General features: G+C 71.7%; 205 protein-coding genes, 2 tRNA genes and 2 pseudogenes (2 of these 209 cut by a window edge). 129 read left to right on the forward strand and 80 right to left on the reverse strand.

Features of this window, described 5'->3' with window-relative positions:
• Both Dvina_RS03730 and Dvina_RS03735 read left to right on the forward strand, forming a co-directional pair.
• A pseudogene (locus tag Dvina_RS03730) lies at positions 1-615 on the forward strand (NAD-dependent epimerase/dehydratase family protein); its annotated part reaches 325 nt to the left of the window's first position; the annotation flags it as partial.
• A gap of 127 nt (positions 616-742) precedes the next feature.
• Positions 743-1,600: a lysophospholipid acyltransferase family protein gene (locus Dvina_RS03735; protein WP_223100961.1), complete on the forward strand. Its 858-nt coding sequence runs from the start codon at positions 743-745 to the stop codon at positions 1,598-1,600.
• Here Dvina_RS03735 and Dvina_RS03740 read toward each other — a convergent pair.
• From Dvina_RS03740 to Dvina_RS03750, 3 genes and pseudogenes are all read right to left on the reverse strand, one after another.
• The gene (locus tag Dvina_RS03740) at positions 1,597-2,373 is read right to left on the reverse strand and encodes an HAD family hydrolase (protein ID WP_246656486.1); all 777 of its coding nucleotides are present in this window, start codon (positions 2,371-2,373) and stop codon (positions 1,597-1,599) included. The two genes, Dvina_RS03735 and Dvina_RS03740, sit on opposite strands and share 4 nt — an antisense overlap.
• A gap of 537 nt (positions 2,374-2,910) precedes the next feature.
• A pseudogene (locus Dvina_RS03745) lies at positions 2,911-3,777 on the reverse strand (DUF5667 domain-containing protein); the annotation flags it as partial.
• Between the two features lie 169 nt (positions 3,778-3,946).
• Positions 3,947-4,870 carry a sigma-70 family RNA polymerase sigma factor gene (locus Dvina_RS03750; RefSeq protein WP_223100963.1) on the reverse strand — a complete coding sequence of 308 codons (924 nt, stop codon included), beginning with the start codon at positions 4,868-4,870 and terminating at the stop codon, positions 3,947-3,949.
• Between the two features lie 472 nt (positions 4,871-5,342).
• Here Dvina_RS03750 and Dvina_RS03755 point away from each other — a divergent pair, with 472 nt between their 5' ends.
• From Dvina_RS03755 to Dvina_RS03765, 3 genes are read left to right on the forward strand one after another with little or no spacing between them, the layout of a single operon-like run.
• Entirely contained in the window at positions 5,343-6,854 is a 1,512-nt protein-coding gene (locus tag Dvina_RS03755; protein WP_223100964.1) for an AMP-binding protein, read from the forward strand.
• Positions 6,851-7,102 carry a glutaredoxin family protein gene (locus Dvina_RS03760; protein ID WP_223100965.1) on the forward strand — a complete coding sequence of 84 codons (252 nt, stop codon included), beginning with the start codon at positions 6,851-6,853 and terminating at the stop codon, positions 7,100-7,102. The genes Dvina_RS03755 and Dvina_RS03760 overlap by 4 nt, the downstream gene beginning before the upstream one ends.
• On the forward strand, positions 7,087-7,734 hold the full coding sequence (locus tag Dvina_RS03765) for an HAD family hydrolase (protein WP_223105305.1): 648 nt from the start codon (positions 7,087-7,089) through the stop codon (positions 7,732-7,734). Before Dvina_RS03760 ends, Dvina_RS03765 begins: the two co-directional genes overlap by 16 nt.
• Here the strand turns inward: Dvina_RS03765 and Dvina_RS03770 are convergent.
• Together Dvina_RS03770 and Dvina_RS03775 are read right to left on the reverse strand one after the other, a co-directional pair.
• Positions 7,723-8,367: a response regulator gene (locus Dvina_RS03770; RefSeq protein ID WP_223100966.1), complete on the reverse strand. Its 645-nt coding sequence runs from the start codon at positions 8,365-8,367 to the stop codon at positions 7,723-7,725. The two genes, Dvina_RS03765 and Dvina_RS03770, sit on opposite strands and share 12 nt — an antisense overlap.
• Positions 8,368-8,396: 29 nt before the next feature.
• Positions 8,397-9,701, reverse strand: a complete 1,305-nt coding sequence (locus Dvina_RS03775; RefSeq protein WP_223100967.1) for a sensor histidine kinase — start codon at positions 9,699-9,701, stop codon at positions 8,397-8,399.
• 402 nt (positions 9,702-10,103) lie between these two features.
• Here Dvina_RS03775 and Dvina_RS03780 point away from each other — a divergent pair, with 402 nt between their 5' ends.
• The 11 genes from Dvina_RS03780 (at position 10,104) to Dvina_RS03830 (ending at position 23,869) form a co-directional block, all read left to right on the forward strand.
• Entirely contained in the window at positions 10,104-10,826 is a 723-nt protein-coding gene (locus Dvina_RS03780) for a redox-sensing transcriptional repressor Rex (RefSeq protein ID WP_223100968.1), read from the forward strand.
• The gene (locus Dvina_RS03785; RefSeq protein WP_223100969.1) at positions 10,823-12,109 is read left to right on the forward strand and encodes a glutamyl-tRNA reductase; all 1,287 of its coding nucleotides are present in this window, start codon (positions 10,823-10,825) and stop codon (positions 12,107-12,109) included. The genes Dvina_RS03780 and Dvina_RS03785 overlap by 4 nt, the downstream gene beginning before the upstream one ends.
• 35 nt (positions 12,110-12,144) lie before the next feature.
• Positions 12,145-13,035 (forward strand): hydroxymethylbilane synthase, encoded by an 891-nt coding sequence (gene hemC, locus Dvina_RS03790; RefSeq protein ID WP_246656488.1) that lies wholly within the window; start codon positions 12,145-12,147, stop codon positions 13,033-13,035.
• Entirely contained in the window at positions 13,019-14,602 is a 1,584-nt protein-coding gene (locus tag Dvina_RS03795; RefSeq protein WP_223100971.1) for a bifunctional uroporphyrinogen-III C-methyltransferase/uroporphyrinogen-III synthase, read from the forward strand. Before hemC ends, Dvina_RS03795 begins: the two co-directional genes overlap by 17 nt.
• 20 nt (positions 14,603-14,622) lie before the next feature.
• Positions 14,623-15,603, forward strand: a complete 981-nt coding sequence (hemB, locus tag Dvina_RS03800; RefSeq protein WP_223100972.1) for a porphobilinogen synthase — start codon at positions 14,623-14,625, stop codon at positions 15,601-15,603.
• Positions 15,604-15,831: 228 nt separating this feature from the next.
• Positions 15,832-16,797 carry a UDP-glucose 4-epimerase GalE gene (gene galE, locus Dvina_RS03805; RefSeq protein ID WP_223100973.1) on the forward strand — a complete coding sequence of 322 codons (966 nt, stop codon included), beginning with the start codon at positions 15,832-15,834 and terminating at the stop codon, positions 16,795-16,797.
• Between the two features lie 31 nt (positions 16,798-16,828).
• Positions 16,829-18,901: a hypothetical protein gene (locus tag Dvina_RS03810; RefSeq protein WP_223100974.1), complete on the forward strand. Its 2,073-nt coding sequence runs from the start codon at positions 16,829-16,831 to the stop codon at positions 18,899-18,901.
• 9 nt (positions 18,902-18,910) lie between these two features.
• Complete coding sequence (gene pelF, locus Dvina_RS03815) at positions 18,911-20,344, forward strand: GT4 family glycosyltransferase PelF (RefSeq protein WP_223100975.1); 1,434 nt, start codon at positions 18,911-18,913, stop codon at positions 20,342-20,344.
• A gap of 174 nt (positions 20,345-20,518) precedes the next feature.
• Entirely contained in the window at positions 20,519-21,955 is a 1,437-nt protein-coding gene (locus Dvina_RS03820) for a hypothetical protein (protein WP_223100976.1), read from the forward strand.
• Positions 21,952-22,590, forward strand: a complete 639-nt coding sequence (locus Dvina_RS03825) for a spherulation-specific family 4 protein (RefSeq protein WP_223100977.1) — start codon at positions 21,952-21,954, stop codon at positions 22,588-22,590. Before Dvina_RS03820 ends, Dvina_RS03825 begins: the two co-directional genes overlap by 4 nt.
• Before the next feature lie 337 nt (positions 22,591-22,927).
• Entirely contained in the window at positions 22,928-23,869 is a 942-nt protein-coding gene (locus Dvina_RS03830) for an endo alpha-1,4 polygalactosaminidase (protein ID WP_223100978.1), read from the forward strand.
• Between the two features lie 154 nt (positions 23,870-24,023).
• Here the strand turns inward: Dvina_RS03830 and Dvina_RS03835 are convergent, their stop codons facing one another.
• Positions 24,024-24,683, reverse strand: coding sequence for a TetR/AcrR family transcriptional regulator (locus Dvina_RS03835; RefSeq protein ID WP_223100979.1), 660 nt, complete (start codon positions 24,681-24,683; stop codon positions 24,024-24,026).
• A gap of 148 nt (positions 24,684-24,831) precedes the next feature.
• Here Dvina_RS03835 and Dvina_RS03840 point away from each other — a divergent pair, with 148 nt between their 5' ends.
• The 3 genes from Dvina_RS03840 to Dvina_RS03850 all read left to right on the forward strand — a co-directional run bounded on the left by Dvina_RS03840 (position 24,832) and on the right by Dvina_RS03850 (position 30,965).
• Positions 24,832-27,855: a PQQ-dependent sugar dehydrogenase gene (locus tag Dvina_RS03840; protein ID WP_425516519.1), complete on the forward strand. Its 3,024-nt coding sequence runs from the start codon at positions 24,832-24,834 to the stop codon at positions 27,853-27,855.
• Positions 27,852-29,933, forward strand: a complete 2,082-nt coding sequence (locus Dvina_RS03845; RefSeq protein ID WP_246656007.1) for a ThuA domain-containing protein — start codon at positions 27,852-27,854, stop codon at positions 29,931-29,933. The genes Dvina_RS03840 and Dvina_RS03845 overlap by 4 nt, the downstream gene beginning before the upstream one ends.
• Positions 29,934-30,047: 114 nt before the next feature.
• Positions 30,048-30,965: a DUF3152 domain-containing protein gene (locus tag Dvina_RS03850; protein WP_223100981.1), complete on the forward strand. Its 918-nt coding sequence runs from the start codon at positions 30,048-30,050 to the stop codon at positions 30,963-30,965.
• Positions 30,966-31,285: 320 nt separating this feature from the next.
• Here Dvina_RS03850 and Dvina_RS03855 read toward each other — a convergent pair whose 3' ends face one another.
• Both Dvina_RS03855 and Dvina_RS03860 read right to left on the reverse strand, forming a co-directional pair.
• A complete protein-coding gene (locus Dvina_RS03855; protein ID WP_223100982.1) occupies positions 31,286-32,287 on the reverse strand; it encodes a GNAT family N-acetyltransferase in 1,002 nt (333 codons plus the stop codon).
• A gap of 949 nt (positions 32,288-33,236) precedes the next feature.
• Complete coding sequence (locus Dvina_RS03860; protein WP_223100983.1) at positions 33,237-34,424, reverse strand: lytic murein transglycosylase; 1,188 nt, start codon at positions 34,422-34,424, stop codon at positions 33,237-33,239.
• Positions 34,425-34,480: 56 nt separating this feature from the next.
• On the opposite strand from Dvina_RS03860, the gene Dvina_RS03865 reads away from it, so the two are divergent.
• Positions 34,481-34,702, forward strand: a complete 222-nt coding sequence (locus tag Dvina_RS03865; protein WP_223100984.1) for an FmdB family zinc ribbon protein — start codon at positions 34,481-34,483, stop codon at positions 34,700-34,702.
• Between the two features lie 250 nt (positions 34,703-34,952).
• A complete protein-coding gene (locus tag Dvina_RS03870) occupies positions 34,953-37,676 on the forward strand; it encodes a winged helix-turn-helix domain-containing protein (RefSeq protein WP_223100985.1) in 2,724 nt (907 codons plus the stop codon).
• A 6-nt stretch (positions 37,677-37,682) separates the two neighbouring features.
• On the opposite strand, the gene Dvina_RS03875 is transcribed toward Dvina_RS03870, so the two are convergent.
• From Dvina_RS03875 to Dvina_RS03890, 4 genes are read right to left on the reverse strand one after another with little or no spacing between them, the layout of a single operon-like run.
• Positions 37,683-38,177, reverse strand: coding sequence for a hypothetical protein (locus Dvina_RS03875; RefSeq protein WP_223100986.1), 495 nt, complete (start codon positions 38,175-38,177; stop codon positions 37,683-37,685).
• Positions 38,178-38,181: 4 nt separating this feature from the next.
• Positions 38,182-38,751: a DNA-3-methyladenine glycosylase I gene (locus Dvina_RS03880; protein ID WP_223100987.1), complete on the reverse strand. Its 570-nt coding sequence runs from the start codon at positions 38,749-38,751 to the stop codon at positions 38,182-38,184.
• A gap of 46 nt (positions 38,752-38,797) precedes the next feature.
• The gene (locus tag Dvina_RS03885; protein WP_223100988.1) at positions 38,798-39,280 is read right to left on the reverse strand and encodes an SRPBCC family protein; all 483 of its coding nucleotides are present in this window, start codon (positions 39,278-39,280) and stop codon (positions 38,798-38,800) included.
• Positions 39,277-39,753, reverse strand: a complete 477-nt coding sequence (locus Dvina_RS03890; protein ID WP_223100989.1) for a DivIVA domain-containing protein — start codon at positions 39,751-39,753, stop codon at positions 39,277-39,279. The genes Dvina_RS03885 and Dvina_RS03890 overlap by 4 nt, the downstream gene beginning before the upstream one ends.
• A gap of 76 nt (positions 39,754-39,829) precedes the next feature.
• On the opposite strand from Dvina_RS03890, the gene folP reads away from it, so the two are divergent.
• Positions 39,830-40,690 (forward strand): dihydropteroate synthase, encoded by an 861-nt coding sequence (gene folP, locus Dvina_RS03895; protein WP_223100990.1) that lies wholly within the window; start codon positions 39,830-39,832, stop codon positions 40,688-40,690.
• 7 nt (positions 40,691-40,697) lie between these two features.
• Here folP and ndhC read toward each other — a convergent pair whose 3' ends face one another.
• Positions 40,698-41,087, reverse strand: coding sequence for an NADH-quinone oxidoreductase subunit A (ndhC, locus tag Dvina_RS03900; protein WP_223100991.1), 390 nt, complete (start codon positions 41,085-41,087; stop codon positions 40,698-40,700).
• Positions 41,088-41,235: 148 nt separating this feature from the next.
• On the opposite strand from ndhC, the gene Dvina_RS03905 reads away from it, so the two are divergent.
• The 3 genes from Dvina_RS03905 to Dvina_RS03915 all read left to right on the forward strand — a co-directional run bounded on the left by Dvina_RS03905 (position 41,236) and on the right by Dvina_RS03915 (position 45,659).
• Entirely contained in the window at positions 41,236-42,621 is a 1,386-nt protein-coding gene (locus Dvina_RS03905; RefSeq protein ID WP_223100992.1) for a hypothetical protein, read from the forward strand.
• Positions 42,622-42,790: 169 nt separating this feature from the next.
• Positions 42,791-44,638 carry a 2-oxoacid:acceptor oxidoreductase subunit alpha gene (locus Dvina_RS03910; RefSeq protein WP_223100993.1) on the forward strand — a complete coding sequence of 616 codons (1,848 nt, stop codon included), beginning with the start codon at positions 42,791-42,793 and terminating at the stop codon, positions 44,636-44,638.
• Positions 44,631-45,659, forward strand: coding sequence for a 2-oxoacid:ferredoxin oxidoreductase subunit beta (locus tag Dvina_RS03915; RefSeq protein ID WP_223100994.1), 1,029 nt, complete (start codon positions 44,631-44,633; stop codon positions 45,657-45,659). Before Dvina_RS03910 ends, Dvina_RS03915 begins: the two co-directional genes overlap by 8 nt.
• A gap of 30 nt (positions 45,660-45,689) precedes the next feature.
• Here the strand turns inward: Dvina_RS03915 and Dvina_RS03920 are convergent, their stop codons facing one another.
• Together Dvina_RS03920 and Dvina_RS03925 are read right to left on the reverse strand one after the other, a co-directional pair.
• Complete coding sequence (locus Dvina_RS03920) at positions 45,690-47,144, reverse strand: leucyl aminopeptidase family protein (RefSeq protein WP_246656008.1); 1,455 nt, start codon at positions 47,142-47,144, stop codon at positions 45,690-45,692.
• A 103-nt stretch (positions 47,145-47,247) separates the two neighbouring features.
• Positions 47,248-47,415: a DUF3117 domain-containing protein gene (locus Dvina_RS03925; protein ID WP_081971220.1), complete on the reverse strand. Its 168-nt coding sequence runs from the start codon at positions 47,413-47,415 to the stop codon at positions 47,248-47,250.
• 222 nt (positions 47,416-47,637) lie between these two features.
• Here Dvina_RS03925 and Dvina_RS03930 point away from each other — a divergent pair, with 222 nt between their 5' ends.
• The 4 genes from Dvina_RS03930 (at position 47,638) to Dvina_RS03945 (ending at position 52,233) form a co-directional block, all read left to right on the forward strand.
• Positions 47,638-48,447 carry a PaaX family transcriptional regulator gene (locus Dvina_RS03930; protein ID WP_223100995.1) on the forward strand — a complete coding sequence of 270 codons (810 nt, stop codon included), beginning with the start codon at positions 47,638-47,640 and terminating at the stop codon, positions 48,445-48,447.
• Between the two features lie 10 nt (positions 48,448-48,457).
• The gene (locus tag Dvina_RS03935) at positions 48,458-49,246 is read left to right on the forward strand and encodes an enoyl-CoA hydratase-related protein (RefSeq protein WP_223100996.1); all 789 of its coding nucleotides are present in this window, start codon (positions 48,458-48,460) and stop codon (positions 49,244-49,246) included.
• A 261-nt stretch (positions 49,247-49,507) separates the two neighbouring features.
• Complete coding sequence (locus Dvina_RS03940; RefSeq protein ID WP_223100997.1) at positions 49,508-50,764, forward strand: DUF1800 domain-containing protein; 1,257 nt, start codon at positions 49,508-49,510, stop codon at positions 50,762-50,764.
• 242 nt (positions 50,765-51,006) lie between these two features.
• Positions 51,007-52,233, forward strand: a complete 1,227-nt coding sequence (locus Dvina_RS03945; protein ID WP_223100998.1) for a DUF1501 domain-containing protein — start codon at positions 51,007-51,009, stop codon at positions 52,231-52,233.
• Positions 52,234-52,283: 50 nt separating this feature from the next.
• Here the strand turns inward: Dvina_RS03945 and Dvina_RS03950 are convergent, their stop codons facing one another.
• Entirely contained in the window at positions 52,284-53,414 is a 1,131-nt protein-coding gene (locus tag Dvina_RS03950; RefSeq protein WP_223100999.1) for a DNA-3-methyladenine glycosylase family protein, read from the reverse strand.
• Between the two features lie 52 nt (positions 53,415-53,466).
• The gene (locus tag Dvina_RS03955) at positions 53,467-54,093 is read right to left on the reverse strand and encodes an O-methyltransferase (RefSeq protein WP_246656009.1); all 627 of its coding nucleotides are present in this window, start codon (positions 54,091-54,093) and stop codon (positions 53,467-53,469) included.
• Between the two features lie 84 nt (positions 54,094-54,177).
• Between Dvina_RS03955 and Dvina_RS03960 the strand changes: the two genes are divergently transcribed.
• Both Dvina_RS03960 and Dvina_RS03965 read left to right on the forward strand, forming a co-directional pair.
• A complete protein-coding gene (locus tag Dvina_RS03960) occupies positions 54,178-55,536 on the forward strand; it encodes a S1C family serine protease (RefSeq protein WP_223101000.1) in 1,359 nt (452 codons plus the stop codon).
• 73 nt (positions 55,537-55,609) lie between these two features.
• Entirely contained in the window at positions 55,610-56,038 is a 429-nt protein-coding gene (locus tag Dvina_RS03965; protein ID WP_223101001.1) for a twin-arginine translocase TatA/TatE family subunit, read from the forward strand.
• Positions 56,039-56,697: 659 nt separating this feature from the next.
• Here Dvina_RS03965 and Dvina_RS03970 read toward each other — a convergent pair.
• The 3 genes from Dvina_RS03970 to Dvina_RS03980 form a co-directional block, all read right to left on the reverse strand.
• Positions 56,698-57,840, reverse strand: a complete 1,143-nt coding sequence (locus tag Dvina_RS03970; protein WP_223101002.1) for a P-loop NTPase — start codon at positions 57,838-57,840, stop codon at positions 56,698-56,700.
• Between the two features lie 185 nt (positions 57,841-58,025).
• Complete coding sequence (locus Dvina_RS03975; protein WP_223101003.1) at positions 58,026-58,619, reverse strand: DUF1003 domain-containing protein; 594 nt, start codon at positions 58,617-58,619, stop codon at positions 58,026-58,028.
• Complete coding sequence (locus tag Dvina_RS03980; RefSeq protein ID WP_223101004.1) at positions 58,612-59,901, reverse strand: magnesium transporter MgtE N-terminal domain-containing protein; 1,290 nt, start codon at positions 59,899-59,901, stop codon at positions 58,612-58,614. The genes Dvina_RS03975 and Dvina_RS03980 overlap by 8 nt, the downstream gene beginning before the upstream one ends.
• 80 nt (positions 59,902-59,981) lie before the next feature.
• On the opposite strand from Dvina_RS03980, the gene Dvina_RS03985 reads away from it, so the two are divergent.
• The gene (locus Dvina_RS03985; RefSeq protein WP_223101005.1) at positions 59,982-60,842 is read left to right on the forward strand and encodes a PhzF family phenazine biosynthesis protein; all 861 of its coding nucleotides are present in this window, start codon (positions 59,982-59,984) and stop codon (positions 60,840-60,842) included.
• Here Dvina_RS03985 and Dvina_RS03990 read toward each other — a convergent pair.
• A complete protein-coding gene (locus Dvina_RS03990; protein ID WP_223101006.1) occupies positions 60,788-61,702 on the reverse strand; it encodes a DMT family transporter in 915 nt (304 codons plus the stop codon). The genes Dvina_RS03985 and Dvina_RS03990 overlap by 55 nt on opposite strands.
• Positions 61,703-61,784: 82 nt before the next feature.
• On the opposite strand from Dvina_RS03990, the gene Dvina_RS03995 reads away from it, so the two are divergent.
• The 3 genes from Dvina_RS03995 to Dvina_RS04005 are packed head-to-tail and all read left to right on the forward strand — an operon-like array spanning position 61,785 to position 63,584.
• Positions 61,785-62,477 (forward strand): HAD family hydrolase, encoded by a 693-nt coding sequence (locus tag Dvina_RS03995; protein WP_223101007.1) that lies wholly within the window; start codon positions 61,785-61,787, stop codon positions 62,475-62,477.
• Positions 62,474-63,064, forward strand: a complete 591-nt coding sequence (gene amrA, locus Dvina_RS04000; RefSeq protein ID WP_223101008.1) for an AmmeMemoRadiSam system protein A — start codon at positions 62,474-62,476, stop codon at positions 63,062-63,064. Before Dvina_RS03995 ends, amrA begins: the two co-directional genes overlap by 4 nt.
• A gap of 31 nt (positions 63,065-63,095) precedes the next feature.
• Positions 63,096-63,584, forward strand: a complete 489-nt coding sequence (locus Dvina_RS04005) for a hypothetical protein (RefSeq protein ID WP_223101009.1) — start codon at positions 63,096-63,098, stop codon at positions 63,582-63,584.
• 27 nt (positions 63,585-63,611) lie between these two features.
• On the opposite strand, the gene Dvina_RS04010 is transcribed toward Dvina_RS04005, so the two are convergent.
• Positions 63,612-64,436: an SDR family NAD(P)-dependent oxidoreductase gene (locus Dvina_RS04010; RefSeq protein ID WP_223101010.1), complete on the reverse strand. Its 825-nt coding sequence runs from the start codon at positions 64,434-64,436 to the stop codon at positions 63,612-63,614.
• A gap of 72 nt (positions 64,437-64,508) precedes the next feature.
• On the opposite strand from Dvina_RS04010, the gene Dvina_RS04015 reads away from it, so the two are divergent.
• Genes Dvina_RS04015 through Dvina_RS04035 form a run of 5 tightly spaced genes read left to right on the forward strand, consistent with a single transcriptional unit; the run spans position 64,509 to position 68,332 of the window.
• Positions 64,509-65,450 carry an HpcH/HpaI aldolase/citrate lyase family protein gene (locus Dvina_RS04015; RefSeq protein ID WP_223101011.1) on the forward strand — a complete coding sequence of 314 codons (942 nt, stop codon included), beginning with the start codon at positions 64,509-64,511 and terminating at the stop codon, positions 65,448-65,450.
• A 52-nt stretch (positions 65,451-65,502) separates the two neighbouring features.
• Positions 65,503-66,414 (forward strand): SDR family NAD(P)-dependent oxidoreductase, encoded by a 912-nt coding sequence (locus Dvina_RS04020; protein ID WP_223101012.1) that lies wholly within the window; start codon positions 65,503-65,505, stop codon positions 66,412-66,414.
• Between the two features lie 46 nt (positions 66,415-66,460).
• Positions 66,461-67,171 (forward strand): hypothetical protein, encoded by a 711-nt coding sequence (locus tag Dvina_RS04025; protein WP_223101013.1) that lies wholly within the window; start codon positions 66,461-66,463, stop codon positions 67,169-67,171.
• 42 nt (positions 67,172-67,213) lie between these two features.
• Complete coding sequence (locus Dvina_RS04030) at positions 67,214-67,903, forward strand: hypothetical protein (protein ID WP_223101014.1); 690 nt, start codon at positions 67,214-67,216, stop codon at positions 67,901-67,903.
• Between the two features lie 9 nt (positions 67,904-67,912).
• A complete protein-coding gene (locus Dvina_RS04035) occupies positions 67,913-68,332 on the forward strand; it encodes a CoA-binding protein (RefSeq protein ID WP_223101015.1) in 420 nt (139 codons plus the stop codon).
• 25 nt (positions 68,333-68,357) lie between these two features.
• Here Dvina_RS04035 and Dvina_RS04040 read toward each other — a convergent pair whose 3' ends face one another.
• Complete coding sequence (locus Dvina_RS04040) at positions 68,358-69,563, reverse strand: acyl-CoA dehydrogenase family protein (protein WP_223101016.1); 1,206 nt, start codon at positions 69,561-69,563, stop codon at positions 68,358-68,360.
• 97 nt (positions 69,564-69,660) lie between these two features.
• Between Dvina_RS04040 and Dvina_RS04045 the strand changes: the two genes are divergently transcribed.
• The gene (locus Dvina_RS04045) at positions 69,661-69,861 is read left to right on the forward strand and encodes a DUF4190 domain-containing protein (protein ID WP_223101017.1); all 201 of its coding nucleotides are present in this window, start codon (positions 69,661-69,663) and stop codon (positions 69,859-69,861) included.
• 82 nt (positions 69,862-69,943) lie between these two features.
• On the opposite strand, the gene Dvina_RS04050 is transcribed toward Dvina_RS04045, so the two are convergent.
• Positions 69,944-71,191: a glycoside hydrolase family 18 protein gene (locus Dvina_RS04050; RefSeq protein ID WP_223101018.1), complete on the reverse strand. Its 1,248-nt coding sequence runs from the start codon at positions 71,189-71,191 to the stop codon at positions 69,944-69,946.
• Between the two features lie 118 nt (positions 71,192-71,309).
• On the opposite strand from Dvina_RS04050, the gene Dvina_RS04055 reads away from it, so the two are divergent.
• The 3 genes from Dvina_RS04055 to Dvina_RS04065 all read left to right on the forward strand — a co-directional run bounded on the left by Dvina_RS04055 (position 71,310) and on the right by Dvina_RS04065 (position 74,174).
• On the forward strand, positions 71,310-71,927 hold the full coding sequence (locus Dvina_RS04055) for a MarC family protein (RefSeq protein WP_223101019.1): 618 nt from the start codon (positions 71,310-71,312) through the stop codon (positions 71,925-71,927).
• Between the two features lie 141 nt (positions 71,928-72,068).
• Positions 72,069-72,860, forward strand: a complete 792-nt coding sequence (locus Dvina_RS04060; protein ID WP_246656011.1) for a RecB family exonuclease — start codon at positions 72,069-72,071, stop codon at positions 72,858-72,860.
• A gap of 534 nt (positions 72,861-73,394) precedes the next feature.
• Complete coding sequence (locus tag Dvina_RS04065) at positions 73,395-74,174, forward strand: LLM class flavin-dependent oxidoreductase (protein WP_223101021.1); 780 nt, start codon at positions 73,395-73,397, stop codon at positions 74,172-74,174.
• Positions 74,175-74,853: 679 nt separating this feature from the next.
• On the opposite strand, the gene Dvina_RS04070 is transcribed toward Dvina_RS04065, so the two are convergent.
• The 10 genes from Dvina_RS04070 to Dvina_RS04115 form a co-directional block, all read right to left on the reverse strand.
• On the reverse strand, positions 74,854-75,702 hold the full coding sequence (locus Dvina_RS04070) for a PHP domain-containing protein (protein WP_223101022.1): 849 nt from the start codon (positions 75,700-75,702) through the stop codon (positions 74,854-74,856).
• A 20-nt stretch (positions 75,703-75,722) separates the two neighbouring features.
• Positions 75,723-76,970 (reverse strand): hypothetical protein, encoded by a 1,248-nt coding sequence (locus Dvina_RS04075; RefSeq protein WP_223101023.1) that lies wholly within the window; start codon positions 76,968-76,970, stop codon positions 75,723-75,725.
• Between the two features lie 31 nt (positions 76,971-77,001).
• Complete coding sequence (locus Dvina_RS04080; protein ID WP_223101024.1) at positions 77,002-77,685, reverse strand: SigE family RNA polymerase sigma factor; 684 nt, start codon at positions 77,683-77,685, stop codon at positions 77,002-77,004.
• 130 nt (positions 77,686-77,815) lie between these two features.
• Positions 77,816-78,766 (reverse strand): PH domain-containing protein, encoded by a 951-nt coding sequence (locus Dvina_RS04085; protein ID WP_223101025.1) that lies wholly within the window; start codon positions 78,764-78,766, stop codon positions 77,816-77,818.
• A gap of 10 nt (positions 78,767-78,776) precedes the next feature.
• Positions 78,777-78,935: a hypothetical protein gene (locus Dvina_RS04090; RefSeq protein ID WP_203853873.1), complete on the reverse strand. Its 159-nt coding sequence runs from the start codon at positions 78,933-78,935 to the stop codon at positions 78,777-78,779.
• A gap of 135 nt (positions 78,936-79,070) precedes the next feature.
• The gene (locus Dvina_RS04095) at positions 79,071-79,712 is read right to left on the reverse strand and encodes a DUF6758 family protein (RefSeq protein ID WP_343217144.1); all 642 of its coding nucleotides are present in this window, start codon (positions 79,710-79,712) and stop codon (positions 79,071-79,073) included.
• Between the two features lie 58 nt (positions 79,713-79,770).
• Positions 79,771-80,391 carry a TrmH family RNA methyltransferase gene (locus tag Dvina_RS04100; RefSeq protein ID WP_223101026.1) on the reverse strand — a complete coding sequence of 207 codons (621 nt, stop codon included), beginning with the start codon at positions 80,389-80,391 and terminating at the stop codon, positions 79,771-79,773.
• Between the two features lie 88 nt (positions 80,392-80,479).
• Complete coding sequence (locus Dvina_RS04105; protein ID WP_223101027.1) at positions 80,480-80,980, reverse strand: hypothetical protein; 501 nt, start codon at positions 80,978-80,980, stop codon at positions 80,480-80,482.
• A 153-nt stretch (positions 80,981-81,133) separates the two neighbouring features.
• Positions 81,134-81,892 carry a DUF695 domain-containing protein gene (locus tag Dvina_RS04110; protein ID WP_223101028.1) on the reverse strand — a complete coding sequence of 253 codons (759 nt, stop codon included), beginning with the start codon at positions 81,890-81,892 and terminating at the stop codon, positions 81,134-81,136.
• A 37-nt stretch (positions 81,893-81,929) separates the two neighbouring features.
• The gene (locus Dvina_RS04115; RefSeq protein WP_223101029.1) at positions 81,930-82,424 is read right to left on the reverse strand and encodes a MaoC family dehydratase; all 495 of its coding nucleotides are present in this window, start codon (positions 82,422-82,424) and stop codon (positions 81,930-81,932) included.
• A 289-nt stretch (positions 82,425-82,713) separates the two neighbouring features.
• Between Dvina_RS04115 and Dvina_RS04120 the strand changes: the two genes are divergently transcribed.
• On the forward strand, positions 82,714-83,148 hold the full coding sequence (locus Dvina_RS04120; protein WP_223101030.1) for a hypothetical protein: 435 nt from the start codon (positions 82,714-82,716) through the stop codon (positions 83,146-83,148).
• Complete coding sequence (locus Dvina_RS04125; protein ID WP_223101031.1) at positions 83,145-84,014, forward strand: MFS transporter permease; 870 nt, start codon at positions 83,145-83,147, stop codon at positions 84,012-84,014. Before Dvina_RS04120 ends, Dvina_RS04125 begins: the two co-directional genes overlap by 4 nt.
• Before the next feature lie 17 nt (positions 84,015-84,031).
• On the opposite strand, the gene Dvina_RS04130 is transcribed toward Dvina_RS04125, so the two are convergent.
• The gene (locus Dvina_RS04130; protein WP_223106265.1) at positions 84,032-84,214 is read right to left on the reverse strand and encodes a hypothetical protein; all 183 of its coding nucleotides are present in this window, start codon (positions 84,212-84,214) and stop codon (positions 84,032-84,034) included.
• Between the two features lie 85 nt (positions 84,215-84,299).
• Here Dvina_RS04130 and Dvina_RS55085 point away from each other — a divergent pair, with 85 nt between their 5' ends.
• Positions 84,300-84,434 carry a hypothetical protein gene (locus tag Dvina_RS55085; RefSeq protein ID WP_261962666.1) on the forward strand — a complete coding sequence of 45 codons (135 nt, stop codon included), beginning with the start codon at positions 84,300-84,302 and terminating at the stop codon, positions 84,432-84,434.
• Positions 84,435-84,492: 58 nt separating this feature from the next.
• A complete protein-coding gene (locus Dvina_RS04135) occupies positions 84,493-84,795 on the forward strand; it encodes a translation initiation factor 2 (protein ID WP_246656012.1) in 303 nt (100 codons plus the stop codon).
• Positions 84,796-84,798: 3 nt separating this feature from the next.
• Here Dvina_RS04135 and Dvina_RS04140 read toward each other — a convergent pair whose 3' ends face one another.
• On the reverse strand, positions 84,799-85,263 hold the full coding sequence (locus tag Dvina_RS04140; RefSeq protein WP_223101033.1) for a DUF2231 domain-containing protein: 465 nt from the start codon (positions 85,261-85,263) through the stop codon (positions 84,799-84,801).
• A gap of 119 nt (positions 85,264-85,382) precedes the next feature.
• On the opposite strand from Dvina_RS04140, the gene Dvina_RS04145 reads away from it, so the two are divergent.
• The 3 genes from Dvina_RS04145 to Dvina_RS04155 are packed head-to-tail and all read left to right on the forward strand — an operon-like array spanning position 85,383 to position 88,660.
• Complete coding sequence (locus Dvina_RS04145) at positions 85,383-85,811, forward strand: Fur family transcriptional regulator (RefSeq protein ID WP_223101034.1); 429 nt, start codon at positions 85,383-85,385, stop codon at positions 85,809-85,811.
• Positions 85,808-86,629, forward strand: coding sequence for an oxygenase MpaB family protein (locus Dvina_RS04150; RefSeq protein ID WP_223101035.1), 822 nt, complete (start codon positions 85,808-85,810; stop codon positions 86,627-86,629). The genes Dvina_RS04145 and Dvina_RS04150 overlap by 4 nt, the downstream gene beginning before the upstream one ends.
• 27 nt (positions 86,630-86,656) lie before the next feature.
• Positions 86,657-88,660: a hypothetical protein gene (locus Dvina_RS04155; protein WP_223101036.1), complete on the forward strand. Its 2,004-nt coding sequence runs from the start codon at positions 86,657-86,659 to the stop codon at positions 88,658-88,660.
• Here Dvina_RS04155 and Dvina_RS04160 read toward each other — a convergent pair.
• Positions 88,641-91,454 carry a glycoside hydrolase family 9 protein gene (locus Dvina_RS04160; protein WP_223101037.1) on the reverse strand — a complete coding sequence of 938 codons (2,814 nt, stop codon included), beginning with the start codon at positions 91,452-91,454 and terminating at the stop codon, positions 88,641-88,643. The genes Dvina_RS04155 and Dvina_RS04160 overlap by 20 nt on opposite strands.
• Positions 91,455-91,527: 73 nt before the next feature.
• On the reverse strand, positions 91,528-92,433 hold the full coding sequence (locus Dvina_RS04165; RefSeq protein WP_223101038.1) for an oxidoreductase: 906 nt from the start codon (positions 92,431-92,433) through the stop codon (positions 91,528-91,530).
• A gap of 83 nt (positions 92,434-92,516) precedes the next feature.
• On the opposite strand from Dvina_RS04165, the gene Dvina_RS04170 reads away from it, so the two are divergent.
• Positions 92,517-93,086, forward strand: coding sequence for a TetR family transcriptional regulator (locus Dvina_RS04170; protein WP_223101039.1), 570 nt, complete (start codon positions 92,517-92,519; stop codon positions 93,084-93,086).
• A gap of 61 nt (positions 93,087-93,147) precedes the next feature.
• On the opposite strand, the gene Dvina_RS04175 is transcribed toward Dvina_RS04170, so the two are convergent.
• A complete protein-coding gene (locus Dvina_RS04175; protein ID WP_246656013.1) occupies positions 93,148-93,543 on the reverse strand; it encodes a thiol-disulfide oxidoreductase DCC family protein in 396 nt (131 codons plus the stop codon).
• Positions 93,544-93,643: 100 nt separating this feature from the next.
• Here Dvina_RS04175 and trxA point away from each other — a divergent pair, with 100 nt between their 5' ends.
• Together trxA and Dvina_RS04185 are read left to right on the forward strand one after the other, a co-directional pair.
• A complete protein-coding gene (gene trxA, locus Dvina_RS04180; protein WP_223101041.1) occupies positions 93,644-94,081 on the forward strand; it encodes a thioredoxin in 438 nt (145 codons plus the stop codon).
• Between the two features lie 62 nt (positions 94,082-94,143).
• Positions 94,144-96,126: an intein-containing Rv2578c family radical SAM protein gene (locus Dvina_RS04185; protein WP_223101042.1), complete on the forward strand. Its 1,983-nt coding sequence runs from the start codon at positions 94,144-94,146 to the stop codon at positions 96,124-96,126.
• Between the two features lie 629 nt (positions 96,127-96,755).
• On the opposite strand, the gene Dvina_RS04190 is transcribed toward Dvina_RS04185, so the two are convergent.
• Positions 96,756-97,124 carry an FmdB family zinc ribbon protein gene (locus tag Dvina_RS04190; protein ID WP_223101043.1) on the reverse strand — a complete coding sequence of 123 codons (369 nt, stop codon included), beginning with the start codon at positions 97,122-97,124 and terminating at the stop codon, positions 96,756-96,758.
• A gap of 3 nt (positions 97,125-97,127) precedes the next feature.
• Positions 97,128-97,766 (reverse strand): 5-formyltetrahydrofolate cyclo-ligase, encoded by a 639-nt coding sequence (locus Dvina_RS04195; RefSeq protein WP_246656014.1) that lies wholly within the window; start codon positions 97,764-97,766, stop codon positions 97,128-97,130.
• A 46-nt stretch (positions 97,767-97,812) separates the two neighbouring features.
• Between Dvina_RS04195 and Dvina_RS04200 the strand changes: the two genes are divergently transcribed.
• From Dvina_RS04200 to Dvina_RS04225, 6 genes are all read left to right on the forward strand, one after another.
• Positions 97,813-99,897 (forward strand): GGDEF domain-containing protein, encoded by a 2,085-nt coding sequence (locus Dvina_RS04200; RefSeq protein ID WP_246656015.1) that lies wholly within the window; start codon positions 97,813-97,815, stop codon positions 99,895-99,897.
• Positions 99,898-99,906: 9 nt separating this feature from the next.
• A complete protein-coding gene (locus tag Dvina_RS04205; protein WP_223101045.1) occupies positions 99,907-100,839 on the forward strand; it encodes a UTP--glucose-1-phosphate uridylyltransferase in 933 nt (310 codons plus the stop codon).
• Positions 100,836-102,122, forward strand: a complete 1,287-nt coding sequence (locus tag Dvina_RS04210) for a molybdopterin molybdotransferase MoeA (protein WP_223101046.1) — start codon at positions 100,836-100,838, stop codon at positions 102,120-102,122. Before Dvina_RS04205 ends, Dvina_RS04210 begins: the two co-directional genes overlap by 4 nt.
• Complete coding sequence (locus Dvina_RS04215) at positions 102,119-102,733, forward strand: GNAT family N-acetyltransferase (RefSeq protein WP_223101047.1); 615 nt, start codon at positions 102,119-102,121, stop codon at positions 102,731-102,733. Before Dvina_RS04210 ends, Dvina_RS04215 begins: the two co-directional genes overlap by 4 nt.
• A 204-nt stretch (positions 102,734-102,937) precedes the next feature.
• On the forward strand, positions 102,938-103,639 hold the full coding sequence (gene sepX, locus Dvina_RS04220) for a divisome protein SepX/GlpR (RefSeq protein ID WP_223101048.1): 702 nt from the start codon (positions 102,938-102,940) through the stop codon (positions 103,637-103,639).
• 65 nt (positions 103,640-103,704) lie between these two features.
• Positions 103,705-103,781: transfer RNA gene (locus Dvina_RS04225), tRNA-Ala, on the forward strand.
• Positions 103,782-104,018: 237 nt separating this feature from the next.
• Here Dvina_RS04225 and Dvina_RS04230 read toward each other — a convergent pair.
• Positions 104,019-104,813 carry a nucleoside phosphorylase-I family protein gene (locus Dvina_RS04230; RefSeq protein ID WP_223101049.1) on the reverse strand — a complete coding sequence of 265 codons (795 nt, stop codon included), beginning with the start codon at positions 104,811-104,813 and terminating at the stop codon, positions 104,019-104,021.
• A 125-nt stretch (positions 104,814-104,938) separates the two neighbouring features.
• Here Dvina_RS04230 and Dvina_RS04235 point away from each other — a divergent pair, with 125 nt between their 5' ends.
• Positions 104,939-105,664 carry an NUDIX domain-containing protein gene (locus Dvina_RS04235; RefSeq protein ID WP_223101050.1) on the forward strand — a complete coding sequence of 242 codons (726 nt, stop codon included), beginning with the start codon at positions 104,939-104,941 and terminating at the stop codon, positions 105,662-105,664.
• 10 nt (positions 105,665-105,674) lie between these two features.
• On the opposite strand, the gene Dvina_RS04240 is transcribed toward Dvina_RS04235, so the two are convergent.
• Positions 105,675-108,527 (reverse strand): AfsR/SARP family transcriptional regulator, encoded by a 2,853-nt coding sequence (locus tag Dvina_RS04240; RefSeq protein ID WP_223101051.1) that lies wholly within the window; start codon positions 108,525-108,527, stop codon positions 105,675-105,677.
• 266 nt (positions 108,528-108,793) lie between these two features.
• Here Dvina_RS04240 and Dvina_RS04245 point away from each other — a divergent pair, with 266 nt between their 5' ends.
• The 22 genes from Dvina_RS04245 (at position 108,794) to Dvina_RS04350 (ending at position 136,221) form a co-directional block, all read left to right on the forward strand.
• Positions 108,794-109,798 carry a tetratricopeptide repeat protein gene (locus tag Dvina_RS04245; protein ID WP_223101052.1) on the forward strand — a complete coding sequence of 335 codons (1,005 nt, stop codon included), beginning with the start codon at positions 108,794-108,796 and terminating at the stop codon, positions 109,796-109,798.
• 22 nt (positions 109,799-109,820) lie between these two features.
• Positions 109,821-110,555, forward strand: coding sequence for a hypothetical protein (locus Dvina_RS04250; RefSeq protein WP_223101053.1), 735 nt, complete (start codon positions 109,821-109,823; stop codon positions 110,553-110,555).
• Positions 110,556-110,697: 142 nt separating this feature from the next.
• Positions 110,698-113,580, forward strand: coding sequence for an AfsR/SARP family transcriptional regulator (locus tag Dvina_RS04255; protein ID WP_223101054.1), 2,883 nt, complete (start codon positions 110,698-110,700; stop codon positions 113,578-113,580).
• Between the two features lie 185 nt (positions 113,581-113,765).
• Positions 113,766-114,494, forward strand: a complete 729-nt coding sequence (locus tag Dvina_RS04260) for a neutral zinc metallopeptidase (RefSeq protein WP_223101055.1) — start codon at positions 113,766-113,768, stop codon at positions 114,492-114,494.
• 48 nt (positions 114,495-114,542) lie between these two features.
• Positions 114,543-115,253, forward strand: coding sequence for a hypothetical protein (locus Dvina_RS04265; protein ID WP_223101056.1), 711 nt, complete (start codon positions 114,543-114,545; stop codon positions 115,251-115,253).
• Position 115,254: 1 nt separating this feature from the next.
• Positions 115,255-115,671, forward strand: coding sequence for a hypothetical protein (locus Dvina_RS04270; RefSeq protein WP_223101057.1), 417 nt, complete (start codon positions 115,255-115,257; stop codon positions 115,669-115,671).
• Positions 115,672-115,834: 163 nt separating this feature from the next.
• Complete coding sequence (locus tag Dvina_RS04275) at positions 115,835-116,509, forward strand: hypothetical protein (protein WP_223101058.1); 675 nt, start codon at positions 115,835-115,837, stop codon at positions 116,507-116,509.
• Positions 116,510-116,532: 23 nt separating this feature from the next.
• Entirely contained in the window at positions 116,533-117,747 is a 1,215-nt protein-coding gene (locus tag Dvina_RS04280) for an OmpA family protein (RefSeq protein ID WP_223101059.1), read from the forward strand.
• A gap of 138 nt (positions 117,748-117,885) precedes the next feature.
• A complete protein-coding gene (locus tag Dvina_RS04285) occupies positions 117,886-120,486 on the forward strand; it encodes an ATP-binding cassette domain-containing protein (RefSeq protein ID WP_223101060.1) in 2,601 nt (866 codons plus the stop codon).
• Positions 120,487-120,523: 37 nt separating this feature from the next.
• The gene (locus Dvina_RS04290) at positions 120,524-122,491 is read left to right on the forward strand and encodes a 5'-methylthioadenosine/S-adenosylhomocysteine nucleosidase family protein (RefSeq protein WP_223101061.1); all 1,968 of its coding nucleotides are present in this window, start codon (positions 120,524-120,526) and stop codon (positions 122,489-122,491) included.
• A 77-nt stretch (positions 122,492-122,568) separates the two neighbouring features.
• Positions 122,569-123,252: a PASTA domain-containing protein gene (locus Dvina_RS04295; RefSeq protein ID WP_223101062.1), complete on the forward strand. Its 684-nt coding sequence runs from the start codon at positions 122,569-122,571 to the stop codon at positions 123,250-123,252.
• A gap of 328 nt (positions 123,253-123,580) precedes the next feature.
• Complete coding sequence (locus Dvina_RS04300; RefSeq protein WP_223101063.1) at positions 123,581-123,754, forward strand: hypothetical protein; 174 nt, start codon at positions 123,581-123,583, stop codon at positions 123,752-123,754.
• A 531-nt stretch (positions 123,755-124,285) separates the two neighbouring features.
• Positions 124,286-125,011 (forward strand): hypothetical protein, encoded by a 726-nt coding sequence (locus Dvina_RS04305; protein ID WP_223101064.1) that lies wholly within the window; start codon positions 124,286-124,288, stop codon positions 125,009-125,011.
• Between the two features lie 39 nt (positions 125,012-125,050).
• Positions 125,051-126,520, forward strand: coding sequence for a DUF4407 domain-containing protein (locus tag Dvina_RS04310; RefSeq protein ID WP_223101065.1), 1,470 nt, complete (start codon positions 125,051-125,053; stop codon positions 126,518-126,520).
• Positions 126,517-127,296: a vWA domain-containing protein gene (locus tag Dvina_RS04315; RefSeq protein ID WP_223101066.1), complete on the forward strand. Its 780-nt coding sequence runs from the start codon at positions 126,517-126,519 to the stop codon at positions 127,294-127,296. The genes Dvina_RS04310 and Dvina_RS04315 overlap by 4 nt, the downstream gene beginning before the upstream one ends.
• Entirely contained in the window at positions 127,289-128,368 is a 1,080-nt protein-coding gene (locus Dvina_RS04320; protein ID WP_223101067.1) for a protein phosphatase 2C domain-containing protein, read from the forward strand. Before Dvina_RS04315 ends, Dvina_RS04320 begins: the two co-directional genes overlap by 8 nt.
• 5 nt (positions 128,369-128,373) lie before the next feature.
• Positions 128,374-129,627 carry a hypothetical protein gene (locus Dvina_RS04325; RefSeq protein WP_223101068.1) on the forward strand — a complete coding sequence of 418 codons (1,254 nt, stop codon included), beginning with the start codon at positions 128,374-128,376 and terminating at the stop codon, positions 129,625-129,627.
• Entirely contained in the window at positions 129,624-131,882 is a 2,259-nt protein-coding gene (locus tag Dvina_RS04330) for an ATP-binding cassette domain-containing protein (protein ID WP_223101069.1), read from the forward strand. Before Dvina_RS04325 ends, Dvina_RS04330 begins: the two co-directional genes overlap by 4 nt.
• Before the next feature lie 45 nt (positions 131,883-131,927).
• Positions 131,928-133,823: a 5'-methylthioadenosine/S-adenosylhomocysteine nucleosidase family protein gene (locus Dvina_RS04335; RefSeq protein ID WP_223101070.1), complete on the forward strand. Its 1,896-nt coding sequence runs from the start codon at positions 131,928-131,930 to the stop codon at positions 133,821-133,823.
• A 555-nt stretch (positions 133,824-134,378) separates the two neighbouring features.
• On the forward strand, positions 134,379-134,732 hold the full coding sequence (locus Dvina_RS04340) for a GntR family transcriptional regulator (protein WP_246656016.1): 354 nt from the start codon (positions 134,379-134,381) through the stop codon (positions 134,730-134,732).
• On the forward strand, positions 134,729-135,604 hold the full coding sequence (locus Dvina_RS04345) for an ABC transporter ATP-binding protein (protein ID WP_223101072.1): 876 nt from the start codon (positions 134,729-134,731) through the stop codon (positions 135,602-135,604). Before Dvina_RS04340 ends, Dvina_RS04345 begins: the two co-directional genes overlap by 4 nt.
• Entirely contained in the window at positions 135,601-136,221 is a 621-nt protein-coding gene (locus Dvina_RS04350; RefSeq protein WP_223101073.1) for an ABC-2 transporter permease, read from the forward strand. The genes Dvina_RS04345 and Dvina_RS04350 overlap by 4 nt, the downstream gene beginning before the upstream one ends.
• Here Dvina_RS04350 and Dvina_RS04355 read toward each other — a convergent pair.
• Entirely contained in the window at positions 136,211-137,467 is a 1,257-nt protein-coding gene (locus tag Dvina_RS04355; protein WP_223101074.1) for a caspase family protein, read from the reverse strand. The two genes, Dvina_RS04350 and Dvina_RS04355, sit on opposite strands and share 11 nt — an antisense overlap.
• Before the next feature lie 101 nt (positions 137,468-137,568).
• Between Dvina_RS04355 and Dvina_RS04360 the strand changes: the two genes are divergently transcribed.
• Both Dvina_RS04360 and Dvina_RS04365 read left to right on the forward strand, forming a co-directional pair.
• Positions 137,569-138,399 carry a calcium-binding protein gene (locus tag Dvina_RS04360; protein ID WP_223101075.1) on the forward strand — a complete coding sequence of 277 codons (831 nt, stop codon included), beginning with the start codon at positions 137,569-137,571 and terminating at the stop codon, positions 138,397-138,399.
• A gap of 51 nt (positions 138,400-138,450) precedes the next feature.
• A complete protein-coding gene (locus tag Dvina_RS04365; RefSeq protein ID WP_223101076.1) occupies positions 138,451-140,262 on the forward strand; it encodes a glycosyltransferase family protein in 1,812 nt (603 codons plus the stop codon).
• Here the strand turns inward: Dvina_RS04365 and Dvina_RS04370 are convergent.
• On the reverse strand, positions 140,188-141,414 hold the full coding sequence (locus Dvina_RS04370; RefSeq protein ID WP_223101077.1) for an acyltransferase family protein: 1,227 nt from the start codon (positions 141,412-141,414) through the stop codon (positions 140,188-140,190). The two genes, Dvina_RS04365 and Dvina_RS04370, sit on opposite strands and share 75 nt — an antisense overlap.
• A 130-nt stretch (positions 141,415-141,544) precedes the next feature.
• On the opposite strand from Dvina_RS04370, the gene Dvina_RS04375 reads away from it, so the two are divergent.
• From Dvina_RS04375 to Dvina_RS04385, 3 genes are read left to right on the forward strand one after another with little or no spacing between them, the layout of a single operon-like run.
• Complete coding sequence (locus tag Dvina_RS04375) at positions 141,545-142,243, forward strand: glycosyltransferase family 2 protein (protein WP_223101078.1); 699 nt, start codon at positions 141,545-141,547, stop codon at positions 142,241-142,243.
• Between the two features lie 23 nt (positions 142,244-142,266).
• On the forward strand, positions 142,267-143,298 hold the full coding sequence (locus Dvina_RS04380; protein ID WP_223101079.1) for a Clp protease N-terminal domain-containing protein: 1,032 nt from the start codon (positions 142,267-142,269) through the stop codon (positions 143,296-143,298).
• 44 nt (positions 143,299-143,342) lie between these two features.
• Positions 143,343-144,173 (forward strand): metallophosphoesterase family protein, encoded by an 831-nt coding sequence (locus Dvina_RS04385; RefSeq protein ID WP_223101080.1) that lies wholly within the window; start codon positions 143,343-143,345, stop codon positions 144,171-144,173.
• Positions 144,174-144,204: 31 nt separating this feature from the next.
• Here the strand turns inward: Dvina_RS04385 and solA are convergent, their stop codons facing one another.
• Positions 144,205-145,341, reverse strand: a complete 1,137-nt coding sequence (solA, locus tag Dvina_RS04390; RefSeq protein WP_246656017.1) for an N-methyl-L-tryptophan oxidase — start codon at positions 145,339-145,341, stop codon at positions 144,205-144,207.
• Between the two features lie 126 nt (positions 145,342-145,467).
• On the opposite strand from solA, the gene Dvina_RS04395 reads away from it, so the two are divergent.
• Positions 145,468-145,893 carry a hypothetical protein gene (locus Dvina_RS04395; RefSeq protein ID WP_223101081.1) on the forward strand — a complete coding sequence of 142 codons (426 nt, stop codon included), beginning with the start codon at positions 145,468-145,470 and terminating at the stop codon, positions 145,891-145,893.
• Positions 145,894-145,975: 82 nt separating this feature from the next.
• Here the strand turns inward: Dvina_RS04395 and Dvina_RS04400 are convergent, their stop codons facing one another.
• The 3 genes from Dvina_RS04400 to Dvina_RS04410 form a co-directional block, all read right to left on the reverse strand.
• Complete coding sequence (locus tag Dvina_RS04400; RefSeq protein WP_223101082.1) at positions 145,976-147,538, reverse strand: methyl-accepting chemotaxis protein; 1,563 nt, start codon at positions 147,536-147,538, stop codon at positions 145,976-145,978.
• A 95-nt stretch (positions 147,539-147,633) separates the two neighbouring features.
• Positions 147,634-149,022, reverse strand: coding sequence for a carbohydrate-binding protein (locus Dvina_RS54000; protein WP_246656018.1), 1,389 nt, complete (start codon positions 149,020-149,022; stop codon positions 147,634-147,636).
• Between the two features lie 120 nt (positions 149,023-149,142).
• A complete protein-coding gene (locus Dvina_RS04410; RefSeq protein WP_223101083.1) occupies positions 149,143-149,643 on the reverse strand; it encodes an endonuclease V in 501 nt (166 codons plus the stop codon).
• A gap of 56 nt (positions 149,644-149,699) precedes the next feature.
• Here Dvina_RS04410 and Dvina_RS04415 point away from each other — a divergent pair, with 56 nt between their 5' ends.
• Positions 149,700-150,278 (forward strand): hypothetical protein, encoded by a 579-nt coding sequence (locus Dvina_RS04415; protein ID WP_223101084.1) that lies wholly within the window; start codon positions 149,700-149,702, stop codon positions 150,276-150,278.
• A gap of 108 nt (positions 150,279-150,386) precedes the next feature.
• Here Dvina_RS04415 and Dvina_RS04420 read toward each other — a convergent pair whose 3' ends face one another.
• From Dvina_RS04420 to Dvina_RS04445, 6 genes are all read right to left on the reverse strand, one after another.
• Positions 150,387-150,812: a hypothetical protein gene (locus tag Dvina_RS04420; RefSeq protein WP_223101081.1), complete on the reverse strand. Its 426-nt coding sequence runs from the start codon at positions 150,810-150,812 to the stop codon at positions 150,387-150,389.
• Positions 150,813-150,897: 85 nt separating this feature from the next.
• Entirely contained in the window at positions 150,898-152,643 is a 1,746-nt protein-coding gene (locus tag Dvina_RS04425; RefSeq protein WP_223101085.1) for a potassium channel family protein, read from the reverse strand.
• A gap of 24 nt (positions 152,644-152,667) precedes the next feature.
• Positions 152,668-154,206: a hypothetical protein gene (locus tag Dvina_RS04430; RefSeq protein ID WP_223101086.1), complete on the reverse strand. Its 1,539-nt coding sequence runs from the start codon at positions 154,204-154,206 to the stop codon at positions 152,668-152,670.
• A gap of 66 nt (positions 154,207-154,272) precedes the next feature.
• Positions 154,273-155,112, reverse strand: a complete 840-nt coding sequence (locus tag Dvina_RS04435; RefSeq protein WP_223101087.1) for a hypothetical protein — start codon at positions 155,110-155,112, stop codon at positions 154,273-154,275.
• Positions 155,109-155,606 carry a hypothetical protein gene (locus Dvina_RS04440; RefSeq protein WP_223101088.1) on the reverse strand — a complete coding sequence of 166 codons (498 nt, stop codon included), beginning with the start codon at positions 155,604-155,606 and terminating at the stop codon, positions 155,109-155,111. The genes Dvina_RS04435 and Dvina_RS04440 overlap by 4 nt, the downstream gene beginning before the upstream one ends.
• Positions 155,607-155,657: 51 nt before the next feature.
• The gene (locus Dvina_RS04445; RefSeq protein ID WP_223101089.1) at positions 155,658-158,228 is read right to left on the reverse strand and encodes a winged helix-turn-helix domain-containing protein; all 2,571 of its coding nucleotides are present in this window, start codon (positions 158,226-158,228) and stop codon (positions 155,658-155,660) included.
• A gap of 362 nt (positions 158,229-158,590) precedes the next feature.
• Between Dvina_RS04445 and Dvina_RS04450 the strand changes: the two genes are divergently transcribed.
• A complete protein-coding gene (locus tag Dvina_RS04450) occupies positions 158,591-159,238 on the forward strand; it encodes a hypothetical protein (protein ID WP_223101090.1) in 648 nt (215 codons plus the stop codon).
• A gap of 627 nt (positions 159,239-159,865) precedes the next feature.
• Here Dvina_RS04450 and Dvina_RS04455 read toward each other — a convergent pair.
• The gene (locus Dvina_RS04455) at positions 159,866-160,438 is read right to left on the reverse strand and encodes a DUF7144 family membrane protein (protein ID WP_223101091.1); all 573 of its coding nucleotides are present in this window, start codon (positions 160,436-160,438) and stop codon (positions 159,866-159,868) included.
• A 316-nt stretch (positions 160,439-160,754) separates the two neighbouring features.
• On the opposite strand from Dvina_RS04455, the gene Dvina_RS04460 reads away from it, so the two are divergent.
• Positions 160,755-161,630 (forward strand): formylglycine-generating enzyme family protein, encoded by an 876-nt coding sequence (locus Dvina_RS04460; RefSeq protein WP_223105312.1) that lies wholly within the window; start codon positions 160,755-160,757, stop codon positions 161,628-161,630.
• A 229-nt stretch (positions 161,631-161,859) separates the two neighbouring features.
• Positions 161,860-164,361, forward strand: a complete 2,502-nt coding sequence (locus tag Dvina_RS04465) for a winged helix-turn-helix domain-containing protein (protein ID WP_223101092.1) — start codon at positions 161,860-161,862, stop codon at positions 164,359-164,361.
• 333 nt (positions 164,362-164,694) lie between these two features.
• On the opposite strand, the gene Dvina_RS04470 is transcribed toward Dvina_RS04465, so the two are convergent.
• The 6 genes from Dvina_RS04470 to Dvina_RS04495 all read right to left on the reverse strand — a co-directional run bounded on the left by Dvina_RS04470 (position 164,695) and on the right by Dvina_RS04495 (position 173,793).
• Positions 164,695-165,588, reverse strand: coding sequence for a DUF7144 family membrane protein (locus Dvina_RS04470; protein ID WP_223101093.1), 894 nt, complete (start codon positions 165,586-165,588; stop codon positions 164,695-164,697).
• 395 nt (positions 165,589-165,983) lie between these two features.
• Positions 165,984-166,658, reverse strand: coding sequence for a PP2C family protein-serine/threonine phosphatase (locus Dvina_RS04475; RefSeq protein ID WP_223101094.1), 675 nt, complete (start codon positions 166,656-166,658; stop codon positions 165,984-165,986).
• Positions 166,659-166,737: 79 nt separating this feature from the next.
• Positions 166,738-169,437, reverse strand: a complete 2,700-nt coding sequence (locus Dvina_RS55090; protein WP_223101095.1) for a winged helix-turn-helix domain-containing protein — start codon at positions 169,435-169,437, stop codon at positions 166,738-166,740.
• A gap of 943 nt (positions 169,438-170,380) precedes the next feature.
• Positions 170,381-170,869: a MarR family winged helix-turn-helix transcriptional regulator gene (locus Dvina_RS04485; RefSeq protein WP_246656019.1), complete on the reverse strand. Its 489-nt coding sequence runs from the start codon at positions 170,867-170,869 to the stop codon at positions 170,381-170,383.
• Between the two features lie 24 nt (positions 170,870-170,893).
• Entirely contained in the window at positions 170,894-172,033 is a 1,140-nt protein-coding gene (locus Dvina_RS04490; protein WP_246656020.1) for a PP2C family protein-serine/threonine phosphatase, read from the reverse strand.
• Positions 172,034-172,179: 146 nt separating this feature from the next.
• On the reverse strand, positions 172,180-173,793 hold the full coding sequence (locus Dvina_RS04495) for a dolichyl-phosphate-mannose--protein mannosyltransferase (protein WP_380030375.1): 1,614 nt from the start codon (positions 173,791-173,793) through the stop codon (positions 172,180-172,182).
• Here Dvina_RS04495 and Dvina_RS04500 point away from each other — a divergent pair.
• Positions 173,787-174,434: a 16S rRNA (cytidine(1402)-2'-O)-methyltransferase gene (locus tag Dvina_RS04500; protein WP_380030377.1), complete on the forward strand. Its 648-nt coding sequence runs from the start codon at positions 173,787-173,789 to the stop codon at positions 174,432-174,434. The two genes, Dvina_RS04495 and Dvina_RS04500, sit on opposite strands and share 7 nt — an antisense overlap.
• A gap of 10 nt (positions 174,435-174,444) precedes the next feature.
• Here the strand turns inward: Dvina_RS04500 and Dvina_RS04505 are convergent, their stop codons facing one another.
• Positions 174,445-175,359 (reverse strand): hypothetical protein, encoded by a 915-nt coding sequence (locus Dvina_RS04505; RefSeq protein WP_223101098.1) that lies wholly within the window; start codon positions 175,357-175,359, stop codon positions 174,445-174,447.
• 110 nt (positions 175,360-175,469) lie between these two features.
• Between Dvina_RS04505 and metG the strand changes: the two genes are divergently transcribed.
• Positions 175,470-177,233, forward strand: coding sequence for a methionine--tRNA ligase (gene metG / locus Dvina_RS04510; RefSeq protein ID WP_223101099.1), 1,764 nt, complete (start codon positions 175,470-175,472; stop codon positions 177,231-177,233).
• On the opposite strand, the gene Dvina_RS04515 is transcribed toward metG, so the two are convergent.
• The gene (locus Dvina_RS04515; RefSeq protein ID WP_246656021.1) at positions 177,230-178,414 is read right to left on the reverse strand and encodes a hypothetical protein; all 1,185 of its coding nucleotides are present in this window, start codon (positions 178,412-178,414) and stop codon (positions 177,230-177,232) included. The genes metG and Dvina_RS04515 overlap by 4 nt on opposite strands.
• An 81-nt stretch (positions 178,415-178,495) precedes the next feature.
• On the opposite strand from Dvina_RS04515, the gene Dvina_RS04520 reads away from it, so the two are divergent.
• The 7 genes from Dvina_RS04520 to Dvina_RS04550 all read left to right on the forward strand — a co-directional run bounded on the left by Dvina_RS04520 (position 178,496) and on the right by Dvina_RS04550 (position 185,169).
• The gene (locus Dvina_RS04520; RefSeq protein ID WP_246656022.1) at positions 178,496-179,374 is read left to right on the forward strand and encodes a TatD family hydrolase; all 879 of its coding nucleotides are present in this window, start codon (positions 178,496-178,498) and stop codon (positions 179,372-179,374) included.
• Positions 179,371-180,270 carry a 16S rRNA (adenine(1518)-N(6)/adenine(1519)-N(6))-dimethyltransferase RsmA gene (gene rsmA / locus Dvina_RS04525; RefSeq protein ID WP_380030379.1) on the forward strand — a complete coding sequence of 300 codons (900 nt, stop codon included), beginning with the start codon at positions 179,371-179,373 and terminating at the stop codon, positions 180,268-180,270. Before Dvina_RS04520 ends, rsmA begins: the two co-directional genes overlap by 4 nt.
• A 9-nt stretch (positions 180,271-180,279) precedes the next feature.
• Positions 180,280-181,230 (forward strand): 4-(cytidine 5'-diphospho)-2-C-methyl-D-erythritol kinase, encoded by a 951-nt coding sequence (locus tag Dvina_RS04530; protein WP_223101101.1) that lies wholly within the window; start codon positions 180,280-180,282, stop codon positions 181,228-181,230.
• A 22-nt stretch (positions 181,231-181,252) separates the two neighbouring features.
• Positions 181,253-183,046: an ABC-F family ATP-binding cassette domain-containing protein gene (locus Dvina_RS04535; protein WP_223101102.1), complete on the forward strand. Its 1,794-nt coding sequence runs from the start codon at positions 181,253-181,255 to the stop codon at positions 183,044-183,046.
• Positions 183,047-183,066: 20 nt separating this feature from the next.
• Entirely contained in the window at positions 183,067-183,543 is a 477-nt protein-coding gene (locus Dvina_RS04540; RefSeq protein ID WP_223101103.1) for a DUF4383 domain-containing protein, read from the forward strand.
• Positions 183,544-183,802: 259 nt separating this feature from the next.
• Positions 183,803-184,591 carry a PHP domain-containing protein gene (locus Dvina_RS04545; protein ID WP_223101104.1) on the forward strand — a complete coding sequence of 263 codons (789 nt, stop codon included), beginning with the start codon at positions 183,803-183,805 and terminating at the stop codon, positions 184,589-184,591.
• Positions 184,576-185,169, forward strand: coding sequence for a hypothetical protein (locus tag Dvina_RS04550; protein WP_223101105.1), 594 nt, complete (start codon positions 184,576-184,578; stop codon positions 185,167-185,169). The genes Dvina_RS04545 and Dvina_RS04550 overlap by 16 nt, the downstream gene beginning before the upstream one ends.
• Here the strand turns inward: Dvina_RS04550 and Dvina_RS04555 are convergent.
• Positions 185,150-185,752: a TetR/AcrR family transcriptional regulator gene (locus Dvina_RS04555; RefSeq protein ID WP_223105317.1), complete on the reverse strand. Its 603-nt coding sequence runs from the start codon at positions 185,750-185,752 to the stop codon at positions 185,150-185,152. The two genes, Dvina_RS04550 and Dvina_RS04555, sit on opposite strands and share 20 nt — an antisense overlap.
• 77 nt (positions 185,753-185,829) lie before the next feature.
• Positions 185,830-186,807 (reverse strand): acyl-CoA desaturase, encoded by a 978-nt coding sequence (locus Dvina_RS04560; protein WP_223101106.1) that lies wholly within the window; start codon positions 186,805-186,807, stop codon positions 185,830-185,832.
• 222 nt (positions 186,808-187,029) lie between these two features.
• On the opposite strand from Dvina_RS04560, the gene Dvina_RS04565 reads away from it, so the two are divergent.
• The 9 genes from Dvina_RS04565 (at position 187,030) to cysN (ending at position 195,987) form a co-directional block, all read left to right on the forward strand.
• Positions 187,030-187,104, forward strand: a tRNA-Gln gene (locus tag Dvina_RS04565).
• 10 nt (positions 187,105-187,114) lie between these two features.
• Positions 187,115-188,620: a bifunctional UDP-N-acetylglucosamine diphosphorylase/glucosamine-1-phosphate N-acetyltransferase GlmU gene (gene glmU, locus Dvina_RS04570; protein WP_223101107.1), complete on the forward strand. Its 1,506-nt coding sequence runs from the start codon at positions 187,115-187,117 to the stop codon at positions 188,618-188,620.
• Positions 188,621-188,656: 36 nt separating this feature from the next.
• Positions 188,657-189,637: a ribose-phosphate diphosphokinase gene (locus Dvina_RS04575; RefSeq protein WP_223101108.1), complete on the forward strand. Its 981-nt coding sequence runs from the start codon at positions 188,657-188,659 to the stop codon at positions 189,635-189,637.
• A 210-nt stretch (positions 189,638-189,847) separates the two neighbouring features.
• Positions 189,848-190,465 (forward strand): 50S ribosomal protein L25/general stress protein Ctc, encoded by a 618-nt coding sequence (locus tag Dvina_RS04580; RefSeq protein ID WP_223101109.1) that lies wholly within the window; start codon positions 189,848-189,850, stop codon positions 190,463-190,465.
• 88 nt (positions 190,466-190,553) lie between these two features.
• A complete protein-coding gene (gene pth / locus Dvina_RS04585) occupies positions 190,554-191,141 on the forward strand; it encodes an aminoacyl-tRNA hydrolase (protein ID WP_223101110.1) in 588 nt (195 codons plus the stop codon).
• 123 nt (positions 191,142-191,264) lie between these two features.
• Positions 191,265-192,920, forward strand: coding sequence for a sugar transferase (locus Dvina_RS04590; protein ID WP_380030383.1), 1,656 nt, complete (start codon positions 191,265-191,267; stop codon positions 192,918-192,920).
• Between the two features lie 2 nt (positions 192,921-192,922).
• Positions 192,923-193,681: a 3'(2'),5'-bisphosphate nucleotidase CysQ gene (locus Dvina_RS04595; RefSeq protein WP_223101111.1), complete on the forward strand. Its 759-nt coding sequence runs from the start codon at positions 192,923-192,925 to the stop codon at positions 193,679-193,681.
• 105 nt (positions 193,682-193,786) lie between these two features.
• Positions 193,787-194,695 (forward strand): sulfate adenylyltransferase subunit CysD, encoded by a 909-nt coding sequence (gene cysD, locus Dvina_RS04600; RefSeq protein ID WP_223101112.1) that lies wholly within the window; start codon positions 193,787-193,789, stop codon positions 194,693-194,695.
• Positions 194,696-194,697: 2 nt separating this feature from the next.
• Positions 194,698-195,987 carry a sulfate adenylyltransferase subunit CysN gene (cysN, locus tag Dvina_RS04605; RefSeq protein WP_223101113.1) on the forward strand — a complete coding sequence of 430 codons (1,290 nt, stop codon included), beginning with the start codon at positions 194,698-194,700 and terminating at the stop codon, positions 195,985-195,987.
• Here the strand turns inward: cysN and Dvina_RS04610 are convergent.
• On the reverse strand, positions 195,971-196,744 hold the full coding sequence (locus Dvina_RS04610) for a hemolysin family protein (protein ID WP_223101114.1): 774 nt from the start codon (positions 196,742-196,744) through the stop codon (positions 195,971-195,973). The genes cysN and Dvina_RS04610 overlap by 17 nt on opposite strands.
• A gap of 69 nt (positions 196,745-196,813) precedes the next feature.
• Between Dvina_RS04610 and galE (Dvina_RS04615) the strand changes: the two genes are divergently transcribed.
• Complete coding sequence (gene galE, locus Dvina_RS04615) at positions 196,814-197,779, forward strand: UDP-glucose 4-epimerase GalE (protein ID WP_223101115.1); 966 nt, start codon at positions 196,814-196,816, stop codon at positions 197,777-197,779.
• 6 nt (positions 197,780-197,785) lie between these two features.
• Here galE (Dvina_RS04615) and Dvina_RS04620 read toward each other — a convergent pair whose 3' ends face one another.
• The 4 genes from Dvina_RS04620 to Dvina_RS04635 are packed head-to-tail and all read right to left on the reverse strand — an operon-like array spanning position 197,786 to position 201,363.
• Complete coding sequence (locus Dvina_RS04620) at positions 197,786-198,991, reverse strand: sialidase family protein (protein WP_223101116.1); 1,206 nt, start codon at positions 198,989-198,991, stop codon at positions 197,786-197,788.
• A complete protein-coding gene (locus Dvina_RS04625) occupies positions 198,984-199,472 on the reverse strand; it encodes an RNA polymerase sigma factor (RefSeq protein ID WP_246656023.1) in 489 nt (162 codons plus the stop codon). The genes Dvina_RS04620 and Dvina_RS04625 overlap by 8 nt, the downstream gene beginning before the upstream one ends.
• Positions 199,473-199,514: 42 nt before the next feature.
• A complete protein-coding gene (locus tag Dvina_RS04630) occupies positions 199,515-200,786 on the reverse strand; it encodes a hypothetical protein (protein ID WP_223101118.1) in 1,272 nt (423 codons plus the stop codon).
• Complete coding sequence (locus tag Dvina_RS04635; protein WP_246656024.1) at positions 200,776-201,363, reverse strand: RNA polymerase sigma factor; 588 nt, start codon at positions 201,361-201,363, stop codon at positions 200,776-200,778. The genes Dvina_RS04630 and Dvina_RS04635 overlap by 11 nt, the downstream gene beginning before the upstream one ends.
• A gap of 104 nt (positions 201,364-201,467) precedes the next feature.
• On the opposite strand from Dvina_RS04635, the gene trpS reads away from it, so the two are divergent.
• From trpS to Dvina_RS04655, 4 genes are read left to right on the forward strand one after another with little or no spacing between them, the layout of a single operon-like run.
• Entirely contained in the window at positions 201,468-202,502 is a 1,035-nt protein-coding gene (trpS, locus tag Dvina_RS04640) for a tryptophan--tRNA ligase (protein ID WP_223101119.1), read from the forward strand.
• A gap of 1 nt (position 202,503) precedes the next feature.
• A complete protein-coding gene (locus tag Dvina_RS04645; protein ID WP_223101120.1) occupies positions 202,504-203,031 on the forward strand; it encodes a 2'-5' RNA ligase family protein in 528 nt (175 codons plus the stop codon).
• A 4-nt stretch (positions 203,032-203,035) separates the two neighbouring features.
• Positions 203,036-204,070, forward strand: coding sequence for a YihY/virulence factor BrkB family protein (locus Dvina_RS04650; protein ID WP_223101121.1), 1,035 nt, complete (start codon positions 203,036-203,038; stop codon positions 204,068-204,070).
• 8 nt (positions 204,071-204,078) lie between these two features.
• On the forward strand, positions 204,079-204,501 hold the full coding sequence (locus tag Dvina_RS04655; RefSeq protein WP_223101122.1) for a hypothetical protein: 423 nt from the start codon (positions 204,079-204,081) through the stop codon (positions 204,499-204,501).
• Here Dvina_RS04655 and Dvina_RS04660 read toward each other — a convergent pair.
• Complete coding sequence (locus tag Dvina_RS04660; protein ID WP_246656025.1) at positions 204,498-205,928, reverse strand: glycoside hydrolase family 13 protein; 1,431 nt, start codon at positions 205,926-205,928, stop codon at positions 204,498-204,500. The two genes, Dvina_RS04655 and Dvina_RS04660, sit on opposite strands and share 4 nt — an antisense overlap.
• Positions 205,929-205,938: 10 nt before the next feature.
• The gene (locus Dvina_RS04665; RefSeq protein ID WP_223101124.1) at positions 205,939-206,853 is read right to left on the reverse strand and encodes a MerR family transcriptional regulator; all 915 of its coding nucleotides are present in this window, start codon (positions 206,851-206,853) and stop codon (positions 205,939-205,941) included.
• 57 nt (positions 206,854-206,910) lie between these two features.
• Here Dvina_RS04665 and Dvina_RS04670 point away from each other — a divergent pair, with 57 nt between their 5' ends.
• The 8 genes from Dvina_RS04670 to Dvina_RS04705 all read left to right on the forward strand — a co-directional run bounded on the left by Dvina_RS04670 (position 206,911) and on the right by Dvina_RS04705 (position 215,461).
• Positions 206,911-207,258, forward strand: coding sequence for a hypothetical protein (locus Dvina_RS04670; RefSeq protein ID WP_223101125.1), 348 nt, complete (start codon positions 206,911-206,913; stop codon positions 207,256-207,258).
• Between the two features lie 191 nt (positions 207,259-207,449).
• Complete coding sequence (locus Dvina_RS04675; protein ID WP_223101126.1) at positions 207,450-208,511, forward strand: BMP family lipoprotein; 1,062 nt, start codon at positions 207,450-207,452, stop codon at positions 208,509-208,511.
• A gap of 94 nt (positions 208,512-208,605) precedes the next feature.
• A complete protein-coding gene (locus Dvina_RS04680; RefSeq protein WP_223101127.1) occupies positions 208,606-210,141 on the forward strand; it encodes an ABC transporter ATP-binding protein in 1,536 nt (511 codons plus the stop codon).
• Positions 210,138-211,313 carry an ABC transporter permease gene (locus Dvina_RS04685; RefSeq protein WP_223101128.1) on the forward strand — a complete coding sequence of 392 codons (1,176 nt, stop codon included), beginning with the start codon at positions 210,138-210,140 and terminating at the stop codon, positions 211,311-211,313. Before Dvina_RS04680 ends, Dvina_RS04685 begins: the two co-directional genes overlap by 4 nt.
• Complete coding sequence (locus tag Dvina_RS04690; protein WP_223101129.1) at positions 211,310-212,569, forward strand: ABC transporter permease; 1,260 nt, start codon at positions 211,310-211,312, stop codon at positions 212,567-212,569. Before Dvina_RS04685 ends, Dvina_RS04690 begins: the two co-directional genes overlap by 4 nt.
• Before the next feature lie 142 nt (positions 212,570-212,711).
• Entirely contained in the window at positions 212,712-213,383 is a 672-nt protein-coding gene (locus Dvina_RS04695) for a cytidine deaminase (protein WP_223105320.1), read from the forward strand.
• Positions 213,384-213,468: 85 nt separating this feature from the next.
• Entirely contained in the window at positions 213,469-214,746 is a 1,278-nt protein-coding gene (locus tag Dvina_RS04700) for a thymidine phosphorylase (protein ID WP_223101130.1), read from the forward strand.
• 37 nt (positions 214,747-214,783) lie between these two features.
• Positions 214,784-215,461: a DUF4272 domain-containing protein gene (locus tag Dvina_RS04705; protein WP_223101131.1), complete on the forward strand. Its 678-nt coding sequence runs from the start codon at positions 214,784-214,786 to the stop codon at positions 215,459-215,461.
• Between the two features lie 5 nt (positions 215,462-215,466).
• Here the strand turns inward: Dvina_RS04705 and Dvina_RS04710 are convergent, their stop codons facing one another.
• On the reverse strand, positions 215,467-216,255 hold the full coding sequence (locus tag Dvina_RS04710; RefSeq protein WP_246656026.1) for a putative RNA methyltransferase: 789 nt from the start codon (positions 216,253-216,255) through the stop codon (positions 215,467-215,469).
• A 53-nt stretch (positions 216,256-216,308) separates the two neighbouring features.
• Between Dvina_RS04710 and Dvina_RS04715 the strand changes: the two genes are divergently transcribed.
• From Dvina_RS04715 to Dvina_RS04735, 5 genes are all read left to right on the forward strand, one after another.
• Complete coding sequence (locus Dvina_RS04715; RefSeq protein ID WP_223101133.1) at positions 216,309-217,388, forward strand: adenosine deaminase; 1,080 nt, start codon at positions 216,309-216,311, stop codon at positions 217,386-217,388.
• Positions 217,389-217,733: 345 nt separating this feature from the next.
• Positions 217,734-221,273: a sensor histidine kinase gene (locus Dvina_RS04720; RefSeq protein ID WP_246656027.1), complete on the forward strand. Its 3,540-nt coding sequence runs from the start codon at positions 217,734-217,736 to the stop codon at positions 221,271-221,273.
• Positions 221,270-221,674: a roadblock/LC7 domain-containing protein gene (locus Dvina_RS04725; protein ID WP_033358336.1), complete on the forward strand. Its 405-nt coding sequence runs from the start codon at positions 221,270-221,272 to the stop codon at positions 221,672-221,674. The genes Dvina_RS04720 and Dvina_RS04725 overlap by 4 nt, the downstream gene beginning before the upstream one ends.
• Before the next feature lie 95 nt (positions 221,675-221,769).
• Positions 221,770-222,147 (forward strand): DUF742 domain-containing protein, encoded by a 378-nt coding sequence (locus Dvina_RS04730; protein ID WP_223101134.1) that lies wholly within the window; start codon positions 221,770-221,772, stop codon positions 222,145-222,147.
• Entirely contained in the window at positions 222,128-222,730 is a 603-nt protein-coding gene (locus Dvina_RS04735) for a GTP-binding protein (RefSeq protein WP_223101135.1), read from the forward strand. Before Dvina_RS04730 ends, Dvina_RS04735 begins: the two co-directional genes overlap by 20 nt.
• Before the next feature lie 318 nt (positions 222,731-223,048).
• On the opposite strand, the gene Dvina_RS04740 is transcribed toward Dvina_RS04735, so the two are convergent.
• The 6 genes from Dvina_RS04740 to deoC all read right to left on the reverse strand — a co-directional run.
• On the reverse strand, positions 223,049-223,294 hold the full coding sequence (locus Dvina_RS04740; RefSeq protein ID WP_223101136.1) for a hypothetical protein: 246 nt from the start codon (positions 223,292-223,294) through the stop codon (positions 223,049-223,051).
• A 107-nt stretch (positions 223,295-223,401) separates the two neighbouring features.
• The gene (locus Dvina_RS04745; protein ID WP_223101137.1) at positions 223,402-226,809 is read right to left on the reverse strand and encodes a hypothetical protein; all 3,408 of its coding nucleotides are present in this window, start codon (positions 226,807-226,809) and stop codon (positions 223,402-223,404) included.
• Positions 226,810-227,033: 224 nt separating this feature from the next.
• A complete protein-coding gene (locus Dvina_RS04750) occupies positions 227,034-228,326 on the reverse strand; it encodes a DNA primase (protein ID WP_246656028.1) in 1,293 nt (430 codons plus the stop codon).
• Between the two features lie 31 nt (positions 228,327-228,357).
• Entirely contained in the window at positions 228,358-229,227 is an 870-nt protein-coding gene (locus Dvina_RS04755) for an aldehyde dehydrogenase family protein (protein WP_223101138.1), read from the reverse strand.
• Positions 229,217-230,647, reverse strand: coding sequence for an aldehyde dehydrogenase family protein (locus Dvina_RS04760; protein ID WP_223101139.1), 1,431 nt, complete (start codon positions 230,645-230,647; stop codon positions 229,217-229,219). Before Dvina_RS04760 ends, Dvina_RS04755 begins: the two co-directional genes overlap by 11 nt.
• Positions 230,648-230,657: 10 nt before the next feature.
• Positions 230,658-230,686, reverse strand: partial view of a deoxyribose-phosphate aldolase gene (gene deoC, locus Dvina_RS04765; RefSeq protein ID WP_223101140.1) — the 3' portion only. Its footprint extends 907 nt past the window's final position; the window shows 29 of its 936 coding nt (coding positions 908-936); its start codon lies off the right edge, out of view; it ends in the stop codon at positions 230,658-230,660.

A 230,686-nucleotide genomic window follows, 5' to 3' on the forward strand; every position in this document is an offset into this window, starting at 1 on the left:
AGCTGCTCGGGGCCTGCCAGCAGGCGCCGCGGCTGCGCAAGCTGATCGTGCGCTCGTCGACGGCCGCCTACGGGGCCTCGTTCCGCGACCCGGCCATCTTCACCGAGGACACCGAGCCGCGCGAGATACCCCGGGGCGGGTTCGCCAAGGACGTGCTCGACATCGAGGGGTACGTCCGCGGCTTCCGTCGGCGCCGCCCGGACGTGGCGGCCACGGTGCTGCGCTTCGCGCCGTTCATCGGCTCCGCGGTGGAGACGCGCCTGACGCGGTACTTCGAGCGCCCGGTCGTGCCCACGGTCCTCGGCCGCGACCCGCGCCTGCAGTTCCTGCACGTCGACGACGCGTTCGAGGTCCTCCGGCGCTCGGTGACCGAGGACCACCCCGGGACCTACAACGTGGCCGGCGGCGGCACCATGACCCTGTCGCAGGCCGTGCGCCGGGCCGGGCGGGCCACCATGCCGATCATCGAGCCGGGCCTCAACGTGCTGGCCGGGCTCGGCCGCGCCGGCGTCTCCCTGGACCAGCTCGACCTGTTCGTCCACGGCCGGGTCGTCGACACCTCGAAGCTGATCCGCGAGTTCGGCTTCACCCCGCGCACCACCGCGGAGGCGTTCGCCGAATACGTGACGAGCCGCCGCGACAGCGAGCTGGTCCGCGCGGATACGATTCGGTCGGTCGAGCAGGCGCTGCTCGACGGCTTCCGCAGAACCCGAGCGGCGCGGGCCGCGTTGGAGCGTGGCGAATGACTGACCCGCATCTCCCGGACGAGTGGGACGATCGGGTCGCCGGGGCGCTGGCCTTCCTCCGTGAGCGCCTGACCGGCGACTACGAGATCGACGGGTTCGGCTTCGACCGCCACCTCACCGACGGCGTCTTCCTCCCGCTGCTGCGCCCCCTCTACAACCAGTGGTTCCGCACCGAGGTCACCGGCACCGAGCACCTCCCCAAGGAGGGCGCCGCGCTCGTCGTCGCCAACCACTCCGGCACGGTGGCCCTTGACGCCCTGATGCTCTCGGTGGCGGTCCACGACGAGACCGCGGCCGAGCGCCACCTCCGCCTGCTCGGCGCCGACCTGGTCTTCCGCATGCCGTTCTTCTCCGAGGTGGCCCGCAAGTCCGGCGCGACGCTGGCCTGCAACCCCGACGCCGAGCGTCTCCTGGCCGACGGCGAGCTCGTCGGCGTCTTCCCGGAGGGTTTCAAGGGCATCGGCAAACCCTTCGCCGAGCGCTACAAGCTGCAGCGCTTCGGCCGCGGCGGCTTCGTCTCCGCCGCCCTGCGCACCGGCACCCCGATCGTCCCGGTCTCGATCGTCGGCGCCGAGGAGATCTACCCGATGCTGGCCAACCTGAAGCCCCTGGCCCGGGTGCTGGGCGCCCCGTACTTCCCGGTGACGCCCACGTTCCCGTGGCTGGGCCCACTGGGCCTGGTCCCGCTGCCGAGCAAGTGGCTCATCGAGTTCGGCGAGCCCATCCCGACCGAGGACTACATCGACTCGGCCGACGACCCCATGGTCGTGTTCAACATCGCCGACCAGGTCCGCGAGACCATCCAGCAGACGCTGTACAAGCTCCTGGACCGCCGCCCCGACGCCTTCGCCTAAGCGGGCGGCGGTGGGGCGTCGATGCCGGCTCGGGCGGCGGACCGGCGGCGGCGCTTGCGCATGGCGCTGTACGTGGCCAGGCCGCCGATGAGCACGCCGGTCGCCATGGCGGCGGGGATGGCGACCTTCGCGGCCTTGCGGGCGCTGCGGAAGTCGCGGATCTCCCAGCCGCACTTGCGGGCCTCACGGCGCAGGGCCGAGTCGGGGTTCACCGCGACCGCGTAGCCGACAGTGGAGAGCATCGGGGTGTCGTTGATGGAGTCGCTGTACGCCGCGCACCGCTGCAGATCCAGACCCTCGGCCACGGCCAGGGCGGTGATCGCCTGGGCCTTCTCCGGGCCGTGCATGAGGTCGCCGACCAGGCGGCCGGTGTAGACGCCGTCCTCGATCTCGGCCACGGTGCCGATCGCGCCGGTCAGGCCCAGCCGGGCGGCCATGATGCGGCCGAGCTCCACGGGGGCGGCGGTGACGAGCCAGACCCGCTGGCCGGCGTCCAGGTGCAGCTGGGCCAGGGCCAGGGTGCCCGACCAGATGCGGTCGGCCATGAGCTCGTCGAAGATCTCCTCGCAGAGGCGCTCCATCTCCTCGACCTTCCAGCCGGCGATGAACGCCAGCGCGGTGGACTTGGCCTTGGAGACGGTGCCGGCGTTCTCGGCGGCGAGGAGGCGGAAGCGGGCCTGCTGGTAGGCGAAGCGGGCCAGGTCGCGGCTGGTGAAGTAGTTGCGCTTGGCCAGGCCGCGGGCGAAGTAGTAGATCGACGCGCCCTGCATCATCGTGTTGTCGACGTCGAAGAACGCGGCCGCGCCCGGGTCGGCCGGGATCTCCAGTGCGGCCTCGACCTCGGCCGCCGCCCAGCCGGCGGCGGAGACGACGATGCGACCCGCGGGCCTGCGCCTCCGCAGCGCTGAAGGTCGGATGGGCACGTCGATCTCCTTTCACCTGATGTCACGGGTATACAGCTGATAATGACAGGACCAGACAGCAACAGGGCCCGGTGACATTCACCGGGCCCTGTCATGTCGCGAACGTGTCGCCGGGTTGAATCAGTGCAGCAGCCAGTCGAGCAGGCCGCCGTTCTTCTCCGACTTGCCCGGGTCCGGGGTCGGGTCCGACACCGAGTTGGCGTTCTCGTCCGGCTGGGCCGGAGCCGACTCGGCGGGGGAGTTGCCGACCGTTGCACCGGGCTGGCCGACGGACGGGGCGCGCCCCGTCGTCCCGGTCCCGTTCGGCGCGTTGACCGCCGGGGTGCCCGTCGGCTGCTGGCCCGAGGTCCCGGTGCCACCCGACTTGTTGACCGTCCGGCAGGCGCTGCTCACCGGCACCGGGCCGAGCGAGTCGGGCACTGTGACAGCTGTCGGGCCGCACTTGACGAGCGGCCGCAGCGCCTTGGAGCGCCTGTCGATCTCGTCGAGCAGGGTGGCCGACTGGGTCGCCCGGGTCCGGGCCTCGCCGCTCGTACCGCTCTTGAGCCGCTCGGCCGCGCCGCGCTGGTTGGTCACGAAGCCGTCGATCGCGTCCAGGGCCGCGGTGTCCTTGCGGGTCACCGCGGTGGCCGTCAGCAGACGCACGCCTTCGAGCGTCTCGCCGTCCATGTCGTCGAGCACCGAGGAGAGCCCCGTCGGGTCCTTGACCGCTTGCGCCTCGTCGAGGCGGGTGCGGGCGAACTCGAGGTACAGCTGGCCCTTGCTGATGTCCGAGCCGGCCAGCGCGAGCTGGGCCTTCTCGGTCGAACGCTTGACCGAGTACAACGCGTCGCCGGGCATGGCGTCTCCGCTCGCGGCCGACATGCCGGAGAGGGCCAGGGTGCCGGCGGCGAGGCCGACGACGATGGCTCCCCGGGTGCGCGTCCGGCGGCTGACTGCCGGGCGGCTCCCCGCAGGCCGGCGCAGTGAGCGCAGGCCCGCACGGCGGGTCGGTTCGGGCTCGGGCGCCGTGGCGGTCGCTCCGATGCCCTCGCGTTCGATCGTGGCCATGAGCATGGCCCGCAGACCGTCGCGGAACTCCTGTTGTGCCTCCACCCGGACCGGCAGCTCGCCGAGCCGCTGTCCGACCGACACCAGGTCGGTCAGGGAGTCGTCGAGCGTGGTCCTCGTGTGGTGGCGTCGGGCCCCTTTGGCCTCGTCGAGGAGCTGAGCGAGTCGCTCAGCCCGTCGACGATGGAAGACGGAGCCAATCACCTGAGGCACCCCCCTTCGCTGATCGCGTCACTCAGGCGCGGCAGGGTAGCGGGATGGTGGGCCACCGCGTCCGCCGTGCGCCATGCCGACGGTCGCATCTGGACCAACGGTGCAGGGCGGAGGCTGGTTACGGCGCCCCGGGGGGCACTGTAACCGGAGGTGACTGCGATCACGGCTGGAATCCGTCGGGGAGCAGCCGGGCGAGCGCGCGTACCGCACGGTACTGCAACGCTTTGATGGCTCCCTCGTTCTTGTTCATGGTCTGCGCGGTCTCGGCAACGGAGAAGCCGTGCAGGAACCGCAGCACGATGCACTCCTGCTGCTCGGGGTTGAGCTGCTTGACCGCCTTGAGCAGGTCCACGTTGGTGATGTGGTCGATGACGGCCGCCTCGGGGCTGCCCTCGGGCCCCCGGTCGGGCCGGTCCGCGTCGAGCACGTCGCCGGTGGTGACCTCCAGCCGGTACCGGCCCGACTTGAAGTGGTCGGCGACGAGGTTGCGGGCGATGGTGACAAGCCAGGCACCGAGGTCGCGGCCCTGCCACGTGAAGCTGCCGATGCGCTTGAGCGCCCGCAGGAACGTGTCGGCGGTCAGGTCCTCGGCGAGCTGGCGGTTGCCGACCCGGAAGTACACGAACCGGAAGACCGTGTCGAAGTAGCGGTCGTAGAGGAGACCGAATGCCGCACCGTCACCGGCCTGGGCCCGCTCGATGAGCGCCCAGACCTCCGAGGCCGGGTCGCCGCGGTCGGGCCGCGTCGGCTGGGGCGGGACGGGCTCGCGCGGACCGGTCTCGGTGAGCGTGTCGGTGCCGCCGAGCACGTCGTGCGGGATGGGCACGGTCTCCTCGCCTAAGACCCCGGCGCCGGCGCCGCCGTTGGCGGGCTTGCCGTTGATCCCGGCGTTGGGGCGGGCGTTCGGGGCCGGGCCCGAACGCGTCGGCGCCTCGTTGGTGTGGGGGCGACCGCGCGTGCGCGGGACGCTGCCTCCTTCACCACGGATCACCGTGCTGAACATGTCGCGCATGGAGTCGCGCAGCATCGACAGCCCACCGGCGAGTGCGTGCTCGGCTTCGAACACGTGCAGGTAACCGCTCATGCTTCACAAGCCGGTACGGATGGCTTATTAGGCGCGATCACGGGCACTTCGGCCTCCTCGGGGTGAGGGGTGTCAACTCGCAACAAATGGGGTGAGTCGACTTCGGTGATAATAGGTCCGGCGTCACCCGCGTGTGGGCGGCTCTTTGCGGCAGGCCACATTCACCCACGAATAGGTGTGCGACCGGCGCACATGCTGTCCGTCACTTTCCGGCGACACGCCGTGCGACACGCCGCTAAACCGGTGAAACGGGACGTAAATGCGCCCGGTTGGTGCGGGCATCTCACGACTAGGGCACACGTTCGGGTGATCCTTTACTCATGCGGCGTGTCGGGCCTCTCACGGGCCATCGCATCGAGACCCGCTCATCGCCGCACGCACCATGCCACGGCGCTGGGTGATCGGTAACGGGTGATCTCTCCGTCGGCCTGGAGCCACCCGCGGGACAGCGGCTGTGGGAGACTCTGCGACCGTGCAGGACGCTTCCATTTCCCTCGCCGGCAACTTCGCCGACACCGTGCGCCGGGCCGCCGCGGCCGGCGGCGCCCGCCCGGCCCTGCGCTCGCACGATGCCGAGCTGTCCTGGGCCGAACTGGACCGCCAGGTGGACGCGGTGGCGGCCGGCCTGTCCCGCCTGGATCTGACGGACGGCGCGCGGGTGGCGATCGCGCTGCCCAACGTGCCGGAGTTCGCCGCCGTCTTCTTCGGGGTGCTGCGGGCCGGCCTGGTCGCCGTGCCGGTCAACCCCGCGTACACGGCCCGCGAGCTCACGCACGTGCTGTCCGACTCCGGCACGGCCGTGCTCATCGCCACCGGCCCGGTGCTGGAGGCGCTGGGGGACTCGGCGCCGCCGGTGCGGTACCAGCTCGGGAAGAACCTCGACCAATTACTCACCGGCCCGGATGGCGTTGCTCAGTCACCCTCTGTGGGGGGAGGCGAGGATCTCGCCGTGCTCCTTTACACGTCCGGGACGGCCGGCGCGCCGAAGGGCGCGATGCTCCCGCACCGGGCGCTGCTGGCCAACCACGGGCAGCTGGCCCGGATCGAGCCGGCGCCGGTCACCGGCGACGACGTGCTCCTGCTCGCCGTGCCGCTGTTCCACGCCTACGGTCTCAACTCCGGTCTCGGGGCCGTGGCCTACCACGGGGCCTGCGGGGTGCTCGTCGAGCGCTTCGACCCGGCCGACTCTCTCGACGTGATCGAGCGGCACGGCGTGACAGGGGTGGTCGGGGTGCCGCCGATGTTCATCGCCTGGTCGCTGATGGGCGAGCGGCTCGCCGCGGCGTGGGCCGGGGTGCGCCTCGCGGTGTGCGGGGCGGCGCCGCTCGACCCCGCGGCCGAGCGGCGCTTCGCCGGCGCGACCGGGCGCCCGGTGCACCAGGGATACGGCCTCACCGAGGCGGCGCCGGTCCTCACCAGCACCCTCGCCAGCCCCTCGGTCAAGCCCGGCGCCATCGGCCGGCCCATCCCGGGAGTGGAGGTGCGGCTGGTCGACACCGGGGGCGAGGACGTCCTCGACGACGAGGACGACGGCACCAGCGACCCCGGCGAGATCGTCGCCCGCGGCGCCAACCTCTTCCTGGGGTACTGGCCCGACGCGTCCGGCGGCCCCGGCCCGGACGGCTGGTGGGCGACCGGCGACGTGGCCTACGCCGACGAGGACGGTGACCTGTTCATCGTCGACCGCCTCGGTGAGCTGATCCTGGTCAGCGGCTTCAACGTGTACCCCCACGAGGTCGAGTCCGTCCTGGCCGCCCACGAGTCGGTGGTCGAGGCCGCGGTGCTGGGGGTGCCGCACCCGTACACCGGCCAGACCGTCAAGGCGCTCGTCGTGCGCGTCCCCGGCTCCCGGGTCAGCGCCGAGGAGCTGATCGCGCACTGCGAGCGCAACCTGGCCCGCTTCAAGTGCCCGACCGCTGTCGAGTTCGTGGCGGAGCTGCCGCACTCGGCGACCGGCAAGGTCAGGAAGGGATCGCTGCGATGACGACGCGCCTGACGCTGTACACCCGCCCGGGCTGCCATCTGTGCGAGGACGCCAAGGCGGTCCTGGCCCGGGTCGCGGCCGACACCGGCGAGGGGTTCACGGAGGTGAGCATCGAGGGCGACGAGGACCTGGAGGAGGAGTACGGCCTGCGAATCCCGGTGCTGCTGCTGGACGGCCGCGAGCACGGTTACTGGCGGGTAGAAGAGGAGCGACTCCGGCGCGACTTGCGGCTATCCTCTCCCGGGTGAAGCACCTGGTCTGGGACTGGAACGGAACCCTCCTCGACGACCTCAAGCTGGTCGTCGACGCCACGAACGTCTGCCTGGCCACCGTCGGCGGCCCGGTCATCACCGCTGACGAGCACCGGCGCGACTTCCGCCGGCCGATTCTGGACTACTACGCGCACGTCCTGGAGCGCCCGGTCGACGAGGTGGAGTTCAAGCTCCTGGACGACGCGTTCCACGACGCGTACCGGGAGCGGATGGCCGAGGTGCGGCTCGTCCCGGACGCCCTCGAGGCCATGGCCAAGTGGCCCGGCACCCAGTCGCTGCTGTCCATGTTCTTCCACGACGAGCTGCTGATCGAGGTCGAGCGGCACGGCCTCAACGCGCGGCTGACCCGCGTCGACGGCCTGCCCGGCACGGTCGGCGGCCACCGCAAGGCCACCTACCTGCAGCGGCACCTGGAGGCTCTCGACATCGACCCGGCCGGCGTGGTGCTGATCGGCGACTCGGTCGACGACGGCGACGCCGCCCGCTCGACCGGCGCCACCGCGGTGCTCTACGCGGGCGGCTTCACCGACGCCGCACTGCTGAAGGCGACGGGCCTCCCGGTCGCCTACTCCCTCGTGGAGGCCGTGGAGATCGCCTCAGCCCTGTAGGTAGGCCAGCACCGCCAGCACCCGCCGGTGCTGCTCGTCGTCCGGCGGCAGGTCGAGCTTCGTGAAGATGTTCTTGACGTGCTTCTCGACCGCGCCGTCGGTGACGACGAGCTTGCGGGCGATCGCGGTGTTGGAGCGGCCCTCGGCCATCAGGCCCAGGACCTCCCGCTCGCGCGGGGTGAGGCTGCGCAGCGGGTCGTCGCGCCGGCGGCGGACCAGCAGCTGGCCGACGACCTCGGGGTCGAGGACCGTCGCGCCGGAGGCGACCCGCTGCATGGCCTCCAGGAAGTCGGCGACCTCGGAGACGCGGTCCTTCAGCAGGTACCCCACCGCGCCCGCCCGGTCCGCCAGCAGATCGTCGGCGTAGGAGACCTCGACGTACTGCGACAGCACCAGGATCGGCGTCTTCGGGACCCGGGACCGGGCCTCAACCGCCGCCCGCAGCCCCTCGTCGGTGTGCGACGGCGGCATCCGCACGTCAACGATCGCCACGTCGGGCCGGTGCTCGACGACCGCCTCGACCAGGCTCGGGCCGTCACCGACGGCGGCGAGGACCTCGTGGCCGCTCTCGGTGAGCAGGCGCACCAGGCCCTCGCGGAGCAGTACCGAATCATCCGCAACCACAACCCGCACGCGCCGATCCTAGGGCGCCGGGGGGCCGCTCAGGGAATCGGCAGGATCGCCACCAGCTTCGTGCCGGCGTCCGGGGGGCTCGTGACCGTCAGCTCGCCGCCGGCCGCCCGGACCCGGTCCGCCAGGCCGGTCAGCCCGTGGCCCTTGGCCAGGCTCGCGCCGCCCACGCCGTCGTCCTCGACGGTGACGAGCATCCCGTACACGGAGCGCTGCAGCGCCACCTTCACCTCGGACGCGTGCGAGTGCTTGGCCACGTTGGTGAGGGCCTCGGCGACCACGAAGTAGACGGTCGTCTCGACGTTCTCGGCCAGCCGGTCGATCTCCGGCAGCTCCAGGTCGACAGGCACGATCGAGCGGGCGGCCAGGGCGGTCAGCGCGGCCCGCAGGCCCCGGTCGACAAGGATCGGCGGGGCGATACCGCGCGACAGCGCGCGCAGCTCCTCGAGGGTCTCCCGGGTCTGCGCGAGGGCCTCGGCCACCGTCGCCCGGGCGGCGCCGGGGTCGTTGTCGAACTGCAGGTCGGCCCGGCCCAGGTCCATGGCCAGCCGGACCAGCCGCTGCTGGGGGCCGTCGTGGATGTCCCGCTCCAGCCGGCGCAGCGCTGTCGCCTCGGCCGACACCGCGGCGCTGGTCTGGGCCCGGGCCCGGTCGCGGCTGCGCTCGGCCTCGTAGACCCGCTCCCGCAGCTCGCTGACGCCGCTGAGCAGGGCCCGGGCGAACAGCGCCTCGAGCAGGGCCACGCCGCGCACGACCGGGAACAGGGTGAGCGCGAAGATCAGGCCGAGGCCGGTGTGGAACAGGATTCGCACCGTGGTGCCGCGGCCCAGGCCCAGCAGTTCGGGCAGGTCGTGCATGTCCGGCCCGCGCGGGATCGACCAGTCCCACAGGACCGTGGTCAGGCCGCCGAGGGCGCCGGCCCACCAGACCACCACGAACGCGAAGGCGAGGACGCTCGGGATCAGCCGGAACACGCCGTGCACCAGGTCGAGCCACGACTGGCCGTCGGTGAGCGGCACGAACGTGCGCTTCCAGAACCCGGCGCCGGGCTTCGCCTTCTTGTAGTACGGGTGGGGCAGGTCGATGCCCAGGACCGGGCCGACCCGGGCGCGCTCAAGGGTGGCGAAACCGCGGGCCTGGAAGATTGTCGCGAAGAGCACCGGGAAGCCGATGACCAGCACCATCAGGCCGACGCCCAGGGAGAAGCCGGTGACGCACAGCACGATGGTGATGATCGACAGGGGGAGGCCGAGCAGCACGTACTGCGTGTCGATCCCCAGCTGCCGGAAGATGCGGGAGGTGCGGCCCGGGCCGAGTGGGGTGATGGTCGTCGTCATGCCATTGACGCTAGGCATCGCAGCCCTCGCCTCCCATCCCGCGGCCCGGCCACTTGATGGTAGGGGCAGCCCTACGGAAAAAACGTGTAGTCTCGCTACATAAGGGCGTGTCGGGTGCGGCAAATGCCGGAATTATGGAGATACTGGTCACAGCGCCCGCCTGCTGCCGACCGCGTCGCAGAAAGGGGGCACCACGTGCCGCGGGGGCATTTCTCGCGTGCGCGATCCGCACGGGCGGGCGCTGACCTCTACGTGGTGGGCGCCGAGTCTTCAAGATCGCGATTTGTGCACCGCTTCACAAGCGCCTACTCTGTTGCAACGACGAACCCCGCTAGCACAGGCGGTAGTCGCCATTGCGAGCGGCCTCGTACAACGCCGCCGTCGTCGTCGTCTCGGAGACTCATGAGCCAGCAGCGCACCGGCCCCACCGACGGACCGGACTTTCCGGATCTGCCGGAGGCGACCGTCGCCAGGCTTCCGGAGTACCTTCGCGCCCTGCACCACCTCGCGGAGGAGGGGCACGAAACGGTCTCCTCGGAGGGCCTGGCCGCGGCCGCGGGGGTCAACTCCGCCAAGCTCCGCAAGGACCTGTCCCACCTGGGCCGCACCGGCACCCGGGGCGTCGGCTACGACGTCACGGTGCTGATCGACCAGATCGAGCACGTGCTCGGCCTCACCCACCGCCGGGCCGTCGCGCTCGTCGGTGTCGGTAATCTCGGTCACGCCCTGGCCGGCTACGCGGGCTTCGGCAACCGCGGCTTCCGCATCGCCGCCCTCTTCGACGCCGACCTCGGCCGGGTGGGCGAGCAGATCAACGGCCTCGTCGTGCACCACATCGAGGACCTGCCGGCGATCGTCGACTCCGAGTCGATCTCCATCGCCGTCATCGCGACCCCGGCCCACGCCGCCCAGCACGTCTGCGACCGCCTCGTGGCGGCCGGTGTGACGAGCATCCTCAACTTCGCGCCCTGCGTGCTCGGCGTCCCCGAGGGCGTCGACGTGCGCAAGGTCGACCTGGCCATCGAGCTGCAGATCCTGTCGTTCCACGAGCACCGCAAGTCGGCGCTCACCGCGCTGCCGGCGGTGCAGAAGAACGCCCACGGCGGAGCGGAGGTGGCGTCATGAACCTGCTCGTCGTGGGGCTCTCCCACCGCACCGCGAGCGTGCCGCTGCTCGAGCGCCTGGTCCTCGCGCCGGGCGAGGCGCCGGCCGTGCTGGCCGAGCTCGTCGGGATGCCGTACGTCGACGAGGCAGTGGTCCTGTCCAGCTGCAACCGCGTCGAGATCTACGCCTCCGTCACCGCCTTCCACGGCGGCCTGGCCGACATCGGCGGGCTCCTCGCCGCGCGGGCCGGCCTGCCCATGAGCGAGCTGGCCCCGCAGCTGTACGTCCACTACGAGGCCGACGCCGTCCGGCACGCCTTCCGCGTCGCCGCCGGCCTCGACTCGATGGTCGTCGGCGAGTCGCAGATCCTGGGCCAGCTCCGCGACGCCTACAACACCGCGGGCGAGCAGGGCACGGCCGGCCGGCTCATGCACGAGCTGCTGCAGCAGGCCCTGCGGGTCGGCAAGCGGGTCCACGCCGAGACCGAGATCGACCGGGCCGGGCAGAGCGTCGTCAGCGCCGCCCTCGCCTACGGCCAGGGTGCGACCGCGCCGGTCGAGGGCCACCCCGCCCTCGTCATCGGCGCCGGCTCCATGGGCGCGCTGGCCCTGGCCACCCTGCGCCGGGCCGGGGCGTCGCCGCTCTACGTGACCAACCGTGGCCACGCCCGCGCCGAGCGGCTCGCCGAGCTGCACGGGGCGCAGGCCGTACCGTTCGCCGAGCTGCCGTCGCTGCTGGAGCGGGTCGACGTCGTCGTCAGCGCCACCGCGTCGCCGGAGCACGTCCTCGACGCCCCCCTCATCGCGGGCGCCGGGCGTGATCTTCTCGTGCTGGACCTGGCCCTGCCGCGGGACGTGGCCCCGGCCGTGCGCGACCTGCCCGGCGTCACGCTCGTCGACATCGAGCTGCTGTCCGAGTCGCTGTCGGGCACCGCCGACACCGAGGAGCGGGCCGGCGAGGAGATCGTCGCGGCCGAGGTCGAGGCGTACCTGACCTGGCTGCGCGGCGCCGACGTCGCCCCGACCGTGGCCGCGCTGCGGGCCCGGGCCGACGAGGTCGTCGAGGCCGAGCTGCGCCGGCTGGCCCAGCGCTGCCCCGAGCTCGGCGACGCCGCCCGGGCCGAGGTCGCCCACAGCATCCACCGCATCGTCCAGCGGCTGCTGCACCAGCCGACCGTCCGGGTCCGGCAGCTGGCCGCGGCGCCCGGCGGCGAGGCCTACGCGCAGGCCCTGCGCGAGCTGTTCGACCTGCACATCCCGGCCGCCGAGATCGACCCCGCCCACGCCTCCGAGGTGCACCCGTGACGCTCAGGCTCGGCACGCGGGGCAGCACGCTGGCGATGGCGCAGTCGACGACCATCGCCGAGGCCGTTCGCGCCCGCACCGGCCGCGACGTCGACCTCGTCGAGATCGTCACGCCCGGCGACCGCTCCAGCGCGCCGATCCCACAGCTCGGCGTCGGTGTCTTCGTCTCCGCCCTGCGCGACGCGCTGCTGGCCAAGGAGATCGACTTCGCCGTCCACTCCTACAAGGACCTGCCCACCGCGGGCGCCGAGGGCCTGGTCATCGCCGCGATCCCGACCCGCGCCGACCCGCGCGACGCGCTCGTCGCCCGGGGCGGGCTCACGCTCAACGAGCTGCCCGACGACGCGAGGATCGGCACCGGGGCCCTGCGCCGGATCGCCCAGATCAACGCGCTCGGGCGGCGGCTGACCGCGGTACCGCTGCGGGGCAACATCGACACCCGCCTGCGCAAGCTCGCCGAGGGCGAGTTCGACGCGATCGTCCTGGCCAACGCCGGGCTGGTGCGCATCGACCGCGGCGGCGAGGCGACCGAGGTGCTCGACCCGCTGCTGATGCTGCCCGCACCCGCACAGGGCGCGCTGGCCGTCGAGTGCCGCGAAGACGATGCCGAGCTGCGCGAGATCCTCGCCGCGCTCGACGACGAATACACCCGCGCGGCGGTCACCGCCGAGCGGGCGCTGCTGGCCGAGCTCGAGGCGGGCTGCTCCGCACCGATCGCGGCACTGGCCGAGGTCGCCGAAGGCGATGAGGGGCCCGAGATTTATCTGCGCGGTGCCGTGTTCAGCCCGGACGGCGGCTTCGCCCTCCGGCTCTCGCGCACCGGAACGCTCGCCGACGCCGCGGAGGTGGGCCGAGCCCTGGCCCGCGACCTACGCGAAGAAGGCGCCGACAACGCACTGGGAGTGCAGCATGACCCGCACCCGTAAGGGCAGCACCGGCCGGATCGCCTTCGTCGGGGCCGGCCCCGGCGACCCCGGACTGCTGACGCGCCGCGCCCATGAGGCGCTGGTGACCGCCGACCACGTCGTCCACGACCGCAACGTCCCGGAGCCGCTGCTCGCCGCGATCCGCGCCGAGGCCGACCCGGAATGCCAGTTCAGCCCGGCGGAGGGTGCGCCCGGCGACGTGGCCAAGGTGCTGCTCTCCGCGGCCCGCTCCGGGCTGCGCGCCGTCCACCTCGTCGGCGGCGACCCCATGGCCCACGACACCGTGCTCAAGGAGGTGCAGGCCGTCGCCCGCACCGCGGTGCCGTTCGAGGTCGTGCCCGGCATCGGCCAGGCCGCCGGGGTCGCCACCTACGCCGGGGTGCCACTGCCCGGCGTCCGCGTGACCGCCGACGTCGACGACGTGCAGTCCGTCGACTTCGAGTCCATCGCCGCCGCCGTGGCCCGCGGCTCGTCCGCGCTCGCCGTCGACGCCGGTGATCTCGCCGCCGTCCGTGACGGGCTCCTCGCGGCCGGGGTCGACCCGGCCACGCCGGTCTCGATCACCGGCGACGGGACGGGCGAGACGCAGTACAGCTCCGCCTCGAGCGTCGACAGCATGGTCGCCGCCGCGCTCGGCTTCGCCGGCCGCGTGGTGCTGTGCCTCGGTGCCGGGGTCGCCCAGCGCGAGAAGCTCGGCTGGTGGGAAAACCGGCCGCTGTACGGCTGGAAGGTCCTCGTGCCCCGCACGAAGGAGCAGGCAGGCGCGATGAGCGAGCGGCTGCGGGCCTACGGGGCGATCCCGTGCGAGGTCCCGACCATCGCCGTCGAGCCGCCGCGCACCCCGGCCCAGATGGAGCGCGCGATCAAGGGCCTCGTCGACGGCCGCTACGCCTGGACGGTCTTCACCTCGGTCAACGCGGTCCGCGCGGTCTGGGAGAAGTTCGCCGAGCACGGCCTCGACGCCCGGCACTTCGGCGGCGTCAAGGTCGCCTGCATCGGCGAGGCCACCGCCGAGGCCGTCCGCGGCTTCGGCATCGTGCCCGAGCTGGTGCCGACCGGCGAGCAGTCCTCCGAGGGCCTGCTGGCCGAGTTCTCCCCGCACGACGAGGTGCTCGACCCGGTCGGCCGGGTGCTCCTGCCGCGGGCCGACATCGCGACCGAGACCCTCGCCGCCGGGCTCACCGAGCTCGGCTGGGAGGTCGACGACGTGACCGCGTACCGCACGGTGCGCGCCGCCCCGCCGCCGGCCGACATCCGCGACGCGATCAAGTCCGGCGGCTTCGACGCGGTGCTCTTCACGTCGTCGTCGACGGTGCGCAACCTGGTCGGCATCGCCGGCAAGCCGCACGCCCGCACGGTCGTCGCGGTCATCGGCCCGAAGACGGCCGACACCGCCGTCGAGTTCGGGCTGCGCGTCGACGTCCAGCCGGCCCACGCGTCGGTGCCCGACCTGGTCGAGGCCCTCGCGAGCTACGCCGTGGAGCTGCGCGAGAAGCTGGCCGCGATGCCGGCCAAGCAGCGCCGCGGCTCGAAGGTGCAGGGCCCGACCGCCCTGAGGTTCCGCTAGTCAACAAAGGGGTCCCACCGATGGGCTTTCCCGAGATCCGGCCGCGCCGGCTGCGTCGCACTCCCGCGATGCGCCGGCTCGTCGCCGAGACGCACGTGCAGCCGTCAAACCTGATCCTGCCGATGTTCGTGAAGGAGGGGCTGACCGAGCCGCGGCCGATCAGCTCCCTGCCCGGCGTGCTGCAGCACTCCCGCGAGTCCCTGCGCAAGGCGGCCGCCGAGGCGGTCGCCGAGGGCGTCGGCGGCATCATGCTCTTCGGCGTCCCGCAGACCCGTGACGAGCAGGGCTCCGGCGGCATCGACCCGGACGGCATCCTCAACGTCGCCATCCGCGATGTCATCGCCGAGGTCGGCGACGCCACCGTCGTCATGGGCGACCTGTGCCTCGACGAGTTCACCTCGCACGGCCACTGCGGCGTCCTGGCCCCCGACGGCTCCGTCGACAACGACGCGACCCTGCGGCAGTACGAGCTGATGGCCCTCGCGCAGGCCCAGGCCGGCGCCCACGTCCTCGGCCCGTCCGGCATGATGGACGGCCAGGTCGGCGTGGTCCGCTCCGCCCTGGACCGGGCCGGCTACACCGACGTGTCGCTGCTCGCCTACGCCGCGAAGTACGCGAGCGCCTTCTACGGCCCCTTCCGCGAGGCTGTCGAGTCGACGCTCACCGGCGACCGCAAGAGCTACCAGCAGGACCCGGCCAATCTCCGCGAGGCCCTGCGCGAGGTCGCCCTCGACATCGAGGAGGGCGCCGACATGGTCATGGTCAAGCCCGCCCTCCCGTACCTCGACGTCATCACCCGGGTCGCCGAGATGGTCGACGTCCCCGTGGCCGCCTACCAGGTCTCCGGCGAATACGCGATGGTCGAGGCGGCCGTCGCCAACGGCTGGCTGGACCGCGAGCGTGCCGTCCTGGAGACCCTCACCTCGATCCGCCGGGCCGGCGCCCAGCTGATCCTCACCTACTGGGCCGCGGACGCCGCCCGCCTCCTGCGCCGCCTCTGACGCACCGCCGTGAAGGCCGCGACCGGGTGCCGGTCGCGGCCTTCCTGCGTATCTCGAATCGGGCATATCGGGCGTGTTGTGGCGTTTCCCGGGCGGAGTCTCCGGCAAAATAGTTGTCGCAGCTCATAGGCCGGGTTACGGCACCCCCGTGTGAATCTCGGTCCCGGCCGACTGTCAGCAACACGACAGTTCCCCGATTGGGTGGGTTCGCCCGTCGTTGCGCCATCTGTGAGATGGCTCGTCACCGGAGGCGCCGGATACATCGGCGCGCACGTCGTCGCCGCGCTGCAAGAGGCGCGCGTCGAATGCATTGTCATCGATGATCTGTCGACCGGGCAGGCCGCGCGGGTGCCGTTCGGGGTGCCGCTGCTGCGGGCCGACGTGCGCGACGCGGCGGCGGTGCTCGACGTCGTGCGCCGGCACCGGCCCGACGGGGTCATCCACCTCGCCGCCCGCAAGGACGTCGCCGAGTCGACCGCCCACCCCCTGCGGTACTACCGGGACAACCTCGACGGGCTGCGGGCCGTCCTCGCCGCCGTCGCCGCCACCGAGGAGACCCGCTCGGTGCTCTTCTCCTCCAGCGCCGCCGTCTACGGCACCCCCCGCCGCTCACCGGTCCGCGAAGAGGACCCTGCCGAGCCCGAGAACGCCTACGGCCGGACCAAGCTCATCGGCGAGTGGATGCTGCGCGACGCCGCGGCCGGCGGCGGCTTCCGCTGGGGGGCACTGCGCTACTTCAACGTCGCCGGCGCCGCCGCACCCCACCTGCGCGACGAGGGCGGCACGAACCTGGTGCCCCGCCTGCTGCGCGCCGCCGCCCTCGGCATCCCGGCCACCGTCTACGGCACCGACTACCCGACCGCCGACGGCACCGCCGTGCGCGACTACGTCCACGTCGCCGACATCGCCGACGCGCACGTCCGCGCCGCGCTCGCCCTGCACGAGGGCGAACTGCACGACGAGGTCCTCAACGTCGGCCGCGGCGAAGGCGCCTCGGTGCTCCAGATGATCGCCGCCGTCGGCCGCGCCCTCGGCCGGCCCCTGCCCTACGACGAGGCCCCGCGCCGCCCCGGTGACCCGGCCGCGGTCGTCGCCAGCCCGGCCCGCATCCGCGCCCGCCTCGGCTGGCGCGCCGCCCACAACCTGCACTCGATCGTCACCAGCTCGACCGCCGAAGCCGTCACAGCCGCCTGAGACGAAACCCCCGCCGAAGGAGCTCAGCACCTTGAAGTCCTCCCGCACCAGGGCGAAGACCATGTCCGGGTCATCCAAGTCCCGGATCGTCGTCGCCGGCGCGTTGGCCCTCCTGGGCCTCGCCGGTGTCGCCCTCGCCCAGCCCGCCCTCGCCGCCGACGCCCCTAAGCAGCGCATCGACCTGCGGGCGCTCGTGCTCGACGACGCCAGCACCGGCGTCGACACCCTCCGCGCCCAGCTCGACCGCGAGGGCGTCCCCTACGACGTGCTCAACCTCGCCGACGGCGGCCGCCCCGCGATCACCGCCGCCTACCTCGCCGACTCCGTCAGCGGCGTGCGCCGGGCGAAGTACCAGGGCGTCATCGTGCCCAACGAGAACGCCGTGACCGGCGCCGAGGCCACCGCCCTGGCCGACTTCGAGCGCGAGTTCCAGATCCGCCAGATCGACGCCTACACGTTCGCCGGCGCGAACGTCGGGCTCACCAACGCCTGGAGCGGCGTCCTGGACGGGGCCGCGCTGCAGGTCACCGACGCCGGCAAGGCGGCCGGGTTCGGCTACCTCAAGGGCGCCCTGACCGTCGACGACCGCGACGCGAGCGTGTCGGAGTCCTTCGGCTACCTCGGCGCCGCCGCCGTCGCCGCGGGCGCCACCTTCACGCCCATGGTGACCGGCACCAAGCCCGGCGGCGGCACCTCCGGCTCCCTCATGGGCGTCTACGCCCACGACGGCCGCGAAGAACTCGTCGTGACCCTCGCGGCCAACCGGTACCAGACCCATGCCCTGGAGCTCGGCCACGGCCTGATCACGTGGCTCACCAAGGGTGTCCACCTCGGCTACACGCGCAACTACTTCAGTGTCCACGTCGACGACGTCTTCCTCCCCGACGACCGCTGGGACACCGTCCACAACTGCACCGTCGGCGACGACTGCAACCCGCAACGCGACCCGGCCACCCTCCCGTACAACCAGACGATCCGGATGACCAAGGACGACGTCGACGCGCTCATCGCGTGGCAGAACGCGCGCGGCGTCAAACTCGACGTCGTCTTCAACGGCGGCGGCAGCGTCGAGGCCGGCGCCGGCGACCCGCTGACCGCGGCGGTCGTGGCCGCCAAGGGCCAGTTCCGGTTCATCAACCACACCTACGAGCACCCGTACCTCGGCTGCGTCCAGGACTTCACCGTCACCCCCTGGAGGTGCGCGACCGACGCCGCCGGGCAGACCCGGTGGGTGTCGCAGGCCGACATCACCGCCCAGATCAAGCAGAACGTCGACTGGGCGAAGGGCAAGGGCCTCACTCTCGACGCGAGCGAGCTCGTCACCGGCGAGCACTCCGGCCTCAAGACGCTGCCGCAGATGCCGAACGACAACCCGAACCTCGCCCCCGCCCTCAACGCCAACGGCGTCAAGTACGTCGCCTCCGACGCCTCCCGCGAGCAGACCGCCCGGCCCGTCGGCAACGCCACCACCGTGCCGCGGTACCCGATGAACATCTACTACAACGTCGCCACCGTCGCCGAAGAGGTCGACGAGTACAACTGGCTCTACACCAGCACCGCCGACGGCGGCAGCGGCATCTGCGCGAACAACCCGCTCTCCACCTGCATCAGCCCCCTCGGCGCGAGCGGCTACGCGAACTACATCGTGCCGCTCGAGTCGCGCATCGCCTACGACCACGTCGTCTCGGCCAGCCCCGCCCCGCACTACGCCCACCAGTCGAACCTCGCCGAGGACCGCATCCTGTACCCCGTCCTCGACGCTGTCCTCGCCCGCTACCGCGCCACCTACACGACCGCGACACCCGTCGTGAACCCGAAGTTCGCCGAGTCCGCCCTCCAGAACCGGCGCCAGGCGGCGTGGACCGCGGCCGTGCAGAGCCGCCAGATCGAGGCGTACCTCCTCGACGGCAAGGTCACCGTCACCAACAAGGGCAACGCCCTGGACGTACCCATGACCATGCCCAGCAGCACGACGCTCATCAGCGCCTCCGTGCTCGGCATCGAGGTCAGCGGCGGCCCGTTCGGCGAGCCCTACGGCGGCGAGCGCTCCGCCTGGCGCAGCCTCGGCAAAAGCGGCCAGCAGCAGCTGCGCGTCACGAGCTGAGCCCCGGCCGTGCGAGTCGTCCTGGTCAACGAAGGGACCTATCCGTACGCCACCGGCGGCGTCACCACCTGGTGCGATCAGCTGGTGCGCGGACTGTCCGAAGTGGAGTGGGACCTGGTCGCCATCGTCGGCACCGAGCCCGACCGGCCCGCGATCGAGCTGCCCGGCAACGTCCGGTCGCTGCGCGCGGTGCCGGTCTGGGGCCCGGCCCGCCCCGCCCGCGGCCGGGTCGAGCGGGCCGCCGGCCTGCTGTGCCGCGGCATGCTCGGCGACTCGCCGGCCGACCTCGTCCTGTTCGCCGAGGGCCTGCGCGCCCTCGCCGGCCTGGCCCTCGGCCGGACCCGGTTCGGCCGCCGCACCGGCCGGCACCCCCTCGCGGGCGCCGGCCTGGCCGACATCCTCCTCGACGCCTGGGCCCGGGCCGCCGCCGACGGCATCCGGCTGCCCCGCCTCACCCTGCGCGAAGCGGACGAGGCGGCGGTACTGCTGGAGCACGCACTGCGGCCGCTCGCCGCCGACGTCCCGGACGACGCCGACCTGGTCCACGCCAACGCCAACGGCCTCTCGGCAATGGTCGCCCTCGCCACCAAATGGCGCCTCGGCGTGCCATTCATGATGACCGAACACGGGGTGTACCTCCGGGAGCGCTACCTCGCCGCCGGCCCCCGGACCCCCGGCGTCAAAACCGCACTCCTGCGCTTCCACCGGGCCCTCGCCCGCCTCGCCTACTGGGAGGCCGACCTCATCACCCCGGTCAGCGGCTTCAACGCCCGCTGGGCCGTGCGCCACGGCGCCGACCCGGCGAAGCTCGCCGTCATCGGCAACGGCGTCGACCCCGACCGGTTCCCGCCCCTCACCACCGAACCCGACGCCCCCGTCATCTCCTGGGTCGGCCGGGTCGACCCGCTCAAGGACCTCGAGACACTCATCCGGGCCCTCGCCATCGTCCGCCAGTCGATCCCCGACGCCCGCCTCCACCTGGCCGGCCCCGTCCCCGCCGGCAACGAGGCCTACGCCGCCGACTGCCGCGCCGTCGCCGCCGGCCTGCGCCTCACCGACGCCGTCACCTGGGCCGGCCCGTGCCGCACCAGCCGCGACGCGTTCGCCGCCGGGCAGGTCGCCGCGCTGTCCAGCATCTCCGAAGGCATGCCCTACACGGTCCTCGAGGCCATGATGTGCGGCCGGCCCACGGTCAGCACCGACGTCGGCGGCGTCGCCGAGGCCGTGGGCAACGCGGGCCTCGTGGTGCCGCCGCGCGACCCCGCCGCGCTCGCCGCCGCGTGCGTCGCGTTCCTGTCCTCCGCCGAGTTCCGCGCCGCGATCGGGCACTCCGGGCGCGAGCGGGCGCTGTCGGAGTACACCCTGGACCGCTGCCTTTCCGCCTACCGCACGAAGTACTCGTCCCTCATCGGCGCACCCGCCCGGACGCTGGTGTCGGCATGAGCGGTACGGAGCGCAGCGGAGTGGCCGCTCATCAGCAGTGCAGGGTGGAGCTCGTGACGGCGCTGGAGCTTGCGGAGGTGGCGGCATGAGCGGTACGGAGCGCAGCGGAGTGGCCGCGATCGGGCAAGTGCAGGTCTGGCTCAGGGCGGCGCCGGAGCTTGCGGAGGTGGCGGCATGAGCGGAGATTCGCTTGTCATCGTGCCTGTGCAGCGGCGGGCGCGGCCCAGTGAGCTCGACCGGCCGGAGCCGCTGCGATACGTCGGGCGGGTCGCCACCGACCCTGTCGCGGCGCTCGCCGACAAGATGCGCGACGACTGCCTCGACGCCGTCGACATCGACGAGATCGCGGCCATCCTCGAGGCCAACGGCATCAACGACCGCGTCGCCGACCGCGAATACGGCTCCCCGTCGGTGTTCGCGCTCGCCGGCCGGGTCGTCGCCCGCTCGCTCGACTCCGCCGACACCCAGGTGTTCCGGCCGATCCGCGTCGAAGGACCCGGCCTCGGCAGGGTCGTCGCCGACACGCTCATGCGGGCCCTGATCTACCTGACCCCGCTCGCCATCGGCGTCGGCGCCGCGTCCGAAGTGGACGGTGTGCCCGCCCTGGCGACCACCGGCACCCTCATCCTCGGCTGGGGCGGTGGCCAGGCACTGTCGTACCTCGGCTACCGGGCCCTGTCCGAGCGCGGCCGCACCGCCGCCGCCCGGCTCCTCGGCACCGGCTTCGCCGCCCTCGCCGCGCTGTGGGCGCTCGTCCTGCTCGGGGAGGGTGCCCGCGCGTACGTCGTCGCCGCCGTCCAGCTCGCCCTGTTCGCCGTGGCCGGCGTGACACTCGTGACCAACCGCGAACGGGTCGTGATCGCGGCCGTGGCGCCCGTCTGGGTGGCGACGGCCGGGCTGCGGTACGGGCTCGGCATCATCGTCCTGCTGGCGTGCGTCACGGTGCTGCTGGCCGTCGCGTACCGCCCGGTGCTCGGGCGCGGCCCGGCCCTCGTCCGGCGGCGCTGGCGGTCATGGCGGCACGACGTCGGATACGCGGCCCTCTACGGCCTCGTCGGCACCGGCCAGGCCGCGCTGCTGCGCACCGTCGCGCTCGACGGGATCGCCCCGCACCGGGTCCCCGTCGAGGCGATTCCGCTCCTGGTGGGGGTACCACTGATGGAACTGACGCTTGTCTGGCACCAGCGCCGGATCGCGTCCGCGCGGGCCTTCCTGGCCGACCGGTTCGCGTTCGACCGCACCCTGGGCCGGATCAGCGCCGGCACCGTCGCCGTCCTGGCCGTCCCCGTCGCCGCCGGCGCGGCGATCGCCGGCTCCATCTGGTTCGGCCTGATACCCCGGGGCCAGTCCCTGGCCGCCGCCGTGCTCCTGATGGCCGTCTACGCGCTCTGCCTGGTGCTGGCCGCCCACGGCCGGGCCGGTACCGCCGCCATCGTCGTCTGGTGGCCGACACTGCTCATCACCGGCGTCGCCCACTGGGCCCCCGCCCTGGTCCACGTGTCACCCACGTTCGCCGAAACCCTGGCCGTCGCCACCCTGCTCGGGGCCGGCCTGCCCGGCCTCGCCGTCGCGGCGCTCGTCCTTCGCGATCCGGAGAGTTACCGAGAATGATGCTGCTGCCGCTGTACGTCCACCCCCTGACCGACCCCGAAGCGTGGGACAACCTGCCCCGCGGCGCCGCCTGCTGGACGATCGTAAACGTCCACAATGGACCCGGTGCGGCCCGCGACGAGGTCTACACCGCGGCCACGGCCCGCCTGCACGCCTCGGGGGTGAGGATGCTGGGCTACGTCGACCTGGGCTACGGCTCCCGCCCGAACGGCGAGGTGTGGTGCGACATCGTGGGCTGGTCGCAGTACCCGGTGGGCGGCATCTTCTTCGACCAGGTCCCGTCGGACGCCGCCTCGCTGGCGTACGTGACCCAGGTGGTCCGCGCGGTCCGCGGCTCGGTCGTGCTCAACCCCGGCACCACATGCGCGCCCGGCTACGCCGCGCTTGCCGATGTGGTATGCACGTTTGAGGGGCCTTGGGAGTCATATGTCGCGCTTTATGGTGACAAATCCGTCAAGGGACGCGACTGGCCGAACGCCGCGCACCTGGTGTACGGCGTCCCGACAGCCCGCCTGGGCGAGGCGACCGCGCTGCTGCTGAAGCGCGCGGGCCACGGCCTGGTGACCGACCTGACGGCACCGCTGCCGTACGCGGGCCTACCAACCTCACTACGCACCCGAGCAGCCGCCCGATGATCCCCCACGACCACACCCCGCCCAACCGCGCCGCTCTGAACCGCGCCGTTTCGGGCTGCGCCGCTTCGAGCCGCGCCGTTTCGGGCTGCGCCGCTTCGAGGCAAGCTGCTCTGGGCCAAGCTGCTCTCGGTCGCGCCGTTGTGGGTCGCGCCGCTGTGGGTCGCGCCGCCCGCGCGACGACTGATCACGTGCGCGGCGCGGGTGTGTCGATCGATCGCCGGCGCGGCCGGGCGGCGGCGGGCGGCGGGCTCCAGCGGGCGGCGGTCGATCACGCGCACGGCCCGGCGTTGCGGGCGGCGCCGGCGTTGGCGGGCGGCGAACTCGAGCGGGCGGCGCCGTGACCTCCCGCCGGCTCCGTGGCCTGCTGCTGGCCCTGGTCGTCGTGACGGTGCTCTACGCCGCCGCCTGCACCAACGGCGGCAGCGGGCGCGGGCGTGACATCGGCGGTGGCGGACACGGGCCGGCGACCGGTGGTGCTGAGCCGTCGTACGGGGCCGGGCTCGGCTCGGCCTCCCCGGGGGCGTCGACATCGGCGTCCGCCGGGGCTTCGGGGTCGCCCGGTGGGGCGCCTGCCGGGGGCTGGTGGAAGCCCGCCGTGGGGCAGACGTGGCAGTGGCAGCTGACCGGCACGCTCGACAAGTCCGTGGCCGCCGAAGTCTACGACGTCGACGGCGCCAACACGTCCGCCGCTGACGTGGCTGCGCTGAAGTCCGCGGGGCGGCACGTCATCTGCTACGTCAACGTGGGTGCGCACGAGGACTTCCGGCCGGATGCGAAGAACTTCCCGGAGTCGGTGCAGGGCAAGGGGCTCGACGGCTGGCCGGGGGAGAAGTGGCTGGACATCCGGCAGTGGAACGTGCTGGAGCCGCTGCTCACGGCGCGGTTCAAGCAGTGCAAGGACAAGGGGTTCGACGCGGTCGAGCCGGACAATGTGGACGGTTACAGCAACAGCAGCGGCTTCCCGCTGAGCGCCGGCGATCAGTTGACGTTCAACCGGCGGGTGGCTGAGCTGGCCCACCGTACCGGGCTCGGGGTGGGGCTCAAGAACGACGTCGAGCAGGCCGCGACGCTGGCGCCGGCGTTCGACTTCGCGGTCAACGAGGAGTGCGCGCGCTACAACGAGTGTGACGAGCTCAAGGTGTTCACGAGCGCCGGCAAGCCCGTGTTCCATGTGGAGTACGACGGGTCGACCGGCTCGTTCTGCTCGAAGACGAAGGCGCTGCACTTCTCGTCGATGAAGAAGAAGATGAATCTCGACGCCTGGCGCGAGACGTGCTGACAGGCGCCGGGCGAAGCAGGAGTTGTGGTGCAGGCGGGCGAAGCAGGAAATGTGGTGCGGGTGGGCGAAATGCGAGATGCGGTGCGGGCGGTCGGTCGGTTCTAGCTGGTCCCTAGTCTAGCCTCGCCCACCTAACCGGAGACTCACACCGTTTTTACGACGTGAGGCCGTTGCGCTCGGCCAGCGCGTGCATCGCCCGTAGGATGCCCACCCGGTCGGGGGCCGGTTCGGCCGGGGTTTCCGCCGGGGCGCGCAGGCCCGCCAGCGTGTATCCGAGCTGGCGGCGCCATGCGGTCGGGGCGCTCTCCGCGGTGCGCTCGACCAGGCCCGCGTTGGCCATCAGGACGGGTACCACGTCCTCGTGCTGGAAGTCCGGGCGCAGGACGCCGGCCGCGCGGGCGCGGTCGATCAGCGCGGTCAGGCCGCGGAAGGCGCGGCCCCGCAGGGTTTCCAGCTCCGGCACGCCGGACACGGTCGCGGTCAGCAGGTCGGCGATCGCGCGGCTGCCGGCCTGCACCTCGCACAGGAACGTCAGGTGCTCGGCGAACGCGGCCCACGGGTCCTCGGCCGAGACGGCCAGGGCGCGTTCGGTCGCGGCGACCACCTCGCGCAGCGCGTCCTCGAACACCGCGGCGACCAGCAGGCCGCGGCTGGGGAAGCGGCGGTAGAGGGTGGCGTTGCCGACCTTCGCGCGGCGGGCGATCTCGTCAAGCGGGGCTTCCAGGCCGCGTTCGGCGAACACCACTTTCGCGGTCTCGACCAGTTGTCGCCGGTTGCGCTCCGCGTCCCTGCGCAATGCACCCTGAGCCCCCATGGCTACAGCATATTCACCACAGGGGCGGGAGGGCTTCCAGCGGGCTTTTGGCGTTCAGAACAAAAGTTACCGCATCGACGAGTCAAAGTATGGACAGTCGTAGCTAAAGACCCTAGTGTGTCTGCCACGACACCAAAGTGTTTCATCAATGTATCCGGCTCGGCACCGGATGCGCTGGTGGCGTGAGCCCGCACCAACCGCAGCGGTAGGACACCCCTCACCAGACCCCCGCAACCAGATACCCCGAACCAGCAAGACCCGAAGGACTCGGCGCGGCGGCGCGCGCCCGGCCTGGCACATCACCACGTCAGGAAGGGACACCGTGAATCAGCAACCCCGGAACCATAGATGGCGGACCTTGAGCGCCGCCCTGGTCCTGGCCGCCTCCAGCCTCACCGCCGTCACGCTCCTGCAGGCGGACGCCACCCCCGCCGCGGCGGCCATCAACGCGGCCGACTTCCAGCAGGTCACCCTGGCCAAGGGCGAGCCCGAGGTGGGCGAGCCGCTCGCCATCTCTGTGCTGCCCGACCGGTCGGTCCTGCACACCGCCCGCAACGGCACACTGCGGCGCACCGACGCCGGCGGCACGACGAGCGTCATCGCCACCATCCCCGTCTACACGCACGACGAGGAGGGGCTGCAGGGCGTCGCCGCCGACCCGGGCTTCGCGACCAACCGGTACATCTACCTCTTCTACGCCCCGCCGCTGAGCACCCCCAGCGGCGACGCGCCCGCCACCGGCACGGCCGCCACCTGGGCGACCTGGGCCGGCGTCAACCGCCTCTCGCGCTTCACCCTCAACGCCGACTTCACGGTCAACATGGCCAGCCAGGTCAACATCCTGGACGTGGCGACCGACCGCGGCATGTGCTGCCACGTCGGCGGCGACATCGACTTCGACGCCCAGGGCAACCTGTACCTCTCCACCGGCGACGACTCCAACCCGTTCGACTCGGCCGGCTACGCGCCCATCGACGAGCGCACCGACCGCAACCCGGTGTACGACGCCCAGCGCTCCGCCGCCAACACCAACGACCTGCGCGGCAAGATCCTGCGGATCAAGGTGAACGCCAACGGCACGTACTCGATCCCGGCCGGCAACATGTTCGCCCCCGGCACCGCGAACACGCGCCCGGAGATCTACGCGATGGGCTTCCGCAACCCGTACCGCATGACCGTCGACAAGGCCACCGGCGTCGTCTACGTCGGCGACTACGGCCCCGACGCCGGGGCGAGCGACGCGAACCGCGGCCCGTCCGGGCAGGTCGAGTTCGACCGGGTCACCGGCCCCGGCAACTACGGCTGGCCGTACTGCACCGGCACCAACACCACCGCCGAGACCTACAACGAGTGGAACTTCGCGACGAACTCGACGGGCGCGAAGTACAACTGCGGCGGTGGGCCGGTCAACAACTCCTTCCGCAACACCGGCCTCACCACCCTGCCCCCGGCCAAGCCGGCCTGGATCCGCTACGGCGGTGACGCGGGCAGCCCGGCCGAGTTCGGGACCGGGTCCGAGTCGCCGATGGGCGGCCCGGTGTACCACTACGACGCGGCCAACCCGTCGACGACGAAGTTCCCGCAGGCCCTGGACGGCCAGTTCTTCGCCGGGGAGTTCGGGCGCGGCTGGATCAAGCCGATCGTCGTCAACGCCGACGGCTCCCGCGGCGCGATCGACAACTTCCCGTGGAACGGCAAGCAGGTCATGGACATGCAGTTCGGCCCGGACGGGGCCCTGTACGTCCTCGACTACGGCACCGGCTACTTCAACGGCGACCAGAACTCGGCCCTGTACCGCTACGACTACGTCGGCGCCGGCGGCAACCGGGCCCCGACCGCCGTCGCCGGCGCGAACGTCACCTCCGGCGCGGCCCCGCTCACGGTCAGCTTCTCCTCGACCGGCTCGACCGACCCCGAGGGCGGCGCGCTGAGCTACACCTGGACCTTCGGTGACGGCGGGACGGCGACGACGGCCAGCCCGTCGCACACGTTCGCGGCCAACGGCAACTACTCGGTGACGCTCACCGTCAAAGACCCACAGGGCGCCATCGGTACCGCCAATGTGCTGATCAGTGTCGGCAACACCGCCCCGACAGTGGTCGTCAACGGGCCCAGACCCGGGCAGCTGGTGAGCTTCGGCGACGCCGTCCCGTGGAGCGTCACCGTCACCGACCCCGAGGACGGGCCCATCGACTGCAGCAAGGTCACGATGACCTACGTGCTCGGCCACGACCAGCACGCGCACGCGATCACGTCGCAGACGGGGTGCGCGGGCACCATCACCATCCCCGTCGACGGCGAGCACGACACGGCCTCGAACATCTTCCCGGTGTTCGACGCGCAGTACACCGACAAGGGCGGGCTGACCGTCCACGCGCAGAGCATCATGGCGCCGCGGTACCGCCAGGGCGAGTTCTACAAGTCGTTCTCCGGCGTCGACCAGATCACGAAGGCGTCGGCCGAGGGCGGCAAGACCGTCGGGAACATCAACAACGGCGACTGGATCGGGTTCGACCCGTACAAGCTCAACAACGCCACGTCGTTCAGTGCCCGGGTCTCCTCGGGCGGTGCGGGCGGCACGCTGCAGCTGCGCACGGGCTCGCCGACCGGGACGGTCATCGGCTCGGCGACGGTGCCGGTCACCGGCTCCTGGGAGACGTTCACGACCGTGTCCGGCCCGATCACCAATGCCCCGGCCGGGTCGACGTCGTTGTACCTGACGTTCTCCGGCAGTGCCACCGCCGCATTGTTCGATCTTGACAGCTTCACCTTCGTCACCGGCGCCGGCGGCAACGGCGTGGGCCCGGTGAAGGGTCTGGCCGGCAAGTGTCTCGACGCGCGCGGCGCCGCCAGCGCCGACGGCACCCAGATGCAGATCTACACGTGCAACGGCACCGCCGCGCAGGTCGTCGCGCTCACCGGGCAGCAGCTACGCGTCCTCGGCAAGTGCGTCGACATCTCCGGGGCGGCCACCGCGGACGGGACGAAGATCCAGCTGTACACGTGCAACAACACGGGCGCCCAGAACTGGGTGCCGCAGGCCGACGGCTCGCTGAAGAACCCGGCGTCGGGCAAGTGCATCGACGTGGCCGGCGCGAACTCCGCCGACAGCACGGTCGTCCAGCTGTACACCTGTAACGGCACCAGCGCGCAGAAGTGGACCATGCCGTGAAGCGACTGACATTGTTGAGTGCGGCCCTGCTGCTGGCGGGCGCCTTCGTGGCCACCCCGGCCCAGGCCGCCGACTCCGCCTACGACGTCCTGGTCTTCTCCAAGACCGCGGGCTTCCGCCACGACGCGATCCCGGCCGGCATCCAGGCCGTGCGCGACCTGGGCGCGGCGAACAACTTCACCGTGACCGCCACCGAGGACGCCGCCGCCTTCACCACGGCGAACCTGGCCCAGTACGAGGCCGTCGTGTTCATGTCGACCACCGGCGACGTCCTCAACGACGCGCAGCAGAGCGCGTTCGAGTCCTACATCCGCGGCGGCGGCGGCTACGTCGGCGTCCACGCGGCCGCCGACACCGAGTACGGCTGGCCCTTCTACGGCCAGCTGGTCGGGGCCTGGTTCGCCAGCCACCCGGCGATCCAGCAGGTCAACTCGCGCACCGAGGACCGGGCCAACCCGGCCACCGCGCACCTGCCGCAGACGTGGACGCGCACCGACGAGCTGTACAACTACCAGACCAACCCGCGCAGCACCGCCCACGTCCTGGCCACCCTCGACGAGTCGTCGTACTCCGGCGGCACGATGGGCGGCGACCACCCGATCACCTGGTGCAAGACGATCGACGCCGGCCGCTCGTTCTACACCGGGTTCGGGCACACGCAGGAGTCGTACTCGGACTCCCTGTTCAGAACCGAACTGCTCGGCGGCATCCGGTACGCGGCCAAGCGCGCCCAGGCCGACTGCCGCCCGGAAACCGGGTACACGGCCCTGTACAACGGCTCCACGACCGGCTGGTCACAGGCCGGCCCGGGCAGCTTCACCAACGCCGACGCGACACTGTCGTCGACCGGCGGCCTCGGGCTGTTCTGGTACAGCACCAGGCAGTTCGGGACGTCGTACTCGCTCAAGGCCGACTTCCGCATCACCGGCGACAGCAACTCCGGCGTCTACGTCGGGTTCCCGAACCCCGGCAACGACCCGAACATCGCGATCAACCAGGGCTACGAGATCCAGATCGACGCCACCGACACGCCCGACCACACCACCGGCGCGATCTACAACTTCCAGTCCGCCAACATCGCCGCCCGCGACGCCGCCCTCAACCCGCCGGGCGCGTGGAACACCTACGAGATCCTCGTCGAAGGGCAGCGGCTGCGGGTGTACCTCAACAGCGTCCTCATCAACGACTTCACGAACACGGACCCCGCGCGGAACCTCGACGGCTACATCGGCATCCAGAACCACGGATCGGCCGACCAGGTGTCGTTCCGCAACATCCGGATCCGCGAGGGGTCGGCCTCGAGCGACGTCGTGCAGGCCGAGCTGTTCAGTGCGGCCTCCGGAGTCCAGCCCTACACGAAGGCCGGCGCGCACAACGGCCAGACGCTCGGCTACATCGAGCCGGGTGACTGGGCGGCCTACAACGGCCTGAACATCGGCGGCGCCACCAGCTTCAAGGCCCGCGTCGTCTCCGGCGGCCCGGGCGGGCAGATCCAGATCCGCACCGGCTCCACAACCGGCCCGATCCTGGGCACGGTGAACGTCGCGAACACCGGCAGCTGGGACACGTACGCCGACGTCAGCACCGCGCTGACCGGCGTGCCCGCGGGAACGGCGAACGTCTACCTGACCTTCACCGGCACGGGCACCGGCCTGTTCGACCTCGACGACTTCACGTTCGTCAAGGCGCCGGCGGTGACCTCCGGCCCGGTCAAGGGCCTGGCCGCAAAGTGCCTCGACGTGCGGGGCGCGGCGAGTGCCGACGGCACCCAGATCCAGCTGTACACCTGCAACGGCTCGGCCGCGCAGACCTGGACGGTCTCCGGCCAGGCCCTGCGGGCGCTCGGCAAGTGCCTGGACATCTCCGGCGGCGGCACGGCCGACGGCACGAAGATCCAGCTGTGGACCTGCAACGGCTCCGGCGCCCAGAACTGGGCCCCCCAGGCCGACGGCTCGCTGCGCAACCCGCAGTCGAACAAGTGCCTGGACGTGGCCGGCGGCGTGTCGACGGACAGCACGGTCGTGCAGCTGTACACGTGCAACGGCTCGGCCGCGCAGAAGTGGACACTGCCGGCCTGATCGACGGATGTGGGGGCTCTACGTAGACGCAGGGCCCCCACCTTTCCGTTGCCCACAGTGACCGAATTAATCGAGGGGCAGCTTTCGTTGCGAAGTTCCCCTAGGCTCGGCCGGGTGCTGGGGAGCCGGATCAACCGATTGGCCGTTGTAGGCGCGCTACTGTCCGTGTTTGCGGCGGGCTGTGGCACGCACGCGGGATCGTCGCCACCCCCGTCCGCCGACCCGCCCGAGGCCCTGTCGAGCTCCGACCCGTTCCCGATCGGCCAGCTGGAGGGCAACGGCGAGCTCGCCCCCGCCCCGGCACCGTCCAAGCCCAGCGCCAAACCGTCGGCCACGGTCAAGAAGGTGAACCCGGGCGGCGACACCGGCGGCCAGAAGGCGAACACCAACGACGGCGTGCCGAACCTCGGCAGCGGCACGTTCACGGTCGCCGCCGGCGGCACGGACCTGATCGGGTCGGCGGACGCGGGGACGCTCGTGAAGTACCGCGTCGAGATGGAGAACGGCATCCAGTGGGGCACCAACCCGGTCTGGACGACTGACAAGCTGGCCACCGAGGTCGACCGCGCGATAGGCGCCCCACTCGGCTGGACGGCCTCGGCCGCGCACCCGGTCACCTACGCCCCGAACAAGATCAGCGGCGCCTCCTGGAAATTCCAGCGCGTCAGCGGCGCCGACTACAGCGTGACGCTGAAGCTGGCCACCCCCGGCACCGTGGACAAGCTCTGCAAGGCCGTAGGCGTGACGACCCAGGGCATCTACTCCTGCCGCTACGGCAAGACGATCCTGCTCAACCTGCGCCGCTGGCTCAAGGGCATCGACGGCTTCCCGGCCGGCATCGACTTCCACGCGATGACGGTGCTGCACGAGATGGGCCACTTCCTGGGCTTCGACCACATGAAGTGCCCCGGCTCGGGCCAGGTCGCCCCGGTCATGCAAACCCAGACGATCGCCCTGAACGGCTGCACCCCGAACGCATTCCCGTTCACCGAAGCCGGCTCATTCGTCTCCGGCCCCTGGGCATCGAGCTAGGCCATTTCGGGATACGGACACCGAGGGTGACGGGGTTTCACGGCGCGTAGTCCTGAAGATCGAAGATTTGTGGCTGTCAGCTAAGATGAGTTTTGGAAAGACGGCGCGCAACGGCACGACCCATTCCGTTGCGCGGGCTGCCTTTTGATGCCTGTCGGGTATTTCTCGGCCTCGCCTGCGAGCGACTCCCGACCGGTTGCCGACGGCGACTTTTGGCTCTGACCAGCGCTGATTGTGGCTCTCGCCGGGCGCCCGCCACCAGGGATTTGCCGATCTCTTGCCAGGGGGTACCTATGATCGCTTGCCCGTTGGGTTGAGCGTCAGCTCTTCAGGCGTCGCAGCAGCTCCGGCACGTCGGCCTCGTACTCGCGCCACTCGCGGTCCGGCTTGAACCCCAGCTCGGCGTTGACCTGCAGCAGCGGCTCGTTCTCCAGCGCGTTCCAGGTCTGCACGTCCAGCAGCCCGGGCTCGGCCGCGCGCAGCTCGAACAGCATGCGCGCCTTGATCGCCCGGCTGATGCCGTAGCCGCGGTGGGTCGGCACCTCGATCGTGTCGTACTGGTCGGCCCGCGTCGGCCGCTGCGCCGGCACCACGACCTCGGTGAGGCCCGCGATCGTCTCGGACTGCTCGTGCACGGCCAGCACGATGTACGGCTTCAACCCGCGCGCGTGCAGCGTACGCAGGCTCGCCGCCAGCCGCTCCGAGTCGTAGGAGCTCGGGCGCAGGGCGAGATCGTCGATCACGCCGGCCCGGGCCGCCTCCTTGGCCGCCGCGTAGCCGGCGTAGAGCTCGGGCGGCGGGCCGCCGGGGTAGTACTCGATGCGGTACCCGGCACCGATGCCCGCAGCCATCTCGCCCAGCCGCAGCCAGTCGACGCCCTTGAGATCGAGCAGGTTGCGCATCTCGATGAACGCGCACTCGAAGCCCTGGGCCTCGAAGAACTTCACGGCCGGCGTGCCGCCGATGACCTCCACGCCGACGGACTCGAAGCCCTCCTCGGCGGCGCGGCGGGCCACGGCACCCAGCAGGGCCGTGCCGACGTGGCCGCGGCGGGCGCTCGGCACCACCGTCAGCTCCAGCACGCCGATATCCTCGAGCGACAGGAGGCTGGCGTGCCCGATGACCTCGCCGCCGTCGTCCGTGGCCAGCCAGGACGTCCGGCTCTCACCCGGCATGGTCAGCGCCAGGTACTCCCGGAACATGTTGGCGCGCCACGGCGGGTCCTCGGGCACATCGACAGTCACGATGTCGTTGAGTGCCCGCAGCACCGCGTCGAGCTCGGCCGCGGGTGCGGTCCCTGGGTCCCACTCGCGCACCTTCACGCCTTAAGCCTGCCCTTGTTTGTGGCTGAGCGGAAGTACCAGAGCGCAGAGCGTGGCATTGATCTTCCGCCAGGGGTCGATCTTCCGGCCAGGTCCGCCCACGTCACACCAGGTCCGCGCCCGCGCCCGCCCACGCCACCGCGCCCACACTGCCACATCACACAGCGCCCACATCGCGCCTGCACCGCCACGTCGCACCGCACCTACGCCGCCACACGTCGCACTGCATCTACGCCATCTACGCCGCCCACGTCCGCGCCTCGCCAGCACCACCCCACCTCGCCCGTGCGGTCATACCTCGCCACGCCGCGCACTTCACCCGCCTGCCCCGCCCGCAGCCACGCCTCGCCTACGCCGTCACGCCTCGCCTGCGCACCCACACGACACTCACCCACGCGCCCGCGCCCACGCGCCCGCGCCCACGCGCCCGCGCCCACGCGCCCGCGCCCGCGCGCACGTGCTCACGCGCCCACCCACGCCCGCCTACGCGCCCGCGCCGCGCCCGCGCACGTGCTCACGCGCTCGCTTAAGCCCGCGCCCGCGCCCCCGCGCACGTGCTCACGCGCCCACCCACGCCCGCCTACGCGCCCGCGCCGCGCCCGCGCACGTGCTTACGCGCCCGCTTAAGCCCGCGCCTGCGCGCCCACGCCTGCGCGGTCGCGCCTGCATCCACGCGCCGACGCTCGCGCCCCCGCTCACGCGCCCTGTCGCGGACCAGGCCGTCGTAGGCGACCTCGAAGCAGATGATGCGTCACGCCGTCGCAAACGTCCGTGCCCTTGCCCGCCACCCCCCCCCCCGCGACCGCACCGTGCGCGACCGCACCGTGCGCGACCGCACCATGCGGGTCCGTGCGCAACCGCACCGCGCGGGCCCGCCCGGCGACGACCAGGCGGCCGTGGCCATGCGGACGTGGCCGTGCAGGAGCGTTCGGAGTGCGGTCGGTGGCGGTCAGCCCTGCCGGTCGCGCCGCCCGTAGTCGTTTGTCGCGTTGAAGACCGCGGCCCGGTACTCCTCCGGCAGGTTGTAAGCGTGGATCGCCGAGTTCCACCCCTCCACTGTGGACAGGTCCCGCCCGCCCTCGCACAGGAACGTCGCGGCGGTCAGGGCGGCGTCGTCGATGTCGTCGATGTCGGGCACCCCGTTGGCGTCGGCGTCCTGGCCGTACTGCTTCCAGGTCGCCGGCAGGAACTGCATCGGGCCGACCGCGCGGTCCCAGGTCCGGTCGCCGTCGAGCACGCCCTGGTCGGTGTCGGCGACCGCCTGCCGGTTGTTCTGCCCGTCGAGCGGCGGGCCGATGATCTTCGGGGTGGAGCGGCCGTCGTCCTGGAGGACGGAGCCGCCGGTCCGGCCGTGGTCCGACTCGACCTTGCCGATGCCGGCGAGGGTGGTCCAGGTCAGGTGGCACTTCGGGGTGGTGCGGGCGGTCACGGCCTCCGCATACCCGTACGACTGGAGGGCCACAACCGGGATGTCCAGGCGCACCGAGCGGGCCGCCGCCCACGCGCCGTAGACGTCGGCCGGGCGCTGCTGGGTGCCGGGCGGCGGGCTGAACGTGGGGGAGGCCGACGGGTCGTCGGGCTGCGGGGCCTCGCCGCTGGCGGGCGGGTCGGTGATCACCGGGGCGCCGTTGGTGCCCTGCGGGGCCGGGGCCGGGGACTGGGAGGCGTCCGCGCGCGGCTTGGAGGCGGCGGGCACGACGACGGCGCCGGCCACGCCGGCGGCGGTGAGCAGTACCGCCAGCAGCACACCGGGCAGCAGGAACCGCACGCCGGGCCGGGCCATGAACCGGTCCAGCCGCTCGCGCCGGGCCTGGGACAGCTGCCAGCGCGTGTTGCCGCCGGTCAGGACATCCGGCGAGCCGGCGGTGCCGGGGCCGCCAGGGGTGCCGGGGCGCCCGGAGCCGCCCAGGGTGCCGGCGGCGGTCTCCGACCAGCTCGGCCGCAGCCCCTCCGCCGCGTGTTTGGGCTGGTGGGGCGGCTTGGGATCGGCGGGCTCACCGAGCTGCGGCGCCATGAACTCGACCGGGATCCATCGATCTTCGGCCTCCCGGGGGGCGGGGGGCCGGATCGGCGCGGTCGCCGGTGTGTCCACTGTGGTCGGTCGCTCGGCCTCCGGCTTCTCTTCGTCGCTTGCCACGCCTCCGAGTATTCCTGAAATTCCGGCTGCGTGTCACCGTGGCATAGCCTGTGAGAATGCCACGTTACGAGTACCGCTGCCGGGCCTGCGGTGACACCTTCGAGGTGCAACGCCCGATGCGTGAAGCAAATGTGAAGACCGCCTGTCCGGCCGGCCACGACGACACCGTCAAGCTGCTGTCCACGATCGCCGTCGGCGGCGCGTCCGCGGGCGGCCCGAGCAGCGGTTCCGCGCCGGACGGGGGCGGCGGGTGCTGCGGCGGCGCCTGCGGTTGCTGAAACATTGTTAACGGACTGTTTCGCATTGCACCAGGAAAACGGACTTGATGTTGTGACTGGTTGTCCCGCAACCGTTGCCGGAGTGTTGTCGTTACGTTCCGCGAAACCCTCTCAAGCTCTGCCTCCCATCGTTGTTGAGCAGCACAGATCGCTCCGGATGACCAATCCGGGATCGACCGTTTCTACGATGCGCGCGCCACTTGGTTGGGGAAATATGGGGCACGCCTGAATAGGGAGGCGGAGGTTTCACGTGTCGGGGCGGACGCACCTGCCCAGCGGGCTGGTGACTTTCCTCTTCACTGACATCGAGGGCTCGACGCGACTGGCCCAGATGCTCGGTGCGGGATACCGGCCGGTGCTCCACGAGCACCGGGAGGTCATTCGCCGCGCACTGTCCAAAGCGGACGGTGTGGAGCTCTTCACCGAGGGTGACTCGCTGTTCGTGGCCTTCGCCGATGCCGCCGCCGCCCTGTCCGCCTGCGCCGAGGCCCAGCGCGCCCTCGCCGAGCACGACTGGCCCAGCCCCGAGGCCCGCCCCAAGGTCCGGATGGGTCTGCACACCGGGTTCGCCGAGCCCTACGGCGGCGAGTACACGTCACCCGAGGTGCACCGGGCCGCCCGCGTCGCCGCCGCGGCCCACGGCGGCCAGGTCCTGTGCTCGGCCGCGACCGCCGCCCACGTCGGCCTGTCGTCCTCGGCCGCCCCGATCGACCCGACCGACCCCGGCGTCGAGGGCAGCCCACTCGGCCACGGGGCGTGGCTGCTCGACCTCGGTCTGCACCGGCTGCGCGGCTTCGACGGCTTCGAGCGCATCTTCCAGCTCGTCGCGCCCGGCCTCGACCGGCAGTTCCCGCGCCCGCGGACCATCGACGCGCCCGCGCACAACCTGCCCGTGCAGACCACCCGGTTCATCGGCCGGGCCGTCGAGCGCGCCGCCGTACGCGACCTGATCACCCGCCACCGCCTGGTCACAGTGGTCGGGGCGGGCGGGGCCGGCAAGACCCGGGTCGCGGTCGAGGCGGCCGGCGAGATCGTCGAGCGGTTCCGCGACGGTGTCTGGTTCGCCGATCTCAGCGCCGTGGCCAACGCCGACCTCGTCGACGTCGCCGTGGCCGCCGCGCTCGGCCTGCGCCCCGAGCCCGGCCGGGCCGTCGTGCAGACCATCGCCGACCACGTCCGCGGCCGCCGACTGCTCGTCCTGCTCGACACCTCCGACGCCCAGCTGCCCGCGGCCCGCCGGCTCGTGGCCCGCCTGCTCGCGGCCGGCCCGGAGGTCGCCGTGCTGGCCACGTCCCGCGAGCCGCTGGGCCTGGCCGGCGAGGTGGTCTGGCGCATCCCGCCGCTGTCGGTCGAGGCGGCCAGCGGCGGCGGCTTCAGCGATGCGGTGGCCCTGCTCGTCGATCGGGCCTCGGCGGCCCGCGGCGGGCGGCCGGTCGAGCCCGGCGACATCGCCCACCTGACCCGGGTGGCCCGGGCCCTGGAGGGGCTGCCGCTGGCCCTGGAGCTGGCCGCGGCCCGGCTGCGCCTGCTCTCGGCGCCCCAGCTGGCCGACCGCATCGGCGACGTCCTGGGCACCCTCGACGCGGGCTCCCGGCCCGGCGCCGACCCGGACCTCAGCGACCGCCACCGCACCATGCAGACCGCAGTCGGCTGGTCCTACCGCACCCTGGATGAGCGCTCGGCCCGCCTGCTGCGCTGGCTGTCGGTCTTCGCCAGCCCGGTCGACCTGCCGGCGATCGAGTGGCTGCACGACGGCGACCCCCTCGACCCGCTCGCCACGCTCGTCGACAAGTCGCTGCTGCAGGCCGAGGCCGGAGCCACCAGCGCGACCTACCGCATGCTCGACCCGATCCGCGCCTACGCCGCCCGCCTGCTCGGCGAGGCCGGCGAGGAGGAGCCGGCCCGGGAGCGGCACGTGGCCTGGTGTCTGCAGGCGGCCCACGACGCGTATCTGGACGGCGAGGGGCGGCCGGTGACGCTCTCGCTGTACACCCTCGATCCTCTGGCCGATGAGCTGCGGGCCGCGCTGCACTGGACGGTCACCCGGGGCAGCGCACGGCAGGGCCTGGCCCTCGCCGGCGCGCTCGACCAGTGGTGGCGCGAGCGGGGCCTGGTCCGGGAGGGCCGGATGTGGCTGTTCCGCCTGTACGAGCGGATCAGCGCCACCGGCGAGCCGGTTCCCGACGCCGAGCTGGCCGCGGCGTACCACATGCACTCACTGCACGCCGGCGCCGACGGTGAGACGGTCGAGGAGCTGCGGTTCTCGCAGCGGGCCGAGTCCGCCGCCCGCCGGGCCGGGGACCCGGGCCTGCTCGCCCGGGTCCTGTCCGCGCGCGGCGCGCCGCTGCTGGAGATGCAGCGCACCGAGGAGGCCGAGCGCCTGGCCCGCCAGGTCATCACCTGGTCCGACGAGCAGGGCGTGGCCGGCGATGCGCTGTCGGCGGTCTTCGCACTGGCCCAGCTGCTGTGGCGGCGCGGCGACCTGGACGAGGCGGCCGACCTGCTGGCCAGCGCCCGCCCGATGGAGAACAGCCGGCCCCTGGAGCGCGGCCGGCGCACCGTCGACATGCTGCTGGGCATGGTCGCCCTGGCCCGCGGCGATCTCGTGGCCGCGCACGACCACCTGATCGTCGCACTGCGCTCGCGCATGACCCACGGCTTCCACCTGCGCGTCTGCGAGACCCTCAACGCGGTCGCGGTGCGCTGCCTGCTCGCCGACGACCTGGAGACCGCGGCCCGGCTCTTCGGCGCCGCCCAGTCGGCCCGCATCAGGATGCGCTGCTCCAGCGGCGCGTTCGGCGCGTTCTGGACCGAGCAGCAGGCCGCCCTCCGGGCGGCGATGGGCGACGCGGCCTTCGACACCGCCTACGCGGCGGGCGGGGCGCTGAGCCTGGAGGAGTCGGTGGCCCTGGCGCTGACCATAGAGCACCCGGACCTCATGGCCGGCTCGATCCGCTTCTCAACAGTGGAGTAGGAGCCGCTACTCCTCCTCGGGGTCCTGGTTGGCCTCGACCCCCAGGACGTACGCCTGCATGGCCAGCTCGTCCCCGGCCGGCCACACGAACGCCGGCAGCTCGGCCGGCCCCAGCTCGCGCACGTAGTTCCAGAACGCCCGCACCGCCTCCCCGGGCGAGGACGCCTCGATGGGCAGGTCGACGCTGACGAGGTAGGTTCGCGGCCGCGCCGGGGCGGGCGTGACCTGCCGGGCAATGGCCAGATACGACGCCTCGTCGAGGCGCCCGGTGCGCCGGGCCAGCCCACCGGCGGGCAGCGGCGAGTCCAGCAGGTTCACCGTGTACTGCAGCCGCCCGTCCTGATCCACCCGCCCGAGCCCGAACACCACCGGCTCGTCGCCGCCGGTGACCAGCAGCGCCTCGTCTCCGGCGGCCGGCCCCTCGACCGTCAGCCCGCCGCCCCCGTACAGCCGCTCCTGCGCGTACTGCTCCGCGGAGACGACAACCACCCACTTCGCCATGTGCTCAGACCTCCACGAAACAGTCGCGAACATGATCGTTGACCATGCCGGTCGCCTGCATCAGCGCGTAGGCCGTGGTCGGGCCGAAGAACCGGAAGCCGCGCTTCTTGAGCTCCTTGGCCATGGCCTTCGACTCGGCGGTGATGGCCGGCACGGCGGAGAAGTCGGCGGGCCGCTCCGGCTTCGGGTCGGGCGCGAACGACCACAGCAGCGCCGCGATCCCGCCGGGGAGTTCGGCCGCCACCCGGGCGTTGGCGATGGCCGCCTCGATCTTGGCCCGGTTGCGCACGATCCCGGCGTCGGCGAGGAGCCGGTCGACGTCGGCCTCACCGAACGCGGCCACCTTCTCGATCTCGAACCCGGCGAACGCCGCGCGGAACGCGGGCCGCTTGCGCAGGATCGTGATCCAGGACAGCCCGGACTGGAACGCCTCCAGCGACACGCGCTCGAACAGCTCGTTGTCGCCGCGGATCTCCCGGCCCCACTCGCTGTCGTGATAGTCCAGGTAATCGGGGGTCGACCCGCCCCATCCGCACCGCGCCCGGCCGTCGGCTCCCACCACCACACCACTCATGGCAAGGACGCTACCGCCCGGGTGTGACAGGAACTCGGGCAGAGGATTACGTCAGGCGCCCGGACTCGACCAGGCGCGCGAAGCGTTTCAGAGCGCCGGTCAGCCCGGCCTTCGACCCGGGCCACAGCAGCGGCCAGGCGAAGCGACCGGCGTTGCCCGCCGGCAGCTGGAACCACTCGTGCCAGACGACCTGGGTGCGCTGCGCGCCGAGCGGCGTGCACCGCAGCACGCCGGGGCCGCGCAGCACCTTGCCGTGGTGCACGACCCGCAGCTCGAACGGCGGGTCGACCTTCACCACCCGCATCAGGTCGCGCACCGACGCCGGGCCGACCTGGGTGACCGCCTCGACCTCGCTGCCCTCGCCGCCGTCGCCGGAAATCACCCGGACGGTGGTGAACGGGATCCACTCGCCCTGGCGCGACCAGTCGGTGAGCGCGGCGAAGACCCGCGCGGCGGGTGCGGCCACGATCACCGTGGCCGTCACCTCGCCGGGCCCGGGGCGCTCCGCGCCGGCGTACTCCTCGCTCACTTCACCGCCGGCGAGGGCTGCTCGAGCACGTCGGCCGCCTCATCCGGCCGGTCCGGCTCGTCCAGCTCGATGACCGGGGCCTCGGCCGCGGTCTCGGCGCCGGCGGCCGCTCCCGAGGCCGCGGCCAGGCGGGCGTCGCGCAGCGCGTCGGCGTCCTCCTGGCGGCCCTCGCGGAGCGCCTTGATCTCGGCCTCCAGGACCTGGATCAGCTCCTCCTTGTAGCCGATGTCGTAGCCGGCCCGCCGCAGCGCGGCGTCGACCTGGGCCATCCGGTATCCGCGGACGACCGTGTCGAACCGGATCTGGTTGACGTCACCCTCGACCAACGGGCGTGACGACGGCAGCGGGACGGAGCGTCCGTCGGGCTCATGTCCTTCGATCCCCGGGTCATCACCGGTGATCAACAGCGACACGCCGAACCCGATGGCCCCGACGACCACAGCGGCGATCAACACCAGGAGGAACTCAGCCATAGGGGGAATCGTGGCACGCTGAGTACGCCTGGGCGAGCCCGGCACACCCATCAGTAGGAAACACGGAGGTCATGCGATGTTTCGTCTCGGCGCCCGGCACTTCGCCGACGGCGACTATGCGGTCATGGCGATCGTCAACCGGACTCCTGACTCCTTCTTCGACCGCGGTGCAACTTTCGCGGAGGACGCCGCCCTGCGCGCGGTGGAGACCGCGGTGGCCGACGGCGCCGACATCGTCGACATCGGCGGCGTCAAGGCCGGCCCGGGTGAGACGGTCGACGCGGCCGAGGAGCTGCGCCGGACCCTGCCCACGGTCCAGAAGATCCGGGCGATGTTCCCGGAGGTCGTGATCTCGATCGACACCTGGCGGGCGGAGGTGGCCCGCGAGGTCGTGGCGGCCGGCGCCGACCTGATCAACGACACGTGGGCGGGCGCCGACCCGGCCCTGGCCGAGGTGGCCGCCGAGACGGGAGCGGGCCTTGTCTGTTCGCACGCCGGGGGCCTCACGCCCCGGACCCGTCCCCATCGCACGGCGTTTCACGATCCGGTGCAGGATGTTGTACTGACTGTCACCGCACTGGCGGAGCGAGCCCTCTCGCTCGGCGTGCGCCGCGACGGCATCCTGATCGATCCGGCCCACGACTTCGGCAAGAACACCCGCCACTCCCTCGCGATCACGAACCGGCTCGACGAGATGGTGGCGACGGGCTGGCCGGTGCTCGTGGCGCTGTCGAACAAGGACTTCATCGGCGAGACCCTCGACGTGCCGGTGGGGGAGCGGCTGGAGGGGACGCTCGCGGCGACGGCGGTGTCGGCGTGGCTCGGGGCCCGGGTGTTCCGCGCCCATCAGGTGCGGGCGACCCGCCGGGTGCTCGACACGGTGGCGGCGATCCGGGGTGACCGGCAGCCGGCCGTGGCCCGGCGCGGACTCGCGTGACCGGGGGCTACGTCCAGCGCAGGATGTTCTTGCGCCAGGCGTAGAGGATGCCCAGGAACAGGACGGCCACGAAGATCGCCATCTCGGTGACGATGGCCCCGCCGTAGCCCGGCGTGTCGAAGGTGACGGCCCAGGGGAAGAGGAACACGCTCTCGACGGCGAACAGCGCGTACAGGTAGGCGTACACGTAGTAGCGGATCTGCGCCTGCGCCCAGTCCCCGCCGACCGGGTCCAGCCCGCACTCGTACGTCTCGTACTTGGCGCCCGCGGAGGTCGCCCAGTCGGCCGTTCGGCGGGGTCCGAGCAGCCGGTTGGCCGTAAAGGCGGCGACGAACACCCCGGCTCCGACCAGCAGCAGGAGACCGAGCGTCGCATATCCACCCAGATATCCGCTCATCGCACGCACCGTACACGCATCATCACGATCTCCGACATGCCGAAAACGCGAATCTCTCTAGATAATGTCCTTCAAGTTGCTTGCCGTACTGCAAAAAGAAGGACACCCCCTCATGGAAGCACCCTCGCGCCGCCGCACAACAAGGCGGATGCGGGCTGGCTCCTTCGTGCTCCTGGCCGCCGTCTGCACCCTGCTGTTCGCCGGACCGGCGTACGCGGACCCGGAGAACGGCGAGACGAGCACGGCCCCCGTCGAGACCCCGACCGAGGTCGTGCCGCCCCCGGACCCGACGACGGAGGTACCGCCGACCCCGGCCCCGACCACCACCGAGGCCCCGCCGCCGCCCCCGCCGACCACCGCTGCGCCCCCACCGCCGGCGCCCACGCCCGTGCACCGGTTCAAGCTGACCGTGAGCACCGTGTCGCTCGGCGACGCCTACTGGCAGGGCGACGGCTCGGCGGAGCTGGTCATCGCCGTCAAGAACACCGGTGAGAACGTCGGCAAGGACACGGTCACCGGCGTCTGGAACCTGCCGAGCGGGGCCCAGGCCACCGGCGCGTACGGCACCGGCGGCTGCGCCGTGGCCTCGGGCGCGTCGAGCTTCAGCTGCGGCCTGCCCGAGCAGGCCCTCGGCCAGGTGGTGATCAAGGTGAACGTCGACCCGGGCGCCTGGAAGACCATCACCGCCGGGCTGGTCAGCGCCGCGATCGGCAGCTACCAGCGGGCCGCGCCCATCGCGTTCTCGTTCACCACGCCGCCGACCCCCGGCATCGAGCTCAACACCTCGGCCCCGGTGCTGCCCCCGGCGGCCGCGCCGAAGGACGAGTCGTTCCAGCTCTCGGTCCGGCTGCGCAACACCGGCACCGCGAAGGCGGCGGGCGCGGTGGAGATCGTCACGCCGCCCGGTGTCGGCCTTGTCACGTTCCCCGGGGTGTGCCGCTCCCACCGGCGCATCGCCGACGACCGGCACCGCTGTGAGTTCGGCGACATCGCCCCCGGCAAGGAGGTCTCGGCCGTGTTCGGGATGGCGGTCACCGCCGCCGCCCGGGCCGAGCTGCCGCTGACCGGGGCGGTGCACGGATACCTGGCGCCGCCGGGGCTCGACGTCATCGAGACCCGGTACGACTACAAGATCACCGCGCCGCCGCTGACCGGTGCGGAGGCCCCGCTGCCGACCTCGGCGCCGCCGTCGCCGGTCGCCGCCCGGACCTTCGAGACCGACATGAGCCTGCGCCGCCAGGCCGGGGACGAGGGCGGGCAGCTGTCCAGCCTGCCGATCATCGGCGGCGTGGCCGGCCTGTTCGTGGTCCTCATCGCGCTCGGCGTGTTGTCCCTGCGCCGCCGCATGCGCAGCGACGCCGAGGACGACGAGCTGAGCGCCGACGAGGTCGAGGACGTCGTGCTGGTGCCGGCCCAGAGCGGGGGGTCGACCCGCTCGCCGATCCCGCGCTCCCTCACCCTGCCCCGGCTGCCCGACGGCCCGGTCGCCGGGTCCGGGTTCCGCGCCCCCTCCGAGCACTCCGACGAGGGCTGAACTCGGGTTTTGTCCCAGCACAAGACGCACAAGAGGGGCATGCGACGCAATGATGCAAGTCGCATCTATGACGTCGTGAGAGGGATATGCGCCGCAGGCGCGGCGTTCACTGCGACGTACCCTCAGGGGTGTACGACATCCGATCCGCCGCCACAGGAGGTCAGCTCACGTGACCAAGCAGGTCCGCCAGCTGGATCGAGTGGTCATCCGGTTCGCTGGCGATTCCGGCGACGGTATGCAGCTCACCGGTGACCGTTTCACATCCGAGACCGCGCAGCTCGGCAACGATATTTCCACGCTGCCCAACTTCCCGGCCGAGATCCGGGCCCCCGCAGGCACGCTGCCGGGCGTGTCGAGCTTCCAGGTGCACTTCGCCGACTTCGACATCCTCACGCCGGGCGACGCGCCGAACGTCCTCGTCGCGATGAACCCGGCCGCCCTGAAGGCGAACCTCGCCGATCTGCCCAAGGGCGCGTCGATCATCGTCAACACCGACGAGTTCACCAACCGCAACCTGGCGAAGGTCGGCTACGCCGCCAACCCGCTGGAGGACGGCTCCCTGGAGGGCTGGAACGTCGCGCCGGTCGGCCTGACCTCGATGACGGTGAAGGCCCTCGAGTCCTTCGAGATCTCCAAGAAGGACGCCGAGCGGGCCAAGAACATGTTCGCCCTGGGCCTGCTGTCCTGGATGTACTCCCGGCCGCACGAGTCGACCCTGTCGTTCCTGGAGCGCAAGTTCGCCTCGCGCCCGGAGCTCGTCGCCGCGAACATCGCCGCGTTCAAGGCCGGCTGGAACTTCGGCGAGACGACCGAGAACTTCGCGGTCCGCTACGAGGTCAAGCCGGCCCGCATGGTGCCGGGCAACTACCGCAACATCACCGGCAACGCCGCGCTCGCCCTGGGCGTGGTCGCGGCGGGGGTACGGTCGCAGCTGCCCGTGTTCCTGGGCGCCTACCCGATCACCCCGGCCTCGGACATCCTGCACGAGCTGAGCAAGCACAAGAAGTTCGGCGTGACCACCGTGCAGGCCGAGGACGAGATCGCGGCGATCGGCGTGGCCCTGGGCGCCTCCTACGGCGGTGCGCTCGGCGTGACCACCACGTCCGGCCCCGGCGTCGCGCTCAAGGGCGAGACGATCTCGCTCGCCGTCGCCCTCGAGCTGCCGCTGCTCATCATCGACGTGCAGCGGGCCGGCCCGTCGACCGGCCTGCCGACCAAGACCGAGCAGGCCGACCTCAACATGGCCCTGTTCGGCCGGCACGGCGAGGCGCCGGTCGCGGTGCTCGCACCCCGGTCCCCGGCGGACTGCTTCAACACCGCGCTCGAGGCCGCCCGCATCGCGCTGACGTACCGCACCCCGGTGATCCTGCTCTCGGACGGGTACATCGCGAACGGCTCGGAGCCCTGGCGCCTGCCGGAGACCGCGGAGCTGCCCGACCTGCGGGTCGAGTTCGCGACCGAGCCCAACGGTGAGGACGGCAAGACGTTCCTGCCCTACCTGCGCGACCCCAAAACGCTCGCGCGACCGTGGGCGGTTCCCGGTACACCCGGGCTGGAGCATCGAATCGGCGGCCTCGAAAAGGCCGACAAGACCGGTGACATCTCCTATGACCCGGCCAACCACGACTTCATGGTGCGCACCCGCGCGGCCCGCATCGAGGGCATCGACGTCCCCGACGTCGAGGTCGAGGACCCGGACGGCACCGCCCGCGTCCTGGTGCTCGGGTGGGGCTCGACCTACGGGCCGATCGGCGCCGCCGCCCGCGCACTGCGCCAGCGCGGCCTCGCCGTCGCCCAGGCGCACCTGCGCCACCTGTCACCGATGCCGAAGAACCTGGGCACGGTGCTCAAGTCCTACGACAAGGTCGTCATCCCGGAGATGAACCTCGGCCAGCTCGCCGGGGTCATCCGGTCGCGCTACCTGATCGACGCCATCGCCTACAACCAGGTCCGCGGGCTGCCGTTCACCGCGGCCGAGCTGGAGGGCGTGCTCGAGGAAGTGGTCAAGAATGCCTGAGCAGCTGAAACTGACGATGAAGGACTTCAAGTCGGACCAGGAGGTGCGCTGGTGCCCCGGCTGCGGGGACTACGCGATCCTGGCCGCGGTGCAGTCCTTCATGCCCGAGCTCAACATCCCGCGCGAGCGCATCGTGTTCGTCTCCGGCATCGGCTGCTCCTCGCGGTTCCCGTACTACATGAACACGTACGGCATGCACTCGATCCACGGCCGCGCGCCGGCGATCGCGTCGGGCCTGTCCGTGTCCCGCCCCGACCTGTCGGTGTGGGTGGTCACCGGTGACGGCGACGCGCTGTCGATCGGCGGCAACCATCTGATCCACGCGCTGCGCCGCAACGTCAACCTGAAGATCCTGCTGTTCAACAACAAGATCTACGGCCTGACCAAGGGGCAGTACTCGCCGACCTCCGAGGTGGGCAAGATCACGAAGTCGACCCCGGCCGGCTCCGCGGACTCGCCGTTCAACCCGATCTCCCTGGCCCTCGGGGCCGAGGCGAGCTTCGTCGCCCGGACCATCGACTCCGACCGCAAGCACCTGCAGTCGGTGCTGCGGGCCGCGGCCGAGCACCGCGGGTCGGCGTTCGTGGAGATCTACCAGAACTGCAACATCTTCAACGACGGCGCGTTCGACGCCCTCAAGGAGCCGTCCACCCGCGACGACTTCCTGATCCGGCTCGAGCACGGCCGGCCGATCACGTTCGGCAAGGACGGCGAGTGGGCGGTCACGCACCCGCCCGGCGGCTTCGGCCTCGCCGTCGTGCCGACCGCCCAGGTCGCGCCCGAGGACATCGTGGTGCACGACCAGACGGTGACCGAGCCGGCGTACGCGTTCGCCCTGTCCCGGCTGCCCGGCCTCGACCTGCGCAACACCCCGATCGGGGTGTTCCGCTCGGTCGACCGGCCCGCCTACGACGACGTGGTCCGCGACCAGCTCGTCGCGGCCCAGGCCAAGGTCAAGGGCACGCCGGACGAGGAGCTGGGTGCGCTGCTCAACAGCGGCGACACCTGGACGATTCTGTAAGTCCGACCGCCGGAGCCGCCGCCTGAGCGATCAGGCGGCGGTTTCCATTTCCAGCCAGCGGGTGAGCGTCCGCACGCCCCAGCCGGTGGCGCCCTTGGTCAGGTCGCCGTCGTTGGAGTCGGCCCAGGCCGGCGAGGACATGTCGAAGTGCACCCAGCGGTCGCGCAGCGGCCCGGTGAACTCGCGCAGGTAGAGCGCGGCCAGCAGCGAGCCCGCCCCGATGTCGGTCGAGTTGATGATGTCGGTGAGCTCGCCGCGGATCTCCTCGGCGTAGTCCTCGCTCAGCGGCATCCGCCACACCGACTCGCCGCCGGCCGTGGCCGCGGCCGCGAGGTCGCCGGCGAGCGCATCGCTGTGGCTGTACATCGCGGCCGTGCGCTTGCCGAGCGCGACACCCTGGGCGCCGGTCAGCGTGGCCAGGTCGATCAGCACGTCGGGGCGCAGGCGGCGCACCGCATACGCCATCGCGTCGCCGAGCACCAGGCGCCCCTCGGCGTCGGTGTTGAGGATCTCCGACGTGATGCCGCCGTAGTGCGTGACCACGTCGCCGGGGCGCATGCTGTCACCGCCGAGCGCGTTCTCGGCCAGCGGCGCCAGGGCGGTGATCCGGATCGGCAGGCGCATCGCGGCCGCCGCCAGTGTCGCGCCGACGACCGCGGCCGCGCCGCCCATGTCCTTGCGCATGAGCTTCATGCCGGAGACCGGCTTGATGCACACGCCGCCGGTGTCGAACGTGATGCCCTTGCCGACCAGCACCACGTGCCGCTTCGCCCCGCGCGGGCGCCAGGACAGCTCGACCAGGCGCGGCCCGCGCTCCGGCCCGGCCCCGCGCCCCACGGTCAGGATCGCGTTGAAGCCGTTGTCCTGCAGATACGCGGGCTCGCGGACCTCGACCGTCAGCCCCGGCGTGCCGGCCGCCGCCTTGACCACCTGCTTGGCGAACCAGGCCGGGGTCTTGCGGTCGCTCGGCGTGTTGGTCAGGTCACGGGCCAGTGTGGTGGCGGTGACGACGGCCCGGGCCTGGTCCAGGGCGGCGCTGTGCTCCCGGCTCGCCGCCAGCGCGATGGTGACGCGCCGCAGCGGATCGGGCTCGTCATCGGTGAGGGTGAAGCGGTACGCCGCGAGCCACAGCCCCTCGGCCAGGGCGCGGACCGCCGCGGGCGCGGTGTCCTGGGGCACCAGGATTCGCAGCGCCGGCTCCGAGCGGGCCGCCTTGCTCAGCGCCGCACCCGCGGCCCGCCAGCCGGCCTCGTCACCCTCGCCGATGCCCGCGAAGAGCAGCTTCGACGGCTTGCGGCCGGGCCGCGGCAGCTTGTGCACGGTGCCGGCCGAGCCGGAGTGCTCGACGTCGTCCAGGAACGCGTCGGCCTCGGCCTGGTCGACCGGGTTGAGCAGTTCGAGCGCGGAGAAAGGGTCGCCGGACGGCACCACGACGGCCAGCGCACCCGAGGTGGTGCGGCTCGTGGCGAGCTTGATGTCCAGCACGGGGCCTCCAATGATTTCCGCGCGCACAACAGTGGGAGCGACCGCATACCGGCCGCTCCTCCCAACCCAGTCAACCCGATAGCGGAGCCGATTGCAGGAAGACTCAGCCAGTGGCCGTCTTCAGCGCCTCGCTGAGTTCGTTGGCCTCATCCTTGGTCATCTCGACGACGAGCCGCCCACCACCCTCGAGCGGGACGCGCATGACGATGCCGCGGCCCTCCTTGGTGACCTCCAGCGGACCGTCGCCTGTCCGCGGCTTCATGGCCGCCATGTTGTCTCCCTTCGCTCCCTGATGTCCCAGACATCAGGTGGCACAGCCGTCCCCGCATGCCCGGCGCGCCTGCTCACGAAGTCCCGACCGGACCCGCAGACTTCGTGAAGTACGCACCAACCGATGATTTTCCCTGATGATGGGCCCAAGACCCAAACCGGGGCGGGAACCTTGTGACACTTTCTAGCCAGAACGGCCGGTGGACTGTCACAATAAGCGGCCATGCAGGCCCGGTCCGCCCTCTTCGACCTCTATGGCGACCATCTCCGTCCGCGCGGCGGACGGGCCGCGGTCGCCGCTCTCGTGCGCCTGCTCGCTCCCCTCGGCATCGCCGCGCCCGCCGTGCGCACCGCCGTGTCGCGGATGGTCCGGCAGGGCTGGCTGCACCCCCTCCGATTGCCGACCGGCCCCGGCTACGGCATCACCCCCAAGGCGGCCCGCCGCCTCGACGCCGCCGGTGCCCGCATCTACCGCACCCAGCGCCCCGGCGGCCCCGGGAACGCGTGGACGGGCCGTTTCGATCTCATCACGCTGGAGCCGCCCGCGCACCGCGGCGCGCGGGCCCGGTTGACGGCGAACCTCGGATTCCTCGGCTACGGCGCCATCGACGCCTCCACCTGGATCGCCCCGCGCCCCGGCGAAGGAGTCGACGCCCTGCTGAGTGAGGCGGGTGTGGCCTACGACCGCTTTACCGCAGAGCATTGCGGGGGTACTGCTGGAGCGGTGAAACTGGTCGCCCGCGCCTGGGACCTCGAGGCCATCGCCGCGGCGTACCGTGACTTCGTCGAGCGCCTGACGCCGCTCGTCCACACCGCCGGCCCCGGCACCGCCGACGAGCAGGCCTACGCGGTCCGCTTCACGCTCGTCCACGCCTGGCGCGCATTCCTGTTCCGCGACCCGCAACTGCCGCCGGACCTGCTGCCCGAGCGCTGGGCCGGCACCGCCGCGGCCGCCTTCTTCGACCACCACGCCATGCGCCTGCGCCCGGCCGCCGACCGGTTCGTCGACGCCTGTCTGACCCTTGAATACTAGGGAGTACGCAATGGAGCTGCTCGTCGAACGCACCGACTCCGGTGTGGCGATCCTGACCCTCAACCGCCCCGAGGCCCTCAACTCGCTCACCGACGCGCTGAAGGTGGCGCTGCGCGACACGTTGCAAGCGCTCCAGACCGATCCGGCGGTACGCGCGATCGTCCTCACCGGCGCCGGCCGGGCCTTCTGCGGGGGTCAGGACCTGCGCGAGCACGCCGAGTCCCTCGAGGCCGGCTCGGGCTCCTCGCTCTCGACGGTCGGCGAGCACTACAACCCCATCGCGATCGCCCTGGCCGAGATGCCGAAGCCGGTGGTCGCCGCGGTCAACGGCATGGCCGCCGGCGCCGGCGCGTCCCTGGCCCTGCTGGCCGACTTCCGCGTGGGCGGCCCCAAGACGGCGTTCCTCATGGCCTTCGCGAACGTGGGCCTGGCCGGCGACACGGGCATCTCCTGGTCCCTGCCCCGCATCGTCGGCCACGCGAAGGCGGTGGAGCTGCTGCTCCTGGCCGAGCCGGTGCGCGCGGAGGCCGCCGCCGCGCTGGGCATGCTGACCCGCCTGGTCGAAAGCGACGAGGACGTCCTGCCCACCGCCCTGGAGCTGGCCGACCGCCTGGCCGCGGGCCCCACTGTCGCCTACGCCCAGATCAAGCGCGAGCTGGCCGCCGGCGGCTCCGGTTCGCTGGCGGCCGCGCTGGCGGTGGAGGCCGAGGCCCAGGCGACCTGTGGCCGGACCGCCGACCACCAGCAGGCCACCGCCTCCTTCGTCGCCAAGCAGAAGCCCGTCTACTCGGGCCGCTGAGCCGCGCCACGAGGCCACGTCGCCGGCCGGGCCGAAGCGCGGTGGGCCACCCGCCGTGCGGGCCCGTCCGGCGCCGGTGCATCGCGTTGCACCTGTCCCGGCGTCGAGCCCGTGCGCCGGGGTGCGCATCCGATATGTCGGGCGCTGCGCGCCTCGCTTCGCTCGACATATCGGATATTTCGTATATGTCGGCTGTCAAGATTGCCACTCCCTGAGACTTGCTTAACGTGGCTCGTACAAACCGGCCATAGCGTGGTGTCCATGGCCGATCGGGAGAAGGTTGCGCATCTGCTGCGCCGGGCGACGTTCGGGCCCACCGCGGAGGAGGTCGACGCGGCCGAGTCCAAGGGCCTGGCCGCGACCATCGACGCCCTGTTCGAACCGGCCGGGACGGACAGCGGCGCGGCCCGGACCCCACCGCCGAAGCTCGGCCCGGTCATCAACGAGAAGTCGGACCGCGCCGAGCAGATCCGGACCGTCGGCTCCTGGTGGCTCGACCGCATGGTGCAGGCCGACCACCAGGTCCACGAGAAGCTGACCTTCTTCTGGCACGGCCACTGGGCCACGTCCGCCGACAAGGTCAAGTCCGGCCCGCTCATGCTGGCCCAGCAGCAGACCCTGTTCCGCACCGCACTCGGCGACTTCGCCACCCAGGTCCACTCGATGCTGCGCGACCCCGCGCTCATCATCTGGCTCGACGGTCAGAAGAACACGAACAAGGCCCCCAACGAGAACCTGGCCCGCGAGCTGATGGAGCTGTTCACGCTGGGCGTCGGGCACTACACGGAGCAGGACGTCCGCGAGGGCGCCCGGGCCCTGACCGGCTGGGTCGTCGACCAGAAGTCCGGCACCGCGTCGCTCAACCCGAAGCGCCACGACGACCGGCCGAAGACCATCCTCGGCCAGACCGGCACCTACGACGCCGACGCCTTCGCCGACCTCCTCCTGGCCCAGCCGGCCTGCCCGGACTTCGTCGCCAAACGGCTCTGGCTGCGGTACTGCAGCGACGCCGACATCCCCGCCGCCACCCTGTCGCGTGCCCGCACCCAGCCGACGACGGCCGCCGTGCTCCGCGAGCTCCTGACCTCCGAAGGCCACGCCGAGCTCGTCAAACAGCCGGTGGAGTGGCTGGTGGGTGCCCTGCGCCAGCTCCAGATCCGCCCCGGCGAACTGCCGGAGGCCCAGCGCAAGCAGCTCGGCAACGGCCTGACCCAACTGGGCCAGGTCCCCCTCCGCCCGCCGAGCGTGGGCGGCTGGCCCGCGGGCGCGGCCTGGCTGACGACCTCGGCCACCCAGGCCCGGCTCAAGCTCGCCCAGTCCCTGGCCGCCCGCGCCCCGCAGCCGGTCCTGGACCGCCTCACCGCCTCACCGCCGCCCCAGCGCCCGGCCGCCCTGGCCCGCCTGCTGGTCGTGGACAAGTTCACCGACCGCACCCTGGCCGCCCTGACCCCGGCCGCCAACGACGCCCGCCAGCTGCTGACCCTGGGCCTGGCCAGCCCCGAATACGCCATCAACTGACCCGCCCCGGACCCGCCACCAGGCGCGCCCGCCATCAGCTGAGCCCCGACCCACCCGACCTCACCGACCCGGCCCGGCGTCACGCTCTCGACCCGGCCGGCTGCACCACCGACACAGGCTCGACCCGGCCGGCGGCGAGCATGCCGGCAGCAGACTCGACCCGCCGATGCCGAGCACGCCGGAGAGCCGGCCGCCGACCCCGGCGCCGCATATGCCATCTGATCGCTTTCGAAGGAGGCGGCATGGACGCCCTGACCCGTAGGAAGTTCCTGATCGCCAGCGGCGTGGTCGGCGGCGCGGCCCTGGTCGCCGGAGGGGCCTGGACCATCCACGACATTCTCGACACCGCCACCTGGGACGACCGCCCCGGCGACGCCAAGACCCTGGTCCTCGTCACCCTCTACGGCGGCAACGACGGCCTGGCCAACGTCATCCCGTACGCGGACAAGGCCTACGCCCCGGCCCGCCACGAGCTCGCCTACACGCCGGACGAGGTCCTCAAGCTCGACGACACCCTCGGCCTGAACCCGGGCCTGGCCGGCCTCAAGCGCATGTACGACGCCAAGAAGCTCGCCATCGTCCGCGGCGTCGGCTACCCGAAGCCCGACCACAGCCACTTCCGGTCGATGGACATCTGGCAGACCGCGCAGCCCGACCGCCCCGGCAACACCGGCTGGCTGGGCCGGTGGCTTGACGCGATCGGCGGCGACCCCCGCCACGCCGTCTCCTTCGAGCCGGTGCTCCCTCCGCTCCTGGCCGGCGTCACCACCGCCGGCGCCGCCGTGCCCGTGTCCGGCCTGTCCCTGCCGGCCGGCGTCAAGCCCGAGGTCCTGACCGCCTTCGGCAAGCCGTCCGAAGGCGAGCCCGGACTCCAGGCCCGCGCCGCCCGCGCCTTCGCCGACCTGGTCGAGGTCGACGCCCTGATCCACAGCGTCGACGAGGCCGACGGCGACGCCGACACCTCCTCCTCGTCCGGCACCGCCACCGGCGGCCGCTCCGACCTGAAGACCCAGCTGGACCTGGTGGCCCGCTGCGTCGAGGCCAACGTGGCCACCCGCGTCTTCTCCGTCTCCCTGGGCGGCTTCGACCTGCACGCGGAGGAGCGCAACTCCCAGGAGATCCTGCTGAAGCTCCTGGACGACGCCCTCACCACGTTCGCCGACCGCATGGCGAAGACCGACGCGGGCCGCAAGGTCGTCGTGGCCGTCTACTCGGAGTTCGGCCGCCGGGTGGCCGCCAACGGCTCCGACGGCACCGACCACGGGACCGCGTCGAACATGTTCATCCTCGGCAGTCCCGTGCACGGCGGCCTCTACGGCGAGCAGCCCAGCCTCGGCGACCTCGACAACGGCGACCTGAAGTTCACCACCGACTTCCGCGCGGTCTACGCCACCCTCCTGCACAACGTCCTGGACGCCGACCCGGAGCCGATCCTCGGCTACAAGGACCAGCTCACCGGCATCCTGTAACCGACGAGCGCACCGCCCGACCGATCAGCTCGCCGCCGCCGCACCGCCGATCAGCTCGCCGCCGCCGCCGCACCGTCGACGGCGGCCGTCGGCCCGCCGTGGACCTCGGGTCCATCGGCAGCGGCGGCGCGGCCCGGGTCGTTGGGGCTCCACGGCGCCGGGGGCCGCTTGGACCGGGGCCGGGTGCTGCCCGGCACCGGCCGCGGACGCCGGGGCGCCGGAGTCCGGCGCCGCGCCCGCTCCAGCTGCCGCCGGTCCTCCTCGAGCCAGCTCAGCGCGGTCCGGCACAGGTACGCCCACCACCCGATCCACGGCCCGTACCGGTCGCGGAGCTCATCCGGCGACGGCCCGCCCCGCTCCCCGTAGACCGCCTGCACCGTGTGCCCGTGCTGCGCCTGCTCCAACGGCACCGCGTCCGGGCGCCCCAGGGCCCGCAGCAGCAGCGACTGGGCCGTGTACTCCCCGATGCCGCGCACGGCCAGCAGCGCCGCCCGCGCCTGCCCGTAAGGCCCGGTGCGCAGCAGCTCCTCGTCCAGGGCCGCCACCCCGCCGATGATCGAGGCGACCCGATCGGCCCGCGGCCGCCCGCCGACGAACGGCACCAGCTCGAACGGCGTCAGCTCGGCCAGCCGGGGCAGCTGCGGCAGCGCCGCGAACTCGTCCCCGCCCGCGGTGACCGTCACGCCCAGGTGCGCGGCGAGCCGGCGCTTGATAAGTGTCGCGTACCACGGGGTGGAGTTCTGGGCGAGCGCGTAATACACGACGCCCTCGGCCAGCGTCGGGAACCGCACCATGTGCAGGCCCCGGGCCACGGCCAGCAGCGGCTCCATCGCCGGATCGGCCGCGGCCCGCTCCAGGAACTCCGTGAGGTCGTCGTCGAGCCCGAGCCAGGCCGCCACCCGGGCGCGGGCGGCGTCGAGGTCGGGCCCGCGCAGCGGCTCCTCGCTGAACAGGGTCAGCCCGACCCCGGGTACGCCGTCGTCGCGGGCGGCGACCTCGGCGGCGATCGCCGCGCCGGGGTCGCTCGGGTGCGGGAAGACGCGGCGCACCCAGCGGCCGGGGTCGAGGGCGATGTCGCCCTGGCCGGGCCGGAAGTCCTTCACCGCCCGCAGGGTGCGGGCGAGGTCGAAGGGGACGGTGGCCGGAAGGATGGTCCGGGTGATGATGCCGAGTTCGCTCATGCCGGCATCTTCGAACGCCGGTACGACTCTTTTTCGGCGCCGCCCGCGATGGCTACTGTGCGCGAACCGCCAGGAGCAGTCCGTCACCGAGAGGGAGCAGGGCCGGGGTCCACGCCTCGCTCTCGCGAAGGGATTTCACCGCCTCGCGTAGCAGTACAGTCTCCGCGTCTCGAATGGTGGGATCGCTCACTCGGCCGCCGGCCAGCGCGCCGGCCAGCACCATGGTGCCGCCCGGCCGCAGGAGCCGCTCGGCCGCGGCCACCACCGGGCCGTACTCGCTGGGATCGTGATCGACGAAGATCAGGTCGTAGGCGCGGTCGGCCAGTCGGGGGAGCACGTCGAGCGCGCGGCCGGTGATGATCCGCGTGCGCGACGGCGGGTGGCCGGCCGAGGAGAACACCCGGCGGGCGATGCGCTGGTGCTCGGCCTCGAAGTCGATGGTGGTCAGGACGCCGTCGCGGCGCATCCCGCGCAGCAGCCAGCCGCCGCTCACCCCGGTGCCGGTACCCACCTCGACGACCGCCTTGGCGTTGCTCACCGCGGCGATCACCCGCAGGGCCGCCCCGCAGCCCCGGCTCACCGCGTTGATGCCCTGCTCCGCGGCGGCCTCGCGCGCGGCTGACAGCACCGGCTCCTCGGCGACGAATCCGTCGATGAAATCAGCGGTCCGAGCGGACACGGTAATGGGGCACCCCTTAAGAGAAGTCGATAGACCGCAACTCTAGGAGACCTCGCCCTCGCATGCTTCAAGCCGGGTCGTGTAATGCTGGATGCGAAACGGACGGAGGAGCCGATCGTGACAGACGGTTCGGCCTGGCGGCAGCCGGGCTCCGGCGCGCCGGCCAGCAACACCGGCTGGGGGGCGCGCCCAGCTTGGGCAGCACCGAGCTCGACCCAGCCCACGACGCCGCAGCCGGCCGCCAACAGTTGGTGGTCCGACGCCCTGGCGGACCCGTGGCGCGATCCGGACGCCCCGGTCGTGGTGGTCAAGCAGCCCGCGGACGAGGCCCCGGCGCTGGAGAAGCCGCCACCGCCGTCCTCCGGCCCCCGCGTCGGCATCGGGCTGGTGCTCGTCGTCTCCATCGTCACCGCCCTGCTCGCCGGCGCCCTGGGCGGCACCCTCGGCTACGTCTTCGCGGGCGGCGGGGGCAGCACCACGCTCGGCGGGAGTCCCCTCGGCAACGCCGAGGCCAACAACCGCGCCCCCGACTCCGTCGCCGGCCTGGTCAAGAAGGTCCTGCCGAGCGTCGTCACGATCAGCGTGCGGGTGAGCAACGGCACGTCCCTGGGCTCCGGCTTCGTCGTCAGCGCCGACGGCCACGTGATCACCAACAACCACGTCGTCGAGGGCAGCAGCGGCTCGGCCACCGTCCGCTTCAGCGACGCCACGGTCGCCTCGGCCACCGTGGTCGGCAGCGACCCCGAGTCGGACATCGCCGTGCTGAAGATCGACACCAACGGCCTGCCCGATAGCGAGGTCGTCCCGGTCCAGTTCGGCAACTCCGACGCCGTCCAGGTCGGCGACCCGGTCGTGGCCATCGGCGCCCCGCTGGGCCTGACCAGCACCGTCACCTACGGCGTGGTCAGCTACCTCGACCGCCCCATCCGCACCAGCGAGGGCGGCACCGCCCGCTACTACGCCGCGATCCAGACCGACGCCGCCGTCAACCAGGGCAACTCGGGCGGCCCGCTGTTCGACGCGGCCGGCCGGGTGATCGGCATCAACTCCGTGATCGGCACCCTCGCCGAGGACCAGTCAAGCGCCGGCAACGTCGGCCTCGCCTTCGCCATCCCGATCAACCACGCCCGCCGCATCGCCACCGACATCATCAACACCGGCAAGGCCCGCCGCACCGTCATGGGCGTGCAGGTCGACACCACATACCAGAACCCGGCCGGCGGCGCCCGCCTGGCCACCGTCGAGGCCGGCGGCCCCGCGGAGGCGGCCGGGCTCAAGACCGGCGACGTGGTCCTTTCGGTGAACGGCAAGCCGATCGAGGAGTCCTGGGACCTGACCGCGCTGGTGCGCCGCTACGCGCCCGGCGACACGGTTGACATGCAGTATCTCCGCGGCGCCGCGAAGGCCAAGGCCTCCGTCACGCTCGTCGCCGACGCGAAGTGACCCGGCAGCCCCTCCCGGAACCGGGCCGCGGGTGCGTAGTCTGGCCGAGGAGAAAGCAGGGGAGGGCCGGCACATGGGCTTGGACAACATCGGCGGCTGGGAGTTCCTCGTCATCATCCTGGTCGGGCTGTTCATCTTCGGCCCCGACCGGCTGCCGAAGGCGATCAGCGACGGCGTGAAGATGCTGCGCAACATCCGGCAGATGGCCCGCAACGCGACGGGCGACCTGAGCAAGGAGCTCGGCACCGACATCCAGCTCGAGGACCTGCACCCCAAGACGTTCCTGCGCAAGCACCTCCTCAGCGAGGAGGACGAGGCCGCCCTGCGCAAGCCTCTGCAGAGCATCTACGACGACGTCCGCGGCGTGGCCGACCAGGTCAAGCGCGACGCCCAGGACGCCGCCTCGGCCGCCAACGCCTCCGTCCGCGCCGCGGCGACTCCCGGCACCCCGGCTCCGACCGCCCAGCCGGCCGTGCGCGCCTCCTGGGACGACGTGACCTGAGCCGTCCGTTCACCCGCAAGACCAAACTCCGGATTCGTACTCCTCCGCGCCCGCGGTTCGCCGACGCGCGACGAGTACAAGTGCCGATACCCCGGCGGCGCCCCCCACCCCGAGGCGCTGCGGGTCCATGGCCAGTGCCTCGCGCAAGCCACCACATTTGCCCGGTGCACCCGATAAACGTCGCCACTTCCGTGCCCGCGGTTCGCCGCTGCGCGACGAGTACAAGTGCCGATACTCCGGCGGCGCCCCCCACCCCGAGGCGCTGTGGGTCCATGACCAGGGCCTCGCGCAAGCCACCACACTTGCCGGTGCACCCGACAAACGTCGCCACCTCCGTCCCAACCGACTTATCGCCGGCCGGGGTATAAGTCCGACATGTCGCGGCGCGCCAGCGCCCGACATGTCGTTTCCGGTCGGCTGCGAGCTCGGTCGGGAAGATGGCACACCGCAGCGCCGGCGAACCAGGCTGCTCAGCGGCTGTTTGGTCGGCTGCGAGCGCGGTCCGGTCTACGGCACACACCGCAACGACCGGCGGGCCTGACGAACAAGGCTGCTCGGCACACGGTTCTCGATCGGGCCGACAGCGATCGGCGCGCCGGACAACGACCCGTGGGTCGTATCGCGGCGCGCCGATCGGTGGGGTCAGTGCGGAGTGCTCGTCAGCGGCCGGCCGGCTTCAGGCCGAGTGGCTTGCCGACCAGGCTCTCGCGGCGCTGGGCCAGCTTGTCGGCCACGGCGGACAGGGCGGCGGCGGCCGGGGCCGACGGGGTGTCCAGGACCAGGGGGAGGCCCGAGTCGCCGGCCTCGCGGAGGCGGGTGTCCAGGGGGATCTGGCCCAGGAGCGGCACCGTCGCGCCGACCGCGCGGGTCAGGGAGTCGGCCACCGTCTGGCCGCCGCCCGCGCCGAAGACCTCCATGCGCTGGCCGTCGGGGAGCTCCAGCCAGGACATGTTCTCCACGACGCCCACGATGCGCTGGTGGGTCTGCAGGGCGATCGAGCCGGCCCGCTCGGCGACCTCGGCCGCGGCGGCCTGCGGCGTGGTGACGACCAGGATCTCGGCCGAAGGCAGGAGCTGCGCCAGCGAGATGGCCACGTCGCCGGTGCCCGGGGGGAGGTCCAGGAGCAGGACGTCGAGGTCGCCCCAGTAGACGTCGGCCAGGAACTGCTGCAGCGCGCGGTGCAGCATCGGGCCGCGCCACACGACGGCGGCGTTGCCGGGGGTGAACATGCCTATCGAGATGACCTTCACGCCGTGGGCGGAGGGCGGCATGATCATGGACTCGACCTGGGTGGGGCGGCCGTCGACGCCGAGCATGCGGGGGATCGAGTGGCCGTAGATGTCGGCGTCGACCACGCCGACGGAGAGGCCGCGGGCGGCGAGCGCGGCGGCCAGGTTGACAGTCACGCTCGACTTGCCGACGCCGCCCTTGCCGCTGGCCACCGCGTAGACGCGGGTCCGCGAGCCGGGCTGCGAGAACGGGATGACCGGCTCCTGCACGTCGCCGCGCAGGCTCGACTGCAGGTCCTTGCGCTGCTCGGGGGTCATCACGCCGAATTCGATCTCGACGGCCGTGACGCCGTTGACGGCCGAGACCGCGCGGGTGATGTCGGAGCGCAGCTTGTCCTTGAGCGGGCAGCCGGCCACCGTGAGCAGGATGCCGATGGCGGCGACGCCGTCCGGGCGGAGGGTGACGTCACGGACCATGCCCAGTTCGGTGATGGGCCGGCGGATCTCGGGGTCGTCGACGGTCGCGAGCGCAGCGGTGATCGCGTCCTCGACGGTGGTGGCCGGGGCTGACATGCCTGCCACTCTACGTCGCCCCACCCGCCGGCCCCGCGCTGTCAACCCCGCACGAGGACTGCGTCACACGCCCGATTGGCGAATAATGTCCACCCGCGGGGCTTGTCCGCGTACCCAAACCGGTGCGACCATCGTTTACACGCCCCCGCGCCTCGCCCCTTGAGGCGCGGGGGCGTAAACACAGCTCAATGCTTCCGGCGCCGCGGGGGCTCGTCCGAGTCGACGGCGTCGTCGCTCTCGTCCATCCCGAGCGGGTCGGACAGCGAGCCCAGCGCCTTGCGGACCTTCTTGCGCTCCGCCTTCGCCCGCCGGTCGGCCGCCTCGTCGAGCTCCTCCGCCACCCGCGACAGCTCCGAGCGCAGGAAGTCGCGGGTCGCCACCTCACCCAGCGCGATGCGCAGCGCGGCGATCTCCCGGGCCAGATACTCGGTGTCGGCCTTCTGTGCCGCCGCCCGCCGCCGGTCCTCGTCCGCCGCCACCCGGTCCCGGTCGGCCTGCCGGTTCTGCGCGAGCAGGATCAGCGGCGCGGCGTAGGACGCCTGCAGCGACAGGATGAGCGTCAGGAACGTGAACGTGTAGGGGTCGAACTGCCAGCTCTTCGGCGTGAGCGTGTTCCACGCGACCCAGGCCAGGATGACGATTGTCATGTAGACCAGGAACTTCGCCGTGCCCATGAACCGGGCGATGCCCTCCGACCACTGCCCGAACGCCTCCGGGTCGAAGCGGGGCAGCGAGATGCGCGAGTCGCGCGGCTGGTCGAGGCGGCGCCGCTCAGCCACGGGTACCCCCCGCGCTGCCCGGGATCGCGATGTTCAGGGTCTCGGCGTGATCGCGGTCACGCCAGTCGTCGGGCAGTAGGTGGTCGAGCACGTCGTCGACGGTGACCGCACCGACCAGCTTGTCGTTGTCGTCGACCACGGGCATCACCACCAGGTTGTAGGTCGCCATGCGGCGAGTGATCTCGGCGAGGGTCAGATCCGGCGCGAGCGGGTCGATGTCGTTGTCGACGACGCCGCCGAGCAGCGCCGACGGCGGCTCGCGCAGCAGGCGCTGGAAGTGCACGACCCCGAGGTAGCGCCCGGTGGGCGTCGCCATCGGCGGGCGCGTGACGAACACGCCGGCCGCGACCGCCGGGGACAGCTGCGGCTCCCGGATGCGGGCCAGGGCCTCGGCGACAGTGTTGTCCGGCGCCATGACGATCGGCTCGGAGGTCATGACCGCGCCGGCCGTGCCGGGGGCGTACTCCAGCAGGGCCCGGACCGGTGACGCCTCGTCGGGCTCCATCAGGTCCAGCAGCACCTCCTGCTCCGGCTTCGGCATCTCGGCGAGCAGGTCGGCCGCGTCGTCCGGGTCCATCTCCTCCAGCACGTCGGCCGCCCGCTGCGGCTCCAGGGCCGTGATGATCTCCAGCTGGTCGTGCTCCGGGAGCTCCTCGAGCACGTCGGCCAGGCGCTCGTCGTCGAGCGCCGTGGCGACCTCGACGCGCCGGCTCTCCGAGAGGTCCTGCAGCACGTTGGCCAGGTCGGCCGCCCGCATGTTGTCCAGCACGGCCAGGATGCCCGCGGTGCCCTGGGTCTGCGACTCCCCGGCCAGGCCGGTCACCTCCGACCACTCGAGCTGGTTGAGGTGGCCGCGGCGGGTGAGCCGGCCGGTGAACTCGCGCACCGCCACCCGCGACAGCGACCACTCGCCGGTGCGGTCGGCGTCCATGGCCACGTCGACCACGGCCCCGGTGCGCCCGGTCGCGGCCACGCTCACGTGCCGGTCCATGAAGTCCTCCAGCACCAGCAGCTCGCCCGGGCGCTTCTCGAACCGGCGCAGGTTGAGCGTGCCGGTGTTGAGCACCACGGCGTCGGGCTCGATGGCGGTGATCCGGCCGATCGGCAGGAAGATCCGCCGGCGCATGGGCATCTCGGCGACGAGCCCGACGACGCGCGGGGGCTGGGTGCCGGCCCGCATCCGGGCGACGGCGTCACGCACCCGGCCGACCTGGTCGCCGTTCGGATCGAACACGCTCAGGCCCGCGAGGCGCGCGATGTAGACCCGCGGCGCAGTGCTCACGAGGCTCAAGCCTACTGAAGCGGGCCACGCCGCGGCCGTTGGACCGAACTCCGCGGCCCGCGGGGCCCTAGGCTGCGGGTATGAGCAGCGTCCGGTACTCGATCGTCGACGTCTTCACCGACCGCCCCTTCACCGGCAACCCCCTGGCGATCGTCTTCGACGCGCAGGACCTGGCCGGCGAGCAGATGCAGTCGATCGCCCGCGAGTTCAACCTCTCCGAGACGATCTTCGTCCTGCCGCCGAGCCCGGAGACCGGGGCGACGTACCGGGCCCGGATCTTCACGCCCGTCCACGAGCTGCCCTTCGCCGGCCACCCGACCGTCGGGTGCGCGGTCACCCTGGTGCGCAACGGCGTCATCACGGGGCCCGACGTGGTGCAGGAGTGCGGCGCGGGGCTCCTGCCGATCCACGTCGACGAGGTCCACGGCGCTGCCACTGTGACGGGCGCCACGCCGACTGTCGGGCCAGCGCTCGACCCGCTGCCGCTGCTGGAGTCGATCGGGCTTACCGAGGCCGACTACCTGGGGCCGGCGCCGCGGACCGCCGGGTGCGGCCTCGAGTTCACCTACCTCTCGGTCACCGACGAGGCAGTGGCCCGGGTGCGGCTGCAGCGGATCGTCGACAACCTGAGCGTCCTGCACTGGGACGCCGAGCAGCACCGGGCGCACGTGCGGGTGCTGGTCCCCGGCGTCGGCGTCAACGAGGACCCGGCGACCGGTTCGGCCGCGATGGGCCTGGGCGTGTGGCTCGTCACCAGTGGACTGCTCGCGGGCGACGGCGTCTCGCAGTACAACATCAGCCAGGGTCTGGAAATGCACCGCCCGTCGGCGCTGCGGTGCACGGTGACCGCGGAGGGCGGCGCGGCCGTCGGCGCCACGGTGTCGGGTCACGTGGTGCCGATCGCCTCCGGAGAAATGATCGTGCCGCCGTTCGTCGGCTGAGCACGGCGCCGCCCGCCGAGCACCACCACGGCCACTCCGGCCAGGAGGATCGCGATGCCGGGCAGCGTGCGGGCCGCCGGCAGCTGCCCCAGCAGCAGCCAGGCGATGATCAGCGCGCCCGGCACCTCCAGCAGGAGCAGCACCGCGACGGTCGTCGCGCTCACCCGGTGCAGGGAGTAATTGATCAACGTGTGCCCGAGCAGCTGCGGCCCCACCGTCATGCCCGCGATGGCGATCCAGGTTTCCCAGGTGTACCGCCAGAGCCCCGCCCCGCTCGCGAAGCACGCCACGAGCAGCAGAGCCGCGCAGACCGAGTAGCAGACGGAGGCGTACACGGTCGTCGGGAGCCCGACCCGGGCGCGCTCGCCGAGCAGCGTGTACCCGGCCGCGGCGACCCCACCGGCCAGCGCCAGCCCGTCACCCAGCAGCGCCCGGCCCGACAGGTCCGGGTCCGCCCCGGTCGCCAGGGCCACCCCGGCCACCGCGATGCCGATCCCGGCCCAGGTGCTGCCCGGCACCCGCACGCCCCGCGCGGCCGCGACCAGGGCCGTCCACACCGGGGTCGTCGAGACCAGGGCCACCGACATGGCGACGCTCGTCAGCTTGGCGCTGGGCACCCAGGTGCCGAAGTGCACGGCCAGGCACACCCCGGCCAGCACGGTGATCCGCAGATCGGCCCTCGTCGGGGCGGTGCGCCGCAGCAGTGCGGCCGGGGCCAGCGCGGCGGCGCCGAGCATGTTGCGCCAGAACGCGATGGCCAGCGCGGGCGCGACAGCGAACGCGATAAGGGGCGCCGAAGCGGACACCGCCACAATCGCGACGACGAGAGCGGCGATGGTGGTGAGGCCGACCTTGCGCATGCTGCGAATTGTCGTTGATCTGACAATCGCCGCCGGCAGTGACCAGGTAGACCGTCCGGAGGATGCAAGGGGGGACTGAACGGTGATCCAAGCTGTCTGTTTTGACTATTTCAACACCTGTACCAGTGCAGTTGTCCGGGGGGAAGGCCACCGCCGCACCGCCGAGATCCTCGGCGTCGATCCGGACGTGTGGCTGGCCGTGCTCGACAGCAGCTATCCCGAGCGGGCGCGCGGGGGCTACGGCAGCCTGCTGGCCGGCCTGCGCCGGCTGTGCACCGAGGCCGGCGTCGAGCCGACGACCGCCCAGCTGCGCGAGGCCGCGGCAGTGCGCCTGGCCGCTGTCGAGTCCGACGCGCCGCTGCGGGCCGAGGCGGTGGGGGTGCTGCGAGCGCTGAAGGACGCCGGAGTCCGCATCGCGATCGTCAGCGACACCTGGGTCGAGCTCCCGATGATCCTGCCGCGCACCCCGCTCGCCCCGCTCATCGACGCCGCCGTCTACTCCAGCCGGGTCGGCCACACCAAGCCCCACCCGGCCGTGTACGCCGCCGCCTGCGACAAGCTCCGCGTGGCCCCCGCCCACTGCCTGTACATCGGGGACGGCGGCAGCCACGAGCTCACGGGCGCGGCCCGGTTCGGGCTGACCGCCGTGCAGCTGCGCGCCCCCGACCTCGGCAGCCACCTGACCTTCGACGCCGAGCCGGACTGGCGCGGGCCCGCGGTGGCGTCACTGACGGCGGTTCTGGACCTGGTCGGGACGCCTATGCTGGTGGGGTGACCGGGACGGCGGCGCTGTCGCTGGCGGACGGCCGCTTCCTGGCCCGCTTGGCGGCGGATGCGGTATACGCCCGCCTGACCGGCACCCGCCTCACCACCGCGATCCCGCCGGGCAGCCCACTGCACGACGACGGCGCCACGTTCGTCACCCTGGAACGCGCCGGCGCCCTACGCGGCTGCGTGGGCACCCTGGAGCCGCGCCGACCGCTGCACCGCGACGCGGTCCGCAACGCCTGGGAGGCCATGCGCGACCCGCGCCTCCCGCCGGTGACCATCGACGACTGGCCGGCCCTGGACGTGAAGGTCTCGGTCCTGAGCGCGCCGCAGCCGCTTGTCGCCACCACCCGCGCCGAACTGGCCGCCGCGCTGCGGCCGGGCGTCGACGGGCTGATCCTGCGCTGCGACGGCCGCCGGGCGACGTTCCTGCCGGCGGTGTGGGCGAAGATCCCCGACCCGGACCTGTTCCTGGCCGCGCTGCTGCGCAAGGGGGGCTGGGCGACGGGGGAGTGGCCGGCGTCGCTGGAGGCGCTGCGGTACGGGTCGCAGGAGTACCGCGACCCGTCCCCCCGCGACCCAATCACCGCGTGATCGCCCGGCCGCCCCGTGGTTGGATGGGCGCATGGACGCGCTTGTCGAGGAGGCGGCCAAGAAGGCCGCGGTCGCCTGGGTGGCCGTCGACGGCCGCCCCGCCACGCTCGTCTGGTGCGCCTGGCTTGGCGGCGCGCTGCTCGTGGTCACCGGCGAGGGCGAGCAGGCGGTCCCGGCCCTGGCCGAGGCCACGACCGCCGAGGTGAGCCTGCGCGGCGATCACGGCGGCCGGATCGTCACGTTCCCGGCCGAGGTCACGCGCATCGCGCCCGGCGACGAGGCCTGGACCGAGCTGGTGCCCCAATTGGCCGCCAAGCGCCTCAACGCGGCCGGCGGAGCCGAGGAGCTCACCCGGGTCTGGTCCGAGTGCTGCGTGGTCAGCCGCCTCACGCCCGCCGGCGCCTCCGCCGGCCTCCCCGACGACGCCCAGGCCGCCCCGCCCCGCCCGACCGCGGCCACCCGCCTGCCCCGCCGCCCGTTCCGCCTGCACAAGGTCCGCGGGGCGACGAAGCACCGCTAGGCCGTCACGGCGGGCCGGCGGGAGGCGTCACCCCAGCCCCACCGCGTCCAGGCTGGCCTCCCACAGGCGACCGGCCAGAGCCGGATCATCGGTCACCCGGTTGGGCCGGATCAGCCGGCGATCCATGTAGTAGCCGCCCGACGTCAACTGCGACGGGGGCGTGGCCGCCAGCCACACCAGTGTCTCCGCCCCCTTCTCCGGGCTGCGGGCGAACGGCGCCAGCTTCGCCGCCACGTGCACGCCGACCGACGCGCCGAAGCGGCTGCGGACGAAGCCCGGGTGGTACGACGCCGACATGATGTCCGGCCACCGGCGGGCGGCCTCGGCCGCGAAGAGGATGTTGGCCTGCTTGGCCGAGCCGTACATCCGCCACGCCCCCCGCCGCCGGGCCCCGCGCAGATCCGCCGGGTCGAGCACGCCCATCGCGTGCGCCCCGGAGGCGGTGCTGATGATCCGGCCGCCGCGCAGCTGCTCGCGCAGCAGGTTGCTGAGCAGGAACGCGGCCAGGTGGTTCGTCTGCAGCGTCGCCTCGAACCCGTCGGCCGTCACGTGGTGGCCGCGGATCATGCCGCCCGCGTTGTTCGCGAGCACGTCGATGCGCTGGTAGCGCTGGCGCAGATGGTCCACCAGCACGTGCACGTCCTCGAGCTTCGCGAAGTCGCTGCGGTACGCGGGCACCGGGCGGCCGTTGGCGGCGCCCGAGACCGCCGACACCGCGGCCTCCAGGCGGGCTGGGTTGCGGCCCACGAGCACGGTGTTGGCGCCGCGGCGGGCCATGCCGATCGCCGCCGCCAGGCCGATGCCGGAGCTGGCGCCGGTGACGACGACCGTACGGCCGGTGAGATCTCCCACAGGGGGATTCTGTGTGCTCACGCGTCGAGGTTACCGTCAGGTAGCCGCCTGAATAGCCCTTGAGGAGCCTGAATGAGACCGCGCCGCTCATGTCTCGCCGTGCCCGGGTCGAGCGTGAAGATGCTCGGCAAGGCCCAGGGGCTCCCGGCTGACCAGGTGTTCCTGGACCTGGAGGACGCGGTCGCGCCGCTGGCCAAGCCCGAGGCGCGCAAGAACATCGTGGCCGCGCTGAACGACGGGGACTGGGCCGGCAAGACGCGTGTCGTGCGGGTCAACGACCTGACCACCCCGTGGACGTACCGCGACGTCATCGAGGTCGTCGAGGGGGCCGGCGACAACCTCGACTGCATCATGTTGCCGAAGGTGCAGAGCGCGGCGCAGATCGAGTGGCTGGACCTGACGCTCACCCAGATCGAGAAGACGATCGGGCTGGAGGTCGGCCGGATCGGCATCGAGGCCCAGATCGAGAACGCCGCCGGCCTGGTGAACGTCGACGCGATCGCCGCGGCCAGCCGGCGGATCGAGACGATCATCTTCGGGCCGGCCGACTTCATGGCCTCGATCAACATGAGGTCCCTGGTCGTCGGCGGCCTCATCCCCGGGTATCCGGGTGACCCTTACCACTACATCCTCATGCGCATCCTCATGGCCGCGCGCATGCACGACCTCCAGGCGATCGACGGCCCGTTCCTGCAGATCCGCGACGTCGACGCCTTCCGCGAGGTGGCCGGCCGCAGCGCGGCGCTGGGCTTCGACGGCAAGTGGGTGCTGCACCCCGGTCAGATCGAAGCCGCCAACGAGGTGTACTCCCCGGCGCAGGACGACTACGACCACGCCGAGCTGATCCTGGACGCCTACGACCACGCCACGTCCGAGGAGGGCGGCCGCCTCGGCGCGGTCATGCTCGGCGACGAGATGATCGACGAGGCGTCGCGCAAGATGGCGCTCGTCATCGCGGCGAAGGGCCGGGCGGCCGGGATGAATCGCACGTCGGTGTTCACCCCGCCGAACTGAGAAACGCGCGTCGCATTGCCCGCCGGTGTGTCCGGCAGGCAGGATTTGCCCTATGGCACCCGACCTACGTTCCAGCGGCCCCGCCGGCAAGAGCGGCCGGCGCGACGCGAGCCGGCCGTCCTCCGCCCGGCGCACCCTGCGAGCCGTCCCGTCCAGCGGTCCCGAACTCGACGGTGACGCCGTCGAGGAGGAGGCGCCGACCGCCGTCGACCGGCTCGACGGGCGGATCGCCCTGGTCACCGGCGCGGGCAGCCCGGACGGCATCGGCTACGCCACGGCCCGCCGCCTCAAGCAGATGGGTGCCGCGGTCGGCATCGTCTCCACGACCCGGCGCATCCACGACCGGGCCAGCGAGCTCGGCATGATCGGCTTCGTCGCCGACCTGACCGTCGAGGCCGAGGTCGGCGCCCTGGCCGACGCGATCCTCGACAGCCTCGGCCCGGTCGACATCCTGGTCAACAACGCCGGCCTGGCCAGCAAGGCCAGCCCCGAGGTGCTGCGCCCGGTCGCCCAGCTGACCTACGAGGAGTGGCGGGCCGAGATCGACCGCAACCTCACCACCGCGTTCCTGGTCAGCCGGGCCTTCGTCGGCGGCATGGCCGAGCACGGCTGGGGTCGCATCGTCAACCTCGCCGCGACGGCCGGGCCGGTCAACGCGCTGCCCGCCGAGGCCGGGTACGCCGCGGCCAAGGCCGGTGTGGTGGGCCTCACCCGCGCCCTGGCCATGGAGCTCGTCGCCGACGGCATCACGGTCAACGCGGTCGCGCCCGGCATCATCCACACCGGCGCCTCCACCCTGGTCGAACTCAAACAGGGCTTCGGCACCCCGATGGGGCGTCCCGGCACTCCCGAGGAGGTCGCGGCCACCATCGCGTTCCTGTGCTCGCCGGGCGCGTCGTACATCACCGGTCAGATGCTCGTGATCGACGGCGGCAACAGCGTGCGGGAGGCGCAGTACCGGTGACGTGACGGTCAGCGAATCATCAGGTTGCCTGGCTATCTTTGGCCGCATGGGGGCTCGTCCGGCTGACTACGCGGTGCTGCTCGCGCCGCCGGCCGTCGTGGCGGCGGCCGTCGACATCGTGCTGATCGCCGACGAGCCCGAGGCCTTCCTGCCGCTCCTGCTGATCCTCCAGCCGCTCACGGTCCTCGGGATCGTCGTCGGGCTCGTCCAGCTGACGCGGAGCACGCGCGGACCTTCGACTTTCACGCTCCGGGTGTACCGCGGGGAGCCGGCGTTCGCCGCGCTGCCCGCCTTCCGCCCCCAGTGTGTCTTCAACGGGCTCCTCAGCGCCGCCCTCGTCCTCATGGCGCTCAACGGGCTGCGGGTCGCCGGCCGGATCGTCCCGACGATGGCCTGGGCGATCCTGCTCGTCAACGGCTGCACCGTCCTGCTGCTGCTGTTCCGCATGATCCGCAGTGGCCCGCTGCTCCTGACGGCCGACGGCCTCGCGATCGACGGCGGCCGCAGCTTCGTGCCGTGGGCGGCGCTCGGCCCGGGCCCGGACGGCTCCCAGTGGGTGATCGCCCACCCGGAGATGGTCGAGGGCCGCCCGGTCAAGCGCTTCCAGCCCGGCCAGGACGTGCCGCTCGACGTCTCCCTGTGGTTCCTCTACCGCACCATGTACACCTACATGCAGCATCCGGAGCAGCGCCCGGCTATCGGCTCCGCGCAGGAGCTCGAGCGCCTCCGCGGCACGCTGGCCCGCCAGGTCACCTGATTACCCGACGCGTCGCCGCGGTCGCGTTCCTAGCATTGAGGGATGCGCGCGACAGCCCTGATCGTGGTGCCGCCACTGCTGGTCGCCGTGGCCGCCGCACTCATGCCCGGCTATGTCGTGTTCACCCTCGCCGCCCTGGCGATCATCACCCTCGGCCACCTCCTGTTCGGCCGCCGCCGCGGCGACGAACCACCGGCCCGCCCCGCATGGGAGTTCTTCGCCCCGGCCGATCTGCTCGCGGCCCGCGCCGGCACCGCGTTCGCCACGGCCGTGACCTGGGTGGGCACGATCATCCTGAGCACCGAGAGCCGCATCTGGTCCGCCTTCGCCGTAGTGGTGGCCGCCTTGCCGGTCGCCGTGGGCGTCCAGCTGCTCGTCCGGCTGCGCCGCGGCGGCTCGGTGGTGCGGTTGACCCCGTCCGGTGTCGAGGTGCGCGGGCGGATGTACCCCTGGGAGCGCATCACCACCGTGGAGCTCAACGGCGACCGGGCCGTCCCGCGCCTGGACCTGTTCCTGACCGCCCGCCGCGCCCCGGTCCAGGTCCGCCCCGAGGGCATCGACGCCAGCCTGCTCTTCCTGGTCGACCTGCTCGGCTACTACCAGTCCCATCCCCGCTCCCGCGGCGCGATCGGCACGCCCCCGGAGGCCGAACGGATCTACGGCCTGCTCCTGAACGCCCGCCTGGCCGCCGGCCTGCGGGGAGGCCCGCGGCCGATCCTGATCGCGAGCTAGCGTTGGGGCATGCGCACAGCCGAACAGATCCTGCGTGAGGCCCGGACGATCGCCGTCGTCGGCGCCTCCCGGAGCCGCGCGAAGACCGCCCACGCGGTGCCGCTGCAGATCCAGCGCCACGGCTGGCGGATCATCCCCGTGAACCCGTACGCGGACGAGATCTTCGGTGAGCGCGCCTACCCGACCCTGGCCGCGATCCCGTTCCCGGTCGACCTGGTCAACGTCTTCCGCCCCTCCGCCGACGCCACCCAGGTCGTCAAGGACGCCCTGGCCATCGGCGCCCCCGCGATCTGGCTGCAGCAGGACATCCACAGCCCCGAGGGCCGGGCCCTGGCCGAAGCGGCCGGCGTCGACTACCTCGAGAACACCTGCATCGCCGTGGTCCGCGCGGTCCACGCGCTCGATGCCCCCGGCCCCGCCGCCGGCTGAACGGGCCGCCGGCCGGTCCGCTCGCTCAGCGGATGCCGTACTCCCGCAGCAGTCCCCGGCTGATGATCGTCTTCTGGATCTCCGAGGTGCCCTCGCCGATGAGCAGGAAGGGGGCTTCCCGCATCAGGCGCTCGATCTCGTACTCCTTCGAGTAGCCGTACCCGCCGTGGATGCGGAACGCCTCCTGGACCACCTCCGCGCAGTACTCGCTGGCCAGCAGCTTCGCCATGCCGGCCTCGACGTCGTTGCGCTGGCCGGCGTCCTTCAGGCGGGCGGCGCCGACCATGAGGGCGTGGGAGGCTTCGATCTTCGTGGCCATCTCGGCCAGCTTGAACGCGATCGCCTGGTGCTCCACGAGGGCGGCGCCGAAGGTGCGGCGCTGCTGGGCGTAGGCGATGGCGAGTTCGAAGGCGCGGATCGAGATGCCGCACGCGCGCGCGGCGACGTTGACCCGGCCCACCTCGATGCCGTCCATCATCTGGTAGAAGCCGCGGCCGGCCCGGTCGGCGCCGCCGAGGATCGCCGAGGCGGGGACGCGGACGCCGTCGAGGATCATCTCGGTGGTCTCGACGCCCTTGTAGCCCATCTTCTCGATCTTCCCGGGGATGCTGAGGCCGGGCAGGCGCTCGTTGAGGCCGAACCCGGGCTCCTTCTCCAGCAGGAACGTGGTCATGTTCCCGTACACCGACTCGGCTCCGAGCTCGGTCTTCAGCAGCGTGGCGACCACCGACGAGTGGGCCCCGTTGGTCAGCCACATCTTCTGCCCGTCGAGGACCCAGTCGTCCCCGTCGGCCACCGCCCTGCTGCGGATCGCGGCCACGTCGGAGCCGGTCCCGGGCTCGGACATCGAGAACGCTCCGCGCACCTCGCCGGTGGCCATCCGGGGGAGCAGGCGCTGCTTCTGCTCGTCGGACCCGTGCTGCGACACCAGGTACGCGACGATGAAGTGCGTGTTCACGATCCCGGACACGGACATCCACCCGCGGGAGAGCTCCTCGACGACGAGCGCGTAGGTGAGCAGGGACTCGCCGAGCCCGCCGTACTCCTCGGCGATCGTCAGGCCGAACAGCCCCATCTCGCGCATCCCGGCCACGATGTCGTCCGGGTAGACGTCGTCGTGCTCCAGCCGCTGCGCGTGCGGGATGATCTCCCTGTCGACGAACGCCCGCACCGTCTCCAGCATCGCCTGCTGCACATCAGTGAGCCCCGGCGTCCGAGCGAGACGAGCCATGAGACGACCTCCGGTGTGGTCGGGCAGAAGTTACCGACGGGTATCCAAGGCAGTATCGAACTTCCGGGGGTGCCGGGCCATGTGAAATGGTTCTCAGGTGCGAGTCAACGGCCTGGCGGTAGCGGCGCTGATCTGTGCGTTCCTGATCCCCCCGTTCGGCATCCTGATGGGGCACATCGCCTGGGCCCAGTCCCGCCGCGAGCAGCGCCCGGGCGCCGGCCTGGCCCTGGCCGCGATGATCGTCGGCTACACGCTGCTGTTGATCTTCTGCGGTCTCCCGATCATCTACTACGCCTGACGGGCGGGCCGCCGGAAAATGCACAGGTGCCCGGCGGCGTCGCGTCGTGCGAGCCACCGGGCACCCGGTTCGATCGGTCGGGCTAGCGCAGCGTGGTGTACATCGCCTTGGTGAGCGAGCCGTTGGCGTCGTCGCCGTCGAGGGACCAGACCATCGCGCCTCCGTAGCCGGCGAGGCGGACGTACAGGCCCTTCTGGGCCACGACGATCGGGTCGTCGTAGGTCCAGAACGTGGTGCCGTTGAAGAGCCACGCCTGGCCGGAGAGCAGGTCGTGGTAGACCTTGTAGCCCTGCTGGGGCAGCGTCGCGAGGACCTTGTAGTCCTCGTTGCCGTCCGCCCAGGTGCCCTTCGCCGCGCCGGTCGCCGGCTGGAAGAGGCCGCGGTTGGCGTCGGTGACGCCGGTCCAGCCCTGGCCGTAGTAGGGGATGCCGAGCACGAGCTGCTTCTTGGGCGCGCCGCGGTCGGTCCACGCCTTCAGCGCGCTCGACCCGCTGAAGTCCGGGGTCGTCGGGGCGTTGCGCGGCACGAAGAGCGCCGACTGCTGGTTGGTGGTGGGCTCCCACGTTCCGTGGAAGTCGTAGCCCTGGACGGTACCGAAGTCGAGGTATTTGAAGATCTTGTTGGCTTCGAAGCCGGCGTCCATCTTGGCCGGTGCGGCCGGCAGGAACGCGGTGAGGACCTTGTCCTTGCCCAGCTGCTTGCGGAACTCGGCGGCCAGCTTCGTGAAGTTCTGCCTGTCCTCGGGCCGGATCACGTTGCCCGCGTTGCCCTCCGAGCCGGGCCACTCCCAGTCCAGGTCGAAGCCGTCGAACACCCCTGTCGACAGGAACGTGTCGACGCACGACTTCACGAACGTCTGGCGCGACGCATCCGTCAGCGCGACGTCGGAGAAGCGGCTCGACAGCGTCCAGCCGCCGAGCGACAGCAGGACCTTGAGGCCCGGGTGCTTGGCCTTGAGCTTCTTGAGCTGGTTGAAGTTGCCGGCGAGGGGCTGGCCGGCAACGTCGGCGACGCCGTCGACGCTCTCCTCCGCGGAGACCGGGCGCTGGTAGTCGGCCCACGGATCGACCGACTCGCACTTCGTGCCGGTCTTGTCGATGCCGGCGAAGGCGTAGTTGATGTGCGTCAGGCGCGCGGCCTGGCCGCTGGTCTCGAGGTTCTTCACGTAGTACTGGCGGCCGTAGATGCCCCACTGGATGAAGTACCCGACCCGCTTGTACTCGTCCTGGTGCGTGGCGCCGTGTGCGCCCGCCGCCGTCCCGGGCGCGAGGGCGAGCGACGTCGTGGCCAGCACCGCCGCGAACCCCGCCAGGAGCCTGCGTTTGCCCATAACCCTCCACCTATCTGTAAGGAAAGTTTGCTGTTCCCTACGGCAACGTAGGGGCGGCATTCCGCGGCGTCAAGACCCAGGTATCCGCTCGATACGGGCCTGCTACGACAATCCGGTCGTGGATTTGAAGCTTCTCGGCGAAGTGTTCGTGACCCTGCTCGTCATCCTGGACCCACCGGGGGCCGTGCCGATCTTCCTGGCGCTCACGGGCCAGCTGGAGCGCCGGGCCCGGCACCGCGCGGCACTGCAGGCGGTGCTGCTCGCGCTCGGCGTCATCGTGGCGTTCGCGTTGGTCGGCCGCCAGATCCTCGCGTACCTGCACATCGACCTCCCGGCCCTGCAGGGCGCCGGCGGCCTGCTCCTGCTGCTCGTCGCCCTGCAGCTGCTGACCGGCAAGAGCGACGACCCGGCGCAGGAGGTGACAACCAACGTCGCGCTGGTGCCCCTGGGCACGCCGCTGCTGGCCGGGCCGGGCGCCATCGTGGCGACAATGCTGTTCGTGCGGCGGGCGCACACCTTGCCGGGCTACGCGGCGATCGCGGTCGGCATCGTGGCCGTGATGCTGGTGGTGTACCTGGTGCTGCGCTTCTCCGGCGTCCTGGTCCGCGTCCTGCGGCCGAGCGGCATCGAGGTGGTCACCCGGATCGCCGGTCTGCTGGTCGCCGCGATCGCGGTACAGCTGCTGGCCGACGCGATCGGGGCGTTCGTGACGACGTACCTGCACTCGCCGCACTGACGTTGGGGTTGGTGGATATGTCGGGCGCTGGCGCGCCACGACATATCCGCATTTTTCGCCCGACGGGGTATTCACGGTTTTCGTGGGCTTCGAGGGCGGGGAGGCGATTTTTTGTCGTACCGGGGTGGCAGGATGCTGGGCGTGGAGCAGTTGGGACTTTTCGCGGCGCCGCGGCGCCTGTTCACCTGCACGCCCAGCAAACTGGGCAGTTACGAGGACTGCCCGCGCCGCTACCGCTACACCTACGTCGACCGCCCCGCCCCGCCGAAGGGCCCGCCCTGGGCGCACAACTCCCTCGGCGCGTCAGTGCACACCGCGCTCAAGAACTGGTATTCCCTGGAGCCGGACCGCCGCCGGCCCGAGGCCCTGCCCACACTGCTCAAGGCGACCTGGGTCCGCGAGGGCTATCGAGACGAAGAGCAGGAGCTGCAGGTGTACCGCCGTGCGCTCGCCTGGCTCGAGTCGTACATCGACGGCCTCGACCCCACCGACGAACCGGTCGGCGTGGAGCGCACGGTCGCCGCCCGCACCGACACCCTGGCCCTCTCCGGCCGGGTCGACCGGATCGACAATCGCGGCGACGAACTGGTGATCGTCGACTACAAGACCGGCCGCGGCGGCGTCTCCGAGGACGACGCCCGAGGCTCCCGCGCCCTGGCCCTCTACGCGATCGCCACCGCCCGGGTCTTCCGCAAGCCGTGCCGCCGCGTGGAGCTGCACCACCTGCCGACGGGGACGGTCGCGGCGTTCGACCACACCGAGGCGTCCCTGGACCGCCACCTCCGCCGAGCCGAGGAGACAGCGGCCGACATCACGGCCGACACCGAGTTCCCGGCCCGGGTCGGTCCGCAGTGCTCGTGGTGCGACTACCGCAAGACCTGCCCCGAAGGCTCCTCGTCGGCGCCCCGCGACCCGTGGACGGCCGTCGAATGAGACCCGTCCTGCGTGCCGGTCCGCGCAGGGCCTTTGCCGAACCGTCCCTTGCTGAACCGCTGCTTGCCGAACCGTCCCTTGCCGAGCCGTCGCTTGCTGTGCTGCCGCGTGCCGAGCTGCCACGTGGTGAGCCGTCGCGTGCCGAGCTGCGACCTGTTGGGCGGTCGGGTGCCGAGCCGCTACCTGTCGAGCCGTTGCGTGCCGGACCGTTGCGCGCCTTGCCGCCGCTTGCGGAGCCGTTGCGTGCTGGGTGGCCACCTGCCGAGCCGTTGCGTGCCGGGTCACGGCTTGCCGAGCGTTCGCGGATGGCGCTTTGGGCGGTGGTCGAGATGGGGCGCGGGCCCGACGTGCGCCCGCTCGGAGGCTTTGCGCCGCCGTCGCGGGTTCCGCTCGGAGGCTTCGCGCCGCCGTCGCGGATTCCGCCCGGGCGGCGCGGTCCTCGGGCGGTGGCCGGACTCGATGTGTGCCCACCCGAGGCTTCGCGCCGCCGTCGCCGGTCTCGTGACTATCCCAGGCCGCTTGGGCGGTGACCGGATGAAGTTCGGAGTCGACGTCTGCACGCTCGGCGACTTCGCCGAGCCGTCGCGGGTGGTGGAGATGGCGGTCGCGGCCGAGCGGGCCGGGTGGGAAGCGCTGTTCGTCTGGGACCATCTGGCGTTCGCGTGGGGCGTACCGTCCGCGGACCCCTGGGTCACCCTCGCCGCCGTCGCCCAGGCCACCTCGACGCTCCGGCTGGGCACCGCGGTCACGCCCCTACCCCGGCGCCGGCCGGCGGTCGTGGCCAGCGCGGTGGCCACCCTGGACCGGCTTAGCGGCGGCCGAGCCACGCTGGGGGTCGGCCTCGGGGGCGTCGACTCGGAGTACACGGCGTTCGGCGAGGACGCCGACCTGCGCGCCCGCGCCCGCCTGCTGGACGCGGGCCTCGACGTCGTAGGCGGACTGCTCAGCGGCGCGGCAGTGAACGGCGTGGCCCTGCTCCCACCGCCGATCCAGCAGCCAAGACCCCCGATCCTCGTCGGCGGCGCAAGCAGGGCGGCACTGCGACGAGCGGCCCGATGGGACGGCTGGCTGGCCGCCGGCGACGCCGAAGACGGCTCGATGACCGTCTCACCGACCGAGATTGCCGCCTCCGTCGAATACATCCGCCAGCACCGCGACGGACCCTGCGAGGTCGTGCTGGTCGGAGCCTCGCCCCGCAACGACGACCCACTGCTCACCGAATACGCCGATGCCGGCGTCACCCTCTGGCTCGAGCACATCCACGGCCGGCGCGCCTCCCCGGACGCCCTGCTCGCGCGCATTCTGGAGCCGTAGCAGCACCACGCCAACCCACCACCGCCCTCCGCCCGAGACCTCGAAGCCACCGCTATCCCGCCGACCACCGCGCCACCCCACCGACCATGCCCCCGCTCCGAGCCCGTCCGTCGTCCCCGCCCGCGCCCGCGCGTCGAGCTGAGTGGAAGTCGTCTCGGCCGGGAGCCGGCCCGTTGTCCCCGCCTGCGCCTGCGCGTGGAGCTGGGTGGAAGTCGTCTCCGCCGGGAGCCGGCCCGTCGTCCCGCCCCGAGCCCGCCTGTCGTCCCGGCCTGCGCCTGCGCGTGGAGCTGGGTGGAAGTCGTCTCCGCCGGGAGCCGGCCCGTCGTCCCCGGCTGCGCCTGCGCGAGGAGCTGCGCCGAAGTCGTGTCCGCCGGGAGCCGGCGCGCCGTCTCCGCTCGCGCCCGCGCGTCGAGCTGCGTCAATGTCGAGCCCACGCCCGCCCGCCGTTCGACTCAAGCCGCGGGCCGTGCGTCGTGTAGGCGCCCGAGTCGTGTCCAAGTCGCGGCCGGGTGCCGTGCCCGGGCTGCCGCTTTGAGGCGTGTCGCTTGCCGGGTGTGTCGGTGGCCGGCTCGGGCCGTTGTCGCTGGGCCCGCCGCGGTGCCGCCCGCAGCCGGCGTTGTCGTCGTCGAGCGTGGTGGCGTTGTCGCCGTTGCGGGGGGTGGTGTCGTGGTGGCGAGGGTCAGCCGATGGGAGTGGTGCCGTGGGCGGCTTTGGTGATCTGGTCCAGGGTTTCGGGGGTTGTCATGCGGGCGCCCAGGCGGACGGTCTTGTTCGTGCCGTGGTAGTCGCTGCTGCCCGTCGTCACCAGGCCCAGCCGGTGGGCCAGGGCGTGGATCTCGGCCTGCTCCTGCGGGGTGTGGTCGGTGTGGTCGGCTTCCAGGCCGAAGAGGCCCGCGGCGGCCATCTCCACGATCAGCGAGTCGGGCACCACGGGGCCGCGCTTGCTCGCGCGGGGATGGGCGAAGACCGGGACGCCGCCGGCCGCCACGACCAGGCGGAGGGCGGCGAAGACGTCGAGGTCCTCCTTCGGGAGCCGGTACCGCCGCCCGAGCCACTGGGGTTCGAAGGCCTCGCTGACCGTGGTCACCAGGCCGCGCCGGATGAGGGCCTGGGCCAGGTGCGGGCGGCCGACGGTACCCCCGGCGGCGTCTTGAAGCACTTCATCCCAGGTGACGTCGATGCCACCGGCGTTGAGGAGGCCGACAATGCCCTCGGCCCGTGTCTCGCGGGCGGTGCGGACCCGGGCCAGCTCCGAGGCGAGCGCGGGGTCGGTCGGGTCGAACAGGTAGGCCAGCAGGTGCAGGCTGATCGGGAAGGGCCCGCCGGACCAGCGGCAGGAGAGCTCGGCCCCCGGCACCAGGGTGAGGCCGGCGGGGCGGGCCGCCGCGGCGGGGGCCCAGCCGGAGGTCGTGTCGTGGTCGGTCACACCGAGGACGTCGAGCCCGGCCGCGGCCGCCTCCGCCACCAGCTCGGCCGGGGTTGAAGTTCCGTCGCTCGCCGTCGAGTGGGCGTGAAGATCGATCCGCACGCCCCCAGTCTATGAACCCGTTACTGCTCTGTGAGCGGTTCGATCAGCACGACACCGTCGGTTCCCTGGTCCTGATCCTGGTCCTGGTCCAGCGGCTGGGTCAGATCGGCCTTGCCGGTCGGGTCGAGCTTGAGGAACTTCTTGCCGGTGTCGACCACGAAGGTCTTGGCGTTGAGCCAGACGGTCTTGGCGGTGACGGTGAGGTTCCACAGCTTCGCCCTGGTCGTGGCCGCGGCGCTGGCGTTGGCGTTCGTAGTGAGGAACACGGTGGTCAGGTCCAGGATCGCGACCTGCTTGAGGCCGACGACCGGGTAGGCGAGCCAGTGGCCGTCGGGTGAGATGCGGGCGCCGTCCTTGGCCGCGACCGGCAGCCCGCACGCCTTGCTCTTGACCTTGAACGGCTGGTCGAACTGCAGCAGGGCCAGGCACATCGCCGTCTCGCCGGCCACGGCCGACCTGACCTCGGCGTAGACGCCGCTGTTGTCCTGGGTGCCGCCGAAGACCCGCACGACTGTCGTGTCCCAGGTGGGGGAGTAGCCCCGGTCGGTGTGCCAGACGTCGAAGCCCTTGTCGTCGTTGCTGACCACCAGGTTGGTCCCGACGAAGGTGACCGGCTCGGTGCCGTCGGCCACCGGGACGGACTTCACCCCGGTGATCTTCTTGGTCTTCTCGTCGCTGCGGGTGCCGACGTTCATGCTGCCCTTCGACGCCCACGCCACAGTGCTGGTGTCCTTGGCCACGGTGATGTTGGTGGCGTCGTCGACGAGGACCTGCTGCTGCTCGCTGTCGTCCTGCTGCAGGACGAGCTGCTTGTCGCCGTCGGGCTGGGTGTTGACCACCAGGTAGCCGTCCTTGGCCTGGTAGGCCGCGGTGACGGTGCTCTTGGCCGGCAGCTGCAGGCGCACCTTCACGGCCGCTTCGGCGCTCGGGCCGATGCCGGTGAACTCGCGCATGTCGGACGGCGTGACCGGGGCGGTGGGCGTGCTGCCGGTCGCCGGGCGCTGGGACGGGCTCTCCTGGGCGACGGGGCCGGGGGGCGCGGACGGGCCGGAGGGCGCGCCGCCGGTGAAGGTGTGCAGGACCGCGACCGAGCCGGCCGCGACGGCGATGACGCCGGCGAGCCCGCTCACCGCGGCGCGCCGCCGCCGGCGGACCCGTGCGGCGCCCCGGATGGCAGCGTCGGCGAACCCGTCAAGCGACGCCAGCGACCCCGGCGGGGCGCTGCCCGCCTTGGCCGCGAACGTGTCGCGGAGCTCGTCTTCCAGCATGGTTGTCACGTCTCCAAACCCACGCGCACAGTCAGACTTCGACTTCCACCGGCTTCTCGACCGCGGTGTCCGCGGGTAGAAGCGCCTCAGCCTCGGCAAAAGGTTGTTCCGGCTCCTCGATCACCGGAAGATCCGGCACATCGAGTGCCGCAACGGGAGGCGGGGCGGGTGTGGTCGGAGGGCGCGCGGGCTGTGACTTCACGGCCGGGCGGACACCCTCGGCGCTGAGCTTCTCACGCAGTGTAGCGAGGGCGCGGGAGGTCTGGCTCTTGACGGTGCCGACCGACACGCCGAGCAGGCGGGCGGTCTCGGCCTCGGACTGGTCCTCGTAGTACCGCAGCACGAGCACGGCCCGCTGCCGGTTGGGCAGGGCGCGCACGTGCCGCCACATGGCGTCGCGCTCCAGGCTCTCCTCGAGCTGGTCGGCGGCGGCGCCCTCGGGCAGGATCTCGGTCGGGCGCTCGCCGTGCCAGCGCCGGCGCCACCAACTGGTGGCGGTGTTGACCAGGACGCGACGGGCGTAGGGCTCGACGGCCTCGATGTGCCCGAGCCGCTTCCAGGCCAGGAAGGTCTTGGTCAGTGCGATCTGGAGGAGGTCCTCGGCGGTCGCCCAGTCGCCGGCCAACAGGTAGGCCGTGCGTAGGAGCGCCTTGGAGCGAAGCGCGACGAACTCACGAAAATCTTCCTCGCGGAACCCTGCTGCCTCGTCCGGCACCCGCCGCCCCCTCCACCCTCCGCGCCCACGTACGAAGACGCCACGAGGGGGTCCGGAGGTTGCATGGGGACACAGATTTTCAGCGAACTCCCAGCTGCGTCCGGACCCGCCGCAAGCGTCGGCGGTCCGCTCAGGTGCCGTCGTCCTCGCCGGTCACCGCGCGGCCCAGGCGGGCCTCGACGGCCTCCGGCTCATACATTTCCTCGACGATGCGAAGGTAGAGCTCATTCGGGTTGGGCAGATTGCGGATATTGCGCAGAGCCTGGTCCTGACCTGCGGATTCGAGCTCGAAATGGCCGTAGCCGAACATGCGCCCGGTCAATGACTGCACGTATTTCATGTCGGTGACCCGCTGCAGCGGCATCATCGCCACATTGCGCGTGAAAATCCCCGACACGACCATCACCCGCTTATTGGTGAGGATAAATCGGTCGTACCACCAGTCGGCGACCTTCCACGCGCAGTAAAGGATCACCAGCGCCCAGATCACGACCACGGCGATCCGCAGTTGTTCCTGGTTGTGCTTGGTGAGCCAGCCCGCGATGTAGCCCATCGCGATCGTCGCGACGATGGCGATGCCACCTTCCCGGGCGAGCTGGATCCAGTGCCGCTTCCATTCACCGCGGAACTTCTCGGTGGGGAACAGGTAGCGGGAGGCGTGCCCGCTGGCCTCGTCCTCCAGGGGCGCCATCCGGCTGCCGGGCGGCACCGACGGCGCCGCCTCACCGCCTTGGAGCCGGGCGAACTCGTCCTGGGAGAAGGAGGGCGGCGCGGCACCGTACTGCGGGGCGGCCCCGCCGCGCGCGTGCGCGCCGTCGGTCATGGGGTCCGCGTAGGCGTCGGAGACGAAGTCGTCGCCGTCGGTCGTGTACTCGGCCCGCGGCGACTGGTAGTCGCGATCGCGTGCGGCCTCGTAGTCGGACGTCGGCGAGTATTCCACCGGCGGCTCTTCGTCGGTGGAGTAGTCGGGCCGGGCCTCCGGCCGGGAGCCGGGGCGTGCACGCGGAATCGGCTCCGTGTCCCGGTCCTGGAACCGCCGGGCGTTCGGGTCGTCCTCGGGGGGTTCAGCACCGGTCGACATGGCTGGGTCCTTAGGCGACGAGGCTCGAGAAGAAGTCGCCGAATCCTGTGGCGATGTCCATGATGCCGCCGCCGATGGACTTGAACACCTCGGCAGCCGACTGTGGCCGATATGCCACGAAGAAGATGAGGAAGGCAATGCTTCCCCAGGTGAGGACCTTCTTGACCATCGCCGTCAATCCCCTCCCCGCGGCACTGGCATCAGCGCCCCGGCCAAACTCAGCGTATCAGCTGCGCGGCTCAGGGTGCAGATGCGCCGCGCCGGACGGCAGGCCCGTCCGGAGCTTGATCGTAGAGGTTGATGTCTACGCTTGGCCGTGAAGATATGGCGACGGCGCGCCGTAAATCAGGTGCGCGGGAACGTCGTCGGACAGATCGTGCAGGTCGAGCTCCTCTTCCAGGAGATATCCGGCCGCGGCGGGCCACGTGACGACGTAGATCCACATTCCGGCCGCCTCGCCGACATAGGTGCAGCGGTCCTCCGGTGACTTGGCCATCCACAGCGGCAGCGGCCAGCCCGCGGCCCGGACCCGGGCGTGCGCGGTGGTCGTGGCGATGTCGCCGTCGAGGAACGGTCCGGGGTCGGTCCCCGGAATGCCGGCGAACCGGGTGCCGAGCCCGATGCCCGGCTCCTCGGCGATGATCAGGCAGTCGGCCGGCCCGTGCTCGACCACGCCGGGCCCGCTGCAGGCTACCGCGGTGGCCCGGATGCCGGAGCGCTCGTCGCCCACCCACCCGACGCCCGTCATCATCCAGCCGCTCGGCAGCGGCCACGGACACCACATGGGCGTCGGGCGTTTGTCGCCGGCCCGCTGCGCGGCGGCGACCAGCCGCGTCTTGGCCGACTCGACGATCTCCGGCCCGATGTGGTGCGCGATGTGCAACGGCAGCACCGCGCCGTCGGCGTCGCAGCGCCAGTCGGAGTGCATGAGGTCCGGCGCACGCACCGGACCACCACAGCGGGGACAGCTCACTGCGACGCCCATATACCCACGGTAAGGCCGTTCAGGGGTTTGCGACCCCGTACTGGCGGATCCAGGTATGCATGGCGATACCGCTGGCCACGCCGGCGTTGATCGAGCGGGTGGAGCCGTACTGCGCGATCGAGTACACCGCCGAGCACGCCAGCCGCGCCGGTTCCGACAGGCCGGGGCCCTCCTGGCCGAAGAGCAGCACGCACCGCTCGGGCAGCTCGGCCCGCTCCAGGGCCCCCGCGCCCGGCAGGTTGTCGATCCCGATGAGCGTCAGGTCGGCCTCCTTCGTCCAGGCCAGGAACGTCTCGACGTCGGGGTGGTGGTGCACGTGCTGGTAGCGGTCGGTGACCATGGCCCCGCGCCGGTTCCAGCGCCGCCGCCCGACGATGTGCACGGCGGCCGCGAGGAAGGCGTTGGCGTTGCGCACGACGGTGCCGATGTTGAGGTCGTGCTGCCAGTTCTCCACGGCGACGTGGAACGGGTGCCGGCGCGTGTCGAGGTCGGCGACGATCGCCTCGAGCCGCCAGTAGCGGTACCTGTCGACCACGTTGCGCCGGTCACCCGCGGCGAGCAGCTCCGGGTCGTAGTGGTCCCCCGCGGGCCAGGGCCCGTCCCACGGCCCGACGCCGACCGGCAGCTCGTCGCTCTCCATGCGCAGCAGAGTATTGGAGGCCAGCCGGGTGAGAAGGTTTGCCCAGCCCACCCGGCCGGCGCTCACGGCGCGCCGGGGGAGTGCCGCCTCAGCGGTGCAAGGCGCGCGCCAGTTCGCGGGCGATACCGTTGACGAATCGCCGCTCCGCGAGGTGGATCTCCACCCCGCCGAGCCGGATGCGCCCGGCCTGCCAGGCGGTCCGTCCGACGCTCGCGGCGATGTCGATGAGCCACTCGCCGTAGGCGAGCGCGATGTCCGCCCCGAGCCGCTCGGCCAGCAGCCGCACGGCCGACCCGCAGTCGGCGAGCACCGCCTCCGGCCGCACGGCCCGCTCGTCGAGGTCGCTGTCGGTCAGCTGCTCGGCGAAGATGGCCGCGACCACCCCGCGCACGAGCAGCGCCCGGGATCGCTGTCCGGAGGCGATGGCCGCCACCCCGGCGACGGCGTCGACCTGCTCGTCACCGGCGCAGGCGACGACGAGCACACTGCGGGGGAGCCGGACGAGCAGGTCCCACTCCTGCCGATGCAGCGGCAGGTCGACCCCGACGGCCGGGCGGCCGGACGGGCCGGATGCGGGCTTGCTCACCATGGCAACCTCCCTCCGCGAGCGTATGCCGAAAAATCCGCCGATGCGCCCTTTCGCAGAGGCGCCACGGTTGCGGTCCACGGCCCGCCCCCGCATCCGGCCGGGAGCACGACCGGGAGCCGGGACGGGGGCCGGCCGTGGGTCTCGGACCGGGCGTTACGCCTGGACCATGCAGCCCCAGCCGTCGTAGATGCCGTCGTGGCGCTCGACGATGCCGCGGACCTGCCAGGTGAGCTCGTGCAGGGTCGGCGGCTCGACCGGGTCGCGGCGGATCGCCTGCAGGACGAAGTCGCCCTCGTCGCCGCGCTCGACGGTGACGGCGAAGCCGTCCCCGCGCAGCTCCTGGGCTGTCGCCTCGGCGCGGTCGAGGTCGGGGAAGTAGGCCAGGAACTCCACCGCCCGCGGCGCGCTCAGGCGGTCGCCGTGCGCCTCGAGCTCCTGCACGACCTGGTTGTCGTCCATGATGTTGCGCTGCCAGGCGTCGGGGGTCAGCTCGTCGCGGACGCGGGTCCAGCCCGGGTCGGAGGCGATGCCGGTCCGCGGGGTGATGCCGGCGATCGCGGGCAGCGGCGGCGGGATGCTGTCGGCCGGGAGGTACCCCGTGATGTGCCCGGTGTTGTCGGACAGGACGCGGCCGACGAGCGCGCCGCCGGCCGAGCGCAGCACCTGCCGGACCGCCGCGTCCAGCTCGTGGATCGAGGCCAGCTCGCCGGCCGCGGGCATGCCGCTGACGCCGTCGCCCGCGTAGGTGAACTCGACGTCGAAGCGCTGGGGGTAGCGCGCGACCGGCGCGGCCTCCACGGCGCCGAGGTCGATGTTGTACATCGCCATCCGGCCGCCCACCTCGCCCGGGTAGACCGCCCAGCGCTCGGCCCAGGCCGGCTCCCGCCCCAGCATTCTGCGCAGCAACCCCACGCCGGTCCTCCTTGACGCTGTTACAACCCTGCCGGGGTCATGACTTCGGCTCCGGGAAGCTCGGCGCCTCCGGGCCGGCGTGCGACTGCTTCGGCACCATCACGCGGCGCGTGAACACGCAGATCAGCGTGCCGTCCTGCTTGTACCCCTTGGTCTGCACCGTCACCACGCCGCGGTCCGGCTTCGACTCCGACTCGCGCTTGTCCAGCACGAGCGTCTCCCCGTAGATCGTGTCGCCGTGGAAGGTCGGCGCGGTGTGCCGCAGCGACTCGACCTCCAGGTTGGCGATCGCCTTGCCGGACACGTCGGGGACGGACATGCCGAGCAGGATCGAGTACACGTAGTTGCCGACGACCACGTTGCGCTTGAACTGCGTCGACGTCTCGGCGTAGTGGGCGTCGAGGTGCAGCGGGTGGTGGTTCATGGTCAGCAGGCAGAACAGGTGGTCGTCGGATTCGGTGACCGTCTTGCCGGGCCAGTGCCGGTAGACGGCGCCGACGTCGAACTCCTCGTAGTAGCGCCCGAACCGCATCGTCTCCCCCTTGCTCTCACGTGTCCGGGCAGCATGCCGGGCCGGATCGGGCACTCGGTAGAGGGAAGCCGGTGAGTGTGACAAAACGCAGCAAGCGGCGGGGCTCTGCCTGGCGCCCGCCGCCCACGCTTCGTGGTGAGTATCTTGGCGGCTCATTTTGCAAGATTGCAACGCTCCGTATAGAGACGCGCGTCACATGATTGCGGAGCTGAGCGTGTTCACTACGCGTTGTGATGGCTGTCGCACTACGGAGAGTGAGTCGTTCATCGTGCGGTAAGGTCCGGTGCTGATGGAACGGTTGAACACGCGCGGACGCGTGGCGCGAATGGTGGCGGCGCTGATCGTCAGCGCGCTCACCCTGGCCGGAACGTTCTGGGCCGACGACTCGGTGTTCCCGTTCGCGCCGTTCCGGATGTTCGCCACCGCCGACAAGCCCAACGAGCCGGTCCTGGTGCTGCGCACCGACGGGATCGACACGACCGGGCGCAGGTTCGAGCTCGACGAGCAGAACGCGGGCGTGCGGCGGGCCGAGATCGAGGCCCAGATCGAGCGGTTCAAGGCCGACCCGGCGCTGCTGCAGTCGGTCCGGGAGTCCTACGCCGCCCGCAACCCCGGCAAGCCGCCGCTCGTCGAGGTGGACATCGTCGAGGTGCAGCACCATCTGCACAACGCCCAGCCGACGGGGGTCATCACCGAGGTGGTTCTGGCGAGGTACCGGCCGTGACCCAGCGCTTCACGTCCTGGCTGTTCGCTCCCGTGCCCAAGGCGCGCATCGCCGCGTTCCGCACGCTGGTGTACCTGTTCATCCCGCTCGACCTGATCTTCTTCAGCGCCTGGATCAAGTCGCACGGCAACCTGCCCGGCAACCTGTATCAGCCGCTCGTCGTCGGCCGCCTGCTGCACCTGCCCACGCCGACCCACCTGCTCGTCAACGCGATCTTCTACGCGCTCATCCCGCTGTCGCTGCTCGCCGCGACCGGGCGCGCGCACCGCCTCCTCGGCTGGACCGTCTTCGCGCTGTACTTCGAGTGGATGGTCATCGCGATGAGCTACGGCAAGATCGACCACGACCGGTACTCCATCCTGGTCGCCCTGGCCGTCCTGCCCACCGCCGGCCGCGCCCGCCACGGCGATCAGACCCCGACGGAGGCGGGCGGGTTCGCGCTGCGGGCGACCCAGGTCGCGGTCGTCGCCACCTACTTCCTGGCGTCGATCTCCAAGTTCCGCTACGGCGGCCTGGCCTGGCTGACCGGCGCGACGCTCACCCGCTCGTTCATCCGCCGCGGCACGGCGCTGGCCCAGTGGCTGCTGAAGATCCCCGGCTTCACGACCGCGTCGCAGTTCGGGATCGTCGGCTTCGAGCTGTTCAGCCCGATCGTGTTCTTCGTGAAGCCGAAGTGGCGCTACGCTGTTGTGGCCGGGTTCTACCTGTTCCACCTGATGACGGTCAGCCTGATCACGATCTCGTTCATCCCGCACCAGATCGCGATGACGTCGTTCCTGCCGTTGGAGAAGATCCAACCCGTCATCTGGTACCGCAAGTGGCGCGACCGCACCAGACAGTCCCCGGAGCCGGCCACCGCGGCCTGAGGCGCTCGCCCGGCGGCCTAGTCCCAGTGGGGCGGGCGGTCGGCGAGGAGGCGGTCGTCGTTCGTCGACGCGCGCTCACCCCAGCCCGCGTCGGTGTCGTCGGTCGTGGTGTCCGGAAGGACGACGAGCTCGTCGGCGAAGTCCTCGAAGCTCACTTCGCGCTGTTCATCGGTGGGCGCCCACCCGCTGGTACCTGCCACGGCTGCGAGACTACCCCCGCGAGTTTGCCGGAAAGTGGCCGAATGGCGACAGTCGTCTTTGCGCCGCGCGGTCACACTCGGCGGCATGACGCAACCGACAACTGAGCCCGTCGGCGACCCCTCGGCCGACGAGCAGGAGACCCTCCGGCTCGACCAGCAGGACCCCGACGCGACCCGCCCGATGTCCCTTGCCGATCTGCGGGATCTCGAGAACGACTAGATGCGGTACGACGCCCACCGCCGGAAGAATGCTCCGGCGGTGGGTAATGTCGGTGGTCATGAGCGATGACGCGTACTGGCGACGGCCCCCCGAGGGGAGCGCGGCGCCCCCGGTGCCGCCGCCGTCCGTGCCCGCGAGCGTTCCCTACACCGGCGCGCCGCGCAGCACCCCGCCGCCGCGCGGCTGGCGCCCGCCAGTGGTCGAGCCCCCGGCCCCGCCCCGGCAACTGCCGGCCCAGGACGCCGAGCGCATCGACCGTGAAGAGCAGGCGGCCACGATCCTGACCCGGGGCATGGGCCTGTTCGCCGGAGCCGTGATGCTCGTCCTGCTCTTCATCCTCTGCGGCCGCGCCCTCTTCTAGCGGCTAGGAGCCCCAGACCATGTGGGCGCCGCTGTCGCCGGTCTTGTACACGTAGAACGCCGACACCACCGCCAGCACGACGGCCAGCGCGGCGACCGCGTAGTGCGCCACGACCGGAGCCTTGATCGCCGCGGTGCTCTCGCGCGTCGCCGGCACCATGAACGCCATCACCAGGCTCACCACCGCCAGGGCGAGGATGAACCAGAAGAGCTTGTCGGCGTACTCCTCGTGCGCGGCCACGGCCGGCGAGTCGCCGAACTGCTTGCTCAGCTCCTCGCCCGACTCCTTGGAGACGAAGACGGCGATCGGGGCGGCCACCGCGAACGCGATGAGCGGCCAGCGGATGTGCCGGCGGCTTCCCGGCCACACCCCGTAGAGGACCGCGACGAGCGCCAGGAGCGGCACCAGCACCACGGCCCCATGCACGAACAGCGGATGTGCCGGTATGCCTGAGACACGATCGAACACGAAGCCTCCTCGTTCTGTTACGGATCCTCCCCGCCCATGGGGTACCTGCGCAGGGGTTCCTTTGGTTCAAGAGACCAGAAACATTTGAACGGTTCCAGGTTGCGTGGTGTTATGGAGGGGTGTCGGGTGAGGATCTGCTGCGCACCCGGGGTCTGCGTGTGACGCGGCCCCGGCTGGCCGTGCTGGAGGTCCTCGAGAGCTCCCGCGGCCACCTCGACGTCGAGCAGATCGCCGCCCGGGTCCGCCAGCGCCTCGACACGGTCTCCACCCAGGCGGTGTATGACGTGCTCAGCGCCCTGTCCCGGGCCGGGCTGGCCCGGCGGATCGAGCCGGCCGGCAGCCCGGCGCGATACGAGGCGCGGGTCGGCGACAACCACCACCACGTCGTCTGCCGCGGCTGCGGGGAGGTCGCCGACGTGGACTGCGCGGTGGGTGACGCGCCCTGCCTGACCCCGTCCCAGGCCCACGGCTTCGTCCTCGACGAGGCGGAGGTCACATTCTGGGGTCTCTGCCCGGCCTGCCAGCAGCGGCGCCTGGACGACCGGTGAGCGCCGGCGACTGCGGGCTGTTCGGCCCCGACTCGGTCACCTGGCGGGTGCACCGCGAGCCGATGGTCACCGTCGGCGGGCTGCGCAGCCTGTATCTGCAGGCCCTGCACCCGCGGGCGGTCGCCGGGGTGGAGCAGAACAGCCGGTATCGCCAGGACCCCTGGGGGCGGCTCGCGCGGACCTCGACGTTCGTGACGACGGTGATCTACGGCACCACCGAGGAGGCCGAGAAGGCCGGGCTGCGGGTCCGGCGGCTGCACGCCCGGATGACCGCCGTGGACAGGCGCACCGGCGAGCGGTTCCGGATCGACGACCCCGAGCTGCTGCGCTGGGTCCACGTCACCGAGGTGGAGTCGTACCTGACCGCCGTCCAGCGGGGCGGGCTGCGGCTGCGCCCGGAGGAGGCGGACGAGTACTACCGGGAGCAGACCCGGGCCGCGGCGCTCGTCGGGCTCGACCCGGCCACGGTGCCCGACTCGGTGGCCGCTGTCGACGCCTACTACGAGCGGATGCGGCCGCAGCTGGAGCTCACCGTCGACTCGGCGGCGACCGGGATCTTCCTGACGATGCCGCCGCTGCCGTACGGGCTGGGGCTGACCCCGGTCCGCGGGGCCGCGTTCAGCGTGTCGGCGCTGGCGATCGGGCTGCTGCCGCCGTGGGCCCGCCGGCTCTACGGGCTGCCCGGGCTGCCCACCACGGACCTGGTGACCTCGGTGAACGCGCGGGTCTTCGGCCGGCTGCTGCGCAAGGTGCCGATCGAGTGGATCGAGTCGCCGGCCCGCAAGCGCGCGTTCGAGCGGCTGGGTCTGCGCAACTAGAGGGGCGCTCCGCGCGTTCAACCTCGCGTGACCCGCTGGCTGCCGGCGCTCACTGTCGCCGCCGCTGTGACGGTACCGTTGCTTCTGCTCAAAACCGACATTTCGGATATTGCGGCCTACGGTGCCTACGCCGCACTGGCGGTCGTCGGGCCCGGGGTGCTGATCTACCGGGCCCTGCGGCGCAGCCCGCACAGCCTCGTCGAGGACCTGGCCTTCGGCACCGCCGTCGGGCTTGTCGTGGAGACGGCGGCCCGCCCGGTGTTCTGGGCCTGGCCGATCCTGGCGGTCATCCTGCTGCGCCGCCACCTGCGCACCCCCGACTACCCGCAGCGGCCCACGATCGGCTGGTCGTGGGCGGTGGCCGGGGTCGCGCTCGGGTTCGTCGGCTACCTCGGCTGGGCCTTCATGCGGGTCAACCCGCCGGTGCCCGAGCGCGGGCCGGTCGACTACATGATCGATCAGCTCAACCTGCTCGCCGTTGCGGGCGACCTCGAGCACCACGCGACACTCGCCGTCCCCGAGCTCGGCGACGAGGCCCTGCCGTACCACTGGTTCGCCTACGCCCACCTCGCCGCGGCCGGCCGGCTGACCGGGATCGACCTGCCCGTCCTGTGGTTCCGGCTCGACCTGCCGGCCCTGGCCGTGCTCGCGGTCGTGCTGCTCGCCGTGGCCGCGTGGCGGGTCACCGGGCGCGCCTGGGCCGGTCCGGTGGCGGCGGCGCTGATGTACACGGTCGGCGAGACGGTCCTGCCGGGCCGGGCGCCCGCGTTCTTCGGGTCGATCACCGTGTACTACTCGTGGTCGAGCCGGTCCGTGCTGTACGCGAGCGCCCTGTCCATGCCGTTGATCGCGGTGCTCGCCCAGATCCTGCGGCAGCGGTCCACCGCCCGGACCTGGCTGCTGCTCGCGCTGCTGGCCGCCGGGGTGGCCGGGGCGAAGTCGACGGTGCTGCCGGTCGCCCTCGCCGGCCTGGTCTGCGCCGGGCCGCGCCGGGCGTGGCGGGCGATCGCGGTGCTGGCCGGGGTCATGGGCCTGGCCCTGGTCTTCCTGTACGGCAGGGAGGGCGGCGGCCTGACCTGGAAGCCCTTCGGGATCATGGCCGACTTCGCGCGCGGCCGCCCGCTGGTCATCGCCGCCGGGCTGGGCGCGTACGCGATCGCGATGGGGTTCCGGCTGGCCGGGGCGCTGTTCGTCCGCGAGTGGGGGCCGGTGGAGCGGTTCCTGGCCGGGGCGGCGCTGGCGGGGTTCGCGGCCACCGTGCTGATCTGGCACAACTCGTGGGGGCAGCACTTCTTCGCGATCGCCGGGTTTCCGTTCGGGGCGATCCTGTCCGCGGCCGGGCTGCGCCGCGTGCCGCCGGCCGGGGTCGCCGCAGCCGTGGGCCTGGCCGTCGTGGCCTGGAACTTCACGATCCCGCCGCCCCGGCTCGCGATCTACGGCGTGTACGGCTTCGCCGCACTGGTGCTCGTCGTCGCCCTGGCCACTCGCAGGGCGCCGGCGGCCCTGGTCGTCGTGCTGTTCGCCGGCGGCGCCGGGCTGCCCTACGACGCCGTCCACCACGCCAACCTCGGCACCGCGTATCACGTGCGGGTCACCCCCGACCAGGCGGCCGGGGCCCGCTGGCTGCGCGCGCACAGCACCCCGGATGAGTATGTGGCCACGAACGTGCACCGGGTCGGCTCCGGCCGGCAGGCCGACCAGAGCCTGGCGTACTGGATCTCGGCGTACTCCGAACGCCGGGTCCTGCTGGGCAGCTGGGGCTACTCACCCGAGTCCAACGCGATCCAGGCCGCCGGCGGTGGTGTCGGGCCGGCCCGGCGATACTGGGACCCGGCCCGGCTCCAGGCCAACGACCTGGCTCTTTACGAGCCGACCCCGACCCGGCTGCGGTGGCTGTGGGATCGGCGGGTCCGCTGGATCCTCGTCGACCGCGCGCAGGGCCGGGAGTCGCCGCGCCTGGCGGACCAGACCGCGCTTGTCTGGTCCGCCGGCGACATCGTGCTCTACCGCCTTACCGGGCCGTGCAGGTGAGCGTGGCCGGGGCCGTGTTCGTCCCGGAGTAGCTCGCCCCGAAGCCCGGCGCGATGGTCCCGGCCGGGGCGAGGGTGCCGTTCCAGTCGGCGTTCGTCACGCTGACCGCGGCCCCCGACTGGGTCCAGACGCCCGACCAGCCGTTGCTGATCTTCTGGTTGCCGGGGAAGGTGAACGAGACGGTCCAGCCGGCCAGCGCCGTGGTCCCGGTGTTCGTCACCGTCACCTCGCCGTTGAAGCCGTCGCCCCACTGGTTGGTGATCTTGTACGTGGCCGAGCACGACTTGCCCGTGGAGCCCCCGGTCGTCGTCACCGACACCGGGTCGGACGTCGTCGAGACGTTCCCGGCCGCATCCTTGGCCCGCACCGCGAACTGGTACGCGGTGGCCGCGCTCAGCCCGGTCACCGTGGCCGTGGTGCCGGTCGCGGTGGCCACCACCACGGGGCCGGCCGAGCCGCCGAGGCGCAGCACGTCGTAGCCGGTCACGCCGACCGCGTCGGTCGAGGCGGCCCACGTCAGCGTCGTGCTCGTCGCCGTGGTGGCCGACGCCGTCGGGGTGCCCGGCTTGGTCGGCGGCGTCACGTCCCCGGTCTGGGCCGAGGTCGTGACCGTCCCGGCCGCCGAGGCGGTCGAGGCGTTGCCGGCCGCGTCGAGCGCGACGACGGTGAACGAGTACGCGGTCGACGGGGTCAGGCCGGTGATCGCGAGGGAGTTCGTCGTGCTCGTGCCGACGAGCGTGCTGCCGTTGTACACGTTGTAGCCCGCCACACCCACGTTGTCCGTGGAGGCCGTCCAGGTCGCGGTCGCCCCGGTCGCGGTGACGTTCGTGAACGCGGGCTTGCCCGGCGCGCTCGGCGCCGTCGTGTCGGCCGGGCCGCTGGTGGGTGCGGTGCCCCAGACCAGGGTGGACCCGTCGTAGAGCGTCATGTGGCTGTTCGCGGCCTGGGTCGCACCGGCCGGCACCGACCAGTCGTTGGACGGGTCCCAGGTGCCGGACGAGCTGATCCGGAACTGCACCTCACGCCGCCACGCCGACTGCCCCGCCGGTGCGATGTTCTGCCCGGCGCAGCTGATCGTCACGTAGTAGGTGCTGCCGCTGACAAGTGTCGGGCCGGTGGGCGCCGAGCACTGGTTGTAGGCGCTGGACAGGGTGATCTGGCTCGGCGTGGTGGCGCCGTCGAGCGTGAAGTAGTAGCGGAACGAGCCGTTGGTCAGGGCCCGGGCCGGCCACGCCGACTTGTTGTAGACGATGGCCTTGACCTCGGTGAACGTCGTGCCGACGGTGTTGATGGAGGACTCGATGTACATCTCGGGCCCGTCCGGGGTCTCGGCCACCGGGAAGTTCGCCAGCGGGGTGCCGCCGAACTCGCTGTACATGCGGGCCAGGGCGCTGGTGAAGCCCGCGTTGTAGTCGGTGGCGACCTCGTTCATCGTGTAGTCGTTGCGGCTGTCGGCGTAGGCGTCGTTCGCCGAGGTGGGGCCGCCGACCAGGGCGCCGTAGAGCGTGTGGCGGGACTGCGCGGGCTCGTTGATGTTGTCGCTCCACGAGCCGTGCGCGGTGCGGTGGTGCGGGTTCTTCGGCGGGTTGGCCCCGAAGCCGATCATGTAGCTGGAGTTGCGGGGGTTGTCGCCGAGCGCGTAGTTGATCTGACGGACGCCGAAGTCGTGGTAGCGCGCCTTGCGGGTCGCGTCGGTGAGGTAGTCGCTGTAGACGAACGCGACGAACGACGTGTTGGCCGCGTAGCGCAGCGAGCCCCAGCTGTCGAGGACCGCCTCCCCGCCCGGCGAGGTCGGCACCTTCGCCCCGTTGACGCCGACGGTCCAGTAGTCCAGCCAGCGGTTGGCGTCGTCGATGTACTGCTGCTTGCCGGTGAGCTTGGCCAGCAGCACGTAGCAGCCGTAGGACTTGTCGTCCCAGGCGATCGTCCAGCGGTACGACTTCGTGGTGGTCTGGTTCTCGTTGCTGAGGTTGGCGTAGCCGGCCTCGGCCTTGGCGAGGTAGGTGCTGTCGCTGGTGGCCCGGTACAGCCAGATCGCGCCCCACACCAGCTCGTCGTTGTACCCGCTCCACGAGTTGTAGTAGCTCGCGGCGTCGGTGATGCAGTCGGAGTACTTCTTGCGGACCGTGTCGGCGAAGGAGTACAGCTGCTTGGCGTGCGTGACGAGGGTGTCGGCGTACGTCGGGTCGGTCGGACGGATCACGATCGAGGAGGCGGCCATCGCGGCCGCGGTCTCACCGGCCAGGTCCGAGCCGCCGCACGTCGCATCGATCTTGTACGCCGGGCGCGCCATCGGCATCACCTCGGCCGGGCCCCACCAGGCGTGGTCCGGGTTGCCGGCGCCGACCTGTCCATAGAGGACGTTGGCGCTGGGGTGGGCCTTGATGAAGTAGTCGTTGACGAACTTCAGGTTGTTGACCAGGTTGGTGAGCTGCCCGGAGCGGACGTAGGCGTCGCGGTACTCGACAGCGCCCCAGGCCAGCATCGTGGTCGAGAACGCCATCGGGAAGCCGAACTTCACGTGGTCGCCGGCGTCGAACCAGCCGCCGGTGAGGTTGAGCCCGACGTCGGAGCCGTCGTTCATCGCGGAGTTGCCGCGCCAGTTGACCCGGTTCCAGGCCGGCTTCGGGCCGGACTGCTGGGCCTCGTAGAACCAGATCGACTTCTGCAGCGCCTCGGCGTAGTTGTACGCGGCGGCGGCGTGCGCTCCGGGCTGCTGTATGGCCACACCGAGCGCGGCGGCCGCGGCCATGCCCACGGCCGTCAAAACGCTCAGGATCTTGTTGCGTCGCATCGACTTCCCTCCCTGCGGCGGTTGGTCGGATTGAACCCACCGCCGCCCGTGCTACGGAAAGGAAGCCGTCTTTTTATGACTGTTGATGCAGGTCGGTAGTTGAAAGTTGCACGTCGGTGAGCTGCTCGGACAGGGCCCACAGTCGCTTGGCGTCGGCCTCGTCGGTGGCCTTCGGGTCGGGCTGCACGACGCTTGGCCAGCCGCGGTACTCCCGCAGCCGGTCGGGGCCGATGAACTGGCCGCTCTGCGCCTCGGGCGCGGTCGCCGCGTAGAGGATGTTGAGCGCGCCCTGCGCCGCCGGCATCGCGAACATTGCGTTGCCCATCCGCATGAACGCCCGCAGCACGCCGGTCGGCCCGGCCAGCTGGAGGTTCGTCGCGGAGTAGCCGGGGTGCGCGAGCAGGCTGCGCCGCTGGTCCCCGGCCGCCCGCAGCCGCCGGTCGAGCTCGAGCCCGAAGAGGACATTGGCGAACTTCGACTGACTGTAGAAGCTTTGGCGGTTGTACTGCCCGGCGCCGTCGAGATCCTCGTAGTGCACGCGTCCGCCGCGGTGCAGGCCCGAGCTGACCGTGACGACGCGCTCGGTCACCAGGTCGAGGGTGAGCAGCGTCAACGCGAAGTGCCCGAGGTGATTGGCGGCGAACTGCAGCTCGTGGCCCTGCTTCGACAGCTGCCGGGGCGGCATCATGATTCCCGCGTTGTTGACGAGCACGTCGATGGTGCGCCGCTCGCGGTGCAGGTGGGCGGCGAGGGCCCGGACGCTGTCGAGGTCGGCCAGGTCGATGTGCTTGAGCTCGGTGCTGCCCCGGATCTCCGCCTGGGCCACCGCTCCCTTCTGCACGTTGCGGACAGCCATGATCACGTGCGCTCCCTTGCGGGCGAGCACCTTGGTGGTCTCGAACCCGAGCCCGCTGTTGGCTCCGGTCACCAGAAACGTCTTGCCGGTCAGCTCCGGCACCTGCTCTTCGGTCCAGCGCATGACACCAGGATGCAACTCTTGGCACTGAGTGTCAACCTGTGCCTTGGGTGCCAATCTGGCGCCCGGCGCCGTAGGATGATCGCGTGAGCCTCGTTGAGCGCAAGCGCCAGCTCGTCCGCGACGAGCTGTCCGAGGCCGCCCTGCAGCTCGTCGCGTTCCAGGGCTTCGACGAGACGACGATCGACCAGATGGCCGCGGCGGCGGGCGTGTCGCGCCGGACGTTCTTCCGCTACTTCCAGTCCAAGGAAGACGTCATCATCGAGTTCCTGAGCGACCTGGGGCGCAAGCTGCGCGCCGCCCTGCAGTCACGGCCCGAGTCCGAGCCGCCGGCCGAGGCCGTCCGCCAGGCGCTGCGCGTCTTCACCGACAAGTTCTGGGAGCACCCGGAGAAGTCCAGCCGGCTCGCCCGCGTGACGGTGGAGACGCCGGCGCTGCTGGGTCGCTACCTGGAGCGGCAGGTGGCGTGGAAGGCCACGATGACCGAGGAGCTGGCCCGGCGCATGGCCGTGGACCCGGACACCACGCTGGAGCCGGCGGTGCTGGTGGCGGTCGCCTTCGCCGCCTTCGACACCGCCCTGATGTGCTGGGCCCGCGAGCCCGCGCAGGACCTGAACGTCCTGGTCGAGGAGTGCTTCTCGCTGGCCTTCCGGTGACCGTCCAGGGGGTGGGGACGAAGCGGCCCCGGACTCTTCCGCTGCTGTGTCTTTCGGCTGCTCAGGAGGCTCTTGCCGGGTGGTTCGGCGGGAGGGCGCAGGCGGCCGTGCCGCCGGGCATGCGGTGGCGGTTGCGGGCGACCCAGCGGTAGACCGGCCAGGCCAGGGCGGTGACCGGGCGCAGGCCCAGGACCGAGCCCGCGGCGCGCCAGACGAGGCCCGCCCGGCGCAGGAGGTCGGCGATGGCGGCGGGGCCGGCGGTGACGCGGCCGGGGGCCACGTAGTACACGGCGGCGCTCACCTGGTCCTCGGTCAGGCCCAGCGCGCCGAGGTCCGCGAACTGCCACGCCACGACGTCCGCGGCGGGCTTGATGCGGTTCTCGATGAAGCGGGCGCATGATGAACAGAAGGCGCAGTCGCCGTCGAACACGAACACCGGACGCTCGGTCGTTGCCACGTGACCATCATCCCTCGGACCGGTTGGGAATGCCGGTAAGGGGTATGTGGTTATGACGGTGCATACCCGAGGACGCCATGAGGGATCGGAGCTGAAAAGCATGGCAACCGTAGAGCTGACCGCGGAGAACTTCGCCGAGAAGATCGGTGGCGAGGGGATCACCCTCGTGGACTTCTGGGCCTCCTGGTGCGGACCGTGCCGGGCGTTCGCGCCGACCTACGAGAAGGTCTCCGAGCTCAACCCCGACATCACGTTCGGCAAGGTCGACACCGAGGCCGAGCAGATGCTCGCGGCCGAGTTCAACATCCGCTCGATCCCGACGCTGATGATCGTCCGCGACGGCGTGGCGCTGTACTCCGAGCCCGGTGCGCTGCCCCAGCAGGCGCTCGAGTCGCTGATCCAGCAGGCCCGCGACATCGACATGACCGAGGTCAAGGCCAAGGTCGCCGAGGCTCAGGCGGCTAACTCCCCGGCTGGGCCAGGAGCTGACGCGTCGGACGACGCCACCGTCTCGGAGGACTCCGTCACCAAGGCGTAGCTGCCTGTAGTCGTCGGGCGAGTCTCCTTGCATCGAGTTCGAACGCGTGTTCGAATGGGTTCGTGCGATGGGACAACCTCAAGGCGACTGGCGGTCCTGCCACCGGTGACCCCGGGCAGCCGCGAGCACTTCCGCTTGCGCTGCCCGGGGCCGTCGCCCGGACCTTCGACACCCCGGAGTTCCGGGGCATGACGTTTTACGAGGTCCAAGCAAAGTCCCTGATCAACAAGGTGCCCGGCGCGTCCCGGGTGCCGTTCGAGTGGACCTTGAATCCCTACCGCGGGTGCTCGCACGCCTGCGTCTACTGCCTGACCGGCGACACCGCGATCCTGATGGCCGACGGCACCTCCCGGCCCCTCGCGGACCTCCGGGTCGGCGACGAGATCGTCGGCACCGTCCGTGACGGGCGGCTGCGGCGATACACCACGACCCGGGTCCTCGCCCACTGGTCCACCGTCAAGCCCGCGCACCGCGTCACGCTCGCCGACGGCACCGCCCTCGTAGCCTCGGGCGAGCACCGATTCCTGACCGACCGCGGCTGGAAGCACGTCACGGGCGCCCGGCACGGCCGCAGCCGCCGGCCCCACCTCACCACCGCCAACCGCCTGGCCGGCTTCGGCGCGCCCCCGCCCCCGCCGCCGGTGGACGCGCCGGACTACCGCCGCGGATACCTGTGCGGGTTCGTCAACGGTGACGGCCACGCCTCCCCGGTGCCGGGAGCGGTGCAGCAGCGGGCCCACGACTACGCGGCGGCCTGCGGCGGGCTGCACGCGCTGACAAACGACTCGCGCGAATACGCCGGGGCCAGCGTCCGGGCGGCCAGCGCCGTGCTCGACTGGCCGGAGGCGCCCACAGCGGCCTGGCGGCTGGGGTTCGTCGCCGGGCTGTTCGACGCGGCCGGTGCGCTCGACGCCGGCGGCCTGCCGCGGTTCGACGTGGTGGACAAGGTGGTCGTCGACTGGCTGGCCGAGTGCCTGGAGCGGGCCGGGTTCGCCGTGGCCGCCGACTCGTTCGACGGCGTGCGCGTGCTCGGTGGCCCGCGCGAGCGGGTGCGGTTCGGGCTGCGCTTCGCCCCCGCGCGGCCGGTCGGCGCCCCGGCCGGCGAGCTGGTCCGCGGCGACGACTCCCTGCGGGTGACGGCGGTCGCGGCGCTGGGTGTGGACCTGCCGATGTACGACATCACCACCGGCACCGGCGACTTCATCGCCAACGGCGTCGTGAGCCACAACTGCTTCGCCCGCCACACGCACACCTACCTCGACCTCGACGCCGGCCGCGACTTCGACACCCAGATCGTGGTCAAGGTCAACGCGGGCGAGGTCCTGCGCCGCGAGCTGTCCGCCCGGACCTGGTCGGGCGCGCACATCGCCATGGGCAGCAATGTGGACGTCTACCAGCGGGCCGAGGGGCGCTACCGGCTGATGCGCGACATCCTGGCCGCCCTGCGCGACAGCGCCAACCCGTTCTCGATCCTCACCAAGGGCACGCTCGTCACCCGCGACCTCGACCTGTTCCGCGAGGCCGCCTCGGTCACCCGCGTCAGCCTCTCGATGTCCGTCGGCTTCACCGACGAGGCGCTCTGGCGCGCCGTCGAGCCCGGCACCCCCAGCCCGCGCCGCCGCCTCGACGCCATCCGCCGCCTGTCCGACAGCGGCTTCGAGGTCGGCGTCCTCATGGCCCCGATCCTGCCCGGCCTCACCGACACCCAGGACGCCATCGACACCACCGTCGCCGCCCTGTCCGCCGCCGGCGCCGCGAGCATCGTCCCGCTGGCCCTGCACCTGCGCCCCGGCGCCCGCGAGTGGTACCGCACCTGGCTGCTGCGCGAACACCCCCACCTGGCCCCGCGATACCGCGAGCTGTACGGCAACGGCTCCTACGCCCCCGAGTCCTACCAGCGCGAGCTCAGCGCCCGGGTTCGCCTGGCCGCCCGCCGCCACGGCCTCAGAACGGGCGGCACCGGCACCACCCGCCTGGGCGCCGAACCACCCCAGCCGACGCCGCCGACATCCTCGGACCCGGGTGAGCAGCTGACGCTGCTGTAACGGCCGCCCGCCGCCACCCGGAGACCTGTGATGGGGCGCTCCGACGGTGGGCGCGGCGCCGGTGCGTTCGGTTGCGTTCGGCGCGTTGACCAGCACAAACTCGCCGGGCGCAGTCGGCTTGCCCGCCCGTCGACGCGGGCCTGGCGACGGGCTGCGCTGACGCTTGGAAGGTGGGCGCGAGGTCGGTGCGGTCGGTGCTGCTCGGGCGGTGGCCGGCGCGAACTCGCCGGGCGGAGGCTGCTCGCCCGTCCGTCGACGCGGGCCGGTGGACATCGCGGCAGGGCCACTCGGCTCCGCCCGCTGTGGCCTGGAGACGGGCCGTGCCGACGCTCCGAAGGCGGGCAAGGAGCCTTGGCTGGACCGGCAGACGGGTGGGCGCGATGAGATGGGCGGCGCGCGGCTACTGAGGTGCGGGCCAGCATCGCGCGGAGGGGCGCCGAGTCGTCGCCGTCGGTGCCTTCGCCGGCGCATGCTGCCTGCCGGGCCCGTGAGCAGCAGGAATGGCGGCTCGGAGCAGGCCGCGGCGGGCCCGCCGGTGCGTCAAGGACGCTTGGCGCGGCGGGCCGGTGCGGTCGGGTGGAGGCGCCGGCCGTGACTGCTGGGCCGGCGTCGGGGCGGGTGCGGTGCGGCTACTTGCCCGACGAGCTGCTGCCCGACGACGAGCTCGACGAGCCGCCCGAGGAGGAGCTGCCCGAGGAGGACGACGCGCTCGCGGCCGGCTTGGAGTCGGTCTTTGTGGTCGTCGAGGAGCCGGTCTCGCTCTTGGTCGAGGTCGACTCGGACTTCGTCTCGGTCTTCGTGGAGGAGCCGGACTTGCCGTTGGAGCGGGAGTCGGTGCGGTAGAAGCCGGAGCCCTTGAACACCACGCCCACCGCTGAGAACTGCTTGCGCAGCCGGCCCTGGCACTCCGGGCACTCGGTCAGCGGGTCGTCGCTGAACGACTGCACGGCCTCAAGCTGGTGGCCGCACACCGTGCAGGCGTACTGGTAGGTAGGCACCGCTCAGCCTCCATCACTGGCACTCTGATACTTCGAGTGCCAATGATGCGGCATCGGACACCCCTTCGTCCAATGGACGTGCGCGTTGTCATAGCCCGGTAACGCGCCGCAGACGCGCTGGTCGTGCGGCTCGCGGGGAAGCTCGGGAAGGATCTCGCCCGGGTAGAGCAGCACGATCGTCGGCGCCTGCACCCGGGGGAGGACCCGGTCGTAGGAGCCGCCGCCCTGCCCGAGCCGGGTGCCGTCCGCGGCGACGGCCAGGCCCGGCAGGAGTACCAGCTCGGCGGTGGCCACCGCCGCCACGCCCAGCCGGGGGCCGGTCGGCTCCTGGAGGCCGAGCCGGCCGGTGCCGAAATGTCCGTCATATACGGCCCAGTCGAGATCATTGTCGTCCAGCAGGACGGGTAGGAGGAGGCGCTCGGCCGCCGCGGCCAGGGCCGCCACGAGGTGCGGGCCGCCCGGCTCCAGCGCCAGTGGCACATACGCGGCGACGGTCCGGGCGCCCGCCTGGAGGATCAACTCGGCCGCGCGGGCGGCCAGGGATCGATCGGCGTTCGCCCGGACGTCCGGCGGCAGGCCGCGGCGGACGGACCGGATGTGCGCCCGGATCTCGGATTTGGGGGACACACTGGGCAGTACCACTCGATTCCTCCTGATCTGTGTCAGCATCCCATCAAAGCGATGGAGGGTGGAGACCGACGTGACGCTGCGGGCGCGGCTCACCGCCGCCTTCCTCGCGGTCGTCCTCGGCCCGGTGCTGCTCGGGGCCGTGTTCGTCGGGATCGCCGTGGCCACCGTCAGCGACCAGCGGGCGGCCGAGCGGCTCAGTGCCGGGCGGGACAACCTGCACGCCGCGCTCGCCGTCACCTGCCAGCGCCTGCGCCTCGCCGCCGAGACGGCCGCGCTGCTCGGGGAGAGCGCCGACGCCGCACAGACCGCCGTCGGCCGGGGTCTGGCCCGCGCGGTCGAGGTCGTGCGCACCGACGGGAGCGTGCAGGCGTCGGCCGGGAGCGCGCCGGCCCGGCCGTGGGCCGACTGCGGTGCGCCGACCACCTCCTCCGCCTACGCCGCGATCTCCGCCTCCGTCGACGTCCTGGATACCACCGGCCGGCGGGTCGGGCGGGCGTACGCGGTCGAGCCCGTCGACTCCACCCTGCTCGGCTGGCTCGGCGCGGCCAGCGGCGTCCGGGTCACCTCCCTGGCCGAGGGCGCCCAGCCCACCGCCGAGGACCGGGCCATCGTCGCCCTGGCCCGCGAGCTCGTCCCCGACGCGACCGGGACGACCGACGGCGGCCGGCTCGTGCGCCGGATCGACCCCGGGGCCGGGCAGCCGCTCGCCCTGGCCGTCAGCGTGCCCGAGCCCGACGTGCAGGGCCTCTACGCGGTACTCGTGGCCGTCGTCGTCTGCGCCGGGCTCGTCGCGATAAGCGTGGCCTGGTGGCTCGCTCGCTCCACCACCCAGCCGCTCACCGAGCTGGCCCAGGCGGTCGAGCGGGTCGCGGACGGTGACCTCGGGGCCCGGGTCCCCGTGCGCAGCCAGGACGAGGTCGGGCGGCTGGGCCGGACCTTCAATCGGATGACCCGGGAGATGCAGGGGTACGTCCAGGCGCTCACCGCCAGCCGCGACCAGCTGCGCGGCCAGCTCGGAGTCCTGGGCGACACCCTCGCCGGCACGCACGACCTCGACCGCATCCTCCAGGTCATCCTGCAGACCGCGACCGCCGCGACCGGGGCCCAGGCCGGGATCGTGCTCATGGCCGACCAGGCCGGGGTCGAGCTGCGGGGCCAGGTCAGCGAGGGCCTGTCCGGGATCGACGTGGGCGAGCTGCGCCTGGCGATGGGTGAGGGGCTGCTCGGCACCGTCGCCGCGTCGGGCGAGCCGATGCGCGGCCGGGTCGACCGCGACGGGCCGATGCTCACGACCGGCGAGCCACGGTGCGTCACCTACGTGGCGGTGCCGATCGCCGCGCCCACCGCGGGCCCGACCACCGGCCTGGAGCCGGCCACGGAGCGCCCGCCGGCCGCCCGGGGCGTGCTCGCCCTCTACGACCGGCACGGGTTCGACGAGTTCGACGACGCCGACCTGGTGACATTGCGCACGTTCGCCGGGCAGGCGGCGGTGGCGGTCGACAACGTACGGGTACACGAGGAGGCCCAGCGGTTGTCCTTGACGGACCCCCTGACCGGCCTTTCGAACTACCGCTACCTGCGCGAGTCGCTGCGCCGGGAGGTCGAGCGGGCCAGCCGCTTCGGCCGCGACCTGGCCGTGCTCGCCCTCGATCTGGACCACTTCAAGGAGGTCAACGACGGTTACGGCCACGCCGCCGGCGACGCGGTGCTCGCCGAGTTCGCCCGGCGGCTGCGCGCCGAGATCCGCGAGGTCGACTTCGCCTTCCGCCAGGGTGGCGAGGAGTTCGTCGTCCTGCTGCCGGAGACCGACGAGAGCGGCGCGGCCACCCTCGCCGAGCGGCTGGGCGTGGCCGTGCGGCGCACCCCGGTGCTCGTGGTGTCGGCCGGCGGCAACCCGGCGCCGCGCCGCGTACCGGTGACCGTATCGATCGGTATCGCGGTCTTTCCGCACCACGGGGCGACCGGCGCGGCGGTGCTGGAGGCCGCCGACGACGCCCTGTACGCGGCCAAGGCCGCCGGGCGCGACACGTATCGGCTGGCGGTGGCCGGTCCGGCGCCGGCGGGCGGCTCGAAGGCGAGCGCCGAGGTGACCCCCGGCGCGCCAAAGGCCGCACAACCACCGCGACAGAGCCGCGGCGGCTAGCCTGCTTACATGCCTGACACGACTCCTCACCAGTCCGCGACGCGCCAGCGGGCTGTCAAAGCCGTGATCCCGGCGGCGGGTCTGGCCACCCGCTTCCTCCCCGCGACCAAGGCCGTCCCCAAGGAGCTGCTGCCGGTGGTCGACCGGCCGGTCCTGCAGTACATCGTCGAGGAGGCCGCGGCGGCCGGGATCCGGGACATCCTCCTGGTGACCGGGCGCGGCAAGACCTCGATGGTCGACCACTTCGACCGCCGCCCCGACCTGGAGGCCCGCCTCACGGAGAAGGGTGACACCAAGCGCCTGGAGGCCATCAAGCGTCCGGCCGAACTCGCCGAGATCTACACCTGCCGCCAGGCCGAACCCCTCGGGCTGGGCCACGCGGTGTCCTACGGCGAGTCCCACGTCGGGCCCGAGCCGTTCGCCGTGCTGCTGGGTGACGAGTTCTGCGACGAGACCGAGCCCCTCCTGCCGGCCATGCTCGACCTGCAGGCCCAGACCGGCGGCATCGTGCTCGCGTTCATCGAGGTCGACCCCGAGGAGACCAACCGCTACGGCATCGCCGCCGTGGAGCCCTCCGACATCACCGTCGACGCCGGCGAGACGGTCAAGGTCACCGCGCTTGTCGAGAAGCCCAAGCCCGAGGACGCGCCGAGCAACCTGGCCATCGTCGGCCGTTACGTGCTGCCGGCCGAGATCTTCGACGCGATCCGCCGCATCGGCCCCGGTGCCGGCGGAGAGATCCAGCTCACCGACGCCATGGCACTGCTGCTGTCGGAGGGCACCCCGGTCCACGGGATCGTCTACCGGGGCACCCGGTACGACACCGGCATGCCGCTGGGGTACTTGCAGACGGTCGTCCAGCTCGCGGTGAAGCGCGACGACCTCGGTCCGGCGTTCAGCCAGTGGCTGACCCAGTTCGTGGAGAAGGATCTGCGCGGGTGACAGCGGTTCCAGCGACGGGCTCCCACCACGACGCGGCGCGCGACGCCGGCGTCGGGTCGAACGCGCGCGTCCCCCTCGCCGACTATCTCGCCGGCGTGCTCCGTGGGCTGCGCCCGTTGCCCCCGCTGGACCTGGAGATCACCGCCGCGCACGGCAACGTGCTCGCCGAGGACGTGGTCGGGCCGGGCCCGGTGCCCGCGTTCGACCACGCCGCCATCGACGGCTACGCCGCGCGCTTCGACGACGTCAGCGACGCCCAGCCGGGCCGCCCGGTCCGGCTGAGCGTCGTCGGTGACCTGGTCGCCTCCAGCTGGCGACCGGTCCGCCTCACCCCCGGCACCTGCTTCTCGGTCGCGGCCGGCGCGCTGATGCCGGTCTCGGCCGACGTCGTCGTGCCGCCCGGGATGACCGACCAGGGCATGGCCGCGGTCGAGGTGTACCACCCGACCAAGCGCGGCCACGGTGTGCGCCGGGCCGGCGACGAGCTGCCGGCCGGGGCGATCCTGGCCCGGGCCGGCGCCTACGTCACCCCGCCGCTGGTCTCCGTGCTGGCCGCGAGCGGCATCGGCCACGTCGTGGTCCGCCCCAGCCCCCGCGTGGTCGTCATCGCCACCGGCGACGAGCTCGTCGACGTCGGCCGGGCCAGCCAGCCCGGCCAGGTCGTCGACGCCAACTCCCACGCGCTCACCGCGGCCGCGGCCGAGGCGGGCGCGCACGCCTACCGGGTCGGCATCTGCGACGACGACCCCGAGGGCCTGCGCGGCCTGCTCGACGACCAGATGCTGCGGGCCGACCTGATCATCACCACCGGGGGCACCGGCACCGGACCGGGCGACATGGTGCGGCGCATCCTCTCGCGCACCGTCGTGTTCTCCGACCTTTCCGTGTACCCGTGCAGCTCGCTCGGGTACGGCACGGTCGGCGGCCAGAACGGCGTGCCGATCGTCTGCCTCCCCGGCGACCCCGGCGCGGCCCTGATCGGCTTCGAGGTGCTGGCCCGCCCGGTGATCCAGCTGCTGGCCGGGGCCGATCCCGTGTTCCGCCCGAGCGTGCGGGCCCACCTGCTGGAGACCGTCAGCTCGCCCTCCGGGATGCGCGAGTTCCGCCCCGCGTACATCACGGAGCGCCGCGGCGGCGGGTACACTGTCGCTCCGCTCGCCGGTGGTCCGTACACCCTCTCCGGCCTGGCCGAGGCCAACGGCCTGATGGTGCTGGGGGAGAAGGTGATCAGCGCGGCCGCCGGCTCCACCGTTGACGTCATACTTTTGGATAGGCGGCGATGAGTCAGCCTGGATGGCCCGCAGTCCTGCAGGACGGCCCCGTCACCCTGCGGCCGTACCGCCGCTCGGACGCGCGCGCCTGGTCCGAGGTTCGCCGGGCCAACGAGCAGTGGCTGGGCAAGTGGGAGCCGACGCCGTACGGCACCTGGCACGACCTCAACTCCACGGCCGCCTTCCGGGCCGTCCACGCCGACCTGCGCCGGGCCGCCCGCCACGGCAGCGCCATGCCGTTCGCCGTCTGCTACGAGGACCGGCTGGTCGGGCAGCTGACGCTCGGCAACATCGTGCGGCGGGCGTTCTGCTCCGGCTACGCCGGCTACTGGGTCGACTCGCGCCACGCCGGCAAGGGCATCATCCCCACCGCGCTGGCCCTGGTCGTCGACCACGCCTTCAGCGCGGGCGGCCTGCACCGCATCGAGGTCAACATCCGCCCCGACAACGCGGCGAGCCGGCGGGTCGTGGAGAAGCTCGGCTTCCGGCAGGAGGCGTACCACCATCGGTACCTCCACATCGACGGCGACTGGCGCGACCACCTCGGCTACGCGATGACCACCGAGGACCTCGCCGGCGAGGGCGGTCTCCTGGCCCGCTGGCACAAATCACCCGTCGCCTAGGGTATTTGCACCGTTCATCCCGGTTCATGGGCTTTTCGGACATGTCCGTTTTGCACCTTTAGGCGTTTCCTCCTGCGTGTTGACGTGGTACCGCGCCCGGCGCGTCGTATGGTCATGATTCGGAGTTACCGCGTTGTAACTTCCACGGACTTGGATGACTTGCGCGCTTGGGGGGAACCGGCGCGGAAGGTTGGAACAGGAGGCTTGAGGGTGCCGACCTCGGTGCTCCTCGCCGTCCTCGCCGCTGCTGGGCTCCTGGCCCTGGCGCCCGCATTGGTGCGCCGTTACGACGCAACCGAGCGGCTGGTGGCGGAGCGGGCGTTGTCGACCGCGCGGGTGCTGTCCCGCGCCGATCGACGCCGCCGCACGGTGCCCGGCCGCCGCCCGCTCAACCCGCCGCGCCTCCTGGTGCCGCGGGTCTCCTCGGCCTCCGGCCCGCTGCCCCCGCCCCGCCGCGCCCTGACCCCCGTCTCCGCCCCGCCGGCCGCGCGCCGCGCCGCGGTCGCCCATCGTCGCGTCCAGCGGGGGCCGCGGGCGATGTACCGCCGCCGCCGTGTCCTGCTGGCTCTGGTCCTGCTGAACCTCGTCGAGGTCTGCGGCATCACCCTGGTGAGCCCCGGCTTCTGGGTCTCGTTCGCGGTGACCGGCGTCCTGCTCGTCTACTACTTGGCCCACCTGCGCACCCGCGCCCTCCGCGACCGCCGCCGCCGTCGCGAGGAGGCCCGCTACGCGGCGTGGATCGCCCGCCGCCAGGCCCAGGTCCGCCGCGAACAGCTCCGCCGAGCCGCCGCCCGCCGCGAGGCCCTGGCCGCCCAGCTGGCCGAACGGGACCGAGCCCGCCGCGAGGCCGCCCGCCTGAACTCCCTGCGCGGCCGCCCGTACGACACGCGCGCCTCGGGACAGTGAACCCATTCGCGGAGCGCTGAGCGGACCTGTTAGTCTTAGCGCCGGTCCGCTGCAACAGGGGCCGAGGGGTTGTGGCGCAGTCTGGTAGCGCACCTCGTTCGCATCGAGGGGGTCAGGGGTTCGAGTCCCCTCAACTCCACCAATCACGCGTGGCCGTTGACCTGCTTACTCACAGGTCGACGGCCATCAGCTTCTCCACAAACACGTTCTCATGGATCCCCATAGGATCACCGTCGTCCCCCGCCAATCCTGGGGCGGTGCGGGGTGACACATGGGAACTACGCCCCCCGTGCTGGTGATGTTGATCTCAGCGGGGCCGTGCCCGCTGAGAGGGGTACCCGGCGCGCGCATCCATCGGCCCGGTCCGCACGCTCGACAGTCACGGAGTGCGCGCGTCGGTTAACCCACCGCTTCGCACCACGTGGACCAGGAAACCGGCCACATTGGCGGCGGCGTGCGCTCGGCTGCGGCCGGTGCCGTCAGTGCCCCAGTCGCAGACCGAGCGCATGACCAGCCAGCGTGGCAGGGCGCGAGCCGCCGCAGCTACGATCTGCCCGTCGTTCGGCTCGCCGGCCAGGGCATCGGGATGTTCACTGATCAGGCATGCCCGGAACGTCAAGGAGTCGCTGTCCATGCTCCCGGAGACCGCTGGCCCGAAGTGCACCTGCGTCCCCTGCCAGTCGTCAACTGCGGCTCGGCACGCCGACAGTAGCGTCGCCGACGGCATCACCCTCCGGTTCGGAGCACGCCATCCGTCGGTCCATCGAGGCCGCAGCAGCCGGAGTTCCGTCGGTACGAGCACGTCACCAGTCCGCTGTTCCGGGCCGATGGGCCCGAAACAAGGTCCGGTCAACACGACGGTGTCGGGCCGGGCCGCGCGCAGGAGGCCGGAGACCAGTGCAGGGCGGTCGGCGAAACCACTGCCGTCTCCGCTGAGCAGCACATCTACGTCGGCCACTCGTCCCAGTCGCAGGGCCGGATGGCGGCAGTCGCCGTTCCGCGTCACGCCGATGGCGTCGGCGACCGCCCGGTGCTCAGGTTGCGACGTTGCCAGCACCAGTAACCGATTGGTGCCGGTAGCTGGTACAGGCGCCGAGACGGCGGCAAACATCGATGCAGTGGCGGACTGGATCGCAGCGCCGGCGCGGCGGAATACGGCGAAGGTTGGCGGCACGGACACTCCCCGCTGGACGCGCAGCCACGACGGCCGGCGTCGTTCAGTCTCGATGCACCACCTTCCGTCATGCTACCTGCGAACGACCCATTCATGTCAGACTGACGATTAGGTAGGCTACCGGTGTGCCGACCAACAAGACCCGCCGCGACCGCGCACACGAGCAGCTCCAGCTGACCGTCGACCTGGTGATCCTGACCGTGTATGGGGGTGACCTGCAGGTGCTGATTGTGGAGCGGGGCAACGAGCCGTTCCGTGGGTCGCCTGCGCTGCCTGGCGGATTCCTCCGCTCAGGCGAAGGTGTCTACGAGGCGGCGGTCCGTGAGCTGTGGGAGGAGACCCGCCTGGACGGCGAGAAGCTGCCACTGCGCCAACTGGAGGTTTTCGGCGCGCCCGACAGGGATCCACGCGGACGAATCGTCACTGTGCCCTATCTCGCGATCGCGCCCAACCTGCCGCCGCCCGAAGCCGGCTCCGACGCGACGGCGGCGGCGTTGCGGCCGGTGCGCCAGCTGCTGACCGCCGGCGCCTCGCTGGCGTTCGACCATGACGACATCCTGCGGCTGGCGCTCGAGGAGACAGCCAAGGAGCTGGAGCACAGCACCATCGCCACCGAGTTCTGCGGCGAAACCTTTACTATTGGCGAACTGCGTGCCATCTACGAGATGGTCTGGGATCGACCGCTGGACCCGCGCAATTTCAACCGGAAGGTGACTCGCACGGACGGCTTCCTCGAGCCCGTCGGTACGCGGGCCAGCCGCGAGCCCGGCCGGCCGGCGATGCTGTATCGGGCCGGTCCGGCCAAGCGGCTCTACCCGCCTATCCTGCGGTCCGCAGAAGGAGAGGACTGACGCCACATTGTCAGCCCTGCACACCGAGCCGTTCCCGGACCGTGCGAGCCCGATCCTCGAGATAGACGGCATCTCCACTGCGGAAGCAGACCTCGGCCCGGATCAGGGCTCGGCCGGCCTGCCCGATCTCGCCCCCGGCGGCGTAGGCCTCACCCATCGACGTGAGGATCCTGCCCTCGAGGACGGCGTCGGCGCCTTGCTGGGCCAGCTCTCGCGCGGTCTCGAAGTGCTCGAAGGCTTCGGCTCGCATCGAGTCCGCCGTCTGGTCCTGCGTTGATGTGGCCGCGGCGATCGCCGTGTCGCCAAGAGCGTGATAGCTGTAGGCGCGGCCGATTACGTCATTGTCCTCGATGGTTGCGAGCACACGGTGGAACTGCTGCCGGGCTGACTCGACCTGGTTCGCGGCGAGGTAGGCCCGGCCGAGCCAGTACGCGCTCTGGGCGAGGACGCGCAGACTCGGCACGGTGGCGGCAACAGCGTCAGCCCGCCGAAGGATTGCCAGCGCCGCGGCTGGATCGCCTCCATCCAGGTGTGTCTGGCCGACGTAACGCAGCGCCTGCCAGCGGCCGACGAGGTCGCCACAGGCAAGGTAGAGCGCCTCGGCCGTCTCGAACTGCTCGATCGCGGCCAGCCGGTCTCCCGATCGACGCAGGGCGTTCCCGAGGGTCCGCCGGGCGATTGCTTCACCGTGCCGATCGCCGTGCTCTTGGAAGCGACGCACCGCGTTGGCCAGCTGGGGGGCGCGGGACACCCCGGCCCGGCCGCCGGCGGCGTATGCGGGCTGACCCAGTGCGGCGATGAGCATCGCCTCACCGCGTCCGTCACCTGCGGCCCGGCACACACGGAGGGCGTCGAGGTGCGTGGCCTGCCAGTCGTCGAGGTAGCCGGAGATTGTGTAGAACTCGTGTGCGCTCGCGGCGATATCCCACGCCAGACCGGCCCGGCCGAGGTCCGCGGCGTGCCGGACTGCGGCGCGCAGGTTGGCGCGTTCGACTTCGAGCCACCGCATCGGTGCCCGGTCGACGGCGGCCGTGAACTCCTCCGGGATGGACAGGTTCGGCAGGTCGGCGTGGACGGTCTCGAAGTCGCCGCCATGGATGCGCCCATGTGCACGGCGCACCATTGTCAGCAGGCTGCCATACACGCGGTCGAACACACGCTCGCGGGAGCCGGCATCGGGAAACAGATAGGTGGCGTGCCGGTTCGCATATTCGCGGGTCAGGTCGTAGAAGCGGTACCGGCCGTAGTCGTCGACCTGGAGTAGGTCCAGCTGAGTCAGGCCGGACACCGCCTCGTAGGGGTCGGTGCCGTCGCCGAGGGCCGCCGAGACCGTCCACAGCCCGAAGTCTGGCAGGCGCAGCAAGCCCAGCGCGTGAAACAGCCGCCGGGCTGCCGGGCCGAGGTCGTGCAGCCCGGCGCCGATGCTGCGATCGACGCTGCGATCGCCGTAGGTCAGTGACGGCAGCCGTTCGTTGGTGATTCGCCGGACCAGCTCCTCCGGGCCGAGCCCGTCGTGCCGTCCACGCAGCGCCGCAATGATCGCGATCGCGTACGGCTCGCCTGCGCACAGGGCGACCGCGCGTGCCGTTTCTTCTGGATGTGTATCCGGATCGATGCCGGACGCACGCACCCGCTGCTTAAACAGCGTAAGGGCCTCATGTGCCGCCAGTGGTGGCAGCGGCGCCAGATGGTGCGCACCGGTGAGCCCGGTCAGCCGGCGGCGGCCGGTGACGATCACAGCGCAACCGGGTTCACCCGGAATCAGATCGCGGATCTGCTCCTCACCGTGGCAGTCATCGAGCACGATCAACATGCGTCGGCCGCCGAAAAGGGTCCGGTATGCGGCGGCGCGTTCCTCGTGACGGTCGGGTACCGGCACCGAGAACGTGCGGAGCACCTGAGCCATGATCTCAGCTGGTTCTTCGGCCTGCTCGCCGGGGCCAAGCAGCTTCAGGTACAACTGGCCGTCGGGATAATCGTCGCGAATCTTGTGCGCGACGTGCACGGCGAGCGTCGATTTGCCGATGCCGCTACGCCCGGCCAGAACCACGACCGCGGGAGCGGTGCGCCCGTGGGCCTGCAGCAGGCCGGTCATGGTCTCGATGAACGCGGAACGGCCGACGAAGTCCGTCAGGTCCGCGGGGAGCTGCCGTGGAACGACCAGACTCGGGGCGGACGCCGATGCAGCCGCCGTGCTGGCAACGCCCTCTGCCTTGTCGATCGCGGCCACGTCCCCCTTGCTGATCGCGTACGCCAGCGTGCGGATCCGCGGATCGAGGGTGGACGAGTTCGTGTCCTGCTCGAGGGCCGCCCGATGCCGGTCACACGCCATCAGCGCCTCGGCGGTGTGCCCGACCCGATACAGCGCGAGCATCAACAGGAATCGCAACCTCACGTCGGTGGGATTGGCCTCCGCAACCGGCAGCAGGTCGTCGAGGACCTCGTCGTAGCGGCCGAGCGTGAACTCCGCCTCGCACAGCTTCGTCATCGCACGGACCCGCTTGAACCGCAGGTCTGCGCCGAACGCGTTGACGTCGGCGGATGAGTGCTGGGGCCACAGTCGCACTGCCTCGCGAAGCAGCTCCACGGCCCGGCTGGTGCCCTTGACGTCGTCCCGGGCGGCCTCGAGCACGAGATGCTGAAACCAGAGCAAGTCATGATCGCGCGCCTCGACACGCAACTCGTAGCCCACGTTGTTGTAGGTCTTGATGTCGTCCCGGCCGGCGGCGAGCAGCAGCTTGCGGTTGTGCGCGACCTGTTTGTGCAGCTGTACGGGCTGCACGTCGGTCATGCCCCAAACGGCACGTTTGATGTCGTCGATCTGCACGATGCGGTTGGGGCTCGTCATCAGCACGAGCAGCACGCCGCGCTGATGACCAGTCGGCATTGGTACGGCGCCGTCGGCGAGGCACGGCTCGCCAAGGACTCGATACATCATGGTGTCTGTGCTCCGTCCGCCCACCCCCGTGGCGTACAGATCGCTGACTGTCGACCCAGCTACGCACAGTACTTACGAGAAGCACCGTGGCGTAGCGGATATCGGGTCGCTGGAGTTCGCATATCGGGTAGGTCGGCGTCGCCGGAAGGTCTGCGGTAGACGCCGTTGTGTCAATTGTCATCAAACTCACCGTGAGCGACGACAGCCAAACGGCGTGCGATTCCGGAGGTGCAAACGTGCCCCACCCGCTAGACAGGATTCCAAGTGCGAACACCGTCGGCGATCCTTTCGGTCGTCAGACCGGAAGCATCTGGCTGCGCCGGGCAAGAATCGCCGCCCGGCGTGGTGACTATCGAACGGCCGCGCACGCCGCGCTGGAGGCGACGATAACCCGCTCGGATACGAGCACAGTGGCCGGGACCACTGAGACGTGGCGGATACGTGCCTTCGCCCACGCCGCGCTCGGGCGTCCGGAGGAGGCGCTGCTCGATCTGGCCCGAGCGATCCGGATGGAACCGAATGTCGCCGACCACCGTGTCGCGATGGGTGGCGTATTCGAGGATCTCGGCAATTGGCACGCCGCGCTCGATGCGTATCAACAGGCCCGTCGACTCGCACCGGACGAGCCGGCCCCGTGCTTCGGGATGGCGTCCGTGCTGACCCGAGCCGGCGCGGCCGACGCGGCGGTCGAGGTGCTCAGCTCCCTCAACGCCCGCACCGCCGGAGACGCCGCCATCCGAGACCGGCTGGCGCTCGCCCTAGTGGAGGCCGCAGAACGCATCCCGGCAGTTGGGCGTAGCGATTGGTACTTGATCACCAGCGCTCGTGAGATCAAGCAGATGCGCCTGAGGCTACACCGTGCCGCGCGTTTCGCGCACGGCCGAGAGGTGCGTGCACTCGTCGACCAGGTCGGGGTCAGTGTGGAACGCAACGCCCGGCGCGAGTTTCGCTGGGATCAGCTGTACGCCGGCTCGACGCTCGCGGCTCTGCTGCTCGCCGTGGCGTTGTCCGGTGGAACCGCCCGCGTGGTGTCCGAGTTCGTGCCAGGACTTCTGCCTATGGGCCCCGTGGTTGCATTGGCCGCCGCCGCGACGCTTCTGCGGTACGCGTACTCACCCCGGTGGCGGTACAACGCTCAATCGCTGCGGAGGCGATCGTTGACACGATCTCCGGTATTAATGTCTAATAGACATTAATACCTCTGAGCGAAGGAACGCCATGCATGAGTTCATGGTGGGGGTCGCAACCTCGATGGTTACCTCCGTCATCGCCGTGGCGCTGAGCTGGCTGCGCACCGCGGGTGGACGGCGTTGGCTGATGCGCAGGCTGTCGGTCATCTCCGACGCCGGGATTGACGAGGTGCACCGGCAGCAGCGACTCGCCGGCGCGAGGCTGCAGGCCGACCTCGAACGGGCGCGATGGGTCAAGGTCATGGCCGGCCGGGGCAACGAGATCACCCGCGAGACGTTCCAACCCATGTGGCGCGATGTCGGGGCGCGTATCGAGTCGGTGCAGGTGTTGCTGCCGCATCCGGATGCCGTCTGGCTGGACCGCCGTGCGCAGGAGATTGTCCGTCATGACCCCGGCTTCGGTGTAGAGCTGCTGCGATTTCAGGTCACCGCGAACGTCCACTACGTCGCAACTTACGCGACCCGCCTCGAGCGGGTCGAGCTGCGGCTGCACGATCTACCGCACACCGCTCGGCTGGTTGTCACCGACCGCGTCGCGTACCTGACGCCCTATGCTGCGCACCAGCACGCCCGCTCGTCGCCATGCCTGGTCTTCCGCAATCCGAGCCCGATGTACGACTACTGCCTGCGGCTCTTCGCGGTCGCCTGGGACTTCGGGGCACCGCCGGCACCAGAGATTACGCAGCGTGTTCATCTTGATGCGGCCGACCTGTGGCGCGGATTGCTCGATAGCACTCGGCCAGGAATCCGTCACACCAGGTAACGACGAAGATCCTAGCCTTCCGTGAAGCTACCGAACCTGTGACAGCAAGACGACCATCGGTAGCCGGGCGTGGCCAACGGACGTAATTTCCCTGCTGCGGGGGTCAAATCCGGACATGATATTGAGACGGAGACACGCGCAGATGATCCGAGTTCTTGGGAAATTTGAGATCGCCCCACTTGACGGCGCGCAACCGCCGCCACTGACCCCGAAGGCCCAGCAAGTGCTGGCGATGCTCGTCATGCGCGCGAACCGGCTGGTGCTCAACACCGACCTGGCGAAACTGTGGCCCTCGGCGCGCTCCGTCGAGACTCAGATCCACAAGTACACCGGGACGGTTCGTGCGTTGATCAAGGATCTTGACCTGGGCGATGTCGTCAACCATCACGGCCAGGGCTATGAACTGAAGGTCGCTGCGCAACTCGTCGATCTGCTCGTCTTCGAACGGCACGTTCTTACCGCCGACGCCGCCGCCAAGCAGCGCGACCATGACACCGAGCGGACCGAGCTCGCGGCGGCGGTCCGGCTGTGGAGCGGTACGAGGCTGTTCGGTGGCGTGGCCGACCACGTCATCGAGATCCTCGGCGACGCGCCCGAGCGCAGCCGGCGCCGGGCGCTGATCCGCCTCGCCGACCTTGAACTGGCCCGCGGTAACGGCGACGAGGTGCTGGAACAGCTTCGGGCCGAGTTCGACGCGGACCCCACCGATGGTCAGCTGTGCCGGCTGCTCATGATCGTCCTGTTCCGCACCGAGCATCCGCCGCCGGAGCCGCTCAAGGTGTTCGACCGTCACAAGGAGGTCCTGAACGAGCAGCTCGGCCGCACGCCCGACACGCAGTTGATCAAGCTCAGGTATGCGGTCGCATCCGGCGACGGCGCGGCCGTCGATGAGGTCTACGGGGCCCGGGCCAGCAGCGCTGCCGTCATCGGGCCCCCGAAGCAGCTCCCCCCGAAGCCGGCCGATTTCGTCGGCCGGGAACGTGAGACCGACCAGATTCGGTGGCTGCTCACCCCGCCGGCGAGCGATGCTCCGCCGGTCGTCGTGATCCCTGGGCCGCCCGGCATCGGTAAGACGACCTTGGCTCAGAAGGTCGGCCATGCCGTGGCCAGGCAGTTCCCTGATGGACAGATCTATTTGGAGCTCGGCGGCACGTCGGCTAGGCCCTTGCCGGCCGCCGAAGCGATGGCGCTGGTGCTCCACGCTTTGCACACGCCGAAGATCCCAGACGGCTACAAGCAGCGGCTCGACCTGTTCCGCACGACTATGGCCGAGCGGCGCGTCCTGCTGGTTCTCGACGATGCCGGCGACGAGCTCCAGGTGTCCGACCTCATCCCCGGCGGACCGGGCTCCGCAGTGCTCATCACATCGCGGAGCCGGCTGCCGGGCGTCGCGGGTGCGCACCACATCGCCGAACTGCAGCGGCTGTCGGTCGCTGACGCTGTACGGCAGTTTCAGTTGATCTTGCGCCGCTGCGAACCCAGCGCGCCGGCTGAGCTCGACGCCGAGCAGCGCATCGCCGGACTGTGCGACGGGCTGCCGCTCGCGGTGTACCTCGCCGCCATGCTGCGCTGCGGCCTGCCCGGGCGCAGCACCACGGATCTTGCCGATCAGATCGCCGCGCAGCCGATCGGGACGCTCGCCTGGCAAGGCAAGAGCGTCGCGCGATGCATCGGCGCCGGGCTCGAGCGGCACGGTCCGGAGGCTGTGCGGCTGTTCCTCGGTCTGGGCCTGACCGCGATCGAGGAATTCGGCCGCTGGAGCGCCGAGGCGATTCTCGGCACCGAGGTTGACCACGACGCGGCGCTGGACCAGCTCGTCCGGGCGGGCCTGCTTCGGGTCGTCACACCCGGCCGCTTCCGGTTCGACGCGCTCACCCGCGACTACGCCCGCCAGCGGGCCCAGGAGGAGCTGGACGACGCCACGTGCCGCAACATTCTCGAACGGGTCTACGGCGTGCTCGCCGCCTGCGCGAGACACGCGAACCGCGGGATCTACGGAGGCGACTTCGAGGTCATCCATCCGGACCGGCTGTTGCCGCAGGTGTCGTCGCGCACGCGCGGAGCTGTCGAGGTGGCACCGATGGTGTGGTTCGCGGCCGAACGGAGCAACCTGACCGCGGCGATCGCGCACACCGCAGCGATCGGCATGAGTGAGCTGTGCTGGGACCTGAGTCTCACCGCGCACGAATACCACAACGTCACAGGCCACCTCGCCGACTGGGTTCCGACGCACGTAACGGCCCTGGATGCCGCCGTGGCCGCGGGCGACCGGCGAGGCGAGGCGGCGATGCTGATGATCCTGGGCCAGCCGTCGGTGCTCGACACCCGCTCGCCGGCAGTGACGGACGTGACGGCCATGCGGCGCGCGGTCGCCTATTTCCGGCAGGAGCACGACCCGCACGGCCTGGCGATCGCGCTGCGCACGCTCGGCAACCATTTGCGTCGCGGCGGCCGGTTCGATGCGGCGATCGAAGCCTTCACCGAATCGTCGCAGTACTTCGAGCAGGTCGGCGATGCGGTCGGCCAATGGCAGTCCCGGCGTTACATCGGCCAGTGTCACCTTGACCGCGGCGACCTCGAGCAGGCGATGCAGTACCTCACCGATGCCGCCGACCGGGCCCGGGCGTTGGGCGAGGCGCGGCTGCGGGCCCAGAGCGCCTATTGGCTCGGCCGAGCTCAGCTGGCCAGGGGCCTCCGGCAGCGGGCAAACGAGCACTTCCAGTACGTCAAAGCGACAGTCGGTGTCGATCCCATCGGCAGCGCTCGGGCGTTGCACGGCCTCGGCGACATCGCCGCGCTGGACGGCGAACCAGCGGCTGCCCGGCAGTACTTCACCACCGCGCTGACGATGGCGCACAACCACGGCGGAGACGCTGTCCTGGAGGGGCGGATCCATTTGTCGCTGGCCGATTTGGTGTCACAGCCCAGAGAACGGGCCGAGCACCTGCAGCGGGCAGTCGACTGCTTCGACGCCGGCCACGCGGGCTACCTCTGCGACCAGGCAAAGGCGAAGCTCCGGTCGTGAGCCCACGGGTCCGCTACGGATGCGTTCAGATCCGGGTGGGCCGGCGGGGCACCGGTAGGTCACAGGCAGAGCAGTGGTAGCAGAGCCGCCGAGACTGGGTCGCAGACACCTCGTGAACGTGGCGTCCCTCGATCTGCGCGAAAGGTCTCCGCATGCGCTGCACGCTCCTGCGACTGGTCTGCGCCGTGCTCGTGGCGCTGACGCTCACTGCCTGCGATCCGGTCAATGCTGGCACCGAGCCCGGTGGCAATGCATCCTCCGCGGGCAAGCCCTCCGCTGCGAACGGAACGCCCACCGGGCGGCCGCCGTCGCCTTCCGCGGCCGCTGCGAACAGCGCGGTGCCGAAGAGTTATGAGCACGACCTCGACGTCGCGTTCGCGACCGTCGTCGAGTTCTGGAAGGAGCGTTTCGCCGAGGACGGGCGTACCTTCCGGCCGGTGTCGCGAATCGTGCCGTACACCAGCGGCAACGGTCCTAAGTGCGGCCAGGAGAAGCTCGGCGCCCGCAACGCGGCCTACTGCGGCGGCGGCCCGAACGACTTCATCGGCTATGACACCGCCTGGCTGCGGACGCAGTGGCAGCAGATCGGCGACACGTTCGTCTACTTCCTGGTCGGCCATGAATACGCCCACGCCGCACAGCTGCAACTCGACCTGAGTTCCTCGTACACCATCCAACACGAGCTGCAGGCCGACTGTTTCGCCGGCGCCTACCTCGGCACTTCGGTGGACGAGCACCGGCTCACGCTCGACGACGGCGACCTGGAAGAACTGTTCAACGGCATCGCCACGGTCGGTGACGGCGAGGGTGTCGGCTGGCTGGATGCCGGGGCGCACGGCGCCGCGCTGGAACGGCGAGCCGCCTTCTTCGCCGGCTACTTCACCTCCGCCGGCACCTGCACCACCAAATTCTGAGCCGCCTGACCCCGACGCGTATCAGGAGTAAACGTGAGCAGATCGGAGGTGACCCGCCAGTGGACGGCTCGCCCGGCCCCGCCCGTGCCGTACCGGCCCCATCAGCGGCTCGCGGACTGGTTTCACGGATTTCGGGACGGCCACAAGCATCTGCCCGTGGTCGTCGCCGATGGGGAGCCGGTCACGGATCCGGTCGTGACAACCCCGACGATCGCCGCGCTCAGGCATCGGGCAGCCGACCAGATCGAGGCGGAGCGGCTGCTCTTCCTAGGGCAGCGGCAGGCCTTGGCCGCCGCTGAGCAGGAGGCCGCCGCCGACCTCGGTGCGGCTCGCCGGCGACTCGACGAAGCCACGCTGAAGCTCGACCAGTCGAGCGTGCCGCTGGATGACAAGGATCTGCTGGAGCGTCGCACCGCCGAGGGAGACCGAAGCGACGCGCTGGTCCGGCAGCGCCGGCTCGCCGAGCACACCAAGGCTGCCGCCAAGGCGCTGCGGGAGCACGCGAATGCGTCGAAGGAGCACGATCGGCTGGTGCAGCAGCTCGGTGAGCTGCAGGCGACGCTGCCCCTGCTGCACGACGTCGCCGCTTCCCGGGTGCGGCGCATCAACGAGCATGCGCTGCGGCGCATCAACGCCTACTGGCGGCAGCTCGTGCTGTCGCACCCGGACGGCCCTCGGCTCAACACCGAGCTGGCCGTGGCCGGACCGGATCTGCCCGACTGGGCGCGTGATCGACCGCTCCCTCCTGGAGGTGCCTGAGATGGCCCGTTTCGCCATACCCACCTCGATCCAGCTGCTGATCACCCGGCTGTTCAGCCGGGCCATGCTGGTGCCGCTGCCCGAGCCGGTCGCGTTCGCGCCCACGCCGGTCGACCTCGAACCGTTCCGCGCCGAGCTGGAACGGATGGTCGGCGGGCTGGCCCCGGAGGCCGTCGACGAGGCAACCGGCCATGTCCTGGACAACTTGATCAACACGTGGGCCGAGCGATGGATCGCCGACCTGGTCTCGGAGCACGCGGCCTATCGCGTCGCCGTCGAACGACACTTGGCGCTCGCCGATGCGTTGCTGGCGCGGCAGGTCGTGCTCAGCCATCACCGGTACCGCGCGCTGGTGGACCTGAACCGCGCATACGAGGCAGCCAAGGAAGCGCTCGAAACACCAGGAACGAGGCACTGACGTGACTCTGCAGCCCGACCCTCGACCCTCAGGGAGGACCGGTCGGCCCGGCGACGGTTACGACGACCCGACACTCGTCGCCGGTCGTTCCCGCGGGGCACTGGTGCACATCGGTGCCCTGCTACTGGCTGCGGCGGCCGACGTCGGCGCCTTCTACCAGGTCGTGGCGATCGCGATGGGTGACGAGACGGAAGAGCCCTACGTGGTTGCCGTCGTGCTCGGCTTCACCGCCACCGTGCTGTTCCTGGCGCACGTTGCAGGCACGATGCTGCGTGACCGCAAAGCTGGTCTGACATGGGTCCGCGGCTTCGTCGCCTGGATCTGCCTAGTGGTCTGGTTCGGACTCGGATGCACCGCGTTCTACGTGCGGCTCACCGCCGAGAACGACACGGGTCCGGTCATCCGGACCGACGACGCGCCTGCTGCCGCCGATGTGCCCGGCCTGCACGTCACGCCGACCGCGGTGATGCTTGCCGCGCTGTACCTCGGCACCGGGTTGGTAGCGGCGGTCGGCGCTTACCTGTCGCACAACCGGGCGTACGCGGCGTTCCGGCAGGCTCGCCGCAAGCAGGCCCGGGCCGCTGGACAGGCCGCCACGGGTGCGCTGGCATTCGAGCTGGCCACCGGCAACCGGCGCCTGCAGGAGACGCTGCGCGCCGCGGCCGACGGGACCTTCGCCGAAGAGCGCTACCGGCGCTGGGCGATGGCCGAGGAGCTCAAGCAGTACGCCCGGGTCGTGATCGCGCAGCGAGCCGCGGACCCTGCGCTCACCGATGCCCTGTTCGAACCGGATCGCAATCCGTTCCAGCCGCCGCCATCCCGGCCTTCGCTGCCCTGACCGCGACAGAAGGAGTCCTTGCCATGAAACACCCACTGCAGCGCTGGGCGATTGCGGGCTTCGTGCTGATTGCCCTGTTGATGCCCACCGCCGGTTGCGATGCGTCGAAGGCGGCCCAGCCGGCCAAACCCTCCGCGCAAGACGGTGGGGGCGGTGGCGACAGGCCGTGCCCCACCGATCCCGCCCCGGTCGCCATCGCGCTCGGCGCCCGCGCCAACAGCGCCGCCCCGGCGTTGCCGCAGGCCGTGCACGACCAGCTGGAACGCAGCATGCGCGAGGGCAAGGCGATCACCGTGTTGCGGGTGGATGGCGCACCGAGCCGTGTGCTGGCCCAGTCGTTCACGTCGGAGGCAAAGACGAAGGCGAAGATCAAGAAGGACACTGACGCTTTCGTGGCGGGCATGTTCGCCGAGTTCGAGAAGGTCCGTGCGAAGGAGCCACAGGCCGACCCCCTGCAAGCCCTGAGCCTCGCGGGGCAGGCCGCGGGTGAGGGCGGCACCGTGGTGCTGGTGGACTCCGGACTGCAAACAAAAGAGCCCCTGGACTTCCGCAACGGTCTGCTCAGTGCCGATCCGGCGGAGGTCGTCCAGTTCTTGAAAGACAACCGGCAGCTGCCGACCCTGCAGGGTCGTAACGTCCTGCTGGGCGGGCTCGCCGCCACGGTGGCTCCCCAACCGGCACTCGATCAGTCCTCGCACGACCGGGTCATCGAGCTGTGGCGAGCGATCGCCACCGCGGCCGGTGCAGCGTGTGTGTCGGTGTTCGACGGTTCCAGCGCGGCCAAGGCGGCGAGCGGCGACCTGCCGCCGGTAGCCGAGGTGATTCCGCCCGCCAAGCCGATATTTGTCCCCTGCGGGCAGACGACGCTCGCCAACGACGGGTGGGTGGGATTCAAGCCAGACGAGGCGGAGTTCGTCAACCGCGACGCGGCCCGTCAGGAGTTGAGCAAGCTGGCTGATCTGATGCTGAAGGGCCGGCAGCACGCCGAACTGATCGGCACAACCGCTACCGACGGCACCCGGGAGGGCAGGCTGAGACTGTCGGTCCAGCGAGCCGAAGTGGTGAAGAGTGTGCTGGTCGAGCTCGGTGTGCCGGCGGATCGGATCACGACAGGCGGCGTCGGCAACGAGTGGCCGGGCCGGGAACCCGACATTGACGGTCAGGGTCATCTGATGCCCGGGCCGGCCGCGCGGAATCGGACGGTCGTCGTCAAGCTCACCTGCCCGTCGACGCGGTAGGCCGCAGTGCGACCCGTACGGTACGGACTGTTCGCCCGGCTCGCCGACTGGTATCACGGCTGGCGGGACGGCACGGCCGCCATACCGGCGAAGGTGCCGGGCAGGGGGCCGCACCGGGTCACCACGTCGCATCGTGAGGTGCTGATCCGCCGCGCGCAGGAGGCGTTCGATCACGAGTACCTCATGCTGTTGCGCCGCCGCCGGGAAGCGACCGAACTGGCCCAGCGTGCCCGTGAGGCGGAGCTCGGCTGCCGCGATCGCCTGGCCCGGGCCGACCGGGAGGTCGCTGCGCAGTCGGTGCCCCTGACGTCGGAGCAGCTCAACGCCCGGCGTCCCGGCGAGGAACGCCACGGCGAGACGCTCGTGCGACTGCGGCGGCGGCGTGAGCAACGCCGTCTCCGGGCGGTCGCACTCACCGGAGCACAGGCCGCGCAGCGGGAGTTGGTCGCGGCCCGGGAGCGCCTCGCGGCCGCGATCGAGGCTGAGGAACGGCACCTGGACGCGGCCCGAGTCCGGGTGCGCCGAATCCACGAACACACGCACCGGCGGCTCGCCACATATCGGCGCCGGCTGGTGCGGTCCCACCCGCAATCGGAATGGGTCAACTCCGTGCTCGGTGTGCTCGATCCCAGCGTGCCCGGCTGGGCGCTGCCGATCCTGCTCAACGGCGAGACGGTGCCCGGACAAATGCCGGCCCGACCGCTGCCGCCGGACGACCCGATCGAGGAGGAGCAGCCGAGCCCCACCCTCATTCCGCTGCAGGCGTCTTCGATCACCTTCGGCTCCGCAACTCCGCCGTCCGACGTCCGTGTCACCGGCTACGGTGTGGCGGCGCGGCACTTCACGCTGACACGTGAGCCGGAGGGCGTCCGACTGCGCGACCACGGGCACGGGCACGGGCCCTATGTCGACGGCCGCCCGGTCCGTTCGGTGCTGCTGCGGCCGGGCGAGCACTTCGACTTCGTCGACCGCCGTTACCGGATCACCGACGACGGCGCGGCGGTGGCGGTCACCGCGCTCGGCCGGTGCCGACTCGTGGTCCACGACCTGAGTTCACCCGGCCGGCTGGCCCACATGTCGTTCGTGCAGCGCGAGGGGACCCTGGTGGCGATCATCGGGCCGTCCGGCGCGGGTAAGTCATCCTTGTTCAAGGCGTTGCTGGGTGAGATCGACGTGGCCCGATCCGCGGGTTCGCTGTATTTCCGCGGGCTCGATCTGCGCCAATACGCTGAGCAGATCCGCACGATGCTCGGCTACGTGCCGCAGGACGACGCGATGTATCACACGCTGACCGTCCGTGGCCTGCTTCGATATGCCGATCGTCTACGCTCTGCAGTCGCGGCTCACCACGGCGACCGGGACCGCCGGATCGAGCGGATCTGTGCCGGCCTGGATCTGACGGGACACCTCGACCGGCTGGTCAGCACGCTGTCCGGCGGACAGCGCAAGCGGGTGTCGATCGCGATGGAGATGTTGTCGGAGCCCGACCTGCTCATGCTCGACGAGCCGACCTCCGGCCTCGATGCCCACCGCGATCGCGAGGTCATGCGGTCGCTGCGGGACTACGCGGCGGGCGGCCGGACCGTCATCGTCATCACTCATGCCCCGGAACATCTGCACCTCGCGGACCTGGTGCTGGTGCTCGCCCGGGACGGTCTTCCGATCTATTACGGTCCACCACGCAGTGAGCGGCGAGCCCTGGGTGTCGGCTCATACGCCGACCTCATGCAGCTGTTGGCGGGACCTGCTGCTGAGCCGCTGGCGGCCGCATACCAGCAGGGGCAGGCTGTCGGTGAGGCGAGCCGGGAGGCTGCCGACGCGGCGGCGGCACTGCCGGACACGGCCCGTGCGATCCGGCGGCCCTGGCCCGGCCTGGCCGCGGCCCGGCAGCTGCCGGTGCTGATCCATCGGCAGTTCGTCCTAATCCGAAGTCAGGGCCTGACCCGCAACCGGGGCGAGGCGACCCGTCGCGACCGGTTGCGGGCGGTGCTGGTCGCCGCCGCCCCGCTCGTCATCGCGGCGGTCGGTGCTTGGCTCGCCGCGCTCGTCACCGGCGCCGACGGGCTCGGCGTGCCGACCGGGGACAAGGAGCCCGGGCTGACCGCAATCAGCCTGCTGACCACGCTGTCCATGCTCAACGGGCAGGCCCTGACCTATAGCAACCTGGTCACCGAGTACGAAATCATCCGCCGGGAGCACCGGACCGGGCTGAGCGTGCCGGCGTTGCTGACCGCCAAGTTTCTGGTGTTCGCCGCCATTGCGATGCTGCAGGCCGCACTGGTGACGGTGGTCTTTCTGCAATTCCGTCCAGGCCCCGCCCATCAGCTCGCTGCAACCGGCGGTGTTGAGCTCTTCGCCGGGCTGGCCGCGCTGACCATGGCGTCGATGACGCTGGGCCTGCTGATCTCGGCCGTTGCCCGGCGCTCGGAACAGGCGGTGGCATTGACGACCGTCGCTGCAATTGCGCAGATCACGCTCAACGGCATCACCTCGGACATGTCCGGCAATCGGCTGCTCAGCAGCCTCGCGGTGGTGCTGCCGGACCGATGGGGCCTCGCCGCGGTGGCTGCGTCCAGCGACCTGCGATCGATTGCGAGGCTCACCGCGCCTCACGACGAGCTGTGGCGCCACACCTCCGGTCAGTGGCTGTTCGACCTGGCCGTCCTCGGCCTGCTGACGGTCGCCTGTTTCGCCGCGGCCGTCACCGTCCTGCGCCGCCGTCTTCGCCGCCCAAGCTGACGCGTCGCCTGTTCACGTCCGACATCGAGGAGTTGCAGTGGAAGCTCACCGTACGACAGCCGTCCGCGCCGACTCCGGTGCGGGACGGGCATCATGGCGGGACTGCCAGGCCGCAGCCAGGGCGGTCCGCGAGGCGGAGTTCGGTGACGAGGCGCTCAGCGTCGTCCGGCCGCGAGGCGTGCTAGGCATCTTCCGGGCACGGGCCCCGCTGGCGGTGATGCTCTACGCCGCCAGCCGGGACGGGCGGCTGGTGTGGCGAAGCCCCGGCGCGTTTGCCCTCCTACGGCCGCCGACTGACAAGGCGATGCGGCGTCCACCCGGGCTGCGCCCTGCGCTGCTGCGCCTGGTGGATCGGCGATGGGACTTCCTCGCGATGGCGCTACCGCCCGGTATCGCGCTGCTGAGCACGCTGATCCTGGCGCTGTCAGTGGACGTGGTCGGCCGGACTGCTGTGATCATCGTTGGGCTGCCGCTCGCCCTCCTCGCCGCGTTGTACCTGGCGATCCTCATGACGCTGATGCTGGTGATCGCGGTCCGGCGGACGTACCGCGACTTCCGGCACCCGCAGCGTCCGCGCGACGTTGCTCTGGCCGATCTGTTGCCGTCGTACCGGTGGTCGATGATCCTGTGCCATCAGGAGGATCCGCAGCACGCGGAGGAGTTGTTGCGGGCCGTCGACCGGCACTTCGGCCGGCTGCTGGTCGGCGAGGCGCGGCGAGTCGGCGACGAGATCGGGGTCACCATGCTCGGCGCGACCGCAGCCGCGACGCTGGTGTGTATCAGTGCGGGGATCACGACCGGGCCGATGCGTGGACGGGTAGCCCGCTGGTCCGGTGGCGACATCGTCGACGCGGCGACGCTGCGGGTCACCGCGAAGCGGTCCCGCCGCTTGTTTCCGCAGTTCGACCGGGGGGCATTCGCGTTCTGGTATCTGGGCGGCGTCACCGCACTGCTGGCGCTGATGGCGACGCTCGTGCCGGACTGGGAACGCGATACGTGCGGCGCGGCCGACTGCGCGGGCCGGCCCACGTCATACCTGGAAGCACTGCACTGGCTTATGCAGCGGCTCTTCTTCACGGATCCGGAGGGCCTGTCGCCCAAATCGTACGAGGCCTGGACGGTCGGCTGGACGGTCAGCCTGCTCACCCCCGTGGGCGTGCTCGTCCTGATCGCGGCCGCCTTCCGATTCCGCAGAGCGAGGAAGACCGACATGGAGCTGAACGAGGCTGCAGAGGCTGTCCTGCACCAGACGACTACCGTTCTGCTGCTGGTCGCCACACCAATCGAGCGGACCGCTGTGCTCGCAGCCGTCCGGGCGGCTAACGACACCGAACCCGAAGTCCGTTTCGTGCAGAGCCAGACCGTGTTGAATCTGGGCAGGATCTCAGGCGCTGAGATCCTGCTGGTGCAGACCGGCCCAGGCGCTGTCGGGCCGAGTGCGGCCGCGATCACCGCCGCGGCGCTGATCCAGAACGTCTCGCCTGACTACATCATCCTCACCGGCCTGTGCTTCGGCCTGCGCCCCGAACGGCAGGCTCTCGGCAACGTCGTGGTCAGTGCCCAGATGCGCGCAATCGACCATCGCAAGGTTCTCGACGGGATCGACGGCACTCAGCAGACGCTCATCCGGGGCGATCTGGTCTCCGCATCGACCCGTCTAACCCAGAGCTTCGCGGCTCTCGAATACAACTTCACCTGCACCACCGTGCACCACGGCACGATGCTGTCCTCGAGCACGTTGGTCAACTCGGAACAACTGGTCGACGAGCTCCTCCGGATCGATCCGGAGGCCCAGGGTGGCGAGATGGAGGGCGCCGGGGTCTACGCGGCGGCGGCGCCTGAGAAGACCGACTGGATCATTGTGAAGGGGATCTGCGACTGGGGGCACGACAAGACCGACGACGCGCAACGGCTCGCCGCCGACAACGCCGCCGCATTCGTCGTTCACGTCATCAAGCACGGCGCTCTCGACAACGCTCCGGTCGGAGGGGCGCAACGGCGGTAGGCGGGCGGTAGCCGGGAGCGTGAGACTGCCAGCAGAGTGCGCGGTCCTCGTGCCCCCAGACTTCGAAGGAGCGAAGCATGAACCGTGCCGTGTCGCATCGCCGAGTGACGGCCGCGCTCGTCTGCGCAACGCTGCTCGCGATCCCCGGCTGTGCCGACGGGCCGGACAAGCCGGACAAGCCGGGTGCCGCACCGCCGTCCGTGGCCGCATCGACTGCGGCCACGGACGGCTCGTCGACCATTGCGCCGTCGGCGACTGCCAGCAGTATCGACACCAGCGTTCCGGACGTCGTCGCCCGGCGGCTGCCGGAGGCGGAAGAGCTGCTCCGGCGGCACGGCTTCCTCGCCATCCGCACCGTCGACGCCACCGGGCAGGGCCGAACGGTGCTCGAGAAGAACAACTGGGTCGTGCGGACCCAGATACCGGCGGCCGGCGCCCCGGCGTCGCCCGGCCTGACCGTGCAGCTCAAAGTGGCGAAGCCGACCGATGAACAGGCTGAGGGTACGGTTGTCAAAGGGGTTGTACCGAACGTGGTCTGCAAGGATCTGCAGTCCGCGCAGGACGCGTTGCGCGCTGCGGGCTTCTACGTCCTCACTCCCCACGACGGACTCGGCCAGGGCCGTATCGCACTTGTCGATCGCAACTGGGTGGTGGTCGGACAGTCGGTTGAGCCAGGCACGGCGCCAGACCTCAAGACTCACATCGAGCTGACGGTCGTCAAATACGGCGAGCCCGTCGGCAACTCCGGCTGCAAGTCCTGACCCGGCAGCGTTCTTCACCCGTCGTCGGGTCGTAGCCCGTCCCTCAGGCACGGCAACGGCAGAAATTCGATATCAGCACATCAGACGGCCCGACCGCGAACGCGCGGCCGGGCCGTCGATATGTCCGGAGGCGACGCAACCCCATATAAACGTCTACTTGACATAAATGCTGAGCGGATTTAATGTCGTAGTGACACAAAAATCCGATGGAACATCCGGATCGTGTCGAGCGCCAACCCCGGAGGCCGGCCACCTCCGGTCCAGGAAGAGCCCGGGTCTGCACCGGTTCCGGCACGTACCGATCATCCTGTAGGAGAGGAACATCACCATGCGCAAGCTTCTGCTCGGCCTGTTCATCGCGGCCGCCGTCCCTGTGGGGGCGACTGTCGCCGCATCGCTCGCCACTCCGCCCGGCGCGAACGCGACAGTCAATCTGGCGACCAGTCCGCCGGCCTGCCCGATGGGCACCAACTGGGACTCCGTGCTCCAGCGCTGCCGCTGACGATTCTGCCGCCAAAATGGTTGGCGGCCCGCATTGACGACAGGAACCGGGCGGGTCAGCGCTGGCCCGCCCGGTTCAACTGCTTTCCGGCTCGCCCAGCTCGAGCGGGCGGGGTGCATCGAAGCCGGAATCCGGTAGTCGTATGGCATAAAACCGGAAGCCTCCGGCGCAACACTGGCCGTGACAAGCCAGGTCGAACCGGCGAAACGGCCCGGCACAACCCACCCTTCGATTTGCGGGACATCCGTGCGGCGTCGCCGCCGTCATCAATAGGAGGCGGCCGACCGGTGAGCCGCCGCCCGACCCGGCCCAACGTTGTAACCCCCGCGCCTACGGGGGCGCGGCGGACGTCTGGTCGTCGACACGGATCGGTCCGAGTCGGCGCCGTGTGTCCGCCGCAGACGGCGGCCGGATTTGGCTGATCGGCTGCACTTGCTTCGGATAGCGGCGCGGCGCTCGTCTCCGTCGATACGGTGCAGCACATCAGCAGGTCGCGACCTGTCCATCAATGTCCAGACAAAACAGTTCGAGGTGCACGAGACCGTGTCGCTCCCCATTGCGCCCAGCGACAGATCCGAGGGGTCCGAGTATCCGGTGGTTGGGTCGACGACTCTGTTGCCGGCCACCCGGCGATGGCTGCTGCTGCCACCTCGGCGCAGTGTCGGCGACCTGCCGCCGCGCCCGGCCGGCTCCGTGCTTGTCTTCCAGACAGACGGGCGCTTCGTCGTCGCGCCGAGCGGCGCCGGCATGCTGAAGTCCGAAATAGCCGTTCATGCCGAGGCGGCCGTCGTGATCTCGACCCGCCGGGAGATGGTGCCGGCCATCGTGCCGCTGCCGTCGACGTCTCGTGACTGCATCGTGCTCGAGGTCGGCTTCAGCTGTCGTGTGCTGGATCCGATTTCTGTGCTCGAAGCGGGCTGCTTCGACGCCCGGCCACAGCTGGAGAGCTATCTGCTCGACGACGATGTGCTGCGGATGCTGGGCGCGCGCGACGATGTCGCGGCGAACCCCGAGGTCGCCAAGCGCATCCTGGCCCGGATCTTCGCCCGGATGGAACTGGAGCCGCCCGAACTGCCCGGCATCTCGGCCGTAGTCGTGGGCACTCGCGTGAAGATCCAGGCCGAGATACCGCAGCAGCGACGCGCTTCCGAGGACTACTACCTCCACCAAGACGAAACTGACCGGCTCGGCGCCAGCGCGTCGTTCGGGCCGGTCGGCGGCGATTTCGACAGTTCCCTGCCGGGCGACGGCTTCTGACGTCGCCCCGACCTCCGGCTTTGGGAAGGCAACGAACCCATGACTGATGACACCTTGCCGATCGACGAACAGCCGCCCCCTGCTCCCGGCGTAGCTGCGCACGAGATGACTGGACACGAGGAACTCGGCGCAGATGCTGCAGAGGCGCCGCCGCGCTGGGGTCCCGGTCGGCTGCTTCGGCTGTGCACGGGCGTGGACGAGTCCGTGCTGAGTGGCATTGCCAGCGAACGTCCGCGGTACACCGCGATGGGCGGCGTGGTGTTCGGCACCGCGGCCATGGCGATGGGGTCCATGACGTACGCGCTGATGTGCGTCTTCGACGGCTTCCGCCTCTTCACCGTTGGCGTCGTGATCGTCTGGGGTCTGTTCATCCTCAGCCTCGACCGCTGGATGATGGCCGGCGGGCCCATTCGGGGCGGATCCGGCGCCTGGCGCAAGGTCGTGCCGCGACTCATGCTGTCAATAGCACTTGGCGTTATCGTCGCCGAGCCCTTGCTGCTGGGTGTTTTTCACACGGCGATCCAGGAGCGGGTCGATCGCGATCGAGCCACGGAGATCACCGACCGTGAAAGCAAGCTGCGCGACTGCAATCCGACGCCGGGCACACCGGATGCCACCAGCCCGGCAGTAACCGGGCCGGCCTGCGACGGTTACCGGCTGGTCATCGACGGCTCGCCGGAGTCGATCCAGCAGGAGCTCACCGCGACCGAGGCCAGCGAGAAGAGCATGCGGGCGAACTTCGACGCCGATGCGAAGACCCACGCGGACCTGCAGGAGAAGGCCCGGCTGGAGTGCAACGGCACTCCCGGGGCCGGTCTCACCGGCAACTATGGCGAAGGGGTGAACTGCAAGCGGCTGCGCAAGGAGGCTGACGACTTCTACGCGGCTCACCAAATGGCGGAGAACAATCAGCGCCTCAACCAGCTTACCGACAAGATCAAGAAGCTCAACGAGGACCTGGCGAATGCTCGGCAACACTACGCGGACAACCGCAACGTGGCGATCGGTAAAGAGCTGGACAAGATTCGCGCCCGGCACAAGGGAGTGGGCCTGCTGGAGCGCTTCGCAGCCCTCCACGACCTGGTGGGCGAGGATAGTTACGTCCAGGCCGCGCAGTGGGGGCTGCGCATCTTCCTGATCGTCGTCGACATGCTGCCGGTGCTGCTCAAGGCGTTCACCGGTGAGACACCCTACGACCGTGTCGTCGCCGAGCACGTCCGCCGACGCGAGGAGCTGGAGAAAGAGCGCACCAAGACACGCCTGCTCCAGCAGCGCAACGTCGAGACCTACCGGCGTCGCCGCAGCGATCTGCAGGGGCACGCCTGGCGCCGCACGCTCAGCCAGGAACTGCGCGTCCAGCTCGGCCGGGTTGACGCCGACCGGCAGGAGATGCTGGCCGCGCGCGAGCGGCTCCTGCTGCGGGCCGCCCTCGGGCCGGCGATCGCGCCGGAGGACCCCGAGGACACGCAAGAGCTGATTATCGAGCCCACGCCCGGAGGTGACCGGTGAACAGCGTTCCTCGGGCCGGCGCCATGGTGCTGCGGTACTACATGGTCTACATCGTGCTCGACGCCTCCCTGTCGATGCGCATCGACCTGCGCACTGGGGAGGTGGACCCCGAGGATCTGCGCAATACCCCGCTGGGCCAGTTCACCGGGTTGCTGGTGCCTATGCTGTTCCAGCTCGCGGAGAATCCGGTGGTCAACTCGCTGATCTCGGTCGGCGTTGTCGCGTTCAACGATCGCGCCGAGGCGCTGCGTGACATGAGCACCCTGACCAGGCCGAGCGTCATAAGATCTCCGAGTCGCGGCCGGAGCACCGACTACGCCGCGGTGCTGCGGCATCTTGTGGACCACCACGGCCCGGACGCGGCCCGGGTCCGCCAGGAGCGGAAGCGGCCGGAGGCGGTGATCACGACCGCCCGCCCATGGGTCTTCTTCGTCACCGACGGCCGCCCCTACGCCAATGGGCGCGATCAGAACATCGACGAGTGGATGCCCCATCGTGAGGCCTTGACCGGTGGCGACATCAAAGCGCGGATCGTCACGATCGGTCTGCGGGGCGCCCACGAGGATACGCTGTGGCGCCTCGCAACGGGCGGCGACGGACCCACCCGCAACGCCTTCATCGCGCGGCAGGACGCAGATCCGGCCGCCTTGTCCAGCAGCGTGGTCAAGGCGATCCGGCACAGCATCACCCGTTCGCTGAGCTCCGGCGGTTCGGGCACGGTGCTGTTCGAAGTGCCCGAGGGCATGCGTCGCATCGACGGAGGTCGCCGTGACTGATCGGCCCCTCGTCATCGTGGCCCTGCTCATCGGACTCATCGTGCTGTTGGTCGTCGTCGCCATGCGCCGGGGGTTACTGAGCAGCCGAGTCGCGGCGGTTCCGGCGCCGCCCGCCCGCGTCTCGCTGCGCCGGCCACGGGCATCACGTCCGCCGCGCGGCCTGTACCGGGCGGTGCGACGGCTTGCGCGCCTCCGATTCCGGCTGCGGCCGGCGCCGGACCAGGACCGCCTCACCGCTCCCCTGATCATCAGCGACCAGCACCTGGATCTCCCCGAACCGGGGCTGGGTGCCGGGGCGCTGGTGGGCTGCACCGGTCACAGCGCCTGGTTCCGGGGCGGATGCACGCCGCGCGAGCCCGCCGCCGGTCTCGTCGTGCGTGGCGCGGTGCTTCGGGGGCTCAGTCACGCGGTCGACGGCACCGTCGGCCAGGACGCGTCAGGCGCGCTGTGGCATCAGCGTTCGGGCTCGCTCTATCTGGCCGTGGCCGACGGCGTCGGCTCTCTGCCCGATTCGGCTCGGGCCGCATATACGGCCGTGCGGTCTGTGCTGCAGGAGGCGCCTGCGCGCCCGGGACATGTGAATCTGGCCGAACACGCTCCGCAGCTGTTCGCTCGAGTCGGGCAGGCCGTCAGCGGGAGTCTGCCGGGGGGTGAGACGGGCGCCCCGACTGGAGCGACAACGCTGCTGCTGGCCGAGATCCGCCCGGTACTCGGCGGTGCTTTGGCGGTCGTGTGCGGCGTTGGTGACTCCGAGGCCTGGCTCCTCGACGGCGACGGCTGGCGCCCCATCCATCACGAGCGGGACGGCGGCGGCGAGGAGAACAGCACCCGTCAGTTGCCCCGGCATCCCGAGCCGAAGACCTACTCCTTCGAGGTCGCCAGCGGCTCGGTGGTACTGCTGGCAACGGACGGGTTCGCCGGCGCAATCGGCACCCGCCGATCGCCGTTGGCGCGGGAGTTGCAGCACCGCTGGACCAGCGTTCCGACGCCGCTGGAGTTCGTCACCCATGTCGACTTCGTCGACGAGTACTGGATCGACGACCGGACGGCGGTGGCGGTATGGGTCCGGTGACAGCCATGGCCGGTGATACCGACGTGCGCGCCCTGGTCATCACTGCGCGGGACGCCTACAGCGGCGGCAACTCGTCACTGCACAGCTGCTCGCTCCGCGGTCGTCCGATGCTGTTCAAAGAATATTCAAGGGAACACCTGGGCCGGGTGGATCCGGATGCCCTGGGCGGCCTCGTCGCGTGGCGGGGGCGTCTCGAGCCAGGCGACCGCAGCTACCTCGACCAGGTGGCCGCCTGGCCGCTGCATCGGGTAACCGGCGAGCGCGGCCGCCTGCTCGGCGTGCTGGTGCCGGCCGCATCCCCGCGGTTCATGCAGAAGCTCTCGTGGGACCGTCGCGCGCCGCGCACCATTGGCAGGCTGACCCGGCGCACCGAGCTCGGTAACGTCCGGGCCGGAGCGACGCCCGCGGTGAAGCGGATGGCTGTCGGGCGAGTCGCCGAGATCGTCCTGTGGCTCCACCGGTTCGGCGTGATCGTCAACGACCTTCAGACGGAGAACATCCTGAGCACGGCCGACGGGAGCGCCATCTACCTGCTCGACTGCGATGCGATGATCGGCCCCTGGGGAGCGGTGTGCCCGCCGCAGGCCCCGCCGTACATGCGCGAGGTCGTGCCGGACGCCGACAATCCGACCGCCACGACCGACCTGGCCCGTCTCTCCTGGGTGGCGATCGGACTGCTGCTCGACGCCGTGGCCAATGTCATCACGGTCTCGCCGGACGCGTTGCGCGGATTGGACGGCGGCGATCAGTATGGCGAGTTGCTGATTCGGACCGCTGGCGCCAAGGGCGGCGTCGCACCGCCGGTCGCGCAGTGGCACGAACTGACTGCGGCCTGGACCGGAGCGGAACACCGGCCGACTCCCACCGAACCATCGCCGCAGCCGCAGCCGCAGCCGCAGCCGCAGCCGCAGCCGCAGCCTCCGGCTGAGGAGGCACCGCGCCCGGCGCTACATGCCGAGCCGGTGCTGGCCGGCGACGTGCTCGCTCCGCCTCCGATCACCCCGCCGATACGGCACTATCACCGGATGCGTCGCCCGCGCATGCACGAATGGCTCCCGGCTCGCTTCCAAGACACAGCTGCCCGCTCGGCCGGACCGGCCACTGCCCGGTCCGATCCATGGCGCGCCCCACTCCTCGACGCGCCACCGCCGGCGACTCGGGCCAAGGCGCCCGGGCGGCGCCTACTGATCATCGGGGCTGTTGCCGCGCTGACCGCGCTGTTCGCCATCGCAGACCTGCTGCTGGAGGTGCGCCCGTGAGCGAGCTGCGGGTACGGGTCGACGGGAACGAGCTACGGCTCTCCGACACCACACCGCATCCGATCCGGGCGGAGAACGGACGGCTGCGCGTCGGCGAGACCGCGGACAGCGAAGGCTTCGGATACCTCGTGTTCGAAATCACCGCCTGGTTCCTATACACGACCACCGGCCGCCGCCCGGCCGGGCTGCAACTCAACGGCCGGCCGGTTACTCGTCTCGCCGAGCCGCTCGATGACGACGACGAGTTGACGATCGCCGACCACCCCGCCCAGCACACGCCGGCCCGACCCTCCGGGCAATCGAAAGGTCCCGGCCGCATCGGGCCGGGCCGGAAGCCGGAAGCGGCCACGCCGAAGCGAAACTCCCGGCCGCGCACACTGACGATCGGGCGGGCGGGCACGGGGGCTGACATCGAGATCGCCGATCCGTCCGTGCGGACCGAGCACGCCTATCTCGAAGTGGACAAGGCCGGTCGCTGGTGGATCCGAGAGGGCGCGGGCCGGTTGTTCGTCGACGGCAAGCGGGTGATGACGGCGGTCGCCGATGTCGGCACCGTCTTCGTCGTCGGCCAGACGGCGCTCACCGTCGGCCCGAACCTGCTCAGTGGCGGCGTGGTCGGCCCCGAGCGGACAGCGCCCGCCGCCAGCGCCTCCAGCCCGGCGCCCGCGCTGCAGATCAGTGCCGGCCGCGGCCTGGCCATCGATCTTGACGGCGTTACGGTGGTCCGCAAGGGCAACACGCTGCTCGATGACGTGAGCCTGCACGTCGGTGCCGGCGAGGTGGTCGCGGTTGTCGGGCCTTCCGGTGCCGGCAAGTCGTCACTCGTGAAGGTGCTGCTCGGTGAGCACCAGCCGGACCGTGGCGTGGTCCGCATCGGTGGCGCCGAGGCGGCAGGACGCCATCAGGTCCGGTACGTGCCCCAAGCCGACGACCTCTACGACACGCTGACCGTCGCCGAGACGCTGACCTTCGCGGCCGGCTTCCGCGCAACGCCCGACGCCCGACCCGAAGAGATCGGCAAACGGGTCGACCTGGTGCTGGGGTGGCTCAGCCTCGCCGAGCGGCGCAATGACCAGATCGCGACGCTGTCCGGCGGCCAGCGCCGGCGGGTATCGATCGGGTTGGAGCTCGTCGGGGAGCCGCAGTTGCTGCTGCTCGACGAACCTACCAGCGGGCTGGACCTGGGCAAGGACCGCGACATCATGATGCGCCTGCAGAACATCAGCCGCTCCCTACACTGCACCGTCGTGGTGGTCACGCACTCGGTCACGCATCTGGAATACGTGGACAAGCTCGTCGTGATGGGTCGCGGGGGGCTGCTGCGCTACGCGGGACCACCGGCCGCGCCGCAGGACGAGGGCTACGCGTCATGGGCCGACTGGATGGTCGACCTGGATGCCGCGCCGATCCGCCGGCCCGTGACCGGAGCGCGGCCGGCGGCGCGCCGATCGATGCATCCGGCCGCTCCACCCGCGCTCAGCGGCCGGGGATTTGCGCAGGCACTGCTCCGTGAGACGCGCCTCGTTATCCGTCGCGGCCGCAAGTCACTCAGTGGGCTTGTCGCTTTGCCGTTCTTCGGCGCGCTCCTGGCGGCGTTCGCTTCCGGTGACGGCCTACGGCCGGGTCCCGACATGGCGCAGGTGCTGTCGATCCTGACCACGGTCGCGGCGCTGACCGGGGCTGCGCTGACGTATCTGCAGCTCGTGCATGAGCGGGCGGTTCTGCAACGCGACTGGCGGGTCGGGATCTCGGCGGGCCGGCTCGTCAGCGCAAAGGCGTTCGTCTACGGTGCCGTCAGCCTGATCTGCGCCGCGCTTGTCACCGCCACCTTCCTGACATTGCGTCCCGGACCACCGTCCGCCTTCGGCATCAGCCCGGTGCTGGCGTTGTTCGGGGCGATGGCATTGACCATGATGTCGTCGATGGGTCTGGGCCTGCTGATCTCGTCTTTCGCCCGCACACTCGAGCAGGCGGTCACGCTGAACACCATGCTGGCCGTGGTCCAGGTCGCACTGAACGGAGCGCTGTTCGCGGTGCCGATCTGGTGCACCTGGTTCCTGCCGTCCCGTCTCGGGCTCGGCCTGATCGCCGCCTATGCGGACCTCAACGCTGTGCGGCCCAGCCCTCTGTACCACGATCCGCTATGGGCCCATGGTGCCGTGGTGATGCCACTGGCTGTCCTGGGCATGTCGCTCATCGCCGGGTGGTCGGTCGTCGGCGCCGCGGCCAAGACCGAAAGGGGCTGGCGTGGCTGACCGGTCCGCACGTCCTCAGGCCGGCCGCCTACGGTGGTGCAGCTGATGGCCGTCACGTTCGCCCAGTGCCGCCGGGCCGCTGCCTCGGTTCGCTCGGCCGGGCTCGGCGCGCAGGCAGACCGCCTGCTGCGCCCGGCGGGCGTTCTCGCCGTCTTCCGGTCGCGCGCGCCGCTGTCCGTTGTGCTCTACGCCGCTGGCCGCGAGGGTCGCCTGGCGTGGCGGGACGAGGAGTCCTTCGCGGTGCTCGAGCCGCCTCCGAACTGGCGCCGTCCGGCCGGTGGGCGGCTGCTCCGGCTTGTCGATCGGCGTTGGGACCTGTTGTGGTTCGGCGGGCCACCGGTTGCGGCCCTCACCGTCGCGGTCGCGCTGATACCGCTGACAGCCTCGCGATTGGCCGTCCTGCTGCTCGCCGTCGGCGCGATGCTGTATGTGACAGTCCTGATGGTGTGTTCGGTGCTGATGATGCTGGTGTGGGTGGCGGCCTGGCTGCTGCGGCCCAACCGGTCCCGGGCGGACCCGCCTGCCAACACCTGGTCGATGCCGCTGGTACACCATCTTGCCCAGCGTGGTGGCGCAGAGTTGGTGCAGCTGGCCTGTGACCGCTTGGTGCGCCTCGTCACCGCCGAGGTCCGCAACGCGCTGCCCGGACTCGGTGCCGTCGCTACGGACGTGCCGGTTGCCGAGACACTGCGGTGCCATTTGCAGGCAGCGACAACGGCCCCGATCCGCGCGCTCCTGGCCGACTGGCCGCGCCGACTTCCGCATCAGCGGTCCGGTTCCGACGCCGTCGTCCTGCTCCCGACGGCGGACGCCGGTCGGGAGGAGCCGCGGCAGGTCATCGACAGCGGTGCATTTTTCTTCTGGTACGTCATCGGTTGCGCTGTCGTGCTGCTGATCAACGCGGACTTCGTCGCGGAACTGGAGCGCAACGCGTGCGCACCCAACCGTTGCTCCGGCCGGCCGGCGACATACGAGTCGGCCGTTCGCTGGTTGAGTGAGCGGCTGCTCCTCGGCAACCCGGCGGACCTGTCCCCGGCGACCGGGAAGGCCTGGCTGCTCGGCTGGCTCACCAGCATCATGGCGCTGATGGCCGTCCTCGTGTTCGTAACCGCAATTGTGCAACGCACCCGGCTCGCGCTGCGGGACCGGCGCCAGTTCGCCAACGATGTCAAGGAATGGGGTGCGATGAACAGGCTACTGGTGATGGTCGTCAACGACGCCGAGCGCAACGCCGTGCTCGACGCGGTCTACGCCGTCAAGAAGAAGCGGCCACTGCGCGAATATTACGACGGCTACCCGGTGCTGAATCTGGGCGAGGTGAGCCAGGTCCAGATCTTGTTCGCACAGACGGAGCAGGGCGTTGTGAGTGCGGCCTCGGCGGGCCCTGTGCCTGGACGACTGATCCGCGCGCTCCAGCCGGATTACGTCATCATGGTCGGCGTCTGCTTCGGCCTGCAGCCGGACGAGCAGAGCATCGGTGACATCCTGGTGCCGACACAGCTCCGCCTCATCGCCCAGCGCCGCGTCCACGACGATGCGGAAGGACACATGATCGAGACACAGCGATCGCCGAATCCGGAGCCGACGCCGGACCTGCTCGCCGCCTGCCGTCTGGCCACCTTCGACTGGCACGGAGCGCCGGTGCACTTCGGCCCGATGATCTCGGACAGCACACTCGTCGACTCGCCGATGCTCGTGCAGTGGTTGAAAGCGACACACCCGGAGGCGATCGGTGGTGAGATGGAGGCAGCGGGCCTCTATGCGAACGCCACGCCGGTCGGTACGCGATGGATCGTCATCAAGGCGATCTGTGATTGGGGCATGAACAAGGACTCCGCTGCGCAGCCATTAGCCGCCCGGAACGCCGCAGGCTTCCTGGTGCACCTGGCTGCTACGCAAGCGTTCGACACGCCGCGGTCCAATCGCGCCGGCCGCGCCTGAGTCCGCCCGCCATGTCGAGCGACACCTTGGCCGTCTGCCGCGGTCCCAGGATTCGGAATAAGCTCCATATCTTGGGCTAAACGTCCGCCACCGGGCGCTGGAAGGTCGACGAACTCGCCACCGCGTTCCTGATGGCGAGTTTACGCGGAGTAGTGCGGCTTTACGCGGAGTAGTGCGGCGCCGTCACGAGCCGCCGGTGGCGCTGAACTGGGCCAAGCGGTGGCTCCGCCCGGCCTCGGCGGACGATCTGGCCGAGCAGTACTCGTACCGCAGCTCGCGGTATTGGACCGCATTTGCCTACGCCGACGCTTGAGCGGCGACCGCCCAGTCGCCACGCTCACATCCGGCCGGGCTGCGCTCGGCTCCTCCGCGGCATGCTCGGGGTGCTGGCTGCCGCGATCGTCCTCGCCACGTGCAAGCCCCGGCACCGCACCTCCCGCCGTCGCCGCAGTTGAGGACTTGCGCCAGCGCCGTACTGCCTGTTTATAGTGCTTATATACAGCCGGAACGGACGGTGGTGTCGGCGTGCGGGTTGTGCTTTCCAACAGTGCTGGTGTGCCGCTCTATCAGCAGATCAAGGATCAGGTCGGGGCGGCGATTCTGGCCGGGGAGCTGCCGGAGGGGGAGGCGCTGCCCTCGGTGCGGGCGCTGGCCCGGGATCTGCGGATCAGCATCATCACCACCACCCGGGCCTACGCGGAGCTGGCGGCCGAGGGGTTCATCGCGACAGTGCCCGGCAAGGGGGCGTACGTGCTGCCACTTGACTCCGAGCTCGTGCGGGAGCAGCTGCTGCGCCAGGTCGAAGAAGGGCTGCAGGCGGCCATCGACGCTGCTCGGCGGGCCGGGCTGCAGCGGGACGACCTGGTGCTGATCCTGGACGGGTTGATCGCGGCGGAGGTGACGGCATGAGTGAGGTGGCGTTTGCGCTGCGCGGCGTCGAGACGGCGGCGGTCGGGTCCGGGTTTGCGCTGCGGGACGTGAGCTTTCAGCTGCCGACCGGATACGTCATGGGGCTCATCGGGGCGAACGGGGCCGGGAAGACCACGACCATCCGGTGCCTGCTCGGGATGCGGCCGATCGTCGCCGGGGAGATCGAGCTGCTCGGGCACCGGTTGCCGGGGCCGATCGCGCTGCGGCAGGAGATCGGGGTGGTGCTCGACCATACCTACCTGGTGGGGGACTGGCGGCTGGCCTACGTCGAGCGGACGTTGCGGCCGTTCTACGACCGCTGGGATTCGCAGCGGTACCGCCGGCTGCTCGACGAGTTCGGCCTCGACCTCAAGGCCAAGGTCAAGGACCTCTCGCGCGGCATGGCGATGAAGCTGATGATCGCCGTGGCCCTGTCGCACCAGGCTCGGCTGCTGGTGTTCGACGAGCCGACGAGCGGGCTCGACCCCGTGGCCCGCGACGAGCTCGTCGGGATCATCGGTGACTTCCTGGTCGACGAGGGGCACAGCGTGCTGTTCTCGACCCACATCACCACCGACCTGGAGCGCATCGGCGACTTCGTGACGATCATCCACGGCGGGCGGATCGTGCGGACCGGGAGCAAGGACGAGGTCCTTGACGCCTTCCGGGTCGTGCGGGCCGGGCCGGGGGAGCTCGAGCACTGCATCGGGGTCGAGCTGATCGGGGCGCGGCGGACCGCGGCCGGCGTCGAGGCGCTGGTGCGCACCGACGAGGCCGGCCTGCTCGACGGGAGCGTGCTCGTCGAGCCGGCCACGCTCGAGGAGATCGCCGTCCACACCGGCATGCCGGCCGCCCGCAGGAGTCGCGTATGAACGCCGTCGGCCGCATGGTGCTGCTGGATGTGCGCACCGTCTCGCCGTACCACCGCCAGGGGCTGTTCATGTTCGCGCTGTATCTCGTGCTCTTCGCGACCCGGCCGGCGGTGCTCGTGCCGGCGCTCGTGCTGGTGCTGACGCCGATGGTCGCGGCGTATCCGTTCAACGTCGGCGACAAGGCGGCCCTGTCGACGCTCTACGCGGTGCTGCCGGTGCCGCGGCGGGCGGTGGTGGTCGGGCACTACGCGTGGGCGCTGTCGACGTTCGTGGTCACCGCGGGGCTCGGCACGGCGGCCGCGGTGATCATAGCCCGGTTCGAGCACGTGGCGTTCGGCCCGCACCTGCTCTTCCTGGTGCTGACCGCGGCCTGGGGGTTCTTCGCGGTGACCGTGTCGCTGCAGTTCCCGCTGTTCATCCGCTACGGGTACACCAGGCTCAGCCTACTGGGCACCACCCTGCCGATGGCCCTGGTGGTGGGCAGCGCGCTGAAGTTCCACCTGGATCTCGACGCGCTGCTCGACTGGCTGCCGATGGTCTGGCCGGCCGGGGCCGCGCTCATCGCCGCCTCCATCGCCGTGACGCTGCTGCTCGACCGGCGCGGGGTCAGGGGCTGAGCTCGAACCGCAGGCGGTGCACGTCCATCCGGGTGGCCCCGGTCGCGGGGGTGCCGAAGTCGCGGTACCGCTCGGCCGGGGCCGTCGGGGCCGGGCTGACCAGCACGGCGAACGCGGCCGGGCGCGGACCCGGGCCGGCGTCGGCGGGCCAGGTCAGCGGGATGCCGCCCAGGCGCCCGTCGTGCTCGTCGCGGCCGATCACGTGCTCCTCGCCGGGGTGCAGCACGGCGCCGGACGGATCGAGCGTGGTGACGAGCGAGGGCCGGGCCAGGGCGTCGAACGCGAGCATTGACACGTGGATCGGGGCCGCCCCGTCGTTGCGGACGACCACGTAGACCCGGTCGCCGGCGCGGAGGGCGGCGCCCTCGGCCGGCAGCGGACGCGCCGCGCCGGCCACCACCACACCCCAGGCGATCGTCACCTGGGCGCCGAGTGCGGCTCGCGTCGGTGGCGGCGGCAGCGGTACCGCCGCATCCTCGAAAATCGCGCGAAGCGCGGGCCCTTCCGCCTCCGGCCGCTGGAACGGGATCGCCGCCCGCACCCGCTCGCGGACCGGTGCCATCAGCGCGGCCCAGGTGACGGGCCGCTCGCCCGCCGCGGCCAGGGCGGCGACGAGCGCGTCGGTGAGCACGCCGGCCCGGTGCCCCGCCGCGTTCGTGAACTCGAACGCCGGCTGCTCCCGCCCGCAGGCCACGATCCGCACGGCGTCGGGGTTGCCGAGCGCGTCGCGGACCGCGGTGTCGAGCCCGCACCGGCGCAGGCGCCCGAGGTGCGCGGCCACGTCCAGGTACGGCGTCCGCGGCAGCGCCTTCACCAGCACCGGCCCGCGGGACGCGTGGGCGGCGTGGCAGGCGTCCAGGATGACCGTCACGTTGCGGGTCACGCTCGTCAGCCGGACCAGCAGCACCGACAGCTCGGGCCCGGTGACGCCGCGGAAGTCCCCCTCCCGCGACTGGTCGTAGTCGGTCGGGACGAGAAACTGCAGCTTCGGCCCCGGCGCCGTCCGCGGCGGCCGGGCCAGCCCGCCGTGGCCGCTGAAGTAGACGACTACCGGATCGCCCGCCCGGGCGTCGCGGATCAGCCGCTCGTAGGCGTCGAGGATGCCGGCCCGGGTGGCCTCGGGCCCCTCGGCCCGGGTCACCGCGAACCCGCGCCGGGCCAGCGCGCCGGCCATGGCCTCGACGTCGTTGCCGACGCCCGTGAGCCGGTAGGTCTGCGCCCCGATCAGCAGTGCGATCCGCCCCATACCCGATCCTGACGGACAGCCGATCATGTCGACGGAACTCGATGGAACGCGCTCCCGGTAGGCGCCTGGTCAGGCGCCCATACCAAGGGGGAGGTACTGCCATGAAGCAAACGTTCCTGGCCGGTGCGGCCGGGCTCGGCGTCGTCGCCGCGACGCTTGTCGCCACGCCCGCGTTCGCGGTGACGGGCTGTTACGGCGACTGCCAGCCCGGCGTGGTCAGGTCGGTCGGCAGCCTGCGCTACGACGCGCCGTTCGGTGTGAACGACCAGATCACGATCAGCGGCGACAGCACCGGGCTCACCGTCACCGACCCTGCGGCGAACCTCATCGCCGGGACCGGGTGCACGCTCGTGACCGCGCACCAGGCCCGGTGCGTGTCGTCGGCCTGGATCGCCATGCGCATCCGCGGGCTCGACGGGGACGACACGATCACCAACGCCACCGCGTTCGCGAGCGACCTGGCCGGCAACGACGGCAACGACCGGCTGGTCGGTGGGTCCGGGAACGACACGCTCACCGGCGGGTTCGGGGCCGACGTGCTGCAGGGCGGGGCCGGCGTGGACACGGCGAGCTACTCCGACCAGTCCGACCGGCTGGCCGTGCGGGCCGACCTCGACGGAGCGGTCGGCGACGACGGCAGCGCCAACGACGGGCCGGCCGGGGCCCGCGACACCATCGGCGCCGATGTCGAGAACCTCATCGGGACCCTGCAGAACGACGTGCTCATCGGCAGCGCCGGGCCCAACGCGATCGACGGGCGGGGTGGGCACGACCAGGTGCAGGGGCTCAGCGGCGACGACCAGCTCACCGCGCGGGGTGGCGGTAGCCTGGACGGAGGGTCCGGCAACGACCACTGCGTGTCGACGCTGGCGTCGCAGCCGGTCGATCCGGACACGTTCTCCGGATGTGAGACAACCGAGATAATTCCCTGATGGGAGCGGGTGCGGACCGCGATCGGGTCCGCACCCGTTACTCTCCTCGGCATGTCTGTCGTGAGCGCCGACCCTCCGGTGGCCAGCGAGCCGGAGGCCCACCAGGAGCGCGCCGGGGCGGCCGCGCGCCCGTCGTGGCTGCGGCGGCACCGCACGGACCTGCTGGTGCTCGCCGGATACATCGCGGCCGGCGTGTACCTCTATCTCCATCTCTGGGTCGCGCCCGGTGAACGGCGCCCCCAGCACAGCTACAGCGACTTCTTCCAGTTCGAGTGGTTCCTCACGGCCGACACCCGGGCGCTGCTGGGCCTGCACAACCCGTTCTTCAACGATCTGCAGAACGCCTCGGTCGGCGTGAACATGATGGCCAACACGAGCGTCCTGGGCCTGGCCGTCCCGCTGCTGCCGGTCACGCTGCTGTTCGGGGCGGCCACCAGCTTCGTCGTCGCGGCCACGCTCGGCTTCGCGCTCACCGCCTTCGGCTGGCACCTGGTCCTGCACCGCGACCTGGACCTGCGCCGGTCGGCGGCGGTGCTGGGCGGGGCGGCCATCGCCTTCGCCCCGCCACTCGTCGCGCACGGCAACGCCCATCTCAACATGGTGTCGCTCTTCGTGGTGCCGTTGATCGTCAGGTACTCGCTGCGGCTGTTCCGCACCGAGAGGCCGGTCCACGACGGGCTGCGGCTGGGCGCGCTCATCGTCTGGCAGTGCTTCATCGGCGAGGAAGTGCTGCTCATGGCCGCGCTCTCGCTGGCGTTCTTCGTGCTGATCCACGCAATCCGCAACACCGCGGGCGTCCGCGCGATGGTCCGGCCGTTCCTCACCGGCATCGGCACCGCACTGGCGGTGTCGTTGCCGCTGCTGGCGTACCCCATCTACTGGCAGTTCCTCGGCACGCAGTCGTACAGCAACATCGGCTACCTCGCCTACGTCACAAACGACCTGAACACGTTCACCGAGTATTCGACCAAGTCGCTCGGCAACGACAGCGGCGTGCTGACCTCGACCAACTACGCCGAGGAGAACGCGTACTTCGGCTGGGCGCTGCCGATCCTGGCCATCGCGATATTCGTGTGGCTGTGGCGGGACCGCCTGGCCCGCACGACGGCCATCGTCGGCGGCCTGTTCGCGCTGATGTCGATGGGCCCGGAGATCATCCTGCACAAGGAGCACACCGGCTGGCCGGGGCTCTGGCGGCTCTTCGTCGACGTGCCGCTGCTCGACTCGATGAACGTCGGGCGGTTCACGTTCGTGACGGTCGCGGCCCTCGGCGTGATGCTGGCCGTCGCCACCGACCGCATCCTGCGGGCCGCGCCGCACCCGACCGTGCCGGTCCGGCTGATCTGGGCCGGCGCGCTCGCCGCCGCCCTGGTCCCGCTGCTGCCGGTGCCGCTGCCGGCGGTCGGCCTGCCCCCCGTCCCGCGGTTCATCACGTCGGGGCACTACCGGGACTACGTGGCGCAGAACCACACGATGGTCCCGGTCCCGCCGATCGACGCGAACAGCAACGTGCTGCCACTGGGCTGGCAGGTCGCGGCCGGCATGGACTTCCGGCTGCCCGAGGGCTACTTCATGGGCCCGGTCGGCGAGGATCGCGAGGCCGACAACCAGCCGCCGAAGGGCCCCACCTCGACGCTCGTGCTGCGGGTCTTCGGCACCGGCAAGGCGGTCACGCCGACCGCGGCCCAGCGTGAAGCGATCCTGGCCGAGCTGCGCCGCATCCAGGCCGACGCGCTCGTCGCCTACGGCCCGCAGGCCAGGACCCGGCTGCCCGAGCTCAAGGCGACGCTAGACCCGCTGCTCGGCCCGGCCAAGCAGGTCGACGACGTCTGGGTCTGGGACGTCCGCGCGCTGACCGGCTGACCGGTCCACGACCGGCGGGTCGGCCCTCGGCCCGCGCGGGCCGTCGGCCCGGCCGACCGCGTCGAAGCTGCGCCGGAGCGCCTTCTTCATGAGCGGGGCGAACGGCACCTCGACGAGGCGGTGGCTGAGGTACGCCAGCAGCAGCATGCCGCCGACGGTGATCGCCAGCAGCGGCCAGGGGGCGATCTCGCCCTGCATCGAGCGAATGAAGATGACGCCGATGTCCTGGTGCAGCAGGTACAGCGGGTACGTCAGCGCCCCGGCCACGGTCAGCCAGCGCCAGCGGGCCCAGCTCGTCCAGCCCAGCGCGACCGCGGCCACGCAGCCGAAGAAGGCCAGCACCAGGAACTCCGCGTAGACCCACTTCAGCGAGTGCCCGACGTAGGCGCTGTTCCAGCGCACGTCCACCAGGAGCTGGTGCTGGGCGACGAGCAGGCAGCCGGCGATCATGCCCCACAGCAGCCAGGTCGAGCCGAAGCGGTGCACGCAGTAGAGCAGGATGCCGGCCACGAAGTACGGAGCGTAGGCGGGCTGCACCACGGCGTTGACGATCGGGATGTTGAGCGAGCCGAAGAGCACCGCGGCGGCCATCCAGAGCGCGCAGAACGTCAGGACGCGGCGGTACGTCACCCCGAACGCGACGACGATCGCGAAGAGAAGGTAGAACTTCAGCTCCGCCCAGAGCGTCCAGTAGACCCAGTCGATGTGCGGGACGCCGAACGCCTCCTGGGCCATCGTGAAGTTGAGCAGCAGGTCCGACAGCGAGTGCACCCGGAAGATGACGTGCACGTCGTCGGCGGTCGGGCGGTTGAGGTACACCACCGTGAACGTCAGCGCCACGGCGACCCAGTACATCGGGTAGAGGCGCACGATGCGGGAGATGAGGAAGTCGCTGAGCCGGCGACCCCACGAGCTCATGCAGATCACGAACCCGCTGACGATGAAGAACAGCTGGACGCCGAAGCTGCCGTAGACGGCCACGCCGTACAGGTGCGTGAAGATCTCGTTGTTCGGCCGCTCCCACAGGTCGGAGCGGGCCGTGCCCACATAGTGGTACGAAACCACCAGGAGGGCGGCGACGAGGCGGAGTCCGTCGAGGGCGGCCAGGCGGCCCTCGCGCTTCGCCGGGGCGGCCGGCTGAACGTTGCGCACCGGGCACACTAACCCTGGTCCGGCCGGTCTGTCGAAGGGCTGCCGGTCGGAGGGGTCGGACAGGGCGAGTGACCGCGGCGCCGCGGCAGCGTAGGGTGAGCCGGTCTCGCACCCAAGCGCTGGAGCCCCCGTGAAGCTCTCGATCCTGATGCCGGTGTACAACGAAGAGGCCCGGCTGCCTGAGGCATTGAAGCAGGCCCTCGCCGTTGACTACCAGTGCGAGATCGAGCTCGTTGTCGTCGACGACGGCAGCAAGGACGGCACCGGGCAGATCCTGGCCGCCGCGGACGACCCGCGGCTGCGCCCGATCACCCACCCGCGCAACCAGGGCAAGGGCGCCGCGATCAAGACCGCGGTGGCCGAGGCGACAGGCGACTACATGGTCATCCTCGACGCCGACCTGGAGTACGACCCGAACGACATCCCGCGGCTGCTCGCCCCGGTGCTCGACGGGCGGGCCGAGGTCGTCTACGGGAATCGGACATTCGGCTCGCACAGCTCCTTCTCGTTCTGGTACGTGATGGGCAACAAGGCGGTCACCACCGCCGCGAACATGATGTACAACTGCTACCTCGGCGACCTCGAGACCTGCTTCAAGCTGATGCCGCTGGCGCTGTACCGCTCCCTGGACGTCAAGTCGAAGGGGTTCGGCATGGAGGCCGAGGTCACCGGCAAGCTGCTGCGCCGCCGCTACCGCCCGTTCGAGGTGCCGATCAGCTACGCGGCCCGCACCCGCGAAGAGGGCAAGAAGATCACCTGGAAGGACGGCGTCGAGGCGCTCTGGATCCTGTTCAAGGAGCGCCTGCGCAAACCGCCCGCGGCCGCCTGACCTCCGGGCGCTACGGTGGCGCGGTGAGCTCCGGGCGCCCCGTCGCTTCCCTCGAGATCCAGGTCGCACTGTCCTCGGCGATGCGCCGGGCGATGCTCGCCCGCGAGCCGAGCGTCAGCGCCGAGCGCGCGGCCGACGCCATGCTGGGCATGCTCGGCGCCGACGAGGTCCGCTGGCAGCAGCTGCCCGGCTGGGGCGCCTCCGGCGACGGGGTGCCGCCCGAGCAGGAGGGCGAGGTCGAGGCGACGCTGCGGCTCGCCGAGTGGTGGACCCGCCGCGAGCTGCGCCTGACCATTGCCGACCCGCTGCCGGTCTGGGACCCGCGGGTGCGGGTCGGGCTCGGCCGGGCGCTGGCCGCGGCCGCGGAGTCGCCGGTGATCCGCTGCGTCGGGTTCCGGCTGCTGCTGCGGGCCCTGCTCGTGGAGTGCGCGTCGCCGGGGGAGTGGACCGAGTTCATCCGCCGCTTCCACCTGCGCCCGGACGAGGAGTTCCTGCGCGACGGCTCCCCGCCGCTGAGCTCCGCCGTCGCGTTCCTGAAGCGCAACGACCCGGTGCTGTCCGGGCTGGCCGCGCCGGCCGTCCTGCGGGCCGAGGCCGTCCAGCAGGCCGTCCGCGGCGGCTGCGCCCTCGTCGGCCAGGCCCACCTCGTGATGGCGATCTGCGCGCTGCCGTACCTGATGGAGCGCTCCCGGCTCCGCCTCGCCGACGACGCCGCACCGACCAACCGCGGCGGCGAGCTGCTGGCCGAGGCCGGTCTGACCTGGCCGGACGTCAAGGACTTCGCCATGGACCTCTCGCCCGGCCCGGCCGACATCCCCCGCGAGGAGCGCACATGGCGGGTCACGCGCGGCGACCCGCCGTACGGCATCGACCTCTACCTGGCGGCCCAGGAGGCGACCCGGCTCGCCGGCGAGCTCGGGCACCGCTACGTCGGCTCGTCGCACCTGCTGTTCGCGGTCACCGCCGACGGCGCCGGCCCGGGCGCGCGGATGCTGCGCGCCTACGGCGTCGAGCCGAACGCCCTGGCCGCGCGCCTGGGCACCGAGCTGGCCTGAGTCGCGGTCAGCGCAGTATCGACAGGGGTCGGTAGGCTGCACCGGTGACCGGGCAACTGCTGGCCATCAGCGACCTCCACGTCGGATACGCCGAGAACCGCGCGCTCGTCGAGCAGATGCGCCCGACGCACCCCGACGACTGGCTCATCGTGGCCGGCGACGTGGCCGAGCGCTTCGCCGACATCATGTGGGCGCTGCGCACCCTCAGCCGGCGGTTCGCCAAGGTCATCTGGGCCCCCGGCAACCACGAGCTGTGGACGCCGCAGCAGGACCCCGAGCAGTCCCGCGGGGTGGCCCGCTACGAGCGCCTCGTCGAGGCGTGCCGGGAGCTCGGGGTGCTCACGCCCGAGGACCCGTACGCGCGCTGGGAGGACCGGCTGACGATCGTCCCCATGTTCGTGCTCTACGACTACTCGTTCTGGCCCAAGGGCGCGACCTCCACCGAGCAGGCGATGGCGATGGCGCACGCCGCCGGGATCGTCGGCACCGACGAGGCGCTGCTCTACCCGGACCCGTACGCGGGCCGCGCCGAGTGGTGCGCCGCCCGCCTGGAGCTGACCGAGGAGCGCCTGAAGGCCGTCGAGGGCCCGACCGTGCTGGTCAACCACTTCCCGGTGGTCCGGGAGCCGACCGACGTCCTGTGGTACCCAGAGTTCGCGCTCTGGTGCGGCACGACCGCGACCCGCGACTGGCCCACCCGCTTCAACGCCGAGGTCGTGGTCTACGGGCACCTGCACATTCCCCGGACCATCTGGCACGACGGAGTCCGGCACGAGGAGGTCTCGGTCGGCTACCCGCGCGAGTGGAGCAAGCGCGCCACCCCTCCGGCCCGACTCCGCCCGGTTCTGACCCCATCCACCCAGGATCTGCCCTAGCGGCATAGCAACGTCACTGCGCCGCCGCCGCTCACGGGCCGGTTGCCAGTGCCCGCCGCGGGTCGAACAGCGCGATCGGGTGGTCAGTCGCCCCGCCCAGCGCGAGGTCGGCCAGGATCTCGCCGACGACGGGCACGAACTTGAACCCGTGCCCGGAGAACCCGCAGGCCACAGTCACCCGCTCGTGCCCGGGGTGGCGGGCGATGACGAAGTGCGTGTCGGGTGTGTTGGTGTACATGCACGTCTTGGCCCGCAGGAACGTCCCCGGGATGTGGGGTACGCGGGTCGACAGATAGCCGGCGATGCGCTCGACCTCCTCGTCCCGGATGCCGCGGTCGATGGTGTCCGGGGTCGTCTGGTCGCCGCCGCGGAAGAACGCCACCTTGATCTCGCCGTCGATGGGCGGGAAGCCGTACACCTGGGTGCCCGACGGGTCCTCCCAGATGAAGATCGGCATCTCGGGCGTGTGGCTGGTCGGCTGGAACCAGAACTGGACCTGGCGCTCCACCACCAGCGGCACCCCGAGGTCGGGCAGCAGCTGCGGCGCCCACGCGCCCGGGCAGATCACCAGCTGGTCCGCCTCGTAGGTGCCGTTCGCCGTGCGCACGGTGACCCGGCCGCCGGCTTCCGTCCACGCCTCGACCGGCTCGTGGAAGTGCAGCTCGGCCCCGTGCCGCCCGGCGAGCGCGAGGTTGGCCTCCACCGCCGCTTCCGGCCGCAGTACGCCGACCAGCCGCTCGAACAGCGCCACGTCGTCGTCGGCCGGCCTGAACTGCGGGAACCGTCGCCGGATCGCCTGTGCGTCGAGCATCTCGTGGGGCAGGTTCCACCGCTCGGCGGTACGCCGCGTGCCGTCGACGGTGAGCGAACCGGCCGGGCCCATGAACAGCCCGCCGGTGATGGTGAGCAGGTCCCGGCCGGAGTCGCGCTGGAGCTGCTCCCAGAGTTCGTAGGAGCGCAGGATCATCGGCACGTAGTCGGGGTGCTCGAAGTACGCCTGGCGCGTGATCCGGGACCCGCCGTGGCTGGACCCGAGATCGTGGGCCGCCCCGAACCGCTCCAGCCCGAGCACTCGCCGGCCGCGCCTGGCCAGGTGATACGCGGCCGAGCTCCCCATGCCCCCGAGCCCGGCAACGATGACGTCGTAGCCCATGGAGCTGTCTACCACGGCCCTGATCTTGCGTCGACCCTGATCTTGCGGCGGCCCTGTGGCACGTTTCCGGGATTCGTGGGTGGGGTGTGGGTTTTACGGTTGGTGGCAACAGCGACGAGGACTTGCCAGGGGGATACAGCGATGAGTGACTACGACATGGGCGACGCGGGCCACGACGTGGACTACGGCCACTACGAGGCGGGTGAGCAGCACGACGGTCTGGACCAGCTGCACCAGGCGCACGGCAGCGAGGCCGACGCGCAGTCGCAGTTCGGGGTGTACGAGAACGACCACCACGCGCAGGAGTCCACGGACTTCTCGCAGGGTCACCACGTGGAGTACGACCAGCCGGCCGCGGTGCACTACGAGTCGGACGACTACACCAACTACAGCCACGACGCGTCCGTCGACGACCACGTCTTCGCCGCCGAGGGCTCGGAGTCGTCGCACCAGGCCGAGTTCGGTGAGCTCGACGCCCTGCAGCAGCGCTTCGACGGCGCGTTCGCCTCGGGCACCGAGTTCCACTCGGGTAGCGGCGAGGGCCAGTTCAGCGTCGCCGGCAACTAGCCGCCCCAGACCCTTTGCCGACAACGGCCGGCCACCCCACGCTCGGGGCGGCCGGCCGTTTCGCGTGCCTGGAGACAGCCCCCTAGACGCTGAAGCGGGCCACCAGCACGCGCAGCCGGTCGGCGGTCTGCGACAGCGACGAGGCCGCCTGCTGCGAGGCGGAGGCCGCGTCCGTCACGGCCCGCGCCGTGGTCGCCAGGTGGGTCACGTTCGAGGCGATCACCTGGGTGCCGGCCGCGGCCTCGGTCACCGACCGGTTGATCTCCTCGGTGGTGGCCGTCTGCTCCTCGACCGCCGAGGCGATCGTGGCCTGGTAGGCGTTGATCTCGTCGATGATCCGCGAGATCTGGTCGATGGCGGCGATCGTGGCGCCGCTGTGCGTGCTGATCGCCTCGATGCGGCGGGCGATGTCGTCGGTCGCCCGGGCGGTCTCCTGGGCCAGGTCCTTGACCTCGCCCGCGACGACCGCGAAGCCCTTCCCGGACTCCCCGGCGCGGGCCGCCTCGATCGTCGCGTTCAGCGCCAGGAGGTTTGTCTGCGCCGCGATGTTCGTGATGGTCTTGAGGACCTCGGCGATCTCGTTCGACGCCACCCCCAGCAGCTGTACCGTGCCCGACGTGCGCTCCGCCGTGTCCACGGCCGACGTGGCGACGAGCGCGGCCCGGGAGGCGTTCTGCGCGATCTCGGCGATCGCCGCGGTCATCTCCTCCGAGGCGGTGGCCACGGTACTCACGCCGGCCGAGACCTCCTCGGCCGCCGACGCGGTGGTCCGGGCCTGCTGGGTGGCGTTCTCGGCGCTCGTGGCCGTCTCCCCGGCCGAGCGGGACAGGTCGCCGGCGGTGTCGGTGAGCGAGGTCGCTGTCGCGCCGAGCGCGTCGACCGTCTCGCGCATCGCCGTCGTGGCCCGGTTGAGGGCGTGGCCCATGTCGGCCAGCTCGTCGTTGCCGCGCACGGCGACGGTACCCGTGAGATCTCCCGAAGCGACGCGGTCCAGCGCGGCCACGGCCGACCGCAGCGGGCGCACGATGCCGCGGGCGATGACCAGGCCGAGGGCGCCCACCAGGGCCACGACCCCGAGCGGGATCAGCACGGCCAGCCAGTTGGCCCGGGTCACCTGCCGCTTCCCGGCCGCCGTCGAGGCGGCGATCGTCTCGGTGTTGCTGTCCTCCAGCTCGGTCAGGCCCTTGAAGATGCGGTCCTCGAGTGGGCCCAGGACGTCGTTGGAGGCCGTGGTGGCGGCGGCGGTCTGCCCGGCCGCGACCAGGGCCACGACCTTCTGGCCTTCGCTCTGGTACGTCGAGTCCGCGCTCGTCACGTCGTCGAGCACTTCCACCTCGCGGGGCGTCACGTCCAGCCCGCGGTAGGCGGCGAGCCACTTCGTGAACTCGGTGTGGTCGTCGGTCCACTCCGTCACGAACTGCCTGTCCCCGGTGGCCACGTAACTGCCCAGGTCGTCGGCCTGGCCGGTCTTGGCCACCTCCATCTCCAGGGCCGCCCGCACCGAGGGGTGGTCCTGCGTGGCCACCTCGGTGAACCGGCCGGCCAGCCCGCTCAGGAGCACGCCCAGGACTATCGCGGTGGCGGCGACGCCGGCCGCGGCCAGCACGATGAGCGCCGCGAGCTTCCGCGCCACTGTGACCTTCATGGTCGACTATTCGGCGTTTGGTCGCGCCGGTAAAGGGAAAAGGGCCGCCGCCCGATGACCCTTCGGGCGGCGGCCCTGGTTTTGCCGGAAACGCTTCAGCAGGCGCCGTTGTCGGTCCAGACGTTCTGCGCGTTGTTGCCGGGGATGTCGCCCTGGGTCCACCACTTGGCGGTCCACTTGTGCCCGCCGTAGGAGACGGTCGCCCCGCCGTTGTAGGCGGTGCCGGCGCTCCAGGCGGCCGGGCAGGTCGGCGGCTGCGTCGTGCCGCCGGTGCCGCCACAGGTCCCCTGGTCGACCCAGACGCTGGCGCTGCCGGGCGTCTCGCCCTGCGTCCACCAGGCGGCCTTCCAGGTGTGCCCGTTGTACGAGACGAGCGCGCCGCCCGAGTAGGCGGTGCCCGAGTTCCAGGCGGCCGCGGTGCACGTGCCGGTGCCGGGCGTGGTGGGCGGCGGGCCGCCGGTGGTCGGGTTGGTGGTGGGCGGCGTGGCGCCGGCGAAGCGGGCCGTGTACTTCGTGAACTCCCACGCCGTCTGCGGCACGCTGCTGCAGGTGCCCGAGGTCGTCGACTGGTTGGGGTCGGCGCACTGGCGGTCGCGGTTCACCGACCAGTAGGTGTACCGGGCCAGGTGGTGCGACGTCGCGTAGTCGAGCACGGTCTGGAAGTCGGCCTGGCGGAAGTACTCGCCGGCGTCGCTGCGGCCGTTCATCAGCGACACGCCCTCGTGGCCGTAGGCGGTGGCGCTGTCCCAGCCGAACGTGTTCATCAGGATGGTGTGGAACGCCTCGGCCGCCGCGGTCTGCGCGGAGGCGCCGCTGAAGCCGCCGTCGAACGGCATGATCGAGTAGTTGTTCGGGGTGAAGCCGAGGCTCTTGGCGTCCTTCAGCATCTCGGTGCCGAACCAGCCGGTGCCCGAGGTGGTGCCGGCCGTCGTCACCGAGACGTAGAGGCCGGGGTTGTTCTGCTGCAGGATCTGCGCGGCGCCGAGCTCGTTGTGCACGGCCGCGGCGTTCTCGTACTCGGGCTCCTCCAGGTCGAAGTCGATCGCCTTGAGGCCGTACTTGGTGACCACCTGCTGATACGCCGCCGCGGTGGCGGCCGGGCTGCCGCAGGTCTGGCCGAGCTTGGTGCCGCCGTAGCCGCCGATGGAGACACTGACGTCACCGCCGGCCGCGCGGATGCGGGAGATGAGGGCGGCCGCCTCGGTGTCGGCGGAGACCGCGCGCGTGCCGTCCCAGGTCGGGGTACAGCCGCCGCCGTTCGGCGCGAGAATGAAGGCCAGCTGGAACGCCTTCTGCCCGGTCGCGTTCATGACGTCGACGGCGTCGGGCGGGCTGTTGTCGAAGGGCATCAGATAGGGCGCGGACGCGTACCAGTTGCTGGTCAGCGCCGCGCTCGCGGTTTGGGCGTTGATCACGCCGAGGGTCGTCGCACCGAGGGTGGCGGCGGCGGTCAGCGCGAGGGGGATCAAAGTTTTCCGTTTCATGGACTACCCCTCCACGAACACGTGCGGACGTGACGCTAACTGTTAACAAAGTTAAGCGTTGTGGAGGGAACGTACATCCTCATCGATGCGTTAGCAAGAGCTGTTAAGGTTCTTATATGTTCAGCCCGCGCGGCCGCGGGCGAGCGCGTCGACCCGCCGCAGCGCGTCCGGCATCCGGTACGCCCCGCGCATCCCGCGCACATAGGCCGCCGCGTCGGCGAGAGCCAGGCCCGTGGCGGTGACGTACAGCGGCTTCGACGCCTGCCCGCGCAGCACCGGCACCGCGTGCGTGGCCGCCCGGAACACGGTCTTGGCCACCCCGATCACCGGGATGCCGAGCGCCGCCGCGACGTGCGCACCGAGCCCGGGCCGCCCGTCCGGGTCGAGATCCACATACCCGTCGACGATCAGCAGCTCCACCGGCTCGACGCCGTCGAGCACCGCCCGGATGGCCGGCAGCTCGCGCTTGTAGAAGCTGCCCGGTTGGTACGGCTCCACCTCGGCCAGCCACGCGACGCGCTCACTCGCCACGGCGAAGCCGGGCAGGTCCCCGACGACGAGCGCGGCCCGGCCGCCGCCCGGCTCGGGATAGTCGACATCAACGGCACCGGCCCGGATCATCGGGTCAACATGGCATGGATCCGCGCAGAACCAAAGCGAAATGCTAGCTTCGAACGATGCTCGCGCAGTGGCTGACGGACCGCTTCGGACCGCACGCGGCCATGGTGGTCGAGCTGGCCCCGCGGGCCGTCGCGGCCGCCGTCGAGCGGCAGATCGACGCGCACGAGGCGTCCGGCCTGCGCACCCGCCACGCGTACGGCGGGGCCTGGCCGGCGCAGTACGAGGAGCTGGTCCGGCTCCTGCGCGGGCGCGACGGCGTCGAGGTGTTCCACCCGCACGGCTCCGCGGTGCAGACGGTCCTGGTCAACGGCTACCTGCTGGTCCCGTACCGCTACGCCGAGGACCTGGCGACGAGCCTCACCGACCCGCGCAACCAGCCGAACAAGACGTGCCTGGAGCTGCTCGGCCGCTACGGCGAGCCGGCGCCGGACGCCCAGCCGACGCTGTCCGACGCCCTGTTCCCGCGGCCCGAGTCCGAGGCCCGCACGCCCGAGGACGTCGCGCCGGACGGCGTCGTGTTCGTGGTGTTCGCCGCCAACGAGCAGGCCGGTCTGCTGCGGGTCGGCCTGGCCGTCGGCGTGCTCCAGAGCGACGGCACCGTGCGCTGGCCCCACATCGAGTGGCTCCCGGTCTAGGACGGTTCGCGGGCGGCGCACTGAGAGCACACGATCGCCGGCACGCGAAACGGCCGGCCGCCCCGAGCGTGGGGTGGCCGGCCGTTGTCGGCAAAGGGTCTGGGGCGGCTAGTTGCCGGCGACGCTGAACTGGCCCTCGCCGCTACCCGAGTGGAACTCGGTGCCCGAGGCGAACGCGCCGTCGAAGCGCTGCTGCAGGGCGTCGAGCTCACCGAACTCGGCCTGGTGCGACGACTCCGAGCCCTCGGCGGCGAAGACGTGGTCGTCGACGGACGCGTCGTGGCTGTAGTTGGTGTAGTCGTCCGACTCGTAGTGCACCGCGGCCGGCTGGTCGTACTCCACGTGGTGACCCTGCGAGAAGTCCGTGGACTCCTGCGCGTGGTGGTCGTTCTCGTACACCCCGAACTGCGACTGCGCGTCGGCCTCGCTGCCGTGCGCCTGGTGCAGCTGGTCCAGACCGTCGTGCTGCTCACCCGCCTCGTAGTGGCCGTAGTCCACGTCGTGGCCCGCGTCGCCCATGTCGTAGTCACTCATCGCTGTATCCCCCTGGCAAGTCCTCGTCGCTGTTGCCACCAACCGTAAAACCCACACCCCACCCACGAATCCCGGAAACGTGCCACTACGAACGGGGCTGGGGCGACAGGAGCGGGGGTGCCGACGGCGGGTGGAACGGCGGTGGGTTCTCGACCCCGGCGGCGCGGGACAGGAGCGCCACCAGGCCCGCGCGGGTGGCGACCACGACCATCGTGTGGGTGCGGTCCAGGGTGCGCCAGCGGTTCTGCTCCGGGGCGCAGAACGTCTGGACGCCCACGCCCAGGCCGGCCCGGCCCGTCTGGACGGCCACCAGGCGGACCAGGCCCGGCACCGTGACGTCCCGGAAGTAGCGGCCCTCCAGCTCGGAACCGGCACCGACCGGGACCTCGGCGACAAGCAGGACGCGGCGGCCGACGGGGATGGTGTCGATGATCTCGCTGCCGACCATCGAGGCGGCGAAGGCGGGGGCGGCCAGGTACGACACGCTGCGGGACAGGTTGATGTCGAACGCGGTCTTGATACGGCGGGCGAAGTCCTCCTCGAAGAGGCGCAGGACCACGCGCAGCTTGCGGGCCGGGTCGGCCTGGCGGGCCAGGTCGCGGCCGAGCAGGGCGACCTCCAGGTTGGTGACGTCCTCGGTGGTGACGAGCACCAGGCAGCGGGCGGTGGCGACCGAGGCGGCGGTCAGGGTGTCGGGGTTGGTGACGTCGCCGATGATGACCGGCAGGCCCAGCTCGCGGCCGACCTGGACGCCGCGGGCGCGCTCGTCGCGGTCCACGCCGACCACGTCGATGCCGAGGTCGTTGAGCTCGGTCAGGACGCGGGTGCCGACGTTGCCCAGGCCGACGACGATGACGTGGCCGGAGACCGGCTCGGTGAGGCCGCCCGCGGCGATCGCGAGGCGGGCCTTGACGACCAGGCCGACCACGGCGGCGGTGATGGCGGGGATGACGGCCACGCCGACGATGACCAGGCCGACGTCGACGACCTGGGACGCGATCGACGCGTTGTCCTGCGGGTTGGCCCCGCCCAGCGCGGTGAGCACGGCCAGGTACAGCGCCTGCCACACGCCGACGTGCCGGACCGCGGCCACGGCGACGGTGCCGAGGGCCAGCACGGCCGCCGTCGCGCCCAGGACCCGGCGCAGGCCGCCGCCGATGAGCAGGCGGGACAGGCGCATCGGGGGCCGGCGGCGCCGGCGCCGGGGGCCGGTCTCGGTGCGGCGGCCGTAGACGCTGGTGAGCACCAGGTCGGCCCGCTCGTCGTCGGCCGGGAGGCTCTCCTCGCCGGCGACGTGAGCCAGCCCGGCCCGGATGTCGCTCGGGTTGGCCAGGGAGCGGTCCACGGCCATGAGCAGCTGGCCGTCGGAGAGGCGGATCGTGGCCGGGCTGCTGTCGCCGAGCGCGGCGGCGACGAACGCCGGGGCGGCGATCTCGGAGGCCGAGAGCACGGCGCAGTTGGCGAGGCGCTCGAGGACACCGGCGGCCAGGCGCTTGTTGAACATCCGCAGGACCACGCGGATCGTCGGGTCGACCTCGCGGGCGATGAGAGCGGCGTCGACGTTCGCCACGTCGTCCTCTTCGACGAACGCGATCGCGTCGGCGTCGGTCAGGTCGGCCGTCTCGAAGACGGCCCGGGTGACCTTGCGCGCCGCGATGAGGATCGGCCCGGCCTGCGGGTCGTCGTCGGCGCGGATCTCGGCGATGTCGGGAGCCTGGCCGGTGGCGAGGTCGGGCACGATGACCGTGACCTGCGCCGAGTACGTGTTGATCAGCTCGCCGACCAGGCGCCGGGCGAGCGCGCTGTCTCCCCATACGACGAACTTGCGCACGGCCCCGATCGTATCGGCGGGACGCTAACCGCAGTGTGGCGGAAAACCCTGCAGGAGATTGATGTCGTACAGCAGGATGGCGTACTTGCCGACGTCGTGGCGCTCCACCGGGGCGCCCCACATGTGCGCGGCCTGCTCCGGCGTGCCGTAGAACGGGCGGTCCTTCTCGAAGACGACGAACCGGGCGTCGTGCGCGGCCGCGTCGTACTGCTCCGTCTTCGACTGCCAGCAGAACGGCACCAGCCCGTCACCCCCGCCGGTCACGGGCGCGACGACGACCCGGTTCTCGGTGGTCACGGTGATGTTGTTCGAGGCCCAGTAGGCGCCGAGGCCGTAGGAGAGGCCACGCTGGCGCAGGTAGTCGGCGGCCTCCTGGGCCTCCGAGGGCTCGGCCCGGGGCGGCGAGTAGACGACAACGGTGAGCGCGAAGACGGCCAGGACCCCGATCAGGACGCCACGGCCGACGCGCACCCCCCGCATCGAGGACGCCAGCCAGGGGCCGGCGAAGCGCGCCGCCAGCGCCGCGGCCATCGGCAGGACCGGGGCGATCTCGCGGGCCGCCATCAGGTCGACCGAGATGGTGGAGACGATCTCGGCGCCGAGGTTGCACGTGATCGCGGCGATGATCACCGAGTCGGTCCGGTCCGCCGTGCCACGCACCGCCCGTACCAGACACACGAAAAAGGCGGCGAGCGCCACGGCGAAACCGATGAAGTGCAGCGCCGAGAGGAACAGTTCGAGGGCGAAGGGGTGCCAGCCGGGGCGGTGCGTGCCGAAGATGACGCCGACCATCCGGGCGGTCATCCAGGCGCGGTGCGGCCAGTCGGCGACCGGGGCCAGCTCGATCGGGGGGTGCGGCGACTCGAACGCCCCCAGCGCATCCAGGACGTGCCGGAAGCCGCGCGAGATGACGACCGAGACCACTGCCGCCCCGGCGAGCGAGAGCTCGAAGACCCGGTCGCCGCGCAGCGCCCGATACAGACAGACCACGGCCAGCGGTACCGCCGCCACGAACGTGATGAGCGGATCGCCCATCGCGCCCCAGCCCAGCAGCACGGCGATCAGCACCGGCGTCCAGACGCGGTGCCGGAGCCGGTCCAGGACGAGCCAGGCCAGCAGCAGCGGCACGGCCGAGCCGGTGTGGTTGGGGGAGGAGAGCAGCGTCTGGTATCCGGTCCCGGGCACCGGCAGCAGCAGGATCGCCACCGCCACGCCGATGCGCAGCCACGCTTCCAGGCCGGCGGACTTCCCCTTGGCCAGGGCCGCGGCCAGGAACACGATGATCGTGTAGGTGATCGCGGCGGTCACGTGGATCTGATCGGCCGTGACGCCGGTGAACCACTGCACGATGCCGTACTGCACCAGCTCCGTCGGGTAGAACGAGACGTCGGAGAGTGCCCAGCCCTTGAGCAGCGGGTTGCCGTGGAACATGTCCCAGGCCTGCAACGCGTTGCTGGCGCCGTCGCCGTTGATGGGAAACGCGCGGGCCATCCGCAGGTACGCCAGGAAAAGCCCGACCGCCACGACCACGGACCCGACCCCGATCAGCACCCTCTGCCGCACCCCGGGAGAGTAGCGTACGCCGGGTCTGGCCAGGTCGGGCCCGCGCTGACCGGCCCGGACCCGCCGTCACGTGTATTCGTCGGCCAGTTCGCGGTAGGCCGCGAGCACCACCTCCGTGCGCGCCACCAAGTCCGGCTCCGGCCGCGCCCGCAGCGATCCGAGCAGCGCGTCGGCCGCCGTCACCCGCAGCCGGGCCCGGCTCTGCGCGGCCCGGTGGTCGAGGAACTCCTGGCACAGCTCGGCGAGGCGGCGCAACTGGGTGGCCCGGCGGCGGATCTCGGCATCGACCTCGGTGAGCCGCCGGGCGATCGCCGCCTGTCGATCGGTCACGACGGTGAACAGGCTGCCGGCCCCGATCGGCTCGCCGACCGACGCCCGCAGGTCCCGGTCCGCGGCCCGCAGCTCACCGCGCTCGGCCAGGGCCTGGGCCAGGTCCCACAGCGCCCGCTCCAGCGTCGGCGTCGGGTCGGCCGGCTCGGCCATCCGCTCAAGCGCCGGCCAGGTGAGCCGGATGCGGTCGGCGTTGGCCGCGGCCGCCTCGAACTCGGTGCGGTCGCGCGGGTCGGTCAGGTATCGCCGCAGCGCCTTGCCCCGCCGGGTCGGAGCCCGCACCAGAGCCAGCCCGACGAGCAGGAACAGCGCCGAAGCGGCAATGGCGAGCAGTCCCCGCACGGCCGTCGGCGGATCGATCCAGTGAATGGTGAGCGCCACTGCGGCCGCCGCGAGCAGACCGACGCCGTACAGCGCGTGGACCCACGCGTCGACGGGCCAGAAAGGCCCCGCGGTCGTACGTCCGGCGCCCCGGACGACCCCGGTCTCGTCATCGATCGCGGCCAGACTGCGCTCCAGCGCATTCCCGCCCCGCCGGAGCACCCCGACGCGAAACCCGCGCAGGTAATCGATCACGACCGGCCCCGCCGATACCGGGCGGCGATCCCGGCCGTGAGGATCGCGATCAGGGCGCCGAGCACCCCCCAGACGACGCCGCCGAACACCGCCGCGGCCGACAGGGCCGGGACCGAGAGCGGGCCGATCCAGCTCGGCAGGTGCTGGGCGGGCGCGGCGGCCAGGGTCACGAGGGCGGCCGCGGCCAGGCCGAACAGCGGGGCGTACGGCTGCGCCACCAGCCCCGCGAGCAGCCCGGCCAGGAGCACGCCGAGCAGCGGCCCCAACCACGGCAGCACGGTCAGCAGCCCCACCGCGACCGCCGCCACCTGCGGATGGCCGACTCCGGACACGGACAGGGCCGGCCAGGCGACCGCCGCCGCCAACGCTCCCCACACGCAGCGCTGGGTGGCGGCGGTCGCGGTACCGGCCCCGCGGGCCGGCCGCGAGCCGGAGCGCAGGATCAGCACCGGCTCCGGCATCGGCTCCACGACCCGCACAGGACCGGAGCTCATACCAACGCCTCCGTACCGCTCATGCCGACGCCTCCGCAGGCTCCGTACCACTCACAGGAGGCGCAGTTCCCGGGCGCGTTCGACGGCCTCGCGGCGACGGCCGGCGTGCAGCTTGCGGTAGATGTTCTTGACGTGCGTCTTCACGGTGTTGACGGAGACGTACAGGGTGGAGGCGATCTCCAGGTTGGACATGGTGCCCTGCAGGTAGCGCAGGACCGTCAGCTCGCGCTCGGTCAGCGGCTCGACCAGGTTGGCGTCGCCGCCGTTGCGGCCGCCCGCGAGAGGCGAGGAGCCGGCCGCGAGCTCCGCGGCGAGCGGGTGGTAGACCGGCAGCAGCGGCGCGAAGTTGGCCAGGAGGTCGCGGACCTGGTGGCCGCCGACCAGGAACGGGCGGCGGAAGCTCTCCTCCTCGGCGATGTCCAGGGCGACCTCCAGGCCGCGCAGGACCCGGTTGCGGTCGCCGAGGGTACGCCCGGCCAGGCTGGTGAGGATGGCCGCCTGCACGGTCCAGGTCAGCGCGGTGTCGACGGACGGGGCGGCGTACTGCGCGGCCGTCGCCGCCGCGGCCGCGGCCTTGCCCTCGATGAGCGCGGCCGACGCGTCCACGCACGCGGCCCAGCCCGGGAACACCTCGGGGTCGCCGCCGGTGGCCACCAGCCGCCGGGCCGCGCCGAGGTCGCCGCCGCCGATGCGCAGCTCGGCCTCGGTCAGGGCCAGGGACCGCTCGACCGCCGGGGCCAGGGCCGCTCCGCCGTGCTCACGCCGGGCCGTGTGCAGCACCTCGAGGGCGGCGGCGAGGCGGCCGGCGCCGTGCCGGAGCCGCGCCCGGACCGTCGCGATGGACACCAGCAGATCCGGGTCGGCGGCGGCCAGGTCGAGGGCCTCGTCGAGGAGCCGGTCGCCCTCCGCGATGCGGTCCCACTCGCCGTAGACGCCGGCCAGTGACATGCGCACCCAGCCCAGGTCGTTGGCGTCGGTGATGCCGAAGCGGTCGGCGGTGACCAGGGCCTGCCGGCCGAGGCGGGCCGCGGCCCGCAGCCGGCCCCGCATGGACTCGAGGACGGCGAGCCGGCTGGCCGCGGCGACCTGGGCCTGGGCCATGCCGGCGCGCTGGGCCAGCACCAGGGCGCCGTGCAGCGGGCCGCCGGCCGCGCCGAGCTCGCCGAGGCGGAGCCGGGCCTCACCCTCATCGAGGAGCGTCAAAGCCTTTGATTCATCGTTATTTGCCGATATTTCGGACACCTCGACAAGCATGCGGCGGGCGTCGCCGCCCAGCCACGCCTCGGCCGCCGCGAACGCCCGGACCATCGGCTCCTGCGGGTCCCCGCCGCTGCGCCGCAGGAAGTCGCGGGCGCCCTCCAGGTCGCCGACCCGCAGCCGATCGGCCGCGAAGGCGAGCGGCAGCCGCGGGTCCGCCGACTCCTCGGCCGACGGGGCGTGCGGCGCGGTCTCGTGCGGGCGGTCGTAGCGCACCCCGCACACGATGTCCGGCCACGCGCGCTCGAGCGTGTCGACCGCGCCGCCCCAGTCCTCGGCCAGCAGCGCATGGCGCAGCGCCTCGGCCGGGATGCCGTAGGTGCCGTGCCAGGCGGCCGCCCGCCGGTGCAGCTCGGCGACCATCTCCGGACTGCGCCGCAGCAGCTCGGTGTGCAGCGTGCGGGCGAAGAGCGGGTGGAAGCGGTACCAGCCACCGGGTCCGGCGTTTCGAGTGAGGAATGCGTTGGAGCCCTTGAGCTCCGCGAGGACCCGGGCGCCGTCGTCGCGGCCCGTGATCGCCTCGACGAGGCCGGCGTTGAGGCGCGGCGCGATGGCGGTCTCCAGCAGCAGCCGGCGCGTCTCGACCGGCAGCGGGTCGATGACCTCGCCGGTGAGGAAGTCGCCGACCGCGTTGCTGAACGGGCCGCCGTCGTCGAGGACACGCTCCGGCTCCGGGTGCCCGCGCATGGCCATGGCGGCCAGGCGCACCCCGGCCGGCCAGCCCTCGGTGACGGAGTGCAGCGCGTAGAGCGTCGCGCTCGGCAGGGCCACGTCGTGGGCGGCGAGCAGCTGCGCCGTCTCGGTGATGGTGAGCGAGAGGTCGCCTGTGCGCATCTCCGTCAGGGAGCCGTCGACTCGCCAGCGGTACAGCGGCAGGTTCGGATCGCGGCGGCACGAGAGCACCAGCCGCAGCCGGCCCGTGCCGTGGCGGACCAGTGACTCGAGCTCCGTCAGCGCCTCGGGGTCACTGATCTCGCGGACGTCGTCGACAACCACCACGTGCGGGCGCTGCAGCGCGTCGACCACCCGCAGCAGGTTGTCGCCGTCGCGCTTGCCGTCGAAGTCCGAGGGCTCCGACAGCGCGCCGAGCAGCTGCCCGGGCACGTCGGCGCCGCCCTCGGCGTGCGAGGTGACCCACCGTACGACAGGCGGCTCCGCCTCGATGCGCACCGTGCGCGCCCAGGCGACGAGGGCCGCCGTCTTGCCCCAGCCGGCCGGCGCGGTGACCAGCGTCAGGGGCGCGCGCACCGCGGCGTCGAGCTGGGCGACGACCCGCTCCCGCAGCACGTAGCCCGGCGGCAGGTCCGGCACCGCGACCGACGACTGGCTTCCTCGACGATCCTGCTGTACCAACGCTTGTGACACCCGTGCCCCCCGAAATCGCTTTCCCGGCAAGTGCTCTCGACGCGGATGGCGCGCGGTTTTTTCCACTCGTCTTTCATCCGGGTCAGACGAGACGAGCAAACCATCGGCGCACGCTGCGGCGCCTCACCCGGCCCGGGTGGTCCGCCCCCTCCGACGGCGGCGATTTCCCTTGTGGGGCAACGATTCCATCGACACCATTGGACCGCCGCGCCGATTGCCGGAGGCTCACCCGAATCGGATGACGCGCGCTCACCACGGGGGTGGGCACGTTTAGCGCGCTCGCCCGTCGCTCGGACGGGCGCCGTCCTGTCGGATTGTCCCGGGTGTGAGCGAATCCCCGGGTAGGGAAGGGGATTGCGAGCATGAGCGCGGTAGCCGGGGAGATCGAGCTGAGTCCCAGCTCCAGCAACGGTTTCGAGCTGAGTCTGCGTGGCTATCATCGCGCCCAGGTGGATCGGTACCTCGCCACGCTGCAGATGCGGCTGACCACGGCCGAGACCGAGCTGGCCGCGGCCCGGTACCGCGAGCAGCAGCTCTCCGGCCGGGCCGAGCGCCTCGGCGCGCAGCTGGAGCAGTGCCGCTGCGGCGACGAGTCGTCGAAGGCCGTCGGCGGCCGGATCCAGCGGATCATCGAGCTGGCCGAGGAGGAGGCCGGCGCACTGCGGGCCGAGGCGCAGCACGACCTGGAGTCCGCCCGCGCGGGCGCCGAGGCGATGCTGGCCGACGCCCGCCGGCACGCCGAGGACGCGATGCGCGACTTCCAGTCGGCCCTGGCCCAGCGCCGCGCCGAGGAGGCCCGCGTCGAGGCCAACCGGCGCGCCCAGTGGGACGCCCGCCGGCAGCGCCAGCGCGAGGCCGCCGAAAACCTCCTGGCCACCACGCGCGCGGTCGGCACCGACAGCGTCCAGGTGACCCGCCGCCTCCTGGACGCCCTGATCGCCGAGCACACCAAGCTGCTGGCCGAGGTCGAAACGGCCGAGAAGGCAATGGCCGACCTGTCGTCCGCGTGATGGCGGCCGGACAGGTGGATCACCCGGCCGGGGTGAAGCCGGATCACTCCGACCCCGGCCAGACTCGCTTACGTGACACACCAAGGACCGCTCCGAGACGGTGACTGCTGCACCGTCCACAGTGGCCGGTCCGGTGTCCCGCCAGCCGCGGGCGTCGCACCGTCGGTGGTCCCCGGCGCGACGAACCCAGCTGGGCCGCCCGGTGAAACCCGTTGAGCAGGGGGTACTCAACGGCCCAGGAGTCAGCGGTGTCCACACCCGCGTCCTGAGCACCGGCCGGCCTTCAGCGAGGGCGGCGGGAGTAGATGGGTGGGCGACCGATCCGGAGGAGGTCGCCCACCCGTCTCATCTGTCTGTTGCGTTGCGAAGGGCCGGCACCCACGATCTCCGCCCGCCCACCGGGCCGCGCGGAGCGGCCGCACCGGCGGCCCACTGAGCAAAGGACGGCGCGCTCCCAGGCCCGCGCCGTCCTTTTCCAGCTTCCGGCCGGACAGGCAGCGGACGGGCAGCGGACGGGCAGCGGAAGGGCAGCGGACGGGCAGGCGGCACGGTCACCGAGACCTCGACCGTGCCGCCTGCCGCTGCCGCTGTCAGGCAGCCCTCAATGCATGATCCGCGAGATACGACCTAGCGGGGTACCGAGCCGGGGCCGGAGGTCGGAGCCGCGGCCGGCGTCGGACGAGGCTGGTCCTCGGCGACGTGGGTCGGGGTGGGGCGGGGCTGGTTCATGGGGAAGGCGGCCTCGCGGGCCTGCTGGTCGCGGTCAGCTCGGTGGGCGCCGCCGTTCGGGGCGGCCGGCTCGGCTACTGGCGGGCGCGGTGGCCAGTGGACGGTCAGGGCGAAGATGACAGTCACCGAGAGGGCGATCATCAGCAGGGACCAGAGCGGGTATGCGCCGAGCCAGGCGATCTGGGCTATCGCGTGCAGTGCGACGATGACGATCGCGGCGATGCGGGCGGCCTGGCTGCGCAGGAGCAGGCCGATGCCGGACAGGGCCAGCAGGGCGCCGAAGACGACCATCACGATGCCCAGCCCGGTCAGGTCGACCACCACCAGGCTGTCGCCGTCGATGAAGGCGACCTGGTTCGCCAGGAGCGCCACGAGCCCTTCGAGGATGTTGAGCGCGCCCAGGACGGCGAGCAGAATGCCGGCGAAGGTGATCCAGCCGGACCAGATCCTCGCGGTACGGGTGTCAGCCATGAGCCTGTGATTCCTCCCGTTCGAGCTGTCCGAAGGGGGAGGCGCGGCACGTTTCGCACCGGGATGGGCCGCGGCGGACAAGAGAGGAGGCGCCGCGGCCCGCAATCCGGCGGAAACTCGTGAGGCGACCTCCCTCCCTCGCACATGCGGTGACGTGTGCTTTGCCAGCGATCCTTCGGCCGGGGCGGGGGAGCGGGCATCACCCTCGGCGTGTGAAGGGCATCCGCGCCGGTCGCGGCCCCGGGGCCCGGCCGGCCTCACCCGGGGCGGGTGAGGACCAGTCACCCGGCGCCGTTCGCACAATGCGCTCGTGGAGATGGCCTGGATCCCCGGCGGCACCTTCGCCATGGGTGCCGAGGGCTTCTATCCGGAAGAGGCGCCCGTGCAGAAGGTTGCCGTGGACGGCTTCTGGATCGACTCGCACCCCGTGACGAACGCGGAGTTCGCCCTGTTCGTGCAGGAGACCGGGTACGCGACGGTCGCCGAGCGGGAGGAGGCGGGCAGCCCGCCGGGCTCGATGGTGTTCGTGCAGCCGCCGGGGCCGGTGCCCCTGCGCGACTGGCGCGTGTGGTGGGAGCTGCGGCCGGGGGCGTCCTGGCGGCAGCCGTTCGGGCCCGGCTCGGACATCCGGAAACGGTCGGCGCATCCGGTGGTGCACGTCGCCTACGAGGACGCCGCCGCCTACGCGCGGTGGGCCGGCAAGGACCTGCCGACCGAGGCCGAGTGGGAGTTCGCGGCGCGCGGCGGGCTGGAGGGCTCGCAGTACCCCTGGGGCGACCGGCCGGAGCCGGGCCGGGCCAACGTCTGGCAGGGGATCTTCCCCTGGCTCGACCGCAGCGAGGACGGGCACGGCACCACCCCGGTCGGTGCGTTCGCGGCCAACGCCTACGGACTGTTCGACGTGGTCGGGAACGTCTGGGAATGGACGTCGGACTACTATCGCTCCGGCAACGCGCGGTTCAGCGAGATCGGACCCGAGGGCGTGGACGAGATCCCGCAGAATCCCCGCGTCGACTCGCCCCCGGGCGCTACCGTGTGGAGCAGCCGGGTGGTGAAGGGCGGCTCCTACCTCTGCTCGCAGGGGTACGACCACCGCTTCCGGCCCGCGGCCCGCCAGCCCGAGGCGATCGACAACGGTAGTTGTCACGTCGGGTTCCGGTGCGTCAGGCGGCCGCCCCAAAACGTGGGGTGATAACGCATCGTATTTTGTTCACCCCCTACGGGTGAGGCGGCATCACCTTTTGTCGCCCCACAATCCCGTGGTCATCCGCCGTGCTGCGGTGGGTGGGAGGGGGCGAAATACGTTGGGGCAGAAAACGCTCGTTGACACCATCACCCGTCCCGCACTGCACTTCGCAGTGCCTGAGCCGCCCCGCTATCACGTACCGCGACCGCGTCTGCTCGACGCATTGGATCGCGCCGTGGCGGGACCATTGACATTGATTTCCGCTCCGGCGGGGTGGGGCAAGACCACCCTGCTGGCCGAGTGGGTGGCGGCCGGGCGGGTGCCCTGGCCGTTGGCGTGGTTGACGGTCGAGGCACACCACGGCCCACGCTTTTGGGAGCACGTGCTCGACGCCGTCAGGCAGGCGACCGGTGAGGAGCCGGAGGCCGAGGAGGGTGAGGCCCTCGAGGCGCTCATCACCGTGCTGCGCCGGGCCGGACCACCGGTGGTGCTGGTCCTGGACGATCTGCAGGAGCTGTCGGTGCCCCGGGTGTGGGGCGAGCTCGAGACGCTGCTTTCCCAGGCGGGCGACCGCCTGCGTCTCGTGATCGCCTGCCGGACCGATCCGGCGCTCACGCTGTACAGGTTCCGGATCCGCGGCGCGCTGAGCGAACTGCGCTCCGGGCCGCTCGGCTTCACCCTGGACGAGACCGCGCAGATGCTCGGCGCGCACGGGGTGCGCCTGGCCGAGTCGGCGCTCGTCGAGCTCCACGCGGTGATGAAGGGGTGGGCGGCCGGGCTGCGGCTCGCCGCGCTGGCGGTGCAGGGGCACCCCGAGCCGGACAGCCTCGTGCCGCGCTTCGCGCTGCAGGATCGGGCGTTGGGGGAGTACCTCGTCGGCGAGGTCTTCGACACGCTGCCGGAGGACGTCCGCGAAGTCGTCCTGTGCACGTCGGTCCTCGACCAGGTCAGCGCCGAGCTCGTGGAGGCGCTCACCGGCCGGGTCGACGGCGCCCGCATCCTGGCCCAGCTCGAGCACTCGAACCTCTTCGTGGTGCAGGGCAGCGGCAACGCCGGAATGTACCGCTGCCACCCGCTCTTCGGCCTGATGCTCTACGACGAGCTGCGCCACCGCCGGCCCGAGCAGGTGCGCCAGCTGCACCGGCGGGCCGCCGACTGGTTCGCCGCGCACGATCAGCCGGCCGACGCGCTGCGCCACGCGCTGGCCGCGCGCAACTGGAGCCAGGCGTCGGAGCTGCTGGCCGCGAGCTGGCAGGAGCTGGTGCCCGGGGCGCGGATGCGCACGATCAAGGAGCTGGTGCCGCCGCCCCCGCAGGAGGTCCGCAACGACCCGACGCTGGCCCTGGCCTTCGCGGCCGAGCGCCTCGACGCGAGCGACCCGCAGGGCACGGAGACGTTCCTGCACCTCGTCGACCGGTCCCAGCACACGCTCGTGGACTCGGCGCGGGCCGCACTGCGCCCGATCGTCGACAGCTTTCGGATGGCCGAGGCGCATCAGAGCCAGAAGCCGGATCTGGTACTCGCAACGGCGCCACTGCTCCTGAGGGACGACATGGGCCTCGACGACCAGGACACGGCGCGGATGCGCGCGCTGGCCCTGGTGGCGGTCGGGGGAGCGCGGCTCATCCAGGGCGACCTGGGCGCCGCCGAGCTCGCCCTGCAGGAGGGCCTCAGTCTGGCCCGCCGGGGCGGTGCGGTGCAGTCCCAGCTGGCCGCGCTGCGCCAGCTCGCGCAGCTCAACGCGGCCCGGGGCCGGCTCACCGCGGCCCTGCGCTACGGCAAGGAGACGCTCGCCCTGGCCGACCGCGAGGGCCGGGCGCAGGGCAGCGACGTGGTCTGGGCCCAGCTCACCGTGGCCGAGGTCTGCTACCTGCAGGCCCGGGTCGCCGCGGCCGAGCACTACCTGGACCGCGCCCTGGACGGCGGTGGCGTCGCCGACCCGGCCCTGGTCGCGGTGGCGACGATGACCCGGGCCCACATCCGCGCGGCCGCCGGCGACGCCCGCGCGGCGTGCACGGAGCTGTCGGCGATTCGGCGGCAGCTGGCGGACTGGCGGTACACACCGAGAATGCAGCATTGCGTGACGCTGGCCGAGGCCGAGCTGCGGCTGGCCGCGGGCGACACCGAGGCGGCCAAGCGACTGCTCGTGCTGGACCCCGTCGAGATGCTCGCGCCCTGGCTCGGCGTGGTGCGGGCCAAGTCTCATCTGGCCGAACGCCGTCCGGCGGCGGCGCTGGGGGCGGTCCAGCCATACCTGGAGCCGACCACGGGCTCGCTCGTGTGGACGGTCGACGCCAACCTGACGAGCGCCCGCGCGCTGCGGGCCCTGGGCGACCGCTCCAAGGCCGGCCGCGCCCTGGAGCAGGCCCTGCGCCACGCCGACGACGAGCAGATCCGCTGGCCCTTCGTCGCCGGTGGGCAGCCGGTGCGGGAGCTCCTGGTCACGTACCTCCCGGCCGGCAGCGGATACCGCACCCTGGCCGAGGACATCGCCCAGGAGCTGACCGGCTTCGGCCGCGCCCCGGCCGCGGCGGGTGAGCTGGCCGAGCCGCTGACCGAGCGCGAGCTGGCGGTGCTGCGCTACCTGCAGGGCACGCTCTCGGCGGGGGAGATCGCCTCGATGCTCTACGTCTCCGTCAACACCGTGAAGACGCACATGAAGAACATCTACCGCAAGCTCGGTGTCGGCCGCCGGCGGGAGGTGATCGAACGGGCGCGCGAACTGAACCTCCTCTGACCGGTCCACCAACGCCGCCCCGCCACCGTCCATCGGTTGGCGGGGCGGCTTTTTGGTGCCGTGAAGCCGGGCGTCCCGGGTCCGCGCGCTTCCGCTCGACCGCCCGGATGGGTGCGGCGGCCCTGCGGCCGCAACGCCGCAGCCGGGCGTGGGCCGGCCGTGGTGCTGGGAGGCGTGGCGGTGCCGTGATGGTGTCCGTCCGCGGCGGCCGCGCATCGGGCGGGCTGCGAGAGGCGGGCGCCGGTACGGCCGGTGGCGGGTGGTGGCAAGCGAGAAGCGGCGGCGGCTCCCCTGGTGAGGGGGGCCGCCGCCGCTTCGGGCGGGGTGGGCGGTCTAGCGGTTGGCGTGCACGTACGGGCGGGCGCCGATCGCGGCCAGCTCCTCGGCCTCCTCGTCGACCGTGCGGGCGGCCAGGGCGGCCTCCTCGGCCAGGACCATGGGGAGCGGGTCGATGAGCGGGTCCAGTGACTCCAGGGACGAGCGCTGGACCGGGACGTGGACATCCGCCAGGACGTGGACATCCGCCGTGACGGCGGCCTGGCCCACGGCGCGGACCCAGACGGTCGGGGAGTCGCCGACCAGCTCGGCCTCCACGGTCTCCTCGACCGGCGGGGCGATCACCGGGGCGCCGACGGAGGCGGTGACGACGACCGTGTCCTCCAGGGAGGCGCCCACGACGGCGGGCGGGAGCAGGTCGATGGTGATGATGTCGTCGCGGGAGACGCTGTGGCGGACGTGCGGGCGGCCGCCGGCCTTGTGCCGGCCGTGGTACGCGTCCGAGCGGCTGTTGCGCCGCAGCGTCAGCTTGGCCGTGGGAGCCGGGCGGGCCGGCTTGGGCGCGGCGACGTCCTCGGGTGCGGCGACGCTGCCGCGCGGTACCGTCAAAATGAACAGGATGATGACGTCGAGGGTGACCATCAGCAGCGACCACGCGGGGTAGGCCCGCAGCATGGCCAGCTGCGAGATCGCGTGCAGGGCCACGACGGCGACGGCCACGGTCTTGGCGCTCGGGCGCCCGGCGCGCAGGGCCAGCCCGGCCGCGACGAGCAGCGCACCCAGCGTCGCCGTGGCCACGGCCCAGGTGCCGGCGCTGGTGAACGCCACGTCGTTGCGGTCGAACCCGACGCTGTCGCCCGCATAGGCCACCAGCAGCCCCTGTGCGACGTTCAGCGCGCCCAGCAGCGTGAGCAGTGATGTGCCGAACGTCCGAAATTCCTTCACCCGCATGCGCCTGTCTTCTCCCTGATCACAAATGGCGGTCGCTGTCGAAATGGGCGGCCAACACGGGTGAGGCCGTGCCGGTCCCGGTCGACAAACCGAGACCGGCACGGCCTATATCCCCCGTGTTCCTGTGTTCCCCCCGGAACAGGCCCGACTACGTGGTGTCCGGCCCCGCCGCCCGCGCGGCCGGACACCGGCGCAGACCCCTCCGCGCCGGTCGCGGGGCGCCGGTTAATCCCTCCCGCGGATGTGGGTGGACCCCCCGGCCTCCCCGCTCCCGGACCTCGGCGCCTGCCTCAGTCGGCAACGTGTCGTGCCTGAGGACAGGATTCGGGCGCACCGGGTGACTGCGGATCACCCGCGGTGGGTGAAGCACCGGGCCGGGTGCCGGACGGCCGGCTTCACACCGGCTCGGCGGCCAGCAGGCAGGCGTCGTCCTCGGGGTTGTCGTGGCGGGCGCAGTCCAGGGCGGTGCGCAGCCGGTCGCCCGGCGCCGCCGCGCGCATGGCCGTGCGCACGTCGTCGGCGAGGCCCTGCACGCCCTGGTCGATCGCGCGGTCGCGGCGCTCGACCACGCCGTCGGTGTACATCAGCAGCAGGTCGCCCGGGCCGACGACGACATCCGCGGTGGCGTAGCGGGCGGCCGGGTCGACGCCGAGGGCCATGCCGTAGGGCTGGTCGAGCGCTGTCACGCCGGCCGCGGTGGCCCACAGGATCGGCAGGTGGCCGGCCCGCGACCAGGTAAGTGAGTGGTCGGCCGGGCGGAACCGGCCGCACACGGCGGTCGCGAGAGTGGTCGCCGAGCGGCGGCAGAGCATCCGGTTGAGCGCGGCCAGGATGGCGCCCGGCTCGTCCCCGGCCAGCGCCAGGTGGGTCATCGCGGCCCGCAGGCGCACCATCGTGGCGGCGGCGGTGCGCCCGTGGCCCATGACGTCGCCGACCGCCAGCATCACGTCGCCCCCGGGCAGGGCCGTGCTGAGGTACCAGTCCCCGCCGACGGGCCCGGAGTGCGCCGCGACCGCGTACCGCACGCCCACCCGCACGCCGTTGACCTGCTCCCGCAAACCCATAGCCATGCCGGTTATCGTGTCCCCGCCATGGCGCCGGGCGACTCGCCCGCACCGGGTGAGGAAGCGCCGCAACGGCGGGACGGCCCTAGATGAGACTGAGTTCGCGACCTCGTCGGACGGCGTCGCGGCGGCGGCTCACCCCCAGCTTGCGGTACACGTGCCGGACGTGGGTCTTCACGGTGTTGGCCGAGACGCTCAGGACGGCCGCGATCTCGGCGATCGACAGCATGCTGCGCAGGTACTGCAGCACCAATGTCTCCCGTTCGGTGAGCGGGTCGGCCATCTGCTCGGCGGCCACCGCGAACATGTGCTGGACCGGCTCCGCCGGCTCGGGCTCCACGCGCACGATCGGGGCGGGCGGGCGCGGGGCCTCCAGGAGCCGCGCGATCCAGGGACCGTTGCCGAGGAACGGCAGCCGGACCCCCTCGGACGCGGCCAGCCGCAGCGCCAGCTCGATCTGCTCGGTCGCGCCGGTCGTGTCGCCCAGGCGGTACAGCGCCTGGGCCAGCAGTACCCCGGCCGCCACCCCGGCCACCAGTGAGGACGACGGCGTGGTGAGCAGGCTGCGCAGCGCACCGGCGGCCATCTCCGGACGGTCCTCGGCCAGGGCGATCCGGGCCCGGGCCAGCGCCACCGCCGGGTGGCCGGGGCAGTGCCGGTCGAGCTCGTCGAGGATCGTCAGCGCCTTCTCCGCACGGCCCTCGGCCAGGCACAGGTCGGCGTGCAGGACCCGGGCGGTGACCTCGGTCAGCGGGGGCAGGCTGCCGAGCCGGTTGCCGAGCAGCGGGTCCAGCGTCTCGGCCGAGCCGCTGCAGTCACCCGCCTCGAACAGCAGCACGGCGAGGCTGAGGATGCCGCTGACCCAGCCGTGCGGGTCGGGTGGCACCTCCGCGGTGATGCTCTCGCACAGGTGGAAGCGCGCCTCGTCGAGCTGGCCGCGCAGCCGGCAGACCTCGACGAGCAGCAGCCGGGCGTGGCTGATGGTGCGCGACTCGGTGATCCCCGCGTCCCGGCTGCCGTCGAGCACCCGGCGGGCGCAGGCCGCGGCGGCCGACAGCCGGCCCCGCTGCAGGTGGACCATCCCCTGCTGCCGGTTGGCCTGGATGATGAGCAGGTTGAAGCCGGACTTGCGGGCCAGCGCCGCGCCGAGCTCCAGGGCGGCGTCGGCCCGATCGAGCGCGTCGCTCGCGATCGCGGCGCTGGTCAGGGCCAGGTGGGCGGCGGCGCGGGCGGCGTCGGCGGCGTCGGCGTACAGGTGCTCGCCGGCCGCCTCGTCGATGCGGTGCAGGAGCCGGGTGGCCGCCTCCGCGCCGCGGTCCGGGTCCTCGGCCGCGACCGCCTCGGCCAGGCGCATCCCGGCCAGGATCGCGGCCTGCAGCGGCGCCTCCGCCTCGGCCGGGGCGCGCGCGCCGAGGCGGATGAACGCCGACATGCCGGCCGGGTCACCGACGTCGCGGCAGCAGATCGCCAGCGCGAACGCGAGGATGGGGCGCTCGGCGATGTCCTCGGGCGGCTGCGGGCCGGTCCGCAGCGCCATCCCGCGCGGTCCCGACCCGCAGAGCTCCGGCCAGTACTGGAGAAATAATCGCTCCGCGCTCACCCAGTCGGCGCCAAGGGCGGCGTGCACGAGCGCGTCGCCGGGCAGCCCGTTCGCGGCGTACCAGCCGGCCGCCGCCCGGTGCAGGCCGTGCTCCTCGGCGGCCAGCGTGGTGCGGACCTCGGCGCGCAGGACCGAGCGCAGCAGGCGGCGGTAGCGGTACCACGAGTGCGAGCCGCCGTAGAACGTGGCGAGCGCGTTGGCTCGGCTGGCCTGGGCCAGCTGGCGGGTGGCGGTGCGGCTGCCGGTGATCGCCTCGACCAGGCCCGGGCAGACCGTCTCCACGATCGAGGTGCGGAGCATGACGTCGTACACGTCCGGGTCCAGGTGGGCCAGGATCTCACGCTGCATGTACTCGGTCAGCCCGACCTGCTCGGTCAGCCCGGCCTCCCCGGCGACCAGGTCGGTGACGATCCGCTCGGGCTCGTGCCGGCCGACCATCGCCGAGAGCGCCACCGCGGCCGCGGCCGGCCAGCCCTCGGTCACGTGCCACAGGGAGTGCCGGAAGTGCCGGGGCAGCCGCACCTCGAAGCGCTCGGCCAGCCCGTCGATCTCGGCTTGGGTGAACGCGAGGTGATCGGCGCGCAGCTCGGTGAGCTGACCACGGACCCGCCAGCGGTACAGCGACAGGGGCGGCTCGCTGCGGGCCAGCAGCAGGAAGCCGATCCGGTCCCCGAGCCGGGTCATCAGCCGCTCGATCCGGCGCAGCACGGTGCGGTTGGTGACGTTGTGCAGGTCGTCCAGCACCACTGCGGCCCGCTCCGGGAGCCGGGCGCCGGTCCACGCGTAGGTGGCCGGGTCCAGCGCGATGCCGGCGGTGTGCAGCGCGGCGGCGAGCTGGCGCCAGGCGGCCGCGCCGCAGTTGGGCTCGAACCGCACGTACGCGGTGCGCCCCGGCGCCCGGCCGGCCCGGATCCACGACGCGGCGAGCACGGTCTTGCCCCAGCCCGTCGGCGCGCACACGAGGGTGACCGGGTGATCCACCGCGGCGTCGAGGTGCTCGAGGAGCCGTTCGCGCCGCAGGTGTACCGCGGGCAGGCCGCTCTGCTCCGGATCGGACCCGAGCCCGGCCGCACCCGGCTCGCGCGACGGACCCGTCTCCAGGGCCGGGCGCACCTCGGGGGCCCGGCTCCCGGCGGCCCAGACGGGCGAGCCGAGGAAGCGCTCGGCGGCGTCGTTGTGCGCCAATCTGTCCAGCGTGGTCTCACCGTGGTGGCTCGTATGCACCGTCACTCCCGAAGACGCGGGTCTACGACGTGCCCCGGACTGGCACCTTTCCCGTGCGTGATTGATCGCGATCCGACGTCGAACACCTTAGGACTCGGAGCCCGTTTCGTGGAGTACTTCATTCAAGAGCGTCGATTCGTAGAGGCGTGGAGCGGCCCCCATTTCCCGTATTTTCGGACTGTTCTAATAGACGAGCATCTATCTCTGGTCTCGTGTAGTGAACGGCGAGTATGCGGATGCGTGGGTGATTCGAGACTTTTGCCCGGTTTTGCAAAGCGTGCTTCTTGGCCAGTGGCCGGTTTCGCTACGCAGGGTAATTCGGCCGGCAATGCGCAGGAGTGCTGTCCGCTCGGCGCAGTTCGAAGGGCGGCGCGTCGGCTACGGCCCACAGGCGCGATCAAGGCGACTGCGGAGGCCGACGGCGTGTCGCCATGGGATCTACTGAGGGTGGCGTGGATCATTTCCGGTACTGACCGGCACGTGTCCCCGGTCTTTCTCATAATTACATCGCTGTCATCAGTGAAACTCCTCATAGATTAAGATCTACTTGCTCAACCGCATGCCAATCTGCAATTTGCACATTTGAACAAGGTGCGTATCACCGCGAAACGGTCACTCGGGCAGGGTCGTGACGAACGTCAATGTTGCAGCGGTGCAATACGGCCGCTCGGCGACAGGCCCACGAAAGTGGTCGACGAATCGGGCATATCCGCTTTTAGGGGTATGAGGCCGAAAGGTCGGAGCCGGGGTCGCCTGACATTTCGTCACATGACCGGAAGCCGGCTCGGAGCTTCGCCCGAGCCTCTTTCACCGCGACCCGAAAGAATTCCCGGCTGAAATTTCGCACGCCGCAGATGAAATAGGGCGTGCGAATACAGGCAACGGCCGGAACGGGCGTAAAGGTTCAGCTCGCCTGGGCGGCGTCTTCCTCGGCTACCGGGACGCCGGACGCGCGGGCGAACGCCGACAACCCCTGCAGCAGGGCCGCGCGGTCATCGGGCGGCATCCGGCGCAGCACCGCCGCGATCGTCTCCTGGCGCTGCCGGCCGAGGCCGTCGAGGAGGCGGCGGGCGGTCGGGGTGAGGACCAGCCACACCTCGCGCCGGTCGCGCTCGTCGGCCGTGCGGCGCAGCAGGTCGGCGGCCTCCAGGCGGTCGCACAGGCGGCTGGCCGAGGACGGCGCGGTGTGGAGGGCGACGGCGAGCTGGGTCAGGTTGACCGACCCCGCCTGATCGACGACGCCGAGCACGCGCAGCTGGGCGGCGGACACGCCGGAGTTGTCGTTGGCCGCGCTGGTGGCCAGGACCAGTGCCTGGCTCGCGGCGTCCGCCAGGGCGGCGGCCCTGGTCAGCTCGTCAGGGGCCGCCAGGTGCGGTGAGGGTCGGCTCCGCACGTTGTCCTCCGTGTCTTGCGGCGGTCACGGGTCGGCTCGAGGCGACCAGTCCAAGCAGACGATCAGTGCGTCGTCCGCGAGCTCGGCACCCGCATGGTACTCGCGGAGCTTCCGCATGACGCTGCTGATCGCCTCGGCTGGAGGCTGCAACCGCGTCGATCGTATGGCACGGCTCAACTCCCGCTCACCGAACGTCGCCTCGTTCGGCTTGGCGGCCGAATGCACCCCGTCACTCACTACGAAGAGCCGATCGCCTGGGTTCAACGTGGTGCGTTCCTCCACGTAGCGGGTGTCTCCGAACATTCCCAGCGGAAGCTGGGCGTCAAGCGCCATCTCCGTGACCTGGCCGTTGCGGACCAGCAGCATCCGGGGAGACCCGGCGTCGATCATGCGCAGCTCGCCGGTGACGGTGTTGAGCGCGAGGAGCAGCGTGGCCACGTGCCGGGCGCCGCCGTACTGCGAGAAGATCGCGTCCGCCGCGAGGACCGCCTGGTCGGTGAGGTCACCGGGGAGGCTCTGCCCGGCCGCGATCGACCGGCGGGCGTTGCGCATCGCGTTCACGGCGAGCGTCGTGAGCAGCGCCGCGTCCAGGCCGTTGCCCATGCCGTTGAGCGCGGTGACGGTGAGCCAGTCGCCGTTGATCGACCAGTCGAAGTGGTCGCCGCCGACCGCGTACGCCGGCTCCAGCTGCCCGGCGAACTTCACGCCCGGCTGCTCGTAGGCCCGGGCGGGCAGCAGGTCCCACTGCAGCTCGGCGGCCATGGTCAGGCGGCCGGTGGGGCGGCGGTCCAGGTGGAAGCGGTCGGTGCGGCGATAGGCGGCGGTGAGGGCGACCGCAAAACTTTCGGCCAGCTCCTGCAGGAGCGGCCGTTCGACAGGCACCCGGTCGGCGTCGAGCTCGACGGTCAGCACGCCGACCCGCTCGCCCCAGGCGGTCACGGGCAGGTGCAGGCGGGCCAGGGCCTGACCCTCCCGGGTCTCCACCACGGCCGTCTGGCTGGCGAACGCCCGCATCGCGGATGCGAGCCGGTCGCCGAGGTCTTCGGCGCTCTCGTGCGCGTCCGCACCGGCCGGTGCCAAGGTCGTGCTGCGATAATCGGCCAGCCACACCGTGCTGTGCTTGGTGCCGTGGGCCGAGCTGAGATACGCGTCGAGGGTCTCCACCAGCCGATCCGGTGGAGTCGTGCGCAGTGCCTTATCCAGGGAAAGTACGCCGGACATGCGAGCCTTTCGCCAGCCTATGCTTGCCGTGCGGCAAATAATATAAGGCAGCTCTCTCGGCTCTTCAGATACCCACTATCGGGATGGATCTACACCCAACGGGAGCCCAGCCACATCCGGGCGAACCAGCTGGTGTAGGGAATGTCCACGCCTGCGTAGATTGGGTAGAAATAGGCGAAGCAGGCGGCCACGAGCACCACGTAGGACCCGACGATTATCGACCCGATGAGCCGCTGATCGCTGTTCGGCCGCAGCTTGCGGGCCGGGCCGAGGATCGCGCCGAGCACGTAGACCACGGCCAGCACCAGGAACGGCTCGGACGGCAGGCAGTAGAAGTAGAACATCGTGCGGTGCTCGGGCATCTCGTTGAACCACGGCACGATGCCGGTCAGGGCGCCGGCCATGATCAGCCAGGCCCGGCCGTCGCGGCGGGCGATGGCCAGCCAGCCCAGCGCGATGAGCGCCGGCAGGAACGACCACCACAGCAGCGGGGTGCCCAGCAGGAGGATCTCGGCGGCACAGCTCGGGGCGCCGCAGGTGCCGGACTGCTCCCAGTAGAACGCGACCGGGCGGCCGAGCAGCAGCCACTGCCATGGCCACGACTGGTACTGGTGCTTCGTCTCCAGCGTGACGTGGAAGTTGTACGCCTCGTGGTGGTAGTGCCACAGGTTCACCAGCGGGTCGAACCAGCGGTCGTGGGCCAGGCCGTTGCTCTCGGCGTACCAGTGCCGGAAGTAGCCGCCGTCCGAGAGGAACCAGCCCCACCAGCAGTTGATGTACACGACGACGGCGATCGCGAACGTCGCCACGAACCAGGCGAACCCGTCGCTGAGGATGCCCTCGCGCACCCAGTGCTTGTAGCCGGCGCTGCGCCGGGCGCTCATGTCGAACGCCACCATGGCCACGGCGAAGATCGCGACGTAGTAGATGCCGCTCCACTTCACGCCGCAGGCGAGGCCCAGCGAGATCGCGGACAGCAGTCGGTACCAGGGGAAGCCGAGCCGCGGTCGCGCGCCCGGCCGGTTCGGTTCGAGACCGTTCTCCAGCAGTCGCAGCCAGCGGGCCCGGCGCTGCTCGCGGTCCAGGACCAGGAAGAAGAACGCGACGACGATCCAGAACATCAGGAAGATGTCGAGCAGGGCCACCCGCGAGAGCACGAAGTGCATGCCGTCGAGCGACATCAGCAGGCCGGCCAGGCCCGCGAGGATCGTGGAGCGGAACAGCTTGTAGGCCGCGATGACGATCAGCAGGATCGAGATGGCGCCGACCGTGACGGCGGAGATGCGCCAGCCGAAGGAGTTGTACCCGAAGAGCTGCTCGCCGAGCCCGATCATCCACTTGCCCAGCGGCGGGTGGACCACGTACTGCGGTGTGTTGTCCTCGGGGTTCCACTCCACCCCGCGCTGGAGCAGGTCCTGCGCCTCGTTGGCGTAGTAGACCTCGTCGAAGATGACGTCCTTCGGATGCGCCAGGTTGACCAGGCGCAGCAGCAGCCCGATCCCCGTGATCAGGGCCGCGACGAGCCAGAAGCTGAGGCCGCCCTTCGGCGCCGGGGCCAGGCGGCGGCGGACGATGTCGGCCACCGCGCGCACCGGCTGGACCGGGGCGGGGGCGGGGGTCTCCGGCTCGCTTGCTTGGGTCAGCACACCCGAGGTCATTGGGCGATCGTAGGGGTCGGGGTGCCACCATCGCACATGTGCCATTGATTCTGCTCGGGGCTTTCCCGGGAAATCCCGGGGACGCGTCCCCCCGCCTGCGTGAAACACTCGCGGCCGCCGAGGTCGTGGCGCCCGCCGACCTGGCCGGCCGGCTGGCCGCGGGGGACACGGTGGCAATGTGGACCGCCGGCGTTCCCGATCCGGTGCGCATCGCCGTCGATCTCGGGGCGGCGGTGACGGCCGTGCCCGGCCCGAGTGCCGCGATCACCGCCCTGGCGCTGTCGGGGCTGCCGAGCGACCGCTTCTGCGTGGAGTCCGGGGCCGCGGACCTCGGGCGGCTGGCCGCCGAGCCCCGCACGCTGATCTTCACCGAGGTGCTGGACCTGCCGGCGCTCGCTCAGGCCTTCGGCGCGGACCGGCCCGCGGCCCTGGTGGCGGCCGACCGGACCGCCCAGCGGGGGACCCTCGGCGCGCTCATCGCGCCTGTCGCGTCCGGCGGGGCCGTGCTCGTCGTCGGTGGCGCACCGCCGGTGAGCGCCGGCCGGCCGGCCGACGGGGAGCTGGCGGCCGAGGTGGCCGCGCTGGTGGCCGGGGGCGCCGACCGCAAGCGGGCGACCCTGGAGGTGGCCCGGCGGCACTCGCTGGCCAAGCGCGAGGTCTACGCGGCGGTCATCGCACACAAGTAAGCCGATCCGATCAGTAGGCGGCAACCACGACCGCGGCGGCGAGGACCAGCGGGGCGGCCGCGGTCAGGGCCCAGGCGACCAGGCGGTCGCGCAGCCGGTTGAAGCGCCAGGCGCCGGTCAGCCAGGCCAGGGTGATCCCGCACAGCACGATCAGGCCGGCTCCGGCGGCCCAGCGGACCCGCAGGCCGGTCGGGTTGCCGGCGTAGGCGATCCGCCCGCCCGGCACCATCTGCGCCGCCACCGTCGTCCCCGCCGGCCCGTCGAGGCCCATCAGGCGGGTGCCGGGGACCGGCTCGTGTCCCGGGCGGGTGAACTCGGCCAGGCAGCGGCGCAGCACCCCGGAGCCGTGACACGAGGTGATCTCGGCGGTGCCCCGCACCCCGCGGCCCATGTCCAGCCAGAACGGCTCGGCGCTGGTCCACGCGAAGAACAGGGTCAGCAGCGCGACGCCCAGCATGGCGCTCAGCCCGGCGCCCGCGCTGCGGGCCGGCTTGACCCGGCGCTGCCGGCGACGCCGCTGGGGCGCGGAGCGGCGGTCGTCGCGCGGCTGGCGCATGGCCCGCATCGCCGGCGGTGGCCACTGGTCGGGCAGCCCGGCTAGGTGGTCCTCGACGGCCGTCCGCCCGGCCGCGTGGGCCGCCTCCAGCTCGCCGGCCTCCTCGGCCTGCGCGTGGGCACCCTCGGGGTGCGGCGCCTCGTGGAGCGCGAGCGTGGTCGTCGTGGCCGGCCACAGCGGAAACTCCGGGTCCGGGCCGTTCGCCGGGGGGTCGGCCCGGCGCTCCGCGGCCGCCGGGAGGGGCGGGGGCGGGGGCGGTGCCGTGGGGACGGCGGCGGACCGGGAGGCGGCGGCCGGCACCAGGACCCGCACCGGGGGAATCCCCGCGGCCTCGCCCCGCCAACCGCGCCGAATAGGCTTTACGCTCACGTTTTCCATTGGACAACGGGCGATAGCCGACGTATCGGACGTGGGGGCGCGTGTCGGCAGAATCTATCTCGTTCGCCGAACTCCCGGACGGGTCACTACGCTTGCAGGTCATGAGTCGTGTTCTCGCCGCGGTCGCCTGGCCTTATGCCAACGGACCGCGCCACATCGGTCACGTGTCCGGATTCGGGGTGCCGTCCGACGTCTTCAGCCGCTACATGCGGATGGCCGGGCACGACGTGCTGATGGTGTCGGGCACCGACGAGCACGGCACGCCCATCCAGGTCCAGGCCGACGCCGAGGGTGTGACCCCGCGGGAGCTGGTCGACCGGTACAACCGGGTGATCGTCGAGGACCTGCACGGCCTCGGGCTGTCCTACGACCTGTTCACCCGGACCACCACCGGCAACCACTACCAGGTTGTCCAGGAGCTCTTCGCCGGGCTCTACGACAACGGGTACATCATCGCCCGGACCACGCTCGGCGCGATCTCGCCGTCGACCGGGCGCACGCTGCCCGACCGGTACATCGAGGGGACCTGCCCGATCTGCGGGTACGACAGCGCCCGCGGCGACCAGTGCGACAACTGCGGCAACCAGCTCGACCCGGAGCAGCTGATCAATCCCCGCTCGAAGATCAACGGGGAGACGCCGCAGTTCGTCGAGACCGAGCACTTCTTCCTCGACCTCCCCGCGTTCGCCGACCAGCTCAACGCCTGGCTCGACACGCGCGAGGACTGGCGCCCCAACGTGCTGAAGTTCTCCCGCAACCTCATCGACGACCTCCAGCCCCGGGCGATCACCCGCGACCTGGAGTGGGGCGTGCCGATCCCGCTCGAGGCGTGGAAGGACCGCACCGACAAGCGGATCTACGTGTGGTTCGACGCGGTGATCGGCTACCTGTCGGCCTCGATCGAGTGGGCCCGGCGCACCGGCGACCCCGAGGCGTGGCGGCAGTGGTGGCAGGACCCGCAGGCCCAGGGCTACTACTTCATGGGTAAGGACAACATCGTCTTCCACTCGGTGATCTGGCCGTCGATCCTGCTGGGCTACTCCGGCCCGAAGCCGCAGGCCCTGGGCGCGCTCAACCTGCCGACCGAGGTGGTCTCCTCGGAGTACCTGACGATGGAGGGCAAGAAGTTCTCCTCCTCCCGCCGCGTGGTCATCTACGTGCGGGACTTCCTGGAGCGCTACGACGCCGACGCGCTGCGCTACTTCATCGCCGTGGCCGGCCCCGAGTCCAACGACACCGACTTCACCTGGTCGGAGTTCCGCCGCCGCAACAACGACGAGCTCGTCGCCGGCTGGGGCAACCTGGTCAACCGCTCGATCTCGATGGCGGCCAAGAACTTCGGCGAGATCCCCGCGGCCGGCGAGCTGACCGCCGAGGACACGGCGCTGCTGGCGTCGGTGCGGGCGGGCTTCGACACGGTCGGGCAGCTGATCGGCAAGCACCGGCAGAAGGCCGCGATCACCGAGGCCATGCGGATCGTCGGCGAGGTGAACAAGTACTTCTCCGATCAGGCCCCGTGGAAGCTCAAGGAGGACAAGGCCCGGATGGGCACCGTCCTGCACGTGGCGCTCCAGGCGGTGCAGGACTGCAACACGCTGCTGACGCCGTTCCTGCCGCACGCCGCCCAGCGCATCCACGAGCTGCTCGGCGGCACCGGGGTGCACGCGCCGATGCCCGAGATCCGCGAGGTCGAGGATCTGGACAACGGCACGACGTACCCGGTCCTGATGGGCGACTACACCGTCGGCACCCGGTGGGAGCACGTCGAGATCCAGGCGGGCACCGCACTGCAGGCGCCGACCCCGGTGTTCAAGAAGCTCGACGAGTCGATCGTCGAGGAGGAACTGGCCCGACTGCAGAGCTAGATGGTGTACCAGCTGTCGCTCTCGTGGGCGTCGGACACCTCGGTGGCCGGCGCCCACGCCTCGTAGAGGCCGCGCTCGACGCAGTGGGCACCGAGGCGGGCCACCTGGTCGCCGTCGGGCCGGGACAGCCGCAGCCGCAGCCAGTCGCCCTCCTGGCGGATCACCGTGCAGCGGGCCTCCCGCCAGGTCGCGCGGGGCACGCGGCGGGCCAGGGAGTCGAGGGGGTAGCGCGCCGCCCGGGTCTTCGCCGCGACGCGGAACTCGCCCGGCGGGTCGACGATCGCCTCGAACAGGTTGTCGCGGTAGGTCCCCACGTAGCGGGTCAGGCCCGGCTCGATCGGGAAGTACTCCTGGTCGGACTGGTCCGGCAGCAGGTGGCGCCACTGCGGGCCGTGCATCCGGCTCCAGGCCCGCTGCTCCGGCAGGTACGTGTAGAGCGTGACCTCGGTGCCGTCGCGGGTGTAGGCGACGAGCGAGGTGTTGGCCGGTAGCGGCAGCTCGGCCAGGTCGGCGGTGACGAACTCGGGCACGATGTGCTTGCCGCTGGGGGCGAAGCCGGTGCCGATGACCGGCGGTCCGAGGCGGTCGTGCGGCGGCATCGTGACCAGGCCGGCGTAGGCGCCGGCGAGCGGCACGTCGTAGTCGTGGGCGTCGACGGCCCGCCAGCGCACCGCGAAGACCACGTCGGCGGTGTTGTGCTCGCCGGTCAGGATGGCCAGGTCCTCGGGCGTGCGCAGGTGGGCCACGTCGAAGGCGCGGTAGCAGAAGCCGCTGATCGGCCAGCCCTTCAGGTATCCGTGCAGCTGCCGGCCGGACAGAAACTTGATCATCCGGGTCCCGCGCCGCACCACCGCGGTGCGGCGGATCGGGGCGAGCGCGCCCGCGGCGGCCGGGGTCTGGCTCAGCCGGTGGACGGTGGCCCAGTCCAGCGCCCGAGTGACCGGCATCAGCAGCGGCTCGTCCTCCAGCCCGTCAAGGGCGGAGGTGACCTCGGTGGCGTGGACGAAGCGACGGTACGGCCACTTGGCCCCCGGGCGCGGGTTGGGCAGGAAGCCCGGCGCCGGCTGGGTGGCGTACACCTCGTACGCCGCGCCCTGGGCGATCTCCTCGGCCGGGTACGCCACGCCGTCGATGGTCACGCTGTGCGTCGCGGACCCTTCCGCGTGTCCGATTACCGTCACTTTCCCGACGCTAGGGTGGCGTCATGGTGCCGAGATGAATGGAAAGTGAACGACACATCGGGCATGGCATCCTGGACCCCGATGAGTGCGAGAAAACACAGCCGCCAGGGTGCGTTCCCCCCGGCGACGGAGCCTTTGCCGGTCGCGGTGCTGGACAGCCACACCCACATCGACATCACACTTGACGGCCCCTACGAGTCGATGGGCGGCGAAGGTGGTGCCGGCCCGGCCACCGTCGAGGACGCGATCGCCCGGGCCACCGCGGCCGGCGTCGACCGGCTGGTGCAGGTCGGCGTCGACGTCGAGTCGTCCCGGTGGGGCGCGGAGGTGGCCGAGCGCCACCCGGCCGTGCTCGCCACCGTGGCCCTGCACCCCAACGACGCCCCCCGGCTGGCCGACCTCGACGGTGCGCTTCGCGAGATCGAGCGGCTGGCCGCCCACCCGCGGGTGCGGGGCATCGGCGAGACCGGGCTCGACTACTTCCGCACCGGCGACGAGGGGCGCAAGGCCCAGCACGAGAGCTTCCGGGCCCACATCGCCATCGCCAAGCGGCACGGCAAGACGCTCGTCATCCACGACCGCGACGCCCACGACGACATCCTGCGGGTGATCGACGAGGAGGGCGCGCCCGACCAGGTCGTCATGCACTGCTACTCCGGCGACGAGGAGTTCGCCCGGGAGTGCCTCGACCGCGGGTTCCTGCTGAGCTTCGCCGGCACCGTGACCTTCGGCAACGCCGGGCACCTGCGCCGGGCCGCGGCGATCACCCCGCTGGACGCGATGCTCGTCGAGACCGACGCGCCGTTCCTGACCCCGATGCCGTACCGCGGGCGCCCCAACGCCTCCTACCTGATCCCGCTGACCGTGCGGGCCCTGGCCGACGTCACCGGCCACGACCTGGCCGCGCTGTGCGCCGCGATCTCGGCCAACGGCGAACGAGCCTTCGGACCCTGGACGTGACACTCCTCGGCCCCGCCGACGTGCGGCAGCTGGCGGACCGCCTCGGCATCCGCCCCACGAAGCAGCTCGGGCAGAACTTCGTGCACGACCCCAACACCGTGCGCCGGATCGTGCGGGCCGCCGAGCTCACCCCGGACGACGTGGTGCTCGAGGTCGGGCCGGGGCTCGGCTCGCTGACCCTGGCCCTGCTGGAGCGCGAGCTGCCGGTGTGCGCGGTGGAGATCGACCCGCCGCTGGCCGCCGCCCTGCCGGAGACGGTCGCCAAGTTCGCACCGGAGCACGCGGACCGGTTGACGGTCATCACCGGGGACGCGCTGCGGGCCGACCTCGCGTCCGTGCGGCCCTCGGCCCTGGTCGCGAACCTGCCGTACAACGTCGCCGTCCCGGTTGTCCTGCACCTGCTGGCCACCGTGCCGTCGCTGCGGCACGGGCTGGTCATGGTGCAGAAGGAGGTCGCCGACCGGCTCACCGCCGGCCCGGGGTCGCGGGTCTACGGGGTGCCGAGCGTCAAGCTCGCCTGGTACGCGACCGCGCGCCAGGCCGGCAAGGTCCCGGCCGCCGTGTTCTGGCCCGTGCCCAACGTGGAGTCCGGACTGGTGAGCTTCGCCGTGCACGACGGCGTCGCGGGCGACCGGCGCGACACGTTCGCGGTCATCGACGCGGCCTTCGCCCAGCGGCGCAAGACCCTGCGGGCCGCCCTGGCCGGATGGGCCGGCAGCCCGAACGAGGCCGAGCGCATCCTGCGGGCCGCCGGTGTCGACCCCGGACTGCGGGGTGAGCAGCTCACGGTGGAGGACTTCACTCGGATCGCCGTTCAGGGCCGGCGCCGGCCGGCCGGCTCTGCGCCGACGGGGCCGGTGTCGCCTGACGACCGGGCCACCGGGGAGCCCGGGTAGGGTGCAGCAGTGACCGAGCCGCTCTTCTCCGAGGACGACGAGGAGTTCGACCGGCCGCGCCTGGCCGCGCACGGACCGGTCCGGGTCCGCGTGCCCGCGAAGATCAACCTCCACCTGCACGTGGGACCGGTCCGCCCCGACGGCTTCCACGAGCTCACCACCGTCTACCACGCGATCGGGCTCTACGACGAGCTCACCGCCCGCCGCGGCGACACGCTGACGCTGACCATGGAGGGCGAGGGCACCGGCGCGCTCTCCCTGGGCGAGGACAACCTGATCATGCGCGCGGTGCGGGCCCTGGCCGCCGAGACCGGCCACGACGCCTTCGCGCGGCTGCACCTGAAGAAGCAGATCCCGATCGCGGCCGGCCTGGCCGGTGGCAGCGCCGACGCCGCCGCCGCGCTCGTGGCCTGCGACCACCTGTGGGGCACCGGCCTCGCCCGCGACGACCTCGCCGCCATCGCCGCCACCCTGGGCTCGGACATCCCGTTCCTGGTCCTCGGCGGCACGGCGCTGGGCACCGGCCGCGGCGAGCTCGTCAGCCCCGTGCTCACCGGCGGGCACGCCTGGCACTGGGTGCTCGCAGTCGCCGACGAGGGGCTCTCCACGCCCGTGGTGTACAAGACGTTCGACGAGCTCGGCGGGGCCGGCGTGGCCGGCTCACCCGACGACCTGCTCGCCGCGCTGCGCCAGCGCGACCCCGAGGTCCTCGCCGACCGGCTCGCCAACGACCTCCAGGCCGCCGCCCTGCACCTGCGCCCCGAGCTGCGCCAGGTGCTCGACGCCGGCCTCGACGCGGGCGCCCTGGCCGGGCTGGTCTCCGGCTCCGGCCCCACCTGTGTCTTCCTGGCCGAGGACGCCCGGCACGCGGCGCTGCTCGCGGCCGAGCTCGAGGCCCGCGCATGTTGCCGGGCCGTGCGTACCGCGGCCGGACCGGTTCCCGGGGCAAGGGTGTTGTAGTGGCTTCTCGAAGGACTTTGTGATGGCCAATATCGTCAGCCTGGACAAGGTCTCCAAGACGTATCCGGCGGGGCAGATCTTCGACGAGATCTCCCTCGGCATCGACGACGGCGACCGGATCGGCATCGTCGGGCTCAACGGCGCCGGCAAGACGACACTGCTGCGGATGCTCACCAAGGCCGAGGAGCCCGACGAGGGCCGGGTCACCCACCGCCGCGACCTGCGCGTCGCCGCCCTGCCGCAGACCCTGGACCTGCCGCCCGAGGCGACGGTCCGGGCCGTGATCGTCGGCACCGCCTGGCTGCCCGCCGCGTTCGCCGCCGAGCACGAGTGGGCCGGCGACTCCGGCGTCCGCACTGTCCTCAACGGCCTCGGCATGCCCCACCTGGGCCTGGACGCCCCCGTCGGCCCGATGTCCGGCGGCGAGCGGCGCCGCGTGGCCCTGGCCGCGCTCCTGGTGCGCCCGGCCGACCTGCTCATCCTCGACGAGCCCACCAACCACCTCGACGTCGCCGGCATCGCCTGGCTGGCCCGCCACCTGCTCCAGCGCCGCGGCGCGCTCATCGTCGTCACCCACGACCGCTGGTTCCTCGACGCGGTGTGCACGAGCACGTGGGAGGTCGCCGACGCCACCGTGCGCGCCTACGAGGGCGGCTACGCGGCCTGGACCCTCGCGCGGGCCGAGCGGGTGCGGGTCGCCGCCGAGACCGAGGCCCGCCGGCAGAACCTGCTGCGCAAGGAGATCGCCTGGCTGCGCCGCGGCCCGCCGGCCCGGACGAGCAAGCCCAAGTTTCGCATCGACGCGGCCAACGCACTCATCGCCGACGTCCCGCCCGCCCGCGACAGCGTGTCGCTGCAGCGGCTGGCCGTGACCCGGCTCGGCAAGCAGGTGTACGAGCTCGAGGGCGTCTCGCTGCGGGCCGGGGACCGGACCCTGCTCGACCCGACCGACTGGCTCGTCGGTCCCGGTGACCGCATCGCCATCCTGGGTGCCAACGGCGCCGGCAAGACCACACTGCTGCGCGTCCTCGCCGGTGTCCGCGAACCGGACGGGGGCCGGCTGCTGCGGGGCAGTACCGTCAAAGCCGCCTTCCTGTCTCAGGAACTGCGCGAACTGCCGAACGACATGCGCCTGCTCGAGGCGGTCGAGGAGGTCGCCAAGCGGGTCCGGCTCGGCGACCGCGAACTGACCGCCGGGCAGCTGGCCGAGGTCTTCGGCTTCACCGGGGCCCGGGTGTGGACGCCCGTCGGCGACCTCTCCGGCGGCGAGCGGCGCCGGCTGCAGCTGCTGCGCCTGCTGGCCACCGAGCCGAACGTCCTGCTGCTCGACGAGCCGACGAACGACCTCGACATCGACACCCTCGCGGCGCTGGAGGACCTGCTCGACACCTGGCCGGGGACGCTGGTGGTGGCCAGCCACGACCGGTACCTGGTCGAGCGGGTCGCCGACACCGTCTACGGGATGCACGGCGACGGGAAGCTGCGCAACCTGCCCGGCGGCGTCGACGAGTACCTCTCGCACGTCTCCGAGTCGGCCGGGTTCGGTGCTCCCTCCGGTCCGGCCGCCGCCGTGGCGCGAACCCCTGACCTGCGGGCCTCCGAGAAGGACCAGCGGGCCGCGAAGAAGGAGCTGGCCAAGCTCGAGCGCAGCATGGACCGCCTCACGCAGAAGGAGGAGCAGCTGCACGCCAAGCTGGCCGAGCACGCCACCGACTACACGAAGATCACCGAGCTGGACGCCCAGCTGCGCGCGGTACAGCAGGAGAAAGCCGAAATCGAGGAGCAATGGCTCGCCCTGGCCGAGATCGCCGGGTGAGCTCGCTTTAGGATTGCGGTATGGCCGCTCACTTTCCTGTCAACCACCACCTGAGGCCGCTCTACCGGCTGCTGGCCGCGGTGTCGGGCCTGTACATGCTGGTTTTCGGCGTGGCCGGCTTCATCGCGACCTCCGGATCCGACTTCTTCACCCGGGACGACGCCGAGTGGGTCCTGGGCCTGCGCACCAACCCGGCGTTCTCACTGCTGTCCATCGTGGCCGGCGCGGTCGTCCTCGGCGCCAACGTCATCGGCCGCAACCTGGCCCACGCGATCAACACGCTGGCCTCCATCGTCCTGATCGTGGTCGGCATGGCCATGCTCGCCCTGATGCAGACCGAGGCGAACATCTTCGCGTTCTCCATGGTCAACGTGATCGTCACGTTCATCCTGGGCTTCGTGATCGGCACCGCCAGCCTCTACGACCGCGTAGGCCCGCGCACCGCCGCGACGGCCGAGGACACCCACCGCAACAGCCCGGCCGCCGCCCGCTCCTGAGCCGGCCCGCTCTTGAGCCGGCCCGCTTCTGATCCAGCTCACCGGCCCGGTCCTGGTCATTCCGGGATCGGGCCAGATGGCTGAGTGGACCCACTACCCTCCGCAGTGAACCTTGGAGGCGATTTGGGGGCGCTGGCTACCATGAGTTTGGGAAGACGGCGCGCGAACGGGCCGATTCGTGTGGCGTACCGGTGTTTCGTTTCCCGGAAATTCAAGACCACGACTCGCCCCGGTACCACGGCGATGATGGTCTGGGGGCATGACTGACGCGTTGCTGATCGCCGGCGGTGACGAGCCAGACACCGGCAGTGGCGTCGGCAGCGGCAGTAGCAGTGGCGTCGGAGAGCACCTGCTGCACGCGGACCTGCACAACCACACCCTCCTCTCCGACGGCGCCGGCTCCGCCGAGGACGCCTTCGCCTCGATGCGCGCCGCGGGCCTGGACGTCGCCGCGCTCACCGACCACGCGTACGGCCGTTCCGAGCCCGCGAAGACGATCGACGACGAGGGCTGGCGCCGCCTGAGCAAGCTCGCCGACGCCGCCGACGACCCCGGCGCGTTCGTGGCCATGCGCGGCTTCGAATGGTCGAGCACGTCACTCGGGCACATGAACGTCTGGGGCGGCGACCGCTGGATCGAGCCCCTGCCGCTGCGCTCCGACGGCGTACCCCCGGCCTCCGCCATCCCGGACGAGGGCCCGCCCGATGCGCCCGCCGCGATGCTGGCCTTCCACGACTGGCTGGCCGCCGGGGACGAGCTCATCAGCTTCAACCACCCGGGGCGCGAGCGGGGGCGGTTCGGGCTGTTCCGGTACGACCCGCGGCTGGCCGAGCGCCTGGTCGCGCTCGAGATGTTCAACCGGGACGAGGACTACCTGTTCGAGGGCGTCGGCCCCGATGGTGATCTCAGCGGCCCCGACGGTGAGGTTCGCGGCGGCGGGCTCCTCTCACCTGGCCGCACCCTCTCGGCCGGCTCGGCGGGCGGCGCCCCCGCGGCGGCCGGCGGCGGCGCGCGCGGCGGCGGTCGGGCGCGGTGTCGCCGCTCGTGAGCTGCCTCGACGCGGGCTGGCGGGTCGGGCTGGCCGGGGTGACCGATGAGCATCGGGAGGGGTGGGGGTTCCACGGCGGGCTCGGGCGGACCGGGCTCTGGGCGCCCAGCCGGACGCGCGCGGGGGTGCGGGCGGCGCTGCTGGGGCGGCGGATGTTCGCCACCCGTGAGCGTGGGCTGCGGGTCGACGCTCGGCTCGACGGGGTGGCCATGGGCGGGAGCTGGCGGCGAGATGCCAAAAATGTGTCAAATGCCCGGAAAGCGCAAAATGCCGGGAATGTGCGGATTGCGCTGAAGTTCGACGCGCCGGCGGAGTGGGGTGGGCAGGGGCTGCGGGTGCAGGTGCTGCAGCGGGGTGAGCCGGTGCCCGAGGTGGTTGCGGAGGTCGACTTCCGGGTGGGCGGCGGGGTGCTGCGGTTCGTGGCGCGCGTCAGCACCGAACCGGGGGACTGGGTGGTGCTGCGGATCACCGATCCGGGGCGGGAGGGCGATCCCCGGGCCGCCCGGCTGCCGGGGTTCCGGTCGGCCGGGCGGGCCGTGGCCTACCTGAGTCCGTTCTTCATTTCCCGGCCCCGGTGACGAGCGTCGGCTTGCCCTCCATGTTGGACAGGCCGTTCCACGCCAGGTTGACCAGGTGCGCGGCGACGACTTCCTTCTTCGGCTTGCGTACCTCCAGCCACCAGCGGCCGGTCAGGGCGACCATGCCGACCAGCGCCTGCGAGTAGAGCTCGGCCAGCTTCGGGTCGAAGCCGCGGCGCTTGAACTCCGCGCCGAGGATGTGCTCGGCCTGGTGGGCCACGTCGTTGAGGACGCTCATGAAGTTGCCGGTGGGGGACATGACCGGGCTCTCGCGGACCAGGACGCGGAAGCCGTCGGTCTCCGCCTCGATGTAGTCCAGGAGGGCCAGGGCGGCCTGCTCCAGCAGCTCGTGCGGGTGGCCCGCGGTCAGGGCGTTGGTGATGCGGTCGAGCAGGGAGCGGACCTCGCGGTCGACGACTACTGCGTAGAGGCCCTCCTTGCCGCCGAAGTGCTCGTAGACGACCGGCTTGGAGACCTTCGCCCGCGACGCCACCTCCTCGATGGAGGTGGCGTCGAAGCCCCGCTCGGCGAAGAGCGCGCGGCCGATCGCTATCAGCTGCTCACGGCGCTGGGCGGCGGACATCCGCACCCGTGACTTGGGTGACAGGGTCGGCGGCGGTACGGGCGGCCGCGGCTGGGCGATGTCCTCCGGGCGCTCGGTCACCCGTTCATCGTGCCAGCCGCGACGCGCTTCGCGTCCAGCCGGTCCTTCCGGGGCCACCGGACGTTCGTCGCCCAGCCGAGCTTCTCGAAGATCCAGATGAGGCGGGCGTTGATGTCGATCTGGCCCTTGTCGACGCCGTGGCGGGCGCACGTCGGGTCGGCGTGGTGCAGGTTGTGCCAGCTCTCACCGAAGGACAGGATCGCCAGCGGCCAGAAGTTGCTGGCCTTGTCGCCGTCGCGGGTCTCGAACGGGCGCTCGCCGTACACGTGGCAGATGGAGTTGATCGACCAGGTGACGTGGTGCAGCAGGCCGATGCGGATGATGCCGGCCCAGAAGAGCGCCGACAGGGCGCCCTGCCACGACCAGGTGACCAGGCCGGCGATGATCGCCGGGAGCGTCACCGAGAGGGTGACGATCAGGGGGAACGCCTTGTCGATGCGCTGGATGTCCCGGTCGGCCATCAGGTCGGGGGCGAAGCGGTCGCGGTTGGACACCTCGCGGAAGAACAGCCAGCCCACGTGGGCGTAGAACAGGCCCTTGACCAGGCCGCCGAAGCTCTCGCCGAAGCGCCACGGCGAGTGCGGGTCGCCCTCGCGGTCGGAGAACGCGTGGTGGCGGCGGTGGTCGGCGACCCACTGCGTCGGGTTGCCCTCGATAGCGGTGCTGCCGGCGATGGTCAGCGCGATGCGCAGCCCGCGGTTGGCCTTGAACGCCCCATGGGTCAGGTACCGGTGGAAGCCGGTCCCGATGCCCAGTCCCCCGATGACGTAGAAAATGGCGCCGAGGACCACGTCGAGCCAGCTCAGACCCCAGCCCCAGGCGACCGGCACGGCGGCGATCAGCGCGACGAACGGCAGGATCACGAAGAACCACAGCGCGACGACGATCGCTGTCGGCTGCTTGCCCTCGGTGAGCGGCTTCGGCCCGTTGGCGGGGCCTTCGGTGGACGTGGGGTCAAGGACCGATACGGACATGGCACCTCTCAAGGGGACTCGTCGGCAACTGGGCTACGCCTACGTCACCGTAACTTACGGAGGCGTAGGTTGGCCATATGGAGCTGGTGTCAAGGCGATTACCCGGTGTTCCATTGTGATCTTCGTCCGGCCACGAACGGCTGAACTCAACAAAAAAATCGGCGGGAACCCCTGGGGCAAAAGGGATCGACGCGCCGGTTAGGCTTCGCTGAGCGTGGTTGATGGGGTGTGGGGTAACGGCAGCCCGCAGGCCTTTGGAGCCTTGCAGTCCTGGTTCGAATCCAGGCACCCCAGCCACCTGACTACGATGAGGCGCACCGACACCGTCGAGGAGCGCTCCGTGAGAAACGCGATCATCCTGGCCGCCGGCGAAGGCAAGCGGATGAAGTCCGCGATCCCCAAGGTCCTGCATCCCCTGCTCGGGCGCACGCTGCTCGGGCACGTGCTGGCCGCGGCGGAGCCCTTCCTGGAGCACGGGACCGTCACCGTCGTCGTCGGCCACGGCGGCGACCTGGTGCGCGAGCACCTGGCCCAGGTGGCGCCGGAGGCCCGCCCGGTCACCCAGGAGGAGCGGCGGGGCACGGGGCACGCGGTGCGCATCGCGCTCGACGCCAACCTGGAGCTCAGCGGCACGGTGGTGGTGCTCAACGGCGACATCCCGCTGCTGCGGGCCGAGACCCTCGCCGCGCTCGTGCACACCCACGAGCACACCGGGGCGTCGGCCACGGTGCTGACCGCCGAGGTGGGTGACCCCACCGGCCTCGGGCGCATCGTGCGCAACCGGGGCGGGGAGTTCTCGGCGATCGTCGAGGACCGCGACGCGACGCCGGAGCAGCGGGCCATCCGGGAGATCAACTCTGGGGCGTACGTGTTCGAGGCGGCCGCGCTGCGCGAGATGCTCGGCAAGCTCTCCTCGGACAACGACCAGGGGGAGGAGTACCTCACCGACGTCATCGGCATGCTGGCCGCGGCCGGCGCCCCGATCGTCGCCCACCGCGCCCCCGACGCCACCGAGACCCTCGGCGCCAACGACCGGGCCGAGCTGGCGGGCCTGCGGGCGCTGATGCGCGACCGGATCAACGGCGACTGGATGCGGGCCGGGGTGGCGATCGTCGACCCGGCGACCACCTGGATCGACGTGACAGTGACGCTGGAGCGCGACGCGGTGATCGAGCCCAACACCCACCTGCGCGGCGCGACGAGCGTCGGCGAGGGTGCCGTGGTCGGCCCCGACACCTCGCTCATCGACGTGGTCGTCGGCCCGGGCGCGGCGGTCGTGCGCACCCACGCGGTGTCGTCGCAGATCGGGCCCCAGGCGTCGGTCGGGCCGTTCGCCTACCTGCGCCCCGGCTCGCAGCTCGGGCGCAAGGCGAAGATCGGCACGTTCGTCGAGACGAAGGCGGCGACGCTCGGCGAGGGCGCGAAAGTTCCACACCTGTCCTACGTCGGCGACGCCACCATCGGCGAGCACACCAACATCGGCGCGGCCTCGGTGTTCGTCAACTACGACGGCGTGCGCAAGCAGCGCTCCGTGATCGGCGCACACGCCCGGACCGGCGCCGACAACATGTTCGTCGCGCCGGTGACGGTCGGTGACGGCGCCTACACGGCCGCGGGCAGCGTCATCATCAAGGACGTCCCGCCCGGCGCGCTGGGTGTTTCCCGAGCTCAGCAGCGCAACATCGAGGGCTGGGTGCAGCGCAAACGGGCGGGAACCGCCGCTGCCGAGGCGGCCGAAGCGGCCCTGGCACGTGAACAAAGCCACGCCGGGGCTGGTGAGGTGGCTGAAACGGGTCCAGCCGACGAACAATGAGCGCAACCACGAGATGATCGGGAGCGGGCGGACCCAATGGCCAGCATCAGTTCGGAGAACCGCAAGAACCTCATGCTCTTCTCCGGCCGGGGATTCCCCGCGCTGGCCGAGGAGATCGGCGCGGTGCTCGGGGTCGACCCGACTCCGATGGACGCCTACGACTTCGCCAGCGGCGAGATCTTCATCCGGTACCGCGAATCGGTCCGTGGCTCCGACGCGTTCGTCGTGCAGTCGATGGTCTCGCCGATCAACGACTGGCTGATGGAGACGCTGATCATGGTCGACGCCCTCAAGCGGGGCTCGGCCAAGCGCACCACCGTGGTGCTGCCGTTCTACCCGTATGCCCGGCAGGACAAGAAGCACCGCGGCCGCGAGCCGATCTCGGCCCGGCTCATCGCCGACCTGCTCAAGACCGCTGGGGCCAACCGCATCCTCACCGTCGACCTGCACACCGCGCAGATCCAGGGCTTCTTCGACGGCCCCGTCGACCACCTGTTCGCGATGGCCACGCTGGCCGACCACATCGAGGCCAAGTACGCCGGCCGCCCGATGACCGTCGTCGCCCCCGACTCCGGCCGGGTGCGGGTGGCCGAGCGGTGGACCGACCGGCTCGGCGGCTGCCCCCTCGCGTTCATCCACAAGACCCGCGACCCCACCAAGCCCAACCAGGTCGTGGCCAACCGCGTGGTCGGCGAGGTCGAGGGCCGGGTCTGCCTGATCGTCGACGACATGATCGACACCGGCGGCACGATCGTCAGCGCGGCCGACATCCTGTTCAACGAGGGCGCGGCCGAGGTCGTGGTCGCGGCCACCCACCCGGTCCTGTCCGACCCGGCCTGCTCCCGCCTGGACGCCAGCCGGATCAGTGAGGTCGTGGTCACGAACACGCTGCCCCTGCCGCCGGACCGCAAGGTGGAGAAGATCACGCAGCTGTCCATCGCCCCGCTGCTGGCCCGCGCGATCCGCGAGGTCTTCGACGACGGCTCGGTCACCACGCTCTTCGGCGGGCTTTCATAACGCCCCGGGGAGGGATCGGGGAGTTTACTGGGCACTGGTAGGCTAGTGCGGTTGCCACGGCGAGGGTGCTGCTAATAGGCGGCTCCGTGATCGACGCGGTGCTCCGGGCCTGTGCCCCGTGCGCCCCCTCGCCCGAGCACCGCACCACAGACAACTTTTACCGGTCGCGCCGGCCGGTGCCCGCCGCACAACCGCATCAGGAGTTTTGTCGTGTCCGAGGTAAAGATCAGCGCCGAGCCCCGCACGGAGTTCGGCAAGGGTGGTGCCCGCCGCACGCGCCGGGCCGGCAAGGTGCCAGCCGTGCTGTACGGCCACGGCGAGAAGCCCCGCCACATCGCCCTCCCCGCCCGTGAGTTCGCCGCGGCGATCCGCCACGGCGGCAACAACCAGATCTTCAACATCGAGATCTCCGACGGCAGCGCCGCCCTGGCACTGCCCAAGGCCATCCAGAAGGACCCGATCAAGGACACCTACGAGCACGTGGACCTGCTCGTGGTCCGCCGTGGCGAGAAGGTCACCGTCGAGGTCCCCGTCCGGCTCACCGGCGAGGCGGCTCGCGACACCATGGTCATGACCGAGAGCAACACGCTCTCCATCCTGGCCGACGCGACGAAGCTGCCCGAGCACCTGGAGGCCTCGCTCGACGGCCTCGAGGCCGGCAGCCAGATCAAGGCGTCCGACGTCACGCTCCCCGAAGGCACCGAGCTGGCGGCCGACCCCGACTTCGTCATCGCGATCGTCCAGGCCAACCAGGACCAGTCGATCGAGTCGGACAGCACCGAGGAAGCCCCGGCCGAGACGCCGGAGCCCGCGGCTGCCGAGGCCTGATCCAGCCCGACCCCCGGGAACGCCGAGCACGAAGGTCGCGACCGCCATCATCGGCGGCCGCGGCCTTTCCCTATGAGGAGGCACGACGGTGACCGACGCCGCACCCTGGCTGGTCGTCGGACTGGGCAACCCCGGCCCCGAACATGCCCGGCACCGCCACAACGTCGGGTTCATGGTCGCCGACCTGCTGGCCGGGCGGGCCGGGCTGCGCTTCGGCAAGCACCGCCGGGTCGTCGCCGACGTCGCCGAGGGCCGCCTGCGCGTCGGCGGCCCGCGCCTGGTGCTGGTGAAGCCGCTGACCTACATGAACCTCGCGGGCGGCCCGGTGGCCGGCCTGGCCCAGTTCTACAAGGTCCCGCGGGAGCAGGTCATCGCCGTCCACGACGAGCTCGACATCCCCTGGACCCAGCTGCGGCTCAAGCAGGGCGGCGGCGAGGGCGGCCACAACGGCCTGCGCTCGATGTCGAGCTCGCTGGGTGGCAAGGACTACCTGCGGGTGCGCTTCGGCATCGGCCGCCCACCCGGCCGCCAGCAGCCGGCCGACTTCGTGCTGTCCGACTTCTCGGCCGTCGAGCGCAAGGAGCTTGACTTCTTCGTCGACCGGGCCGCGGACGCGGTCGAGATGATAATCGACCAGGGCCTCGAGGCGGCCCAGAACCGCTATCACGCGGACTAAACGACACGATCGTCTACCCATTGCCGGTCGTCCCGATTACCCGTCGGCGTGACGAATGTCCGAGTTGCACGTTGTACCCGAGGTTGCACCGTTTGATGGAAACGGTCCTTCTAAGGAGGCGACGTGGCGATCGACAGCGGACACACCCGGGGCGGCCTGCGCCGTCCGGACCGCCGTCCGAGCCCCGTGCGCCGCAACGTCCAGCGCGCCCCCGTCTCACCCGCCCCGGCCCCGGGCGCCGTGCGCACCCAGCCGGTGGTCGACCCGGCCCTCGCGGCCCAGGTCGAGGACGCCGTCCGCGGCAGCACGCCGTTCACCCGCGCACCGGTCCGCATCGCCGCGCCGGACATGCGGTCGGGAGCCGGGCGCACGTCGCGGCACCGGGCCCGGTGGGCGTGGGAGGGGCGCTACCTGCGCACCCTCTTCGCCGTCGACTTCGTCATCGGCCTGCTGGCCGGTCTGGTGGCGTTCGAGGCGCGGTTCTCCAACGACCTCACCCGGTACACCAGCCGCTATGTGCTGCTGTCGATCCTGCTGCCGGTGGCGTTCACGGCCAGCCTGGCGGCCAACCGGGCCTACGAGAAGCGCCATCTGTTCGTCGGCACCGACGAATACCAGCGGGTGCTCCGGGCCGGGCTGGCGCTCACGGCGGCCACCGTCTTCATCGCCTACGCCTCCGAGATCCGCATCGCGCGCGTCTGGTTCTTCGTGGCGCTGCCCCTCGTCACGTTCGGCTGCCTGCTCGCCCGGTTCCTGCTGCGCAAGCTGCTGCACCGGGCCCGCAAGCTGCGCGGCGCGTGCATGCGCCGGGTCGTTGTCGTCGGGCACGAGCTGGCCGTCGAGGCCATGGCCCGGCAGCTGCGGCGCGAGCGGTACCACGGCCTGAAGGTGGTGGGGGCCTGCCTGCCGGCTCCCGGCACGGTCGCCGACGTGCCGGTGCTCGGTGCGTTCGACGAGATCGCGGCGGCGGTGCGCAAGGCCCGGGCCGACACCGTGCTCGTGCTGTCGTGCCCGGAGCTCGACGGCCACGCGCTGCGCCGGCTGGCCTGGCACCTGGAGCGCGACGACATCGACCTCATTGTGGCCAGCACCCTGATCGACGTCGCCGGCAGCCGCACGACCATCCGGCCGGTCGACGGCCTGCCGATGCTGCACGTCGAGCACCCGACCCTGACCGGGGCCCGCCGGCTCGTCAAGGCGCTTGTCGACCGGGCCGGCGCGGTACTGCTCCTGATGCTCTTCAGCCCACTTTTGGCGCTTCTTGCGCTGGCGGTTCGCGCGGACTCGGCAGGGCCGGTACTGTTCCGACAGGTACGAGTGGGTAAAGACGGCCACGAGTTCGTGATCTACAAGTTCCGCACCATGCACATCGATGCCGAGGCCCGCCTGGCGGAGCTGCGGCACCTCAACGAAGTCGACGGCGCGCTGTTCAAACTGCGCAACGACCCGCGGGTGACCCGCGTCGGGCGGCTTCTGCGCAAGTTTTCGCTCGACGAGCTGCCGCAGCTGCTCAATGTGATCGGCGGCAGCATGTCGCTGGTCGGGCCGCGCCCGCCGCTGCCGGAGGAGGTCGCCGTGTATCCGGACGACGCCCGGCGCCGGCTGGCCGTGCGGCCCGGGATGACCGGCTTGTGGCAGGTGTCCGGCCGGTCGGACCTGTCGTGGGACGAAGCGGTCCGCCTCGACCTGCAGTACGTGGAAAACTGGTCGCTCTCCCTCGACCTGGTCATCCTGCTGCGGACGTTGAGCGCCGTGACTCGAGGGGCTGGAGCGTACTGACAATGACCGACCTACCACCCGCCACCGACGGCGGCTTCGCCCGCTGGCTGGCCCAGCGCGCCGGTGACATGCTGCTGAAGCTGCGCGAGGAGATGGGCTACGCCGACCCGGACAAGCTGCGCAAGGCCGGCGACCGGCTGTCGCACGAGCTGCTCGTGGAGCAGCTGGAGCGCTGGCGCCCGGCCGACGCGATCCTGTCCGAGGAGGGCGCCGACAGCGCGGCCCGGCTCTCGGCCGAGCGCGTCTGGATCGTCGACCCGCTCGACGGCACCCGCGAGTTCGGCGAGGAGGGGCGGGCCGACTGGGCCGTCCACGTCGCGCTCTATGCCGGCCGGCTGACCGCCGGCGCCGTGGCCCTGCCCGCCCAGCACTGCGTGCTCGGCACCGACGCGCCGCCGCCGTTCCCGCCGATGCCCGGTGTGCAGGGCGAGCCGATCCGGATGGCGGCCAGCCGCACCCGGCCGCCGGCGCTGCTCAGCGCGCTCGCCGAGAAACTTCCAATCGAGCTGGTGCCCATGGGGTCGGCGGGGGCGAAGATCGCTGCGGTGATCGACGGGGCCGTCGACGCCTACGTGCACGCGGGCGGCCAGTACGAGTGGGACTCGGCCGCGCCGGTCGCTGTGGCTCTCGCCACGGGTTTGCACGCTTCCCGTATCGACGGGACTACGTTGGAATACAACCAGCCCGACCCTCGCCTGCCTGACCTGGTGGTGTGTCGGAAGGCACTGGCGCCGTCACTGCTGGCCGCCATCAACAGCTGAAAGGTTCAGTGCGTTCATGAGCGGTACGAAGCGGAGCGGAGTGGCCGCTCATCAGTCAGCGCAGGTTTGGCTCAGGCCGGCGCCGGAGCTTGCGGAGGTGTCGGCATGAGCCGGCCGCCCTACCGGGTCTCTCATCTGGATGCTCTCGAGGCCGAGAGTCTGTTCATCATGCGCGAGGTGGTCGCCGAGTTCGAGCGGCCGGTGCTGCTCTTCTCGGGCGGCAAGGACTCGATCGTGATGCTCCGGCTGGCCGAGAAGGCGTTCGCGCCCGCCCGCATCCCGTTCCCCGTGATGCACGTGGACACGGGGCACAACTTCCCCGAGGTGCTGCAGTACCGGGACCGGCGGGTGGCCGAGCTCAACGTGCAGCTGATCGTGGCCTCGGTGCAGGAGGCGATCGACGCGGGCTCGGTGCGCGAGGCGGCCGACGGGACGCGCAACCGGATCCAGACACCGGTGCTGCTCGATGCGGTGGAGAAGTACCGCTTCGACTCGCTCTTCGGCGGTGCGCGCCGCGACGAGGAGAAGGCCCGGGCCAAGGAGCGGGTGTTCTCGTTCCGCGACGACTTCGGCCAGTGGGACCCGCGCAACCAGCGCCCGGAGCTGTGGGCGCTGTACAACGCCCGGATCGCGCCGGGTGAGTCGATCCGGGTGTTCCCGCTGTCCAACTGGACCGAACTGGACGTCTGGCACTACATCGCCCGCGAGGGCATCGACCTGCCGGGCATCTACTACGCGCACGACCGCGAGGTCGTCGACCGCAACGGGATGCTCTACGCGATCAACGAGTTCCTGCCGCTGCGCGCGGGGGAGACGCCGTTCGTCGAGCGGGTCCGCTACCGCACGGTCGGTGACGCGTCCTGCACGGCCGCGGTCCGCAGCGACGCGGACACGATCGAGAAGGTCATCGACGAGGTCGCCGCGACCCGGATCACCGAGCGCGGCGCGACCCGCGGCGACGACCGGGTGAGCGAGGCGGCGATGGAAGACCGCAAGCGTGAGGGGTACTTCTAACCATGACCTCGGTTCTGGAGACGCCGCAGCAGCGGCAGATGGACCTCCTGCGCTTCGCCACCGCCGGCTCGGTCGACGACGGCAAGTCGACCCTGATCGGGCGGCTGCTGTACGACTCGAAGGCGATCTTCGAGGACCAGCTGGAGGCGGTCGAGGCGACCTCGCGCTCCCGCGGTGACGAGTACACCAACCTGGCGCTGCTCACCGACGGCCTGCGGGCCGAGCGGGAGCAGGGCATCACGATCGACGTGGCCTACCGGTACTTCGCGACGCCGCGGCGCAAGTTCATCATCGCGGACACGCCCGGGCACATCCAGTACACCCGCAACATGGTCACCGGCGCCTCCACCGCCGACCTGGCGCTGATCCTGGTCGACGCGCGCAAGGGCCTGGTCGAGCAGTCGCGCCGGCACGCGTTCCTGTGCTCGCTGCTGCGGGTGCCGCACCTCGTGCTGTGCGTGAACAAGATGGACCTGGTCGACTACTCCCAGGAGGTCTTCGACCGCATCGCCGACGAGTTCACCTCGTTCGCGGCGAAGCTCGAGGCCCCCGACCTGACGGTCATCCCGATCTCGGCCCTGCACGGCGACAACCTCGTGTCGCGCAGCGAGCACATGCCCTGGTACGAGGGGCCCTCCCTGCTGCACCACCTGGAGCACGTGCACATCGCCTCCGACCGCAACCTCGTCGACGTGCGGTTCCCGGTGCAGTACGTGATCCGGCCGCAGTCCACGACGGTGTCGGACTACCGCGGGTACGCGGGCCAGGTCGCCTCCGGGGTCATGAAGCCCGGCGACGAGGTCATGGTGCTGCCCTCCGGGTTCACCACGCGCATCACGCACATCGAGACGGCCGACGGCGAGCTCGCCGAGGCGTACCCGCCCATGTCCGTCACGATCCGGCTGGCCGACGAGATCGACATCGCCCGCGGCGACCTGATCTGCCGGCCGAACAACGCCCCGGCCGTGGCCCAGGACATCGAGGCGATGGTCTGCTGGATGGACGAGACCCGACCGCTGACGGTCGGCGCGAAGTACGCCATCAAGCACACGACCCGGGCCGCGCGGGCCGTCGTGCGGGGGCTGCAGTATCGCCTGGACGTCAACACGCTCCACCGCGACGAGGCCGCCACCCAGCTCGGGCTGAACGAGATCGGGCGGGTGAAGCTGCGCACCACGGTGCCGCTGCTGGCCGACGAGTACCGCCGCAACCGCACCACCGGCGGCTTCATCATCATCGACGAGCAGACCAACCGCACGGTCGGCGCCGGCATGATCATCGAGGCCGGCTGACGGTGATCAGGGCCACGCGGCGGCCCTCCACGGTGTTGACCTGGAGGCGCCAGCCGTCGTGGCGGACGTGGTCGCCGACGGCCGGTACCTTGCCCAGCCGGGCCATGACGAAGCCGGCCACGGTCTCGTAAGGCCCGGCGGGCAGCGTCAACCCGGTCCGCTCGGCGAGGTCGGCCAGGTTGAGCCGCCCGTCGACCTCGTCCACCCGGGACGGGGACGGCGGCGCGTCGTACTCGTCGTGGATCTCCCCGACCAGCTCCTCGATCAGGTCCTCGAGGGTGACGATCCCGGCCGTCCCGCCGTACTCGTCCACGACCACCGCCAGGTGCCGGCCCTCCCGCCGCATCTCCGACAGCGCCGCGAGCACCCGCTTGCTGGCCGGCAGCCGCTTCACCTCCCGGGTCAGGCCGCGCAGCGGGGCCTGCGGGTCGTCGGCGGTGAGCGTCAGGTCGCGCAGGTGCACGAAGCCGAGCACATCGTCCGGGTCGCCGTCGATCACCGGGTAGCGGGAGTGCCGGGCCCCGCGCACCGCCCGGATCGCGTCGTGCACCGTGAGCGCGGCGTCGAGGAACACCACGTCGGTGCGCGGCACCATGACCTCACGCACGTGCCCCGTGCCCGAATTCACCGTAATGAGGGTCCGCAGCTCGGCCTCGGATATCAGGGCTGAGTGCGGGGTAGCGTGCAGGCGCTGGGCCCAGCGGATCAGCAGGGCGGCCGCGGCCTGCCGCAGGGTTCCGGGGCCGGGCTCCGGCATGGGGCAAGTGTATTCTCCCGCGCCAACGTGTATTTTTGTTGGAACGCGTCGACTTTTGGGAGGTTTCTCGTGAAGCTGCTCGTCACCGGGGGTGCCGGGTACATCGGCAGCTGCGTCACCGCGCTGCTGCTCGACGCCGGGCACGAGGTGGTGGTGCTCGACGACCTCTCGACCGGACATGCCGAGGCGGTGCCGGCCGGGGCCACCTTCGTGCCCGGCCGGGTCCACGACGCGATAGGTGACGTGCTCGACCCTTCCTTCGAGGGGGTACTGCACTTCGCCGCCTTCATCGCCGCTGGTGAATCGGTGCAGAAGCCGGAGAAGTACTGGCACAACAACGCCGTCGGCACCCTGCACCTGCTCGACGCCATGCGCGCGGCGGGCGTGAAGCGCCTGGTGTTCTCCTCCACGGCCAACGTCTACGGCGACCCCGACTCGGTCCCGATCCCGGAGACGGCCGCCGTGCGCCCCCCGAACCCGTACGCGACCTCGAAGCTCGCCGCCGACCACGCCCTCACCGGCTTCGCCGTGGCCCACGGCCTGTCCGCGGTCAGCCTGCGCTACTTCAACGTCGCCGGTGCTCTCCACCGCCCCGACGGCACCATGATCGGCGAGCGGCACGACCCGGAGACCCACCTGATCCCGATCGCGCTGCAGGTCGCGGCGGGCAAGCGGGAGAAGCTGCAGATCTTCGGCGACGACTACGACACGTTCGACGGCACCAACATCCGCGACTACATCCACGTCGCCGACCTGGGCGCCGCCCACCTCCTCGCCCTCGGCACCATGGACGGTGCGGGCCACCGCATCTACAACCTCGGCAACGGGACAGGCTTCTCCAACCGCCAGGTCGTCGAGGTCGTCCGCTCGGTCACCGGCCACCCGGTCCCGCTCGAGATGGCCCCCCGCCGCCCCGGTGACCCGGCGCAGCTGGTCGCGTCGTCGGACAAGGCGAAGCGGGAACTGGCCTGGACGCCGCAGTACGCCGACCTCGCCGTGATGGTCGGCGACGCCTGGGCCTTCATGAACCGCTGACGCGCGTCACTGGGCGTCGAGCTTCTGCCAGGTCGATCCGTCGGCCGAGAAGCCCGTGTAGATCGTCGACATCTTGTACGCCACGTAGCCGGCCTGCGTCCGAGCCAGGCGCATCGTCGGGTGCAGGCCCTCCAGCCGGACCCACGAGACGCCCTCGTCCTCGGAGACCAGCCAGTGGCCGTAGCCGTCGACCATCAGCAGCCGGCCGTCGAGCAGCGGGACCAGGTCGCCGCCGATGGTGGCCTGGCCGGCGGTCGGGTGCGGCGGGGTGAAGCTCAGGCCGCCGTCGGTCGAGGTGGCCACGGCCAGCAGGCGCTCCGGCGTGGTGGTGGCCTCGTTCGGCCCGACGATCGAGATGAAGACCTGGCGGCCCAGCATGGCGGCGCGGGCCGTGGCGGTCGGGGCGTAGCCCGGGAACTCGGTGACGGTCCAGGTCGCGCCGCCGTCGCGGGTCACGGCCACCGCCGGGCCCGCCGGGGTCCTGCCGCCGACCCAGAAGGAGCCGTCGCCCGCGCGGACGGAGGAGCGCCAGCAGACGGTCAAGGGCGGCTGCTGCGGTACCGGAGCCAGGACCCCGGCGGCCACGGCGGCCGTCTCGGCGCCGCAGTCGGCGTCGGAGAGGGAGACCAGGCGGGCGTTGCCGGTCAGCGGGGCGGCGGGGGCCAGGGCGGTGCCGCCGGACGCCCAGATCCGGCCGTCGGCGCTGAAGGCGCGGGTGTGGTGGTCGGCGCTGACGACCGTCACGCCGTCGGCGGCGACGAGCATGGTGGGCGGGGTCTTGTCCTTGGGCGCGACCGGCGACTCGACGGTGTGCCACGTGCGGCCGCCGTCGTCGGTGGTACTGATCCAGGCCCGGCAGCACTCGGTGGTGAGCAGGTAGCCGTGCTCGGCGTCCACGAACTCGGCGTCGCGGACCGTGCCCGGCAGGTCGGTCGGCAGGTGCGGGAGGCCGTTGATCGTGATGCCGCCGGCGCTCCAGGTCGCGGCCGGGTCGGAGGCGGCCACGGCCGGCGGCGGACGGTCGGCCGGCCCGACGAGGCGCAGCGCCACGCCCGCCGTGGCCAGGACGGCAAGCGTGGCGACCCCGGCCTGCGCGATGAGCCGGCGGCGGCGCAGCGTGGCGGCCCGGGCGGCGATGACCTCCAGCGGCGGCTGCTCGATCTCGAGTCCGCGGCCCTCCGAGCGCAGCCGCGACTCCAGCTGGTCAGGCACGGGCCACCTCGTATCCGCGCAGGCGGGCGGCCAGGGCGGTGCGGCCCCGGGACAGCCGCGACTTCACGGTGCCGCTGGGGACGTTCAGCGCGACGGCGATCTCGTCCACGCTGAGGTCGGCGTAGTAGTGCAGCACGATGACCTCCCGATAGCTGCGTGGGATGGCGTCGAGCGCCTCGGTCAGGTCGGTCCGGGTGTCCAGGTCGGGGGTGTCGCAGTGCTCCTGCAGCGGGCGTTCCCGCAGCAGGAGCCGGTCGAGGACCCGGCGGCGGCGCCAGCGGCGGCGCACGACGTTGAGCGCCACCGTGCGCAGCCAGGCCTCGGGGTTGTCGATGCCGGTGAAGCCGCGCGGGCGGGCGACGGCCCGCGCGAACGCCTCCTGCACCGCGTCGTGCGCCTCGTTCAGGTCCGTGGTGAACGCGTAGAGCTGCACCACCAGCCTGCGATAACAGGCGTGGTACACCTCGCCGACGTCGCCCACGCACACAACGATCCCCCGGGAGCCCGCCCGGTTCCCAGCAATTCAGTTGGGTAGGACGGTGGCCGAGACGGCCGCCTCCTGCCACGTCTTGGCGTCCTTGGAGATCCGGGCCGGGTCGCCCAGGGCCGCGTAGCCGCCGTCGACAGGCGCGATCATGCCGCCCGGGCCCGGTACCACCGCGAAATGTTCTCCGTCATTGCTCTCGAAGAACGTCGTCGTGTTGTCGGAGTGCACCCACATGAGCACCGAGCGGTCGGCCCGCACCAGGGCGCCCAGCTGGCGGTTGTCGAGCGTCTTGAGCTCGGGTGGCAGCGTGACGGCGCCGCCGACCTCGCGCCAGTCGAGCCCGCCGTCGCTCGTGCGGAAGAGCCGGATCGCGCTCTTGTACGGCACGAACGCCCACGCGTCCTTGCCGTTCGCTGTCGCGATCGTGGGGACGTCGTTGCCCGCCGGAGCGTTGAGGGTCTGCGCGGCCCAGTGCCCGCCCTGGTCGGTGGAGACGCTTACCGCCGGCGCCCCGGTGTGCAGGTCACGGCCGGCCACCCACCAGCCGGCGGCGGCCGGGATCGCGGTGGCGACCGTCCGCTGGGCCATCGGCGGCTGGCCGACGACGCTCAGCGAGCCGTCGGCCTCGCGGACGCCGAACAGGTCGCCGTACTGCACCAGCTGCACCGCCCGGTCGCCCGCCCCGAGGGCCAGGCGGTCGCTCGGGCCCATGACCGGCGTGCTCTCCTGCGGGTTGAGCTGGGTCTGGGTGTCCGGGGTGAGCTGGAAGCGCACGCTCGAGCGCGAGCCGCCGCCGACCTCGGCGCTGAGCATGAACACGCTCGGCGCGATCCGCATCAGCTGGACGCTGCCGATCTTGTCCAGCGGGCTGGTGCGCAGCGCGTCGACGACGTACGGGGTGCGCCGCTGGGTCTTGCCGCCGAGCGTGGTGACCTGCAGGCTGCAGCGGCGGGCCTGCGGGATCTCCACGCAGACGTCGACCGCGGCCACCAGGTCGTCGAGGCCCCCGGCCGCGGCCAGCACGCTGACCGTGGACTGGTAGCGGCCGGTCGGCGTGGCCGAGGGCGTCACCCACGCCTCGCCGATGTCCGGGTTGGGGCCGAGCACGGCCGGGCCGGGGCGGCCGAAGATCCCGGCCAGCGCGACCGGGGCGAGCACGCCGAGGGTGCCGACGAGCGCGCCTACCACTGCCATCCGGTCGCGCATCTTGACCCGGCCGGCCCGGCGGTAGAGCGAGGCGAAGTCCGGCACCCAGGTGGCCGCCTCGATCTGCTGGCGGAGGGTGCGGAAGTCGAGGTCAGGGCGCATCCCGCACCTCCTGCGACGGTACCGGCGCAGACACGGTGGGGGGCGCGGTGCGGCGGCGGGCGGACTCCGCCTCGCCGGCCTCGCCGTCGGTGAGTAGGGCGGCGAGCATGGCGCGGCCGCGGGACAGGCGCGCCTTGACCGTGCCCACGGGCACGCCGAGGGACTCGGCGACCTCGTGGACCGACATGTCGGCCAGGTGGTGCAGCACGATCGTCTCCCGCGTGGCCTGCGACAGCTGTTGCAGGGCAGCGACCAGGGCAACCCGGTTCGGGTCGACGCCCGGCACACTCTCCACCGGCCGGGCGACCCGGCCGCTGCGCACCAGTGTGTCGAACAGGCGCCGCCGCCGCCAGCGCGTGCGGGCCAGGTTCATCGCGACGGTGCGCAGCCACGCCTCCGGGTCGGCGACGTCGAGGAACTGCCGGGGCCGGGCCAGGGCGCGCGCGTACGCCTCCTGGACGAGGTCCTGCGCCTCGGCGTGGTCGCCGGTCAGCGCATACAGGGCGGCCACCAGGCGGCGGTAGTGCGCCTGGTACGCGTCGCGGACCGCCTCCCGGGCCTCCAGTTCGTCGCCCACCGCCCCACCTCCCTCGCCGTCACGCTATCCAGACAGACTCCTCCGCGGCCCCTCCGGTTGCCGCCCACCGGGCAGATAACCAAACGGTGAAGGCGCCTGTCAGAATGACGGTCATGTCGTCTCCCGCCCGGCCGCGGGTCCTCTCCGGGATCCAGCCCACCGCCGACTCGTTCCACCTGGGCAACTACCTCGGGGCGCTGCGCAACTGGGTGCCGATGCAGGAGACGCACGACACCTTCTACTGCGTGGTCGACCTGCACGCGATCACGATGGGGCACGACCCGGCGCTGCTGCGCAAGCGCACCCGGATCAGCGCCGCCCAGATGCTGGCCGTCGGCCTCGACCCCGAGCGCTGCACGCTGTTCGTGCAGAGCCACGTGCCCGAGCACGCCCAGCTCGCCTGGGTGATGAACTGCCTCACCGGCATGGGCGAGGCCGGCCGGATGGTCCAGTTCAAGGACAAGTCGGCCAAGCAGGGCGCGGACCGCACCACCGTCGGGCTGTTCACCTACCCGATCCTCCAGGCGGCCGACATCCTGCTCTACCATGCCGACGCCGTGCCGGTCGGCGAGGACCAGCGCCAGCACCTGGAGCTGACGCGGGACCTGGCCCAGCGGTTCAACACGACGTTCGGCCGGACGTTCACCGTCCCGCAGCCGTTCATCGTCAAGGACACCGCCAAGATCACGGATCTGCAGGACCCGACGGCGAAGATGTCCAAGTCGTCATCGACGCCCAACGGCCTGATCGAGCTGCTCGAGGACCCGGCCCGGGCGGCCAAGAAGATCCGCTCGGCGGTCACCGACACCGGCCGCGAGATCATCTTCGACCCGGAGCACAAGCCGGGCGTGTCAAACCTGCTCACCATCTACTCGGCACTGTCCGGCCGGACGATCGAGGAGCTGGTGGCGGCGTACGACGGCAAGGGCTACGGCGACCTGAAGAAGGACCTCGCCGAGGTGGTGGCCGAGTTCGTCAAGCCGATCCAGCAGCGCACGAACGCGTACCTCGACGACCCGGGCCAGCTGGACAAGATGCTCGCGATCGGCGCGGAGAAGGCGCGCGCGGTGGCCGTCCCGACCCTCAGGTCGGTGTACGACCGCATCGGCTTCCTGGCTCCCGGCGCGGCCGCCAACTGAGGTGGGCCGGACCACCATCGGCGTCGCGATCGACATCCCGCAGCCGTGGGGCGGCGAGCTCACCGCCGCCCGCCTGGCCGCCGGGGACCCGGTCGCGCAGCACGTGCCCGCCCACGTCACCCTGCTCGGCCCGACCGAGGTCGACGCCGCGGTGCTGCCCGCGATCGACAGCCACCTGGCCGCCGTCGCCCGGGCGCACCGGCCCTTCACCGTGCGGCTGCGCGGCACCGGGACGTTCCGGCCGATCACCCAGGTGGTGTTCGTGGCGGTCGCGGCCGGGATCGGCGAGTGCGAGCAGCTGCACACCGCGGTCCTGGCCTGCGCGGCGATCGTCCCGGCCGCGAAGTTTCCCTACCACCCGCACGTGACGATCGCCCAGAACGTCGACCCGGCGCGGCTCGACGCCGCGTTCGCCGATCTGGCCGGCTACGAGGCCGCGTTCGCCGTGGACGGGTTCACGCTGTTCGAGCACGACGACGGCGGCCGGTGGCGTCCCCATGCGGAGTACCGCCTGACGGCGGAGCATTAGGAACGTGAACGCCCTGGACCGGCTGGAGGCCGGGTTCGACCGGAGGATCGAGGCGGCGCGCCGTCGATCTCGGGTGTTCGACCACGTCTGGCGGGCCCAGCAGCGCTACTTCGACGTGGACGCGGTCCGGCTGGCCGCCGCGACCGCCTACTACGGCTTCTTCGCCGTCTTCGCGATGGTCGTGGTGCTGTTCTTCATCCTCGGCCGGGTGCTCGGCGGCAACAAGCTGGTCGTCGAGCGGATCCAGGTCTACCTGCAGGCGAACCTGCCGCAGTTGCAGAGCGACCAGATCTTCGCGGGCAGCCAGCAGATCGGCATCCTCGCCATGGCCGGCCTGATCATCGCCGGCGTCGGCTGGGTGGAGAACCTGCGCTCGTCGCAGCGGGCGCTGTGGCAGCTCCAGGAGCACCCCGGCAATGCGGTCGTGCGCTGGCTGCTCGACCTGGCCGTCCTCGTCGGCCTCGGGCTGCTGCTGCTCGTCTCGATAGGCATCTTCGCCGGGGTCCAGGAGCTGATCTACTGGCTGGCCGGGGACGTGGACCAGGACCCGGTGCGGGTGGCCCTGCGCGGCTTCTCCACCCTGCTCTCGGGCGTGGTCGACGTCTTTCTCGGTGCGGCGCTGCTTGTGGGGGTACCGAGGCTGCGTATGTCGCTTCGGCGGCTGTGGCCGTCGGCAATCCTGTTCGCCGTCGGGCTGGGGCTGCTCAAGACCCTCGGGAAGTGGTACATCACCCGCACCGAGCACAACCCGGCCTACCAGCTGGTCGCGGGCACGATCGGCCTGCTGCTGTACATGTACCTGCTGCACCAGCTGCTGCTGTTCGCCGCCGCGCTGTCCGCCACCAGCCCGCACGGCCGGGTCGTCGACCTGGCCGGGGGTGAGCCGCGGGCTGACGTGATGGCCGCCCGGCGGGCCGCGGAGCTGGTCGAGAAGGCGGCCGCGGAGGTCGACCACGCGGCCGAGGTCGCGGCCGACGTCGTCCCACCCGTTGTATCGTCCGGCGGTTCGCCGGGTGCCGAGCGCCCGAACCAGTCATGATGGGCGCCGTGGGTGCACTCGTGACTTTGGACCTGCCGGCCGACGCGCCGGCGCTGACCCTGCCGTGGATCATCACCTTCGGCCCGATGAACGACGAAGAGGAGTGGGAGCCGGTCGTCTGCGGCCCCTACGAGCGCGCGCATGCGCTGGCCCTGGCCGAGGCGGTGGTGGCCGACGAGGACCTGATGGCGGTCGTCGAGCCGCTCCAGCCGCACGTGACAGTCGCCCAGATCCAGGGTGACATCGCCGCGTCCCGGCTGGCCGCCGAGAACGAGGACGTGGAGACGGCGGCGCTCGACGCCGAGCTCGCCGGGTACGACGACCACGATCACGACCATGACCACGATCACGGCGACCACGCGCACGAGCCGCCGTCGGTCGACGAGATCCGGGCCGGCTTCGGCCGGATCGCCGCCAAGCTCAGCAACTAACCGCGCTCCATCCAGACCGTCGTGTCGGGCGGCAGTGTGCCGCCCACCGGCGAGCTGGCCAGCACCGGCTCCCTCGGCAGGGTGAACGCCGAGTCGCCGAGGTTGGCCGCGACAAGCAACCGCTCGGTTTCGAAGCACAGCACGCCGTCCGGGGCCGGGCGCCAGGTGAGGGTCGCGGCCGGGCGGCGCAGGCGCAGCGCGCTGCGGTAGAGGTTCAGCGTCGAGTCGGGGTCGGCCCGCTGGGCCGCGACCGTGAACGCCGCCCAGTCCGCCGGCTGTGGCAGCCAGGACCGCGCGCCGAAGCCGAACGGCGGCGCGTCGCCCGCCCACGGCAGCGGCACCCGGCAGCCGTCGCGGCCGAGTTCGGCGCCCCCGGAGCGGATGAACTGGGGGTCGGTGCGCACGTCGTCGGGCAGATCGAGGACCTCCGGCAGGCCCAGCTCCTCGCCCTGGTAGATGTAGGCCGAGCCGGGCAGCCCGAGCATGAGCAGGGCCGCGGCCCGGGCCCGGCGCCGGCCGGGGACGCCGTCGCCGAACCGGGTGACCGGGCGGCGGCGGTCGTGGTTGGAGATGACCCAGGTGGGCGGGGCGCCGACGGCGGCCGCGGCGGCGAGGGAGGCGTCGATGATCCGGCGCAGCTCGCCGGGGTCCCACGGGGCCTCGAGGAAGTCGAAGTTGAACGCCTGGTGGAGCTCGTCCGCGGCGACGTAGCGCGCGACCCGGTCCGGGGTGGTGTCGAAGACCTCGGCGACGGCCATGCGCTCGCCGGGGTACGAGTCGAGGATCTTGCGCCAGTCGCGGTAGATCTCGTGCACACCCTCCTGGTCGAACACCGAGGCCTCGGCGACGTCCGGCTTGACCAGGCCGTGGGCCACGTCGACCCGGAAGCCGTCGACGCCCCGGCGCAGCCAGAAGTGCAGGATCTCGCGAAACTCGTCGCGGACGTCCTGGTTGTCCCAGTTGAGGTCCGGCTGCGCGGGGTCGAACAGGTGCAGGTACCAGGACCCGTCGGGTAGCTGCGTCCAGGCCGGCCCGCCGAACAGCGACTGCCACCCGTTGGGCCGGTCGGCGCGGACGTACCTGTCGAAAAGCCCGTTCACGAACCAGGGGTGGGCCGAGGAGGTGTGGTTCGGCACGATGTCGACGATCACCCGCAGGCCCAGCGCGTGCGCCCGCTCCAGCAGCGCGTCGAAGTCGGCGAGCGTGCCGAACACGGGGTCGACGTCGCAGTAGTCGGCGACGTCGTAGCCGCCGTCGACCATGGGGGAGCGGTAGAACGGCGACAGCCACAGGGCGTCGACCCCGAGGTCGGCGAGGTGCTCGAGCCGGGCCGTGATCCCGGGCAGGTCGCCGATGCCGTCGCCGTTCGCGTCGGCGAAGCTGCGCGGGTAGACCTGATAGATGACCGCTGTCCGCCACCACTCCACGTGACAGACGCTACCCATCCAGGGTCGCCTTCAGGGCCGAAAGAAACCAGCTCCACCGGTGCATCGTGGACGGGATCGGGGGCCAGCCGTTGATGATCGCCATCAGCTGCCAGTAGCGCTCGGCCCGGGGCTCGTTGGCCAGCTCGAGCGCGTCGACGACCTCCCGGCGCAGCTGCGGGCCGTCCGGGCGCCCGGCGCCCTCCGCCCAGCGGGCCATGACCTCGTCGACCACCTCGCCCGGCGCGCGCCGGCCGCCGTCCTGCGCCTCGGCGATGACGTCGACGAACCATTTGATGTCCGACATGTCGGTCGGGATGATCCGCTCGGCGTCCGGGGCGAAGCTGCGCCGGCCCATTTCCCGCAGCCGCGCCCGGAAGTCCTCCGCGCGGAGCATCTCGGCCAGCTCGATCCACGCGTCCACCTGCGCGTCGGTGGGCTCGTCGGGCAGGTCGGCGGAGACGCTGCGCATGCGTGCGGTGAAGCTGCGCGCGTCCGGGGAGTCGGCGATGCCCAGGAAAATGCTCTCGAAGAACTCGTCGACGATCCGTTGCCGCTCGTCGGTGCTCGCCTGCGCGATCCGGGCCAGCCGCTCCAGGTCGCCCGGCGAGGTGTCCCGGCCCGCGGCGGCCCGCAGCGCGGCCCGGCGCAGCTTCAGCACCCGGATCTGCGTCCCCAGCGCGGCGGCGTGCGCGGCCGCCACCTCGCGCAGCGACGCCCCGCGGTCCAGGACCTGGCGGATGGTGGCCAGGTCGAGACCGAGCTCGCGCAGGGTCCGGACGAACTCCAGGCGCACCAGGGCGCCGTGGTCGTAGCGGCGGTACCCCGCTGCCGTGCGCGAGGACTCCGGAACGAGCCCGACGTCGGAGTAGTACCGGATGGTCTTGACCGGCAGTCCGGTGAGGCGGGACAGCTCGCCGATGTTCATGCCTGCATCGTCGACCCTCCAGCTGCGGGAGAGTCAAGGGGCCGCTACCTTGCGCGAGTGGAACCTTTGCGGCTCATTCTCCTGTTCCTGCACCTGATCGGCTTCGCGCTGCTGCTCGGAGGGTCGATCGCGCAGTACCTCACCGGGAAGCTGCGCATCAGCCCGGCCATGCTCTGGGGCGCCGTCATCCAGGTGGTGACCGGCCTCGGGCTCGCCGCTCCGCTGCGGGGCGGCGGCGACCACGAGCCGCCCACGGCGAAGCTCGCGGTGAAGCTCGTCATCGGCCTGATGATCCTCGCGATGACCTTCTTCTCGCGCAAGCGCGACGAGGTCAACCGGGGTCATTTCCTCGCTTTGGTCGGGTTAACGATCGTTAACGCCGCCGTTGCCGTGTTTTGGCGGTAACTATGGTGTTACAAGATCCATCCTTCGGGGCGGAGGGCGCCCGTCCCACGTCACGGGCCTATAACGCACTCCTCCCAACCCGGCTGCAAAGGCCGGAACGGCACCGTCGAGGGCGTACGCTCCCGCCGTTGGGTTCACCGCGTTCGGGCGGTGCTTTGGGAAGGGAGATCGTCTTGCGCCGAGTGCGTGGGATGAAGGTTCTCGCGACCGCCGCGGTGGCGTTTGTCGCGTTGGGCAGCATGACCGCTTGCGGTGATGATTCGAAGAGCGGTACGAGCGACAACGGCAGCGCGCCCGCCGGCAAGAAGAACGTCCGGGTCGGCCTCGCCTTCGACATCGGCGGCCGGGGCGACAAGTCGTTCAACGACTCCGCCGCCGCGGGCCTCGACAAGGTCAAGAGCGACCTCAACATCGAGGTCAAGGACCTGGCCGCGGTCGCCGGCGAGAGCGAGAACGACAAGTACTCGCGGCTGAAGCTGCTGTGCGACAGCGGATACAACCCGGTCATCGCGGTCGGCTTCGTCTACGACGGCGCGGACGCGGCGAACGGCCCGCTGGCCAAGGCGGCCAAGGACTGCCCGAACACGAAGTTCGCGATCGTGGACGGCGCGACGAAGGCGGACAACGTCGCCGACCTGACGTTCGCCGAGGAGCAGGGCTCCTACCTCGTCGGTGTCGCCGCCGCCCTCAAGTCCACCAAGGGCACCGTCGGCTTCATCGGCGGCTGCCAGGTCGACCTGATCAAGAAGTTCGAGGCGGGCTTCACGGCCGGTGCCAAGTCGGTCAAGGCCGACATCAAGGTGCTGTCCAACTACCTGTCGACCCCGGCCGAGGCATGCAAGGGCTTCAACGACCCGGCCGGCGGCAAGACGGCCGCGAGCGGCATGTACGACCAGGGCGCGGACATCGTCTACGCGGCGGCGGGCGGCTCGGGCACCGGCGTCTTCGAGGCGGCCAAGGCCAAGAACGCCCTCGCGATCGGCGTCGACTCGGACCAGTACAACACCGTCACCGACGCGTCGCTGAAGCCGGTCATCATGACCTCCATGCTCAAGCGGGTCGACAACGCGGTGTTCAACTTCGTCAAGGACTACGCGGCCGGCAACTTCAAGGGCGGCGCGACGGTCTTCGACCTCAAGGCCGACGGCGTGGGCTACGCGACCTCCGGCGGCAAGGTCGACGACATCAAGGACAAGCTGGACGCGGCCAAGGCCGACATCGTGTCGGGTAAGGTCACCGTCCCCACCAAGTAAGATCACGCTCAACCGGAACCACAATCGTTGTAGACATCGGGTGCTCGGCGGGGGACTGTGATCCAGTCCCCCGCCACATCTGTTAGGAGCCTGGATGACCGCGGATCCACCCGCCGTCGAGCTGAAGGGGATCACGAAGCGGTTCCCCGGCGTTGTGGCCAACTCCGACGTCAATCTCACCGTGCGCAAGGGCACGATCCACGCGATCGTCGGTGAGAACGGGGCCGGCAAGTCGACCCTGATGAAGATCCTCTACGGCATGCAGCCGCCCGACGAAGGCGAGATCATCGTCGACGGCAAGCCGGTGCGGTTCTCGTCGCCCCAGGGCGCGATCGAGGTCGGCATCGGCATGGTGCACCAGCACTTCATGCTGGCCGACAACTTCACGGTGACCGAGAACGTCGTGCTCGGCGCCGAGCGGCTGCACGGCATCGGGGGACGGGCCAAAGCCAAGATCCAAGAGATTTCGCAGCGGTACGGCTTGGGCGTGCGCCCGGATGAGCTGGTGGAGAACCTCGGGGTCGGCGACCGGCAGCGCGTGGAGATCCTGAAGGTCCTCTACCGCGGCGCCCGCATCCTGATCCTCGACGAGCCGACAGCGGTGCTTGTCCCGCAGGAGGTCGACGAGCTCTTCGGCAACCTCCGCGAGCTCATCCGCGAGGGCCTCACCGTGCTGTTCATCTCACACAAGCTCGACGAGGTGCGGGCGGTGGCCGACGACATCACCGTCATCCGCCGCGGCACCACTGTCGCCTCGGTCAAGCCGGCCGAGGTCACCGCCCGCCAGCTGGCCACCCTGATGGTCGGCAGCGAGCTACCCAGCCCGGAGGCCCGCGAGTCGACGGTCACCGACGAGCCGGCCCTGATCGTCGAGGGGCTCACGGTCGGCGGCGCGTCCGGCAGCCGCCCGCTCGTCGACAACGCGACGTTCACGATCCACCGGGGCGAGGTCCTCGGCATCGCCGGCGTCGAGGGCAACGGCCAGGCCGAGCTGGCCGAGGCCATCCTCGGCATGCGGGCCGCGACCGGCACCGTCCGGCTCGGCGCCGACGACGTGTCGGGCTGGAGCACCCGGCGCCGCCGCGAGGCCGGCATCGGCTACATCCCCGAGGACCGGCACCGCCAGGGCCTGCTCCTGGACGCCTCGCTGTGGGAGAACCGCATCCTCGGCCACCAGACCGAGCGGCCCAACGCCCGCGGCTTCCTCATCGACGTCGGCGGCGCCCGGCGCGACACCCAGCGCATCGTCGAGCAGTACGACGTGCGCACCCCCAGCATCGACGTGGCCGCCGTGGCCCTGTCCGGCGGCAACCAGCAGAAGCTCATCGTCGGCCGGGAGATGAGCCACGAGCCGAAGATCCTCATCGCCGCCCACCCGACCCGCGGGGTCGACGTCGGTGCCCAGGCCGCGATCTGGGACCACATCCGCAACGCGCGCATCGCCGGCATGGGCGTGCTGCTGATCTCGGCCGACCTCGACGAGCTCATCGGCCTGTCGGACTCGCTCAAGGTCATCTACGGTGGACGGCTGGTGGCCGACGCCGACCCGGCGACCGTCACCCCCGAGCAGCTGGGCGTCGCCATGACCGGCGCGGCGAGCGATGACGAGACCGAGGAGACCCCCGAGTGAGCGCGGCCACGACATCCGTCGCCTCCCCGCCGCCGTTCTGGCGGCGCATCGACCCGGCCAAGCTGCTGCCGCAGATCCTCGCTCCGGTGGCGGCGCTGCTGCTGGCCGCGGCCATCTCCTGGATCGTGCTGGAGCTGACCGACAAGGACGCGCTGCAGGCGTTCAACGACATGTGGGAGTTCGGGCAGAAGCCGGACTCGATCGTGGAGATCCTGAACAAGGCGAGCGAGTACTACATCGCCGCCATCGCGGTCGCCATCGGCTTCAAGATGGGCCTGTTCAACATCGGCGTCGAGGGCCAGTCGAAGATCGGCGCGTTCATGGCCGGCGCGCTGGCCAGCGCCTCCTTCATGAGCTGGGTGCCCGGCCCGGTGCGGATCGCGATGATCATCGTCGTGGCCGCGCTCGTCGGCGCGGCCTGGGCCTCGATCGCCGCGCTGCTGAAGACCCAGCGCGGGGTCAGCGAGGTCATCTCCACGCTGATGCTCAACGCGATCGGCGCCCAGGTGGTGACCTGGCTGCTCAACGACCACTGGGGCGTGCAGCAGCCGGGCGCGCAGATCAAGACCACCGGCGTGCTGCCCAAGGACTCCTGGATGCCCGGCCTGCCGATCGTCAACGGCACCGAGCAGAAGGTGCTGGGCTTCCTGGTCATCGCCGTGGTCCTCGGCATCGCCTACTGGTTCACCATCAACCGCACCCGCTTCGGCTTCGACCTGCGGGCCACCGGCTGGAACCCGTTCGCGGCCACCGCCAGCGGCGTGAGCGCCAAGAAGATGGTCATCACCGCGATGGTCGTCTCGGGAGCGGTCGGCGGCCTGGTCAACCTGCCCCGCATGCTCGGCGAGACCCACACCTACACCGAGGGCTTCGGCGGCATCGGCTTCACCGGCATCGCGGTCGCGCTGCTGGGCCGCAACCACCCCGTCGGCATGGCCCTGGGCGCGATCCTGTGGGGCTTCCTGGCCCGGTCGCAGCTCATCCTCGACCTCGACGGCATCCCGAAAGAGATCGTGGTGATCATGCAGGGCGTCGCTGTCCTGTCCGTGGTCGTCGCCTACGAGCTGGCCAACCGCATCGGCCGCCGGGCACAGCAGCAGCGGGTCGGGGCCGCCACGGCGGCGCCGGTCGGCTCGGCCCCGCTGGCCGCGAGCGCGGAGGAGTCGAAGTGAGCACCGACGCCATCCTCTCCGAGGTCACGGCCGGCCCGGCCGCGCCCCGCAAGCGCCGTCTGAGCACTGCCCGCATCCTGCTCATCGTCGCGGGCGTGCTGATCGGCCTGTCCCTGGTGCACCTGCTGACCGGGGCCGACGACGTCACCTCGCAGGGCGCCATCCAGGCCGCGCTGCAGGCGGCCGTTCCGATCGGCCTGGCCGGGCTCGGCGGCCTCTGGGCCGAGCGGGCCGGCGTGGTCAACATCGGCCTCGAGGGCCAGATGATCCTCGGCACCTGGTTCGGCGCCTGGGGAAGCCTCCAGTTCGGACCCTGGATCGGCCTGCTCGTCGGCATCGCCGGCGGCGCGATCGGCGGCCTCCTGCACGCGCTGGCCACCGTCACGTTCGGCGTCGACCACATCATCTCCGGTGTGGCCATCACGCTGCTGGCGCCGGGCGTGACCCGCTACCTGTCCTTCATCACCTGGGGCAGCGCCGGCGCGACCCAGTCGCCCGCGCTCCAGCCGGACCAGACGATCCCCCGGGTGTCGGTGCCGGGCGTCGACCACCTGGCCGGGCTCGAGAAGCACCACTGGTTCCTGATCAGCGACCTGGCCGGCGTCCTGCGCGGCCTACTCGTGGACGTGTCGCTGGTGACGGTGCTCGCCGTGCTGCTGATCATCGGAACCTGGCTGGTGCTGTGGCGCACCGGGTTCGGCCTGCGCGTGCGCAGCGTCGGCGAGGACCCGCAGGCGGCCGAGAGCCTCGGGATCAACGTGTACAAGTACAAGTACTACGGCGTCGTCATCTCGGGCGCGATGGCCGGTCTGGGCGGCGTCTACCTGGCCACGGTCAGCTCCGTGATCTTCCGCGAGGGCCAGACCGGCGGGCGCGGATACATCGGCCTGGCCGCGATGATCTTCGGTAACTGGCGGCCCGGTGGCCTGGCGCTCGGCGCCTCGCTGTTCGGATACACCGACGCGCTGCAGCTGCGGCGCGGGTCGGAGTCCCTGCACGCCCTGCTGATCCTGGTCGGGCTGCTGCTGCTGGCCCTGGCCGCGTGGGAGATCCTGCGCCGGCGCAACTACATCGTCGGCGGGGCCGCCGGGGTCCTCGGCATCGGCGCCTACGTGCTGTTCTTCACGGTCGACACGATCCCGACGGCGCTGGTGCAGGCCGCGCCGTACATCACCGTGCTCGTCGTGCTCGCCCTGGCGGCCCAGCGGCTGCGGATGCCCGCGGCCGACGGCAAGCCCTACCGCCGCGGTGGATGACGCGGGGCCGACACGCTCCGGCCCCGGGCCGGTTTTGATTGTTGTTGCGAAGCCCAGAGCGAAACCGGGCTGGGTGGAAGATGGTGTGGTGAACCCTTCATCGGTTGATTGGGCCGCGCTGCGCAGCGCGGCGGTCGCGGCCATGGAGCGGGCGTATGCGCCCTACTCCAAGTTTCCGGTCGGTGCCGCCGCGCTCGTCGACGACGGCCGGGTCGTGGTCGGCTGCAACGTCGAGAACGCCTCCTACGGCCTCGGCCTGTGCGCCGAGTGCGGCCTGGTGTCCAGCCTGCAGGTCACCGGTGGCGGCCGGCTCGTCGCGCTGGCCTGCGTGGACGCCGACGGCGCGCCGCTCATGCCGTGCGGGCGCTGCCGGCAGCTGCTCTGGGAGCACGGCGGGGCATCGCTGCTGATCGACCACGCCCGGGGACCGCAGCCGATGTCGGCGCTGCTGCCCTACGCGTTCGACGACGCCGACCTGGCCCGCGTCAACGATCGGGAGCTCGACCTCGGCCCGACCGTCCCGGCCGCGCTGGCCCTGAAGGTCGGCAGCGGCACCGTCTTCGTGCACCCGGACGTCGCCGAGGGCCGCCAGGTCTGGACGTCGTACTGGGAACGCTCGTCCGGCACCGGTGAGGACGAGCCGGCGGGCATCCTGGAGGAGGGCCCGATCTTCGCCACCGCCGGCGAGGCCGTCGACTGGGGCCGCATCCGCACCCCGCGGGTCGTGGTCGTCGACGCGCAGGGCACCGCCAGCTGGGCCGGCGACACCCCGCGCCCGGCCGGCATCGAACAGGACTGGAGCAGTCGATCATGAGCGGTACGGAGCGCAGCGGAGTGGCCGCTCATCAGCAGTGCGGGGCGGGGCTCAGGGCGGCGCCGGAGCTTGCGGAGGTGCTGGCATGAGCTTCGCGGCCGTGGACATCATCCGTACCAAGCGCGACAAGGGCGTACTGAGCGACGCCCAGATCGACTGGGTGGTCGCCGCCTACACCCGCGGCGAGGTGGCCGACGAGCAGATGAGCGCCCTGGCCATGGCCATCCTGCTCAACGGCATGACGCCCGGCGAGATCGCCCGCTGGACCGCGGCGATGATCGCCTCGGGGGAGCGGCTCGACCTGTCCAAGGTCGGCCGGCCGACCGTCGACAAGCACTCCACCGGCGGGGTCGGCGACAAGATCACGCTGCCCCTCACGCCGCTCGTGGCCGCCTGCGGCGCGGCCGTGCCGCAGCTGTCCGGGCGCGGTCTCGGCCACACCGGCGGCACCCTTGACAAGCTGGAAGCCATCCCCGGATTCGGGACCCGCCTGTCGAACGACGAGTTCGCGGAGCAGCTGCGCACCGTTGGCGCGGCCATCTGCGCGGCCGGCGACGGGCTCGCCCCGGCCGACCGCAAGCTCTACGCGCTACGGGACGTCACCGGCACGGTCGAGGCGATCCCGCTCATCGCCAGCTCGATCATGAGCAAGAAGATCGCCGAGGGCACGTCCGCGCTCGTCCTCGACGTGAAGTTCGGCGCGGGCGCGTTCATGCGCGAGGTCGCCGACGCCCGCGAGCTGGCCCGCACCATGGTCGAGCTGGGCAAGGCCCACGGCGTCACCACCGTCGCGCTGCTCACCGACATGGAGTGGCCGCTCGGGCGCGCGGTCGGGCACTCCGTCGAGGTCGAGGAGTCGCTCGAGGTGCTGGCCGGGGGCGGGCCGCCGGACGTGGTCGCGCTGACCCTGGCCCTGGCCCGGGAGATGCTCGACGCGGTGGGTCTCGGCGACGCCGACCCGCAGGAGGCGATCGCGAGCGGGCGGGCCATGGACTCGTGGCGGGCCCTGGTGCGCGCGCAGGGCGGCGATCCGGACGCGCCGCTGCCGGTCGCCAACGAGGTGGAGACCATCACCGCGAGCGCCGACGGGTTCGTGTCGGGGCTCGACGCATACGCGATCGGGGTGGCCGCCTGGCGCCTGGGAGCCGGCCGGGCCCGTAAGGAGGACCCGGTGAGCGCCTCGGCCGGGATCATCCTGCACCGCCGGCCCGGAGACCCGGTGCACGCCGGTGACGTGCTCATGGAGCTGCGGGCCGAGGACGCCGCGAAGCTTCCGGCCGCGCTGGAGGTGGCTCGCGGTGCTGTCGGCTTGGCTGAGGTACCCCCGGCTAAAAGGCCCTTGATTCTCGACCGGATCTCCTGATGCGCACCCCGTCCGAACGTACGGTTATTGTGCCCCGGTGATCACCACGGCGCCGGATCCGCAGCGCGTGCGGGAGGCCAGCCTCGAGGAGCTGCACCGCCTGCGGCTCCCACTGCCCCCACCCGACTTTCCGCTGGTCTGGGAGCCGGGAGACCAGCTCCGGCTGCGCCCCGGGCCGGAGATCGAGGCGCGGGCGGCGATCCTCAACGTGGTGCTGGCCCGGGCCTACGGCCTGCCGCCCGAGCTCGGCGTGCAGTGGCTGAGCGAGGCCCGCCTGGTCAGCCGGCTGACCCCGCCGGAGTGGCAGTTCGTCGCCGAGTCGACCGGGGACCAGCACGCGTTCGCCCGGCACGTGGAGGCGCTGTTCGCACTGTCGTGGCTGCTCGGCATCGCGATGGACCTCGACCCCTTGCGCCCGGCGGACGCGGAGGGGCTCAGCGAGCGCCTGCCCGACCTGCGGCAGGGGGAGAGCTTCGAGGCCTGGCGCCGGCGCACGCTCGTCGCCCTGCGCTCGGCGTCGGCCGCGGCCCAGCAGCTCGACCTCTACTACTGCCTCGGCTGGTCGCTGGGGGAGTGCGAGCGCCGGCAGCTGCCCCCGCCGGTCGAGGCGAACGTGGCCGTGCAGCGGCGGTGGGCTCTGGAGTGGGCAGTCGTCTTCGCCGGGCCCTACCACGGCGCGGCCCCCGGCTGGGAACAGGTCGACCTCTCTACATAAGTGATCTATATATAAGGCCGCCAGACCGTGAGGTCGACGTCGAGCGTGGCGGTGATGGGCCCGCGCCATCCGTCGAGCGCTGTGGCGATCGCGTCCCGGTCGGTGTGCCACGCGCTCGGCCCCATCCCGACAAGCGCCTCGGCGTCGGCCCGGGTGAGGCGCAGCGTGTCGTGGATCCGGCGCCGGTGCGTGCGCACGAACCACCGGTCCAGGCTCTTGTGCAGGCGCTCGTCCTTGGCCGGGTCGACGGAGATCAGGCCCAGGGCGGCGACCAGCTCGGCCAGGTGGTCGGCGGCCGGCGTGGCCACGACCAGGGCGCCCCCGGGGGCGAGGACGCGGGCGAACTCGGCCCCCGAGCGGGGTGCGAAGACGTCCAGGACGACCGCGGCAGTGTGATCGGCGAGGGGGAGGCCCTGCCAGATGTCGGCGCGGACGCCCCCGATGCGCTCGTGGGCCCGGGCCGCGCGCTTGAGGGCGGCCTTGGAGGTGTCCACGGCCAGGCCGTCCTGGCCGTCTCCGAGCGCCGCGGCCAGGTAGTGGGCGGTGCCGGCACCCACCTCGAGCACCAGGCCCGGCTGCTCGGCCGCGACCACCTCGGCCACGGCCGTGCTCAGCGCGGCGAAGTGGCCGGCCGTCAGCAGGGCCTCGCGGGCCGCGACCATCTCCGCCGTGTCGCCGGTGTGGACGGGGCGGCCGGCGGTCAGGTCGGCGTAGCCCTGCCGGGCGATGTCGAACGAGTGACCTCGCGCGCACTGCAGCGCGCGGTCGGCCTGGACGAACGGCTCGCGGCACACGGGACACCGCAGATGTGTGATGACGGCGGTTAGCACACCACTAGTGTCAGGGCATGGTTGCTCCGAGTTTCGACGAGATCCGTCGTGCGCCCAAGGCTCTGCTCCACGACCACCTGGACGGCGGGCTGCGGCCGGCCACGATCCTGGACCTCGCGGCCGAGATCGGCCACGAGCTGCCGGCCGCCACGCCCGAGGGGCTCGGGGAGTGGTTCGTCGCCGCGGCGGACTCGGGTTCGCTGGAGCGTTACCTGGAGACGTTCGCCCACACCGTCGCGGTGATGCAGACCGCTGACGCGCTGCACCGGGTCGCCCGCGAGTGCGCGCTGGACCTGGCCGCCGACGGGGTCGTGTACGCCGAGGTCCGCTTCGCGCCCGAGCAGCACCTGGAGGCCGGGCTGACCCTGCCCCAGGTCGTCGAGGCAGTGCTCGACGGGTTCCGGGCCGGCTCGGCCGAGGCCGCCGCGCAGGGCCGCCCGATCCGGGTCGGCACCCTGCTGACCGCGATGCGCCACGCGGCCCGGTCGATGGAGATCGCCGAGCTGTCGATCCGCTACCGGGACTCCGGCGTCGTGGGCTTCGACATCGCCGGCGCCGAGGCCGGTTTTCCTCCCACCCGGCACCTGGACGCGTTCGAGTACCTCCAGCGCGAGAACTCACATTTCACCATTCACGCGGGTGAGGCTTTCGGTCTGCCGTCGATCTGGCAGGCGCTGCAGTGGTGCGGCGCGGACCGGCTCGGACACGGTGTCCGCATCGTCGACGACATCGCGGCCGATGCTGAGGGTCGCAATTCGCTCGGCCGCCTCGCCGCGTATGTGCGCGACAAGCGCATCCCGCTGGAGCTGTGCCCGTCGTCGAACGTGCAGACCGGCGCGGCCCCGTCGATCCGGGAGCACCCGATCGGACTGCTGCGTGACCTGCGCTTCCGGGTCACTGTCAACACCGACAACCGGCTGATGAGCGGCACCAGCATGTCCCGCGAGATGGCCCTGCTGGTCGAGGCGTTCGGGTATGGATGGGCGGAATTGCAGTGGTTCACGGTCAATGCGATGAAGAGTGCGTTCATTCCGTTCGATGAGCGGCTGGCCCTGATCAACGACGTGATCAAGCCTGCCTACGCAAAGCTGGCATGATGTCCGGATTTGTCAGGACTGATCATCCGGGCGTATCGGGCAAATCGCTCGGTTCACCCGGGTAAATGTGGTGTACATCCGCTAATCGGACATTTATTTCAGTCCTGTACATACGTTGCACCGACAGACCTGGGCTTTCTTCTTGGCACTGGACATGGTGGAATCTCGGAGGTCTGGCCCAGTAGGGTCGGCCGGTCGCGGGTGCCTGCTGTTTTCCAAGGCGCCGGTTCGGAGGGCGGTGAAGTGAGCAAACGGCCATCGACGCGGGAGCCAGTCTCGTCGCGTCTGCGTTTTCCGATCGGCCGGCTCCGAGACCTGCCAATTTGGTCCAAACTCGGTCTGATCATGATCGTCCCGATCATCGCGACGATCGTCGTCGGCACCAACGGTCTCGTCGGCAATATCGGCGACGCCAACGACGCGGACCGGGCTCGCACCCTCTCCGGGCTCTCCCAGCAGGCCGCCGCCCTCGTGCACGAGCTGCAGAACGAGCGGGCCAACGCGGCAATGGTCCTGGGCACGCTCAACACCGACGGCGCCGTCGAGGCCCGCAGTGTCTTCGAGCGCCAGACCCAGAAGACCGACGACGCCGGCAAGGACTACCGGCTCACCCGGTCCGGCCTGGCCGACCCGCCGGAGGACTTCCGCCAGCAGCTCGCCGCGATCGACACGCAGCTGCAGGACCTGCCGGGGATGCGCAAGCAGATCAGCGACGGCGGCAAGGACATCCTGGCCAGCACGGTCGTGGCGCGGTACCGCTCGCTCATCGACGATCTGCTCGGCATCCGCGAGAGCTCGGCGGAGCTGTCCAACAACCCGTCGCTCGGCTCGGACATGCGCGCCTCGGCCGCCATCTCGCAGATGAAGGAGCAGGTCGCCCTCGAACGGGTGGTCGGCCTCCGGGCGCTGACGACCAAGGCGTTCACGCCGCAGCTGCGCAAGGAGTTCCAGTCCGCGCTGACCGGCCAGGAGCAGGCGGAGGAGCAGTTCCGCACCAACTCCCAGCCGTGGCACCGCGACCTGTTCGACAAGAAGCGCTCCGGCTCCGACCTGCGTGAGGCCGCCACCTTCGAGGGCGTGCTCGGCCCGCTGACCACGGAGCAGCTGCCGGGCGACATCTTCACGGCCACCGCGTGGGACAACGCCATGATCAACAAGGCGAACCTGCTGCGCGGCATCGAGATCGAGTTCGACGACCACAACGTTGACAGCGCCACCGTGGCCCGCAACGACCTGCAGCGCCGGGTGCTCGTCACCGCCGGTGCGCTGCTCGGCATGCTGCTGCTGGCGATCCTCTTCGCCTGGATCGTGGCCCGGTCGATGGCCCGCTCGCTGCGCGAACTGCGCCACGGCGCGCTCACTGTCGCCCAGTTCGGCCTGCCCCAGGCGGTGCAGCGGCTGCGCGACCCGGCCCTGGCCACGCAGATGTCACCGCACCAGCTGGCCCTGCAGATCGCCGAGCCGCTGCCCATCCGCAGCCGCGACGAGTTCGGTCAGGTGGCCGAGGCGTTCAACGCCGTCCACCTCGAAGCCGTCCGCACCGCGGCCGAGCAGGCCGCCCTGCGGGCCAGCGTCGCCACCATGTTCGTCAACCTCGCCCGTCGCTCCCAGATCCTGGTCGACCGGCTCATCGGCCACCTCGACCGGCTGGAGCGCGGCGAGGAGGACCCGGACCGCCTGGCCGAGCTCTTCCAGCTCGACCACCTGGCCACCCGGATGCGCCGTAACGACGAGAACCTCCTGGTCCTCGCAGGCGCGGACTCGACGCGTATCCAGCGCGAACCGGCCCCGTTCATGGACGTGCTGCGCGCCGCCCAGTCCGAGGTCGAGCACTACACGCGCATCGAGTTCGGCATGATCGACCGGGACATCGAGATCGCGGCGCACGCGGTCAACGACATGGTCCACCTGGTCGCCGAGCTGCTCGACAACGCCACCGCGTTCTCGCCGCCCGACTCGGCCGTCATCGTCGAGGCCCGCCGCGTGGGCGACCGCGCCGCGCTGCTGGTCGAGGACCACGGCATCGGCATCTCGCCCGAGCAGCTGGCCGAGCTCAACGACCGGCTCGCCAACCCGCCGATGGTCGACGTGGCCGTCTCCCGGATGATGGGCCTCGTCGTGGTCGCCCGCCTGGCGGCGCGCCACGGCGTCAAGGTCGAGCTGCGCGCGGCCCGCGAGCGCGGGACCATCGCCGACATGACACTGCCGGCCGGCGTGCTCGTGCCGCGGGCGTTGTCCGGGCGGTCCGCCGCCGGGATGCCGACCGCCGGCATGCCCGCCGTCGGCCCCGACGACGTGGTGCACGCCCGCCCGATCCCGTCGACCCCGGCTCCCCGCTCCCCGCTCGCCTCGCCGCTGGCCCTGGAAGGCCCGCCGACCGGCGGCTTCGCGGGCGCCGGCGCCGGTGGCTTCGGCGGCCCGGGCGGCGGCTTCGGCGGCCCCGGCAACGGCGGCCCCGGCTCGGGCGGCCCCCGCTTCGGCACCCTGACCAGCAGCGGCCTCTTCAGCGGCGACCGCGAGCGGCCGGGTCCGGGCGGTCCCGGTCTGGGCGGTCACGGTCCAGGCCTCGGCGGCAACGCCAACACCGGTGAGCGCCCCACCGTCAACGGCTTCGCCAACGGCGCCCCGCCGCGGCCGGCCCCGCCCGCGCCCCCGTCCCGCCCGACCCTCCCGCCCGCGGGTGGCGGCGGCTGGGACCAGGACAGCGGCGGCTTCCGGCGCGGTGACACCGGCGGCTTCCGGCGCGACCCGGCCCGGGACACCGGCGGGTTCGGCCCGGGCAGCGGCCGGGACCCCGAGCGCGACACCGGCGGCTTCAGCCGCAACGGCTTCGGCAATGACCGCGCTCCCGAGCGCAACGGTGGCCGCAGCCTCCCGGCCTGGTCCGACCTCACCGGCGCCGGCGACCTCGGCGGCGACGACAACGCGTCGCGCGGCCGCGGCGGCGAGCCGGGCGGGCTCAACCCGCTGCCCCAGCGCCGCGCCAACGAGGCGTGGCCGGCCGAGGACGGCACCGGCGGGCCCGAGGCCGACGAGGCGAGCGGCCAGATTCCGCGGCAGCGCCCCTTCGGCGGTGCCTACGACGAGGCCGCACCGTCCGCCGCCGGCCCCAACGCCCTGGCCAACCCGCCCGGCGGGCCGGCTCCGGCCCAGTGGCCCCCGGTCGAGTCCGCGCCCACCCAGCGGCCCGCGGCGCAGCCGGAGCCCTACGCGCCCGCCGACATGACGGCGGAGATCCCGCGGGTCCGTCTCGACTGGGACCCGGCACCGAGCGAGAGCGACGCCCCCGAGACCCGGCAGCGCTTCGTCGACGAGACGATGGAGCTGCCGATCTTCCGGGAGCTGGAGTCCGCCTGGTTCACCACCAAGCGCCAGCCCCTGGAAGACCTCACGCCCCCGGCACCTGCGGCGGCCGCTCCCACGGCGGCTCCCACCCAGGCGCCGGCGTCCGGCCAGCGGCCGGTCGAGGTGACCTACAGTGAGGCGCCGTCCCCATACGTCCCGCCGCAGCGATTTGAAACCCGCACTCCGGGTGAACCTTCGCGAGGTTCGGGGGACCGGGCGTCGAGCGGTTCGGCAGTAAACTGGCGAACTGCGGCAGACGAAGGATGGCAAGCGGCAGCGGCAATCGCCGAGGTGCAGGAATTTGCGACGACCGACATAGGTTTGCCAAAGCGCGTGCCGCAGGCGCAGCTGGTTCCAGGCGGGGTTGAGCCTAACCCGGCCGCTGCACACAAGCGGACGCCGGAGTCCGTGCGCGGCCTGTTGTCGGCGTACCACCGAGGCGTTCAGCGCGGCCGCACCCGGTCCGACGACTCGAAAACCCCGGAGCCGACTTCGGCCGGGCCTCAAAACTCGCAGGCTGGCAAGGAGCAAGAGGCATGACATCTACGCAGGATCTCGGTTGGCTGCTTGCCAACTTCGCGGACCGAGTGCCGGGGGTCGCCCACGCGGTCGCCGTCTCGGCGGACGGTCTGCTGCTGGCTGCTTCTCGTGACCTGCCGCGCGACCGTGGTGACCAGCTCGCCGCGATCGCGTCGGGTCTGGTGAGCCTGACGCAGGGCGCATCCCGCTGCTTCGAGGGCGGGGCCGTGCTGCAGACTGTGGTCGAAATGGACAACGGCTTTCTGTTCCTGATGTCGATCTCCGACGGTTCGTCGTTCGCGGTCCTCGCGGCCCGCGCCTGCGACGTCGGTCAGGTCGGCTACGAGATGGCATTGCTGGTCGACCGGGTCGGTGACGCTCTCACGCCGCCACCCCGGCCAACGGCCTCGATGCTCGGCTGAAGCTGGACCAGGTGACAGAGCACTACCTTTTAGCTGCACGAACATACTCAATGGCTGCACACGAGGCCCGACGAGTGAGGAGGTGAACGGCGAACATGGCCGAACGCGATGAGCCAACGGGCGCGCTGGTAAGGCCGTACGCCGTCACCCGAGGTCGCACCCGGCCCAAGCTGGAGATTGCGATCGAGGCTCTAATAGAGACCACCGTGCGTGGCCGGGCGGCCAATACCCGGCCGGGTGGTAATCACGGCCAGGAGCAGCAATACATTTCTACGCTCTGCGACGGCCGACTGCAGTCCCTCGCCGAGATCGCGGCGCGCATGCAGCTTCCGCTGGGTGTCGCCCGCGTCATTGTGGCGGACATGGCTGCTGACGGACTTGTCGCGGTGTACGAGCCGACCTCGCTCGACGAAAACGAGTCGGTGGGCACAGAACTGCTTGAGAGGGTGCTGAGTGGACTTCGGAGGCTCTGACGTGGCACACCGCCCAGGGCGGGTCACGTCAGCGAAGATCGTCATCGCCGGCGGTTTCGGCGTGGGCAAGACCACATTGGTCGGCTCGGTCTCGGAGATCACGCCGCTGACCACCGAGGCCATCATGACCTCCGCCGGTGTCGGTGTGGATGACACCCGCAATGTGCCCGGCAAGACGACGACCACTGTCGCAATGGACTTCGGTCGTATCTCGATCGACCGGGACCTGATCCTGTACCTGTTCGGCACCCCCGGCCAGACCCGGTTCTGGTTCATGTGGGACGAGCTGGTCCGGGGTGCGATCGGCGCGGTCGTGATGGTGGACACCCGGCGTCTGGCCGACTGCTTCGCCGCGATCGACTTCTTCGAGCACCGGCGGCTGCCGTACCTGGTGGCCATCAACTGCTTCGACGGCGTGCAGTACCACAACGCCGACGACGTGCGGGAGGCGCTCGCGGTTTCCAGCGACGTCCCCGTGGTGTCGTGCGATGCGCGCTCGCGGGAGTCGACGAAGAACGTACTCATCTCCCTGGTGGAGTACGTCCTGTCGATGCGCCGCACCCGCGCCACCGCCCCGGCCTGACCGCCGCCACAACTGCACAGCACCACCCACTCAGCCGCACCCGCGCACCGAGCACCCGAGAGGGTCGCCCGGTGCGCGTTTGCGTTGCTGCCGCTAACCCTCCGTGGCGTTCCGCATGCGGAACGCGTCGTTTCCGCTGAGCGCCCTTCTGTGCCGGCCGGCCACCGACCGGTACACCCTTGCTGCCACGACGTCTCCAGCGCCGCCAGCGCGCCGCACAGGCGGCTGCGCGGGTATCGTTGCGCGTCGCTGCCCGCCGCCTTCCGCACGTGACGTGAGGCCGGTCGCGGTGGCTTGGCCGGTGACGTCGTGGAGGGGTCAGCGGCCGCCGAGCCCGATTTCGCCGGCGTGGCCGGGCGACAGGACGATCGGCCCGACCCAGCCCCGGACGACGGCGGCGATCTGCGCGCGGCGGGGCCGGACGGGATGGGCGTCGCGGCCGTGCGACCAGGTTGCGGGAAGCGCACGCGTCGAGTCCAGGGCAGTGGTGACGATGGTGTGTGCGCGGGCCTTGTCGTCCCAGCTGTACCAGAGCGCCGGGTCATCGGCGGGGCCGCACCGCAACTGCCCCGGCCGCCGGGCCCGCGCTCGCGCTGAAGGCCGAGGGTGGCGGGGAACGCGGAAGGCCGCCCCCTGACGAACGGGAGCGGCCCTCGGACGCTGCGCAGGTGCTAGCGGCGGGCGGAGCGGTACTCGAACTCGCGCTCCTGGTAGTCGCGGCTCGCCTCGCGGCTGAAGTCCCAGCCGCCCGCGGACTCGCGGCCCGGGCGACCGCCGACCGAGAAGCCGCCGACCTCCTGGCCCCGGCGCCAGCCGCGGAAGTAGCCGGTGGTGTGGGCGGCGATCTGCGCGGCGTCGCGGACGATGCGCAGCGGGCGTTCCGGGTTCTCGTCGACGGGAGCGCCGGGCACCAGGTTCTGCTGCGGGACGCGGCGGGGCAGGCCGGTACTCGTCTCGTCGCCGATCTGCGGGGCGGCCGCGCGCTGGGCCGCCTGCCAGGCCGAGTCGTTCGAGTTTTCCCAGCTCACTGCCGGACGGGCGGCCTCGCCCGCACCCTCGGCGGGCGTGTCGGCGTCCCAGTCGGTGAACCAGGCGGAGCGGGCGGCCGCGAAGATCAGCAGGTCGCCGTCGCCCTCGTCCGGGGAGGAGGGCTTGGCGGCGTCGCGGTCGGCGGCCTGGGCGCGGCGGCTGCGGCCGGTGCCGGTGCTGCGGGCGGTGGCCCGCTCGGCCGGGCGTTCGGAGTCGACGAGGCGCAGGGCCGGGGGTTCGTAGCGGAACTCGCCGCTGTATTCGCCGGAGAGCTCGTCCGGGTAGCCGGCCTTCAGCGCCGGGTCGGCGACCGGGGCCGGCTCGACCAGGCGGAGACCGGCCGACTCCAGCGGGAGCTCACCGGTCTGCCACGGCGGGGGCACGCGGCCCTCGCGCTGGCGGGGCAGTTCGACGGGGCGCTCGGCCGAGCGGGCCCGCTCGCTGCGCGGGATCTCGGTGCGGCCGCGGTCGGAGCGGGGGATCTCGGTCCGGGCCCGGTCGCTGCGCGGAATCTCCGTGCGGGCCCGGTCGGAGCGGGGGATCTCGGTGCGGGCGCGCTCGCTGCGGGCCGGCTCCTCGTCCTGCATCCGGTCGGCGTGCCGGGAGCCGGTGCGGGTCTGGGCGGCCGCGGCCTCGTCGGCCCGGTCGCGCTCGGCCCGCCGCTCGGCGCGGGAGAGCCCGGCCGATGCGGACGCCGCGGTGGACGCGGCGGACTCGGCCCGGGACCGGCGCTCGCCGTTGAGGGGCGGGAACTCGCCCGACGACGACGCGGAGCCGAAGGCGCTCAACGCCGACGAAGGCGTGGTGCCGAGCGGGTTGGCGCGCAGCGAGCCGGACGTCGACTCGAGGGTCGCGTCGAGCGCCGAGAAGTCCGGCGGCTGCGGGATGTCGCTCAGCTTCGGCAGGCTGCTCAGCTCCGAGGGGGAGGCGAGCGGGTCGGCGCCGAACTTGTACGCCGCGGCCGAGGTCTCGGTCGTGGGCGAGTTGTCCGAGTCGAGCGACCAGTTCGGGCGGGCGCTCGCGCTCGCCTTGTCGAGCGTCGGGGGCTGGCCCAGGGCGCTGAGGTCGCTCAGCCGGCCGCCGCCCGCCGCCGGCGCGGACGGCGTGATCGGCGGCGCCGCGGACATGCCGTTGAGCGGGTCGAAGCCGTAGGTGTCGAAGCGCGGCATCTCGTGCGGCTCGGGGGTGCCGATCAGCGGGGCGATACCCGGCGGCGGCGCCGGCATCAGCGACGTGAACTGCGGCTCGGCCGTGGACGAGGTCGGCTGCGGCGGGATCACCGGGGTCGGCGCGACCGGCGGCGGCGCGACCGGGGCGGGGGCCACCGGCAGCGGCGCGACGGGCGTCGGCTGCGGAGGAGCGGCCTGCAGCGGTACCGGAATCGACTGCATCGAGGCCGGAGTCGGCGACTGGCCCTGGTACGTCGGCGGGACCGGCGGCGCCGGCGCGTACATCGGCGTCGGCGCCTGGTACGCGGCCGGCTGATACGGCGGCGCCGCGCTGTGCGACGTCGGCGTGTAGCCGGGCGGCGTCGACGTCACCGGCGGCGCCGAGGGCACCCCGTAGGCGGGCGGCGCCGACGACACCGACCCGTACGGCGGGGCCGAGGGCACCGACCCGTACGCCGGCGGCGCTGACGGAACCGACCCGTAGGCGGGCGGGGCCGACGGCACGTAGCCGGGCGGGGTGGAGACGACGGGCGGAGTCGAGATCACGGCCGGCGGGCCGGAGACGACGGCCGGTGTGGAGCCGACGACCGCCGGGGGCGCCGACACGACTGGCGGCAGGGCCTGGGTCGGTGCGTTCTGGGCACGGCGACGGCCACCGGCGCGGGCCACCTCGGCGGTCCGAGCGGCCTCGGCCGCGGCCACCTCGGCGGCGCGGGCGGCCTCGGCGGCGGCCCGGCTCGCGGCGCGGGTGCGGCTCGGCATGGGCTCGGCCGCCGCAGCGGCCGGGCGGGCGTTCGAGGCGATGGCGGCGGCGCGGGAGCGCGACGGCATGGCGTCCGCGGCGGCGGCCGGGCGCAGCGGCGTGGCCGGCGCGAGCGGGGCAGCGGGGGCCTGGTTGAGCGGGGCCGCGTGGCCGGCCGCGGCGAGCGGCGTGGCCGGGGTCAGTGCCGGGCGCTGGCGGTTGGGCAGCGAGCGGCGGGCCGGGCTCATCTTGTCGGCCAGCACCGCGACCAGCGCGGCGGCGGCGGCGTCGCCGGCCCGGACGGCCGCGACGGACTGCCGGATGGTCTCGGCGACCGCGACGGTCATGGCCCGGTTGACGCCGGTGCGGCGCGGGGTCTCGGCGATGGCGACCCGCAGGGCGGTGATCGCCTCGCCAAGCGTGGTGGCGTCGGCGACGCCGGCCTTGGCCAGCTCGGTGACGACCGCCTGGTCGCCCTTGCGGCCGGAGGCGCCGCCGCCGAGGATGCCGGGCTCGGGCAGCGCGTCGAGGATGGCGAGGGGGATCGACTCGGCCGGGTCCGGGTATGCCCGCAGCGCGGCCGGGTACAGCTCGCGGAGCACCTCGCGCAGGGTGGCCGCGGCGCTCTGCCGTCCGGAGACGACCGCCGCGTGGGCGGCGAGGACCGGCTTGAGCGGCAGCATGTCACGCGGCGGGCTCTGGCCGACGGCGGAGAGCACACCGGCCTGCAGTGCCCGGGCCAGCCCGACGGCGCGGCGCTCGGCCGCGTTGGACTGGATCTCCTCGGGTGACTCGTCGTCGGCGAAGCGCTCGGCGTAGTCGTCGGCGGAGTCGTCGTCGGTGAACGCGAGGTTGCGGCCGGCCGCGGTGAGCAGCTGGGTGACGACGTGGTCGTCGCTCTCGGCCGCGACGGCTACGGCGGACGTGCCGCCGGAGCGCTGCGCCAGCAGAGCGCTGAGCTCGGCGTAGCCGCCGGCGTCGTCGCTCACCTCGCAGATGTCGATGAGTCGGCCGGCGTCGTCGACGACCGCGACGGTCAACCAGATGTCGGAACCCGACTGCGGCTCGGCGGGGTCAGCCGACGCCAGACCGCAGTACACCCGAACGAGCGCCACCGCGTCGTCCTCCTCTCGGGACATCAGTTGAGCTTTCATCACGTCGGCGGAGACTGTCCCGGCGCCCCACCGTCATGTTGGTGCAGGTCAAACTGAACGTCCTCTAGTGAACAGGTTGACGGCCGGTGACGCGATCAGCCGTTTCGGCTGAATACCCCGCTGGCTGATCGTCGTCCACCGTCTTACCCATCCGGCCAGAGGGCACGCCCTGCCGAAATGCCCACCGCTTAGATCCTGTCGGTCACAAATCAATCACGCCAGTCCACGGCGGCAGAAATTTTGCCGATGATGGTCCGCCAGCCGAGGGCTGCCTGTTGTGCCCCGATTTTCTTCAGCCGGCGCTTGGCGAAGAACCCGCCCACACCGCCCGATGCCGCAGCTCGCAGGCCCTCGTCGAGGTCGTCGAGCGGGGAGCCCGGAGCGAGGGCCGTGCGGACCGCCTCGAGGCGCAGAGCGTAAGCAAGGTCACGTGCCGCCTCGCCCGCGGCGAGGAGTAGATCGGTGTCCCAGGCGTCCTGGCCGCCGCGGAGGTTCTCCACGACGAGGTCGAGCTCGTAACGGTTGTCGTCGGTGGGCACGACCGAGGCGACGGTGATCCGCTTCTTGAGGCTCTCCCAGGTGCTGACCTGGGTGAGGTCGTGCTCGGCGCCGTCGGACTTCACGAAGTCGACGAGGCCCTCGACCGAGCGGAAGAGCAGCAGCTTGCCGCGGTGGGAGAGGAACGCCGGAACCTCCTCGGGCTCCTCCTCCTCTTCCTCTTCCTCGTCGTCTTCCGCATCCTCGTCGGCCTCGTCGTCGAGCTCGTCGTCCTCGTCCGAGATCACGTCGGCGTCGTCGTCGACGTCCGAGGTGTCGGACTTCTTGACCGAGACGACATCGTCCTCGTCGAGATCGTCATCGTCCGCGGAGGAGTCCGATTTGTCGGAAGCGGCGGACGACTTCTTCGATCCCCGCTTGGATGAAGCTTCCACGACCGGCTCGGGCTCGTCCTCGAACAGCTCCGCGTTCTCGAGGATCACGACCCGCTCGTCGTCATCGTCGTCGGACCGGCGGTGGAGGATCGCGAAGTCGTCCTCCTCCTCCTCGATCTCGGTCGGCGTCAGCTCGTTGGAGAGCCGGTACGCCCGCAGCGTGTAGCCGACCCCCTTGGGCAGCGCGATCTCGACGGGCTCCATCTGCACGTCGTTCCACATGGCGTCGGCCTGGGCGGAACGCTCCTTGCCGCCGGTCTCCTCATCAAGATCGGCGTCGTCCTCAATGTCCTCGTCGTCCTCGACGGCGTCGTCATCGGCATCGTCGACATCCTCGACGGCGTCGACATCCTCGACGGCGTCGACATCCTCGACGGTGTCGACCTCGTCGACGACGGGCTCGACGGCGTCCACTTCCTCCGCGACCGGCTCGGTCTTGCGGGACGCGGCGGCGCGGTTGGCAGCGGCGCGCGACGACGCGGACCGGGAAGAGGGAGACTGGCGGGCCACTGTGACCTCCGTAGTCGGGCTCGGCGGGCGGCGCACATCAAGGCGTGTGGCCTCGCGCACAAAACACCCTAGTGTGCACCGTCGGCGGCGGTCAGACCCCCTTGGGGTGCCAGACCGTCTTGATCTCCAGGAGCGAGAGCATCCGGGAAACTCCGGGGTCGGCGCCCCAGTCGGGATCGCTCGGTCTGATCACCCGCTTCAGGTTCTCCGCCGCGGCCACTTCCAACTCCGTGGCGAGTGTGGGCTCGGTCACACCGGTCAGGTCGATGGCGTTGACGTCCATGTGGGCCGCGAGCCAGGGGGCCATCTCGGCGACCGAGCCGGTGAGGATGTTCACCACGCCGCCCGGCAGGTCGGAGGTGGCCAGCACCTCGCTCAGCGTCACCGCGGGCAATGGGCGCTCCGATGAGGCGAGCACGACGACGGTGTTGCCGGTCACGATCGCCGGGGCGACGACGCTCACCAGCCCGAGCAGCGACGAAGCGGTGGGCGCGACGATGCCGACGACGCCGGTGGGCTCGGGTGCGGAGAGGTTGAAGTAGGGCCCGGCGACCGGGTTGGCTCCGCCGTGGACCTGGGCGATCTTGTCGGACCATCCCGCGTACCAGACCCAGCGGTCGATGGCCGCGTCCACCAGGCCGCCCGCATCACCCACCGGGACGCCTTCGGCGTCGGCGACCTCCGCGGCGAACTGGGAGCGGCGGCCCTCCAGCATCTCGGCGACCCGGTAGAGGATCTGCCCGCGGTTGTACGCGGTCGCCCCGGACCACTTGCCGGCCGCCGCCCGGGCCGCCTTCACGGCGTCGCGGACATCTTTGCGGGAGCCGAGCGCGGCGTTGGCGAGGAAGTCGCCGGAGGCCGACTGCACCTGGTAGGACCTCCCCGACTCGCTGCGGGGGAACGCGCCCCCGATGTACAGCTTGTACGTCTTGCGGACGGCCAGCCGGCCTTCAGTGCTCAAGGTAGGCCTCCAGCCCGTGCCGGCCGCCCTCGCGGCCGTAGCCCGACTCCTTGTAGCCGCCGAACGGCGAGGTCGGGTCGAACTTGTTGAACGTGTTGGCCCACACCACGCCGGCCCGCAGCCGGTCGGCGATCTGCAGGATGCGGGAGCCCTTCTCGCTCCACACCCCGGCCGACAGCCCGTAGGGCGTGTTGTTGGCCTTCTCGACCGCCTCGTCCGGCGTGCGGAACGTCAGCACCGACAGCACCGGCCCGAAGATCTCCTCGCGGGCGATCCGGTGGGCCTGGGTGACCCCGGTGAAGATCGTCGGGGCGAACCAGAACCCGCGATCGGGCAGCTCGCACGGGGCCGACCAGCGCGCGGCCCCCTCCTGCTCGCCGATCTCCGACAGCTCCCGGATGCGGGCCAGCTGGGCGGCCGAGTTGACCGCGCCGACGTCGGTGTTCTTGTCCAGCGGGTCGCCGACGCGCAGCTGCGCCATCCGGCGCTTGAGTGCGGCCAGGAAGTCCTCGGCGATCGACTCCTGCAGCAGCAGCCGCGAGCCCGCGCAGCACACGTGGCCCTGGTTGAAGAAGATCCCGTTCACGACGCCCTCGACCGCCTGGTCGACGGCGGCGTCGTCGAAAACGATGTTGGCGGCCTTGCCGCCGAGCTCCAGCGTCAGTTTCTTGGGGGTACCCGCCACCGCCCGCGCAATCGCCCGCCCGACCTCCGTCGAGCCGGTGAACGCGACCTTGTCGACCCCGGGATGCTCGACGAGCAGGCGACCGGTCTCGCCCGCCCCGGTGATGATGTTGACGACCCCCGGCGGCAGCTCGGCCTGGCGGCAGATCTCGGCGAAGAGCAGCGCGCTCAGCGGCGTGGTCTCGGCCGGTTTGAGCACCACCGTGTTGCCCGCGGCCAGCGCCGGTGCGATCTTCCACGCGAGCATGAGCAGCGGAAAGTTCCACGGGATGACCTGGCCGGCCACGCCCAGCGGCCGCGGGTCGGGCCCGAAGCCGGCGTAGGGGAGCTTGTCGGCCCAGCCCGCGTAGTAGAAGAAGTGCGCGGCCACGAGCGGGATGTCCACGTCGCGCGACTCGCGGATCGGCTTGCCGTTGTCGAGCGACTCCAGCACGGCCAGCTCGCGGCCCCGCTCCTGGATGATCCGGGCGATCCGGAACAGGTACTTCGCCCGCTCCCGCCCCGGCATCGGCCCCCAGACGCGGTCGTAGGCGGCCCGGGCGGCGCTCACCGCGGCGTCGACGTCGGCCGCGTCGGCGCAGGCGATCTCGGCCAGGGTCTCCTCGCTGGCGGGGTTGATCGACTTGAACGGCTCACCCTTGCCGTCGGTGAACTCACCGTTGATGAACAGGCCGTAGGACGACTGGATGTCGACGATCGAGCGCGACTCGGGCGCGGGGGCGTAGGAGAAGTCCATGTCCGCTCACTCAGTCCAGGGTGAAGTAGTCGGGACCGC

It is taken from the genome of Dactylosporangium vinaceum (genome assembly GCF_019904175.1).
In the GTDB taxonomy this organism is placed as follows: domain Bacteria; phylum Actinomycetota; class Actinomycetes; order Mycobacteriales; family Micromonosporaceae; genus Dactylosporangium; species Dactylosporangium vinaceum.

Coding starts and splice junctions, on each gene's coding strand:
- Dvina_RS04555 (WP_223105317.1), bottom strand. CDS start 185,752: ATGTCCGCCGCCCAGCGCCGTGAGCAGCTGATAGCGATCGGCCGCGCG.
- Dvina_RS04365 (WP_223101076.1), top strand. CDS start 138,451: ATGTCTGTCGTGAGCGCCGACCCTCCGGTGGCCAGCGAGCCGGAGGCC.
- Dvina_RS04560 (WP_223101106.1), bottom strand. CDS start 186,807: ATGTCCGTATCGGTCCTTGACCCCACGTCCACCGAAGGCCCCGCCAAC.
- Dvina_RS04160 (WP_223101037.1), bottom strand. CDS start 91,454: ATGCGACGCAACAAGATCCTGAGCGTTTTGACGGCCGTGGGCATGGCC.
- Dvina_RS04040 (WP_223101016.1), bottom strand. CDS start 69,563: ATGGCTCGTCTCGCTCGGACGCCGGGGCTCACTGATGTGCAGCAGGCG.
- Dvina_RS04050 (WP_223101018.1), bottom strand. CDS start 71,191: ATGGGCAAACGCAGGCTCCTGGCGGGGTTCGCGGCGGTGCTGGCCACG.
- Dvina_RS04165 (WP_223101038.1), bottom strand. CDS start 92,433: ATGCGCTGGACCGAAGAGCAGGTGCCGGAGCTGACCGGCAAGACGTTT.
- Dvina_RS04030 (WP_223101014.1), top strand. CDS start 67,214: ATGCGCGCGACAGCCCTGATCGTGGTGCCGCCACTGCTGGTCGCCGTG.
- Dvina_RS04695 (WP_223105320.1), top strand. CDS start 212,712: ATGGAGCGGGCGTATGCGCCCTACTCCAAGTTTCCGGTCGGTGCCGCC.
- Dvina_RS03880 (WP_223100987.1), bottom strand. CDS start 38,751: ATGAGTGGTGTGGTGGTGGGAGCCGACGGCCGGGCGCGGTGCGGATGG.
- Dvina_RS04745 (WP_223101137.1), bottom strand. CDS start 226,809: ATGTCCCGAGAGGAGGACGACGCGGTGGCGCTCGTTCGGGTGTACTGC.
- Dvina_RS04420 (WP_223101081.1), bottom strand. CDS start 150,812: ATGAGTGACTACGACATGGGCGACGCGGGCCACGACGTGGACTACGGC.
- Dvina_RS04325 (WP_223101068.1), top strand. CDS start 128,374: ATGGCCGGTGATACCGACGTGCGCGCCCTGGTCATCACTGCGCGGGAC.
- Dvina_RS04730 (WP_223101134.1), top strand. CDS start 221,770: ATGGCCGAACGCGATGAGCCAACGGGCGCGCTGGTAAGGCCGTACGCC.
- Dvina_RS04410 (WP_223101083.1), bottom strand. CDS start 149,643: ATGATCCGGGCCGGTGCCGTTGATGTCGACTATCCCGAGCCGGGCGGC.
- Dvina_RS04400 (WP_223101082.1), bottom strand. CDS start 147,538: ATGAAGGTCACAGTGGCGCGGAAGCTCGCGGCGCTCATCGTGCTGGCC.
- glmU (WP_223101107.1), top strand. CDS start 187,115: ATGAGGCGCACCGACACCGTCGAGGAGCGCTCCGTGAGAAACGCGATC.
- hemC (WP_246656488.1), top strand. CDS start 12,145: ATGGCGCAGTCGACGACCATCGCCGAGGCCGTTCGCGCCCGCACCGGC.
- Dvina_RS04440 (WP_223101088.1), bottom strand. CDS start 155,606: ATGAGCTCCGGTCCTGTGCGGGTCGTGGAGCCGATGCCGGAGCCGGTG.
- Dvina_RS55085 (WP_261962666.1), top strand. CDS start 84,300: ATGACGCAACCGACAACTGAGCCCGTCGGCGACCCCTCGGCCGACGAG.
- Dvina_RS04545 (WP_223101104.1), top strand. CDS start 183,803: ATGACTGACGCGTTGCTGATCGCCGGCGGTGACGAGCCAGACACCGGC.
- Dvina_RS04725 (WP_033358336.1), top strand. CDS start 221,270: ATGACATCTACGCAGGATCTCGGTTGGCTGCTTGCCAACTTCGCGGAC.
- Dvina_RS04280 (WP_223101059.1), top strand. CDS start 116,533: ATGAAACACCCACTGCAGCGCTGGGCGATTGCGGGCTTCGTGCTGATT.
- Dvina_RS04520 (WP_246656022.1), top strand. CDS start 178,496: ATGAGTGCGAGAAAACACAGCCGCCAGGGTGCGTTCCCCCCGGCGACG.
- Dvina_RS04720 (WP_246656027.1), top strand. CDS start 217,734: ATGATCGTCCCGATCATCGCGACGATCGTCGTCGGCACCAACGGTCTC.
- Dvina_RS04085 (WP_223101025.1), bottom strand. CDS start 78,766: ATGTCGACCGGTGCTGAACCCCCCGAGGACGACCCGAACGCCCGGCGG.
- Dvina_RS03760 (WP_223100965.1), top strand. CDS start 6,851: ATGACGACGCGCCTGACGCTGTACACCCGCCCGGGCTGCCATCTGTGC.
- Dvina_RS04575 (WP_223101108.1), top strand. CDS start 188,657: ATGGCCAGCATCAGTTCGGAGAACCGCAAGAACCTCATGCTCTTCTCC.
- hemB (WP_223100972.1), top strand. CDS start 14,623: ATGGGCTTTCCCGAGATCCGGCCGCGCCGGCTGCGTCGCACTCCCGCG.
- Dvina_RS03905 (WP_223100992.1), top strand. CDS start 41,236: ATGCGGGCTGGCTCCTTCGTGCTCCTGGCCGCCGTCTGCACCCTGCTG.
- Dvina_RS03865 (WP_223100984.1), top strand. CDS start 34,481: ATGCCACGTTACGAGTACCGCTGCCGGGCCTGCGGTGACACCTTCGAG.
- Dvina_RS03775 (WP_223100967.1), bottom strand. CDS start 9,701: ATGACGACGACCATCACCCCACTCGGCCCGGGCCGCACCTCCCGCATC.
- Dvina_RS03785 (WP_223100969.1), top strand. CDS start 10,823: ATGAACCTGCTCGTCGTGGGGCTCTCCCACCGCACCGCGAGCGTGCCG.
- Dvina_RS04665 (WP_223101124.1), bottom strand. CDS start 206,853: ATGAACATCGGCGAGCTGTCCCGCCTCACCGGACTGCCGGTCAAGACC.
- Dvina_RS04700 (WP_223101130.1), top strand. CDS start 213,469: ATGAGCTTCGCGGCCGTGGACATCATCCGTACCAAGCGCGACAAGGGC.
- Dvina_RS03735 (WP_223100961.1), top strand. CDS start 743: ATGACTGACCCGCATCTCCCGGACGAGTGGGACGATCGGGTCGCCGGG.
- trxA (WP_223101041.1), top strand. CDS start 93,644: ATGGCAACCGTAGAGCTGACCGCGGAGAACTTCGCCGAGAAGATCGGT.
- Dvina_RS03925 (WP_081971220.1), bottom strand. CDS start 47,415: ATGGCGGCCATGAAGCCGCGGACAGGCGACGGTCCGCTGGAGGTCACC.
- Dvina_RS03780 (WP_223100968.1), top strand. CDS start 10,104: ATGAGCCAGCAGCGCACCGGCCCCACCGACGGACCGGACTTTCCGGAT.
- Dvina_RS04760 (WP_223101139.1), bottom strand. CDS start 230,647: ATGGACTTCTCCTACGCCCCCGCGCCCGAGTCGCGCTCGATCGTCGAC.
- Dvina_RS04675 (WP_223101126.1), top strand. CDS start 207,450: ATGAAGGTTCTCGCGACCGCCGCGGTGGCGTTTGTCGCGTTGGGCAGC.
- Dvina_RS04295 (WP_223101062.1), top strand. CDS start 122,569: ATGAACCGTGCCGTGTCGCATCGCCGAGTGACGGCCGCGCTCGTCTGC.
- Dvina_RS04090 (WP_203853873.1), bottom strand. CDS start 78,935: ATGGTCAAGAAGGTCCTCACCTGGGGAAGCATTGCCTTCCTCATCTTC.
- Dvina_RS04120 (WP_223101030.1), top strand. CDS start 82,714: ATGGAACGGTTGAACACGCGCGGACGCGTGGCGCGAATGGTGGCGGCG.
- trpS (WP_223101119.1), top strand. CDS start 201,468: ATGACGGTCATGTCGTCTCCCGCCCGGCCGCGGGTCCTCTCCGGGATC.
- Dvina_RS03825 (WP_223100977.1), top strand. CDS start 21,952: ATGATGCTGCTGCCGCTGTACGTCCACCCCCTGACCGACCCCGAAGCG.
- Dvina_RS03840 (WP_425516519.1), top strand. CDS start 24,832: ATGTATCCGGCTCGGCACCGGATGCGCTGGTGGCGTGAGCCCGCACCA.
- Dvina_RS03985 (WP_223101005.1), top strand. CDS start 59,982: ATGAGCAGCGTCCGGTACTCGATCGTCGACGTCTTCACCGACCGCCCC.
- Dvina_RS03740 (WP_246656486.1), bottom strand. CDS start 2,373: ATGATGCAGGGCGCGTCGATCTACTACTTCGCCCGCGGCCTGGCCAAG.
- Dvina_RS04715 (WP_223101133.1), top strand. CDS start 216,309: ATGGTTGCTCCGAGTTTCGACGAGATCCGTCGTGCGCCCAAGGCTCTG.
- Dvina_RS04025 (WP_223101013.1), top strand. CDS start 66,461: ATGGGGGCTCGTCCGGCTGACTACGCGGTGCTGCTCGCGCCGCCGGCC.
- Dvina_RS04005 (WP_223101009.1), top strand. CDS start 63,096: ATGGACGCGCTTGTCGAGGAGGCGGCCAAGAAGGCCGCGGTCGCCTGG.
- Dvina_RS04450 (WP_223101090.1), top strand. CDS start 158,591: ATGAGCGCGGTAGCCGGGGAGATCGAGCTGAGTCCCAGCTCCAGCAAC.
- Dvina_RS04020 (WP_223101012.1), top strand. CDS start 65,503: ATGGCACCCGACCTACGTTCCAGCGGCCCCGCCGGCAAGAGCGGCCGG.
- folP (WP_223100990.1), top strand. CDS start 39,830: ATGTTTCGTCTCGGCGCCCGGCACTTCGCCGACGGCGACTATGCGGTC.
- Dvina_RS04065 (WP_223101021.1), top strand. CDS start 73,395: ATGAAGTTCGGAGTCGACGTCTGCACGCTCGGCGACTTCGCCGAGCCG.
- Dvina_RS03965 (WP_223101001.1), top strand. CDS start 55,610: ATGGGCTTGGACAACATCGGCGGCTGGGAGTTCCTCGTCATCATCCTG.
- Dvina_RS04345 (WP_223101072.1), top strand. CDS start 134,729: ATGAGTGAGGTGGCGTTTGCGCTGCGCGGCGTCGAGACGGCGGCGGTC.
- Dvina_RS04475 (WP_223101094.1), bottom strand. CDS start 166,658: ATGGCTATGGGTTTGCGGGAGCAGGTCAACGGCGTGCGGGTGGGCGTG.
- Dvina_RS03960 (WP_223101000.1), top strand. CDS start 54,178: ATGCTGGATGCGAAACGGACGGAGGAGCCGATCGTGACAGACGGTTCG.
- Dvina_RS04335 (WP_223101070.1), top strand. CDS start 131,928: ATGGCCGTCACGTTCGCCCAGTGCCGCCGGGCCGCTGCCTCGGTTCGC.
- Dvina_RS04355 (WP_223101074.1), bottom strand. CDS start 137,467: ATGGGGCGGATCGCACTGCTGATCGGGGCGCAGACCTACCGGCTCACG.
- Dvina_RS04255 (WP_223101054.1), top strand. CDS start 110,698: ATGATCCGAGTTCTTGGGAAATTTGAGATCGCCCCACTTGACGGCGCG.
- Dvina_RS04360 (WP_223101075.1), top strand. CDS start 137,569: ATGAAGCAAACGTTCCTGGCCGGTGCGGCCGGGCTCGGCGTCGTCGCC.
- Dvina_RS03875 (WP_223100986.1), bottom strand. CDS start 38,177: ATGGCGAAGTGGGTGGTTGTCGTCTCCGCGGAGCAGTACGCGCAGGAG.
- Dvina_RS03945 (WP_223100998.1), top strand. CDS start 51,007: ATGGACGCCCTGACCCGTAGGAAGTTCCTGATCGCCAGCGGCGTGGTC.
- Dvina_RS03950 (WP_223100999.1), bottom strand. CDS start 53,414: ATGAGCGAACTCGGCATCATCACCCGGACCATCCTTCCGGCCACCGTC.
- Dvina_RS04415 (WP_223101084.1), top strand. CDS start 149,700: ATGCTCGCGCAGTGGCTGACGGACCGCTTCGGACCGCACGCGGCCATG.
- Dvina_RS03750 (WP_223100963.1), bottom strand. CDS start 4,870: ATGAGCGGTTACCTGCACGTGTTCGAAGCCGAGCACGCACTCGCCGGT.
- Dvina_RS04100 (WP_223101026.1), bottom strand. CDS start 80,391: ATGGAGAGCGACGAGCTGCCGGTCGGCGTCGGGCCGTGGGACGGGCCC.
- Dvina_RS04115 (WP_223101029.1), bottom strand. CDS start 82,424: ATGCGGTTCGGGCGCTACTACGAGGAGTTCGACGTCGGCGCCGTCTAC.
- Dvina_RS03915 (WP_223100994.1), top strand. CDS start 44,631: ATGCCTGAGCAGCTGAAACTGACGATGAAGGACTTCAAGTCGGACCAG.
- Dvina_RS04395 (WP_223101081.1), top strand. CDS start 145,468: ATGAGTGACTACGACATGGGCGACGCGGGCCACGACGTGGACTACGGC.
- Dvina_RS04495 (WP_380030375.1), bottom strand. CDS start 173,793: ATGGCACATGTGCGATGGTGGCACCCCGACCCCTACGATCGCCCAATG.
- Dvina_RS04105 (WP_223101027.1), bottom strand. CDS start 80,980: ATGGTGAGCAAGCCCGCATCCGGCCCGTCCGGCCGCCCGGCCGTCGGG.
- Dvina_RS04135 (WP_246656012.1), top strand. CDS start 84,493: ATGAGCGATGACGCGTACTGGCGACGGCCCCCCGAGGGGAGCGCGGCG.
- Dvina_RS03930 (WP_223100995.1), top strand. CDS start 47,638: ATGCAGGCCCGGTCCGCCCTCTTCGACCTCTATGGCGACCATCTCCGT.
- cysN (WP_223101113.1), top strand. CDS start 194,698: ATGACCTCGGTTCTGGAGACGCCGCAGCAGCGGCAGATGGACCTCCTG.
- Dvina_RS04250 (WP_223101053.1), top strand. CDS start 109,821: ATGCATGAGTTCATGGTGGGGGTCGCAACCTCGATGGTTACCTCCGTC.
- Dvina_RS04075 (WP_223101023.1), bottom strand. CDS start 76,970: ATGCTGGAAGACGAGCTCCGCGACACGTTCGCGGCCAAGGCGGGCAGC.
- Dvina_RS04350 (WP_223101073.1), top strand. CDS start 135,601: ATGAACGCCGTCGGCCGCATGGTGCTGCTGGATGTGCGCACCGTCTCG.
- Dvina_RS04205 (WP_223101045.1), top strand. CDS start 99,907: ATGCCTGACACGACTCCTCACCAGTCCGCGACGCGCCAGCGGGCTGTC.
- Dvina_RS04680 (WP_223101127.1), top strand. CDS start 208,606: ATGACCGCGGATCCACCCGCCGTCGAGCTGAAGGGGATCACGAAGCGG.
- Dvina_RS04470 (WP_223101093.1), bottom strand. CDS start 165,588: ATGCGGGTGAAGGAATTTCGGACGTTCGGCACATCACTGCTCACGCTG.
- Dvina_RS03890 (WP_223100989.1), bottom strand. CDS start 39,753: ATGGCTGAGTTCCTCCTGGTGTTGATCGCCGCTGTGGTCGTCGGGGCC.
- cysD (WP_223101112.1), top strand. CDS start 193,787: ATGAGCCGGCCGCCCTACCGGGTCTCTCATCTGGATGCTCTCGAGGCC.
- Dvina_RS04310 (WP_223101065.1), top strand. CDS start 125,051: ATGACTGATGACACCTTGCCGATCGACGAACAGCCGCCCCCTGCTCCC.
- Dvina_RS04035 (WP_223101015.1), top strand. CDS start 67,913: ATGCGCACAGCCGAACAGATCCTGCGTGAGGCCCGGACGATCGCCGTC.
- metG (WP_223101099.1), top strand. CDS start 175,470: ATGAGTCGTGTTCTCGCCGCGGTCGCCTGGCCTTATGCCAACGGACCG.
- Dvina_RS03990 (WP_223101006.1), bottom strand. CDS start 61,702: ATGCGCAAGGTCGGCCTCACCACCATCGCCGCTCTCGTCGTCGCGATT.
- Dvina_RS04595 (WP_223101111.1), top strand. CDS start 192,923: ATGACCGACCTACCACCCGCCACCGACGGCGGCTTCGCCCGCTGGCTG.
- Dvina_RS03970 (WP_223101002.1), bottom strand. CDS start 57,840: ATGTCAGCCCCGGCCACCACCGTCGAGGACGCGATCACCGCTGCGCTC.
- Dvina_RS04270 (WP_223101057.1), top strand. CDS start 115,255: ATGGCCCGTTTCGCCATACCCACCTCGATCCAGCTGCTGATCACCCGG.
- Dvina_RS03795 (WP_223100971.1), top strand. CDS start 13,019: ATGACCCGCACCCGTAAGGGCAGCACCGGCCGGATCGCCTTCGTCGGG.
- Dvina_RS04535 (WP_223101102.1), top strand. CDS start 181,253: ATGGCCAATATCGTCAGCCTGGACAAGGTCTCCAAGACGTATCCGGCG.
- Dvina_RS54000 (WP_246656018.1), bottom strand. CDS start 149,022: ATGAAACGGAAAACTTTGATCCCCCTCGCGCTGACCGCCGCCGCCACC.
- Dvina_RS04540 (WP_223101103.1), top strand. CDS start 183,067: ATGGCCGCTCACTTTCCTGTCAACCACCACCTGAGGCCGCTCTACCGG.
- Dvina_RS04300 (WP_223101063.1), top strand. CDS start 123,581: ATGCGCAAGCTTCTGCTCGGCCTGTTCATCGCGGCCGCCGTCCCTGTG.
- Dvina_RS04455 (WP_223101091.1), bottom strand. CDS start 160,438: ATGGCTGACACCCGTACCGCGAGGATCTGGTCCGGCTGGATCACCTTC.
- Dvina_RS04015 (WP_223101011.1), top strand. CDS start 64,509: ATGAGACCGCGCCGCTCATGTCTCGCCGTGCCCGGGTCGAGCGTGAAG.
- Dvina_RS04215 (WP_223101047.1), top strand. CDS start 102,119: ATGAGTCAGCCTGGATGGCCCGCAGTCCTGCAGGACGGCCCCGTCACC.
- Dvina_RS03835 (WP_223100979.1), bottom strand. CDS start 24,683: ATGGGGGCTCAGGGTGCATTGCGCAGGGACGCGGAGCGCAACCGGCGA.
- Dvina_RS04630 (WP_223101118.1), bottom strand. CDS start 200,786: ATGCGCCCTGACCTCGACTTCCGCACCCTCCGCCAGCAGATCGAGGCG.
- Dvina_RS03940 (WP_223100997.1), top strand. CDS start 49,508: ATGGCCGATCGGGAGAAGGTTGCGCATCTGCTGCGCCGGGCGACGTTC.
- Dvina_RS04460 (WP_223105312.1), top strand. CDS start 160,755: ATGGCCTGGATCCCCGGCGGCACCTTCGCCATGGGTGCCGAGGGCTTC.
- ndhC (WP_223100991.1), bottom strand. CDS start 41,087: ATGAGCGGATATCTGGGTGGATATGCGACGCTCGGTCTCCTGCTGCTG.
- Dvina_RS03935 (WP_223100996.1), top strand. CDS start 48,458: ATGGAGCTGCTCGTCGAACGCACCGACTCCGGTGTGGCGATCCTGACC.
- Dvina_RS03820 (WP_223100976.1), top strand. CDS start 20,519: ATGAGCGGAGATTCGCTTGTCATCGTGCCTGTGCAGCGGCGGGCGCGG.
- Dvina_RS04610 (WP_223101114.1), bottom strand. CDS start 196,744: ATGCCGGAGCCCGGCCCCGGAACCCTGCGGCAGGCCGCGGCCGCCCTG.